Origin of the sequence: Actinoplanes italicus (assembly GCF_003001815.1) — a bacterium.
GTDB lineage: Bacteria > Actinomycetota > Actinomycetes > Mycobacteriales > Micromonosporaceae > Actinoplanes > Actinoplanes italicus.
Map to the genome: position 1 here is coordinate 1 of NZ_PVMZ01000017.1, position 230,686 is coordinate 230,686.

The 230,686-nt window shown below is 71.4% G+C and carries 202 protein-coding genes and 1 riboswitch; of the genes, 111 read left to right on the top strand and 91 right to left on the bottom strand.

Going from position 1 to position 230,686, the window contains the following annotated elements; all coding sequences use genetic code 11:
* Positions 1–319: 319 nt before the first annotated feature.
* Positions 320–760: a hypothetical protein gene (locus tag CLV67_RS33615; protein ID WP_239166940.1), complete on the bottom strand. Its 441-nt coding sequence runs from the start codon at positions 758–760 to the stop codon at positions 320–322.
* 131 nt (positions 761–891) lie between these two features.
* Between CLV67_RS33615 and CLV67_RS33620 the strand changes: the two genes are divergently transcribed.
* Positions 892–2,682, top strand: coding sequence for a LamG domain-containing protein (locus CLV67_RS33620; protein ID WP_239166939.1), 1,791 nt, complete (start codon positions 892–894; stop codon positions 2,680–2,682).
* 32 nt (positions 2,683–2,714) lie between these two features.
* On the opposite strand, the gene CLV67_RS53755 is transcribed toward CLV67_RS33620, so the two are convergent.
* Complete coding sequence (locus tag CLV67_RS53755; protein ID WP_239166938.1) at positions 2,715–3,572, bottom strand: pentapeptide repeat-containing protein; 858 nt, start codon at positions 3,570–3,572, stop codon at positions 2,715–2,717.
* Positions 3,573–3,576: 4 nt separating this feature from the next.
* Positions 3,577–4,029, bottom strand: a complete 453-nt coding sequence (locus CLV67_RS33630) for a hypothetical protein (protein WP_106325719.1) — start codon at positions 4,027–4,029, stop codon at positions 3,577–3,579.
* A gap of 103 nt (positions 4,030–4,132) precedes the next feature.
* Between CLV67_RS33630 and CLV67_RS33635 the strand changes: the two genes are divergently transcribed.
* Positions 4,133–4,921: a hypothetical protein gene (locus CLV67_RS33635; RefSeq protein ID WP_106325721.1), complete on the top strand. Its 789-nt coding sequence runs from the start codon at positions 4,133–4,135 to the stop codon at positions 4,919–4,921.
* Positions 4,914–5,468, top strand: coding sequence for a hypothetical protein (locus tag CLV67_RS33640; protein WP_146169390.1), 555 nt, complete (start codon positions 4,914–4,916; stop codon positions 5,466–5,468). The genes CLV67_RS33635 and CLV67_RS33640 overlap by 8 nt, the downstream gene beginning before the upstream one ends.
* 18 nt (positions 5,469–5,486) lie before the next feature.
* On the opposite strand, the gene CLV67_RS33645 is transcribed toward CLV67_RS33640, so the two are convergent.
* The gene (locus CLV67_RS33645) at positions 5,487–8,894 is read right to left on the bottom strand and encodes a serine protease (RefSeq protein ID WP_146169391.1); all 3,408 of its coding nucleotides are present in this window, start codon (positions 8,892–8,894) and stop codon (positions 5,487–5,489) included.
* Between the two features lie 315 nt (positions 8,895–9,209).
* Positions 9,210–10,592, bottom strand: a complete 1,383-nt coding sequence (locus CLV67_RS33650; RefSeq protein WP_106325727.1) for an MFS transporter — start codon at positions 10,590–10,592, stop codon at positions 9,210–9,212.
* A gap of 68 nt (positions 10,593–10,660) precedes the next feature.
* Here CLV67_RS33650 and CLV67_RS33655 point away from each other — a divergent pair, with 68 nt between their 5' ends.
* On the top strand, positions 10,661–11,212 hold the full coding sequence (locus CLV67_RS33655; RefSeq protein WP_106325729.1) for a TetR/AcrR family transcriptional regulator: 552 nt from the start codon (positions 10,661–10,663) through the stop codon (positions 11,210–11,212).
* 8 nt (positions 11,213–11,220) lie between these two features.
* Here the strand turns inward: CLV67_RS33655 and CLV67_RS33660 are convergent, their stop codons facing one another.
* The gene (locus CLV67_RS33660; protein ID WP_106325731.1) at positions 11,221–12,711 is read right to left on the bottom strand and encodes a methionine--tRNA ligase; all 1,491 of its coding nucleotides are present in this window, start codon (positions 12,709–12,711) and stop codon (positions 11,221–11,223) included.
* Positions 12,712–12,899: 188 nt separating this feature from the next.
* Positions 12,900–13,766, bottom strand: a complete 867-nt coding sequence (folP, locus tag CLV67_RS33665) for a dihydropteroate synthase (RefSeq protein ID WP_203737835.1) — start codon at positions 13,764–13,766, stop codon at positions 12,900–12,902.
* 196 nt (positions 13,767–13,962) lie between these two features.
* Between folP and CLV67_RS33670 the strand changes: the two genes are divergently transcribed.
* The 5 genes from CLV67_RS33670 (at position 13,963) to CLV67_RS33690 (ending at position 17,642) form a co-directional block, all read left to right on the top strand.
* A complete protein-coding gene (locus tag CLV67_RS33670) occupies positions 13,963–14,712 on the top strand; it encodes a hypothetical protein (RefSeq protein WP_203737833.1) in 750 nt (249 codons plus the stop codon).
* Complete coding sequence (locus tag CLV67_RS33675) at positions 14,709–15,125, top strand: phage holin family protein (RefSeq protein ID WP_106325733.1); 417 nt, start codon at positions 14,709–14,711, stop codon at positions 15,123–15,125. The genes CLV67_RS33670 and CLV67_RS33675 overlap by 4 nt, the downstream gene beginning before the upstream one ends.
* On the top strand, positions 15,101–15,730 hold the full coding sequence (locus CLV67_RS33680) for a DUF3618 domain-containing protein (RefSeq protein ID WP_106325735.1): 630 nt from the start codon (positions 15,101–15,103) through the stop codon (positions 15,728–15,730). Before CLV67_RS33675 ends, CLV67_RS33680 begins: the two co-directional genes overlap by 25 nt.
* A gap of 71 nt (positions 15,731–15,801) precedes the next feature.
* Positions 15,802–16,755, top strand: a complete 954-nt coding sequence (locus CLV67_RS33685; protein WP_106325737.1) for a TIGR03557 family F420-dependent LLM class oxidoreductase — start codon at positions 15,802–15,804, stop codon at positions 16,753–16,755.
* A gap of 26 nt (positions 16,756–16,781) precedes the next feature.
* A complete protein-coding gene (locus CLV67_RS33690) occupies positions 16,782–17,642 on the top strand; it encodes a glycosyltransferase family 2 protein (RefSeq protein ID WP_239166937.1) in 861 nt (286 codons plus the stop codon).
* A gap of 72 nt (positions 17,643–17,714) precedes the next feature.
* On the opposite strand, the gene CLV67_RS33695 is transcribed toward CLV67_RS33690, so the two are convergent.
* Together CLV67_RS33695 and CLV67_RS33700 are read right to left on the bottom strand one after the other, a co-directional pair.
* Positions 17,715–18,152 (bottom strand): nitroreductase family deazaflavin-dependent oxidoreductase, encoded by a 438-nt coding sequence (locus CLV67_RS33695; protein ID WP_106325739.1) that lies wholly within the window; start codon positions 18,150–18,152, stop codon positions 17,715–17,717.
* Positions 18,153–18,275: 123 nt separating this feature from the next.
* Complete coding sequence (locus CLV67_RS33700; protein ID WP_106325741.1) at positions 18,276–19,682, bottom strand: aldehyde dehydrogenase family protein; 1,407 nt, start codon at positions 19,680–19,682, stop codon at positions 18,276–18,278.
* A gap of 150 nt (positions 19,683–19,832) precedes the next feature.
* Between CLV67_RS33700 and CLV67_RS33705 the strand changes: the two genes are divergently transcribed.
* The 11 genes from CLV67_RS33705 to CLV67_RS33755 are packed head-to-tail and all read left to right on the top strand — an operon-like array spanning position 19,833 to position 31,375.
* On the top strand, positions 19,833–21,467 hold the full coding sequence (locus CLV67_RS33705) for a carbamoyltransferase family protein (RefSeq protein WP_106325743.1): 1,635 nt from the start codon (positions 19,833–19,835) through the stop codon (positions 21,465–21,467).
* A complete protein-coding gene (locus tag CLV67_RS54390; protein WP_106325745.1) occupies positions 21,464–22,600 on the top strand; it encodes a glycosyltransferase family 2 protein in 1,137 nt (378 codons plus the stop codon). The genes CLV67_RS33705 and CLV67_RS54390 overlap by 4 nt, the downstream gene beginning before the upstream one ends.
* Positions 22,597–24,183: an HAD-IIIA family hydrolase gene (locus CLV67_RS33715; protein WP_106325746.1), complete on the top strand. Its 1,587-nt coding sequence runs from the start codon at positions 22,597–22,599 to the stop codon at positions 24,181–24,183. The genes CLV67_RS54390 and CLV67_RS33715 overlap by 4 nt, the downstream gene beginning before the upstream one ends.
* The gene (locus tag CLV67_RS33720) at positions 24,180–25,100 is read left to right on the top strand and encodes a glycosyltransferase (RefSeq protein ID WP_106325748.1); all 921 of its coding nucleotides are present in this window, start codon (positions 24,180–24,182) and stop codon (positions 25,098–25,100) included. Before CLV67_RS33715 ends, CLV67_RS33720 begins: the two co-directional genes overlap by 4 nt.
* Positions 25,085–26,287, top strand: a complete 1,203-nt coding sequence (locus tag CLV67_RS33725) for a glycosyltransferase (RefSeq protein WP_106325750.1) — start codon at positions 25,085–25,087, stop codon at positions 26,285–26,287. Before CLV67_RS33720 ends, CLV67_RS33725 begins: the two co-directional genes overlap by 16 nt.
* A gap of 56 nt (positions 26,288–26,343) precedes the next feature.
* Positions 26,344–26,985: a D-sedoheptulose-7-phosphate isomerase gene (locus CLV67_RS33730; RefSeq protein WP_106325752.1), complete on the top strand. Its 642-nt coding sequence runs from the start codon at positions 26,344–26,346 to the stop codon at positions 26,983–26,985.
* On the top strand, positions 26,982–28,376 hold the full coding sequence (locus CLV67_RS33735) for a PfkB family carbohydrate kinase (protein ID WP_106325754.1): 1,395 nt from the start codon (positions 26,982–26,984) through the stop codon (positions 28,374–28,376). The genes CLV67_RS33730 and CLV67_RS33735 overlap by 4 nt, the downstream gene beginning before the upstream one ends.
* Positions 28,377–28,381: 5 nt before the next feature.
* Positions 28,382–29,062 carry an SDR family oxidoreductase gene (locus CLV67_RS33740; protein WP_106325756.1) on the top strand — a complete coding sequence of 227 codons (681 nt, stop codon included), beginning with the start codon at positions 28,382–28,384 and terminating at the stop codon, positions 29,060–29,062.
* Positions 29,059–29,988, top strand: coding sequence for a glycosyltransferase family 9 protein (locus CLV67_RS33745; protein WP_106325758.1), 930 nt, complete (start codon positions 29,059–29,061; stop codon positions 29,986–29,988). The genes CLV67_RS33740 and CLV67_RS33745 overlap by 4 nt, the downstream gene beginning before the upstream one ends.
* Complete coding sequence (locus CLV67_RS33750) at positions 29,969–30,964, top strand: DNA topoisomerase IB (RefSeq protein WP_106325760.1); 996 nt, start codon at positions 29,969–29,971, stop codon at positions 30,962–30,964. Before CLV67_RS33745 ends, CLV67_RS33750 begins: the two co-directional genes overlap by 20 nt.
* Before the next feature lie 57 nt (positions 30,965–31,021).
* Positions 31,022–31,375, top strand: a complete 354-nt coding sequence (locus tag CLV67_RS33755) for a hypothetical protein (RefSeq protein WP_106325762.1) — start codon at positions 31,022–31,024, stop codon at positions 31,373–31,375.
* A gap of 4 nt (positions 31,376–31,379) precedes the next feature.
* On the opposite strand, the gene CLV67_RS33760 is transcribed toward CLV67_RS33755, so the two are convergent.
* Entirely contained in the window at positions 31,380–32,123 is a 744-nt protein-coding gene (locus CLV67_RS33760; protein ID WP_106325764.1) for a hypothetical protein, read from the bottom strand.
* A gap of 73 nt (positions 32,124–32,196) precedes the next feature.
* A complete protein-coding gene (locus CLV67_RS33765; protein WP_170154099.1) occupies positions 32,197–33,387 on the bottom strand; it encodes an FAD-dependent monooxygenase in 1,191 nt (396 codons plus the stop codon).
* Positions 33,388–33,482: 95 nt separating this feature from the next.
* Here CLV67_RS33765 and CLV67_RS33770 point away from each other — a divergent pair, with 95 nt between their 5' ends.
* On the top strand, positions 33,483–34,037 hold the full coding sequence (locus CLV67_RS33770) for a TetR/AcrR family transcriptional regulator (RefSeq protein WP_106325768.1): 555 nt from the start codon (positions 33,483–33,485) through the stop codon (positions 34,035–34,037).
* Positions 34,038–34,040: 3 nt separating this feature from the next.
* Here the strand turns inward: CLV67_RS33770 and CLV67_RS33775 are convergent, their stop codons facing one another.
* The 15 genes from CLV67_RS33775 to CLV67_RS33845 all read right to left on the bottom strand — a co-directional run bounded on the left by CLV67_RS33775 (position 34,041) and on the right by CLV67_RS33845 (position 54,346).
* The gene (locus CLV67_RS33775) at positions 34,041–34,661 is read right to left on the bottom strand and encodes a maleylpyruvate isomerase family mycothiol-dependent enzyme (protein WP_106325770.1); all 621 of its coding nucleotides are present in this window, start codon (positions 34,659–34,661) and stop codon (positions 34,041–34,043) included.
* A 35-nt stretch (positions 34,662–34,696) separates the two neighbouring features.
* On the bottom strand, positions 34,697–35,143 hold the full coding sequence (locus tag CLV67_RS33780; RefSeq protein WP_106325772.1) for a MarR family winged helix-turn-helix transcriptional regulator: 447 nt from the start codon (positions 35,141–35,143) through the stop codon (positions 34,697–34,699).
* 19 nt (positions 35,144–35,162) lie between these two features.
* Positions 35,163–35,849, bottom strand: coding sequence for a hypothetical protein (locus tag CLV67_RS33785; RefSeq protein ID WP_203737832.1), 687 nt, complete (start codon positions 35,847–35,849; stop codon positions 35,163–35,165).
* Positions 35,850–35,853: 4 nt separating this feature from the next.
* The gene (locus CLV67_RS33790) at positions 35,854–36,606 is read right to left on the bottom strand and encodes a class I SAM-dependent methyltransferase (RefSeq protein ID WP_106326133.1); all 753 of its coding nucleotides are present in this window, start codon (positions 36,604–36,606) and stop codon (positions 35,854–35,856) included.
* Between the two features lie 65 nt (positions 36,607–36,671).
* Positions 36,672–36,986: a hypothetical protein gene (locus tag CLV67_RS33795; protein WP_170154100.1), complete on the bottom strand. Its 315-nt coding sequence runs from the start codon at positions 36,984–36,986 to the stop codon at positions 36,672–36,674.
* A gap of 160 nt (positions 36,987–37,146) precedes the next feature.
* Positions 37,147–37,572 (bottom strand): hypothetical protein, encoded by a 426-nt coding sequence (locus tag CLV67_RS33800; RefSeq protein ID WP_146169392.1) that lies wholly within the window; start codon positions 37,570–37,572, stop codon positions 37,147–37,149.
* Positions 37,573–37,948: 376 nt separating this feature from the next.
* A complete protein-coding gene (locus CLV67_RS33805) occupies positions 37,949–40,180 on the bottom strand; it encodes a rhamnogalacturonan lyase family protein (protein ID WP_106325776.1) in 2,232 nt (743 codons plus the stop codon).
* A 200-nt stretch (positions 40,181–40,380) separates the two neighbouring features.
* Positions 40,381–43,023 carry an FtsX-like permease family protein gene (locus CLV67_RS33810; protein WP_106325778.1) on the bottom strand — a complete coding sequence of 881 codons (2,643 nt, stop codon included), beginning with the start codon at positions 43,021–43,023 and terminating at the stop codon, positions 40,381–40,383.
* Complete coding sequence (locus CLV67_RS33815; RefSeq protein WP_106325780.1) at positions 43,020–46,010, bottom strand: FtsX-like permease family protein; 2,991 nt, start codon at positions 46,008–46,010, stop codon at positions 43,020–43,022. The genes CLV67_RS33810 and CLV67_RS33815 overlap by 4 nt, the downstream gene beginning before the upstream one ends.
* Before the next feature lie 3 nt (positions 46,011–46,013).
* The gene (locus CLV67_RS33820) at positions 46,014–46,667 is read right to left on the bottom strand and encodes an ABC transporter ATP-binding protein (RefSeq protein WP_106326135.1); all 654 of its coding nucleotides are present in this window, start codon (positions 46,665–46,667) and stop codon (positions 46,014–46,016) included.
* A 5-nt stretch (positions 46,668–46,672) separates the two neighbouring features.
* Complete coding sequence (locus CLV67_RS33825) at positions 46,673–47,560, bottom strand: ABC transporter ATP-binding protein (protein WP_106325782.1); 888 nt, start codon at positions 47,558–47,560, stop codon at positions 46,673–46,675.
* Between the two features lie 107 nt (positions 47,561–47,667).
* On the bottom strand, positions 47,668–48,252 hold the full coding sequence (locus tag CLV67_RS33830) for a TetR/AcrR family transcriptional regulator (protein WP_106325784.1): 585 nt from the start codon (positions 48,250–48,252) through the stop codon (positions 47,668–47,670).
* Entirely contained in the window at positions 48,210–51,947 is a 3,738-nt protein-coding gene (gene cydC / locus CLV67_RS33835) for a thiol reductant ABC exporter subunit CydC (RefSeq protein WP_239166936.1), read from the bottom strand. The genes CLV67_RS33830 and cydC overlap by 43 nt, the downstream gene beginning before the upstream one ends.
* Complete coding sequence (gene cydB, locus CLV67_RS33840; protein WP_106325786.1) at positions 51,944–52,924, bottom strand: cytochrome d ubiquinol oxidase subunit II; 981 nt, start codon at positions 52,922–52,924, stop codon at positions 51,944–51,946. Before cydB ends, cydC begins: the two co-directional genes overlap by 4 nt.
* Before the next feature lie 9 nt (positions 52,925–52,933).
* Positions 52,934–54,346, bottom strand: a complete 1,413-nt coding sequence (locus CLV67_RS33845; protein WP_106325788.1) for a cytochrome ubiquinol oxidase subunit I — start codon at positions 54,344–54,346, stop codon at positions 52,934–52,936.
* Between the two features lie 73 nt (positions 54,347–54,419).
* On the opposite strand from CLV67_RS33845, the gene CLV67_RS33850 reads away from it, so the two are divergent.
* The 3 genes from CLV67_RS33850 to CLV67_RS33860 all read left to right on the top strand — a co-directional run bounded on the left by CLV67_RS33850 (position 54,420) and on the right by CLV67_RS33860 (position 56,945).
* Positions 54,420–54,776: a BlaI/MecI/CopY family transcriptional regulator gene (locus tag CLV67_RS33850; RefSeq protein WP_106325789.1), complete on the top strand. Its 357-nt coding sequence runs from the start codon at positions 54,420–54,422 to the stop codon at positions 54,774–54,776.
* Entirely contained in the window at positions 54,773–55,681 is a 909-nt protein-coding gene (locus tag CLV67_RS33855; RefSeq protein WP_106325791.1) for a M56 family metallopeptidase, read from the top strand. The genes CLV67_RS33850 and CLV67_RS33855 overlap by 4 nt, the downstream gene beginning before the upstream one ends.
* Positions 55,682–55,805: 124 nt before the next feature.
* Positions 55,806–55,939, top strand: a riboswitch (cyclic di-AMP (ydaO/yuaA leader).
* A 16-nt stretch (positions 55,940–55,955) separates the two neighbouring features.
* Positions 55,956–56,945, top strand: a complete 990-nt coding sequence (locus CLV67_RS33860) for a C40 family peptidase (protein WP_239166935.1) — start codon at positions 55,956–55,958, stop codon at positions 56,943–56,945.
* An 11-nt stretch (positions 56,946–56,956) separates the two neighbouring features.
* Here the strand turns inward: CLV67_RS33860 and CLV67_RS33865 are convergent, their stop codons facing one another.
* On the bottom strand, positions 56,957–57,469 hold the full coding sequence (locus tag CLV67_RS33865; protein WP_106325793.1) for a MarR family winged helix-turn-helix transcriptional regulator: 513 nt from the start codon (positions 57,467–57,469) through the stop codon (positions 56,957–56,959).
* Positions 57,470–57,522: 53 nt separating this feature from the next.
* Here CLV67_RS33865 and CLV67_RS33870 point away from each other — a divergent pair, with 53 nt between their 5' ends.
* Entirely contained in the window at positions 57,523–58,587 is a 1,065-nt protein-coding gene (locus CLV67_RS33870; protein WP_106325795.1) for an epoxide hydrolase family protein, read from the top strand.
* A 132-nt stretch (positions 58,588–58,719) separates the two neighbouring features.
* Here CLV67_RS33870 and CLV67_RS33875 read toward each other — a convergent pair whose 3' ends face one another.
* Complete coding sequence (locus CLV67_RS33875; protein WP_106325797.1) at positions 58,720–59,439, bottom strand: DivIVA domain-containing protein; 720 nt, start codon at positions 59,437–59,439, stop codon at positions 58,720–58,722.
* Between the two features lie 323 nt (positions 59,440–59,762).
* On the opposite strand from CLV67_RS33875, the gene CLV67_RS33880 reads away from it, so the two are divergent.
* The 7 genes from CLV67_RS33880 to mptB all read left to right on the top strand — a co-directional run bounded on the left by CLV67_RS33880 (position 59,763) and on the right by mptB (position 66,639).
* Positions 59,763–61,109 (top strand): ATP-binding protein, encoded by a 1,347-nt coding sequence (locus CLV67_RS33880; protein WP_106325799.1) that lies wholly within the window; start codon positions 59,763–59,765, stop codon positions 61,107–61,109.
* Complete coding sequence (locus tag CLV67_RS33885) at positions 61,106–62,137, top strand: tetratricopeptide repeat protein (RefSeq protein ID WP_106325800.1); 1,032 nt, start codon at positions 61,106–61,108, stop codon at positions 62,135–62,137. Before CLV67_RS33880 ends, CLV67_RS33885 begins: the two co-directional genes overlap by 4 nt.
* Positions 62,138–62,215: 78 nt before the next feature.
* Positions 62,216–62,956, top strand: coding sequence for a phosphatase PAP2 family protein (locus CLV67_RS33890; RefSeq protein WP_106325802.1), 741 nt, complete (start codon positions 62,216–62,218; stop codon positions 62,954–62,956).
* 11 nt (positions 62,957–62,967) lie between these two features.
* A complete protein-coding gene (locus tag CLV67_RS33895; protein WP_106325804.1) occupies positions 62,968–63,474 on the top strand; it encodes a cell division FtsX domain-containing protein in 507 nt (168 codons plus the stop codon).
* Positions 63,471–63,908, top strand: coding sequence for a permease-like cell division protein FtsX (locus tag CLV67_RS33900; protein ID WP_146169393.1), 438 nt, complete (start codon positions 63,471–63,473; stop codon positions 63,906–63,908). Before CLV67_RS33895 ends, CLV67_RS33900 begins: the two co-directional genes overlap by 4 nt.
* Positions 63,902–64,579 carry an HAD family hydrolase gene (locus CLV67_RS33905; protein ID WP_106325809.1) on the top strand — a complete coding sequence of 226 codons (678 nt, stop codon included), beginning with the start codon at positions 63,902–63,904 and terminating at the stop codon, positions 64,577–64,579. The genes CLV67_RS33900 and CLV67_RS33905 overlap by 7 nt, the downstream gene beginning before the upstream one ends.
* A 626-nt stretch (positions 64,580–65,205) precedes the next feature.
* Entirely contained in the window at positions 65,206–66,639 is a 1,434-nt protein-coding gene (mptB, locus tag CLV67_RS33910; RefSeq protein ID WP_106325811.1) for a polyprenol phosphomannose-dependent alpha 1,6 mannosyltransferase MptB, read from the top strand.
* A gap of 4 nt (positions 66,640–66,643) precedes the next feature.
* Here mptB and CLV67_RS33915 read toward each other — a convergent pair whose 3' ends face one another.
* Positions 66,644–67,822 carry a LolA family protein gene (locus tag CLV67_RS33915; RefSeq protein WP_106326141.1) on the bottom strand — a complete coding sequence of 393 codons (1,179 nt, stop codon included), beginning with the start codon at positions 67,820–67,822 and terminating at the stop codon, positions 66,644–66,646.
* A gap of 133 nt (positions 67,823–67,955) precedes the next feature.
* On the opposite strand from CLV67_RS33915, the gene CLV67_RS33920 reads away from it, so the two are divergent.
* Genes CLV67_RS33920 through CLV67_RS33940 form a run of 5 tightly spaced genes read left to right on the top strand, consistent with a single transcriptional unit; the run spans position 67,956 to position 72,155 of the window.
* Positions 67,956–68,891: an intradiol ring-cleavage dioxygenase gene (locus CLV67_RS33920; protein ID WP_106325813.1), complete on the top strand. Its 936-nt coding sequence runs from the start codon at positions 67,956–67,958 to the stop codon at positions 68,889–68,891.
* Between the two features lie 53 nt (positions 68,892–68,944).
* A complete protein-coding gene (locus tag CLV67_RS33925; protein ID WP_106325815.1) occupies positions 68,945–69,625 on the top strand; it encodes a response regulator transcription factor in 681 nt (226 codons plus the stop codon).
* A gap of 39 nt (positions 69,626–69,664) precedes the next feature.
* Positions 69,665–70,999: a sensor histidine kinase gene (locus CLV67_RS33930; RefSeq protein WP_106326143.1), complete on the top strand. Its 1,335-nt coding sequence runs from the start codon at positions 69,665–69,667 to the stop codon at positions 70,997–70,999.
* Positions 70,996–71,694, top strand: coding sequence for a Pr6Pr family membrane protein (locus tag CLV67_RS33935; RefSeq protein ID WP_239166934.1), 699 nt, complete (start codon positions 70,996–70,998; stop codon positions 71,692–71,694). The genes CLV67_RS33930 and CLV67_RS33935 overlap by 4 nt, the downstream gene beginning before the upstream one ends.
* 26 nt (positions 71,695–71,720) lie before the next feature.
* Positions 71,721–72,155, top strand: a complete 435-nt coding sequence (locus CLV67_RS33940) for an OsmC family protein (protein ID WP_106325817.1) — start codon at positions 71,721–71,723, stop codon at positions 72,153–72,155.
* 756 nt (positions 72,156–72,911) lie between these two features.
* Here the strand turns inward: CLV67_RS33940 and CLV67_RS33945 are convergent.
* Complete coding sequence (locus CLV67_RS33945) at positions 72,912–73,847, bottom strand: LysR substrate-binding domain-containing protein (RefSeq protein WP_106325819.1); 936 nt, start codon at positions 73,845–73,847, stop codon at positions 72,912–72,914.
* A 66-nt stretch (positions 73,848–73,913) separates the two neighbouring features.
* On the opposite strand from CLV67_RS33945, the gene CLV67_RS33950 reads away from it, so the two are divergent.
* Complete coding sequence (locus CLV67_RS33950; RefSeq protein ID WP_106325821.1) at positions 73,914–74,696, top strand: inositol monophosphatase family protein; 783 nt, start codon at positions 73,914–73,916, stop codon at positions 74,694–74,696.
* Positions 74,697–74,701: 5 nt separating this feature from the next.
* Positions 74,702–75,319 (top strand): NAD(P)-dependent oxidoreductase, encoded by a 618-nt coding sequence (locus CLV67_RS33955; RefSeq protein ID WP_239166896.1) that lies wholly within the window; start codon positions 74,702–74,704, stop codon positions 75,317–75,319.
* A 22-nt stretch (positions 75,320–75,341) separates the two neighbouring features.
* Here CLV67_RS33955 and CLV67_RS33960 read toward each other — a convergent pair whose 3' ends face one another.
* From CLV67_RS33960 to CLV67_RS33970, 3 genes are all read right to left on the bottom strand, one after another.
* Positions 75,342–75,779, bottom strand: a complete 438-nt coding sequence (locus CLV67_RS33960; protein ID WP_106325825.1) for a chemotaxis protein CheW — start codon at positions 75,777–75,779, stop codon at positions 75,342–75,344.
* A 154-nt stretch (positions 75,780–75,933) separates the two neighbouring features.
* On the bottom strand, positions 75,934–76,485 hold the full coding sequence (locus CLV67_RS33965; RefSeq protein WP_106325827.1) for a TlpA disulfide reductase family protein: 552 nt from the start codon (positions 76,483–76,485) through the stop codon (positions 75,934–75,936).
* A gap of 86 nt (positions 76,486–76,571) precedes the next feature.
* Positions 76,572–77,117 carry a MauE/DoxX family redox-associated membrane protein gene (locus tag CLV67_RS33970; RefSeq protein ID WP_170154101.1) on the bottom strand — a complete coding sequence of 182 codons (546 nt, stop codon included), beginning with the start codon at positions 77,115–77,117 and terminating at the stop codon, positions 76,572–76,574.
* 98 nt (positions 77,118–77,215) lie between these two features.
* On the opposite strand from CLV67_RS33970, the gene CLV67_RS33975 reads away from it, so the two are divergent.
* Positions 77,216–78,097: a DUF1963 domain-containing protein gene (locus tag CLV67_RS33975; RefSeq protein WP_106325831.1), complete on the top strand. Its 882-nt coding sequence runs from the start codon at positions 77,216–77,218 to the stop codon at positions 78,095–78,097.
* Positions 78,098–78,102: 5 nt separating this feature from the next.
* Here CLV67_RS33975 and CLV67_RS33980 read toward each other — a convergent pair whose 3' ends face one another.
* Positions 78,103–78,339: a hypothetical protein gene (locus tag CLV67_RS33980; RefSeq protein ID WP_203737795.1), complete on the bottom strand. Its 237-nt coding sequence runs from the start codon at positions 78,337–78,339 to the stop codon at positions 78,103–78,105.
* A 50-nt stretch (positions 78,340–78,389) separates the two neighbouring features.
* Between CLV67_RS33980 and CLV67_RS33985 the strand changes: the two genes are divergently transcribed.
* The 3 genes from CLV67_RS33985 to CLV67_RS33995 all read left to right on the top strand — a co-directional run bounded on the left by CLV67_RS33985 (position 78,390) and on the right by CLV67_RS33995 (position 82,785).
* On the top strand, positions 78,390–79,619 hold the full coding sequence (locus CLV67_RS33985; RefSeq protein ID WP_239166897.1) for an MFS transporter: 1,230 nt from the start codon (positions 78,390–78,392) through the stop codon (positions 79,617–79,619).
* 105 nt (positions 79,620–79,724) lie between these two features.
* On the top strand, positions 79,725–81,692 hold the full coding sequence (locus CLV67_RS33990; protein WP_106325833.1) for a right-handed parallel beta-helix repeat-containing protein: 1,968 nt from the start codon (positions 79,725–79,727) through the stop codon (positions 81,690–81,692).
* Between the two features lie 106 nt (positions 81,693–81,798).
* Positions 81,799–82,785 (top strand): SEC-C domain-containing protein, encoded by a 987-nt coding sequence (locus CLV67_RS33995; RefSeq protein ID WP_106325835.1) that lies wholly within the window; start codon positions 81,799–81,801, stop codon positions 82,783–82,785.
* Positions 82,786–82,955: 170 nt separating this feature from the next.
* Here the strand turns inward: CLV67_RS33995 and CLV67_RS34000 are convergent, their stop codons facing one another.
* The 3 genes from CLV67_RS34000 to CLV67_RS34010 all read right to left on the bottom strand — a co-directional run bounded on the left by CLV67_RS34000 (position 82,956) and on the right by CLV67_RS34010 (position 87,039).
* Positions 82,956–83,933 carry a Clp protease N-terminal domain-containing protein gene (locus tag CLV67_RS34000; protein WP_106325837.1) on the bottom strand — a complete coding sequence of 326 codons (978 nt, stop codon included), beginning with the start codon at positions 83,931–83,933 and terminating at the stop codon, positions 82,956–82,958.
* A gap of 85 nt (positions 83,934–84,018) precedes the next feature.
* Positions 84,019–85,359 carry a family 43 glycosylhydrolase gene (locus CLV67_RS34005; protein WP_106325839.1) on the bottom strand — a complete coding sequence of 447 codons (1,341 nt, stop codon included), beginning with the start codon at positions 85,357–85,359 and terminating at the stop codon, positions 84,019–84,021.
* A gap of 51 nt (positions 85,360–85,410) precedes the next feature.
* Positions 85,411–87,039, bottom strand: a complete 1,629-nt coding sequence (locus CLV67_RS34010; protein WP_106325841.1) for a sensor domain-containing diguanylate cyclase — start codon at positions 87,037–87,039, stop codon at positions 85,411–85,413.
* 188 nt (positions 87,040–87,227) lie between these two features.
* Between CLV67_RS34010 and CLV67_RS34015 the strand changes: the two genes are divergently transcribed.
* Genes CLV67_RS34015 through CLV67_RS34030 form a run of 4 tightly spaced genes read left to right on the top strand, consistent with a single transcriptional unit; the run spans position 87,228 to position 91,207 of the window.
* Positions 87,228–88,220 carry a sugar ABC transporter substrate-binding protein gene (locus CLV67_RS34015; protein WP_106325843.1) on the top strand — a complete coding sequence of 331 codons (993 nt, stop codon included), beginning with the start codon at positions 87,228–87,230 and terminating at the stop codon, positions 88,218–88,220.
* Position 88,221: 1 nt separating this feature from the next.
* A complete protein-coding gene (locus tag CLV67_RS34020; RefSeq protein WP_106325845.1) occupies positions 88,222–89,268 on the top strand; it encodes an ABC transporter permease in 1,047 nt (348 codons plus the stop codon).
* A gap of 2 nt (positions 89,269–89,270) precedes the next feature.
* Positions 89,271–90,056 carry an ATP-binding cassette domain-containing protein gene (locus tag CLV67_RS34025; RefSeq protein WP_106325847.1) on the top strand — a complete coding sequence of 262 codons (786 nt, stop codon included), beginning with the start codon at positions 89,271–89,273 and terminating at the stop codon, positions 90,054–90,056.
* Positions 90,053–91,207 (top strand): Gfo/Idh/MocA family protein, encoded by a 1,155-nt coding sequence (locus tag CLV67_RS34030; RefSeq protein WP_106325849.1) that lies wholly within the window; start codon positions 90,053–90,055, stop codon positions 91,205–91,207. The genes CLV67_RS34025 and CLV67_RS34030 overlap by 4 nt, the downstream gene beginning before the upstream one ends.
* On the opposite strand, the gene CLV67_RS34035 is transcribed toward CLV67_RS34030, so the two are convergent.
* Entirely contained in the window at positions 91,197–91,604 is a 408-nt protein-coding gene (locus CLV67_RS34035; RefSeq protein WP_106325851.1) for an MmcQ/YjbR family DNA-binding protein, read from the bottom strand. The genes CLV67_RS34030 and CLV67_RS34035 overlap by 11 nt on opposite strands.
* A 27-nt stretch (positions 91,605–91,631) precedes the next feature.
* Complete coding sequence (locus CLV67_RS34040; RefSeq protein ID WP_106326147.1) at positions 91,632–92,405, bottom strand: IclR family transcriptional regulator; 774 nt, start codon at positions 92,403–92,405, stop codon at positions 91,632–91,634.
* Positions 92,406–92,494: 89 nt separating this feature from the next.
* On the opposite strand from CLV67_RS34040, the gene CLV67_RS34045 reads away from it, so the two are divergent.
* From CLV67_RS34045 to CLV67_RS34070, 6 genes are all read left to right on the top strand, one after another.
* Positions 92,495–93,199, top strand: coding sequence for a CoA transferase subunit A (locus CLV67_RS34045; protein WP_106325853.1), 705 nt, complete (start codon positions 92,495–92,497; stop codon positions 93,197–93,199).
* A complete protein-coding gene (locus CLV67_RS34050; protein ID WP_239166898.1) occupies positions 93,180–93,947 on the top strand; it encodes a CoA transferase subunit B in 768 nt (255 codons plus the stop codon). Before CLV67_RS34045 ends, CLV67_RS34050 begins: the two co-directional genes overlap by 20 nt.
* A complete protein-coding gene (locus tag CLV67_RS34055; RefSeq protein ID WP_106325855.1) occupies positions 93,944–95,104 on the top strand; it encodes an acetyl-CoA C-acyltransferase in 1,161 nt (386 codons plus the stop codon). The genes CLV67_RS34050 and CLV67_RS34055 overlap by 4 nt, the downstream gene beginning before the upstream one ends.
* A gap of 564 nt (positions 95,105–95,668) precedes the next feature.
* Positions 95,669–96,847, top strand: coding sequence for a lycopene cyclase family protein (locus CLV67_RS34060; protein ID WP_239166899.1), 1,179 nt, complete (start codon positions 95,669–95,671; stop codon positions 96,845–96,847).
* Between the two features lie 43 nt (positions 96,848–96,890).
* Entirely contained in the window at positions 96,891–97,262 is a 372-nt protein-coding gene (locus CLV67_RS34065) for a PadR family transcriptional regulator (RefSeq protein WP_106325859.1), read from the top strand.
* Positions 97,259–98,632, top strand: a complete 1,374-nt coding sequence (locus tag CLV67_RS34070) for a permease prefix domain 1-containing protein (RefSeq protein WP_106325861.1) — start codon at positions 97,259–97,261, stop codon at positions 98,630–98,632. Before CLV67_RS34065 ends, CLV67_RS34070 begins: the two co-directional genes overlap by 4 nt.
* A gap of 25 nt (positions 98,633–98,657) precedes the next feature.
* Here CLV67_RS34070 and CLV67_RS34075 read toward each other — a convergent pair whose 3' ends face one another.
* On the bottom strand, positions 98,658–99,287 hold the full coding sequence (locus CLV67_RS34075; RefSeq protein ID WP_106325863.1) for a TetR/AcrR family transcriptional regulator: 630 nt from the start codon (positions 99,285–99,287) through the stop codon (positions 98,658–98,660).
* 226 nt (positions 99,288–99,513) lie between these two features.
* Between CLV67_RS34075 and CLV67_RS34080 the strand changes: the two genes are divergently transcribed.
* From CLV67_RS34080 to CLV67_RS34090, 3 genes are all read left to right on the top strand, one after another.
* Positions 99,514–99,816: an EthD family reductase gene (locus tag CLV67_RS34080; protein ID WP_106325865.1), complete on the top strand. Its 303-nt coding sequence runs from the start codon at positions 99,514–99,516 to the stop codon at positions 99,814–99,816.
* A gap of 241 nt (positions 99,817–100,057) precedes the next feature.
* Positions 100,058–100,624: a hypothetical protein gene (locus CLV67_RS34085; protein ID WP_106325867.1), complete on the top strand. Its 567-nt coding sequence runs from the start codon at positions 100,058–100,060 to the stop codon at positions 100,622–100,624.
* A gap of 88 nt (positions 100,625–100,712) precedes the next feature.
* A complete protein-coding gene (locus CLV67_RS34090) occupies positions 100,713–102,134 on the top strand; it encodes a dihydrolipoyl dehydrogenase family protein (protein WP_106325869.1) in 1,422 nt (473 codons plus the stop codon).
* 59 nt (positions 102,135–102,193) lie between these two features.
* Here CLV67_RS34090 and CLV67_RS34095 read toward each other — a convergent pair whose 3' ends face one another.
* The gene (locus tag CLV67_RS34095; RefSeq protein ID WP_106325871.1) at positions 102,194–103,075 is read right to left on the bottom strand and encodes a LysR family transcriptional regulator; all 882 of its coding nucleotides are present in this window, start codon (positions 103,073–103,075) and stop codon (positions 102,194–102,196) included.
* A gap of 102 nt (positions 103,076–103,177) precedes the next feature.
* Between CLV67_RS34095 and CLV67_RS34100 the strand changes: the two genes are divergently transcribed.
* Both CLV67_RS34100 and mgrA read left to right on the top strand, forming a co-directional pair.
* Positions 103,178–104,023: an aldo/keto reductase gene (locus tag CLV67_RS34100; RefSeq protein WP_106325873.1), complete on the top strand. Its 846-nt coding sequence runs from the start codon at positions 103,178–103,180 to the stop codon at positions 104,021–104,023.
* A gap of 12 nt (positions 104,024–104,035) precedes the next feature.
* Complete coding sequence (gene mgrA, locus CLV67_RS34105) at positions 104,036–105,025, top strand: L-glyceraldehyde 3-phosphate reductase (protein ID WP_106325875.1); 990 nt, start codon at positions 104,036–104,038, stop codon at positions 105,023–105,025.
* On the opposite strand, the gene CLV67_RS34110 is transcribed toward mgrA, so the two are convergent.
* Both CLV67_RS34110 and arfA read right to left on the bottom strand, forming a co-directional pair.
* Entirely contained in the window at positions 104,987–106,975 is a 1,989-nt protein-coding gene (locus CLV67_RS34110) for a sensor histidine kinase (RefSeq protein ID WP_106325877.1), read from the bottom strand. The two genes, mgrA and CLV67_RS34110, sit on opposite strands and share 39 nt — an antisense overlap.
* Positions 106,976–107,037: 62 nt before the next feature.
* Complete coding sequence (gene arfA / locus CLV67_RS34115; protein ID WP_239166900.1) at positions 107,038–108,585, bottom strand: arabinosylfuranosidase ArfA; 1,548 nt, start codon at positions 108,583–108,585, stop codon at positions 107,038–107,040.
* Between the two features lie 21 nt (positions 108,586–108,606).
* Between arfA and CLV67_RS34120 the strand changes: the two genes are divergently transcribed.
* Positions 108,607–109,077, top strand: coding sequence for a peroxiredoxin (locus CLV67_RS34120; RefSeq protein ID WP_239166901.1), 471 nt, complete (start codon positions 108,607–108,609; stop codon positions 109,075–109,077).
* Here the strand turns inward: CLV67_RS34120 and CLV67_RS34125 are convergent.
* The gene (locus tag CLV67_RS34125) at positions 109,046–109,606 is read right to left on the bottom strand and encodes a TetR/AcrR family transcriptional regulator (RefSeq protein ID WP_106325879.1); all 561 of its coding nucleotides are present in this window, start codon (positions 109,604–109,606) and stop codon (positions 109,046–109,048) included. The genes CLV67_RS34120 and CLV67_RS34125 overlap by 32 nt on opposite strands.
* Before the next feature lie 119 nt (positions 109,607–109,725).
* Here CLV67_RS34125 and CLV67_RS34130 point away from each other — a divergent pair, with 119 nt between their 5' ends.
* Positions 109,726–110,745 carry an aldo/keto reductase gene (locus tag CLV67_RS34130; RefSeq protein WP_106325881.1) on the top strand — a complete coding sequence of 340 codons (1,020 nt, stop codon included), beginning with the start codon at positions 109,726–109,728 and terminating at the stop codon, positions 110,743–110,745.
* Between the two features lie 115 nt (positions 110,746–110,860).
* The gene (locus tag CLV67_RS34135; RefSeq protein WP_106325883.1) at positions 110,861–113,605 is read left to right on the top strand and encodes a PQQ-dependent sugar dehydrogenase; all 2,745 of its coding nucleotides are present in this window, start codon (positions 110,861–110,863) and stop codon (positions 113,603–113,605) included.
* Positions 113,606–113,667: 62 nt separating this feature from the next.
* Here the strand turns inward: CLV67_RS34135 and CLV67_RS34140 are convergent, their stop codons facing one another.
* Positions 113,668–115,008 carry a glycoside hydrolase family 10 protein gene (locus CLV67_RS34140; RefSeq protein ID WP_106325885.1) on the bottom strand — a complete coding sequence of 447 codons (1,341 nt, stop codon included), beginning with the start codon at positions 115,006–115,008 and terminating at the stop codon, positions 113,668–113,670.
* A 286-nt stretch (positions 115,009–115,294) separates the two neighbouring features.
* Here CLV67_RS34140 and CLV67_RS34145 point away from each other — a divergent pair, with 286 nt between their 5' ends.
* On the top strand, positions 115,295–118,444 hold the full coding sequence (locus tag CLV67_RS34145) for a LamG-like jellyroll fold domain-containing protein (protein ID WP_106325887.1): 3,150 nt from the start codon (positions 115,295–115,297) through the stop codon (positions 118,442–118,444).
* Here the strand turns inward: CLV67_RS34145 and CLV67_RS52185 are convergent.
* Positions 118,398–118,910 (bottom strand): hypothetical protein, encoded by a 513-nt coding sequence (locus CLV67_RS52185; RefSeq protein WP_170154098.1) that lies wholly within the window; start codon positions 118,908–118,910, stop codon positions 118,398–118,400. The genes CLV67_RS34145 and CLV67_RS52185 overlap by 47 nt on opposite strands.
* A gap of 30 nt (positions 118,911–118,940) precedes the next feature.
* On the opposite strand from CLV67_RS52185, the gene CLV67_RS34155 reads away from it, so the two are divergent.
* The 7 genes from CLV67_RS34155 (at position 118,941) to CLV67_RS34185 (ending at position 129,437) form a co-directional block, all read left to right on the top strand.
* Positions 118,941–119,819 carry a sensor histidine kinase gene (locus CLV67_RS34155; RefSeq protein WP_203737797.1) on the top strand — a complete coding sequence of 293 codons (879 nt, stop codon included), beginning with the start codon at positions 118,941–118,943 and terminating at the stop codon, positions 119,817–119,819.
* A gap of 2 nt (positions 119,820–119,821) precedes the next feature.
* The gene (locus tag CLV67_RS34160) at positions 119,822–120,484 is read left to right on the top strand and encodes a response regulator (protein WP_106325892.1); all 663 of its coding nucleotides are present in this window, start codon (positions 119,822–119,824) and stop codon (positions 120,482–120,484) included.
* Between the two features lie 181 nt (positions 120,485–120,665).
* Positions 120,666–122,516 (top strand): rhamnogalacturonan lyase, encoded by a 1,851-nt coding sequence (locus CLV67_RS34165; RefSeq protein ID WP_106326157.1) that lies wholly within the window; start codon positions 120,666–120,668, stop codon positions 122,514–122,516.
* A gap of 83 nt (positions 122,517–122,599) precedes the next feature.
* Entirely contained in the window at positions 122,600–123,445 is an 846-nt protein-coding gene (locus CLV67_RS34170; protein WP_146169395.1) for a nucleotidyltransferase domain-containing protein, read from the top strand.
* 21 nt (positions 123,446–123,466) lie between these two features.
* The gene (locus tag CLV67_RS34175; RefSeq protein ID WP_106325896.1) at positions 123,467–124,009 is read left to right on the top strand and encodes a hypothetical protein; all 543 of its coding nucleotides are present in this window, start codon (positions 123,467–123,469) and stop codon (positions 124,007–124,009) included.
* A 182-nt stretch (positions 124,010–124,191) separates the two neighbouring features.
* Positions 124,192–128,094, top strand: a complete 3,903-nt coding sequence (locus CLV67_RS34180; protein WP_106325898.1) for a Pls/PosA family non-ribosomal peptide synthetase — start codon at positions 124,192–124,194, stop codon at positions 128,092–128,094.
* Entirely contained in the window at positions 128,091–129,437 is a 1,347-nt protein-coding gene (locus CLV67_RS34185) for a M1 family metallopeptidase (RefSeq protein ID WP_106325900.1), read from the top strand. Before CLV67_RS34180 ends, CLV67_RS34185 begins: the two co-directional genes overlap by 4 nt.
* 25 nt (positions 129,438–129,462) lie before the next feature.
* On the opposite strand, the gene CLV67_RS34190 is transcribed toward CLV67_RS34185, so the two are convergent.
* Complete coding sequence (locus CLV67_RS34190; protein WP_239166903.1) at positions 129,463–130,881, bottom strand: family 43 glycosylhydrolase; 1,419 nt, start codon at positions 130,879–130,881, stop codon at positions 129,463–129,465.
* A 213-nt stretch (positions 130,882–131,094) separates the two neighbouring features.
* On the opposite strand from CLV67_RS34190, the gene CLV67_RS53765 reads away from it, so the two are divergent.
* The 7 genes from CLV67_RS53765 to CLV67_RS34225 all read left to right on the top strand — a co-directional run bounded on the left by CLV67_RS53765 (position 131,095) and on the right by CLV67_RS34225 (position 141,541).
* Positions 131,095–132,579, top strand: a complete 1,485-nt coding sequence (locus CLV67_RS53765; RefSeq protein WP_106325904.1) for a family 43 glycosylhydrolase — start codon at positions 131,095–131,097, stop codon at positions 132,577–132,579.
* 79 nt (positions 132,580–132,658) lie between these two features.
* A complete protein-coding gene (locus tag CLV67_RS34200; RefSeq protein WP_106325906.1) occupies positions 132,659–133,855 on the top strand; it encodes an MFS transporter in 1,197 nt (398 codons plus the stop codon).
* A gap of 97 nt (positions 133,856–133,952) precedes the next feature.
* On the top strand, positions 133,953–136,568 hold the full coding sequence (locus tag CLV67_RS34205; RefSeq protein WP_146169396.1) for a helix-turn-helix transcriptional regulator: 2,616 nt from the start codon (positions 133,953–133,955) through the stop codon (positions 136,566–136,568).
* A 56-nt stretch (positions 136,569–136,624) separates the two neighbouring features.
* Positions 136,625–136,987: a hypothetical protein gene (locus CLV67_RS34210; protein ID WP_106325910.1), complete on the top strand. Its 363-nt coding sequence runs from the start codon at positions 136,625–136,627 to the stop codon at positions 136,985–136,987.
* 78 nt (positions 136,988–137,065) lie between these two features.
* Complete coding sequence (gene secD, locus CLV67_RS34215; RefSeq protein WP_106325912.1) at positions 137,066–139,438, top strand: protein translocase subunit SecD; 2,373 nt, start codon at positions 137,066–137,068, stop codon at positions 139,436–139,438.
* 144 nt (positions 139,439–139,582) lie between these two features.
* A complete protein-coding gene (locus CLV67_RS34220) occupies positions 139,583–140,509 on the top strand; it encodes a metal-dependent hydrolase (RefSeq protein ID WP_106325914.1) in 927 nt (308 codons plus the stop codon).
* A gap of 6 nt (positions 140,510–140,515) precedes the next feature.
* Positions 140,516–141,541, top strand: a complete 1,026-nt coding sequence (locus tag CLV67_RS34225; RefSeq protein ID WP_106325916.1) for a hypothetical protein — start codon at positions 140,516–140,518, stop codon at positions 141,539–141,541.
* Here the strand turns inward: CLV67_RS34225 and CLV67_RS34230 are convergent.
* Entirely contained in the window at positions 141,483–142,355 is an 873-nt protein-coding gene (locus tag CLV67_RS34230) for a TolB family protein (RefSeq protein ID WP_106325918.1), read from the bottom strand. The genes CLV67_RS34225 and CLV67_RS34230 overlap by 59 nt on opposite strands.
* Positions 142,356–142,673: 318 nt before the next feature.
* Here CLV67_RS34230 and CLV67_RS34235 point away from each other — a divergent pair, with 318 nt between their 5' ends.
* The 3 genes from CLV67_RS34235 (at position 142,674) to CLV67_RS34245 (ending at position 146,331) form a co-directional block, all read left to right on the top strand.
* Positions 142,674–144,530, top strand: a complete 1,857-nt coding sequence (locus CLV67_RS34235; RefSeq protein ID WP_239166904.1) for a glycoside hydrolase family 5 protein — start codon at positions 142,674–142,676, stop codon at positions 144,528–144,530.
* A 78-nt stretch (positions 144,531–144,608) separates the two neighbouring features.
* Entirely contained in the window at positions 144,609–144,908 is a 300-nt protein-coding gene (locus CLV67_RS34240) for a hypothetical protein (RefSeq protein WP_106325922.1), read from the top strand.
* Between the two features lie 181 nt (positions 144,909–145,089).
* On the top strand, positions 145,090–146,331 hold the full coding sequence (locus tag CLV67_RS34245) for a L,D-transpeptidase (protein WP_106325924.1): 1,242 nt from the start codon (positions 145,090–145,092) through the stop codon (positions 146,329–146,331).
* 39 nt (positions 146,332–146,370) lie between these two features.
* Here the strand turns inward: CLV67_RS34245 and CLV67_RS34250 are convergent, their stop codons facing one another.
* The 5 genes from CLV67_RS34250 to CLV67_RS34270 form a co-directional block, all read right to left on the bottom strand.
* Complete coding sequence (locus CLV67_RS34250; RefSeq protein WP_106325926.1) at positions 146,371–147,507, bottom strand: glycoside hydrolase family 12 protein; 1,137 nt, start codon at positions 147,505–147,507, stop codon at positions 146,371–146,373.
* A 93-nt stretch (positions 147,508–147,600) separates the two neighbouring features.
* A complete protein-coding gene (locus CLV67_RS34255; protein ID WP_106326159.1) occupies positions 147,601–148,398 on the bottom strand; it encodes an ABC transporter ATP-binding protein in 798 nt (265 codons plus the stop codon).
* 122 nt (positions 148,399–148,520) lie between these two features.
* Positions 148,521–149,555: a FecCD family ABC transporter permease gene (locus CLV67_RS34260; protein ID WP_106325928.1), complete on the bottom strand. Its 1,035-nt coding sequence runs from the start codon at positions 149,553–149,555 to the stop codon at positions 148,521–148,523.
* The gene (locus CLV67_RS34265) at positions 149,552–150,595 is read right to left on the bottom strand and encodes a FecCD family ABC transporter permease (protein ID WP_106325930.1); all 1,044 of its coding nucleotides are present in this window, start codon (positions 150,593–150,595) and stop codon (positions 149,552–149,554) included. The genes CLV67_RS34260 and CLV67_RS34265 overlap by 4 nt, the downstream gene beginning before the upstream one ends.
* Positions 150,595–151,629, bottom strand: a complete 1,035-nt coding sequence (locus CLV67_RS34270; RefSeq protein ID WP_106325932.1) for an iron-siderophore ABC transporter substrate-binding protein — start codon at positions 151,627–151,629, stop codon at positions 150,595–150,597. The genes CLV67_RS34265 and CLV67_RS34270 overlap by 1 nt, the downstream gene beginning before the upstream one ends.
* A 116-nt stretch (positions 151,630–151,745) precedes the next feature.
* Here CLV67_RS34270 and CLV67_RS54395 point away from each other — a divergent pair, with 116 nt between their 5' ends.
* Positions 151,746–153,047 carry a calcium-binding protein gene (locus CLV67_RS54395; RefSeq protein WP_275414981.1) on the top strand — a complete coding sequence of 434 codons (1,302 nt, stop codon included), beginning with the start codon at positions 151,746–151,748 and terminating at the stop codon, positions 153,045–153,047.
* A 77-nt stretch (positions 153,048–153,124) separates the two neighbouring features.
* On the top strand, positions 153,125–153,844 hold the full coding sequence (locus CLV67_RS34280; RefSeq protein WP_106325936.1) for a glycosyltransferase family 2 protein: 720 nt from the start codon (positions 153,125–153,127) through the stop codon (positions 153,842–153,844).
* On the opposite strand, the gene CLV67_RS34285 is transcribed toward CLV67_RS34280, so the two are convergent.
* Positions 153,831–155,351, bottom strand: a complete 1,521-nt coding sequence (locus CLV67_RS34285; RefSeq protein WP_106325938.1) for a hypothetical protein — start codon at positions 155,349–155,351, stop codon at positions 153,831–153,833. The genes CLV67_RS34280 and CLV67_RS34285 overlap by 14 nt on opposite strands.
* Before the next feature lie 98 nt (positions 155,352–155,449).
* Between CLV67_RS34285 and CLV67_RS34290 the strand changes: the two genes are divergently transcribed.
* Positions 155,450–155,899, top strand: a complete 450-nt coding sequence (locus CLV67_RS34290) for a hypothetical protein (protein WP_106325940.1) — start codon at positions 155,450–155,452, stop codon at positions 155,897–155,899.
* Between the two features lie 61 nt (positions 155,900–155,960).
* Here the strand turns inward: CLV67_RS34290 and CLV67_RS34295 are convergent, their stop codons facing one another.
* Positions 155,961–156,803, bottom strand: coding sequence for a helix-turn-helix transcriptional regulator (locus CLV67_RS34295; RefSeq protein WP_239166905.1), 843 nt, complete (start codon positions 156,801–156,803; stop codon positions 155,961–155,963).
* A 103-nt stretch (positions 156,804–156,906) separates the two neighbouring features.
* On the opposite strand from CLV67_RS34295, the gene CLV67_RS34300 reads away from it, so the two are divergent.
* Positions 156,907–157,611: an SDR family NAD(P)-dependent oxidoreductase gene (locus tag CLV67_RS34300; protein ID WP_106325944.1), complete on the top strand. Its 705-nt coding sequence runs from the start codon at positions 156,907–156,909 to the stop codon at positions 157,609–157,611.
* 626 nt (positions 157,612–158,237) lie between these two features.
* On the opposite strand, the gene CLV67_RS53780 is transcribed toward CLV67_RS34300, so the two are convergent.
* A complete protein-coding gene (locus CLV67_RS53780; RefSeq protein WP_239166340.1) occupies positions 158,238–158,834 on the bottom strand; it encodes a hemerythrin domain-containing protein in 597 nt (198 codons plus the stop codon).
* Positions 158,835–159,054: 220 nt separating this feature from the next.
* On the opposite strand from CLV67_RS53780, the gene CLV67_RS34315 reads away from it, so the two are divergent.
* From CLV67_RS34315 to CLV67_RS34330, 4 genes are all read left to right on the top strand, one after another.
* Positions 159,055–159,795: a ZIP family metal transporter gene (locus CLV67_RS34315; protein WP_146169397.1), complete on the top strand. Its 741-nt coding sequence runs from the start codon at positions 159,055–159,057 to the stop codon at positions 159,793–159,795.
* 173 nt (positions 159,796–159,968) lie between these two features.
* Positions 159,969–160,343: a hypothetical protein gene (locus CLV67_RS34320; RefSeq protein ID WP_106325948.1), complete on the top strand. Its 375-nt coding sequence runs from the start codon at positions 159,969–159,971 to the stop codon at positions 160,341–160,343.
* Complete coding sequence (locus CLV67_RS34325) at positions 160,340–160,792, top strand: roadblock/LC7 domain-containing protein (protein WP_106325950.1); 453 nt, start codon at positions 160,340–160,342, stop codon at positions 160,790–160,792. Before CLV67_RS34320 ends, CLV67_RS34325 begins: the two co-directional genes overlap by 4 nt.
* A 54-nt stretch (positions 160,793–160,846) precedes the next feature.
* Entirely contained in the window at positions 160,847–163,129 is a 2,283-nt protein-coding gene (locus tag CLV67_RS34330; RefSeq protein WP_146169398.1) for a putative bifunctional diguanylate cyclase/phosphodiesterase, read from the top strand.
* Between the two features lie 9 nt (positions 163,130–163,138).
* On the opposite strand, the gene CLV67_RS34335 is transcribed toward CLV67_RS34330, so the two are convergent.
* From CLV67_RS34335 to CLV67_RS34355, 5 genes are read right to left on the bottom strand one after another with little or no spacing between them, the layout of a single operon-like run.
* Positions 163,139–164,044: a quinone oxidoreductase family protein gene (locus tag CLV67_RS34335; protein ID WP_106325954.1), complete on the bottom strand. Its 906-nt coding sequence runs from the start codon at positions 164,042–164,044 to the stop codon at positions 163,139–163,141.
* Positions 164,041–164,403: a hypothetical protein gene (locus CLV67_RS34340; protein ID WP_106325956.1), complete on the bottom strand. Its 363-nt coding sequence runs from the start codon at positions 164,401–164,403 to the stop codon at positions 164,041–164,043. The genes CLV67_RS34335 and CLV67_RS34340 overlap by 4 nt, the downstream gene beginning before the upstream one ends.
* Positions 164,400–165,281: a DODA-type extradiol aromatic ring-opening family dioxygenase gene (locus CLV67_RS34345; protein WP_106325958.1), complete on the bottom strand. Its 882-nt coding sequence runs from the start codon at positions 165,279–165,281 to the stop codon at positions 164,400–164,402. Before CLV67_RS34345 ends, CLV67_RS34340 begins: the two co-directional genes overlap by 4 nt.
* A gap of 19 nt (positions 165,282–165,300) precedes the next feature.
* Positions 165,301–166,074 carry a citryl-CoA lyase gene (locus tag CLV67_RS34350; RefSeq protein WP_106325960.1) on the bottom strand — a complete coding sequence of 258 codons (774 nt, stop codon included), beginning with the start codon at positions 166,072–166,074 and terminating at the stop codon, positions 165,301–165,303.
* Positions 166,059–167,195: a CaiB/BaiF CoA transferase family protein gene (locus CLV67_RS34355; protein ID WP_106325962.1), complete on the bottom strand. Its 1,137-nt coding sequence runs from the start codon at positions 167,193–167,195 to the stop codon at positions 166,059–166,061. The genes CLV67_RS34350 and CLV67_RS34355 overlap by 16 nt, the downstream gene beginning before the upstream one ends.
* A gap of 176 nt (positions 167,196–167,371) precedes the next feature.
* On the opposite strand from CLV67_RS34355, the gene CLV67_RS34360 reads away from it, so the two are divergent.
* Positions 167,372–168,796, top strand: coding sequence for an amidohydrolase family protein (locus CLV67_RS34360; protein WP_106325964.1), 1,425 nt, complete (start codon positions 167,372–167,374; stop codon positions 168,794–168,796).
* A 13-nt stretch (positions 168,797–168,809) separates the two neighbouring features.
* Entirely contained in the window at positions 168,810–169,607 is a 798-nt protein-coding gene (locus CLV67_RS34365) for an IclR family transcriptional regulator domain-containing protein (protein ID WP_106325966.1), read from the top strand.
* Here the strand turns inward: CLV67_RS34365 and CLV67_RS34370 are convergent.
* From CLV67_RS34370 to CLV67_RS34415, 11 genes are all read right to left on the bottom strand, one after another.
* Positions 169,576–171,024: a GGDEF domain-containing protein gene (locus tag CLV67_RS34370; RefSeq protein ID WP_106325968.1), complete on the bottom strand. Its 1,449-nt coding sequence runs from the start codon at positions 171,022–171,024 to the stop codon at positions 169,576–169,578. The genes CLV67_RS34365 and CLV67_RS34370 overlap by 32 nt on opposite strands.
* Before the next feature lie 52 nt (positions 171,025–171,076).
* Positions 171,077–171,517, bottom strand: coding sequence for a VOC family protein (locus CLV67_RS34375; RefSeq protein WP_106325970.1), 441 nt, complete (start codon positions 171,515–171,517; stop codon positions 171,077–171,079).
* The gene (locus CLV67_RS34380; RefSeq protein ID WP_106325972.1) at positions 171,517–171,891 is read right to left on the bottom strand and encodes a nuclear transport factor 2 family protein; all 375 of its coding nucleotides are present in this window, start codon (positions 171,889–171,891) and stop codon (positions 171,517–171,519) included. Before CLV67_RS34380 ends, CLV67_RS34375 begins: the two co-directional genes overlap by 1 nt.
* Positions 171,892–171,904: 13 nt before the next feature.
* Entirely contained in the window at positions 171,905–172,318 is a 414-nt protein-coding gene (locus CLV67_RS52850) for an ester cyclase (protein ID WP_203737122.1), read from the bottom strand.
* Positions 172,315–172,722 (bottom strand): nuclear transport factor 2 family protein, encoded by a 408-nt coding sequence (locus CLV67_RS52855; protein WP_203737123.1) that lies wholly within the window; start codon positions 172,720–172,722, stop codon positions 172,315–172,317. The genes CLV67_RS52850 and CLV67_RS52855 overlap by 4 nt, the downstream gene beginning before the upstream one ends.
* Entirely contained in the window at positions 172,719–174,434 is a 1,716-nt protein-coding gene (locus tag CLV67_RS34390) for a thiamine pyrophosphate-binding protein (protein WP_106325976.1), read from the bottom strand. Before CLV67_RS34390 ends, CLV67_RS52855 begins: the two co-directional genes overlap by 4 nt.
* Positions 174,431–175,030, bottom strand: a complete 600-nt coding sequence (locus CLV67_RS34395; RefSeq protein WP_106325978.1) for a DJ-1/PfpI family protein — start codon at positions 175,028–175,030, stop codon at positions 174,431–174,433. Before CLV67_RS34395 ends, CLV67_RS34390 begins: the two co-directional genes overlap by 4 nt.
* On the bottom strand, positions 175,027–175,887 hold the full coding sequence (locus CLV67_RS34400) for a type 1 glutamine amidotransferase domain-containing protein (protein ID WP_106325980.1): 861 nt from the start codon (positions 175,885–175,887) through the stop codon (positions 175,027–175,029). The genes CLV67_RS34395 and CLV67_RS34400 overlap by 4 nt, the downstream gene beginning before the upstream one ends.
* Positions 175,884–178,034 (bottom strand): AGE family epimerase/isomerase, encoded by a 2,151-nt coding sequence (locus CLV67_RS34405; RefSeq protein ID WP_106325982.1) that lies wholly within the window; start codon positions 178,032–178,034, stop codon positions 175,884–175,886. The genes CLV67_RS34400 and CLV67_RS34405 overlap by 4 nt, the downstream gene beginning before the upstream one ends.
* Positions 178,031–180,130 (bottom strand): glycogen debranching protein GlgX, encoded by a 2,100-nt coding sequence (glgX, locus tag CLV67_RS34410; RefSeq protein ID WP_106325984.1) that lies wholly within the window; start codon positions 180,128–180,130, stop codon positions 178,031–178,033. Before glgX ends, CLV67_RS34405 begins: the two co-directional genes overlap by 4 nt.
* Before the next feature lie 93 nt (positions 180,131–180,223).
* Positions 180,224–181,012, bottom strand: coding sequence for a bestrophin-like domain (locus CLV67_RS34415; RefSeq protein WP_170154103.1), 789 nt, complete (start codon positions 181,010–181,012; stop codon positions 180,224–180,226).
* A gap of 117 nt (positions 181,013–181,129) precedes the next feature.
* On the opposite strand from CLV67_RS34415, the gene CLV67_RS34420 reads away from it, so the two are divergent.
* Positions 181,130–182,290 carry a serine hydrolase domain-containing protein gene (locus CLV67_RS34420; RefSeq protein ID WP_106325988.1) on the top strand — a complete coding sequence of 387 codons (1,161 nt, stop codon included), beginning with the start codon at positions 181,130–181,132 and terminating at the stop codon, positions 182,288–182,290.
* On the opposite strand, the gene CLV67_RS34425 is transcribed toward CLV67_RS34420, so the two are convergent.
* The gene (locus tag CLV67_RS34425) at positions 182,280–183,155 is read right to left on the bottom strand and encodes a TIGR03620 family F420-dependent LLM class oxidoreductase (RefSeq protein WP_106325990.1); all 876 of its coding nucleotides are present in this window, start codon (positions 183,153–183,155) and stop codon (positions 182,280–182,282) included. The genes CLV67_RS34420 and CLV67_RS34425 overlap by 11 nt on opposite strands.
* Positions 183,156–183,175: 20 nt before the next feature.
* Positions 183,176–184,237, bottom strand: a complete 1,062-nt coding sequence (locus CLV67_RS34430) for an NADH:flavin oxidoreductase/NADH oxidase (protein WP_106325992.1) — start codon at positions 184,235–184,237, stop codon at positions 183,176–183,178.
* A gap of 95 nt (positions 184,238–184,332) precedes the next feature.
* On the opposite strand from CLV67_RS34430, the gene CLV67_RS34435 reads away from it, so the two are divergent.
* On the top strand, positions 184,333–184,635 hold the full coding sequence (locus tag CLV67_RS34435) for an ArsR/SmtB family transcription factor (protein ID WP_106325994.1): 303 nt from the start codon (positions 184,333–184,335) through the stop codon (positions 184,633–184,635).
* 95 nt (positions 184,636–184,730) lie between these two features.
* Here the strand turns inward: CLV67_RS34435 and CLV67_RS34440 are convergent, their stop codons facing one another.
* Entirely contained in the window at positions 184,731–185,237 is a 507-nt protein-coding gene (locus CLV67_RS34440; protein ID WP_106325996.1) for a DUF305 domain-containing protein, read from the bottom strand.
* An 83-nt stretch (positions 185,238–185,320) separates the two neighbouring features.
* A complete protein-coding gene (locus CLV67_RS34445) occupies positions 185,321–186,814 on the bottom strand; it encodes a DUF1996 domain-containing protein (protein WP_106325998.1) in 1,494 nt (497 codons plus the stop codon).
* 314 nt (positions 186,815–187,128) lie between these two features.
* On the opposite strand from CLV67_RS34445, the gene CLV67_RS34450 reads away from it, so the two are divergent.
* Positions 187,129–188,094, top strand: coding sequence for a DMT family transporter (locus CLV67_RS34450; RefSeq protein WP_106326000.1), 966 nt, complete (start codon positions 187,129–187,131; stop codon positions 188,092–188,094).
* 20 nt (positions 188,095–188,114) lie between these two features.
* Here the strand turns inward: CLV67_RS34450 and CLV67_RS34455 are convergent, their stop codons facing one another.
* A complete protein-coding gene (locus tag CLV67_RS34455; RefSeq protein WP_146169399.1) occupies positions 188,115–188,600 on the bottom strand; it encodes a hypothetical protein in 486 nt (161 codons plus the stop codon).
* Positions 188,601–189,050: 450 nt separating this feature from the next.
* Complete coding sequence (locus CLV67_RS34465; RefSeq protein WP_106326006.1) at positions 189,051–190,082, bottom strand: LacI family DNA-binding transcriptional regulator; 1,032 nt, start codon at positions 190,080–190,082, stop codon at positions 189,051–189,053.
* 166 nt (positions 190,083–190,248) lie between these two features.
* Here CLV67_RS34465 and CLV67_RS34470 point away from each other — a divergent pair, with 166 nt between their 5' ends.
* Positions 190,249–191,640, top strand: coding sequence for a DUF1996 domain-containing protein (locus tag CLV67_RS34470; RefSeq protein WP_106326163.1), 1,392 nt, complete (start codon positions 190,249–190,251; stop codon positions 191,638–191,640).
* A 22-nt stretch (positions 191,641–191,662) separates the two neighbouring features.
* Here CLV67_RS34470 and CLV67_RS34475 read toward each other — a convergent pair whose 3' ends face one another.
* Positions 191,663–192,196, bottom strand: coding sequence for a DUF305 domain-containing protein (locus tag CLV67_RS34475; protein ID WP_170154104.1), 534 nt, complete (start codon positions 192,194–192,196; stop codon positions 191,663–191,665).
* A 126-nt stretch (positions 192,197–192,322) separates the two neighbouring features.
* Between CLV67_RS34475 and CLV67_RS34480 the strand changes: the two genes are divergently transcribed.
* From CLV67_RS34480 to CLV67_RS34500, 5 genes are all read left to right on the top strand, one after another.
* The gene (locus CLV67_RS34480) at positions 192,323–195,289 is read left to right on the top strand and encodes a discoidin domain-containing protein (protein WP_106326010.1); all 2,967 of its coding nucleotides are present in this window, start codon (positions 192,323–192,325) and stop codon (positions 195,287–195,289) included.
* Between the two features lie 184 nt (positions 195,290–195,473).
* Positions 195,474–196,739 (top strand): DUF1996 domain-containing protein, encoded by a 1,266-nt coding sequence (locus CLV67_RS54400; RefSeq protein ID WP_106326012.1) that lies wholly within the window; start codon positions 195,474–195,476, stop codon positions 196,737–196,739.
* 13 nt (positions 196,740–196,752) lie between these two features.
* Positions 196,753–197,787, top strand: a complete 1,035-nt coding sequence (locus CLV67_RS34490; protein WP_106326014.1) for a LacI family DNA-binding transcriptional regulator — start codon at positions 196,753–196,755, stop codon at positions 197,785–197,787.
* A gap of 28 nt (positions 197,788–197,815) precedes the next feature.
* Positions 197,816–199,015 (top strand): cysteine desulfurase-like protein, encoded by a 1,200-nt coding sequence (locus tag CLV67_RS34495; protein ID WP_106326016.1) that lies wholly within the window; start codon positions 197,816–197,818, stop codon positions 199,013–199,015.
* A 245-nt stretch (positions 199,016–199,260) separates the two neighbouring features.
* Entirely contained in the window at positions 199,261–199,860 is a 600-nt protein-coding gene (locus tag CLV67_RS34500) for a hypothetical protein (RefSeq protein ID WP_106326018.1), read from the top strand.
* 95 nt (positions 199,861–199,955) lie between these two features.
* On the opposite strand, the gene CLV67_RS34505 is transcribed toward CLV67_RS34500, so the two are convergent.
* Positions 199,956–201,911, bottom strand: coding sequence for an elongation factor G (locus tag CLV67_RS34505; RefSeq protein WP_106326020.1), 1,956 nt, complete (start codon positions 201,909–201,911; stop codon positions 199,956–199,958).
* Positions 201,912–202,101: 190 nt separating this feature from the next.
* Between CLV67_RS34505 and murJ the strand changes: the two genes are divergently transcribed.
* Positions 202,102–203,664 (top strand): murein biosynthesis integral membrane protein MurJ, encoded by a 1,563-nt coding sequence (murJ, locus tag CLV67_RS34510; protein WP_106326165.1) that lies wholly within the window; start codon positions 202,102–202,104, stop codon positions 203,662–203,664.
* 6 nt (positions 203,665–203,670) lie between these two features.
* On the opposite strand, the gene CLV67_RS34515 is transcribed toward murJ, so the two are convergent.
* The gene (locus tag CLV67_RS34515; RefSeq protein WP_106326022.1) at positions 203,671–203,940 is read right to left on the bottom strand and encodes a DUF2277 domain-containing protein; all 270 of its coding nucleotides are present in this window, start codon (positions 203,938–203,940) and stop codon (positions 203,671–203,673) included.
* A 122-nt stretch (positions 203,941–204,062) separates the two neighbouring features.
* Here CLV67_RS34515 and CLV67_RS34520 point away from each other — a divergent pair, with 122 nt between their 5' ends.
* Complete coding sequence (locus CLV67_RS34520) at positions 204,063–205,514, top strand: GGDEF domain-containing protein (protein WP_106326024.1); 1,452 nt, start codon at positions 204,063–204,065, stop codon at positions 205,512–205,514.
* An 8-nt stretch (positions 205,515–205,522) separates the two neighbouring features.
* Here the strand turns inward: CLV67_RS34520 and CLV67_RS34525 are convergent, their stop codons facing one another.
* On the bottom strand, positions 205,523–206,338 hold the full coding sequence (locus tag CLV67_RS34525; RefSeq protein ID WP_106326026.1) for a helix-turn-helix transcriptional regulator: 816 nt from the start codon (positions 206,336–206,338) through the stop codon (positions 205,523–205,525).
* A 124-nt stretch (positions 206,339–206,462) separates the two neighbouring features.
* On the opposite strand from CLV67_RS34525, the gene CLV67_RS34530 reads away from it, so the two are divergent.
* Positions 206,463–207,554, top strand: a complete 1,092-nt coding sequence (locus CLV67_RS34530; protein ID WP_239166341.1) for an NAD(P)/FAD-dependent oxidoreductase — start codon at positions 206,463–206,465, stop codon at positions 207,552–207,554.
* A gap of 3 nt (positions 207,555–207,557) precedes the next feature.
* On the opposite strand, the gene CLV67_RS34535 is transcribed toward CLV67_RS34530, so the two are convergent.
* Positions 207,558–208,910: a DUF6114 domain-containing protein gene (locus CLV67_RS34535; RefSeq protein ID WP_106326030.1), complete on the bottom strand. Its 1,353-nt coding sequence runs from the start codon at positions 208,908–208,910 to the stop codon at positions 207,558–207,560.
* 69 nt (positions 208,911–208,979) lie between these two features.
* The gene (locus CLV67_RS34540) at positions 208,980–209,606 is read right to left on the bottom strand and encodes a DUF6230 family protein (RefSeq protein ID WP_106326032.1); all 627 of its coding nucleotides are present in this window, start codon (positions 209,604–209,606) and stop codon (positions 208,980–208,982) included.
* A gap of 351 nt (positions 209,607–209,957) precedes the next feature.
* Between CLV67_RS34540 and CLV67_RS34545 the strand changes: the two genes are divergently transcribed.
* The 3 genes from CLV67_RS34545 to CLV67_RS34555 all read left to right on the top strand — a co-directional run bounded on the left by CLV67_RS34545 (position 209,958) and on the right by CLV67_RS34555 (position 215,765).
* Positions 209,958–211,898: an ATP-binding protein gene (locus CLV67_RS34545; protein ID WP_106326034.1), complete on the top strand. Its 1,941-nt coding sequence runs from the start codon at positions 209,958–209,960 to the stop codon at positions 211,896–211,898.
* Positions 211,899–212,289: 391 nt separating this feature from the next.
* Positions 212,290–213,093, top strand: coding sequence for an FAD binding domain-containing protein (locus tag CLV67_RS34550; RefSeq protein WP_106326036.1), 804 nt, complete (start codon positions 212,290–212,292; stop codon positions 213,091–213,093).
* Positions 213,090–215,765 (top strand): molybdopterin-dependent oxidoreductase, encoded by a 2,676-nt coding sequence (locus CLV67_RS34555; RefSeq protein WP_106326038.1) that lies wholly within the window; start codon positions 213,090–213,092, stop codon positions 215,763–215,765. The genes CLV67_RS34550 and CLV67_RS34555 overlap by 4 nt, the downstream gene beginning before the upstream one ends.
* A 257-nt stretch (positions 215,766–216,022) precedes the next feature.
* Here the strand turns inward: CLV67_RS34555 and CLV67_RS34560 are convergent, their stop codons facing one another.
* Both CLV67_RS34560 and CLV67_RS34565 read right to left on the bottom strand, forming a co-directional pair.
* A complete protein-coding gene (locus tag CLV67_RS34560) occupies positions 216,023–216,646 on the bottom strand; it encodes a dihydrofolate reductase family protein (RefSeq protein WP_106326040.1) in 624 nt (207 codons plus the stop codon).
* Between the two features lie 60 nt (positions 216,647–216,706).
* Positions 216,707–217,084 (bottom strand): HIT family protein, encoded by a 378-nt coding sequence (locus tag CLV67_RS34565; RefSeq protein WP_239166342.1) that lies wholly within the window; start codon positions 217,082–217,084, stop codon positions 216,707–216,709.
* A gap of 258 nt (positions 217,085–217,342) precedes the next feature.
* Here CLV67_RS34565 and CLV67_RS34570 point away from each other — a divergent pair, with 258 nt between their 5' ends.
* Positions 217,343–219,124 carry an L-lactate permease gene (locus CLV67_RS34570; protein WP_106326044.1) on the top strand — a complete coding sequence of 594 codons (1,782 nt, stop codon included), beginning with the start codon at positions 217,343–217,345 and terminating at the stop codon, positions 219,122–219,124.
* Here CLV67_RS34570 and CLV67_RS34575 read toward each other — a convergent pair.
* The gene (locus CLV67_RS34575) at positions 219,102–219,890 is read right to left on the bottom strand and encodes a helix-turn-helix transcriptional regulator (protein WP_239166343.1); all 789 of its coding nucleotides are present in this window, start codon (positions 219,888–219,890) and stop codon (positions 219,102–219,104) included. The two genes, CLV67_RS34570 and CLV67_RS34575, sit on opposite strands and share 23 nt — an antisense overlap.
* 50 nt (positions 219,891–219,940) lie before the next feature.
* Here CLV67_RS34575 and CLV67_RS34580 point away from each other — a divergent pair, with 50 nt between their 5' ends.
* The 6 genes from CLV67_RS34580 to CLV67_RS34605 all read left to right on the top strand — a co-directional run bounded on the left by CLV67_RS34580 (position 219,941) and on the right by CLV67_RS34605 (position 225,810).
* Positions 219,941–220,348, top strand: coding sequence for a DUF2000 domain-containing protein (locus CLV67_RS34580; protein ID WP_203737126.1), 408 nt, complete (start codon positions 219,941–219,943; stop codon positions 220,346–220,348).
* A 227-nt stretch (positions 220,349–220,575) separates the two neighbouring features.
* Positions 220,576–221,694, top strand: a complete 1,119-nt coding sequence (gene chvE / locus CLV67_RS34585; protein WP_203737127.1) for a multiple monosaccharide ABC transporter substrate-binding protein — start codon at positions 220,576–220,578, stop codon at positions 221,692–221,694.
* Between the two features lie 77 nt (positions 221,695–221,771).
* Positions 221,772–223,325, top strand: a complete 1,554-nt coding sequence (gene mmsA, locus CLV67_RS34590; RefSeq protein WP_106326051.1) for a multiple monosaccharide ABC transporter ATP-binding protein — start codon at positions 221,772–221,774, stop codon at positions 223,323–223,325.
* Positions 223,322–224,554: a multiple monosaccharide ABC transporter permease gene (mmsB, locus tag CLV67_RS34595; protein WP_203737128.1), complete on the top strand. Its 1,233-nt coding sequence runs from the start codon at positions 223,322–223,324 to the stop codon at positions 224,552–224,554. The genes mmsA and mmsB overlap by 4 nt, the downstream gene beginning before the upstream one ends.
* Positions 224,555–224,679: 125 nt before the next feature.
* Entirely contained in the window at positions 224,680–225,072 is a 393-nt protein-coding gene (locus CLV67_RS34600; protein ID WP_106326053.1) for a PPOX class F420-dependent oxidoreductase, read from the top strand.
* Positions 225,073–225,165: 93 nt separating this feature from the next.
* The gene (locus tag CLV67_RS34605) at positions 225,166–225,810 is read left to right on the top strand and encodes a class I SAM-dependent methyltransferase (protein ID WP_106326055.1); all 645 of its coding nucleotides are present in this window, start codon (positions 225,166–225,168) and stop codon (positions 225,808–225,810) included.
* On the opposite strand, the gene CLV67_RS34610 is transcribed toward CLV67_RS34605, so the two are convergent.
* The 4 genes from CLV67_RS34610 to CLV67_RS34630 all read right to left on the bottom strand — a co-directional run bounded on the left by CLV67_RS34610 (position 225,761) and on the right by CLV67_RS34630 (position 230,538).
* Complete coding sequence (locus CLV67_RS34610) at positions 225,761–226,783, bottom strand: prenyltransferase/squalene oxidase repeat-containing protein (protein WP_239166344.1); 1,023 nt, start codon at positions 226,781–226,783, stop codon at positions 225,761–225,763. The two genes, CLV67_RS34605 and CLV67_RS34610, sit on opposite strands and share 50 nt — an antisense overlap.
* A complete protein-coding gene (locus tag CLV67_RS34615; RefSeq protein WP_211304167.1) occupies positions 226,776–227,495 on the bottom strand; it encodes a class I SAM-dependent methyltransferase in 720 nt (239 codons plus the stop codon). Before CLV67_RS34615 ends, CLV67_RS34610 begins: the two co-directional genes overlap by 8 nt.
* 441 nt (positions 227,496–227,936) lie before the next feature.
* Positions 227,937–229,502 carry a glycosyltransferase family 4 protein gene (locus CLV67_RS53790; protein ID WP_239166345.1) on the bottom strand — a complete coding sequence of 522 codons (1,566 nt, stop codon included), beginning with the start codon at positions 229,500–229,502 and terminating at the stop codon, positions 227,937–227,939.
* A gap of 94 nt (positions 229,503–229,596) precedes the next feature.
* Entirely contained in the window at positions 229,597–230,538 is a 942-nt protein-coding gene (locus CLV67_RS34630) for an RICIN domain-containing protein (protein ID WP_106326061.1), read from the bottom strand.
* Positions 230,539–230,686: the final 148 nt, after the last annotated feature.

Consider the following 230,686-nt stretch of genomic DNA (forward strand, 5'->3'; position numbering starts at 1 on the left):
CCGCCGTGCCCAATCAGGACCAGTGGACGGGGACCGGAGCCTTCGGCGGGCGTCCAGAGCACTCCAGGGATGTCGCCGACCATGAAGAGCTGTTCACGGATGCCGTCGGCGACGGTTCCCGCGGTGATACGCATGGAGAAATTACATCGACAATCCCGCTGACGCGGCGAGTCAATTTTCAGTCGGGCCGGCGACGGTGGTGGCCGCCGCCATCGACATCGCCACCTAACGCGCTCAGCTTCGCCAACGGAGATACACAGTCACAGCTCTCGGTGACTTACTCAACGCCCACACAAACCCGAGTAGTCGCACACGCGTCCTAGGTGCAGGTGCCGTCGAGTCTCCGGCCGATGATGGCGAAGTCGCCCTCGAGGAACGTCTTCGGATCGGTCAGCCGGGATCCGTCGGCGAGGGCGCCGGAGATCGCCTCGGTGGCGGTGCGCTGGGCGGCGTCGGTGCTCTTGCCGCCGGCCGCCGACACCTGGGCCGACATGTCGGCGAAGGTGCGCTTCAGGCCCTCGGTGTCGTTGTTGACGGTGTGCTCGGCCAGACGGACCGCGCCGTCGGTGAGGATCTTGTAGACCGCGGTGCAGACGTACTCCGGCTGTCCGGCGGACGCGGACGGGACGGGCGCGATGCTGACCGGAGCGGGCAGGGAGCCGGCCGGGACCTCGATCTCGATCCCGTCGCATCCCGCCACGAGCACGGCCGAGGCCGCGAGCAGGGCGGCGGTCTCGATGGTGCGGCGGCTCTGTCGCACGGCGTCACCCTCCGAAGGCAAATGACGAAAGACGTCGATGGCGTACGGCGGAGCATAGTCCCCGCCGCTACTTTTGCGGATCTCAGAAGTTAGCTACCTACGTGGCAAACATCCCCAAAAAGGCTAGAACCGTGCTCCGCCGTGCGATCATCACCGGCCTCGCAACAGTCCTGGTCGCGGCCGGCGGCACGGCGTTCGCGGAGATCGTCTCGTCTCAGCCGTCCACGGCACCCTCGTTCAACGGCCCGGTCTACGCCGTCGCCCATGCCGGTGACACCGTCTACGTCGGCGGCAACTTCACCAGCGCGTCCGCCGGCGGCCGCACCGTCGCCCGGACCCGGCTCGCCGCGTTCGACGCCCGCACCGGTGCGCTGCACGAGTGGAAACCGGTCGCCGACGCCAACGTGCGGGCCCTCGCCGTCGACGCGGGGGTCGTCTACGCGGCCGGTGACTTCGACACGATCAACGGCGAGGCCCGGGACGCGGTCGCCGGCATCAACGCCACCGACGGCACCGTGACACCGTTGAAGCACAGCGTTCTCGGACAGCCGAACGCGATCGCGGCGGGACACGGGCGGGTCTACCTGGGCGGGCGGATCACCGGTGTGGACGGTCAGCCGCGCTCCAACCTGGCGGCGTTCACCGCGGCCACCGGCGCTCTCGACACCTGGGCGCCCACCACCGACGACACGGTCAACGCGCTCGCCGTCACCGGTGACCGCGTCTACCTGGGCGGCAGTTTCCACAAGACGAACGGCGTGCGCTCGACCCTGCGGCTGGCTGCCGTGGACCCGGCGACCGGTGTGCTCGACAAGACCTTCCTGCCCAAACCCGTGTCGCAGGTGTTCGCGCTGGCCGCCCACCCGGACGGGGTCTACGCGGCGCTCGGCGGGCTCGGCGGGCGGGCAGTGTCGTACACCCGGGACGGACAGGCCCGATGGACCCGCGTCTTCGACGGTGACGCCCAGGCGATCACCCAGCTCGACGACGTGATCTATGTGGGCGGGCACTTCGACAAGGCCTGCACCACCACCAACAACGGGACCCGCGGGATCTGCACCGACGGTTCGGTGGTCCGCGGCAAGCTCGCCGCCGTCGACCGCGAGGGCAATCTGCTCGACTGGGCGCCGCAGGCCAACGGCGTCGCCGGAACCCGGCAACTGGCTGCCAGCCCGCGCCTCGGTGCGGTCAGCGCGGTCGGTGACTTCACCATGGTGGGCGGTGTGAGCCGGAAGCGCTACGTGACCTTCAGCGGGGTGGCGCCGCGGCTCGAGAAGGCGGCGATCGGTGACGTCGCCGCCTACAACTTCGACACGACCATCTCCGACGGTACGTTCGACGACGGCTCCGGGCACGGCCATCTGCTGCGGACCGTCTCCCGCTACGGTGGCGCGCCGACGATGATTCCGCACGGGGACGGTCAGGCCCTGCGCTTCCCGGCCAAGTGCGGTGTCGGTGGCGGACAGTGCCCGCGTCTGATCCTGCAGGCGGAGGACACCCCCGACCTCAACCCCGGGACCAAGCCTCTGCGGTACGGGGCGGGCGTACTGCTGTCCCCGGCGGAGACCGGCCGGGGCGAGAACATCCTGCAGAAGGGTTACGCGACGTCGGGCGGGCAGTACAAGCTGCAGGTCGACGGGCTCTCCGGCAAGCCCAGCTGCGGCATCGGCTCCGGGACGGCCGTGCACGTGGCGCGTAGCCGTACCTCGGTGGCCGACGGCAAATGGCACTCCCTGGAGTGCCGCCGCAACGGGCCGAGCCTGGCGATCCTCGTCGACGACCGGCTCGAGGCCGTCACCGCGGTCCCGGCCGACCTGACGATCGACTCGGCGGAGCCGTTCACCGTCGGCGGCAAGGGTGTCGGCCAGAACAACGACCAGTTCCACGGCACTCTCGACGACGTGTGGGTGCAGATCGGCTGATCACCGGTGCCCCGGCGGCCGGCGCGTGCCGGTCAGCCGGGGCTCAGGTGTCCCTGGCAGGTGCCGGCGTTCTCGTCGCTGACCGAACCGTCCGGGCAGGTGGTCCGCGACCAGACGACCTTGGTCAGCGACGCCCCGGTCAGGTCGGCGCCGGTCAGGTCCGCCCCGGTCAGGTCGGCGCCGTCGAGTTTGGCGTTGCGCAGGTCGGCGTCGCGCAGGAACGCACCGGACAGCCTGGCGTTGCGCAGGTCGGCGGTGACCGTCTTGGCCGGCGGGTTGGCGGCCCAGGCGAACGCCACGATGCCGACCGCCGCGACCGCGGCCGCGACCAGCAGCCGCCGCAGACAGCGCTCGAACGCGACCTTGAGCGCTTCGTGGCTCGCGACGTCCTCGACGGCCTCGATCCGGCGGTCCATCGCCTCGATCCGCTCGTGCAGGTCGGCAGGTGCGCCGTCCTTGCCCAGCCTCTCGACCAGGCGGGCACGGCGGTCGGCGAGGTCGGCCGGGGTGGCGGTGCCCTGCAGGAACTTCGGCCGGCGCCGGAAGAACTCGACCACCGGGCGCATGTCGGGCCCCGGCTTCTCCCAGCTCTCGGCCAGGTCGGCGATCAGCACCTGGACCGGGAGCAGCACCCGCAGCGCCGCGGTGATCGCGAACACCACCGCGGTCAGCCCGACCACCGCGCCCGCCGTGGCCACCCACAGCCGCGCGGTCGCCTCGCTCGTCGGCCAGCCCGCCTCGAGACGGCCGATGCTGGACAGCTGACTGCCCGCGATCAGCGCGGCACCGATCGCCGCGGCACTCGCGACCAGCCACTTCGCGGTGTCCCGGATCCGCTGGTTGGCCGCGGCGAGAGGACTGGGCTCCGGCTCGGGAAGGGGTGCGGTCATCGTGTCACCCGGAGTGTGACGGCCGGGTCACCACGATCGGTGGCAGGTCGTCGTCACCGATGTCCGGCAGGCTCGGCACGGCCTGCACCTCGCCGTACCCGACGTCGCCGACACCGTCGAGGCGCTCGGTCAGCGGCCCGGCGGCGCTCACCTGCCGGCCGTAGAAGGCCAGCACCGCGATCACCTCGCCGGTCGACAGGACGACGCCCGCGCCGACCGTGGGGCCGGACCGCACCCGCTCGGCGGGATAGGCCAGCACCAGGCCGTCCTCACGCAGCTCGGCGCCGAACAGCGGCGCCACCGCCGGGGTGTCACTGGCGGACGGGAAGGTGACCAGCAGCGGCTGCACCGCGCGGTCGAGGACGTGCACGTCGCCGACGTCGCCCAGGTCCTCACCGTCGGAGGACCACACCGTCGTCCCCTGTAGACCGCCGGCGTCGGAAATCTGCATGGTCACCCGCCACTCACCACTGGTTACGATGACTTCCAGCTTCAGCGTCGCCGCTTGCCGAGGAGCTTACTTGCCCGAGCCGTCACAGGAAGTCCCGCTCGTCCGAGCGGTGAGCGCCGATGGCTTCAGCAATCCGATCCTCTACATCGAGGAACTGCGGCGGCTGCCGCTCAACCGGTCTCGCGCCCCCGCTCCCGGCACCGCCCTGGTCTTCCGGCACCGGTCCGGGCGCCTGCACTCGCCGCCGGGCGGCTACACGGCCGGGGAGATGTTCTTCCTCGGGCCGCGGCTCGGCTACCGGATCGACACGACCCCGCACGGGTTCTCGATGTCGTTCGAGGTGGCCGCCGCGCACATGGTGTCCGTCCAGGGCAGATGGACGGTCACCGAGCCTGCGGATGCGGTGGTCGAGCGGATCAGCGATCCGGCGTACCACTGCATGATCGTCCTCCGGGATCGCATCGCCGGTGCCCTGCCGCCGGGGCCGCTGCCGCTCACCGACCTGCGCGAGCGGATGGCGGGCGCGTTCGCCGAGGACCTGACCGTGCCCGGCGGCCTGCGGCTGACGGGCCTGCGGGCGCATGTGGCACCGGCCGAGACCTTCACCGGTGACCGGGTCATCCAGGTCCTCGCCGCCGACGACGACGATGACGTGGAGCCGGGCGATCCGGGTGAGGCCGGTTCGGTCCAGCTTCTGCAGGAGCTGGCGGACCTGGCCGGACGCGCGGTCGCCGAGCACGGCGCCGGCGGTACGGCCGGACAGGCACTGGCCCGCTTCCAGGAGCTGGTGACCCGGATGGGCGGCATGCTCACCCCCGGCGCGGCACGGCCGGACGCGGCACGGCCGGACGCGGCACCGCCGGAGACGGCACCGTCCGGTGCGGATCGCCGTGGCTGACACGCTGACCGGCGCCATGGGCGCTATCGACGGCCTGCAGGAGTGGCTGGCCGGTCTCGCCGCGTGGCTGCCGGCCGGGCTGCGGGAGATCGTCGTGCTGCCCGCGGTCGTGCTGCTGGTGCTCGCCGCGCCGCGGGTCGTGGTCCGCCGGGTGTTGCCGTGGGCCCAGCACTACGTGGTGCTCCCGGCCACCGTGGTGGTGACCGGGACGGTGACGGCGGTGGCACTGGTGACCGATTTCGTTCTCGCGCGGACGTTCCGCGCGGTCCGGTTGCCGCTGACCGGGGTGCACCACACGCTCGGGGACTGGGGTGTCGCCGGTCCCCGGTTCGCGCGGGAACACATCCGGGAGTGGGTGTACTCTTCCGCGTCGTCGCTGCGGCGCTCCGGTCCGGAGTGGATGCTGATGGCGAGCGTGGCGGCCCTGGTGATCTGGGACCGGAGCTGGTGCGACCGCAATCCCGTGGACGGCTGCGCCTCGCCGATCGGCGTGTGGTGGCAGGACCTCCTCGCCGTGGTGCCGTCCTTCTCCCCGCCCTGGTCGTGAGCTGCCCGCCCCGCGCGGTCAGCCGGTGTACCGGGTGCGGATCAACAGCGGCAGGGCCGCCCGCCACGCACGGCAGGACCATCGGGTCCACCGGCCCGCACCGGGTGCCTCGGCCATCCCGGTCAGCAGCTCACGCGCCTCGGCCGGCCGGCTGCGCACCCCGTAGGTGGCGGCCGCGACGGCCCGCAGCCGCACCGGCAGGCCGGCGTCCAGTGCCAGAGCCCGGATCTGCTCGTCGTCGAGGTGGCGCAGCAGGGCGGACAGCACCCTCCGCCGGTCGCGGCGCGGCACGGCGTCGTCGTGCATCCAGCCGGACAGGACGGCGATCATGTCCGGCGTCCGGTCCGGTACGGCCCGCGCGAAGCCGGTGAGGACGTCGATGCGGCGGCTCCAGGGCTCCTGCGGGTCGGAGGCGAGCAGCAGCGCGGAGTTCCAGCCGAGCCACTCGTGGCGGTCCCGTACCGGGCCCCGGTCGGTGAGACGTACCTGCCGGGCGATGTCGGCGAGGTATCCCCTTCGCGCGGTCCAGCTGACGGCACGGGACCGGTTGAACCGCCCGATCGTCGCCGCGGCCTGCTCCGGCCCGTAGGCCTGGATGAGGGCGTCGATGCCGGCGAACACCGGTGACTCGATCCTGATCGGCCGCACGGTCAGTGCCGACCAGGTCTGTTCCGCCAGGTCGTCACCGGGTTCCGCGTCGAGATCGGCGCTCCACGGGAACTCCGGCTCCAGCACGTAGGCCTCGAGCAGCGCACCGGCCTCCTGGCGCAGGTCGGCCGGCAACGACGGCTCCAGCGCCCGCCGCAGCAGGGCCTGTGCGGCCGCCGGCATCTCGTCGAGGCGGCGCAGCAGGTTCATGGCGGTGACCCGGCCCCCGGTGTCGGCCGCCGTCTCGACGAATTGGACGAGCCGCTGCAGGGCGTGCCGCCGCTCGTGCGGCGGACCGGAGTCGACGATCACGTACAGCGCCCAGAGCCGTTCCTCGTCGCTCAGCCGTGTCTCGTAGGCGAGCCGCACCAGCTGGGTGAGTCCGGCGTCGCGGTTCGCCGGGTCGTCGCTGGTGATCAGGACCCGGGCGGCCTCGGCCCGCTTGCCGATCGACAGCCGGTCGTCGCCGACCAGCCGGGCCACCCGGTCGGTGTCCCGGGTCCGTTGCAGGACCGCGCGCAGCGCCTCGTGGATCGCCGGCAGGAACCAGTCGGCCGGCCGCTGCGACGGGCGCCGTGGCAGGTCCAGCACATGACGGCCGGACCGGTCGGCGACCTCGCGGACGGCCGTCTCGGCGAGTCCGATGATCTCGTCGGCGTTGCCGGCGGCCAGCACCCCACCGTCCTGGATCACCGCGGCGGCCTGGCTCAGGTGCGGGAACTCGCGGCGCTCGCCGGGTGCCATCAGGGCCTCGACGACCGGGCGGGTGTCGTTGCCGGCGGCGCCCCAGGCGGCCAGCGTGAACAGGCCGAGGCTGTCCGGCCCGGTGCCGCGTACGCGGTTCAGCCACGCGTCCGGGTCGAACTCGTCGACCAGCTCCAGCGAGGCCAGGTACTCGGCGAAGCTCTGATGGATGAAGACCAGGTCGTCGCCGTACGCGCTGAGCAGTCCCGTGTCCAGCAGAAGGCCGCGCAGATGCTCCACGGTGACCCCGAACGGCGCTCTGGGGTATCGAGAGGTGAACCAGTCCGCCAGCGAGTCACCCGGCGGGTGGCCGGACCGCAGGAACCGCACGGCCAGGTTGCTCAGGCAGGGCAGGCGGTCGTCGACCATCCGCTCGCCGAGGTCCTCCGCCTGCCGGCCGAGTGGTGCCAGTTGCTCCCGCAGCGCCTCGCGCGCCCCGAATCGCTGCACCCGGAGTGTGAGCAGCACGAACACGAAGCTCTTGTAGAGGCCGGCCCGGTCCAGCGGTAGCGGCAGGGCGGGTTTCTCCTCGAAGACGATGGCCGTGATGGTGGCGAGCAGCGGCACCTCCACCAGCGGGCCTAGCCCGGCCAGGGTGATGGCGTCGAGGAACTCCTTCGGCTCCACGGTGGAGTGTTCGGCGCCGAGCGGGCGGAACCAGTTGCCGGCGAACCGATGGACGGCCTCCCGGTCGAACGGCCGCAGGTCGTACTCGCCGAGCCGTTTGGTGCGGTCGTTGCCGGTGAGGCTGGATCGCAGGCGCCCGAACTCGTGGACCTCCAGTGGGCGGCTGGCCACCACGAACCGGGTGGTGGTGCCGTACTGCCCGACCCGGAAGCCGAGGAGCCGGATCAGATCCTGACGCAGCCCGCGGTCGAGGACCTCGTCGAGGCCGTCGACGAGGATCAGCCAGTCGGCGCCGGGTGCCGGGGCCTGGCGGAAGAAGTCGGCGGTCAGCGGTACGTCGAGGCTGCCGCCGAGGTCGTGGTTGACGGCACGGGCCAGTGCGGTGAACCAGGCGTCGCCGCCGAGCAGGCCCTGTGCGGCCGCCCGCACGGCCACCACCCGGCCCAGTGGCGGCTCGTCCGGTTCGCCCGCGTCGCCGGGCTCGCGCAGCCACCAGGAGGCGGAGGCGCCCACGAGCTGCTGCAGCAGCGTGCTCTTGCCGCCGCCCGGGCCACCGACGATCAGCGCGTTGCGGTGCCGGTGCAGCAGCTCGACCGGGCTGATCAGAACCGGTTCGCCGGCCCGGCCGGCGCTGGAGCGGGTGCGCTGCTCGACGTAGACGGCCGACAGGGGAGGCGGTTCGCGGCGGGTCAGCTTCGCCACCTGATACGGGTAGCGCTCGGCGGCCTCGCGCTGGGCGGTGACCAGGCTGTGCAGCATCGTGCCGGGACGGGGCCGCAGCAGCGGCGGCCGGTCGCGCATGTGCGCGCGCAGCAGCCGGCGGTTCTCGCGGAACGACTTGCGGATCTCCCAGGCCGGGACCATGTAGGCGCTGTTGCCCTGGGCCAGCCGACCGGACTTGAGCATGCCGCGCACGCTGGCCATGCCGTCCTCGTCGGCGATCGGTGAGCCGCTCATGCCGGGTTTGATCAACGCGTCGTCGAGCAGCACGTAGCGGCCGGACTCGCCGATGACCGGGGTCCGGCGGCGTTCGAGCCCGACCCGCTCATTGAGGTTGATCCTGGTGAAGCCCTCGATGAACAGAGCCGGCACACCGCGGGTCAGAGGACTTGTCTCCAGGTGGACACTCGGGTGGTCGATCGTCTCGACGCCGACGAACGCGATGTCCGGCTCGGGGTAGTAGCGCCTGCCCTCGCGCGTCGGCGGGTCCCGGACCAGGACCGCGCCGTCGAGCAGGGTCCCCGACCAGTCGACGGTGACGGTGTCGTTCTTCTCCACCACGTGGGCACAGGTGGCCACGATCCGGTCGGCGACGAAGAAGCCCGTGCCGAGGAAGTCACCGGCCGCGGAGCAGATCGTCACGAGGCTCGGGCTGGGCGGGGCGAGATAGGACTCCGCGTCGTCCATCGAGCTCCCTCCGCCGCCGGTGGTCACCGCACGCAATCACAGCGGTGGAGGGATTGGCAACGATCACGATGGGCCCGGTGCGGGCCCCGGCGGCCGGTGCGGACGGCAGCAGGCCGCCGGGGGCTGGAGGCGTGTGCCGGTCGGAGGGCCGGCACACGCTGTTTCCTCTCACAGGATTCTGTGCTGCCCGGATCGGGGAGAGCGTGACGCGTGATCCGGGCCGGCTGGACGGGGCCGGGGGATCGCGCGATGACCGGGCGGCGCAGAATCGAAGGTCATCGTTGCAGCCGTGTTGCGTCCACGCAACAGGTTGTTTCAAATCTTGGCGGGAAGGCGGGTGGCGACGACCGCACCGACGGCCAGGATCGCCGCACCGGCCAGTACCGCGGGGACGACACCGTCCACGAAGTCCTGTCCGCTCGTGAAGCCGCCGTGGCTGCTGAAGATCGAGGAGAGCACCGCCACCCCGGCCGCCACGCCGAACTCGCGGATCGTGTTGTTGGCGCCCGAGGCCACCCCGCGCTGCTGTTCGGACACGCTGGCCAGGGTGATCGTGCTGATCGGCGCGAAGGTGAGGCCCATCCCGATGCCGGCCAGGAGGAACGCGCCGACGAAGTCGCCGTAGCCGGCGTCGGTCGAGGTGGCCAGGCCGATCCACAGGATGCCGGCGGCCAGGAGGACCTGCCCGGCCACTACCAGGTTGCGCAGGCCGATCCGGGCGCCGAAGATGCCGGCCAGCGGCGCGACCACCATCGGCGCGGCGGTCCACGGCAGGGTGCGCAGCCCCGACTCGAGCGGCGTGAGGCCCTGCACCACCTGGAAGAACTGGGCCAGCAGGAAGACCGACCCGAACGCGCCCGCCGAGAATGTCAGCGTCACGACGTTGACCAGGCTGAACGACCGCGACCGGAACAGGCCCAGTGGCAGCATCGGCGCCGGGTTGCGCGACTGCCAGACCAGGAACGCGACCAGCAGCGCGGCGCCGGCGGTGAGCATGACCGGCACCCGGCCGGAGGTCCAGCCGCGGTCCGGCCCGTCGACGATGCCCCAGATCAGCAGCAGCATGCCGCTCGACGACAGCAGCAGGCCGAGCGGGTCCAGCCGGCGGGCTCCGCCGCGGGACTCGTCGAGCACCACCGCGGCCAGCACCAGTGCGCCGACGCCGATCGGCACGTTGACCCAGAAGATCCAGTTCCAGGTGAGGCCGTCGACGACCGCGCCGCCGATGACCGGTCCGAGCGCCACACCGAGACCGGTGATGCCGCCCCAGATGCCGACCGCGGCGTTGCGTAACCGGTCGGGGACCGCGGCGGCGAGCAGTGTGAGTGACAGCGGGGCGATGGCGGCACCGCCCAGGCCCTGCACGGCGCGGGCCGCGGTGAGCTGCCACGGCTCGGTGGCCAGGGCGGCGGCAGCCGACGCGGCGGTGAACACGGCGATGCCGATCAGGTACATCCGGCGGCGGCCGATGCGGTCACCGAGGGCGGCCGCGGTGAGCAGGAAGGCGGCGAAGGGCAGCGTGTACGCGTTGACGAACCACTGCAGGTCGGCGATGGAGGCCCCGAGCTCGGTGCGGATGACCGGCAGGGCGGTGCTGACGACCAGGTTGTCCAGCGCGCCCATGAAGGCCGGGATGCCGACGGCGGCGATCACCAGGCCGAACGGGCGGGTCTTTCGTTTCTCAGCGACGGCGGTCACTGCGTCTCCCCGAAGTTGTTATTCACTGATAACTAAGCACGGTATGCATCGACTGATAACCTGTCAACATGGTCCGGACCCGCCTCACCGCCCAGGAACGCCATGTCCAGCTCGTCGAGGCCGCGGTCACCGCCTTCGCGCAGGGCGGCTACGCGGGCACGACGACCGATCAGGTGGCCAGGATCGCGGGCGTCTCCCAGCCGTACGTCATCCGGCTCTTCGGTTCGAAACAGGACCTGTTCCTGGCCACCGTCCGCCACGCCGGTGACCGGGTGCAGCAGATCTGGCGCGAGGCCGCCGCCGCCGACCCGACCCTCGGCGGGCTCGGCAAGGCCTACAAGCAGCTCCTGGCCGAACGCGACCTGCTCGTCGTGCTGCTGCACGGGTTCGCCGCCGCGTCCGACCCGGGCCTCGGTGACGCCGTGCGCCAGTGCTACGGCGACCAGTTCGCCCTGGTCCGGGAGCTGACCGGCGCCTCCGCCGAGGAGGTGCGCGACTTCTTCGCCCACGGCATGCTGATCACCGTGCTCGGCGCGATGCGCGTCCTCGGCCCCGACGCCGTCGCACCCCAGCCGTGGGTCACCGAGCTCCTCAGCACCCTCCCGGCCGCCGACGACTGAGCCGCCGGTCACGTCTCCCAGCGGGGGAACACCGCCCGGGGCGGGCCGGTGTGCGTGCCGTCGCCGAGCTGCCCGCTCAGCCGCTGGGCGCCGCCGGGCAGGAACGGGGCCAGTTCACCGGCCAGTACGCGGCACGCGTGCACGAGCGTCGCGAGCACGTCGTCGAAGCGGGCGGCGCCGGCCGGTTCGCCGGAGCGGGCCAGATGCCAGGGCTGCTCGGCGTCGACCAGGCGGTTGGCGTGGTCGACGACGTCGCACAGCGCGCCGGTCGCCGCACGGAAGTCGAAACCGTCCAGCGCCCGGTCGACGCGGCCGGGCAGAGCGGCGCACGCGCTGAACAGCCGGGGTGCCACGACGGTCGCCGGCAGCGCGGGCACCCGGCCGTCGCGGTGGCGGTGCAGCAGGCTGGTCGTGCGGTGCGCCAGGTTGCCGACGCCGTGCGCCAGGTCGCGGTTGGCACCGTGTATCAGCCGGGCGGTGGTGAAGTCGGTGTCACCGACCGGGGCGACCTCGCGCAGCAGCCACCACCGCAGCGCGTCGGTGCCGTGGCGGGCGGCCAGCCCGGCCGGGTCGACGGTGTTGCCCAGACTCTTCGACAGCTTCACCCCTCCGGCGGTCAGGTAGTCGTGCACCAGGATCGTCGTGGGCAGCGGCAGACCGGCCGACAGCAGCAGCGCCAGCCAGTGGACGGCGTGGAAACGCACGATGCCCTTGCCGATGACGTGCACCCGCTCGGACTCTCCGGCCCACCACTCGTCGTACGCCGGATCGCCGGTGCCGTAACCCAGAGCTGTGACGTAGTTGGTCAGCGCGTCCCACCACACGTAGACGACCTGTTCCGGGTCGCCGGGCACGGGGATGCCCCAGCCGCCCGCACGGACGGCCGGACGGGACACGCTGAAGTCGGTCAGGCCGGCGCGGACGAACGCGAGCACCTCGTTGCGCCGGGCCGCCGGCTCGATGCGGACCCGCCCGGACTCCAGCAGCTCCACGATGCGGTCCTGATGACGCGACAATCGGAAGAACCAGTTGCTCTCCCGTACGACATCCGGCTCTTGAAGATGTTCCGGACAACGTCCCTCAGGCAGCTCGGCCGGTTGGTAGAACTGCTCGCAGCCGCCGCAGTAGAGCCCGGTGTAGTCGCGCCGGTAGAAGTCACCGGCCGCGGCGCACTCCCGCCACAGCCGATTCACCCCGGGCGTGTGCCGGGCATCGGTGCTGGTCGCGATGAAGTCGTCGAAGGACAGTGCCAGCGGCTCGCGCAGCGCGGCGAACCGGGCGGCGCCGGCCGCGACGAACGTGGCGGTGTCCACCCCGGCGGCACGGGCAGCGGTGACGTTCTTCAGGGCGTTGTCGTCGGTGCCGGTCAGGAAACGGACCTCCTGACCACGCAGGCGCCGGTGCCGGGCCAGCACGTCGGCCTGCACCAGTTCCAGCGCGTGGCCCAGGTGTGGGGCCGCGTTGACGTACGGGATCGCCGTCGTGATGTAGAAGGACATGGCTTCTCCTTCGCCCGCGGCGGCGAGGAGCCGCAACGACCGGGCCCTCGCGCTGCGGGACCTGGTCGTTGGAAGATCGTGCTAGCGCACGCCGAACAGCCCCGGGACGGGGCGCATCATCCGGCTGCGGCCTGAGCTCATACGACGGAGCATGGCACCGCCGCCGAGCGGCGGGCAAACGGGTTTCGTCAGATGTTGTGGCGGGTGTACACGGGCTCGCGCCAGCCGAGCATCGCCTCGGTCATCCGGATCGCGTCGGTGGCGGCCTTCACGTCGTGCACTCGCATGATCCGGGCGCCGCGCAGGATGCAGAACACCACTGTGGCCAGCGTGCCGGCGAGCCGTTCCTGCTGCGGGCGATCCAGCGTCTCGCCGATGAAGTCCTTGTTGCTCAGGGCCGCCAGCATGGGGTACCCGATCCCGGCGATCTCCTCCAGCCGGCGGCACAGCTCCAGCGAGTGGAGGGTGTTCTTGTTCAGGTCGTGACCGGGATCGATGATGATCTGGTCCGGCCGGACTCCGCGGGACAGCGCCAGATCCACCTTCTCCCGCAGGAAGGCGCCCACCTCGGCGGTCACGTCGCCGTAGCGCGGGCTCGGATACTCGGTGCGCGGCGCGGCCAGGCTGTGACAGATCACCAGCTGGGCGTCGGTGCCGGCGACCGCCTCGGCCATCGCCGGGTCACGCAGGCCGGAGGTGTCGTTGACGACCCCGGCGCCGGCCCTGATCACCTCGGCCGCCACCTCGGGGCGGAACGTGTCGACCGAGACCACGGCCAGCCCGCGTGCCGCCTCGACGACCGGCAGCACCCGGTCCAGCTCCTCGGCGGCGCTCACCTCGGGGCCGGGCGCGAACGGCACGCCACCGATGTCGATCCAGTCGGCGCCGTCCTCGGCCGCGGCCCGGACCGCCTCGGTCGCCTTCTCCAGCGCGAACGTGCGGCCCTTGTCGTGGAAGGAGTCGGGCGTGCGGTTCACGATCGCCATCACCACGACCCGCCGGGAGAAGTCGTAGGTCCGGCCGCCGATGACACGTTCACCGCTGAGTCCACTCACGGTTGGCGACCCTAACAAAGACCTCGAAGACAACCGGGCGGTACGCCGTACCCAAGATCGTCAGTTTTATGAACTGGGGTTTTGCGCTATTCACCACAACGGGACCCGCATCGATCGCGGTGGACCGGGTAGTCGACGGATGTGCGCGACAGCGAACAGACCAGCCCGAACAACGTGAATCCCCTCGGAGGAGCACATGAGTGACATTTCTCCCGGCACAGCCGGCGGGCAGTCGAAGCCCCGCCAGGTCGCCCAAGAGACCAGGGCCGCAGCCGGTCAGGCCGCCGGCGACGTCGCCGGCACCGCCAAGGAGCAGGCGCAGCGAGTCGCGACGGAAGCACGCACCCAGGCCCAGACCGTCGCGTCGGAGATCCGTGGAAAGCTGACCGAGTCCGCCCACGCCCAGAACGGGCGCCTGGTCGGCTCCATCCGGCAGACCGCCGATCACCTCGACGAGATGCGCGGCGACCGGTCCGACTCGCCGGCCGCGGCCGTGGTGTCCCGGATCGCCGACGGTGGCCGCCAGTTCGCCGACTACCTGGACCGCAACGGCCCGGACGGCGTGCTGCGCGAGGTCGAGGACTTCGCCCGCCGCCGCCCCGGTGCGTTCCTGGCGACCGCGCTGGCCGCCGGTTTCGTGGTCGGGCGGCTCGGCAAGAGCGTCGCCAAGGCCGACCCCGACGCCGGCAAGCCGGCCGCCGACTCCTTCACCTCGGCATACGAGCCGGCCCCCGCGTACGACCGGCCGACCGCCTACGAGACCTCGGAAGCGGACACCGTCGGCTACGTTCCGGCTGCGACCGGCACCGGCTACGTCACCCCGGCCACCACCCAGTACGCGGGCACCGGCACCGGGACCCCGGCCGTCGTCGACCCGCTGGCTCCCGCCGACCCCGTCGACCCGCTGGCCCCCGTCGACCCCACCCGCCCGGGGTACCGGTCATGACAGCCCCGTACCGCAACGAGCACGAGGACCGGGTCGCCGAGACCTCGGTCGGCGAGATCATCGGCAACATCACCGACGACCTGTCGCAGCTGTTCCGCCAGGAGGTCGAACTCGCCAAGGTGGAGATCCGGCAGGAGGCCACGAAGGCCGGCAAGGCCGCCGGGATGCTCGGCGGCGCCGGTTTCGCCGGCTACCTGGCCGTCGTGCTGCTCAGCTTCGCCGTCGTGTTCGGCCTCAGCAACGTGATGGACCCCGGATGGGCGGCGCTGATCGTCGCGATCATCTGGGGCGCCATCGGCGCGGTCCTGTTCGTGAACGGCCGCAAGAAGCTCAAGACCGTCGACCCGGTGCCGCGCCGCACCGCGGAAACGCTGAAGGAGGACGCCCGATGGCTGAAGAACCCGACCGGCTGAGGAACGACATCGAGAGGACCCGGGCGTCGCTGACCCGCGACGTCGACCTGCTGGCCGAGAAGACGAGCCCGCGTCAGGTCGCCCGGCGGCGCTGGACCGCGGTGAAGGAGAGAGTCATGGGAACCACCGAGGACACCGGGTACGCCGCCCGCGAGCAGGCGCACCGGATCTCCGACAAGGCGTCCGACCTGTCCGGCAGCGCGGCTCGCCGTGCGTCCGACCTGACCGGCACCGCGAGCGAGAAGGCGTCGGCCGCCGCGGACAAGGTCCGCGAGGCTCCCCAGGCGGTCGCCCGGCAGACGCAGGGCAACCCGCTCGCGGCCGGCATCATCGCCTTCGGCGTCGGCATGCTCACCGCTTCGCTGATGCCGGTGACCGACGCCGAGCGGCGGGCCGGGCAGCAGCTCAAGGACCACAGCGGCGACCTCACCGACAGGGTGAAGGAGGCCGCGTCCGAACTCAAGGACGAGGTCGGCGGGACCGTGCAGCAGGCCGCCGGGCAGGTCCGTGAGACCGCCCGCGACGCGGCGCAGACCACCAAGGAGACCGCCAGGTCGGACGCGCAGGACATACGCGACCAGGCGAAGCACGCGGCGACCTCCTGACCGGCACGGGGCAGGCGTGGCAGCTTCGGTTGTCACGTTTGCCCCGTTCCCCCAGGGGAATCGGCAGCGGCATGAGACTCGGATACAAGCTCGCCGCAGAAGCCTTCGACCCCAAGGAGCTCGTACGCCAGGCGATCCGCGCCGAGGAGGCCGGGTTCGACTTCGTCGAGATCAGCGACCACTACCACCCCTGGCTCGACGTGCAGGGACACTCGCCGTTCGCCTGGAACGTGCTCAGCGCCATCGCCGTGCAGACCCGGACGCTCGGACTCGCCACCGGCGTGACCTGCCCGTCGGTGCGGTACCACCCCGCGATCATCGCGCAGGCCGCGGCCACGCTGGCGATCCTCTCCGACGGCCGGTTCACCCTCGGCGTCGGCTCGGGGGAGCGGCTCAACGAGCACGTCGTCGGGCAGGGCTTCGGCAGTATCGCCGAACGGCACGAGCGACTCCGCGAGGCTCTCGAGATCATCAGCCTGCTCTGGAAGGGCGGCTACCGCTCGTACCAGGGGAAATATCTTCAGCTTGAGGACGCGCGGGTCTTCGACCTGCCGAAGGTGCTGCCGGCGATCGCCGTGGCAGCGGGTGGCCGCCGCGCCGCCGAGCTGGCCGCCACGCACGGCAGCGGTCTGTTCGCCACCGAGCCGCGCGCCGACCTGGTCGAGGCCTTCACCGGCAAGGGCGGACAGGGCCCGAGGTACGCCGAGGTGCCCGTCGCGTGGGCGCCGGACGAGCAGGCCGCGATCACCGAGGCGCACCGGACCACCCGCTGGGCCGTCACCGGCTGGAAGGTGATGTCCGAGCTGCCCAACCCGGCCAACTTCGAGGCCGCCGCCGCGACCGTCACCGAGGGCGACGTCCGTGCCATGTTCGTCGCCGGTCCCGACCCGGAGCCGTACGTGGCGAAGGTCAAGGAGTACACCGACGCCGGTTACGACCACATCGTGCTGATGAACAGCGGCCCCGACCAGGACGGCTTCCTCGACTTCTTCGCCAAGGAGCTGCGCGGGCGGCTGACCAGGTGAAAGACCCTTCGCAGGCCGCTGAGCCGGTGAACGACCCAGCGTGGGCGGCGGAGCCGGTGAACCCGGAGAGTTCGCGGGTCACCGTCGTCGTGGCGACCCGCGACCGGCGCGACCGGCTGTTCGAGACGCTGCCCGAGCACCGGGCCCCGGTCATCCTGGTGGACAACGCGTCCACCGACGGCAGCCCCGCGGCGGTCACCGAGGCGTTCCCGGCGATCGAGGTGGTGCGGCTCGGCGAGAACCGCGGCGCGGCGGCCCGCAACGAGGGCGTCCGCCGGGCCGGCACCCCGTACGTGGCCTTCGCCGACGACGACTCGTACTGGACCGAGGGGTCGCTCGCCCGTGCGGCCGCGCTGTTCGACGCGTACCCGAGGCTCGGCCTGGTGACCGCCCAGGTCCTTGTCGGCCCCTCGGCGCGGCCGGATCCCGTCTCGGCGGCGCAGGCAGCCGCTCCGCTCGGCGCTCCGGTGGGCGCGCCCGGTCCGGCGGTCCTCGGCTTCCTCTCCTGCGCCGTCGTGGTCCGGAGGGAGGCGTTTCTCCAGGTCGGAGGCTTCGAACCAAAGCTCTTCGTGTACGGGGAAGAGGCGCTCCTGGCGATGGACATGACCACCGCGGGCTGGTGGTTGTGTTACGTCCCGTCCCTGGTGGTACGGCATTTCCCGCGGCCCGCCGGTCGCGACGGCACCACCCGGGACCGCATCGAGGCCCGCAACCGCCTGCTCACCGCCGTACTGCGCCGCCCGACGGGCGTCGTCGTGCGCACCGCTGCCGCCACGCTGCGGGAATCGCCGCCCGCGCTGTGGGACGTGGCCCGCTCGCTGCGGTGGGCGCTGCGTCACCGCCGTCCGCTGCCACCGTCCACCGAGGCCGCCGTCGCCCGTCTGTAGACGGCGCTCCTCCGCCGATCTGGTGGGTCTGCGCCCCGGCCGCGGCCGGAGAGTCACCAGATCCGCGTTGGTTCAGCGGGCGACCAGGCGGAAGACGGGGAAGCCGGGCGCGGCGGCGGCGATCTCGGCGTCGGGGGAGTCGGCCTTCAGACCCTCGAAGAAGGCGCCGGTCTCCCATGCCCACTTGTGCAGATAGAGCCTGATCAGCGGAGTCTTGTCGGCGTCGGCCACCTCGACCGGGACGAACCGCTCGGTCCGGCGGCCCAGCCGCAGCTCGCCCTCACCGGCGGCCCGCAGGTTGCGGACCCACTGGGTGTGCCCGCGCGGGGAGAGCAGATAGCGCTCGCCCTCATGCTCGAAGAGGTTCACCACGATGGTCCGGATCTCGCCGCTCTTACGTCCGCGAACCGCCAGCACCCGGCTGCCCATCAGGCTGATCCCGCGAGCGGTGAGCCACTTGGCGACGTTGTTGAAGGCTTCGGTTCCGCGGCTCGGCACCAGGTAGCGCATGACAGCTCCTCCACTGAAGCGAGAGCAGTGCTCTCTGTTGAAAACAGTGAACACCAGACGCGTGCTCTCAGTCAAGAGCAGTGCTCTCGCTTCAGTGGAGGAGTGCGGTCGGGGGCGACGGGGTCACCAGCCGGACGGCGGGGCCTCCAGGTGAACGACGGTGGTCACGGTCAGCTCGTCGAGGAGCTCGGGGCCGTACCCGAAGCCCTGCCCGCTGCCGCGCCGCGGATGCGCGGCACCACCCGGTGCCCCGCCGAACACCGCGTTGACCTTGACGGTTCCGGCCGGGAGCGTGCGCCAGGCGCGCTGCGCGTGGCTCATCGACGGCGTCAGCACGGTGGCGGCCAGCCCGTACGGCGAATCGCCCGCCCTCGTCAACGCCTCCTCGAAGGACCCCACCGTGGCCACCGGCGCGACCGGCCCGAACGTCTCCTCCCGCATCACCGCCATCACGTCGGTGCAATCGGACAGCACGGTCGGCGGGTAGTACGCGCCCGCCCCGGACGGCACCTCACCCCCGGCGACCAGCCGCGCGCCGGCCCGGACGGCGTCGCGCACCTGACCGTGCACGGCGTCGCGCAACCGGCGGTCGACGAGCGGCCCGATCTGCTTGCCCCACGTCTCCGCCTCGGTGGCCAGCGCCTCGACGAACTCCTCGGCCAGCGACTCGTGCACATAGATCCGTTCGACCGCGACGCAGATCTGCCCCGAGTTGGCGAACGCACCGAGCGCCGCCTGCCCCGCCGCCCACACCGGATCGACGCCGGCGTCGACGATCAGCGGGTCGCTGCCGCCGTTCTCCAGCAGCGCCTTGGCACCGGTGCCCGCGCAGGCGGCGGCGATCGACCGGCCGGTGGCCGTCGAACCGACGTGCGCGACCACGTCCACCTCGGACGCGGCCAGGGCGGCGCCGACCGGGCCGTCGCCGTGCACCACATTGAGGACGCCCTCGGGCAGGTGTGGCGCGATCAGCTCGGCGAGCCGCCAGCCGGTCGCGGGAGTGCGCTCGCTCGGCTTGTGCACGACCGTGTTGCCGGTGACCAGGGCTGCGCCGAGCAGTCCGCACGAGACCGCGACCGGATCGTTCCACGGAGTGATCACCGCGACCACGCCGCGCGGCCGGTACGCCATCAGGTCGATCGCCGCGTCGTCACCGGCCAGGGTGCGGCCGCGGTGGGTGGGGCCGAGCTCGGCGTACTGGCGCAGCGTCCCGACCCCGGCGGCGATCGAGTCCCGGGCGCCGTCGACCGGCTTGCCCATCTCGGCGGCCATGATCTCGGCCAGCTCGCCGGACGCCGCCTCGATCGTGTTCGCGGCCGTGTGCAGGGCGGCGGCACGGGCCGCGGGAGCGGTGCGCGCCCACTCGCCGGCGGCCCGGCGGGCGGCGCGGACCGCCTCGGCGACGTCGGTGCCGGAGGCGACCGGGACCTCGGTCACGGGGCTGTCGTCCCGTGGGTCGGTAACGGTCAGAGTGCGGCCGGCGGTGCCGGGGGACCACGTTCCGTCGATGAGCTGAGCGACCTGATACATGCCGCGGGACTTCCCGCGTTGCATCGCATAAAACCTTGATGCGCGGCAAATGTTTTCACGAAATCCCCAGGTCAGTGCCAAGTTTCGGAGAAACCGGGGAAGTCGATGATCATGTGCGTAAGTGAGAAATCACGGGGTATCCCGCCCGCCATGCGAGTTCTCGGGATCAACGCGATCTTCCATGACCCGTCGGCGGCCCTGATCGTCGACGGTCGTGTCGTGGCCGCCGCGGAGGAGGAGCGGTTCAGCCGCCGCAAGCACGGCAAGCGGCCGGTTCCGTTCTCCGCCTGGGAGCTGCCAGAGCTCTCGGCGGCCTGGTGCCTGCAGGAGGCCGGACTGCGGCCGGGCGACCTCGACGCGGTCGCCTACTCCTTCGATCCGGCGCTCTGCCGCGACCAGGCCGAGCTCGGCATCGGCGACCCGTGGGACCACCTGCGTGTCGACTACGCCCGGCGCGCGCCGCAGTTCCTGGCGACGGCGCTGCCCGGACTCGACCCGGACCAGGTGCGGTTCGTGCCGCACCACGTCGCGCATGCCGCGTCGGCAGGGCTGAGCGTCGAGGAGGACAGCGCGGTCCTGGTGCTCGACGGGCGCGGGGAGTCGGCGAGCCACCTGTCGGGCTCGTACCGCGGCGGTGAACTCACCGTCCACCGCTGCCAGGAGCTGCCGCACTCGCTCGGGCTGCTCTACGAGGAGCTGACCCGTCACCTGGGGTTCATGCACTCCAGCGACGAGTACAAGGTGATGGCGCTCGCGTCGTACGGCCGCCCCAGGTTCCTCGGGCTGCTCCGCGACCTGATCCGGGCCAACGGCGACGGCGGGTTCACCGTCGAGCGCATCGACTGGGACGCCCTCGCCAAGAAGCGGTCCGCCGACGGTGAGATGACCGAGGCGCACGCCGACCTGGCCTCCAGCGTCCAGACGCGACTCGAGGAGGTCCTTCTCGATCTGGCCCGATGGACGTACGAGGCATCGGGCGGCCTCTCCACACTGACCATGGCCGGCGGCACCGCGCTGAACTGCGTGGCCAACGCCAGGATCGCCGCCGAGGGCCCGTTCGACCGGGTGTGGGTGCAGCCGGCCGCCGGCGACGCGGGCACCGCCCTCGGCGCGGCGCTGGCCCTCGGCGCCGAGCACGTTCCGTTCGGCACGGCCGCCCTCGGCCGCGGCTGGAGCGACGAGGAGCTGGAAGCCGAGCTGCGCCGGGCCGCGGTGCCCTACAGCCGGCCCGAGTCGATCGCCGCCGAGGCCGCCGCGGTGCTGGCCCGCAACGGCATCGTGGCCTGGTACCAGGGACGCAGCGAGTACGGCCCCCGCGCTCTCGGGCACCGGTCGCTGCTCGCCCACCCCGGCGACCGCGACACCCAGACCCGGATGAACGACGTCAAGGGCCGTGAGCAGTTCCGGCCGATCGCCCCCATGGTCCGGGCGGAACGCTTCCACGACATCTTCGAAGGCGTCTACCCGAGTCCGTACATGCTCTTCGTCCACCGGGTGAAGCCGGACTGGAAGGACCGCATCCCGGCCGTCACCCACGTCGACGGCACCGCACGCGTGCAGACCGTCCACAGCGGGACCGAACCCGTCGTGGCGGCGATGCTGGCGGAGTTCGAGCGGCTCACCGGCCTGCCGGTGGTCGTCAACACGTCGCTCAACACGGCCGGCCGCCCGATGGTCGACACCCCGCGCGAGGCCCTGGAGCTGTTCGGCTCGGCCCCCGTCGACCTGCTGGCCATCGGCCCGTTCGCGGTCCACCGCAGCCAGGTGTACGGAGGTTCGCGTTGACCGGCGTCAGCATCGTCGTGCCGACCCTCGGCCGGCCCAGCCTGGCCGCGCTGCTGCACGCGCTCGGGCCGCTGCCCGACGACGTCGAACTGCTGGTGGTGGACGACCGGCCGGACCGGCGGGCCCCGCTGGAACTGCCGCCGTCCACATCGGCGCGCGTGATCCCGGGCCGTGCCGCCGGGCCGGCCGCCGCCCGCAACACCGGCTGGCGGGCCGCGAACCGCGAGTGGGTGGCCTTCCTCGACGACGACGTGCTGCCGGAGCCCGGCTGGGCCGGACGGCTCCTCGCCGACCTGTGCGAGGCCGGTCCGGAGATCGGCGGGGTGCAGGGCAACGTCGACGTGCCGCTGCCGGACGGCCACCGGCCGACGGACTGGGAGCGGGTCACGGCGGGCCTCGCCGACGGCGAGTGGATCACCGCCGACATGGCCTATCGGCGCACCGTGCTCACCCGGACCGGCGGCTTCGACGAACGCCTGCCGCGCGCCTTCCGGGAGGACGCCGAGCTCGCCCATCGCGTGACGCGGGCCGGGTGGCGGCTGCGTCGCGGTCACCGGCGCGTCACCCATCCGGTCCGTCCGGAGAACCGCTGGGTGAGCGTACGGACTCAGCGCGGCAACACCGACGACGCGCTGCTTCGGCGCCTCTACGGTCCACGATGGCGCACCCGGCTCGGCGTTCCGCCCGGCCGCCGTCACCGCCACGCCGCGATCACCGCCTGCGTGGCCGCCGCCGCGGGCTGCACCGCCGCCGCGCTGATCACCGGCCGCCGGACCTGGTGGACGGCCGCCGCCGTGGCCGCCACGGGCTGGACCGCCGGAACCGCCGAGTTCGCCGCGGCCCGCATCGCCCCCGGCCCCCGCGACCGGCACGAGGTGACCACGATGCTGCTGACCAGCGCCGTCATCCCGCCCGTGGCGATCACGCACTGGCTGCGCGGCTGGTTCCGCTGGCGCGGCGCTGAACCCAAGCCGGAGGTCACCGCCGGCCCGATCCGGGTGACCGCCCCGGCCGCCGACATCCTCCTGCCCCCGCGACCCGCCCTCGCCGCCCGAGCCGCCGGTGACGCCGCACCCGCCGGGCGCGCCGCCTCCACCGGCACCGCCGCGACGCGAGCGGGGGCACCGCGGTGAGCGGAGCCTTCAGCGAGCTCTACGACGCCGTGCTGTTCGACCGGGACGGCACGCTCGTGGTGGACGTCCCCTACAACGGTGACCCCGAGCGGGTGCTGCCGATGCCCGGCGCGCGGGAGGCCGTCGACCGGCTCCGGGCCGCCGGCCTGCGGCTCGGTGTGGTCACCAACCAGTCCGGGCTGGCCCGCGGCCTTTTCACGGCGTCGCAGATGGCGGCCGTCAACGAGCGGGTCGACGAGCTGCTCGGGCCGTTCGGCACCTGGCAGGTCTGCCCGCACGACGACACCGCCGGCTGCCCGTGCCGCAAGCCCGCACCCGGGATGATCACGGCCGCCGCGGCCGCGCTCGGCACCACTCCACAGCGGTGTGTCGTGGTCGGCGACATCGGCCGCGACATGGAGGCCGCCCTCGCTGCCGGGGCCGCCGGTGTCCTGGTGCCGACACCGGTCACCCTGCCGGCCGAGGTGGCCGCCGCCCCGCACACCGCCGCCGGCCTGACCGCTGCCGCTGATCTCATTCTGCAACGCCGGGAACTGCTGAAACCGGCGTCCCGGCAGGATCGGCCCGCGGGGGTCCTCGCGGTCCGATCCGACTCGGCGGGGGACGTCCTGGTCACCGGCCCGGCGATCCGCGCGCTGGCCGCGGGCACGGACCGGCTGGTGCTGCTCTGCGGGCCGCGGGGTCGCGCCGCCGCGGAGCTGCTGCCCGGTGTGGACGAGATCGTCGAGTGGCGGCTGCCGTGGATCGACCCGGAGCCCGATCCGGTCGACGCGGGGGACATGCGGGCGCTGGCCGGACGGCTGCGGGCGACCGGTGTGGACGAGGCGGTGATCTTCACGTCCTTCCACCAGTCGGCGCTGCCACTGGCCCTGCTGCTGCGCACCGCCGGGTTCCGGCGCGTCACCGCGATCAGCGACGACTACCCCGGCTCACTGCTGGACGTGCGTCATCGCGTACCGGAGGAACTGCCTGAACCAGAACGTGCCCTGAGCGTCGCGGCAGCGGCGGGTTTCGGTCTTCCCGGCGGCGACGACGGACGGCTTCATGTGACCGTGCCGCCGCGACCGCGTGCGGGGTATGTGGTGGTGCATCCCGGAGCGAGCTGCGAGGCCCGGTCGTGCCCGCCGGCAGACATGCGCCGGATCGTGGCCGCGCTCGCCGGGGCCGGGCATCGGGTGGTGGTGACCGGCGGGCCGGGGGAGCGGCATCTGGCCGGATACGTCGCCGGTGGTGTCGCCGAGGACCCGGGGCCGATGCCGATGTCCGGCCTGGCCGGTCTGATCGCCGGTGCCGGTTGCCTGATCGTCGCGAACACCGGTCCGGCACACCTGGCCGCGGCCGTCGGCACGCCGGTGGTGAGCCTGTTCGCGCCGACCGTCCCCTATGGACGCTGGGGTCCCTACCGGGTGCCGGCCGTGCGTCTCGGTGACGCCGCCGCGCCCTGCCGTGACACGCGGGCGACGCGGTGCCCGGTGCCGGGCCACCCGTGCCTGACCGGGATCGATCCGGAAGACGTCCTCACCGCGGTACGCCGGCTCGGCGTCACCGTCCCACATCCGAACCACGACGAGGTGGCCGCGTGAACATCCTGCTCTGGCACGTGCACGGCTCGTGGACGACGTCGTTCGTCCAGGGCAAGCACCGCTATCTCGTGCCGGTCAACCCCGCCCGCGACGAGTGGGGACGCGGCCGGGCCCGTACGTTCACCTGGCCGGACACCGTCGAGGAACTGCCTCTCGACCAGATCCGCGACGTGGACGTGGCGATCGCCCAGCGTCCCGGGGAACTGGACCTGATCCCGCCGCACGTACCGGTGATCTACGTCGAGCACAACACCCCGAAGGGCGACGTCCCGAATACCCGGCATCCGCTCGCCGATCGCGACGACGTGCTGATCGCGCACGTCACCCACTTCAACGAGCTGTTCTGGGACTGCGGCGAGACCCGGACCACGGTGATCGAGCACGGCGTCGTCGAGCCGGAGGCCCGCTGGACCGGCGAGCTCGAACGCCTCGCGATCGTCACGAACGAACCCGTCCGGCGGGGCCGGGTGACCGGAACCGATCTGTTCGGACGGTTCACCGGCGTCGCCCCGGTGGACGTCTTCGGCATGGGTGTCGCCGGGTTGCCGGACGTCACCGTGCACGACGACCCGCCGCAGCGCGAGATGCACGCGGCACTCGCGCAGCGGCGCGCCTACCTGCACCTTTGCCGGTGGACGTCGCTCGGGCTGAGCCTCATCGAGGCCATGCAGATGGGCATGCCGGTGATCGCGCTGGCCACCACCGAGGCGATCGCCGCGGTGCCGCCGGACGCCGGGGTGCTGTCCACCCGGGTCGGCACGCTCGTCGAGGCCGCCCAGTGGCTGATCGACGAACCGGACCAGGCGGCCCGGCTCGGCGCACGGGCCCGGCAGGTGGCGCTCGCCCGGTACGGCCTCGACCGGTTCCTCGCCGACTGGGACCGACTGCTGGAGGAGGAGACATGCGGATCGCGATGATCTCGGAGCACGCCAGCCCGCTCGCGGCGCTCGGCGGCGTCGACGCGGGCGGGCAGAACGCCCACGTCGCCGAACTGGCCGCCGCGCTGGCCGGGCACGGGCACCAGGTGCGCGTCTACACACGGCGGGACAGCCTCGGACCGGCCGAGGTGGTGCCGATGGCCGACGGCGTCGACGTGGTGCACGTGCCGGCCGGGCCGGCGACCGCGTTGCCGAAGGACGAGCTGCTGCCGTACATGGGCGAGTTCGCCGAGTGGATGGCCGTGGACTGGCGCGACCAGTGGAAGCCCGACGTGGCGCACGCCCACTTCTGGATGAGCGGGCTGGCCGCCGTCGACGCGGGCCGCGCCTGCGGGGTCCCGGTCGTGCAGACCTTCCACGCGCTCGGCTCGGTCAAGCGCCGCTACCAGGGCAGGGCCGACACCAGCCCGCCGGGGCGGATCGCCTGTGAGCGGCGGCTCGGCCAGGCCGCCGACCGGATCATCGTGCAGTGCCGCGACGAGATCGGCGAGCTGCTGCGGCTCGGTGTGCCGCGGTCCAGGATGGCGCTCGTGCCGTCCGGGGTGAACACGGAGCGCTTCGGGCCGCAGGGGGCGGCGGTCGCGCGTACGCCCGGCCGCTCCCGCATCCTGACGGTGGCCCGGCTCGTCGAACGCAAGGGCATCGAGGACACCATCCGGGCCCTGCCCTGGGTGCCCGGCGCCGAGCTGGTGGTCGTCGGCGGACCGCCCGTGGACCGGCTGCACGCCGACCCGTACGCCCGCCGGCTTCTCGCCCTGGCCGGACACTGCCGGGTCGCCGACCGGGTCACCCTGGCCGGCGCGGTCCCGGCGCACGAGATGCCGGCCTGGTACCGGTCGGCGGACGTGCTCGCCGCGACGCCCTGGTACGAGCCGTTCGGGCTCACCCCGCTCGAGGCGATGGCCTGCGGGGTGCCCGTGGTGGCGACCGAGGTCGGCGGGCTCATCGACACCGTCGTCGACGGGATCACCGGCGACCTGGTGCCGCCGCGTGACCCGCGGGCGCTGGCCGCGGCGCTGCGGCGGCTGACCGGGGACGAGGTACGGCGTTTCTCCTACGCGGCCGCGGCCGCCGACCGGGCCGCCGCCTCCTACTCCTGGCCCCGCATCGCCGAGCGCCTGGCCAGTGTGTACGCAACGGTTGCCGACCTGGAGGTCGCGGCATGAGCGAGCGTAGCGAGTCTCATGATCGCGCAGTTGCGCGGGATTTCAGGGGGCATGGCATGAACCTGCTCGATGACCATCTGACCGGGCTGATCCAGGCGCTGCTGCCGTACCGGTCGCAGGCCGGGCGCCTCGCCCGCTGGGGCGCCTACCTGGCCCGGCACCTGGCCGGCGGCGGGCGTCTGCTGGTCGCCGGCAACGGTGGCAGCGCCGCCGAGGCCCAGCACCTGGCCGCCGAGCTGGTCGGCAAGCTGCGCGAGGACCGGATGCCGCTGTCCGCGATCGCGCTGACCCCGGACTCGTCGGCGGTCACCGCGATCGGCAACGACTACGGCTTCGAGCAGGTGTTCGCCCGCCAGGTACGGGCGCACGGCCGCCGCGACGACGTCCTCATCCTGATGTCGACGAGCGGCCGCAGCCCGAATCTGATCGCCGCGGCCCGCGCCGCGAACGAGATCGGCATGCGCACCTGGGCGATGGTCGGCGAGCGCCCCAACCCGCTGGCCGACATCTGCCACGAGGCGCTGTGCTGCCCGTCGCCGGACGGCCAGGTCGTCCAGGAGCTGCACCTCATGTCGGTGCACGTGATGTGCGAGTACATCGACAGGTACCTCGGGATCCCCTCCGACGACGCGCGCCTTTCCGAGGCGCCCCCTTTCGAGCCCGACCGCGACGAGCTGGAGGAGATGGTCAAGGTATGAGACTGGTCATCGTCGGTGACACCCTGCTCGACCGGGACGTGCACGGCACCGTGACCCGGATCGCCCCGGACGCTCCCGCCCCGGTCCTCGACGAGGAGACGGTGGACGAACGCCCGGGCGGTGCCGGTCTGGCCGCGGTGCTCGCGGCCAACCACGGTCACGAGGTCGCCCTGGTCACGGCCCTGGCGGGCGATGCGGCGGGGGCACGGCTCAGCGAGCTGCTGTCGGCCGCCGGCATCGAGGTGTACGCCCTGCCGCTGCCCGGTTCGACGCCGGAGAAGATCCGGCTGCACGCCGGTGGCCAGGTGCTGCTGCGGCTGGACCGCGGCGGTCCCGCCCAGCCGCCCGGCGAAGCGCCGCAGGCGGTCCTCGACCTGCTGCGTGACGCCGGCGCGATCCTGGTCAGCGACTACGGCCGCGGAGTGGCCCGGCATCCGGCCCTGCGCGCCGCGATCGGGGAGTCGAAGGCGCCCGTGGTGTGGGACCCGCACCCGAACGGGCCGCCGCCGGTGCCGAACGTCCGCCTGGTCACCCCGAACGAGTCCGAGGCCCGCCGCCTGTCCGGCGACGCCGGCCACGGGCTGAGCGGCGCCCAGCGGGCCGGGCACACGCTGCGGCAGCGCTGGCAGGCCGGTGCGGTCGTGGTGACGCGCGGCGCCGAGGGCGCGGTGCTGTGCCAGGGCGGTCCGACGCCGCTGGTCGTCCCGGTCCCGGAAACGTCCGGCGGGGACGCGTGCGGAGCGGGGGACGCATTCGCGTCGGCCGCCGCGGTGGCGCTGGCCGAGGGCGCGCTGGTCTCCGAGGCGGTGGCCACAGCTGTGCAAGCCGCCAGCGGCTATGTAGCGGGATACGCGTACAAACCGGGCAAGGGCGGCGCCGGAAAGGCGGGCCGGGACGGCGAATCGGGCCAGGCGGGCCGGGCCGGCGAGGCGGGCCGGATCGGAGCGGACGAGGCCGGAAGACTGGTCAACGCCATCCACGCCCGCGGCGGGACGGTGGTCGCCACCGGCGGCTGCTTCGACCTGCTGCACACCGGACACCTCGCCACCCTGAAGGCCGCCCGCGCCCTCGGCGACTGCCTGATCGTCTGCCTGAACAGCGACGACTCGGTCCGCGAGCTGAAGGGCGAGGGCCGCCCGCTCACCAGACAGGACGATCGCGGCCGCCTGCTGGCCGCCCTCGACTGCGTCGACGCCGTCGTCGTCTTCGACGAACCCACCCCCGAGGCCGTCCTGACCTGGCTGCGCCCGGACATCTGGGTCAAGGGCGGCGACTACGACTCGCTGCCGGAGACCGAGGTCCTCGAACGCTGGGGCGGCCAGACCGTCATCGTCCCTTACCTGGACGGTCGCTCCACCACTAAAACCATCGCGCAAGCACGCAGGAGGTAACCGAGTTGGACGCAGTCATCGTCACCGGCGGTTCGAGCGGCCTGGGCGCCGCCGTCGTCGACGCCGTCATCAAGGCGGGCGGGCGCCCGTACGTCATCGACCGCCAGGCGCCGCAGGAGGGCGTCGAGTGGATCGAGTGCGACCTGGCCGACACCCGCGCCGCCGAACGCGCCACCCGTGAACTGATCGCGACCGCCGGCGGCAGCATCGACGGCGTGGTCACGGCGGCCGGCATGGACGTGCCCGGCGCCCTGGCCGACATCCCCGGCGAGGTCTGGGACCGGATCGTCACGATCGACCTGCTCGCCACCGCCGCCGTGATCCGCGCCGCCCTGCCGGAGCTCAAGCGCTCGCACGGCGGGGTCGTCACGATCTCGTCGACGCTCGGGATCAAGGCCGTCGCCGACGCGACCGCCTACTGCGCCGCCAAGTTCGGCGTGGTCGGCTTCACCCGGGCGCTCGCCGCCGAACTCGCCGGGGAGGTCGGCGTGACCCTGCTGATTCCCGGCGGGATGCGCACGAAGTTCTTCGACGAGCGCGACGACAGGTACAAGCCGGGTCCCGACGCGATCCTCAACGATCCGGCGAACGTGGCCGCCGCGGTCCTGTTCGCGCTCAGCCAGCCGGCCGGCTGCGCGGTACGGGAACTCGTCGTGGCGGCGGAGACGGAGAGCTCGTACCCGTGATCCTCGTCCTGCGCGCGCTCGGCGTGGGTGATCTGGCGACCGCGGTGCCCGCCCTGCGCGGGCTCCGCGCCGCCTTCCCCGGCGAGACGCTGAGCCTGGCCGCCCCCGCCTGGCTGACCCCCCTGATCCCGTCGGTCGGCGGCATCGACCGGATCGTCCCGGCCGCCGAGCTCGAACCGCTCGACGCCGCCCCCGCGATGCCGCGGCTCGCGGTCAACCTGCACGGCTCCGGTCCCGAGTCGCACCTGCGGCTGCGGGCGTTGCGGCCCGGCGCGCTGTGGGCGTTCGCCAGCCGGCCGGCCGGTCACCACGACGGTCCGGGCTGGCACGACGACGAGCACGAGGTCCGCCGCTGGTGCCGGCTGGTCCGCTACTACGGCGTCGCGTGCGACGAGAAGGACCTGGACCTGCTGGTTCCGGACGCCGACGTGCCGTCGGGCGTCACGATCATCCACCCGGGCGCGAAATCTCCGGCCCGTCGATGGCCTCCGGACCGCTACGCGGCCGTCGCGCGGCGGTTGCATGCGGCAGGCCATCGGGTCCTGGTCACCGGTTCTCCGTCAGAGCTCGATCTGTGTGTACGGGTGACCGAGCTCGCCGGCCTTCCGGAGGACGCGGCACCCCGTACCGGATTGGGAGATCTTGCCGCCCTGATCGCCGCCGCCCGCCTGGTGATCTGTGGTGACACCGGCGTCGCGCACCTGGCGACCGCCTACCGGACGCCGTCCGTGGTCCTGTTCGGCCCGATGTCGCCGGACCGCTGGGGCCCGCCCGCCGACCGGCCCTACCATCGGGCGATCTGGCACGGCACCGTCAGCGAGCGGGGGGACCTGCCGGGTCCCGTGCACCCCGCCCTGCTGGCCGTGACCCCCGACGAGGTCCTCGCCGCCGCCGAGCAGGTGCAGCATGCGATTACGGCGCAGTGACATCGGCAAACCCGGCCTGGCCCGTCGCCGGGCGGGGAAGGGCTGGACCTATCTGGACGCGGCCGGTGAGCCGGTGCGCGACGAGGAGACCGTCGAGCGGATCAAGGCGCTGGTCATCCCGCCGGCCTGGAAGGACGTGTGGATCAGCCCCGATCCGCGTGGCCACATCCAGGCCGTCGGTGTCGACGCGGCCGGGCGTAAGCAGTACCTCTACCACCCGGTGTGGCGTGAGCAGCGCGACCGCGCCAAGTTCGACAAGACCCTGGAGATCGCCGAACGCCTCCCGGGGGTGCGCGACCGGCTCAGCGCCGACCTGACCGGGCGGGGCCTGACCCGCGAACGTGTGCTGGCCGCCATCGTGAGCCTGCTCGACATGGGCATGTTCCGGGTCGGCGGCGAGGAGTCGGCGGCCCGCGAGGAGGATCCCACGTACGGCCTGTCCACGCTGCGGCCCGACCACCTGCGCGGCAGCGGCGGGTGCGTCCTGCTGGAGTTCACGGGCAAGTCCGGTGTCGAGCACGCCGCCACGGTCGGTGACGGTGAGGTCTGTGCCGTGCTGCGCGACCTGAAACGCCGCCGCCGGGACGAGGAGCGGCTGTTCGCGTACTGGGATCCGGCGCGGCGCCGCTGGCAGGAGATCCGCGCCGACTCGATCAACGAGTATCTGCGCGAGATCAGCGGCGAGCAGATGACCGCCAAGGACTTCCGCACCTGGCACGGCACGGTCAAGGCCGCCGAGGTGCTCGCCGAGGCCGGGCCGCAGCCCACCGAGGCCAAGCGCAAGAGGGTCGTGTCGCACGCCATGAAGGAGGTCGCCGGGCTGCTCGGCAACACCCCGGCGGTGGCCCGCAACTCCTACGTCGACCCCCGGGTCGTGGAGGCCTACACCGAGGGCGAGGTGATCGACGTCGACCCGGACGACCCCAAGGAGAAATCCGAGGAGGAGGTACGCGACCTGCTCAAGGACCCGCCATAGACCGCAGTGGCGCCTCCGTATTATCGTCTAACTGACGAGAAGTAGGGGGTGGCTCCGATGCGGGAGTGGACATCGGCCGACGTCTGGGTCCTGAAGATCCTGATCGGCACCGGCAGCGAGAACCCGAGCGACCTCGGTGACATCGTCATGCGTGGCGACGCCATGGAACACGCCGTCCTGGAGGAGCGCGAGTTCACCACGGCCGCCGGCAATCTGGTCGCGGCCGGGCTGGTCGAGTTCGGCGACGACGGCTACTGGCTGACCGAGGCCGGCCGGGAACTCACGAACCGGCGCCGCGACATCGAGCGCCGCCTGGTCCGCCTCGGCGAACCGCGGGGCACCCCGCTGGAACTCGCGCCCGGCGAGTTCACCCGGGCCGTCGACGGCTACCTCGGCCGTTTCGCCTCCTGACGACTCACCAGTCCATCCAGCCGTCCAGGGTGGGCTTACGCATGTACGGTGGCTCGTCGTAGTCGATCGCGGTGAGCCACCGCTGACCCGGCGCCGCCCGGTAACCGAGCTCACGGGTCAGCACCCGGACCACGAGCGGGATGTGCATGCCTCCGAAGACCACGGCAACCTCCATGTCCTCCGCCACGAACTCGCCGTGGATCTCCCGGATCACGCCGAGCAGCAGCCGGTCCCGTTCGCCGAGGCCGTCCGGTCCGGTCACGTCGAACGGCGCCGGCCCGAACACGGTCGTGTCGTGGATGTCGCCGACCCGGTCGGCGATCCAGTCGTCGCGGCCGGAGACGGCCATCTGGATCGCGACGATCGGCGTCACCACGGCCACGTCCACCCAGCCGACGGCCGGCATCCGCCGCTCCGCCACCGGGGCGGGGGCGGTGTGCGCGTCCGGGAAGATGATCGGCACGTCCAGAGTGCTGTAGTCGATGTCCTGGTGGACCAGGTCCCGGCCGGCCCGCTGCCCGGTGATGCGCATCGCCGTGGCGTAGGCGTACCCGGTCGAGCTGGGTCCGTCGTACTGCTCGGCGACGACCGCCTGGCACGAGCGCAGCCGCTGCCAGATCGCCCAGTAGTAGTCCGGGTGGCCCATGTGGATCGTCGGGATGACCACCCAGCGCAGCCCACCGCCCGGCTGCTCGAACACGGTCACCGACGTCCGGTACCCAGTGACGCTCATCTCCGCCAGCAGCATCGGCTCAGCGTAGGAATCGCGCGCCAGAAAGTGCAGGGGCGCCTGTGGGGAGGTCCGCGCCGCGACCTTACCTTCAGCGCAGCTCCAGGCCGTCGAGCATCGCTGCCGGGCCGCCGCCGAACGACGTCAGGCGGCGGCGGAACGATGCGGGCAGGCGGGGGAGCAGCCGCATCACCTGCGCGGTCGTCCACACCTGGGCTCGGCTGCGCGGCACGATCGCGGCGAGGACCGACGGCCCGATGCGGCGGCTGTGCCCGACCGGGGTGGCGAGCGCGTCCTCGTACCGCCGCAATGCCCTGGGAATCTCTCCGGCCGTGACGTCACGCAGCTCGGCCGCGAGCACGTAGGCCCCGGCGGCGGCCAGGCTGGTGCCACCGCCGACCGCGGGACCGGGACCGTAACCGGCGTCGCCGACCAGTGTGACCGCCCCGCGCGACCAGCTGTCCATCCGGATCTGCGAGATGTCGTCGAGGTAGAAGTCGTCCGCCGCGGCAGCGTGTGCGAGCACCTCGTCGGCCGGCGGGCCGAGGGTGCCGCCGACGAGGTCGCGCAGCACCCGTTTCTGCGCGTCCGGGTCACGGCGGTCATGGGGGATCTCCTCGGGTGTCCGGGCCAGGAACAGCGCCCGTGACCATCCCGGCGTGAGGGTCGGGTAGACGGTGGCGGCCCGCCCCGGTGCGGTGAACGCGGCGACCGTCGGGCCGGTGCCGAGCACGTCGGGCAGCGTGTAGACGGCCAGGTAGGCGCCGAGGAACCGGCGGTAGTCCTGCTCGGGCCCGAAGGCCAGGCCGCGGACCCCGGAGTGCAGCCCGTCGGCGCCCACGACCAGGTCGGCGTCGATCGTGGTGCCGTCGGAGAGCAGCGCGGCCGTGCCGTCGAGCTTCTCGATCACGGTGCCGAATCGGTAGTCGGCGTCGTCGCGGGTCGCCTCGTGCAGGATCCCGGCGAGGGTGCCGCGCATGATCTCGACGTGCCGGCCCGAGATGCCGCCGGCCAGGTCGGCCGTGGCCAGCGTGATCGGCCGGCGGCCCTCGCGGAACAGGGTGATGGTGTCGTTCTCGGTGCGGGCGGCGGTGACCGCGTCGAGCAGTCCCATCCGTTCGATCACGTCGACGGCCGGGCCGAACAGGTCGACCGCGTGGCCGCCGTCGCCGGCGCGCATGTCGGCGGCGCGTTCGACGACGGTGACCCGCCAGCCGTTGCGGCGCAGCCAGTAGGCCAGCACGGGGCCGGCGACGCTGGCGCCCGAGATCAGCGCGTGCACAGTGTCCTCCTGACTCGTTCGTTTACCTATCGGTAAGTAATCAACACCGCAGGAGCGTCCGTCAAGGCTTACCTTCCGGTAAGTAGAATTCCGGTGTGCCACGAGCGAGGACCACCGAGACCGCCGACCGCATCCGCAGCGCCGCCCTCGAACTGATCGCCGCCAAGGGCGTTCATCAGGTCAGCCTGCGCGAGATCGCGGAGCGTGTGGGCGTCACCAAGCCGGCGCTGTACTACCACTTCGCGTCCCGGGAGGAGCTGGTCCGCAGCCTGGTCCAGCCCTTCATCGACGACGTGGAAGCGGTGCTGGCCCCGTTCGGGCCGGGCGCGGACGCGCGGCAGCTGCTGGGCGCCTACTTCGACGTGACGTACCGGCACAGGGACATCACCGCCATGATCATGCGGGAGCCGGGCATCCTGGCGCTGGTCGACCTCGCCGCCGCGGTGGGGCAGTGGCGTACCCGGATGGTGTCCATGCTGGCCGGACCCGATCCGTCGCTGGCCGAGGTGGTCCGCGTGCAGATGGCGATCGGCGGACTCGGCGACTGCACGGTCGTGCTGCCCGGCGCCGCGGGCCCGGAGCTGCGCGAGGCCGTTCTCGATGCCGTCTGCGACCTGCTGCTCATCCCGGGCCCGGCGCGCGAGCCCTAGCCCCTATCCGAGGCGCGGCACGCCCGGGCCGGCCAGATCCGCGTATGCCGCCCGCCGCCCGGTGATCGCCATGCCCAGTGCCTCGGCCGGGCCGCTGACCGATTCACCCTCGCCGGCAGACCAGCCGATGTCGGTGGCGGTCAGGCGCAGGCCGTCGAGTCGTCCCGGCGGGCAGAGGGCCGGCGCGGCCGCCGGTGAGACCAGGTAATCCAGCAGGATCCGCCAGTGCTCGACCGGAACGCCGGCGTCCAGGCCGAGCGGACGGGCGATGTCACGCAGGTGCACGCAGGTCTCGGCGAACGGGCCCATCGGACCGACCCGCGGCGGATCCACGCGATCGTGGGCGTGCTGGCGCAGCAGGGCGATCAGCTCCCCGCGCGGCTTTCCGGCCAGGCGCCGGGTGAAGTGGTCGACCGTTCGTGCCGTGTCACCGCGGTAGCGGAACGAGACGAGGAAGAACCGTCCGAAACCGATCAGCATCGGCTGTACGAGGTGGGCCGCCATGTGCCGCACGGTCCAGCCCTCGCAGAGCGTCGTGGCCGTCCAGGCCTGCTCGTCCAGACCTTCCAGGAAGTCGGCGATCATCAGCCGGTTCGCGCTGGTCAGGGCGAAGACGTCGGCCATCGGCGTCCGAGGTGGCCGACGCCCGGAACGGCCGGTCACTGCCGGGCCTCCGTCCGGACGTCGTGGTTCAGGGCGGCCAGCACCCGCAGCGCGGTGGCGATCTCCTCGTCGGTGCAGCCGGCGGCCATCCGGTCGAGCCGTGAAAGCTCGTCGGCGCGGATCCGGGCGAACAGCGCCGTCCCCGCGCCGGTGGTGGCGATCAGCACCGAGCGGCGGTGGGCCGGATTGACGCGGGACTCGACGCAACCGAGCGCCATCAGGTCGTTGACGTGCCGCTGGATCCCCTGCCGGGCCAGATCGAGGCGCTCGGCGATGTCCGGGACGGTCAGCGGACCCTGCTCGGCGAGCATCTCGAGCACGGCCCGCATGCCGACGGTCAGACCGTCACCCTGCAGGGCGGCCTCGACCACGCGGGCCGAGTTGAGCACGAGCGGGCGGACATGCCGCAGGACGTCGTAGAGCATCGCGCCACGTGGGTACATGACAACAATGATGTCATATTCAGTCGAGCTGATACCACCAGGTGGTGAGCTCGTCGTCCAGCCGCGCCAGTTCGTCGTCGTCCGGGCGGTTGCCGTCGCGGAGTTCGACGTGGTGGGCGCCGGTCCGCCGTACGATCGCCCGAAGCTCCTCCACACCGGGCGTCTCGCTCAGCTCCTCCACCGAGAACGGGTGGCCGCCGACCAGCACGTGGTGGCCGAGCGCCCACCAGTCGGCGATCAGCTCCACGTCACCGTCGCGTTCGGCCGCCCCGGCCACGGCCACCACCACGTCGAGGAACCTCACCGGCCGCGGCCCGGGCGCGTCCGGCCCGGCCATGCGCCGCCACAGGGCCGTCCCCGCCTCGGCGTGCAACCACGGCGGATCGACGTAGCCGTCCTCCAGCGCCCCCGCGAACTCCTCCTCGTCCTCGTCGAACTCCCGCAACTCGGTGAACCCGGTGATCCCGTCGAAGAACTCCCGGCGCTCGGCGTAGTCAGGATGCTCCGCGACCGGCACCCGGAGCGTGTGACCGCGTCTGATCAGGATGTCCATCACCCGGTGCTGCGTGTGGGAGCAGTCGAAGTCGTTCTGGAACTCGTAGAGGGCGGTGATCAGATCCCGGACCCGGTCGTCACCGTCCGGGAACCGCCTGTCCAGAACCTCGATCGAACAGTGCACCAGATCCTCGATGTAGTGCATGGACATCGGCTCAACCCCGTCTCGCCTCGAAGAGCGTCCGCGTCGAATGCGCGACCACCGCGCCGTGCGCGCGAATGTGCCCGTCCATCTCCCGTAACCGTTCCCGATAGCGGTCCACGTCGAAGTCCGGCACCCACCAGACACATTTGCGCAGGATCCAGGCGACCGCGCCGACGTCGAAGAACTCCATCCGGCAACGCGCGGTCCGCAGGTCGACGATCGTCAGCCCGGCCATCCGGGCCTCCTCCGCCTCCCGCTCCGGATCACGACCGAGATTCTCGCGCGGCAGCGGCCCGAGAAACCACTCGATCAGCTCGAACGCCGACGCCGGTCCGACATGCTGCGCGAAGTACGTACCGCCCGGCGCCAGCACGCGGGCGATCTCGGTCCAGTCCGGCCGCACCGGATGCCGGCTGCTGACCAGGTCGAACGAGCCATCCCCGAACGGCAGCGGCTCACCCGGCCGGGCCTGGACCACCTCGACGCCGCGCGGTCCGAGCAGCCGCCGGGCACGTTCGGCGTTCGGCGCCCAGCCCTCGGTCACCGCCATCCGCGCCGGAAGCACCGGCATCTCCGCGAGGATCTCGCCGCCACCGGTGTCGACGTCCAGCGCCGACCGCGCCCGGTTCAGACGCCCGGCGAGCAGCCGCGCATAACCCCACGGTGGCCGCTCCTCGGTCGCCCGGCCCTCCAGCCAGCCGAAACCCCAGCCACCGACGTCCGCCGCAGAGGCTTCCCTCAAAAGCTCATCGATCGTACGCACAAACGACTCCCGCCTTGGTCCGTGCCGAAGTCTGCCGTTCCCGCATCGGCTGTCGCACGCGCTTTTCAGGCGGGATTCAGGTTGGTCCAGGTGCGGGTGGCGGGCCGCTCGTCGCGCCACGCGTCCAGGATCGCCCGCGCCTGATCCTCGGGAGCGTTCGCCGCCCGCCGCCCGCCGCCCGCCGCCCGCCGCCCGCCGCCCGCCGCCCGCCGCCCGCCGCCCGCCGTCCGCCGTCCGCCGCCCGTCCGCCGTCCGCCGCCCGCCCGCCGCCCGCCCGCCGCCCGCCGCCGCCCGCCGCCGCCCGCCCGCCGCCCGCCGCCGCCCGCCGCCGCCCGCCCGCCGTCCGCCCGCCGGTCGCCGTCCGCTGCCGCACGTCGCACGTCGCCGTCCGCCCGCAGATCTTGTGAGGTTCGGGCTGCTGCGACGGCGCAACCGCACAAGATCGGCGGGCGCCCCGCCTTTGCGGTGGATCTTGTGAGGTTTGGGTGGCCAGCTTCGCCGCAAGCTCACAAGATCTGGAGTGGTGGGCTGGCCGGTCGGTCAGGTGGGCCGCTGCACCAGTGCCGACACACCCGCTTCGGTGAACTGTTGGGCGAGCAGCCGCAACTCCATCTCGGTGCCACCGAGCCCGGCCCCGGCGAGGGTGGCGACCAGTGCGGACATCTCGGGCAGAGGCGTCGCCAGGCGTTCCCGCAGCACCTTCATGACGGCGCCCCGGTCCGACTGCCCGTCGACCCGCAGGCGGTACTCGCCGCACTGTTCCAGCAGCGCCCGGCGCAACTCGGCAGGCGGGTCGTCCCGCCCGCAGTCCTCGCTGTGACCCGGCGGCTCAGCCGTGCAGGAGTGCGACACCGACCAGTGCAGGCGTCCATCGACGATCATCTCGGCGTAGGTCGCGTCGCCCGCACACCGATCACAGCCATGGGGGACGACCGCCCGGCACTGCGACCCTACGACCCGCACCATTCCCGCAACCTACCGTCCGTGGACGGTGCGGCATCGTCCATCTTCGCGGCTGTGCCTCGCCGCCGTCTCAACCGTGCTGTGACGGCGGTGAGGCGCAGCTGGAAGTGGCTGGGTTCAGCCGCTGTCTCGACTGTGCTGTGACGGCGGTGAGGCGCAGCTGGAAGTGGCTGGGTTCAGCCGCTGTCTCGACTGTGCTGTGACGGCGGTGAGGCGCAGCTGGAAGTGGCTGGGTTCAGCCGCTGTCTCGACTGTGCTGTGACGGCGGTGAGGCGCAGCTGGAAGTGGCTGGGTTCAGCCGCTGTCTCGACTGTGCTGTGACGGCGGTGAGGCGCAGCCCGTACGAGATCGCTCTGGGTGATTCTCGGCGCGGCGGCTGTCAGCGGGGGGTGTAGGCGATGGCGGGCCGCGGCGGCGTGCTCATGCCGGCGCCGAGGTAGTAGTCGACGTGGTGCGACTGCATGTAGCCCTTGAACGTCATGGCGTTGCGGTACGCGGGGTTGTGCGCGAGCGTGTAGAGCCGCGTGCCGCTCGGGACGTTCGTGGTGAAGATGATCAGCTCGTTGAACGCCGCGTTGGTGTAGACGACCTCCTCACGCCAGTCCCCGAGGATGTCGCCGGAGAATGTGGGGCCGCTCTGCGCCGCCGTGACGGCGCCGAAGTTCCAGGTCGAGACGAGACGGGGCACGCTGCCGCTGGCTGTCGGCGCGGCCGGGTTCCACTTCTCGATCTTGCCGGCGTTGAGCAGTTCCATCATGGTGTCGCCGTCCCACCAGAGGCCCAGCTGCGGCCACGGTGCCAGCCCGGTGTCCGGCTCGGCCAGCCGGTTCGTGGGGCCGTTGTAGAGGCCGGAGAACGACCACACCTCGTACCCCGGGTATCGGGCGTCGATGTCGCCGGCCATGCCGCGGCCCACGTCGCCGACGCCGGGTTCGGTGTGCTTCCAGAGGATCTGCCCGGTGGAGGCGTCGTAGTAGTACTCCCGCAGCCCGCTGGCGTTGTCCTGCTGGACGGCGTAGCCCTGCAGTCCGGCCCGGTTCGGATCCATCTTGGCGATGTGGAACCGGTCGCCGTGCACGACGCCCTGGGAGGCGAGGCTGTAGCGGAGTCGTCCGTCGCCGTTGAGCACGAAGCCGATCTCGGCGATCTCGTCGCGGCCGTCCCCGTCGACGTCGATGACGCGGGTGTTGTGGCCGTCCGGCAGGTTCTGGTTGCCGCGCAGGAACTTCCACTGCATGGTCAGCGCGCTGCCGGTGAAGCGCCAGGCGGTGAACATCAAATTGAAGCCGCCGTTGCCGATGCGATTCTTCATGTACGCGACGAGGCTCGGACCGGTGCCGTCGAGGTGACCGACGCCGAACCGGGCCATCAGCGGCCCGTCGGCCAGGTAGTCCGCCGGTACGGGAGCGGTGGCCCGCGGCGCGCCGGTCATGCCGTCGAGGATGGCGATGAACTGCCGGTTGTCGTCGGCGTTGGTGAACGTGGTGCCGTTGCCGAACCGGACCCCGTTCGCGATGCGCAGCGCGACCTCGGCACGGCCGTCGCTGTCCAGGTCGTACACGGTGACACCGTCGTTGTGGCCGACGTCGATCACCGACGAGCCGCCCTCGATGTTGTCCTGGTTCGTGCTGTTGGGACCCAGGTTCGCCGACCAGAGGAACTGCCCGTTGCCGCGGTAGGCCTCGATGCTCTGCGGTGAGGTCTGCCGGTCGATGACGTAGTCGTACTCGCCGTCGCCGTCCAGGTCGCCGGTCCACACGAACTTGACCGCACCACCGGCGCGCAGCGGCACCCGTACGACAGGCTCGGCCGCGTTGTTCGCCTTGAGGGTGAACGGCCCGCTGGGTGCCTGCTCGGCACCACTCACGACAGGTCGTACCCGATAGGTGTTGGTCTGTGCGAGGTTGGCGGTGGTGTCGGTGAGGTTCGTGCCGCCGGTGAGCACCGAAGCGTTGATCTTGACCTCGGCCGCGCCGCCGGTCGACCGGTAGACGTTGAAGCCGATCCCGGCCGGGTCCAGGCCCAGCAGCCGCCAGCTCACCAGCACGCTGGTGCTGCTCGCGCGGACCGCGACGACGCCACGGCCGAGGTTCTCCATCAGCCGGCCCGAGGCGGCGGGAACAGACGGCGCGGGACTCGACGGCGCCGGACTCGACGGCGTGGGACTGGACGGCGCGGGACTCGACGCGGGCGGGTTCGTCGCTCCGGTGCAGGTGGTTCCGTTGAGCGTGAAGCTCGTGGGCGCGGGGTTGCTGCCGGTCCACGAGCCGTTGAAGCCGAAGGGCGCCGAGGCGTTGGTGGCGATGCCGCGGTTGAAGCCGGCGTCGGCGGCGGTGACCTGGCTGCCGGACTGTGTCACGGTGGCGTTCCACGCCTGGGTGACCGCCTGCCCGGCGCTGTAGGACCAGCGCACGGTCCAGCCGTCGATCGGATCGCCGAGGTTGGTGACGGTCACGTTCGCGCCGAAGCCGTTCTGCCACTGGTTCGTGATCGTGTAGTCGACGCGGCAGCCGGCCGCGGCCGATGCCGTCGTGGCCATCAGAACTCCGGCGGCGAGCATGGTCGCGAGTCCTGTCGCGGTGGCCAGGATCCGTATCCGGGGAGGGGGCATGACGAGCCTCTTTCATGGGGGATGTCCCGGCGCCGGCGAGGGGGGATTCCGGCGACCGCGGCATGAAAACGTTTTACCTATGCGATCGCAACACACGTAATAGATGCATGTCAATGAATGTACAAGCGCTTACCGGACGGTAGTCACATCACCGTGCGGCTGCCCGGCCCGTCGCGGTGGCAGACGCAGGCGACGAGTGGTCAGGCGGTGCCGCCGACACGGAGGACCTCGGCCAGTCGCAGACGCCGGCGGACCGCCGACTCGGCCACCACCAGCACCGGCACGGCGCACAGGAACACCGCCCCGATCACGACGAGACCCGGCCACGGCATGACCAGAGCCGGATCGGCGACCTGACCGGTCAGCAGCCGAAGGCCGAGCGGCCCGGACGTCACCGACGCGACCAGCACACCGAGGGCCGGTCCGCCGGCCGCGGCGACCGCCGCCACCGGCAGCAGCTCACCGGCCGCGACCAGCCGGGCCTGCCTCGGCGTGAGGCCCAGTGTCCGCAGCCGGCTGAGCGTCACCCACCGTCCAGGGGCACCGGCCGCGGCCGCCAGCACGAAGCCGAGCAACCCCGCGACCAGCAGGAACACCGCGGCTGCCCAGTTCAGCAGAAGCAGTCCGGAGACCAGCGGCGCGTCTCGCCGCTCGGCCGCCACCGACGCCCGGAACACGGCGGGCAGGCCCTCGACGGCACGGGCGGCGCCCGGCCCGTTCGCCCAGATGGTGTTCGGCGAGTACGGCACACCGGCGGCCAGGTCGACGAGGACCACCTCGGTGGCCCCGCCGACCGGAGGCGCGACGCCGTCCGCGGTCAGCCGCACCGCGGGCGCGCCCTGCTGCGGGATCTCCAGAGCGACCCCGGACGGCAGGGCACCGGACGACGACCGGACCAGCGCCCGCGGGCCGTCGACCGGCCGTACCGCCGGATCGCCGAGCAGATCGGCGAACGCCCGGCTGTCCACGATCACCAGCCGGGCGGGGGCGATCTTCCCGTCCGCGATGATCCGCGCCGCGTCGGTGACCTGCCCGGTCACCACCGCGGTGACACCGGGAGCCGCGGCGATCCGCTCGGCGGCCTCCACGGTCGATGCGGCAGCGTCGTCGACGAGGTCGACCCGCACGTCGGCGCCCACCGCCTCCTGCGCTCCACCGGCCAGCCCACGGTCCACCGTCGACGCGGTGACCAGGGCGAACGTCGCCAGCGCCGCCGATGTGACGAGCGCGATGACCGGCAGGGCCCGCCCGGACGTGGACGCGGCCCGCGCCGCTCCGAACACCGCGAGCGGCCGCCGGGACCGCAGCGTCCACCGCAGCGCCGGCCCGGTGAGCAGCGGCATGAGCCGGACCAGCAGGATCGCCCCGGCAACGGCCGTGAGGGTGGGCGCGATCACCGGAACCCCCGACCCGAGTCCACGCTGGCGCAACGCGACGACGGCGCCGATCGCGGCGGCGAGGACGGTCGTCTCGGCCGCGGCGCGGCGCAACGCGCCGGTGTGCCGGGCCCATCGGCGGGCGGAGCGGTTGGCGGGCACCTTGCGGTCGCGGGTGGCCGAGGCCGCCATGACGACGCCGTACGCCGGAACGGCCGCGACCGCCGCCACCAGGACCGGCACCACCCACGGCCAGGCCACACCGCCCGCGATCAGGTAGGCGCCGAGGCATCCGGCGCCGGCCGCGGCGAAGGCGGTGAGAGCGGACTCGAGCAACAGTTCCACGCCGAGAGCGGTGAGCGACGCCCCCCGCTGGCGGGCCAGCACGAGGGTCGCCGACCGCCGCCGGACCAGCAGGTCGGCCGCGAGCAGCAGCACGAGTACGGCCCCGGCCAGGATGCCGGTGAGCAGCACGGCGGCCTGCGTCGACGCCGAGTCGACCTGTTCACCGGCCCGCTGCAGCACGCTGTCGAGTGAGGTGTGCCAGGTGGACGTGGTGTCGATGCTGCTCGACGACGCGGAACGGGCCTGCAGGGTGACCGTGGTCGCCGCGACCTCGCGTGCCGACGCCCAGGTCAGCGTGTTCGGGTCGGGGGTGAACGTCACGGTGCGGCGCATGTCGTCCTGGGCGAACGCGAGCCGGGCGTCCGGCAGGGACTCGGCACTCAGCAGCCCGCCGAAGCGGGTCGTGCCCAGGCCGTCGGCACCGGCCGCGGGGTCGAGCAGCCACGGCGCCTGTGCCCATGTCGGATCGGCCGGATCGACGGCCCGGAAAATGCCGCTGACCTGTACGTTCTTGGGGTTCCGCTCCGCGTCGACGACTTTCAGGAGCGCGCCCGCCCGTACGCCCAGAAGGTCTGCGGCTTCTTCGGAGAGACCGACCTGCACCCGCCATGGTGGCCCGAACCAGCGGACCTCGGTCGTGCCGTCGACGGTCGGCGCCGGAGCGGCGCCCGCGACCCACTGGACCTCCGGGCCGCCCTCGCCGGACAGATAGGCGAGCCGGAGCGTCCGCGGCGCGTTGCCGTCGGTGATCTTGAGGGTCGGGCTGATCACCGACGCGACCGGTGGCCGCAGCATCCCGCTCAGCTTCGGGCCGAGTTCGTCGAGGGCCCGGTCGCGCAGCGCGTCGACGTCCTCGGCCAGCCGGGGGAAGCGGGCCCGGCCGTCGGGGGTGTCATCGGGTTCCCAGCGGGCGGTGACCGTGATGTCGGCCTCGGGCCCGGCCCGGCGGACGGCGTCGCGCACGGCAGCGTCCGCGGTCTGCTCCATCAGGCCCGGCACCGCTCCGGCGAGCACGCTGACCAGCAGCACCACGAGTGCGGACAGCAGCAGCGGCCCGGCGTCGGCGCGGGCCCGGCCGCGGATCCCGGCCCAGTGCAGGCCGGTGCGCAGGTCCGGCATCATGACGCCACCCGCAGGTGGGCGGCGTCGGCGCGCCGGGACTGGATCACGACGACGACCGTGACCGCGAGCAGCGTTCCGGCCAGCAGCAGCGCGAGCAGCGCGGACTCGGCGGGCCACGGCCACACCGGCGCGACCGGCGGAACCGGGGCGACCCCGGTCTCGGACCGTACGAGCAGCGGGCTGACCAGCCAGGTCGCGGCGGCGCCGACGGCTGTTCCGGCGAGCAGCAGTGGCAGCAGGACGATCGAGTGCTGGCCGAGCAGGGTGGCGCGGATCTCGCGGCGGGTCATGCCGATGCCGCGCAGCCGGGCCACCTCGACGGCGCGGGCGTGCAGGTCGCAGGTCACGTGCAGGACCAGGCCGGCCAGGAGCAGCAGCACCGCGGCCGGGACCAGCAGGCGCAACGCGCCGGGCAGGGCGGCCGGGACCGGGCCGGTGGTCAGGCGCGCGGCTTCACCCGTACGCGTGCGGATGTCTCCGAGATGGAGCCCCGCCGCCGCGGAAGCGTCGGCAGCCCCGGTGACCCACCAGGCGTCGATGGGGAAGTCGGGCTCGCCACGCGCCAGGAGTGCCCGGGACAGGCCGTCGAGGTCGGCCGAGATCGCGGCGGCACCGGGCGCGGCCGGCACCTCCGGCAGGACCCTGCTGATCGTCACCGGCACCGCGGCGACGCCGACCAGGACGGACAGATCGTCACCCGGACCGACCGACAGCTGCGAGGCGAACCGCTGCGACACGGTGACCGGCACCGTGCCGGGATCGGGGAACGCGGTCGCGATCAGCGTCCGCGCCGCCTCCATCGGCCCGCCGAGCTCGACCTCGGCGGTCAGACGCAGCGACGAGCCGTGCGTGGTGACCGCCGGGTCGGTGAGCTGATCGGCGAACGGCTCGGCCGACGCGGCGGTCCACCCGTCGGCGCCCGGCACCGACAGGTCGACGGTGATCGCGGTCGTGCCGGTGGTTTCGAAGTCGGCCTCCGGAACGATCACCGGCATGAGCACGGCGACCAGCTTCAAACCGTCGACCGGCACACAGCCCGGCAGCGGGTGCGGCCGCCCGTCGAGCGGGATCTCCCGGGTGACGCAGGTGGTCCGCAGACCGGTGCCGTCCTCCAGGACGAGCTGCGGCGTGACCACGATCGACCCGGTGCCGGTCGCTTGACCGGTGACGGTCAGCGCGCGGCCCGCCGTGACCGGGATGCCCGGCGTGACGCCCGGCCCGCGGACCGCGATCAGCCGGGGCGCTTCGCCGCTGCCGCCCAGCCACTGGCCGACCGCCACGCCCCGGTCGGCCGCCGGGCGTACCTCACCACCGACCGCGGCCGCGACCTGGACGCCCTGCCCGGCCACCGCCGGGGTGCCCAGCGTGATCACCAGATCCGCACCCACCGTCAGGTCCGCCTGATCCCGCTGCGACCGGTGCCAGGTCGCGTCGAACGCCACCGCGAACGTTGCCGCCGAGCAGCCGAGCACGACCAGCAGCCCCGCCGCCACCGCCCGCGGCCGGCGCGCCGCCTCCAGCACCGCGAGCGGGAACGCCAGCCCGCGGGCCCGCCGCGCGAACCGGTCCGCGGCCCGCAGCGCGGGCGGCACGAGCCGCAACGCGATCACACAGCCCGCCGCGAGCAGGAGCGCCGGTGCCAGCACCCGGACCGCGTCGACCCGCGCGCTGTCGGCGCGGGCCGCGTACCAGGCGCCGGCCGCCAGCACGACCAGTGCGATGTCCGATCCGGATCGGGCCAGCCCCGAGCGCGCCGGCACCGGCACGAACACCAGAACCGCGCCGGCCACCACGGCGAGCACCTGCAGCGGGCTCACCGTGGGAGCCGCCACCAGCCCCGCGTCGTCCAGCGGCGGCAGCCGGGTGAGCCCGGCGTGTGCCAGCGTCGACAGCGGCAGTGCGACGGCCACGGCCAGCAGCGCGAGCAGCCCCGACTCGGCGCCCGCGATCCCGGCGAGCTGGACCCGGCTGGTCCCGGCCGCCGACAGCAGCGCCGTCTCGTCGGCCCGCACGTCCGCGGTGAGGCGACCGGCCAGCCGCAGCGCGGCCGCGGTCAGGGCCACCCCGAGCACCGCCACCGCCAGCACCGCCGACGCCGTCACCCGCTGCTGCTGCCGGGTCGCGGCCAGCACCGAGGGCAGTTCGGACGCGACCCGCTGGATCTGCACCCGGTCGCCCAGCACGGCCGCCAGCCGCCGGTCCGCGCCCAGCACCCCGGCGGCGAGCCGGTCGAGGTCGCGGTGATCGGACTGGGACAGGTCGGGCCGGGCGGTCAGCTCCATCCGGCTCATCGACGAGCCGCCGGCCAGCAGATCCCGGTAGTCGACGAGGAACGGCCCGAACGCCCGCGACGTGCGCAGCGACGACGTGTCCCGGTAGTCGGGCACGTAACCGGCACCGGCCAGCGGATCCCGGTCCCAGCCGGCGCCCGCCCGGACCCCGGCGATGCCGACGACCGTCAGCGTCAGCCCCGGCGCCGGTTCCCGGTCCAGCTCCGCGCCGATCGGCACCCGCGAGCCCGGCCTCACGCCGAGCATCCGGGCGGTCGACTCCAGCAGCACCGCCTCGCCCGCGCCGGGGCTCGGCCACCGGCCCTCCAGCAGTGTCGCGCGGTCGGTCAGATCATCGATCCCGGAGAGGTACGCCACCGCGGGCGCCCCACCTCCACGGCCCGGCAGCGACCGGATCACCGACGACATGCGTCCCGTCACGGTGACCGGAAACGGCGTGGCCGCCTCGCGCAGCACCGCCCGGGTGTCGGCCTCCACCGACGCGACGTCGCCACGGCCGACCGCCACGGCGTACGCCGTGACCGCGGTGTCCGCCGGAACGGCCCGCGCCGCCGCCACCTCGAGCGCCCGATCCGCGGTCCGGGTCACCAGCAGCGCGCACACCCCGAGCAGCGTCGCCCCGATCGACACGACGGTCAGCACCGCCGCCAGCAGCGGCCACTGCGCCCGGGCCCGCCGGGTAACCAGTCTCCACACGGCTCAGCCGTCGACCTGTCCGTCGCTGATCCGGATCACCCGGTCGGCGAGCGCCATCATCACCGGATCATGCGTCGACACCAGCGCCGTGACCCCCTCCGACTCGACGACCGCACGCAGCAGCGCCATCACCGACCGGCCGGTCTCCGCGTCGAGCTGCCCGGTCGGCTCGTCGGCGATCAGCAGCCGCGGTGACGCCGCCAGGGCACGCGCGATCGCGACGCGCTGCTGCTGCCCGCCGGACAGCTCACCGGGCTTCTGATCCGCGTGCCCGGCCAGGCCCACCAGCTCCAGCAGCATCGACACACGCTTCTCACGGTCGGCCGCCGGGGTCCGGGCAAGTCGCAGCGGGGCGCCCACGTTCTCCGCCGCCGACAGCACCGGGATCAGCCCGAACGTCTGGAAGACGTAGGCCACCCTCTCGCGCCGCAGCCGCGACAGCCCGTCCTCGGTGAGGCCCGTCACGTCGACGCCGTCGACCTCGACCGTGCCCTCGTCCGGCCGGTCCAGGCCACCGACCACGTTGAGCAGCGTCGTCTTGCCCGACCCGGAACGGCCGACCAGCGCGACCATGCTCCCGGCCGCCACGTCGAAACTCACCCCGCGCAGGGCGTGCACGTCACCGAACCGGCGGTGCACCCCGCGGATCCGCAGCATCGGCGTCACAGGTCGGGCCGGATCGTCACGTGGTCGGCCTCCAGCGCCAGCCGTACCCGCCGGGTCAGCTCCAGCGCCTCCCGGTACTCGCGGGGGATCTGCACCCGCCCGGCCCGGTCCATCACGGCGTACTCCTCGGCGATCACCCGGGTGTCGCCGTCCGCATCGGTCTCGGTGCGTCGCAGCACCTCACTGCTGGTCCGGCCGTCCCGGATCGCCACCGTGCGCTCCACATGACCGCTCACCTCCGGATCGTGGGTGACCACCACGACGGTCACCCCGAACGCGGAGTTGACGTGCCGCAACGCCTCGAACACCCCGGCCGACGTGACGGTGTCCAGCTCACCGGTCGGTTCGTCGGCGAGCAGGATGCTCGGCTGGTTGGCCATCGCCACCGCGATCGCGACCCGCTGCTGCTGCCCACCGGACATCTGCGCCGGCCGGCGATCCGCGCAGTCCGCCACCCCGAGCGCTTTCAGCAGCTCATCGGCGCGCGAGCGGCGCTCCCGCTTCGGTTTACGGGCCGCGGCCATCGGCAGGTCGACCACCTCACGGGCGGTCAGGTACGGCACCAGGTTCGACGCCGTCTGCTGCCGCACGAACCCCACCGTCTGCCGCCGGTAGCGCACCCGGTCACCGCGCGACATGTTCAGCAGATCCCACTCACCGACCCGCGCTCGCCCTGCCGTCGGCGCGTCGATCCCGGCGAGAATCGACAGCAGCGTCGACTTGCCCGACCCGGACGCACCCACGACCGCGACCATCTCGGCCGCGCCGATCAGCAGGTCAAGCCCCTGCAGAGCCTGCACCTCGATCGACCCGGTCTGGTAGATGCGCACGAGGTTGTCACAGACGATCAGCGCGTCCCGCCCGAATTCCGGCGCCCGTGTCATCCTTCTCACCCGGCCTGCGGTCGTTTAGATCTTGGGCGGCCTTTCTAACGTTTCCTTACACCCCGAGTCAAACCCGCTTTTCTTGTACGGGCTACGCGCGGCCGTCGTCATGCGGTGCCGATTCCCGCCCGGCCGGGGGCTCGATCCCTGATCAGCTCGGCCACCCAGTCGACCGCCACCTGCGCCTGCGTCGCCGGTCCGGTGTGCAGTCCGTTCACGATCAGCCAGATCCGGTCGGCCAGCAGTTCGTCCCCGCCGATCCCCTCGCTCCCGGTGACCAGCCGGTCCATCCGCGCGCGGGAGTCGGCCAGATAGGACCGGGCGACCCGGGCCGGTTCGTCGTCGTCGCCCGGGAACTCGGTCAGGTAGTTCCGGAACGGGCACCCCCGGTATCCGGGCCGCCGCACGAAGTCGGCGATCTCGGTGACCAGCGCCGTCAGCTGCCCCGCCGGATCGGGGAACCACCGCAGTGCCTCGGCCGCCGACCGCTCCCGCTCGTGGCGGGTAAGCGTGAGATATGCCGCCGCGAGCTCCGCCTTGCTGGGAAAATGCTTGTACAGCAGATTCTTGCCACAGCCGGCCGCCTCGACCACCTGGGCCATCCCGACGGCGCGGACGCCGTACTCGTAGAAGAGCCCGGCGGCCGCGGTCAGAATGGTGTCCCGGGTGCCGGGTGCGGGCGACCGTGCCATGATCCCACTTTAGAGGACCGATCGGTCCAACCAGACATTCTTCCCGTGGGGACCGCTTTCTCCCTCACCCCGTCCCGCGCCCGCCCCGACCCGTTCCGTTTCTCCTTCAACCCGTCCCGTTTCTCCCTCAACCCGTCCCGGCCGAGCTCGAACGTCCGGTCCACCAGGTCGAGGCCCTCCTCGCGGTGCGCGAAGACCAGCACGGTCCGTCCCGAGGCCGCGTCCAGCAGATCCGCCATCAGATCCCGGGCGCCCTCCTCGTCGATGCCCTCGGTGGGCTCGTCCAGGATCAGCAGCGCCGGATCCGCGAGCAGCGCCCGAGCGGTCGCCAGCCGCCGCCGCTGCCCACCGGAGATCGTGCCGCCCCCGGTCCCCAGCCAGGCGTCCAGCCTCATCCCGCCGAGACCCACCCGCGCGAGCACGGCCTCGAGCTGCGAATCGGTGGCGGCAGGCGAGGCGAGACGAAGATTCTCCCGTACGGTCGAGGCGAACACATGTGCCGTCTCGTCCCCCACGAGGACCGCGTTGCCGCCGACCTCCACGATCCCGGCCCGAGGCGCGAGCAGTCCCGCGAGCACAGCGGCAAGCGTCGACTTCCCACACCCGGACCGCCCGGTGATCGCGGTTCGCGACCCGGCCGTCAGCCGCAGCTCGAGCCCGTCCAGAACCGGCGCCCGGCCCGCGTCCCACCCGGCCGTCAGCCCTTCAACCCGGACCGGCCCACCACGTCCCGCTTCTTCCGGGCTTTTCTGTCCCGGTCCGTTCCGGCCGCGCCGTGCCGGCGGGTCGACCGCATGGTCGCTGGTCAACATGCCGACCCTGCTTCTCGCAGCCGCGGCCCGGCGCCGGGCGATCGCCGCTTCCGGCAGGGCCACGATGGTCTCACCGAGCACCACGGCCGCCAGCAGCAGAACCGCGCTCCATTCCGCGGACAGGGTCACGCCGGTGAGGGTCACCGCTACGCCCGCCACCGCAGTGCCCCAGCCGGCGTGGGCGATCGCCGTAGCGAGCCCGGCGGCTCGTGCGGCCCGTGCCTCCAGCAGGGCCAGCGCGCGACTCCGCTCGCCCGGCACGTCCGGGCGGCCACCTCCGGCACCCAGTTCCTCGGCACCGTCGACGGTCTCGACCATGGCGTCACGCAGAGCGGCCCGTGCCGTGCTGGTGGCCGCCTCCTGCCGATCCGCCTGCCAGCCGGCGACCGCCGGAGCCAGAACCCCGGAGATCACCAGACCGGCGGTGACCGCCACCAGGGCCACCGGCGCGATCCACGCCACCGCGCCGAGACAGATCACGGCGGTCACCGCAGCGGAGGCGGCCGGCAGACGGCCGCGCAGCAGTCCGTCGGTGCCGGCGTCCACGTCGTCGACGAGTTTCGTGAGCAGATCCCCACGCCGGTGGAGCCGGGGCCCGGGAACATGCGGGATCAGATCGGCGTAGACCGTGGCCCGCTGCCGTCCCAGCCGCTCGAACGCCACCTCGTGGGAGACGAGCCGCTCCAGGTACCGCAGCAGCGGCCGAGCCACAGCACTGCCCCGCACGAGCACGACCGCCGCCGACAGGCTGAGCACCGGCGGCAGCGACGAAGCCCGTACCAGCAGCCACGCCGCGGCCCCGGTCAGCAGGATCCCGGCCAGCGACGAACCGGCCCCCAGCCCCGCCGCGACCCAGGACCTCCGCAGCCGGCCCCACCACGGCCCCTTCGGCCCGTGACCGCCCTGCCCGTCAGCCGATCCCGTCCGGCTGCTGGTGGGTGCTGGTTGCGGGTCTTCGTCACAGCGCTGGGCGCCGGGATACACGGCGGGCAGGTGGGCTGCGGTCCAGGACGGCTGTTCCAGGGCGTCCAGGACTGTCGCGCTCACCGTGGACCGGAGCCGGACAGGGCCGGCCGGCGGCTGGAGGGTGACGGTACGGTCGGCGGCGGCCAGCAGGGCCGGACGGTGGGCGACGACGAGTACGGCGCAGCCACGGCCCGCGAACTCGTGCAGGCGGTCGATCACGAGGCGTTCGGCGACGGTGTCCAGGTGGGCGGTCGGCTCGTCGAGGAGCAGGGTGACCACTGGTCCCGCGGCGGTGGGCCGGCGGTCGGCGATCGCCCGTGCGGCCCGGTGCAGAAGCACGGCGAGGGCCAGGCGTTGCCGCTGGCCCGCGGAGATTCCGGCTCCGTGTTCGCCGAGCGGCGTTTGATCGGTGACCTCGCCGGTGAGGCCGACGGTCGCCAGCGCGTCCTGACGGTCGTCCGGGGTGGCGTCCGCCGGGAAGGCGTCGGCGACCGTGCGGGCGTGCGGCAGGGCCGGTCGCTGTGGCAGATGGAACGTTCTCCCCACGGCGATCGCTCCGGCCTCGGCGGGATGCAGACCCGCCAGAACGCGCAGCGCGGTCGTCTTCCCCGCTCCGGACGGACCCTTCAGCCCAACGAGTTCACCCGCGCGGACCGTCAGGCCAGGAAGCCACAGGGCGTCCTCGAAGGCGCCGGGATACCGGGCCCGCAGCCCCGTGGCCCGCACCCCCCACCGCCCCGCCGCGATACGGGTGAGGGCGAGAGATGCCGGGTCCGCCGTCATGCGGGTGAGCGGGAGGGGAGCCGGGTCTGCCCTCCTGGCGGTGAGCAGGTGGGAGGCCGGGCCGGTCGTGATACCGGTGAGGCCGGGAGCGGCCGGTTCCGCGGTGGTGCGGGGGAGCGCGGGGGAAGCCGGTTCCGTCGTCGCGTTCTGGTCGGTCAGGATGTCGTCGACGTCGGCGATCACGGCGCCCGCGTCGGTGGAGGCGTGGTAGCGGGCGGCCATCTCGCGCAGCGGGCGGTAGGCCTCCGGCGCCAGCAGGATGACCAGCAGGGCCGGACCGAGGTCCATGCTGCCGGCGGCTACCCGGAGTCCGGCCTGGACCGCGATCAGACCTACCGACAGGGTGCCGACCAGGTCGAGCGCGGTCGATGACAGGAACGCCACCCGCAGCACGCGCATGGTGGCTCGGCGATGCCGGTCGGTCAGGCCGGCCATGACGTGGATCTGGCGTTCGGCACGGCCGTACATGCGAAGGGTGGGAAGGCCTCGCACGACGTCGAGGAAGTGGCCCGCCAAGCGGGCGTCCGCGGCCCAGCGTCGTTGCGCCCGGGCCTTGGTGGCCCAGCCGATCAGCGCGCCCAGCAGGGGGATCAGCGGCAGGGTGAGCAACGTGATCACCGCCGACGCCGGGTCGGCCACCGCCATGATCGCGACGACGAGCGGGGGCAGGAGGACGCCCAGAACGAGTGCGGGGAGGTAGCCGGAGAACCACGGCCGCAGGGCGTCCAGACCGGTGCCGAGCACCGTCGTCAACCGGCCGGGCCCGTAGGCGGCGACCCAGGCCGGTCCGCGTTCGATCACCCTGGTCAGCAGCGATCGCCGTAGTTCGTCGGTGACCCGGGCGGCGGTGCGGTGAGCGATCACCTGCTCGGCCCAGGCGAGGCCGGCACGTGCGAGAAAGGCCGCCGCCAGATACAGCAGGGCCTGCCCCCGGGTCGTCGGCCAAGCGGTGGCGGTGGCCGGAGTGAATGCGGTGACGATTCCGCAGAGCGCGAGCGCGATGAGGATCGTCGCCGCGGCCTGACCGAAGCCGATCAGTGCGAGAAGGGCGACCCCAGTGCGGCTCGTGCGGGCGTGCCGGAGAAGGCGGGGGTCGATCGGCCCCTTCGCCACCCGCCGCGGCGCGGTGGTCACGACGGGACCCGTTCGCTGGCGACGCGGCGGCGGAAGACCCAGTAGGACCAGGCCTGGTAGACGAGGACGCCGGGCAGGATCAGGACGCCGGCGACGGTGATCAGGCGCAGGGCCTCCGGGCCGGCGGCCGCCGCGTCCCGGGTCAGGGACCAGGCCGGGTCGAGGGTGCTGCGCAGGACGACGTCGCCGTGGGTGGTGAAGACGGCGGTCACGGTGGCGGCGACCGCGACGGCCACGGCGGCGAAGGCGGTGCCCTCGCGGGAGCGCCGCGCCTGCAGGCCGGCGATGAAGACGATCGCGGCGGCGGCCAGGGTGAGGCGGCTGCCCGTGCCGATGCCGGTGATGAGAAGGGTGACCGCCCCGGCCGTGCCGGTGTGGCGCGCCACGTCGCGTGCCCGCCGGCGGACCGGGCCGGTGGTGCGCAGGGCGAGGAAGGTGGCGCCGAGCAGGACCGCCGCGAGCAGGGCGGCGAGCGCCCCGATGCCGGCGGCGGGGGTGAGCAGGGGGCCGAGGCTGCGGCCGACGCCGGTGCCGGTGACCTCGCCGTCGGGGCCGAGGGCGAGGCCGTCGATGAGGATGCCCAGGACGGCGCCCCAGAACGCGACGATGCCGGCGGAACTCACGGCGAGCAGCAGGTCGGCACGGCGGCGCCAGGACGGCGAGTCGTGCTTGCCGCGGAACTCCAGGGCGGTGCCGCGGACGGCCAGGAGCAGCAGGATGGCGACCATCGGCAGGTAGAGGGCGGACATCAGAGCGGCGTACCAGTCGGGGAACGCGGCGAACGTGACGCCGACGGCGGCGACCAGCCACACCTCGTTGCCGTCCCAGAACGGGCCGACCGTACGAACGATGGCTCCTCGCTCGTGTTCGTCGCGGCCCAGGAGGGGGGAGAGGATGCCGACGCCGAAGTCGAAACCTTCAAGGACGAAATACAACACCCACGCGAGTACGAGCACCGCGAACCAGAATGTGATCATTGCTCGCTCCTAGTAGGCGGGAGCCGGCTCGGACTCTTCGCGCTCGGCGGGAAGAGGGGCCAGCGGCTTGCGGGACAGGTGCACGACGAGGCGGTACCAGACGAGCGCGAGCAGGCCGTAGACGAGCGTGAACCCGGCCAGCGACACGATCACCTCGGCGCGGGTGAGGCCGGGGGAGATGCCGTCGGCGACCTTGGAGATGCCGAACGCGAGCCACGGCTGCCGGGCGGTCTCGGTGAAGATCCAGCCGAAGGTGTTGGCGGCGGCCGGGATCACCGGCGCGAGCAGCACGAACCGCGTGAGCCAGCGGGGTGTTCCACGGCCGGGCTGCAGGAACGCGGGCAGCAGGGGCACGCGGCGGGTGGTGTCCCAGTTCGACCACAGGTGGTACGCGGCGAGCGCCATCCCGAGAACGCCGGCGCCGATCATGAGGCGGAATGTCCAGAACGCCACCGGGATCATCGGTACGTAGCTGCCCGGTCCGTACTGCGCGGCGTACGCGGCTTGCAGATCGTCGATGCCCTGGACGGTGCCGCCGAAGGATCCGGTGCCGAGGAACGACAGCAGCCCGGGGATCTCGATGCTGAAGAACGGCCGGTCGTGACCGAGCTCGCCGATCGCGAAGATCGAGAACGGCGCTCCGGTCGTGGTCTCGTAGAGGGCCTCGGCGGCGGCCATCTTCATCGGCTGCACGGCCGTCATCACCTTGCCGAGGTGGTCGCCGCTGATCGCGGTGACCGCGCCGCCGATCAGCATCGTCCACGCCCCGACCCGCGAGAGCGTGCCGAATGCCGCGTCGTGCTTGAACCGCCAGATCCCGATCGCCATGAGCAGCCCACCGCCGGCCATCGCGGCCCCGCCCATGGTGTGCGGGAACGCGGCGAGCACGACCTCGTTGGTCAGCAGTTCGGTGAAGCTGGTCAGGTGCGCCCGGCCGGTGTCCGGGTCGAGGGCGTAGGCGACCGGGTTCTGCATGAACGAGTTGGCGGCCAGGATGATGTACGCCGACAGCAGTGTCCCGACGGCGACGACCACGATGGTGGCGGCGTGGATGCGGCGGGGCAGGCGGTCCCAGCCGAAGTACCACAGCGCGAGGAACGTCGCCTCGAGGAAGAAGGCGAGCATGCCCTCGATGGCCAGGGTGGGTCCGAAGACGTCGCCGTAGAAGCGGGCGAACGCGCTCCAGCCGAGTCCGAACTGGAACTCCTGGACGAGCCCGGTGACGACGCCGACGGCGAACGTGACGATCAGCAGTTTGCCGGTGAACTTCGTCAGGTGCAGGTACTTCTCGCGGCCGGTGCGCAGCCAGGCCAGGTGGAACCCGGCGGCGGTGGCGGACAGTGCGATGGACACCGGCACGAACAGGTAGTGGTAGATCGTCACGACCGCGAACTGCAGCCGGGTCAGGTCGAGCACGTCCATGGGAGCCCCTCTACGACGATTCGTAGTAGATACTACGACGTGTAGTACGACACGTTGAAGTAGACTGGCTCACATGGCTAGGAACGACCTCGAGCGCGAGGTCATGACGAAGTTGTGGGACGCGGGCGAACCGCTCACCGTCCGTCAGGTCCACGAGCTGCTCAGCCGTGATCGCGATCTGGCGTACACGACCGTGATGACCGTTCTCGACCGGCTCGCCAAGAAGGGCCTCGTCACCCAGCAGCGCGCGGACCGCGCCTACCGGTACGCGCCCTCGCAGACCCGCGAGGAGATGACCGCCGGTGTGATGCTCGACGCACTGAGCTCCACCCCGGATCAGGACGCCGCGCTCGCGTACTTCATGGGGCAGTTGCCGCCGGAGGCGCTGAGAGCCGCGATGGAGAAGGCCGCCCGTAACATCGAGCGGTGACCGCCCTCCTGCTCGGCGCTCTCGGGCTGACGCTGTCCCTGGCCGCGCCGAGACTGCTGGCGAACGCCCGGTGGACCGATCGCGCCCCGGTCGCCGCGATCCTGCTCTGGCAGTCGCTCACCCTCACCGCTGTGCTCTGCGCGCTCGGCGTGGTGCTGGCCGCCCCCGAGGAGGTCTCCCGCGAGGCCGGCGCCCGGCACCCGGAGGTGGTCGCGGCCCTGCTGTTCTCCCTGGTGGTAGCCGCCGTCATCGTGATCCGGCTGCTGATCTCGCTGGGCCGGGTCAGCTACCGGGCACGGGCCCGCCGCGCCCGGCACCGGATGCTCGTCGACCTGCTCGACCGGGTGGAACGCCATGAAGACCTGGGCGGGGAAGAGGTGCGGGTGCTCGACGGCCCGCTGCCGCTGGCCTACTGCGTGCCCGGCCGGGACCCGCGCGTGGTGCTCAGCGACGGGGTCCTGCGCGTGCTCGACCGCGAGCAGGTCGACGCGGTCCTCGCCCACGAGCGCGCCCACCTGCGGCACCACCACGAACTGGTGATGGAGTCGTTCACCGCGTTCTACCGGGCGGTGCCGGGCCCGCTGCGCTCGAAGGCGCCGCTGGACGCCGTGCACCTGCTGCTCGAGATGGTCGCCGACGACGCCGCCCGGCGCCGGGCGGGGGCGGCTCCGCTGCGCGCCGCGCTGGCCCGGCTGGCCGACGCCGTCCCCCTGGCGGAGGAGGTGACCGCCGACCCGGAGGGTGAATCCCGGCGCCGCAGGCTGGCCAGGCTGGACGGTCCCCAGGGCGGCTCGACGGCCCTCACGGTGGCCGGCGCGACGGGTGCCGTCGGCCTGCTGGTGTTACCGACCGTGATCGTCGTGGTGCCCTGGCTGGCGCGGGCCCTGGACAGCTGGCCGTTGTAGGACACTCTGCGTACTGCTGACGGTGCGTACAGTTCGCCGGGGTGTGCGACCTTCATTTGCCGCCTTGATCCGAGTACGGTGGTCCCCGGTTCGACCAGCCCCCCATCGGTCACCCGGCCGATCTGGCGAGCCACCGCCTAATCGCGATGTTCGCGAGCCGGGGAACCGAGCACCTGGGGTGAAGCCGCGGCGACGCGGCCGGGCAGACTTCCCGCCCGAACCCGTCAGCTAACCCGGTCGGCGGCTGAACGGGAAGAAAGGAAAACGCACCAGCGTGAAACGGATTGGCGCGCGTCGCGCCGGCCTCGTGCGCACCCTGATGTGCGCGGCGGCCGCGGTCGGCATCCTGGTCACGGGACCGTCCGTCGCCCACGCCGAGCCTTCCCCCGCGGAGATCGAGAAGCAGATCGACAAGGAGTGGAACGAGCTCGAGCCCGTCATCGAGGACTACAACGGCACCCACACCAAGCTGGTCAAACTGCGTAAACAGCAGAAGGACCTGGCGAAGACCCTCGCTCCCCTGCAGTCCCAGGTGGACAAGGCGATGGTCGAGGTGAAGGGTCTCGCGGTCGACGCCTACATGCAGGGCTCGCCGGGCGCGATGAACGCGATGCTCCTGACCGGTTCGCCGACCGGGTTCGTGGACAAGCTGACGCTTCTCGACCAGCTCGCGCGCAACCGGGAGGCCTCGATCGCCGAGGTCGCCAAGTTGCGCGACAAGTACGCCGCCGACAAGGCGGCCGTCGACAAGCTGGAGTCCGAGATCGCGGTCCGTGACACCGACCTCGCGACCAAGAAGACGTCGATCGAGAAGGAGATCACCAAGCTCCAGAAGCTCCGTCTCACCGCCTACGGCAACGTCGACGCCAGCGACGGGGAACTGCGTACCGGCCCCTGCCCGGTCACCTACACGAACGACAAGGGCGGCCGTGCCGCCCAGAAGGCGTGTGACCTGATCGGCAAGCCGTACGTCTTCGGCTCGAACGGCCCCAGCAGCTACGACTGTTCGGGTCTGACGCAGGAGGCGTGGGGCTCGGTCGGCGTGCATCTCGAGCACTACACGAAGGATCAGTGGGGATCCACCAGGTCGGTGAGCCGGAGCGAGTTGAGGCCGGGCGACCTGGTCTTCTACTACTCCGATGTGCACCATGTCGCCCTCTACATCGGCGGCGGCAAGGTGGTGCACGCACCTAGCACGGGTGACCATGTCCGTATGGCCACCATCGACCGGGGGCCGATCGCGGGCTATCGACGCCCTGCGTAGAACCTCATGCGTCATGCGGAAAGGTCGCCGTCTGCGGATGGCGGCCTTTCTTCATTTCGTACGGACACGCGTGCGGCCCCGGGTGGTTCGTGCCGGGCCGGGCGTACCGGAAGTGCGTGGTGCTCCAGCAGGCGGCGCAGCAACCCGGCCAGCTGCTCGCGCTCTTCCGCCGACAGCGGCGCCAGCAGCTCGTCCTGGACCGCGGCCGCCCGTGCGGCCAGTTCGGCGCCGCGCTCACGGCCGGCCGCGGTCACCGCGACCACGTTGCGCCGCTTGTCCGCCGGATCCGGTGACCGCTCCACGAACCCGGCCGACTCCAGCTCGTTGAGCGCGCCGACCAGATCGCTCAGATAGATCGCGGTGCGCCGCCCGAGCGCCGCCTGACTGGCCGGACCGTCCGCGATCAGCGACGCCAGCAGCCGGTAGTGATAGCCCTTCGCTCCGGCGGCCGCGAACCCCTCGGTGACGAGCCGGTGCGCGTGCGCGGCGGTCTGGGTGAGCAGCCAGCTCGGCAGATGATCCACGTGACGACGATAACATTGGACCGACTAACGTTAGTGGCACTAACGTTAGTCATATGAACGATTTCCGCGTGCACGTCCCGCAAGCCGACCTCGACGACCTGGCCGCGCGTCTGACCCGTACCCGATGGCCCGAAGAAGCCCCCGGCGACTACGGCATGACCGTCGATCGGGTGCGCGCCCTCGCCGGCCACTGGATCGACTTCGACTGGCGTGCCCACGAGGCCGAGCTCAACGCGATACCGCAGCAGGTCACCGAGATCGGCGGCGACCGCGTCCACTTCCTCCACGCCCGCTCCGCCGACCCGGGCGCCCTGCCGCTGCTGCTCACCCACGGCTGGCCCGGCTCCACCGTCGAGTTCCTCGACGTGCTCGGCCCGCTCACCGAGCACTTCCACGTCGTCGCCCCGGCCATCCCCGGCTTCGGCCTCTCCGGACCGACCACCGGCCGCTGGGGCATCCAGCGCGTCGCCGAGGCCTGGGCCGGACTGATGTCCCGCCTCGGCTACCACCGCTACGGCGCCCAGGGCGGCGACTGGGGCTCCGGCGTCTCCCGGCTGCTCGCCACGGTCGCCCCCGACCGGGTCGTCGGCGTCCACGTCAACTACCTGCCGACACCCGGCTCCCCGGACGGCCTCGACGCTCAGGACCGGGCCCGCCTCGACAAGACCATGAAACTGGCCGCCAACCGGCACCCGCACCAGATCCTGTTCGCCGCGACCCCGCAGACGCCCGCCTACGCCCTCAACGACTCACCGGCGGGGCTGCTCGCCTTCATGGGCGAGAAGTTCGACACCTGGGCGGACCCGGCCACACCCGTCCCCGACGACCGCATCGTCGCGAACATCGCCCACCACTGGCTGTTCCGTACCGCCGGCTCCGCCGCCCGCCTGATCAGGGAGAGCGGTCCCGGCGGCCCGCCCGGGCCCTGCCCCGTCCCGCTGGCCGTCGCGGTCCTGCCCGGCGACATCGTCCAGTCGGTGCGCCCGCTGGCCGAGCAGCGCGAGAGGATCACACGCTGGACCGAGTACCCCCGTGGCGGCCACTTCGCGGCCCTCGAGGTCCCCGACCTCTACACCGCCGACGTGACCACGTTCTTCCGGACACTGGCGAACCGCTGACCCCGAACCGCAGCTGTGCCGTACCGCTGGCTCAGGCCGGTTGAGGCAGCGGTACGGCACAGCCGTGAAGATCCGGCTGTGTCTCACCGTTGTCCCGGCGTGGCTGAGACAGCGGTATGACACAGCTGTGGGTCAGACGGGGCCGGGGAGGCGGGCCGCGGGAGGGAGGCCGGGGCCGCCGTCGAGGTCGTGGAGCTGGCGGACCACGTGCTCGCCGAGCGCCGCCCGGTAGTCGACGGCCAGCTGACCGAGGTTGTCGATCTCCTCGAGCATGGCGGCGCGGTTGCGGGCCAGCTCGTCCATCGACTCGACGTGGCTGCGCTCGGCGTCCGCCTCCATGGCGCCGGCCGCGCGGCGGGCCTCGCCGGTGACCTGCTCGGCCCGCAACTGGGCGTCGGCGAGCAGCTGGTCTGACTCCCGCTGGGCGTCGCGGACGTGCTCGTCGGCGGTCCGCTGCGCCATCATCAGCACCCGGTCGTCGGACTCGCCCGGCACGCCGTTGCCGCGCACCTCCGGCGGCGTGGCGCGGACCTCGTGCCGTGCCTGCTCGAGCCGGGCCTGCGTGTCGCGGGCCTCCTGCTCGGCACGGGCCAGGCCCTCACGCAGCTGCATCAGCCGCGCGGCCAGCTCGGCGACCTCACCGTTCAGCACGGTCGTCGCGGCCGGATCGGCCGGGACGCCGCGGTCCTGGCGCAGCCGCTCGGCGAGGCGGTCGTTCTCCTCGATCAGCCGGATCAGCTCCTGACCGGCCTCGTCGAGGAAGGCGTCGACCTCCTCCTCGTCATACCCCCGCTTACCGATCGGTGGCTTCCGGAAATCCATGTTGTGGATGTCTGCCGGAGTGATCGGCATGGTGACCTCGATTCCCGCCGGTTCCGGTCGACCCGACGTCGTTGGACGACAGCGCCGATTCGAAAGCCCGGCCCTCGGGCGGCAGCCGGACGTCCCGGCGTGAACAGGCGCGCCGGCGAATCGTATCCGCATCTGTCACCCCACTCACGGTGAACCGATCCGGTATCACCGGTAACGCCTACCGCATCACCCGCGTAACGGCAGGTCACCGGTGATCGCCCGGTGCGGGAGAACTTTCTGGCGGCCCGGTACCGCACGAGAGGACCGCACGGGGGCGGGCGGCGGCTCCGGGCGGGAGCGCGACGAGGGCATAATCGCATGTCATGAGCGATGCCTTGATCAACAGCCTGGCGGCCGCCGTCGAGGCCCGGCCGGACGACCTGACGCTGCGGCTGCACCTGGCTGAGATGCTGGTCACGGCCGGTCGCGGTGCGGAGGCGATCGGGCACGCCGCTCAGATCCTGGCGCGCGAGCCCGGCGACAGCGCCGCGCAGCAGCTGATGGCCCGGGCCCTGGGCGGCCCGGCTCCCGGCGGGCCCGCTGTGGGCGATGCGGCAGGAGGCTCGCCTGCGGAGGGCGGGACCGCGCCGGGCGCCGCGCAGGTCGTACAGCCGCAGGGGTCTGAGAAACCGGAGGAACCGCCGGCCGGGAGTGAATCGCCGGCGCCGCCCACCGAAAAGCCCGCGAAGGGTGTCGACTGGGCGGCCCTGGAGGAGCAGTTCGGTGATGTGGTGCCGCCGCGGTTCGCGCGGGCCGACGGCGAGCCCGACCCGGTGAGCGGGCACGCCGACCGGACGTTCGACGTGGAGCGGTCGACCGTGACGCTGGCCGACGTCGGCGGCATGGACGAGGTGAAGAAGCGGCTCGAGGTGTCGTTCCTGGGACCGCTGCGCAACCCGAAGCTGCGCAGCCTGTTCGGCAAGAGCCTGCGCGGCGGCCTGCTGCTGTACGGCCCGCCGGGCTGCGGCAAGACGTTCCTGGCCCGCGCGGTGGCCGGGGAGATGGGCGCGTCGTTCATCAGTCTGAGCATCACCGACGTGCTGAACATGTGGATCGGCAGCTCGGAGCGCAACCTGCACGACCTGTTCGAGTCGGCGCGCGGGCACGCCCCGTGCGTGCTGTTCCTGGACGAGATCGACGCGCTCGGGCACAAGCGCAGTCAGTTGCAGTCGTCCATGCGTACGGTCGTGAATCAGCTGCTGACCGAACTCGACGGTGTCGACGGCGGCAACGATGGGGTGTTCGTCCTGGCGGCGACGAACGCGCCGTGGGATGTGGACCCGGCGTTGCGCCGGCCGGGGCGGCTGGACCGGACCGTGCTGGTGCTGCCACCGGACGCGAAGGCCCGTGCCGCGATCCTGGAGTACCACCTGCGGGGTCGTCCGGTCGCCGGGATCGACCTGACCGCGGTGGCCGCGGCGACCGAGCATCACTCCGGCGCCGACCTGGCTCACCTCTGCGAGACCGCCGCCGAGTACGCCATGCGCGACTCGATCGCGACCGGTGAGGTCCGCATGATCAACCAGGCGGACATGCTGGCGGCGGCACGTGAGGTGCGGCCGTCCACGGACGCGTGGTTCGCCACCGCGCGCAACGTCGCGATGTTCGCGAACGAGAGCGGCGCCTACGACGATCTGGCCGCCTACCTGAAGAAGCGCAGGATCCGATGAGCGCGGCGGCGGAGCGGGCGCGAGCGCTCGCCGACGTCGGCCGGCTGGAACAGGCGGAACGGGCCGTGCGCGACGGCCTGGTCGAGACACCGTCCGATGCCGAGTTGCTCGCATTGCTGGCGGGCCTGCGCCGGTTGCAGGGCGACTCGCCGGCGGCGCTGGAGTTCGCCGACGCGGCGGTGGCGGTGGCGCCCGGTCAGGCGGTGATGTACATCGAGCGAGCCGAGTGCCTGCTCATGCTCGGCCGTACGGCGGAGGCGCTCGACTCGGCCCGGGAGGCGGTGCGGCTCGGCCCGGACCGTCCCGAGCCGCACCGCTCGCTGGCACGCTGCCTGACGCTGCTCAGGCAGCATGACGCGGCCCGGGAAGCGGCCGGGCGCGCGGTGACGATCGCGCCGCAGGCGGTGGAGAATCTGATCACCCTGGCCGAGGTGGAACGTCATGCCGGCCGCCCGAGCGCCGCCCGGCAGGCCACCGCGCGGGCCCTGGCCGAGGACCCGGAGAATCCCGACGGACGCTGGATGATGGCCGTGCTCGATGCGCACCGGCTACGGGTCGGCGAGGCGATGCGGGGGTTACGAGGGCTCGCCGCGGACCATCCGGACCGCTACGGCGCGCCCGTGCTGAGCTGGCCGGTCCGCGGGCTGCTGGTCAGCCTCACGGTAGGTCTGGTGGTCGGGCTGCCGGTGGTGGCGGTGCTCGCGGCGGGCGGTCTCTGGTGGGCGCCGTCGTTGTTGCTGGCGCGCGGTTCGGCCGCGGTGATCGTGCTGGTGTCGGTGACCATGGCGATCCGTGTTCTGGTGCCGGCGGGCCGTCTGCCGTGGATCTGCCTCGGCCTGCTGCCGGCGGTGACGCGCTGGGCGGCCGTCGTGCGGCTGGTCGCCGCAGGCGTTTCTCTTCCGCTTCTCTGCTGGTACGCGATGAGCCCGGCCTGGCCGGTGCTGGTGTCGGTGACGGCCGTTCTGGTGGTGATGCTGGCCGTTCTGCTGGCACTGATGGCCGCCGGGCGGGTTTCGGGTGCGCGTTAGGTCACTTTCGTCCAGGTGAATCTTGCTCACTATGCAAGATCGCCGGATGCTTGGCCCCCTGATCGACGGGGGAGTGGCATGGCGACGACGCGGGACACCGGCAGACTCTCCGCGTTACGCGAGCTCGCCCTGATCGCGGCCCTGTTCCTGGTCTACAAGGTGGCCCGGCTGGCCGCGAACGGGCACGTCGACGAGGCGTTCGCCAACGCCCGCGCGATCTGGGACGCCGAACGTCTCCTGCGCCTGCCCGGTGAGCCGGCCGTCCAGCAGGTCCTGCTCGGCTGGGACGGCCTGATCGAGGTGGCCAACAGCTACTACGCGTACGTGCACTTCCCGGCCACCGCGGCCTGCCTGATCTGGCTCTACCGGTACCGGCCCGCCCACTACCGGTGGACCCGCAACGTGATCGCGCTGCTCACCGCCGCGGCCCTGGCCGTCCACTTCGTGATGCCGCTCGCCCCGCCCCGGATGCTGACCGGCACCGGCATGCTCGACCTGGGCCGCCTTTACGGCCCGGCCGTCTACGGGCCGCCGGAGACCGACCAGATCTCCAATCAGTACGCCGCCATGCCGTCCCTGCACGTCGGCTGGGCCCTGGTGGCCGCGATCGCCCTGATCGCCGCCACCACCGGCCGTTACCGGGGCCTGTGGCTGCTGCATCCGGCGATCACCCTGCTGGTCGTGGTCGCCACCGGCAACCACTACTGGCTGGACGCGCTCGCCGCGGCCGCCCTGCTCGCCGGCGCTCACGTCCTGCTGCGCCGCCAGCGTCCGGCCGGGGCCCCGGTGGTACCCCGGCCGAGGGTGGCCCTCGGGTAGGTTGTCTGATCGTGATCGAAACCGCTGAATCGCCCGAATCGGCGCCCGCCGCGCCGCCGCGGCGATCCTGGCCCGGCCTTCTCGCCCTTTCCGGCGCCTCCCTGCTGGCCGGTGTGGCCGTGACCGTGGCGGTGCTGCTGCTCGCCGGATGGCGGCATGTGCCGGTCCACCGGTTCGAGGTGGTCCTCGTGCTTCAGGCCCAGGTCTCCAGCGGGCAGCGGGAGGAGATCGTCGCCGAGGTGATGCGGGCGATGCCCGGCGAGAACACGGTGACCTTGGTGACGCGCGAGGAGCAGTTCGAGGCGTTCCGCCAGGACTGGGAGTCGAACGGCAACGGCCCGCTGCCCGACTCGGTGACTCCGGCGCTCTCGCGGGAGCAGCTGAAGGTCTCCGTCAGTGGCCGGGGCTTCGACTGCGCGCTCGTCCGGGAGTTCCAGGACCGCGGGGAGGTCGACCAGGTGAGCGTGACCCGGTGGGACGGCGGCACCGGCCGGAAGTCCGTGATGGGATGCCGATGAGAGTACGACCGGTCCACCTCGTCGTCTCCGGTGTGTCCGTGCTGGCCGGCGTTGGCCTCGCGATGGTCGCACTGCTGCTCGCCGGCTGGCAGCACGTGCCGGTCAAGCGTTTCGAGGTCCGGGTGTTCCTGACCGCGGAGGCCACCACGGAGCAGACCGGCGACGCCGAGGCCGTTCTCGCCAGGGTCGCCGCGGTCACCCGGCGCACCGGCGAACAGGGTTACGCCGACCTTGAGAAGTCGTACGCGGAGAGCGGCGACACCCTGCCCGAGTCGGTGACCCCGGATTCCATGCCGGACGCCCTGGTGATCACGATCGAGGGACGCGAGATCGACTGTGCCCCGTACGCCGCGCTGGACGACAACCCCGGCGTCGACGTCGTGCGGGTCGCCGAGTTCGCCGGCGGCGTCGCGCTCTCGGCGACCGAATGCTGAACGCTGTCCTGTTCGACCTCGACGACACCCTGGTCGACCAGGTCACCGCGTCGGGCGCGGCGGTCGTCGCCTGGGCGGCGGAACTCGGCGTCACCGGGCCGGACGTGGCCACGCGCTGGGCGGCGGCGTCCGAACGGCACTACGCCCGCTACCAGACGCGGGAGATCACCTTCGGCGGGCAGCGCCGTGAACGGGTCCGCGACTTCCTGGGCGCCACGCTCACCGACGGTGAGGCCGACGAGCTGTTCGCCGGATACCTGCGGCGGTACGAGGACGGCTGGACCGTCTTCGACGACGCTGTTCCGGCACTGCGCCGTGCCCGCGCGGCCGGTCTGACCGTGGCCGTGCTGACCAACGGCGACGAAACCCAGCAGCGCCGCAAACTCGACCGGCTCGGCCTCGCGCCCGAGATCGACGTGCTGATCGCCTCCTCGGCGCTGCCCGCCGGCAAGCCGGACCCGCGCGCCTTCGCCGCCGCCGTCGGCCTGCTGGGACTCGAGGCGGAGCGGGCGCTGATGGTCGGCGACTCCCCGGACAAGGACGTACGCGGCGCCGTGGCGGCCGGGCTCCCGGCGGTGCTGCTCGACCGGGCAGGCGTCCATCCGGACCCGGGCGTGCCCGTGGTGCGCGACCTGCACGGACTGGACTTCCCCCTCCTAAGGCGGCGCTGACTCCGCCTGGACTTCTCCGTCCTTCCTGGGGCGGCGCTGGCTCCGCTCGGCTTCCGCCCAGCCGCCGTCGTGCACCCCGGAGGGCGCGTCACCAGCGCACCCCTCGAGCGTGGTGACGTATGGCTCGCGGGTGAGCGTTCGGCGTTGCGTGGTGATGTGCGGCTCGCGGGTGGGCGTTCGGCGTTGCGTGGTGATGTGCGGCTCGCGGGTGGGCGTTCGGCGTTGCGTGGTGATGTGCGGCTCGCGGGTGGGCGTTCGGCGTTGCGTGGTGATGTGCGGCTCGCGGGTGGGCGTTCGGCGTTGCGTGGTGATGTGCGGCTCGCGGGTGGGCGCAGGTCACCACGCAGCGGGGGTCGGGGCTTTGCGTGGTGAATTGCGGCGTGCGCGAACCGCAGTTGGCCACGCGGGGGAGGCGGCGGTTTGTGTGGTGACCTGCGCCCACCGGTGGGCCGCAGTTCGCCACGCGGGGTGCGCGGCGACCGCGGATGGGGGCGAGGTCTGGCCGGAGCCGGTGTTTCATGACCCGGTAACCGGAGGTGCGCGGCCTGTTCCACCGCCGGTGACACATCGATCGCTACGGTCAGGAGCCGCCGGCGCCGGACCGGCTCCGCGCCGATGGGGAACCGTTGACGATCGTCGACCGCCGCGCCCGTACCGGGCTCGTCACCGCCCGCTGGCTGGGGCTGTCCGGCAGTGTCCTGATCGTGCTGGGCGGCGTCGTCGTCGGCGTCGGGCCGTCCGGGTCGGTGCCGCCGCTGCCGTCCACCGGCGCCGGGATCATGTGGTGGACCGCTGTCGTCTACCTCGGCATGACGCTGCTCGCGATCGCCTGGCTCAGGCTGGGCCGGTCGCTGCCGCCGGTCCGCGACCAGCTGCGGACCGGTCTGCTGTGGGCGGCCCCGTTCCTGCTCAGCGGCCCGATCTTCAGCCGCGACGTCTACAGCTACCTGGCGCAGGGCGCGATGACGGTCGCGGGGCTCGACCCGTACCGCTTCGGGCCGTCCGCGTTCGGCGGTGACCTGGCCGCCGATGTGCCGCCGATCTGGCAGGACACGCCCGCCCCGTACGGCCCGGTGTTCCTGAGCCTGGCCGGTGCCGTCACCGGAGTGACGGGCCACGAGGTGTGGCCCGGCCTGGTCGGGATGCGGCTGCTCGCGCTGACCGGGATCGCCCTGATCGCCTGGACGGTGCCGCGGATCGCCCGCGAGTACGGCGCCGGCCCGGCCACCGCCGTGTGGCTGGCCGTCCTCAATCCGCTGGTCCTGCTGCACCTGGTCGCCGACGCCCACAACGAGGCCGTGATGATCGGCCTGATGTGTGCCGGGCTGCTTCTCGCGCTGCGTGGCCGTACGCTGCCCGCCGCCGCGCTGATCACCCTGGCCGGACTGGTCAAGGGACCGGCGCTGGCCGGGCTCGCGTTCCTGGTGGTGTACCGGGCGGGCCGGCTGGCCGGACGGGCGCGCTGGGTGCGGGCGGTGGCCGGGACCACGGTCGTCGCGGCCGGGACCGCGGCCGTCGTCACCGTGCTCACCGGCACGGGTTTCGGCTGGATACCGGCACTACGGACACCTACCCGCGCGCTGACCTGGATGTCGGTGACCACGGACATCGGCTCGCTGCTGGGCCACGCGCTGCACGGTCTCGGGCTGGCCGGAGTCAGTCAGACCCGGCAGGTCGTCTGGACGGCCGGGCTGCTGGCGGCCGGTGCGATCTGCCTGGTCCTGCTGGGCGGAAGCGGCACCCTCGGCATCGTGCCGGCACTGGGACTGTCGCTGGTCGTCGTGGTGGTGCTCGGTCCGGCCGTACACATCTGGTATCTGCTCTGGGGTTTGATTCCCCTCGCGGCCGCCGCACCCGATCGGATCCGCCGGAGCGCCGTGCCGGCCACGTTCGTGCTGCTCGTGGTCTCGGCGCCGAACGGGCCGCCGCACGAGGCGCCTCTGGTCCTCGGCGCGGTGCTGGGTATGGTCGCGGGCCTGCTCGCCTGCGGGGCGCTGTGGTTGGTCCGGGAACAGGAAACCGCCGCGCCGGGGCAGCCGGCGCGGCGGTTTCGTGGGTGATGCGTCAGGCGGCGGCCTTGTACAGGGCCTCCGGGGTGACGGCGCCGGCGATGACCCGGCCGTCGTCGGTGAGCAGGACGCTGAAGAGCGAGCCGCTGAGCAGCTTGCCGCTGCCCCACGCGCCGCTCACCGGCGTCAGTGTGCCGAGGAGGCCCTCGGCGAGTTTCGCGGCCTCGGCAGCCTCGGGGTCCTTCGACCCTTCCGCGGCCTTCGGCAGGGCGTCCAGCTCACCGAGCTTGGGGCCCTTGGCGATCGCGATGGTGGTCCAGCCTTCGCCGACGACCTTGAAGTCGCCGTCCTCGGCCACGGCCTCGCGGGCCGCCTTGGCCTCGGCCTCGGCCTTCGCGGCGTCCTTGCCGTGCTCCTTCAACGCGTCCTCCGGCACCGACTGGTCGGTGATCTTGGCGCCCGGCGGCGGGTTGAAGGCGAACTGCTGGTCGTCCGGAACCGCGAAGTTGATCTGCTCGAACGCGACCCGGAACGCCGGCTTGGTGGTGTTCTTGGCGTAGACGTCGACGCGCAGCGGGATGTGCTCCTTCGCGTCGATCGCCAACCGCACCTGGCCGACCAGCGACTCGGTGTCACGCGGGCTGAGCACCAGCTCGTACGCGTCACGCCCGGCCACCTCGGCCGCGCCGGTCGTCTCGACCTTGGTGCTGTCGTCGATCGCGGCCAGTGCCGCCTCCGCCGCCGCCTGCGGGGTGCTCGGCACCGCGCTCGGCGCCGCCTCCCGCTCACCGGCACCGGCCGGCAGCTTGAAGTGCGTGCCGGTGTTCTCCTTGCTCTCCCAGATCCACACGTCGGAGCCGTTGCGGATCACGTCGGTCTCGTTGCTCGTGCCGAGCAGCGAGAACCGCATCTTCTCCTCACCGGCGTACCAGATGCGGGCGGTGTTGCTGCCCGCGATCAGGCTGGTGAGGTTGCCACCCCCGCCGCTCACGTTTCCGAGCAGCCCCGCGATGCCCGGCAACCCGAGGTCGGAACTCTGCACCACGGTGCCGGACAGACCCTTGGGGTCTGCGCTCTGCAGGTCGACGAGCAGCTGAGCGGCACTGCGCTCAGGCAGCGCCGGGTCGGCGTTCGCCACGATCGTTCCAGCCGCTGCGCCGCCCCCGATGACAGCTACCGCCGCAGCCGTCGGGACGAGCCAACGCAGCGCCGGCCTGGACCTCAACACGGACACGATGTCCACCTCCCGAATCTCTGCGACCCATGTTGCCGTGATCCCGCTGTGATCCGGCTGAGAAGGACCCTTAGGGGAGAGTGCTCATATACCGTGATCTGGCTGATAAGGGACAGGCGGGATCGGGAGAACCATGATGGCGTACGAGGGGCGTGAGCTGCCCAGACCCGGCGCTGAGCTGGTCGACCAGGGGTGCGGCTTCGACCTGGGGACGATGCGCCGCCGGGACCTGTTGCGCGCGGTCGGGCTCGGTGCGACGGTCCTCGGCCTCGGTGGTTGCGGCTCGACACCGGAGAGCTCCACGGAGACGCCCGCGACGGTCGCCGAGATCCCGGACGAGACCGCGGGGCCGTACCCGGGGGACGGCTCCAACGGGCCGAACGTGCTGAACCAGAGCGGCGTGGTCCGCAAGGACATCAGGCCCAGCTTCGGCACCGCGACCGGCACCGCCCAGGGTGTGCCGATGACGCTCACGCTCAGCCTCAAGGACCTGGCCAACGGGGGCGCCGCCTACACCGGCGCGGCCGTTTACGTGTGGCACTGCGACCGGGCCGGCGGGTACTCGCTGTACTCCACCGGCATCACCGGCCAGAACTATCTGCGCGGCGTGCAGATCGCCGACGACGCCGGTGAGGTCACGTTCACCAGCATCTTCCCGGCCTGCTACGCGGGGCGGTGGCCGCACGTCCACTTCGAGGTCTACCCCGGCGAGTCGAGCATCACCGACTCCACCAAGGCGATCGCCACCTCCCAGGTGGCGCTGCCGAAGGAGATCTGCGACGAGGTCTACCAGCAGGCCGGGTACGAGGCGTCGGTCACCAACCTGGCCCAGGTCTCGCTTGACGACGACAACGTGTTCGGGGAGGACTCCGGGGCGTTGCAGCTCGCGGTCGTGACCGGCACCGTGGCCGAGGGGTACGTCGCGAGTCTGGAAGTGGGCGTGGACACGACGACCACACCGACCGGCGGACAGCTCACCGGGGACGGCGCGCCTTCCGGAGCGCCGCCCGCGGGTGCTCCGCCGTCCGGTGGGCCGGGTGGGCCGGATGGGCCGCCGCCGAGCCGCTGAGATCACGCTGAGAGCCGGATGAGAATCCGGCGCCGGCGTGTCAGGGTGATCGTGTGCGGTTGCTGGTGGTGGAGGACGAGGCGCGGCTCGCCGCTGCGTTACGGCGGGGCCTGCAGGCCGAGGGATTCGCGGTGGACGTCGCCGCCGACGGGCAGGACGGCCTCGAGATGGCCCGCCACGGCGGGTACGACGCCATGATCCTCGACGTGATGCTGCCCCGGCTGTCCGGTTACCGGGTGGTGCGGCAGCTGCGCGCCGAACGGCACTGGCTGCCGGTGTTGATGCTCAGTGCCAAGGACGGCGAGTACGACCAGGCCGACGGCCTCGACTGTGGCGCCGACGACTATCTGACCAAGCCTTTCTCGTACGTCGTCCTGCTCGCCCGTCTCCGGGCCCTGCTGCGCCGCGGCGCCCAGGCCCGCCCGGTGGTGCTCGCGTTCGGAGATGTCGAACTGGATCCGGCGGAACGCCGGGTCCTCGTGGCCGGCACCGAGGTCACCCTGACCACCCGTGAGTTCGCGCTGCTGGAGTACCTGATCCGCCGTCCCGGCCAGGTCGTCTCCAAGACCGAGCTGCTCGATCACGTGTGGGACGCCGCCCTCGACACCGCCCCCAACGCGGTCGAGGTCTACGTCGGCTACCTGCGCCGCAAGATCGGCCGCGACCGGCTGGAGACGGTCCGTGGCGCCGGATACCGGCTGGCGATCGTCCCGCCCGGCACGGACGTGAGCTAGGTGCACCGCATCCGGGAGCTGAGCCTGCGGGCCCGGCTGCTGATCGCCTCCGTCGCGGGCCTCACCGCCGGTCTGATCGCGGGCGGAATCCTGCTCACCGTCGTGCTCGGCTACGCGCAGCTGCGTTCGGTGCACAGCGAGGCGAAGAACACCGCCGACGGTGTCGCCGCCCTCGTCGACCAGAACTCGATACCCAACCCGATCCCCGTGCCCGCCGGTGTGCAGGTGCAGGTCGTCGACGAGAACGGCGCGATCCGGGCGGTGTCCGCGACCGCCGACCGGCTTGTCACCATCCTCTACCCGCACGAACTCGCCGGACTCGAGGACGGCGAGGGCAGGACCATCCCCGGCGAGCGGATCGGGTACGACGGCGACGTCCACGTCGTGCAGGTGACCGCCGGGCCGCCGACCGCCCCGCTGCGCATCCTGGTCGCCCAGTCGACCGGGCAGATCGCCCAGAGCGTCCACGTCCTCAAGATCACGCTGCTGATCCTGTATCCGATGCTGATCGCCCTGCTCGCGGCCGTGCTGTGGCGGGCGCTGGGTGCGGCCCTCAAACCGGTCGACGCGCTGCGCGCGGGCGCCGAGGAGATCACCGGCGGCACGCGGGCCGGGCGGTTGCCGCTGCCCGACTCCAAGGACGAGATCCACCGCCTCGCGGTCACCCTCAACGACATGCTGCACCGGCTGGACTCCGCCCGTGCCCGGCAGCGGGCGTTCGTCGCCGACGCCGCGCACGAGCTGCGCAGCCCGCTCACCAACATGCGCACCGAACTCGAGGTCGCGCAGCGGCTGCCGGACGACACCGACTGGCCCGAACTCGCCGACGACCTGCTCGCCGACGTGCAACGGCTGTCCCGGCTCGTCGACGACCTGCTGCTGCTCGCCCGCTCCGACGAAGGGCTGCCCGCCACCCGCGTCGAGGAGATCGACCTGGCGCAGTTCGTCGGCGAGGCCGCCGAACGCTACCCGGACGTCGCCTTCGACGACCCCGGCAAGCCGCTGCCGCTGCTCGCCGAACCGGACGCGCTGGCCCGCGTGGTCACCAACCTGCTCGACAACGCGGTCCGCCACAAACGGTCCGCGGTGACGGTGTCGGCCGCGGCCGACGGCCCGAACCTGCTCGTCGTGGTAACCGACGACGGGCCCGGCATTCCCGAACCCGACCGGGAGCGCGTGTTCCAGCGGTTCACCCGCCTCGACGACGCCCGTGCCCGCGACGCCGGTGGGTCCGGGCTCGGCCTCGCCATCGTCCGGGAACTCGTGCGCCGGCATCGCGGTACGGTCACCCTCGGCGATGCTCACCCGGGCCTTCGGGTCGAGGTACGCCTGCCGTGGCGCCAACCTCAAGATCAAGCTTTACTACCGGGGTGAACGGAACACGCATCTACGCCCGCCTCTGGCACGGCGTGCTCGCCGTCATCGTGCTCGCCTCACTGGTGATCCAGATCTCGCTGACGGTGCGGGGCCAGCCGGGCGCCGACGGCGTGGTGCAGCCGGCGGTCACCCGCGTCGTTCGCCTGTTCAGCTACTTCACCATCCAGAGCAACATCCTGCTGCTGATCGTCTCGGCGACACTGGCCCTCAACCCTGGCCGCGACGGCCGCCTGTGGCGGGTGATCCGCCTCGACGCCGTACTCGGAATCATCATCACCGGCCTGGTCTACGCGACCGTCCTGGCCGGAGCCTCGAACCCGTCCGGCGCCGGCTGGTGGTCGAATCTCGGCTTCCACTACATCGCGCCGTGGTGGGCGCTGGCCGGCTGGCTGCTGTTCGGGCCGAGGTCGCGGACAGACAAGCGGACACTGTGGTGGGCGGTCCTCTGGCCGGTGGCCTGGATCGGCTACACCTTCGCCCACGGCGCCGCCACGGACTGGTACCCGTACCCGTTCACTGACGTGACCGACCTCGGCTACGGTGCCGCCGTCCTCAACATGACCTTCGTCGTGGTGATCGCGGTGCTCTTCGCGGCGATGCTGTGGGGTCTGGACCGGCGACTGCCCGGCGGACGTCCGGCCGCGTCGTCCCCGGTGCCGGTCACTGACGTCGAGCGTCAGCCACAGAGCTGATTCCAGGGTGGGATAGGTTCAGCGGCATGGCCGACGACACCCGACGCACCGTGTCCCTGCACCGTACGAGCCTCGGCCGGTACGAGGTCCGCAACGCCCGCGGCGGCACGATGACCATCGGCGTCGGCGACGGCGCCGACTTCACCCCGGTGGAACTCCTGCTCGCCGCGATCGGCGGCTGCACGGGCGCGGATGTCGACCACATAACGAGCAAGCGCGCCGAGCCGGACGACTTCACCGTCCACGTGACCGCGGACAAGGTCCGCGACGAGACCGGCGGCAACCGCTTGATCAACATCGTGCTGGAGCTGCGGGCGGAGTTCCCGGAGGGCGCTGCCGGTGACGCGGCCCGCGAGATGCTCCCGCGCGCGGCCAGGATGTCCCACGATCGCCTCTGCACCGTCTCCCGGACCGTCGAACTCGGAACCCCGGTCGACACCCGCACCGCGCCGGCCGGCTAGAGAGCTTTCGCAGTCGAGGTCCAGCTCGGCAGCCCGTCTCAGCCCTCGAATCCAGCTGCCATGACGTGGCTTGGCTTCGGCTGGGGCACACATCCAGGCTTTGCGTGTGCTCCTGACGTCGTCGGCAACAACGGTGAGGTCCCACGTTGCGGGTCCGTGGACGCCTGCCGTCGCTATGGCGGCGGCAGGGTCGCGCGCAACGGCTGCGTGTGTTCCCACCGCCGCACCACCGGCCCTGCACGGCGGCGCTCTCCGGAGCGCCGGATCAGGCCGCGCTCTTCAAGCCGGTCAAGGGATCCCGCCGCCCTCCGTTGCCGGCCGGCTTCCACGGCCGAGCTACGGCTGGCGGGCCGCACCCTGACCGCGAAGGCTCCCTTTCTAGGAAGCTTTCGCCGTCGGGGTTCCCGGCCCGTCAGTCGCATCCGTCGGAGCCGTGGTGGCGTTCGGTCGGCTGATGGCTTGGCGTTACGGTCGTGGGCTCCGGGGTCGCGTGGGGTTGGTTACCGCCGCGGCCGGGTGCTGGACGATCAACTACGGCCGTTTTCGGAGCCGGGCTCCGGGATATCGCTGCCTCCGGCCTGGGGAAGGGTTCGCCGGCCACGGCTGGGCGATCAACAGCCCGGGGAAGGGTTCGCCGGGCGCGGCTGGGCGATCAGACGGTCGGGGGAAGGGTTCGCCGGCCACGGCTGGGCGATCAAGCGGCCCGGGACAGGACTGTCCCCACCAGCCCAACCAGACCGTGACCGTAAAAGGTGTCTAGCGCGTGGGCTCGGGAGCCGTCGCGCCGTCCCGGTCGCCGGTCAGGACCGCGGTGAAGGCTGAGCGGACTCGCTCGCGTAACCAGGTGTGGGCCGGGTCGGTGTCGTAGCGCTGGTGCCAGCAGCAGATGACCGGGGGCGCCGGCAGAGCGATCGGCAGCGGGACACCGACCAGGTCGAAGGCCTTGAGCAACGGCCGCCAGGTCAGCTCCGGGGCGGTCAGCACGGCGTCGCTCGTGGCGATCACGTGCGCCGCGGCGGCGGTGGTGCCGACCGCGGCCAGCACACGCCGGTGCAGGCCGTGCTCCTCCAGGGCGGTGTCGACCGGGTCGGTCAGCCGTCCGCGGCGTGAGATCAGGACATGGGGCCGGGCCGCGTACGCCGGCAGGTCGAGCCGGTCCGCATCCGGATGACCGCGGCGCAGGACCGCGACGAACCGGTCGTGGCCCACGGTTTCGTGCCTGATCTCGGTAGCGGCCGGGACACCCGCGCCGATCTCCAGATCGACCCGGCCGTGGCGCAGCTCGTCGGTGTCCAGAGCGCTCTCGGCCAGGAACCGCAGACGCACCCCGGGCGCATGCTCGGCGATGCCGGCCAGCAACACCGGCGCGACGGCGGTCGACAGCGCGTCGTGGCACTGCAGCGTGAAGACCCGATCCAGTTCCGCGGGGTCGAGCACACCCCGGGGAGCGAGGACCTCCCGGCTCTGCCGCAGCAGTTCACCGACCTGCTGTCGTACGGCCATCGCGTACGGCGTCGGCGTCATGGTCCGGCCGGTGCGCACCAGGATGTCGTCACCGGTGAGCCGCCGGAGCCGGCCGAGGCTGCGGCTCACCGCGGGTGACGACAGGCGCAGCCGCTGGGCGGCACCGGTCACGCTGCCCTCCTCGAGCAACGCGTCCAGCACGATCAGGAGATTCAGATCCAGTTGCACAGCGGTAAATCGTACCGTAAGTAGATTGCATTGGACTTAATGCCCGGCCGGCCGCACATTTGATCCATGAGTTCTGACCAGCGACTTCTGACCACCGTGACGAGCGCCGTGCGGGCCGCCGCGACCCGGGTCTCCCGTCCCGGACGGACGCCGGTGACCGAGGCGGAACTGTTCGCCGCGCTGCGCGCCAACGACGACGCCGTCACCGGCAGCCTCCGCCCGGCACTGCTCGCCGCACTGCCCGGCGCCCGATGGACCGCCGACGAGCATGGCTCCGGGCCGATGCCCGGCGGCGACTGGTGGGTCGTCGACCCGGTCGGCGGCAACATGAACGCGGTGCAGGGCATGCCCGACTGGAACATCGGCGTCAGCCTGGTCCGCGACGGCCGGCCGGTGCTCGCCGTCCTGCACGCGCCGGTGGCGGGGGAGACGTTCACCGCGATCGCCGGCGGTGGCGCGCACGTCGGCGGCGTACCGCTGCGGGTGTCGATGAAGACCGACCTCGGGCTCGCCCTGACCGGCACCGGTCAGGCCAGGGCCGGCCGGGACGCGGCCGCCGCCGGCCGTGCCGGAGCGGCCGTCGCCGCGATGATGCGTCACGCCCTGTATGTGCGGGCCTCGGTGCCGGTCGGACACCAGCTCGCCCAGGTCGCCGCCGGACGGATGGACCTGCACTGGCAGTTCGACAACCTGCGCTCACACATCGCGCCCGTGCTGATCGTGCGGGAGGCTGGCGGCGTCGTCACCGACCTCGACGGCGAGCCGTGGCAGATCACCAGCGACGGCTACCTCGCCGCGGCGCCCGGCGTGCACGCCGCCGCCCTCGACGTCCTGCGCCCCCTGCGATGACCGGGATGCCCCTCCAGATCACCGTGCTGGGCGCCTCCGGCGCGACCGGTCTCGAACTGACCCGTCAGGCCCTCGACCGGGGACACCATGTGATCGCGATCGCCCGTACCCCGGATCGCGTCGTCGTCCCGGACTCACCACGGCTCCGCCGGATCGCCGCCGACGTCGGCCACCCGGACCGGATCGCCGCGGCGCTGCGCGGTGGCTCCGTCGTGGTCTCGGCCCTGGGCGTCGCCAAGGGTGACGAACCCGGCGCGCTCACCGCCGGCGCGCGAGCCGTGGCCGCCGCCCGCCCGGAGCGCATCGTCTGGCTCGGCGCCTTCGGCACGGGGCGCTCCGCCGCCGTGGCCGGCCCGCTCACCCGCACCCTGCTGCGCCTGCTCGGCGACCTCGACGACAAGGTCGCCGCCGAGCTGATCATCCACCACGCGGGCGGCACCGTCTTCCACGCCGGCCCGCTGTCGAACGGCCCGCTCAGCCCGGCCCGCCGGACGGTCGGCCTCGACGGTGCTCCGCGGAGGCTGTTCCCCGCACGGGTCAGCCGTGCCACCGTGGCCGCCGCCATGCTCGACGAGGCCGAGAACCCGGCGCACCGTCCCGGTGTCGCCGTCCCGCTCGGATGACGCGGCGTGACCGGTACGGGTATCAGGCGGAGACGCGCGAGGTGTTCACGCACTCGGCGACGTCCAGCACCAGCAGCAGCCGGCCCTCGGTCTTGTACGCGCCGGTGACCAGCGCGCGAGACGGGCCGGTCAGCGTCGCGGGCGGCTCCTCGAACATCTGGGCGTCCAGGTAGGCGACCTGCCCGATGCGGTCCACCAGCAGGCTCACGGGCTCACCGGCGTACCGCACGATCACGTTCATCACGAGACCGGACATGTCGCGGCGCGGCAGGCCGAACTGGACGCGCAGGTCCACCGCGGCGATCACCTGCCCTCGCAGGTTGAACAGGCCACCGACCGCGTTCGGCGCCATCGGCACCGGGGTGTACTCGCTGTACGACAGGACCTCCTGCACGGCGTCCACGTCCACGCCGAAGAACTGGCCGGCGACCTCGAAGGTGACGAACTGGCGACTCGACATGTGCTACTCCCGGGATGATGTCCGCCGGGAGGCTTGCCGCGACGGATCACCAGGAATATCGGACGATCCCGTCCCCGAGCCAAGGAATCCGGCGGGTCAATCCGCCGGCTCGTCATCCCGGCCCCGGTGGTCACGTTACGCGCCGGCGGGAGCATCAGCGGACCGGGGCGAGCGCGCCGGCGGTGAGCACCCGCCTCCCTCCGGCGCGGACCGTGCCGTCGGGCTCGATGACGCAGATGCCGGGCACGCCGCGCAGCCCGAACGCCTTGGAGACCGGCTCGGCGTGGTCGGAGCCGACGACCGTGGCCACGGTGCGCAGGGAGGCCAGATAGCCCTCGGGCCCGGAGCCGCCGTCGATGACGACGGCGAGCACGTTGCGGGCTCCGCCGGGCCACCCGGCCGCGGTGGCGACGAAGTGGGGGAGCACCTCGGCGCACGGCTCGCACGTCGCGGAGAAGAAGCCGGCCAGCGTGGGCCCCTCGAACGTGGCGAGCGTGATCGGGTTGCCGTCGAGGTCGGGCACGGCGAAGTCGCCGACCTTGCCGCCGGCCTCCATCAGCAGGTTGTCGGGCTGCCCGCCGGCCCGCTCGGCGAAGCGCTGCTCGTGCTCCCGCAGCCGCCGGATGACGCCGTAGGACACCACCAGGTTGATCACCGTCAGCGCCCCGACGATCGCCAGCCCGGCCGCGATGAGACTTGTTGTCACAGAATTTTCCCTTATCCGGAGCCACACGCTGGAACGGCGCGATACATCGCCGATGCAACCTCTTCAAGGCCCTGTCGTGCCCGGGCTCAGCGCGCCGGAGTCGTCGTGCCGAACAGCCAGGCGAGCTCGTCGAGCCACACCAGAACGCCGACCCCCAGCGTGGCCATGCCGGCCGCCGCAACCAGCTGCGGCCCGCCGGCGCCGCTGAACGGCGGCGCCGCGACGGCCAGCTGCGCGACGAGCCCGGCCAGCGCGGCGGCACCGAGACAACCGCTGCGCGCCACATGCCGCCAGGCGACCGGCGCACTGCTCGCACCGAAACACTGGCAGCCCGCCCGGCTGCCCCGCCTCACCGCGATGACCAGCGCCGTGGTGAAGCCGCCGAACAGCAGCGCCGCCGCGGCCATCCCGGCCGCCGTGGTGCCCGGCCACAGCAGCAGGCCGAGCGTCACCGCCTCGGCGGCGACGGCCACCCCGGCCACCGGCCGCGCCAGGCGACCCGGAATCACCCGCAGGTCGCCGAGCCCGTCCGCGAACGCGCGCAGGCTCGCCCGGCTGCGCAGCTTGCCGGCCAGCGAGACGACCAGGACACCGGCGATCAGCAAGACGACCGTGGCGACGAGCACGCGCATGACCCTCCCCTGGCATTCATCAACGTCCGTCGACATCCTAGTCGGGATCCGTGTTCCGGGCGGCCCGATCTGAATCGGACATGGCATCATGCTCGTCCATGGATCATCAGGGTCGGTTCCGCGGCGCTGCGCTCGCCGCCGGTGTCCCGGACGACGAGATCGGTCGATTCCTCGAACACCTCCGCCTGTCGGTCCGCCTCGGCGGCGGCGCGGGCGGCGTCCCGGCCGGGCGGTCCGGTGGGCTGCCCCGCCTGGCGGTGGGCCGGGAGTGGCCGTCGGCCGGGGACGCCCAGCTGCCGTTCGTGTTCTCCGTGGACTGTGCGGCCCTGCCCCCGGTCGACGGCTCCGCCCTGCCCGCCGGCGGCTCGCTGCTGTTCTTCCTTGACCACGAGGAGGACCACCTGGCCGGTGCCGAGGGCGATCACCGGTACGCGCGCGTCGTGTACGTGCCCGCCGGCGCCGAGACGAGGACCGTCGAGCCCCGCGACCCCGCGATCGTCGCCGAGGGCTACGACCTGCACGCCACGCTCGTCGCCGAGCTTCCCGGCCGGTTCACCCCGGACGGCGACGAGGACGAATACGACGAGGACGATCTCTCTCCCTTCCAGCAGCGGCTGGCCGACGACCTCGAACGCGACCTGCCCCAGCTGGAGGAACTCGTCGCGCTGGCCGGCGAACTCTGGCCGCCCGGCGGCGGCCTGGCCACCGCCTGCCTGGGCGGCTACGTGGACGAGGAGGTGATCACGAGCATCGCGGAGCAGAGCCTCGCGGGCCGGGAGAAGGCCGGCGAGATCGTCATCCCGGTGGCGAGCTGGTACTCCCACGTGGAGAGGGAGGCCCACCGGCTGACCGGCGAATGGCTGTCGCTGGCCCGCTTCCCGGCGGGCGACCACTACGACGCCAGTTTCGTGATCCGCCACGACGACCTCGCCGCCGGCCGCGTCGACCGGGCGCTCTCGGTGACCGGGTTCAGCGAGTAGGAGCCTCACGGCACCAGGACGACGCGCTCCTCACCGCCGGCGGTCCAGGCCAGGGCGACGTCGGCGAGGGACGGAGCCTCGGCGCGTACGTCGATCGCGTCGCCCATCACCGCGGCGGCCAGCCCCGGCAGCTCGGCGATGATGTCACGCGCCGGGACCGATCCGATGCCGCTGCCGACGATCTGGAACCGTGCCGACCGCCTCGGGCCTGAGCAGCGCGGCCACCTCGTCGCGCTGCTCACGCCTCTGCTGACGCCCGGCGATCGACGAGAGGCTGTGCAATGATCCTCGGGTGACGGTTCCGCCGCCCGAGGACCGCACTACCGGCTCCCGGCCGGCCGGTGCGGCCGACCTCGCAGCCCGTCCCCGCATCCGCCTCTCTCTGCTGCTGCTCGCCTACTGCGCCTTCATCAGCCTCGGCCTGCCCGACGGACTGCTCGGCGTCGGCTGGCCGTCGATGGCCGACAGCCTGCGACTGTCCACCGACACCGTCGGCGTCCTGCTGTTCGTCGGCATGATCGGCTACCTGGCCTCGAGCATCATGACCGGGTTCAGTCTCGACCGCCTCGGTGTGGGCCGGCTGCTGGCCGGCAGTACGGCCCTCGCGGGCGCCGCCCTCGTCGGGTACGCCGTCACGCCGTCGCTGGCCGTGTTGATCCCGTGCGCACTGGTGGCCGGCTTCGGGGGCGGCGGCATCGACGCGGGCCTCAACGCCTACGCGGCCGGCGCGTTCGGCGCCCGGCAGATGAACTGGCTGCACGCCTTCTTCGGTCTCGGCGTGGCCATCGGGCCGATGATCATGACCGCGGTGATCAGCGGCGGCCTGTCGTGGCGGTGGGGCTACGCGATCGTCGCCACCGCCCAGCTGCTGCTGGCGATCGCGTTCACGCTGACCATCCGCTCCTGGAGGTCCGGCCCGGGCACGCCCGAACCGGCGCCGACGATCCAGCCACGCGTCGCGGAGACCCTGCGCATGCCGGCCGTCTGGCTCGGCGTCGCGGCGTTCGGCGTCTATGTGGGCGCCGAGGTCACGACCGGCCTCTGGGCGTTCCTGCTGCTCACCGAGGATCGCGGGATGAGCGCCGCGATCGCGGGGCTCTGCGTCTCGGCGTACTGGGGAAGCCTGTTCGCCGGCCGGGTAGTGCAGGGATTCACCGTCGAACACCTGGGCACCGGCCGTACCCTGGTCGCAGGTCTGGCAGGGATGCTGACCGGATCCGTGCTGGTGGCCGTCCCGGGGCCGGGCTGGCTGGCGGTCACCGGCCTGATACTGATCGGCTTCTCCGCCGCCCCGGTGTTCCCGCTGCTGACACTGACGACCGCCGACCGGGTGGGGGAGAGGCACGCGAACCGGGCCATCGGTCTGCAGATGGCGGCGGCGGCCGGGATCGGCGGGGCGGTCATCCCCTCCGGCGCCGGTGTGATCATCGAGCGGGTCGGGGCGGAGACCCTCGGCCCGATGCTGGTCGTGCTGTGTCTGGTCCTGCCCGCGCTGTATGCGGTCATGACGCGCCGCCGCTGACTCCTTGACAAGCCCCGGAGCACTTCCTAGCTTTGGCGCATATTCCGATACGACACCGAAACTTTCGCTCTCGAGAGGTCGAGTGACGACAGAAGGGCACCAGAGATGACTTCGCTGCTCCACGTGGCGACCACCGGATCCGACGACGCCGACGGCTCGGCGGAGCGCCCGTTCCGGACCATCAACCGGGCCGCCGAGCTCGCCCGCCCCGGTGACACCGTGGTCGTGCACGCCGGCGAGTACCGGGAGTGGGTGAAGCCCCGGCGCGGCGGCCTGAGCGACAGCCGCCGGATCACCTACCAGGCCGCCGAGGGCGAACACGTCGTCATCAAGGGCTCCGAGCGCATCACCGGCTGGACACCCGACGAGGGCACGGTGTGGACCGCGACCGTCCCGAACACGCTGTTCGGCGAGTTCAACCCGTTCGCCGAGGAGCTCGCCGGCGACTGGGTGGTCCACGCCGAGAAGGGCCCCCGCAAGCACCTCGGCGACGTCTACCTCAACGGCCTCAGCTTCTACGAGGCCGGCTCCCGCGCCGAGGTCTCCGCTCCCGAGAAGCGGACCGAGGTGATCGACAACTGGACCCGTACCGTCGACCGGGTCCGCAACCCGGAACAGACCCTGCTGGTCTGGTACGCGGAGGTCGGCGCCGAGGCGACCACGATCTGGGCCAACTTCCAGGGCGCTGACCCCAACGCCGAACTGGTCGAGATCAACGTACGCCGGTCGGTGTTCTACCCGCTCGTCCCGCACCTGGACTACATCACCGTCCGCGGCTTCGAGCTCGCCCAGGCCGCCACCCCGTGGACCCCGCCCACCGCCGACCAGCCCGGCCTCATCGGCCCCCACTGGTCCAAGGGCTGGATCATCGAGGACAACGTCATCCACGACGCGAAGTGCTCGGCGATCTCGCTCGGCAAGGAGGCCTCGACCGGCCACAACTACGCCACCGAGCGCGGCGACAAGCCCGGCTACCAGTACCAGCTCGAGTCGGTCTTCTCCGCCCGGCAGATCGGCTGGGACAAGGAGCACATCGGCTCGCACGTCATCCGCCGCAACCACATCTACGACTGCGGGCAGAACGGCATCGTCGGTCACCTCGGCTGCGTGTTCTCCACCATCGAGGACAACCACATCCACCACATCGCGGTCAAACGCGAGTTCTACGGGTACGAGATCGGCGGCATCAAGCTGCACGCGGCGATCGACGTCGAGATCCGGCACAACCGCATCCACGACTGCTCGCTCGGTACCTGGCTGGACTGGCAGACGCAGGGCACCCGGGTGTCGCGCAACGTCTACCACGACAACAGCCGTGACCTGTTCATCGAGGTCAGCCACGGGCCGTTCCTGGTCGAGCACAACGTCCTCGCCTCACCGGCGGCGCTGGAGCTGTGGAGCCAGGGCGGCGCGTTCGTCAACAACCTGCTCCTGGGCACACTGTGGGTCGAGCCGGTGATGGACCGTGCCACCCCGTACCACCGGCCGCACAGCACTCAGGTCGCCGGCTACGCGTTCATCGTCGGCGGCGACGACCGCTGGATCGGCAACGTTTTCATCGGCGGGGACCGCGCGGCCGCGTACGGCGCCATGCCCGAGGGCATGTCGGAGGCGGCCGCCGGCACCCAGGGCTACGACGGCTTCCCGGCGTCGTTCGAGGAGTACCTGCGGCGCATCGAGGAGCAGCCGCCCGGCGACCACCAGCGGTATCTGAACGTCAAGCAGGCCGTCTACGCCCGGCAGAACGTGTACGCGGCGGGCGCCCGCCCGTTCGCCGGCGAGAGCGGCGCGGTGACCCTCGACGGCGTGTCCGCGTCGGTCGTCGCCGAGGGCGACGAGGTCTACCTGGTGGCCGACCTGCCGGCGGGCTTCGACGCCGCCGGTCTCGCGCCGGTCGGCGGCCGTGACCTGGAGCGGGTCCGGTTCGCCGACGCCGAGTTCGAGGAGCGCGACGGCAGCCCCGCGGTCATCAGCACCGACCTGACCGGTGTTGCCAAGGACGCGGGCCGGAGTTACGCGGCGGGCCCGCTCGCCGGCCTCACCGCGGGCAGCCACCGGGTACGCATCTGGTGAACACCGGCGAGGGCTGCCACCGCGACGCCGGAGGCAGCCCTCGCCGGTCGGGCTGAAGTGATCCAGATCAACAGCGGCCCCGCGCGGCCCGCAGTAGCGTGGCGGCGTGTCTTTGAAAGCAGATCTGACGACCGCCGACCTCAACGAGATCCGGCAGACCGCCCTGGGCACGGCCGACCCGCTCGGCGTCGCCGCCGACCTGGGGCGCGCCGCCGAGAACGGCGGTCTCGCCGACCCCCAGGACGCGGGCCTCGCGCTCAGCCTCGCCGCCGAGATCGCGGAGAGCCGTTCGAAACTCGACGCCGCGCAGCGGTATGCCGACGCGGCGGTCTCCGCGTACGGTGACCGCGACGACAGTCAGTCCGCCGCCGCGCGGGCCCTGCGTGCGCGGATCCTGTTCCGGAACGGACGCGCCGACGAGGCGAACGAGATCGTCGAGCCACTGCGTCCGCTGCTCACGCAACAGCCGGACGCGGCCGCCTACGTCACCGCGGCCCTGGTCGTCGGCGGCCGGGCCCGCGACGCGGAGAAGTGGCTGACCGAGGCGGTCCAGGAGGTGGTCGCCGAACGCGGTGTCACCGAGCCGGCCGACGCCGACGACGCCGGTGTGCTGTTCTTCCTGCTGCAGCAGCGGCACCGGCTGCGGCACGCCTTGGGCCTGCAGCACGACACCCACGACAACCTCGCCGAGCGGCTCGAGACGCGGCTCGCCAACGCCGGCGCGCAGTCGGCCGCCGCACCCGCCGCCGACCTGGTGTTCTGGCCGCGGGCGGAGTTCGACCGGCTCGTGAAGCAGACCGACGCCTACGGCGCGACGTGGGACGAGCACCGGGCCCGGCTGGAACAGGAACTGGTTCGCCAGACCGGGGCCGGCCGCACCGGGCTGGCCGTGTTGCCGGGTTCGGTCGACGCGCTGACCGCCCAGGCCGGGATCGGCGGTGACCCGGTGTCGTCCGACAACCGGGCCGCTTACGCCCGCACCCTGGCCACTGGCGCCGCGCGGCTCCCGTGGCCGCCGGAGCGCAACGGCGCCTGCTGGTGCGGTTCCGGCCTGAAGTACAAGAAGTGCTGCCTGCCGCGTTCCCGCGGCTGACGGCCGAAGCCGCCCAGGCCGACCTCCGGCGGAGGCGGGTCCCCACCGGCCCGCCTCCCGCGCAGGTCTGGTGGGAATGCCGCCGCCGGGGCGCCGCCCGAATGCCGCCGGGCGTGGCGCCGCCGGGAGTGGCGTCGCGGGGCAGTCCGCTTGCCGGGCGAACGTCGCGGTCACGCCGCCCGGGCGGTGCCGGCCAGCGCGGATGCCGGCTTCCGCGGATCCCACCCCAGTGCCCGGAGCACACGGCCCGCCCGCGTGCCCGGGTAGCCGGTGATCGCCCGCAGCAGCGCGTCCGTGTCCCGTGGCCAGCCCGGGCCGGCCTTGAGCAGGCTCTTCAGCGGCACCTCGTCATCGCCGGTCTCGGCCGCGACCGCGGCCGCCAGCTCGTCCGGGTCCAGGGCGGCGAGCATGGCCCGGGTGCCGTCGTACAGGCCGGCGGCCCCACTCGCGAGGTGCGGATAGGCCTCGGCGACCTGGAACGTCGACACCATCGCCAGCAGCACGTCGTCGGTGCGGGCCGGGCGCCCCAGACGCTTGGCCATGTCGTCGGCCTCCAGCGACGCCCACAGCACCGGCGCCGCCGCGTAGTCGACGGTCGCCCGCGTCACCACCGACATCAGGAAGTCACGCAGGCCGCGCCCGCGGTACCGCTGCCGGCCGATCAGCCGGTCGCGTACCGGCCGCAGCGCCAGGGGCAGCCGTTCCACGCGAGTCGGCGGCTGCCCGGTCCGCAGCGCCCGCCGTACCGCCTCGACGTCGGCGCCGCAGAACCGCAGCAGGGTGACCGCTCCGGTACCCGGATCGTCGAGGATCGTGGCCAGCAGCTGCCGCGACGTGCGGGTGCCCGAGTGATAGGCCGCGCAGCGCACCAGCGCGGCCCGCACCCCGGCGGTCAGCGGCAGCGTCGCGTGCCCCCGGACGATCGCCGCCACCGGCGGGGCCGGGCCGTCGCCGATCACCCGCTCCCGCAGCACCGTGCGGATCACCACGGGCGTGACGTCGAACGCGTCGAGCAGCGCCGCGACGTCGGGCGCGGCACCGGCCATCCCGGCCAGCAGATGGACGGTGCCGAGCTCGTCGCGGGCCGCGGCCCGGGCGGTGGCGAGAACTGCGGGGAACCGGTCGTCGCCGGTGAACGTGACAGCCATGGAAGAGAATCTAGGGATCGCGGCGGCCCGGCGCGTCTGACCGTGAGCCACACTCGCCTCTAACCAAAGTCATAGGCGCGGCCGGTCAGGCTATGTCGATGGCGTCCAGTTCGGCGTAGTTCGCACCCTTGCCGTACGAGATCGTGTTGGTCCCGGCCCTCAAAGTCACCTCCCGCTCGCTGACCTGCCAGTTGTCCCAGCCGGTGAACGGATAGTCCGCGGTGCCGGCCGCGGTGCCGTTGACGAACACGCTGTGACTCGCCGCGCCCGCGTCGGAGCCGTTGGCGAACCGGGTGTACAGCCGATAGGTGCCGGCCCGCGGCACGTACACGCTGAAGGTGACCCGGCTGTCGTCGAAGTCGATCCCGCCGACGACCACACCGTTGCTCGCCCCGCCCGCGGCGTACCGGGCGTTGGCACGGGTGAAGGCGGCGTCCTCGGCCTCGTAGCGGATCTTCGCGCCGTCGACGATCGGCCGGCTGCCCTGCCAGTCGAGCCGCTGCGAGTACATGGCCCGGTAGCCGAACCCGGCGTTCCAGCCGTGGAACACGATCCGGTCCCGGCCGTCCGGCCCGGTCACCACGTCCTGCCCGCCGGGCCCGCGCACCGTGCCGGCGAACGCGTCGGTGGTCATCAGCGGAGATTCAGCCTTGGTGTACGGGCCACGCAGGCTCGGCGATGTGGCGTAACCGCTCATGTAGCTGCCGTTGCCGAAGAAGTTCGCCGAGTAGAACAGCACGTACGTGCCGCCCCGCTTCCACAGTGTCGGCGCCTCGACGAGCGTGCCCTCGAACGGCTTGTTCTGCTTGATCAGCTGTGTCTCGGCGCCGGTCCGCCGCAGACCGTCCGCGCTGACCTGCTGCAGCCGCAGCCAGGTGTCCTGCGCGCAGCAGTTGCCGTCGTTCTTCCACAGCATGTAGCGGCGGCCGTTCTCGGTGTACGACGACGCGTCGATCGCGCCGCCGATCTCCGGTGTGCACACCAGCGACGTGTCCCGGGGCACGAACGGGCCGCCCGGCGACGTGGCCGTGGCCGCGCCGATGCACTGCTTGCCGGACGCCCGGTCGTGCGCGGTGTACCACATGACGAAGCTGCGCGGCCCGGTCGCGAAGACCTCCGGCGCCCACACGCCCCGGTCACCGGAGCCGCCCGGCGGGAACGTCCAGTCGTCGTCGACCCAGGCGCCCAGCGTCGGCAGCGCGTCGCTCTCCTGCACCGTCCAGCTCACGAGGTCGGTCGAGGTGGCCCACCTGATGTTCCGGCCGTCGCTGTTGGTGGCGTAGGCGTAGTAGGTGCGGCCGACCTTCATGACGTCCGGATCGGCGAAGTTCTGGTCGATGACGGGGCCGGACACCACAGCTGCGGACGGCGCGGTGAGCAGGCCGGCGGCCAGCGCGACGGCGGCTGCCAGGCTGGACAGGAACATGGGATCTCCACTCGGGTCGGCGGAGATCCATCATTTCCCTCCTTCGTGGATCTATGTCAAGAGAAGGCTGTCGATCGTGGATTGGCGGCCGCCGCGGGTCCTCTTCACCGCGTACATGGCGGCGTCGGCGCGGGCCATCAGCTCCTCGGGGTCGTTCTCCCCGTACGCCGACCAGGCGACACCCAGGCTGGCCTGCGGCACCAGCGTGTCACCGGCCACCCGGACCCGCGCTGCGCTCAACGCCGCGAGCAGGTCGGCGCCGATCCGGTCGGCGTGCTCGGGGCCGGCCACATCACGGCAGACCGCCACGAACTCGTCGCCGCCGATCCGGCCGACGATCGCGCCGGGCGGCACCGCTCCGCGCAGGCTGACCGACACCTGGCTCAGCAGAAGGTCGCCGGCCGCGTGCCCGTACCGATCGTTGATGGGCTTGAAGGAATTGAGGTCCAGGAAGATCACCGCCGTGCCGGCGTGCCGGTCCGCGGCACCGAGCGCCTCGTCCAGCGCCGCCATCGTCGCGGCCCGGTTGTGGCATCCGGTCAGCGCGTCGAAGGTGGCCTGCCGCCACAGCCGCTCACGCAGCAGCGCCTCCTCGGTGACATCGGCCAGGCACGCGATGGCCCCGGTGACCGCGCCGGAATCGTCGGTCAGCGCCCGCAGATTCGCCCGGATCCGGCGGGTGCCCGCGCCCGGCTCGCGACGGCCGTACTCCAGGTCGGTGTCCTGCCCGGTGAGCACCCCGGCCAGTGCACCCGCGACCACGGCCCGGTCGGCCGGCTCGACGAGGTCCAGGACCGTCTCGGCGAGCGCGTCACCGATCTGGGCCCTCAGATGCCGCGCGGCCTGTTCGTTGAGGAAGGTGATGCCACCGTCGTGGCCGGCCTGCAGGATGGCCAGGGGGATCGTCTCGGTGAGCCGCCGCATCAGCTGCTCGGCGGCCCGGACCGCCTCCTGTGCGGCCATCTCGTCGGAGATGTCCAGCATCTCGGCGACCACCCGGGGGTTCTCCGGGTCGGCGAGGTAGTTGTGGTTGGTCACCTCGAACCACACGGTGTGCCCGTTGCGGTGAAGGTGACGCAGCCGCACCCGGCGCGCCGACCCGGACGGGGTGCCGATCATGTCCAACCAGCTCGTGATGGCCCGCTCCTGGTCGTCGGGGTGGACGAGCTCGAGGGTGCGCTGGCCGATCAGCTGGGCGGGGGACCAGCCGAGCAGCGGGTCGATCTCGGGGCCGACGTCGGTCACCACCGACGTCGGGTTCTTGACCATCGTGACCATGCGGGGCCGGACGAGTTCGGGGTCCAGGGCCAGTTCCGCCGAGAGACCGGACCCGCTGACGATGCCCAGGTAGACCCCGAACCGGTGGGTGGCGTCGACGAAGTTGATCCGGGCCGGGCGGTCCGGCGCGGCGGTCAGATGAACCGGGCAGCCGGCCGCACCTTCCGCGACGACCTTGATCCAGGTGTCGATGATCAGCCGATGGTCCTCCGTGACGGCCAGGCCGAGCATCGACGACGCACCGTCGATCGGGCGCAGGCCGAGAGCGGCGACCTCCGGGGGCATCGGCACGAACAGGCCGTTCGGCCCGATCGCCGCGATGAAGGCGTCAGGCTCCTTCGCCACCACGGCGGCGAGGACGGCATCCCGGTCCTCTGGTTTCATCATCTGCTGGTCGGCCATGAGCCTTCACATCGGCGCCGCGGCGGCGAGTTGAGCCTTTTCGAGATGACAATCACGGCTGCTTGTCAGGGCCTTCCGAATATTGTCAGGACAAAGTATTGACCTTGGGCACAGTGCGTCACAGGCTGCACTCAACACCACGAAACGAACCCGAAACACATGCCACGGCCTGTTGAGAGAGGACTCTCATGAACCATAGATCTCGTGGGCTGGCGTCGGTGGCCGCCCTTTCCGCCATGATGCTCGCCCTCACCGCCTGCACCAGCGACAACGCGGTCAACGCCGAGAAGACCACCGAGGCCTCCGGCGGCAAGGGTGGGTACGGCTACAAGATCGCCGTGGTCACGCACGGCTCGGCCGGTGACGCGTTCTGGAGCATCGTCAAGAACGGCGTCGAGAAGGCCGGCTCCGACATGGGCGACACCATCTCGTACTCCAGCGACGGTGACCCGCAGAAGCAGGCGCAGCTCATCGACGCCGCCGTGAACCAGAAGGTCGACGGCCTGGTCGTCTCCATGGCGAACCCGGACGCCCTCAAAGCGAGCGTCGAGAAGGCGGTCGCCGCCGGCATCCCGGTGATCACCATCAACTCCGGCGCGGCGCGGTCCTCCGAGTTCGGCGCGCTGACCCACATCGGCCAGGACGAGAAGGTCGCCGGTGAGGCGGTCGGCGCCGAGTTGAAGAAGCAGGGCGTCAAGAAGGGCGTCTGCGTCATCCACGAGGCCGGCAACGTGGGCCTCGAGGAGCGCTGCGCCGCGGTGGCGAGCACGCTGGGCGCACCGATCGAGAACCTCCAGGTCGACATCAACAACCTGCAGTCCTCGCAGTCCACGATCAAGTCCAAGCTGCAGTCCGACTCCGCCGTCGACGGTGTCGTGACGCTCGGCGGACCGGTCGCGGCCGTCGCCTCCGCGGCGATCGGCGAGGCCGGCTCGGCCGCGAAGCTGGCGACCTTCGACCTCAACGCCGACGTCGCCAAGGGCGTCCAGGACGGCAAGATCCTCTTCGCCGTCGACCAGCAGCCCTACCTGCAGGGCTACATGGCCGTCACCATGCTCACCCAGTACAAGTCGAACCTCAACGTCCTCGGCGGCGGCCAGCAGGTGCTGACCGGTCCCGCCCTGGTCACCAAGGACAACGCCGCCCAGGTCGCCGAGCTCGCCGCGGCCGGTACCCGCTGACATGACGACCGGAGTCACCACCGCCGGCCCGGACGAGCGTGTCGCCCGGGCCGGTCTGGCGAAACGCCTGCTGCTCAAGCCCGAACTGGGCGCCCTGCTCGGCGCGATCCTGGTCTTCGTGTTCTTCGCGACCCTCTCCGACGTCTTCCGGTCGGCGAGCGGCGTGGCCAACTGGCTCGACCCGGCGTCCACGCTCGGCATCATGGCCGTAGCGGTCGCGCTGCTGATGATCGGCGGCCACTTCGACCTGTCGGCCGGCGTCCAGACCGGCACCGCGGCGATCACCAGCGGTCTGCTGACCACCTATTACGGCGTCAACACGTGGGCCGCGCTCGCGATCTCGCTGGCACTGTGCCTGGCGATCGGCTTCGTCAACGGCTATCTCGTGGTCCGCACCGGACTGCCGAGCTTCATCATCACGCTGGGCACGTTCCTCATGCTGCAGGGCCTCAACCTGGGCATCACCAAACTCGTCACCAACACCGTCCAGATCAACAACTTCGACAAGATCATCGGGTACGACGTACTGCGCGCGATCTTCGCCAGTGAGATCACGATCGCCGGGGCGGACTTCCAGATCGCGATCCTGTGGTGGGTGGTCGCGACGATCCTGGGCTCGTGGCTGCTGCTGCGCACCCGGTTCGGCAACTGGATCTTCGCGACCGGTGGTGACCCGAACGCGGGCCGCAACGTCGGGGTGCCCGTGGCGCGTACCACGATCTCTCTTTTCATGATCACGTCGTTCGCGGCCTGGTTCGTGGGCACCACCCAGATCGTGCGGCTCACCTCGATCCAGGCCCAGGCCGGCTTCGGTCAGGAGCTCATCTACATCGTCGCCGCGGTGATCGGCGGCTGCCTGCTCACCGGCGGTTTCGGCTCCGCGGTCGGCGCGTCGGTCGGCGCCCTGATCTTCGGCATGACCTCGCAGGGCATCGTCTACGCGGGCTGGGACGCCGACTGGTTCAAGTTCTTCCTCGGCGCGATGCTGCTGCTCGCGGTCCTCGCCAACCAGTACATCCGTCGCTTCGCCGAACAGTCGAGGAGGTAGCGATGACCGATGCTCCACTGCTGGAGATCCGCGACGTCAGTAAGACGTTCGGCAGCGTCATCTCACTGAGCGGCGTCTCCACGACCGTCCACGCCGGCCAGGTGACCTGCGTGCTCGGCGACAACGGCGCCGGCAAGTCGACCCTCATCAAGATCCTGTCCGGAGTGCACCAGCCGGACGGCGGCGAGCTTCTGCTCGACGGCAAGCCGGTCCGGCTCGGCAGCCCTCGCGAGGCGCTCGACGCCGGCATCGCGACCGTCTACCAGGATCTCGCGATGGTGCCGCTGATGGCGATCTGGCGGAACTTCTTCCTCGGCTCCGAGCCGACCAAGGGGTGGGGGCCGTTCCGCCGCTTCGACCGGGCCACCGCCATCGACACCACCCGGCGCGAGCTGCTCGAGATGGGCATCGACATCCGCGACCCGGACCAGCCGGTGGGCACCCTCTCCGGCGGGGAGCGCCAGTCCGTGGCGATCGCCCGGGCCGTGCACTTCGGCGCCCGCCTGCTGATCCTCGACGAGCCGACGTCCGCGCTCGGCGTCAAACAGGCCGGTGTGGTCCTGCGCTACATCGCGCGGGCCCGCGACCGGGGCCTCGGGGTCGTCTTCATCACCCACAACCCGCATCACGCGTACCCGGTGGGGGACCGGTTCCTGCTGCTCAACCGCGGCAAGAGCCTCGGCGACTTCGCCAAGGACGAGCTGTCGCTGCCCGACCTGACCCGCATGATGGCCGGCGGCGCCGAACTCGAGCAGCTGGCTCACGAGCTGGAACGCGACCCGTCATGACCCGGTCCCTCGGAGTCGCGGTCGTCGGGTTCGGGTGGATGGGCCACGCGCACACCCGCGCCTACCTGCGGGCCCGCCATCACTACCCGGACCTGGCGGTCGTCCCGCACCTGGTCACGGTCGCCGACCCGGAACCCGGCCGGGCTTCGTCGGCCGCGGCGCAGTACGGCTTCGCCACGGCCACCACCGACTGGCGCGACCTGCTCACCGATCCGCGGGTCGAGGCGGTCAGCGTCACCGCCCCGAACTTCCTGCACCGCGAGATCGGCGCCGCCGTCGCCGAGTCGGGCCGCCACCTGTGGATCGAGAAGCCGGTCGGCCTGACCGGCGACGACGCCCGCGCGGTGGCCGGCGCCGCCACGCGGGCCGGGGTGCGAAGCACGGTGGGCTTCAACTACCGGGCGGCACCGGCCGTCGCCGAGGCCCGCACCCTGATCGCGGGCGGCGCGATCGGCCGGGTCACCAGCGCCCGGTTCCGGTTCTTCAGCGACTACGCGGCCCACCCCGACGGAGCCCTGTCGTGGCGTTTCACCCGCTCCCACGGCGGCAGTGGCGTCCTCGGCGACCTCGCCTCGCACGCCGTGGACCTGGCCCGGCACCTGCTCGGCGACATCGACAGCCTGGTCGCCGACACGACCACGGTGATCGCCGAGCGGCCCACCGTCACCGGTGCGGCCAGCCACTTCTCCCGCGCCGACGGGCCGCCCGGACCGGTCGAGAACGAGGACCACCTCAACGCGCTGCTGCGGTTCACGAGCGGTGCCCGCGGTGTCCTGGAGGCCAGCCGGGTCGCGGTCGGCGAACAGAACACGTACGGCTTCGAGGTGCACGGCACCACCGGGGCGCTGGCGTGGGACTTCCGCCGGATGGGGGAGCTGTCGGTCAGCACCGGCGCCGACTACCAGTCGCAGAGCTACCGGACGGTGTTCGCCGGGCCGGAGCACGGCGACTTCGGCGCCTTCCAGCCGGGGGCCGGCATCGCGATGAGCTATGACGACACCAAGGTGATCGAGGCGGCCGGTTTCCTGCGTTCCATCGCGGAGGGCAAGCCACACGGGCCGACCCTCGACGACGCGGTCGCCGCCGCGACCATACTGGACGCGATGCTCGACTCGGTACGGACCGGCGCCTGGGTGACGCTCAGCCGCTGACGACGCGGGCGGCGAGGAACCTCGGCGCCATCTCGCAGTAGCTGTCCGTGATTAGCTCGGTGATCTCGGACCAGTCCGTGTGGTCACCGAGGACGGCGGCGGCGACGTTGCCGCCCCAGCCCGCGCGGAAGAACGGGAAACCGCCGGCGAGCAGTCCGTCCAGCTCGCCGGCGGGCACCCGGAACGTCATCACGGTGGCCGGCACGCCCGCGACCCGGTAGCGCGCGTAATGCGGATGGCGGTCCGGGTCCGGCTCGTACACGTGGGCGATCGTCCGCTTGCGGATCCGCCAGCGGACACCGATCCAGGCCGGTTCCTCGTAGGTCTCGGGCAGTTCCCGGACGATCGGCCGCAGCCGGTCGAGGATCTCCGGGGGCACGTCTCCAGGGCCGGACATGCGCCGACCCTAGCGCCTTGCGCGCGCTCAGGCGCGCCCGCGGCGGACGATCCGCTGGGTCAGTGCGTGCGCGGCCTCCAGCAGCAGAGCGCCCAGCTGCGCCGTGCGCTCACCGTTGAACCGCGACTCCACACCGGTCAGGCTCAGCGCCCACGCAGGTGTTCCGGCCCGGTCGAACACCACGGCACCGACACCCCAGCTGCCCGGCACGACGAGCCCCGGGTTGACCGCGTACCCGCGTTTGCGGGTGGCCGCCACCCGCCGGGACAGCGCCGTGACCTCGTGCTGCCCACCGTAGGCCGCGGCCAGCTCGGCGCTCCGCGAGCGGACGTATCCCTCGGCGTCCTCCAGCGGCAGGTACGCCAGGATCGCCAGCCCCGCCGACGCCACCCCGAGCGGGAACCGGATGCCCTCGTGCAGCACATGCGACCGCAGCGGGAAACTGCCCTCCTCACCGGCCAGGCACACCGTCTCGTCACCGCGCCGGGCCGAGAAGAAGGCGCTCTCCCCGGTCCGGACAGCCAGCGACCGCAGAATGTCCCGGGCCGTCGACGTCACGTCGTACCGCTCCGCCGCGACCGAACCGAGCAGGAACAGCTCCGGCCCGAGGAACCAGCGGCCCCGCCGGGCGTCCCGGTCGACGAACCCCTCCCCGGCCAGTGCGGCCAGCACCCGCTGCGCCGTCGACCGGGGCAGACCGGTGGCCGCCGCCACCTCCGCCGTCGTGACCCCCTCGGCCGCGCCCGAACCGACCCTGCGCAGCACGGCCGCCATCCGGGTGACCAACTGCGTACCCTGCATGCTCACATTATGAGCACAGAGTGCCCATACCGGCCGCAGAGTGATCAATCGACGGGCGTACGGCCATGATGTGCCTAACCTGCCCGGCCATGAGCAAACTCGTCGACAGCGCGGCGGAAGCCGTCGCGGCCGTCGCCCGGGACGGCATGACCGTGGCCGTCGGCGGCTTCGGCCTCTCCGGCATACCCGCCTCACTGATCACCGCCCTGCGCGACACCGGCGTCCGCGACCTCACCATCGTCAGCAACAACATGGGCGTCGACGGCAAAGGCCTCGGCCTGCTCCTGGAGAACCACCAGGTCAGCAAGGTCCTGGCCTCCTACGTCGGCGAGAACAGACTGTTCGCCAGGCAATACCTCGACGGTGAACTCGACGTCGAGTTCGTCCCCCAGGGCACCCTCGCCGAGCGCCTGCGCGCCGGCGGCGCCGGCATCCCCGCCTTCTACACCCCGACCGGCGCCGGCACACCCGTCGCCGACGGCAAACCCGAAGAGCTCTTCGACGGAGTGCGTACGATCCTCGAGCGCGGCATCGTCGCGGACCTGGCCCTCGTGCGCGCCCATCGCGCCGACCTCGCCGGCAACCTCCGCTACCGGCTCACCGCTCGCAACTTCAACCCCCTCGTCGCGACCGCCGGCCGGATCACCGTCGCCGAGGCCGAGATCGTCGAGGACGGCCACCTCCACCCCGACGACATCCACACGCCGGGCATCCACGTGCACCACCTGGTGCGTACCGAGATCCACGACAAGGACATCGAGCAGAGGACGGTGCGTGCCCGTGTGGACGCGTGACGAGATGGCCGCCATCGCGGCCGCCGAGCTGACCGACGGCCAGTACGTCAACCTCGGCATCGGCATCCCCACCCTGGTCGCCAACCACCTGCCCGCGGGCGTACAGGTGACCCTGCAGAGCGAGAACGGCATCCTCGGCATGGGCCCGTTCCCGTACGAGGGCGACGAGGACGCCGACCTCATCAACGCCGGCAAGCAGACCGTCACCCTGCTGCCCGGAGCCTCGGTCTTCGACTCGGCCACCTCGTTCGGCATGATCCGCGGCGGCCACGTACAGACCGCCGTCCTCGGCGCCCTGCAGGTAGCGGCCAACGGCGACCTGGCGAACTGGACCATCCCCGGCAAGCTGGTCAAGGGCATGGGCGGCGCCATGGACCTGGTGGCCGGCACCCCACGGGTCATCGTCGTCACCGAGCACGTGGCCAAGGACGGCACCCCCAAGGTCGTAGCCGAGTGCACCCTGCCCCTGACCGGCGCCGGAGTGGCCGACCGCATCATCACCGACCGCGCCGTCTTCGACGTGACCCCCGACGGCCTGATCCTGCGCCGCCTGGCCGAAGACCAGACCGTCGAAACCCTCCGGGCCGTGACCGGCGCCCCCTTCACCGTCGACCCCGCCCTCACGCCTCACCCCACTCAAGCCGGGTCCTCTTCTTCGGCCGTGTCCTCGTCTTCGGCCGCTGTGTCGGGTTCGTCGGTCGGCACCGCTTCCTCGGTCGGGTCCGCTCTTTCGGAGGTGCCGGCATGAGCGTCGTCATCGCGGGCTACGCCCGGACCCCGTTCCTGCGCTTCACCGGCGGCTTCGCGAAGACCACCGCGGTCGAGCTCGGCGCGCATGCCGCCCGCGCGGCGCTCGTCCGGGCCGGAGTCCCGGCCGCCGCGGTGCAGCGCGTCCATGCCGGACAGGTGCTACAGGCACTGGCCGGTCAGAACCCCGCCAGGCAGGCCGCCGCCGCGGCGGGCATCCCGCTCGAGGTTCCGGCCACCACGATCAACGCGGTCTGCCTGTCCGGCCTCGAAGCCGTCACCACCGGCGCCGCCCTGATCGAGTCCGGCCGGGCCACCATCGTCGTGGCGCTCGGCATGGAGTCCATGTCCCTCGCCCCGCATGCGCTGCGGGGAAGCCGAACCGGCACGAAGTACGGCGCGATCGGCATGCTCGACACCCTCGAACACGACGGACTCACCGACGCCTTCGAGAACCGTTCGATGGGCGCGTCCACCGAGGCCGGCAACACCGACCTGAAGATCGACCGCACCCGGCAGGACGCCTGGGCGGCCCGCTCCCATCAGGCCGCGACCGACTCCCGGGCATTCCTGACCGCCGAGATCGAACCGTTCAAGGTCCGGGACAGGCTCCACGACGCCGACGACGGCATCCGCGCCGACACCAGTGTGGACACCCTCGCCGCACTGCGCCCGGCATTCGCCACCGACGGCACGATCACCGCCGGCAACTCCTCACCGATCACCGACGGCGCCGCCGCCCTGGTCCTGATGAGCGAAACCGAAGCCGCGGCACACGGTGCGACCCCGCTGGCCCGGATCCTGTCCTCGGCGATGGTCGCGGGCCCCGACGTGCGCCTGCACGTTCAGCCCGCCAACGCCGTACACGCCGCCCTGCAACCTCTCGGCCTGCAACCCTCCGCCCTGGCCCGCATCGAGATCAACGAGGCCTTCGCCTCCGTGGCGGTCGCCTCGGTCGACGCCCTCGCCGTCGACCCCACCGTCGTCAACGTCCACGGCGGCGCCATCGCCCTCGGCCACCCGATCGGCGCCTCCGGCGCCCGCATCGCCGGAACTCTGGCCCGCCAGCTGCACCAACTCGGCGCCGGCGCCTTGGGCGCGGCAGCAATCTGCGGCGGAGGAGGCCAGGGCTCCGCCCTGATCCTCCAGGCACTCTGACACCCGCCGCCCGCCGTCCGCCGCCCGCCGCCCGCCGCCCGCCACCTGCCGCCCGCCGCCCGCCATCCGTCGATCTTGTGAGGTTAGGCCGTCAGCGCAGCCGGAACCTCGCAAGATCGTCCGCCGTCCGCCGTCCGCCGTCCGCCATCCGTCGATCTTGTGAGGTTTGGCCGTCAGCGCAGCCGGAACTTCACAAGATCGTCCGCTGTCCGCCTCCAATCGCCCCGTTGTTCTGTCGCCGCGTCGTTCGCCGCCCCTTGCATGCGTGGGCATGCAAGTCGCGGGTGAACGACCGCCATGCGTGGTGTGTTCGTGGTCGTGGTTGCGGCTGGAGCGGGCGGGCGCGGTATTACAAGACAGAACGTTCTGTCTAACCGGAGGGGGACCGTGCCGGGCGGCGCTCCGTGCGTGGTGAGGTGTGGCTTGCGGGTGGGCGTAGGTCACCACGCAGGCCCGGACGGCGCAGGGCGAGGCGAGGATCTGACCGCTGATCGTCGACGCGCCGAAGCAAAGCGCCCGGCAGATCAGAGCGGCGAAACGCCGGCGGGGTGGCAGGCTTGGCCGGTGATCGATGTTGACCTTGTGCTGGTGGGCGGCGGTGGGGCGGCCTCGCTGGTGCTGGCCGCGATGGACCGTGAAGGGGTTTCCGGCCTGCGGGTGGCGGTGGTCGACCCGGTGCACAAGCGGGGACAGGACCGGACCTGGGCGTTCTGGGGTGAGCCGGGCGGCTTCCTCGACCCGCTGCTCAGCGCGGCCTGGGACGCCGTCGACGTGGTCACGGCCGATGGGCGGCGGACGCTGGCGTTGCATCCTCTGCGGTACGCGATGTTGCGCTCCGCACCTCTCTATGAGCTTGCCGGCGCGGCCGAGCAGCGGCTGGGCGCCGTCCGGATCACCGCGCCGGCGGGAGCCGTGGAGGACGACGGTGAGCGGGTGGTGGTGTCCGGGCCGGACGGTGAACCCCTGGTCCGCGCGGGGTGGGTGCTCGACTCCCGGCCGAGGAGACCGGTACGCGCCGGCCGTACCGCATGGTTGCAGCATTTCCGGGGTTGGTGGCTGGAGGCCGATCGGCCGACGTTCGACGCGGGGAGTGCGGTCCTGATGGACTTCCGGACCCCGCAGCCGCGTCGTGGTGTCGCGTTCGGCTATGTGCTGCCGGTCAGTGAGCGGTTCGCGCTGGTCGAGTACACCGAGTTCTCGCCGGCCGTGCTCACCGGCGACGCCTACGACACGGCCCTGCGTGACTATTGTGCGCTGCTCGGCCTGGACCTGGGCGCGCTGGTGGTGCGGGAGGTGGAGGACGGTGTCATCCCGATGACCGACGGCGTGTTCGAGGCCCGGCCGTCGCCGCGGGTGGTGCGGCTGGGCACGGCCGGGGGAGCGACGCGGCCGTCGACCGGGTTCACGTTCACCGCGATGGCCCGGCAGGCGGGCCGCATCGGGCGGGAGCTCGCCGCCGGCCGGGCGCCGCTGCCGGGACCGGCCTATCCGGCGCGGCACCGCTGGATGGACGCGGTGCAGCTGCGTGCGCTCGACAAGGGACTGGTCGACGGGGTGGCGTTCTTCGGGCGGCTCTTCGACCGGAACCCGCCGGAGCGGGTGCTGCGGTTCCTCGACGGGACGACGTCCTGGCGCGAGGATCTGGCGCTCATGTCGACCAGTCCACTGACGCCGATGATGCGGGCCGCGGTGGGCGACGCGTTCGAACGTACGACCAAGGCTGTTGAATCTCCCTTTACCTAGAACTACTATGCATCGATCTTCTAGGTATTCAAGGAGGTTGCCCGTGCGGGTGACCAAGGATCTCGTGGCCGCCTCGGCCACGCCCATCGTGCTCGGCATCCTCGCCGAGGGCGAGAGTTACGGCTACGCCATCCTGCGCCGCATCAGCGACCTGTCCGGCGGCGAGCTGGACTGGACCGAAGGGTTCCTGTATCCACTGCTCCACCGGCTGGAACGCCACGGCCACGTCGAGTCGAGCTGGCAGGCGGTCGCGGGGGAGCGCCGGCGCAAGTACTACCGGATCACCCGTCAGGGCCTCGCGGAACTGGCCGAACAGCAGCGTCAGTGGCAGACCGTCGTCGACGCCCTCAAGCAGGTCTGGCCCAGCATCGGCGACATCCGGCCGCTGTTCAACCCGCTGGAGGGCACGGCGTGACGATCACCAACGGCGAGGACGAACTTCAAGACCAATTCAACCAATGGCGAGCGTACGTCCGGCGCCGCCCCGAACTCGTCGCGTCCGATGCCGAGGAACTCGAGGATCACCTGCGCGGCTCGGTCGACGAACTCGTCGCTCTCGGACTGAACGCCGACGAGGCCTTCCTCATCGCGGTCAAGCGCATGGGCGGCCTCGACGACCTGTCCCGCGAGTTCGCCCGCGAGCACTCCGAGCGGCTGTGGAAGCAGCTCATGCTGACCGGCGAGCCCGGTGACGAGGCGAAGACCAGCCGTTCCCGCCGCGATCTGGTCGCCATGCTCGTGTGCGCGGCCGGCGCCGCGATCTCGATCAAGGTGCCCGAACTGTTCGGCAAGCGCTACGACGACAGCGGCATGTTCTACGCCCTCAACATGACCCTGTTCGCGCTGCCGTGGCTCGCCGGGTTCCTGGCCTGGCGGCGACAGGCGGGACCGCGGTGGTACGGGGTGCTGGCGGCGCTGTTCGTGGTCGGCGCCGTCGTGGCGAACGCCTATCCGATGAGCGAGGACTCGAAGTCGGTCGGTGTCGTCGCGACCCACCTGCCGCTCGCGTTGTGGCTCGTGGTCGGCCTGGCCTACGTCTCCGACGACCTGCGCTCGTCCCGTCGGCGGATGGACTTCATCCGCTTCAGCGGAGAGTGGTTCGTCTACCTCGTACTCATAGGTCTCGGTGGGTCGGTGTTGATCGCCTTCCTCTACGGGATCTTCAACGCCATCGACGTGTATCCCGACGAGTTCATCTGGAACTGGCTCACACCGTGCGGGCTGGTCGCCTCGATGGTCGTCGGCGGCTGGCTGGTCGAGGCGAAACAGGGCGTCATCGAGAACATCGCGCCGGTGCTGACCCGGCTGTTCACGCCGCTGTTCACCCTGGCGCTGCTCGCCTTCCTGGTCACCATCGGCTGGAACGGCAGCGGCATCGAGGTGAACCGCCAGACGCTGGTGCTGTTCGACATGCTGCTCGTGGTGGTCCTCGGCCTGATGCTGTACTCGCTGTCGGCCCGCGACCCGCAGGCGCCGCGCGGACCTTTCGACGTGCTCCAGCTCGCGCTCGTGGTCAGCGCCCTGGTCATCGACGCGCTGGTGCTGTACACGATGACCGGCCGCATCGCCGAGTACGGCACCACGCCGAACAACGTGGCGGCCCTCGGCGAGAACATCGTCCTGCTGGCCAACCTCACCTGGTCGGCGTGGTTGCTGTTGCTGTTCGTCCGGCGGCGCGGCGGATTCGCGGCCATCGAACGCTGGCAGACCGCCTACCTGCCGGTGTACGCCGCCTGGCTGTGGGCCGTCGTCCTGATCCTGCCGCCGGTCTTCGGCTATCGCTAGATCCGCTGTTTTCCGGTCACCGCTTCTACCGCCCTTCCTGTGCCGGGCCCGCCGCGACCGTGGCGGGCCCGCGCTCGCCGTGGATCCGGACGAGTCCCTCGATCCCGCGCAGGAACGTCTCGGCCACCACCTTGGCGTTCGACAGGCAGCCGGCCGCCATGGCGCCGTCGCGCAGCATCACGAAGTGACGTGCCGCGGCGTCCGCTGAATCCGGCGCGACCTGGGTGAACAGGTTCGTGAGCGTGTCCAGGAACCACTGCCGGTGCGCGATCAGCTGCCGATGCGCCGGGTGACCGGCGTTCGGATACTCGGCGGCCGCGTTCAGGAAGGCGCAACCCCGGAAGCCCGGAGACTGGATGTTGCGGCCGATCGCCCCGGCGACGGCCAGGAGGGCGTCGGCGGGCTTCGGGTTGGCGGCGATGACGGCGTGCAGGGCGCCGCGTTCCATCTCATGGATCTCACCGAGGTACGCGACGATGAGGTCTTCCTTGCTGGGGAAGTGCCGGTAGAACGTGGCCCGGGTCACCTTTGCGTCAGCGATGATGCGGTCCACGCCGATCGCGTGGAGGCCCTCGTTGTAGAAGATGCCGGTCGCCGTGCTCAGCAGCCGGGACCGTGCCTCGGAGGAGCGGGTATCGGTTTCGCCGCGCGTCATGCGGCCACCTTAGCGGGTGTCATGCGGCCACCCTAGCGGACAGAACGTTCGTTCTACCAGTGCGCCCATCGTCTTGCGAATACGCTGTTGAGCGATGATTTGTGCTCACTCTAAGAGGTAGAACGTTCTGTCTACTGAGAGAAAGAACGTTCTGTCTTGACGAGGCGGGTGCGGTGGCTCTAGCTTTTGCCGAGACAGAACGTTCGTTCTACCTAGGGAGCCGGCCATGCCGACCAAGATCACGCTGATCATCGACAACCCCGCCGACCCGGACGGCTTCGAGAAGGTCTACGCCGGCATCCGTACGGCCGCCGAGAAGTTCCCGAAGCTGCAGCGCCTGGAATCGGCGAAGGTGTGGCCCAAGGAGGACGGCACCGCCACGCCCGCTCACCGCACTCTGGACCTCTACTTCGACACCTACGACGACGCGTCGGCGGCGGTGACGACGCAGGCCGCCGCTGAACTCTTCAGTGCCCTGGTGGGAAGCGGTGTCCCATTCAAGGGCCTCTTCTCCGACATCGAGCCCTGAGCCGCTTCTCCGGCATCGAGCCCCGAGTCGCGCGCATCGCCCTCATCGCTCCGCCCGCGTCGCCGTTCATCGCTCCGCTCTCATCGCTCCGCCCGCGTCGCCGCCTCATCGCTCCGCCCGCGTCGCCGCCTCGTCGCTTCGCCCTGAACGTTCCTCCCTCATCGCTCCGCCCCGCATCGCCGCTTTCCGTTCGCATCGGTAGACAGAACGTTCTGTCTACCCGGAGAAAGGGTCACCTGCCATGAGCACCACCACTGTCTCTCCCGTCATCTCGCAGACGGCGTCCGCGCTGCGGCGGCTCTACTTCGTCCGGGCCGCGTTCGCCGTCGTGTGGGCCGCCCTGACGATGGCCGTCGCCGGGGAGCTCAACCTGATCACCGCGGTGCTGTTCGTGATCTACCCGCTGTTCGACGTCGGTGCCGCCGTCTACGACCTGCGTTCCTCGCGAAGCGGCACCTCCCCGGCCCTTCTGTACGTCAACATCGCCGTAAGCACGATCACCGCCATCGGCCTGGCCGTGGCCGCAGCGTCCGGCATTCCGGCGATGCTGGTGGTCTGGGGTGCGTGGGCGGTGGTGGCCGGTGTGGTTCAGCTGATCGTGGGCGTCAACCGCAGGCGGATGGGCGGCCAGTGGCCGATGATCTTCAGCGGTGGCCTGTCGGTGCTCGCCGGCGGTTCGTTCATCGCGTCGGCCGGTGCCGTGGACCCCTCGCTCGCCAACGCGGCCGGCTACGCCATCCCGGGGGCGATCTTCTTCCTGATCTCCGCCATCCGCCTCGGCCGCGCCGCGAAGGGCGGCCGGGCATGAGCGCGACCACCGTCCGGGTTGTGAACGAAGAAGTGCGCACGAACGAGACCGGCCACCCGTCCCAGTCGTACCGCGAAGGGAATCGAGCATGAGCGACAACACGTACGACGTCATCGTCATCGGAGCCGGGCCCGTCGGGGAGAACGTCGCCGACCGCGTGGTTCAGGGCGGGCTGACCGCGGCCATCGTCGAGCGGGAACTGGTCGGGGGTGAGTGCTCCTACTGGGCGTGCATGCCGACCAAGGCGTTGCTGCGCAGTGCCTCGGCGTTACGGGCGGCCCGGCAGCTGCCCGGAGCCCGCGAAGCGGTCACCGGTGACCTGGACGCCGCCGCCGTGCTGGGACGCCGGGACTCGTTCGCCTCGAACTGGCGGGACGACGGGCAGGTGTCGTGGCTCGAGTCGGCCGGTATCGCGCTGCACCGTGGACAGGGGCGGATCAGCTCGGCGCGGGTGGTCGACGTCACCGGCGCCGACGGTGTCACCACACGGCTGACCGCCCGGCACGCGGTGGTCGTCGCGACCGGGACCGGTGCGCTGATCCCGGACATCGACGGGCTGCGGGAGTCGGCGCCGTGGACCAGCCGGGAGGCGGCGTCGGCGAAGTCGGTGCCGGGGCGGCTCGTGGTCATCGGCGCGGGTGTGGTCGGTGCCGAGATGGCGACGGCGTTCGCGGCCCTCGGGTCCACGGTGACGGTCCTGGCCCGCGACGGCGTGCTGCCGCAGGCGGAACCGTTCGCGGGGGAGCTGGTCACCGAGTCGTTGCGGGATGCGGGTGTGACGGTCCGGACCGGAGCCGAAGCGGTGTCGGTGAAACGTGACGACGCCGGGGCGGTGCACGTCACGCTGGCCGGCGGCGAGGTGATCGAGGCCGACGAGGTGCTGGTGGCGATCGGTCGTACGCCCCACACGCGCGACCTCGGCCTCGAGAACATCGGACTGACGCCGGGGGACTGGCTCACCGTCGACGACGCCCTGCGTGTCACCGCGGCCGGGGACTGGCTGTATGCCGCGGGCGACGTCAACCGCCGCGTCCTCCTCACCCATCAGGGCAAATACCAGGCCCGGGCACTCGGGGACGCGATCGTGGCCCGCGCGAAGGGCGAGCCCGTGGACACCGGTGCATGGGGGCGGCACGCGGTGACGGCGGACGAGCGCGCCGTACCGCAGGTGGTCTTCACCGACCCGGAGATCGCCTCGGTCGGCCTGACCGCCGCCGCGGCCGGGGCCGCCGGGCTGAACATCCGGGTCGTCGACTACGACCTCGGCTCGGTGGCGGGGTCGTCCCTGCACGCCGACGGCTACCGGGGACGCGCCCGGATGGTCGTCGACGAGGACCGGCGGGTGATCGTCGGCGTCACCCTGGCCGGACCGGACGTCGCCGAGCTTCTGCACGCCGCGACGATCGCCGTCGCCGGGGAGGTGCCGCTGGACCGGCTCTGGCACGCCGTTCCGGCGTTCCCCACGATGAGCGAGATCTGGCTGCGGCTGCTCGAGACGTACGGGCGCTGAGGTCTTCCGGGCGGGAGGCCCGGCGGCGCGAGAGGATGCGGCGTCGGGCCCGGACCAGGTCAGATCTTGGGAAGCGCGAGGCGCAGCAGCGCCTCGGTGGCCGGGCCGGGCGGCGTCGCGGCGGGCAGGGCGACCGCCACACGCCAGTCCGGGACCGGGCCGGTGACCGGGGCGGCGTGCAGGCCCTTCGCCTGCGGCTTGCGGGTCACCGGGGCCGGCACCAGGGCAACCCCGAGATCCTGGTGTACGAAGTCGAGCAGCGTGTGCACGTCGTTGACCTCGACCGCCACCCGGCGTTCGGCACCGGCCCGGGCGAACGCCAGGTCGTTGACACGCCGGGCGCCCCAGTCGGCGCTGAAGTCGACGAACTCCTCGGTGGCCAGGTCCTCGACGGCGACAGTGTCGCTGTCGGCGAGGGTGTGCGCCGGGTGGCAGAGCAGCATCATCTTCTCGGCGGCGACCGGCAGCAGGCGCACGCCGTCGGGTGCCGGGCCGGGCAGGGCGACGAACGCGGCCTGCAGCACGCCGAGCCGGATCTGTTCGACCAGATGGCCGGAGCCGGCGTAGCCGAGCCGCACCTCGACGCCGGGGTGCGCCCGCCGGAACGACGCCACCAGCGGCGCCATGTCGATCGCGCCGAGGCATTGCTCGGCGCCGATGGCGAGGCTGCCGCGCAGCAGGCCGCGGACGGCGGCGACGGCGTCGCGGGCGGCCGCCGCACTGGCCAGGGTGCGGTGCGCCTCGGTGAGCAGGGCCCGGCCGGCGTCGGTCAGCTCGACCCGGCGGGTGTGCCGGATGAACAGGTCGGCGTCGAGCTCCCGCTCCAGGGCCCGGATCGACGCGGACAGCCCGGACTGGGCCACCCGCATCCGGTGGGCCGCGCGGGTGAAGTGCCGCTCCTCGGCGACCGCCACGAAGTACTCGAGATGCCGCAGTTCCACGATTGAGCACCCTAGCCGCTTAATCCGAGCGGTTTCTTCTGTTGGACGCCGCCGGATCGGGGATACCAGGGTGGTACACGTATCCATCCTCAGGAGGAACCAATGCAGAGCCGACGCATCGGTGACGTACGGGTCAGCGCGATCGGACTCGGCGGCATGCCCATGTCGATCGAGGGACGCCCGGACGAGGACCGCTCGATCCGTACCATCCACGCCGCCCTGGACGCCGGGATCACCCTGATCGACACCGCGGACGCCTACCACATCGGCGCGGACGAGGCCGGGCACAACGAGTCGCTGATCGCCCGCGCGCTGGCCGCCTACGGCGGTGACACCTCCGGCGTGCTGGTCGCCACCAAGGGCGGCCACCTGCGGCCCGGCGACGGCAGCTGGACCGTCGACGGCTCGCCCGACTACCTCAAGCAGGCCTGCGAGGCCTCACTGAAGCGGCTCGGCGTCGACGCCATCGGCCTCTACCAGCACCACCGGCCCGATCCGCGGGTGCCGTACGCGGACTCGATCGGCGCGATCCGCGACCTGCTGGACGCCGGGAAGATCCGGCTGGCCGGCATCTCCAACGCGAACCCGCAGCAGATCCGCGAGGCGCAGGAGATCCTTGGTGGGCGACTGGTGTCGGTGCAGAACCAGTTCTCGCCCGAGTTCCGGTCCTCGGAACCCGAGCTGGAGCTCTGCACCGAGCTGGGCATCGCCTTCCTGCCCTGGTCGCCGCTGGGTGGCATTCAGGCGGCCGGCTCGCTGGGCGGCTCCTTCGCCCGCGTCGCCGGGAGGTACGGCGTGAGCCCGCAGCGCGTCTGTCTGGCCTGGCACCTGGCCAAGTCGCCGGTGTCGATCCCGATCCCCGGTGCGAGCCGCCCGGAGACGATCACCGACTCGGCCGCCGCCGACACGCTCGAACTGACCGCCGAGGACCTGGCCGAACTCCCGTAAGAAGGTAACGACATGGAATACCGCCGGAGCGGGCGCAGTGGTCTGCTGCTGCCCGCGATCTCCCTCGGCCTCTGGCACAACTTCGGCGACGACAAGCCGCTCGAAACCCAGCGGGCCATCCTGCGCCGGGCCTTCGACCTGGGCATCACCCACTTCGATCTGGCCAACAACTACGGTCCGCCGTACGGCTCCGCGGAGGAGAACTTCGGCCGGGTCCTCGCCACGGACTTCCGGCGGCACCGTGACGAGATGGTCATCTCGACCAAGGCCGGATACGACATGTGGCCCGGCCCGTACGGCGACTGGGGCTCCCGCAAGTACCTGACGGCGTCGCTGGACCAGTCGCTGAAGCGGATGGGCGTGGACTACGTCGACATCTTCTACTCGCACCGCGCGGACCCGGAGACGCCGCTCGAGGAGACGATGGGCGCCCTCGACGCCGCCGTGCGGGCGGGCAAGGCGCTCTACGTGGGCATCTCGTCCTACTCGCCGGAGCGGACCGCCGCGGCCGCGGCGATCCTGCGTGACCTGGGCACGCCGCTGCTCATCCACCAGCCGTCCTACTCGATGCTGAACCGCTGGATCGAGGACGGCCTGCTCGGCACTCTCGAGCAGGTGGGCTCCGGCTGCATCGCGTTCTCGCCGCTCGCGCAGGGCATGCTCACCGACCGCTACCTCAAGGGCGTGCCGGAGGACTCGCGGGCCGGCGCGGACAAGTCGCTGAGCACCGACCTGCTCAGCGACGAGAACCTGGAGAAGATCCGGGCGCTGGACGCGATCGCCGGGCGCCGTGGTCAGAGCCTGGCGCAGATGGCGGTCGCCTGGGTGCTGCGCGACCCGCGGATGACCTCCACGGTGCTGGGCGCCAGCAGCGTCGCGCAGCTGGAGACCAACGTCGCGGCACTGGACAACCTGTCGTTCTCCGCCGACGAACTGGCCGAGATCGACAAGTACGCCACCGAGTCAGGCATCAACCTGTGGGCGAACTCCAGCAGCCAGTGACAGGCACGGCAGCGTGAAGGTGAAGCAGGAACCACCACCGGGGTCGTCGGCCGCGGTGATGGTTCCGCCGTGCCGCTCGACGATGCGTTTGCAGATCGTCAGGCCCAGCCCGGTGCCGATGTAGCCACCGCCGAGATGGGCGCGGTGAAGGTTGTCGAAGATCGCCTCGTGCTGACCCTCGGGGATGCCGATGCCGTTGTCGACGATCCGCACGGTGACCATCGCCCCGTCCGTCTCGGCGGTGATCCGCAGGTACGGCTGCACGCCCGGCGCCGTGTACTTGATCGCGTTGCCGATCAGGTTGTCCAGCAGCTGCCGGACCAGCACCGGGTCCGCCCGGACCGGGGCCAGCGGGCCGATGTCGAACCGGGGTGCCGGGGCACCGCACGCCACGGCCGCGTCGGCGCGGGTCAGGGCGATGTCGGCGACCATCTCGGCCAGGTCCAGCGGGGCCGGGGCGACCATCGCCTCCCGCGCGGTGGCGTACGACAGCAGGCCGTCGATCAGGCCCCGCATCCGCGCCGAGGACCGGGTCACCCGGGCGAGGTCGGCGTGCGCCTCACCGACGTTCGGATGATCCGGTACGCCTTCCAGCGACTCCATGGCCGCGTGCGTCCACCCCTCCACGCTGGTCAGCGGATTGAGCAGGTCGTGGGCGACCACCCCGGCGAAGCTGGTCAGCTCGTCGCGGTGCCGCCGTTCCGCGGTCACGTCGTGCAACAGCACCACCGTGCTGTGCGTGCCGTCGGGGTGTGCCAGCGCGGTGGCGGTCAGCCGGAGGACTCGGCTCTCCGTGTCGCCGGGGCGGCGCACCATGAGATCGGACGTACCGGCCGGCGCCCCCAGCTGAGAAAGTTCCTTCTCGGTGAGCAGGCCGGCGACGGCCGGGTTCCGCAGGGTCACCCGGTTGTCCGGGCCGATCACGGCGAGCCCGTCAGCCATCGAGTCGATGATCGCGGTCAGCAGGTCGGCGTGGTGTTTGACCTGCTCCTTCTCCTGGGCGAGCGCGATCAGCAACGCCTGCCGCTCCTCCCGGCCCAGCGCCAGGGCGAGGCCGACCAGCGCGACCAGGGTGACGAAGAGCTGCACCACGACCGCCTGCTGGGCGACGTCACCGACCTTGGCGAACGGCCCGTTCCCGGCGAGGGTGTATCGCAGCGTCACGACGCTGACCACCAGGTTGTTGAGGATCACCCACGGCGTGCTGAGCCGTACCCCGACCAGGACGGTGATGGCGAGCAGGGCGAACGACATCGGGAAACGCTGCTCGTATGCGAACACGACCACGTGGCCGGTGACGCTCAGAGCGCAGATCCCGGCGATCTCGGCCATCCTCCGGCGCGGCACCGGGGCACGACGACGCCACCAGCCGCCGATCGACCGGTGGCCGTCGGGGAGCCGGTCCAGAGCGGCACCCACGCAGATCCCGGCCGACCCGACGATCAGGATGCTGGCGGTGTGCCGGGCCAGCGACATGGCCGTGACGGCCGCCGGCAGCGAGCCGGTGGCCAGCCATCGGCCCACCAGCCCGAAGGCACACGCGGCGATCGTCGCCACGAGGCCGGCTCTCAGCAGGGCCCACAGATCCCGCGGGGAGCGTAGTGACTCGTCGCCGCCGGCGCCCCACAGGTGCGGGGCCCATCGGCGCAGCAACCGCAGGAACGTCAGGACCTGGATCAGGCCGACCAGCCCGGCGACGACGCCGACCGCCGCACTGGTCCCGGTACGCCAGTTGACGGTGCCCAGGATCAGTGTCAGCAGCAGCATGTCGAGGCGGCGGGTCGGCGCGCGGAGGTGGGCGCAGAACCAGACCACGGCCACCCCGGCGGCCGGCCAGGCCAGGTTGTGGTTGCCCACCACGACGAGGCGCCGCCCCGCGTAGCACGCGGCGGCGTAGACGAGGGCGAAGCATACGGTCCGGGTCAGGGATCTCCGGTAGCCGGCATTCACCGCTTCCTCCCGCGAAGACGGTCCACCTCTGCCTATCGGCGGATCCCTGCCGATGCTGAGGGTCAGGCCACGGCGACCGTCGTCCAGGAGACCGGAGGCAGCGTGACCGTCAGGACGCCGTCGTCGAGCCGGGCGGTGTCGTTGGTCCGCGGGGCGACCCGGTCCGGTTCGGTCAGGCTGTTGACCGCGTACGGGTCGTCGTCCCAGATGCCGGTCGCGGAGGCCGAGGTGAGGCCGGCGAAGGCGCGCAGGTCGACGGTCACGGTGGTCGGTGCCGTGGTGTCGCGGTTCTGCAGGAACAGCTGGACCGTGCCGCCGTCGGTGGTGGCGGCCGCGGCCACGACCGGCACCTCGCCGTACCGGGCGGTCGTGACGGTGCCGGCGTCGAGGGTGACCGCGAGGGCCGTACCGCGGGCGGCCTTGGAAGTGAGGGAGAACGGGAAGAAGGTGGTCTGCCGCCACGCCGGGCCGCCGGGCTCGGTCATGATCGGCGCGATGACGTTGACCAGCTGCGCGAGCGACGCCGAGGTGACCCGGTCGGCGTGGTTGAGCAGCGAGATGAGCAGGCCGCCCACGGTGACCGCGTCGGCGACCGAGTAGACGTCCTCGAGCAGGCGCGGCGCGACCGGCCAGTCGTCGATCGTGTGGGTGCCCTCCTGAGCGTTCCAGCGGCTCATGTACCAGACGTTCCACTCGTCGAAGGAGATCTGGATGCGCTTGCCGGAGCGCTTCACCGCGCGTACGTGATCGGCGGTGGCCACGACTTCGTCGATGAAGGCGTCCATGTCGACGCCGGAGGCGAGGAAACTCGCCAGGTCGCCGTCGGTCTCCTGGTAGTAGGCGTGGCAGGAGATGTAGTCGACGTCGTCGTACGTGTGTTCGAGGACTGTGCGCTCCCACGAGCCGAACGTGGGCATGCCGCGGCCGGACGAGCCGCACACCACGAGCTGCAGCCGGTTGTCGACCAGTCGCATCGCCTTGGCGACCTGCGAGGCGAGCTTGCCGTAGTCGCCGGCGTCGCGGTGCCCGACCTGCCAGGGCCCGTCCATCTCGTTGCCCAGGCACCACATCCGCACCCCGAACGGCTCCTCGCGGCCGTTGGCCCGCCGCCGGTCTGCGCGGGCCGTCCCGGACGGCACGTTGGCGTACTCGACGAGCTCGAGGGCCTCCTGCAGGCCGCGGGTGCCGAGGTTGACGGCCAGCATCAGCTCGCTGCCGACCAGGTCGAGCCACTCCTGGAACTCGTGCAGGCCCACCAGGTTGGTCTCGGTGGAGTGCCAGGCCAGGTCGAGCCGCCGGGGCCGTTCGGCGACCGGCCCGACGCCGTCCTCCCACCGGTAGGCGGACACGAAGTTGCCGCCCGGATAGCGGATCGCGGTGACGCCCAGCTCCTTGACCAGCTCGATGACGTCCCGCCGGAACCCGTCCGGCCCGGCCGTGGGATGCCCCGGCTCGTGGATGCCGTCGTAGATGTGCCGCCCCAGATGCTCGACGAAGCCGCCGAACAGCCGCCGGTCGACGTCCCCGACACGAAACGCCGGATGCAGGGTCAGGTGGGCGCGGGTCACGGAGCCTCCCGGGGCGTAAGCCTTGATCTTGATGTGATCCATCGTGAACGTACACTCGGTCGGGTGAGCATCGGTAAGGGTGACATCGCGCCCGACTTCGCACTGCCCGACCAGCACGGCGTCACCCGGCGGCTGACCGGGTTGCTGGCGGACGGGCCGGTCGTCCTGTTCTTCTATCCCGGCGCCATGACCAAGGGGTGTACGGCGGAGGCCTGCCACTTCCGTGACCTTGCCGCGGAGTACCGCGCGGCCGGTGTGCAGCGTGTCGGCATCAGCCGGGACCCGGTGGAGAAGCAGAAGCTGTTCGCCGAGACGTACACGTTCGACTATCCGCTGCTGTCCGATCCGGACTCGGTCACGATCGCGGCGTACGGTGTGAAGCGCAAGCTGAACCTCGGTCCGCTGAGCACCAAGCGGATGACCTTCGTGATCGGCACCGACCAGCGGATCCTCGACGTGATCCACAGCGAGCTGGACATGAACCAGCACGCTGCCCAGGCCCTCAGCGTCGCGGCGGCCGCAGGCCCTCGATAAGGAAGCCCACCATCCGGCGGGCGTCGTAGCGGGGGTCGCCGCGATCGCCGATGCACAGGTTGCCGACGCCCCGCATCAGTTCCAGCGCGCCCACGCCGGGCCGGATCTCGCCGGCCCCGGCGGCCGCTTCGAGCAGGCGGGCGCAGACCGGTAGCAGCCGTTCCAGGAACAGGCCGTGCAGCCGCTCGAACGCGGCGTCGTCGGAGTGCAGCGCCTCCGCCAGGCCGTGCTTGGTGACCAGGAAGTCCACGAACAGGTCGATCCACGCGGCCAGGGCCAGATGTGGTGTGGCGCTGGTCGCGAGCAGTTCCGGTCCGGCGTCGGCGCACGCCTCGATCTGGTGGTGGTACACCGCCACGATCAGGTCGGAGCGGGTCGGGAAGTGCCGGTAGATGGTGCCCACGCCCACACCGGCCCGGGTCGCGATGTCACGTACCGGCACGTTGACGCCGGACTCGATGAAGGCCGCGGCCGCGGCGTCCAGCAGCGTCTCCTGGTTGCGGCGCGCGTCGGCTCGTTTCTCCACCACTGAACTGTTACCCCCGTCACGCCGCTTGGTAAACGGAACAGTGTTCCGTATGTTTGGTCCCGGAGGCGGAACGTTGTTCCGCTTGACTCCAGCATGCCAGACACCCCGGAGGAACCACCATGCAGTACCGCACTCTCGGCCGCACCGGCGTTCAGGTCAGCACCCTGGCGCTCGGCGCGATGAACTTCGGCGCCATCGGCCGCACCACCCAGGACGAGGCCACCGCCATCGTCGACGCCGCCCTCGAGGCCGGCGTCAACCTGATCGACACCGCCGACATGTACGGCAACGGCGAGTCCGAGCAGATGGTCGGCAAGGCCATCGCGGGCCGCCGCGACGACATCGTGCTCGCCACCAAGGCCACCATGCCGATGGGCACCGAGCGCAACCACAGGGGCGGCTCCCGCCGCTGGGTCACCACCGCCCTCGACGACAGCCTGCGCCGCCTCGGCGTCGACCACGTCGACCTCTACCAGATGCACCGCTGGGACCCCGCGACCGCCGACGACGAGACCCTGTCCGCGCTCACCGATCTGCAGCGCGCCGGCAAGATCCGCTACTTCGGCTCGTCGACGTTCCCCGCCCACCGCATCGTGCAGGCGCAGTGGGCCGCGAGGGAACACCACCTCAGCCGGTACGTCACCGAGCAGCCCAGCTACTCGATGCTCCAGCGCGGCATCGAGGCCCACGTCCTGCCGGTCATCCAGGAGTACGGCATGGGCGTCCTCGCCTGGAGCCCGCTCGCCTCCGGCTGGCTCTCCGGCGCGATCCGGGCCGGACAGGAGTTCACCAGCCACCGTGCCGGCATCCTGCCGCAGCGCTTCGACCTGACCGACCCCGCCAACCGGGCCCGCCTCGACGCCGTCGAACAGCTCGTCAAGGTCGCCGGCGAGGCGGGCCTCACCCTCATCCAGCTGGCCCTCGGGTTCGTCACCGCGCACCCCGGCGTGACCGCCGCGCTCATCGGCCCGCGTACCCTCGGCCACCTGCGCTCGCAGCTCGACGCCGCCGACACGGTCCTGTCCGCCGATGTCCTGGACGCCGTCGACGCGATCGTGCCGCCCGGCACCGACCTGGCGCCCGGCGAAAAGTTCGACACGCCGCCTTCGCTGCTCGACGCCGCATTGCGCCGCCGTTGAGACCATTGCCGGATGGGCTGGGAAAAGGCCTTTCGGCAGGGCTGTGACCTGCGGTTACGGGACAGTCGAATTTCAGCGCCGGGCAGCGGATCGTCCACATGCGAGATTCGAAATCATGCGCCGACGACTTCTGGCCGCCCTCATCACCCCTCTGATACTCACCGTCTCCGTGGCCGCGCCCGCCCGGGCCGCCGTGACCACGGTCGACCGCATCGACTTCCAGCCGGCCGCCTCGCCGGTGCCCGCCGGCTACCAGGCGGACACCGGCGCGGCCTTCACCACCACCCGCGGGTACGGCTGGGTGCGCCAGGACAGCCTGGCCGGCACCCGCGTCCCGCTCGACCTGACCGCCAACACTCGCGACCGGGCCCGCGCGGGAGTCGAGGCCCGGCTCAACACCCTCATCCACCTGCAGTACGGCGACACCGGCGGCACCGCGGGCGTCGCCACCCCGGGCGCCTGGGAGTACGTCCTGCCGAACGGCACCTACCAGGTCACCGTGGCGGTGGGGGACCGCCCGTCCTACGACAGCAGCCACACGATCCGGGTCGAGGGTGTCGCCGCGATCAGCGCGTTCGTCTCCACGGCCGCCGCCGAGTTCCGCACCGCCACGGTGACCGTGCCGGTGAGCGACGGCCGGCTGACCGTCGACGCCGCCGGCGGCACGAACACCAAGCTCAACTACGTCGACATCGCCCGGGTCGTCGACACGCCCCCGGCGTTCTCGCTGAAGGTGAACTTCTCCGACGCGGCCACCGCGCCACCGGCCGGTTACGTCCGGGACTCCGGCGCCGCGTTCACCGACGCACGCGGTTACGGCTGGATCGACCTGGGCGAACTCACCCCGGCGAGCCTGGAGGGCAACGGCCGCAACCGCAACCCGGCCGCCGGACAGGCCGACCCGCGCCTGGCCACCTTGATCCACGCGCAACTGCCGTCCGGCTCGGCCGGCTCGCACACCCCGGGTGCGTGGGAGGCCACCGTCCCGCCCGGCGTCTACCAGGTCACCGTCGCCGTCGGCGACTCCGGGACGGCCCTCGACAGCGTGCACTGGGCCAACGTCGAGAACCAGAACGCGATCGCCGCCTTCGCCCCGACGGCCGCGAACCGGCACGCCACGGCCACGCGTACGGTGACGGTCACCGACGGCAGGCTGACGCTGAGCCCGGCCGGCGGCACCAACACCAAGTTCAACTACATCGACGTGGTCAGCGTGCCGGACGCCGGGGCACAGCCGTCGGTGCGCACCAGCACGCCCGCCAACCTCGCCACCGCGGTCAGCCGCACCGTCAGCATCGTCGAGGATCTGGTGCTGCCGAACGGTGCCGTCGACGGCACCTCCCTCACCTCGTCCGCGGTCACCCTGACCCGCGCCGACACCGGCGCCGTCGTGGCGGGCCAGGCGTTCACCAGCGGTGGCGGCGACGTCGTCAACTTCTCCCCGGCTGCGGCCCTGGCCGCCTCGACCACCTACCGCTTCACCATCACCCCGGCCGCGAAGGACGTCACCGGGAAGGCGTTCCTGCCGTTCTCGGTCGTCTTCACCACGGCCGGCGACGGCGGACCACCGGCCGGCGGCATCGCCTTCGACTCCACGGTCGGCGTGGCGACCGGTGCGGCGTTCACCTCGGTCATCAAGGGGCCCGACAACCGGCTTTACGCCGGAACCCTCACCGGGCAGATCCACCGCTTCCCGATCAACTCCGACGGGACGCTGGGCACGGCCACGATCATCGATTCGGTACGGGTGAACGCGGCGGCCGCGAATCTGCCGGGCCAGCCGAACCGCACCGTGATCGGCATGGCGTTCGACCCGGCGTCCACGGCGGCCGCCCCGATCCTGTGGGTGACCGACAACTACCAGTACACCGGCACCTCGAACGTGCCGGACTGGTCCGGGCGGATCGGCCGGCTCAGCGGCCCCGACCTGGGCACCTACACCGCCGTCGTGACGAACCTGCCGCGCTCGGTGAAGGACCACGAGACCAACTCGCTGGCCTTCGGCCCGGACGGGGCGCTGTACGTGAGCCAGGGCTCCAACAACGCGATGGGCGCCCCCGACTCGACCTGGGGGAACCGTCCTGACCAGCTGCTGAGCGCCGCCATTCTCCGGCTCGATCCGGCGCGCCTGCCGGTCACGTTGCCGGTGAACGCCAAGACAGCTGACGGCGGCACGTATGACCCGTACGCCTCGGGAGCGCCCTTGACCCTTCATGCCACCGGCGTGCGGAACGCGTTCGACCTGGTGTGGCACAGCAACGGGCACCTGTATGTGCCGACCAACGGCTCGGCCGCGGGCGGCAACACGCCCGCCACCCCGGCCACCCTGCCCGCCTCGTGCGCCCGGCGTGGTTACACCGGGCCGCCGGTGCCCGCGCTGACCAGCGTGCCGACCGCGGAGACCGACTACGTGTTCGACGCCAAGCCCGGCCGCTACTACGGACACCCGAACCCGTTGCGCTGTGAGTGGGTGCTGGCCGGCGGCGACCCGAGCGCGGGCGTCGATCCGTTCGAGGTCCCGGCGTACCCGGACGGCACCCTGCCCGACCCGAACTTCGACCTGGCCGGAACCTTCGACGCGGGCCTGCACGCCAGCGCCAACGGCGTGATCGAGTACCGGGGCGGCGCGTTCGGCGGACAGCTGCGCGGCAAGCTGATCAACGTCCGCTACTCGGCCAGCCAGGATCTGCAGACCTTCGACGTGGCGGCCGGCGGCGCGCTGTCCGGACGGCGGACCGGCATCCCCGGGTTCACCGGCTTCAGCCAGCCGCTCGACGTCACGGAGGACACGGCCACCGGCTACCTGTACGTGACCGAGCTCGGCCAGAACCGGATCACGCTGCTCAAGCCCCGCCCGTGACGGTCTGACGCACAGCGGCTCCCCGGGGGACGGACCCGGGGAGCCGCCTGGTGCGGAACCTGTCAGGCGGTCCGGCAGGTCAGCGCCGGCCACGTCCAGTTACCACCGTGCTGGACGGTGAACCCGAACGAGTTGCCGCTGCCGTTGGGCCGCGCGGTCATGACGTTGCTGGAGTCCCAGCTCGCGGTGGTGTTCCAGGTGGCGATGACGCGCTGCGGCGAGGACACCGTCACCGTCACGATCCAGTTGCTCGAACCGGTCACGGTCACCTGGCCGTTGAAGCGGTCGTTCCACTTCTGACCCTCGCTGTACGTGGCCGTGCAGCCGCCGCCCGACGGGTTCGACGGGCTGGTGGACGGGCCGCCGGTCGACTGGCTCGGGTTGGGCTGGCCGCTGTTGAGCGCGGCGAGGACCGCGTCGTACGCCGCCTTCTTCTGACCGCTGCCGTTGAACAGCAGCGGCGTGCCGGACGCCCGCCACGAGTCGGTGTCGCGCACACCCCACACCGTGATGCCGTTGCACCGGGTCACCGCGAGGCAGGCCTGCACGATGCCGCGGTACTGCTCGGCCTGGCTCGACCCGGAGCCCTCGATGTCCAGCTCGGTGATCTGCACGTCCACGCCGAGGCTGGCGAAGTTCTGCAGGGTGGTGTGGTAGTTGCTCGGCACCGGGTTGCCGGAGTTGAAGTGCGCCTGGAAGCCGACGCAGTCGATCGGGACGCCGCGCGACTTGAAGTCCTGGACCATCCGGTAGACGGCCTGCGTCTTAGCGTGCGACCAGTTGTCGGTGTTGTAGTCGTTGTAGCAGAGCTTCGCGGCCGGGTCGGCGGCCCGTGCCGCCCGGAACGCCGCCTCGATCCAGTCGTTGCCGGTGCGCTGCAGGTTCGAGTCACGCCGCGCGCCGGACGAACCGTCGGCGAACGCCTCGTTCACCACGTCCCACGAGTGGATCTTGCCCTTGTAGTAGGTGGCCACCCGCGTCACGTGGTTGAGCATCGCACTGCGCAGGCTCGAGCCCTCCATGCGCTGCATCCAGCCCGGCTGCTGGGAGTGCCAGGCCAGGGTGTGCCCGCGGACCTGCTTGCCGTTGTTGCGGGCCCAGTTCACGATCTGGTCGCCGGCGCCGAAGCTGAACTGGTTCTGGTTCGGCTCGGTGGCGTCGAGCTTCATCTCGTTCTCGGCCGAGACCATGTTGAACTCGCGGTTCGCGATGGTCGCGTACGTCGAGTCGCTCAGCCTGCTGCCGGCGATCGCGACACCGAAGTAGCGGCCGCGCTCGGCGGCGGACGCACCCAGTGTGGACGCGGCACTGGAGGTGCCCTGGCCCAGGATCACGGTCGTGGCCGTCATGGCGACGACGATGCCGGCGACGGCGGCGGCACGCCACCTTCTCTGCTTGTTCATCGGGGGATGAGCCTCTCCTCGGCGTGGGGAACAGAGTTCCGAAACTTACGGGGATCTATCGGAACTTGAAGGGGATCGTACGTCGACTTTCGATGCGGTGAAAGGCGTCAGCGGCTCCATAAAGGCCGAAAGTAACGGGGGAAAATTCGTTACGCGGAAGCATGTTCGACAGTCATCGTGAGGATATGCGCGCGAATCTGTCCGAGGGTGTTGTGTTCTGTTGACTTCACACATGCAAATAGTTCAGTGTGTTTGCAATGTGCTGGAGATCGAAGGGAAACACTCGATGACGCGATTGCGTGTGCGTCCGCTCCTCTTAGCCGTCCTCCTCGTCCTGTCCGCCCTGGCCGTCCCCACCGGCCCGGCCGCCGCCGCGGCGCCGGTGCACGGGCTCAAGGGCGAGTACTTCCGGATGTCCGCACCGGGCGCCCGTGACTTCGCCGAACTCGGCGGGATCGTTCTCGACCCGAACATCGACCTGCCCGGTCTGGCCGGGACGTTCGAGTCGCTCACCGGCCGCACCGAGCACACCACCGCCCGCTGGACCGGCAGGATCACCGCTCCGGCCACCGGCGACTACACGTTCTCGATGATCGGCGACAACGGGTTCCGTTTCTTCCTCGACGAGCGGCCGGTGATCGACCACTGGGTCGGTGACTGGGACCGCGAGCAGGTCAGCGCGCCCGTGCCGCTGGTGGCGGGGGAAGCGCACACCGTACGCATCGAGATGTTCCAGGACGTCGGCGGCGCGAACCTGTTCCTGCGCTGGCAGGGCGCCGGCCTCGAGAAGCAGATCGTGCCCGAGAGCGCTCTCACCCCACCCGACGGCTTCCAGATCTTCCCGGTGGCGTTTGCCGTGGGCGCCGACGGCAGGACGCTGACCGCGGACTTCGACGCGAACGTCGACACGCTCGGTGACCTGGCCGCCCACACGAAGGTGGAGGTCGACACCACCGTCTTCCCGATCAAGAGCGTCCGCAAGGCACGCGACAAGGCCGTCATCACCCTCACCGAGAAGGTGCAGAAGAACCAGAAGGTCCGTGTCAACTACGACGGCGCCGGTGGACTGGTCGTCGGCGGCGAGACGGTCCCGCAGGTCATCCGCTCGGCGGCCAACGCCTCGACGCACCGGCTGACCACGCCGTGGGGCGACCGGGTCGACAAGAACCGGCCGCTGCCCGAGTACCCGCGTCCGCAGCTGATCCGCAGGGACTGGCTCAACCTCAACGGACAGTGGGAGTTCGCGTCCGCCGAGGCGGGGGAGCAGCCGGTGTTCGGCAAGCGCCTGGCCGAGAAGATCACCGTGCCGTACCCGGTCGAGTCGCTGCTGTCCGGCATCGAGCGGCGCGAGGACCACATGTTCTACCGCAAGCTCATCACCGTGCCGGCCGGCTGGAACGGCAAGCGCGTCAAACTGAACTTCGGCGCCGTCGACTACGAGGCCAGGGTCTGGGTCAACGGCACGCTCGTCACCACGCACACCGGCGGCTACAACGCGTTCACCGCCGACGTCACCGACGCCCTCAAGCCGCGCGGCGCGCAGGAGATCATCGTCGGCGTCACCGATGTGACCGGGCCCAACCAGCCCAAGGGCAAGCAGTCACTCAACCCGGGCGGCATCGTCTACGAGCCGAGCTCCGGCATCTGGCAGACGGTCTGGCTCGAGCCGGTCGCCCCGGTCGCCGTCGACGACCTCGTCCTCACTCCCGACGCGGCGGCCGGGTCGGTCACCGTGCGCGTGAACTCCGCGGCGGCGGCGAAGGTCACCGTGACGGTCAAGGGCAACAGGAAGGTCTCGGGTACGACCAACACCGATCTCAAGATCAAGCTCGACCGGCCTCGGCTGTGGAGCCCGGACGACCCCTACCTGTACGACGTCGACGTCAAGCTCGGCAGCGACTCCGTGCGCGGCTACTTCGGGCTGCGCGACGTAGGCGTACAGAATGTCGGTGGTTTCCCGAAGTTGATCCTGAACGGAAAGCCGATCTTCTCGCTCGCCACGCTGGACCAGGGTTTCTGGCCCGAGGGCCTGCACACCCAGCCCAGCGACGCGGCGCTGAGGTTCGACCTGGTCGAGACCAAGAAGCTCGGTTTCAACGCGGTCCGCAAGCACATCAAGGTCGAGTCCGCCCGCTGGTACCGGCACGCCGACGAGCTGGGCCTGCTGGTCTGGCAGGACTTCGTCTCCGCCGACATCAACAACACGGCCGGCCAGGAGGCGTTCCTCAGCCAGGGCAGCGAGATGATGCGCCAGCTGCACAACTTCCCGTCGATCATCGGCTGGATCGTGTTCAACGAGGGCTGGGGCGAATGGGACCGGACCGCCACCGGCGAGATCGCCACTCGTGTGAAGGCGGCCGACCCGTCCCGGATCCTCAACGCGCACAGCGGCGTGAACTGCTGCAACTCCAAGGGCGACTCCGGCAAGGGCGACGTGATCGACCACCACGACTACGTCAACAACGACCCGCCGTGGCCGGACGCCACCCGCATCGCGATGGACGGTGAGCACGGCGGCTTCACCCTGCGCACCCCCGGGCACATGTGGCCCGGCCCGCCGGCCGTCATCTACAGCGGCGTCGCCGACAAGGCGGCCCTGACCGCCAAGTACGTAGACAACACCGAGCGGTTCTACCTGGAGGCCGCCGCCAACGAGCTGTCCGGCTCCGTCTACACCCAGATCACCGACCTGGAGACCGAGCTCAACGGTCTCTGGACCTACGACCGCCGGGAGATCAAGGTCGACCCCGCGGCGGTACGGGCGGTGAACGCCCGCGTCATCGCGGCCGGAGCGGCGTCCGGGCAGGGACGGACCTACCCGGGCCACGGCGACTGGAACCTGGACGAGGGCAGCGGCGCCACCGCCCGCGACAGCGGCGGCGACAGCCACCTCACCCTGACCGGTGACACCTCCTGGGTACCCGGCAGGTCCGGGTCGGCGCTGACGTTCGACGGTGACGGCGACTACGCCGACACGGCCGCGCCCGTGCTGGACACCACGAAGGACTACTCGATCGCGGCCTGGGTGACGCTCGACAGGCTGCCCGGCAACTACGCCACCGCGATCAGCCAGGACGGCCGCCGCACCGAGAACCCCTTCTACCTGCAGTACGGCCAGGGCGCCTTCGCCTTCAGCACGCCCGGCGGCAACCGGGCGCGGCTGGTGACGACGCCTTCGCTCAACCGCTGGTACCACCTCGCCGGGGTCCGCGATCACGTCACCGGCGAGATCCGGCTCTACGTCGACGGGCAGCGGGCCGCCACCGTCCCGGCCGGGCCGGACGTCGTCAGCACCGGGCCGCTGTCGGTGGGCCGTGCCAAGTACGCGGGCAACCGGGTCGACTTCTGGTCCGGCGCGGTCGACCAGGTCCACGCCGTCGACCGGGCACTCACCGACGAGGAGGTCGCCGCCATCTACACGGCCTCTGCCCACTGACCCGCCTGAGCGCCGGGGCCACCAGGCCCCGGCGCTCCGCGCGGTTCGGGGCCGTGCGTTCCCAGCGGTGGAAGATCGTGCAGAGTCCGGCCAGGGCGAGCGCGAAGACCGGCAGCCAGAGCAGCCGGTACAGCGGCCACGCCCCGACCGGCTCGGTCAGCAGGCCGGGAAGCCGGCCCGCCGGCAGCCCGGCGAAGGAGACCAGCAGCAGGGCACCCTGATGCCAGCAGAACACCGTCATCGCCGCCAGATTGAGCACGGCGACGGGAGCCCACACCGACGGCCGCCGCAGCCAGGCAGCCAACCTGTCCCGGACCAGGAGGAACACCCCGATCTGCGCGGTGGCCAGCGCCAGCGCGAACAGCGACGGCGGATCGAGATTGGACCAGCCGTCACCGGGCACCCCGACCGCGCTCGCCGGATACCCGGCGAGCGACACGAGCACGGCGCCCGCGGCGACTCCCACGGCCGGGTCCTGCTGATCGTCCTCGTCGCGGTGACCGACGTGCTGGTCGGCAACGTGGCGGCCAACCGGTCACGCCGGGTGTCGATCACGGCGGCGGTCCTGACCGCCCTCGCGCAGACGAGCCTGTTCTTCGCCGCCGGGGACGTCGGGGACGGGGTGACCCTGGCCGCGATCGTGGTGCTCGGGGTCGTCACCGCGTGGGTCATCGGCGACTCCGTCCGGCAGCGCCGGCGGCACGCCGCCGAGCAGCGGGAACAGGCCGGGGCACGGGCCGTGGAGGCCGAGCGGCTGCGGATCGCCCGGGAGCTGCACGACATGGTCGCGCACAGCATCGCCGTCATCGCGGTACAGGCCGGGGTGGGCCGCCGGGTCATCGGCACCCAGCCGGACGAGGCGCGGACCGCGCTGGCCAACATCGAGGACACCAGCCGGGACACCGCGGCCGCGCTGCGCCGGATGCTGGGCACGCTCCGGCGTACCGACGCGTCGGCCGGGCCGGCGCCCCGCGATCCCGCGCCGGGCCTGGGCGACCTCGACACCCTGGTCGCCCGCAGCGCGCAGGCCGGCGTCGAGGTGCGCGTGCTGCGGCAGGGCGAACTGTCGCCGCTGCCACCCGACATCGACCTGTCCGCGTTCCGGATCGTCCAGGAGGCGGTCACCAACGTGATCCGGCACGCCGGCGCCGGGCACTGCGACGTCGGCATCCGCTCCGACGGTGACAGCCTCGCCATCGAGGTGGCCGACGACGGCACGGGTGCGGGCGACGGCCCCGGCACCGGCGGCGGGAACGGGCTGACCGGCATGCGTGAGCGCGTCAGCCTGCTCGGCGGCGAGTTCGCGGCCGGTCCGCGGCCGGACGGCGGCTTCCTGGTCACCGCACGCATCCCGTTGCCCGTGGCGGCACGGTAAGCATCCGGGTGGTGCTGGCCGACGACCAGCCGCTGATCCGCAGCGGACTGCGGGTGCTCATCAACGACGCCGAGGACATCGAGGTCGTCGGCGAGGCCGGCAACGGCGCCGAGGCCGTCCGGCTGTCCCGCGAACATCGGCCGGACGTGGTGGTCATGGACATCCGGATGCCGGTCATGGACGGCATCGAGGCCACCGGGCACGTCGTGGCCGGGCCCGATCCGGCCAAGGTCCTCGTCCTCACCACGTTCGACGACGACGAGTACGTGTACGCCGCCCTGCGGGCCGGGGCCAGCGGCTTCCTCGTCAAGGACATGGCCCTCGAGGAGATCCTCGGCGCCATCCGGGTCGTCGCCGCCGGGGACGCGCTCATCGCACCGAGCGTCACCCGCCGCCTGATCCAGCACTTCGCCGGAGCCGGCCCGGCACCGGTTCCCGCGGCCCCGCGCCGCCGCCCCGACGAGGGGATCACCGAACGGGAACGCGAGGTGCTCACCCTCGTCGGCCGGGGCCGGTCGAACGCCGAGATCGCCGCGGACCTGCACATCAGCCCGGCCACCGCCAAGGCGCACGTGGCCCGGCTGTTCACGAAGCTCGACGCCCGCGACCGGGTGCACCTGGTGATCATCGCCTACGAGATGGGCCTGGTCGCCCCACCGCGGTGACCATTTATCGATGAGCATCGACGCTTGACACCCTCTTTGAATCGTTTACATACTCAGGGAACTGGTCGCAGAGTCGCGGCCGGGAGCCGCCCCGAGGCTCGTTTCAACCGTGCTTTCCCCAGAGCGCGGTCCGTGTGTCCCCGTTCCTGCACACGTTGGGATCCCCATGCACAACTCAGCCATGCCCTCCCGCGGGCGAAGAGTCCTCCCGGCCGCCGCGGTGGCGGCCACCGTCGCCCTCCTGCTCGGCAGCGGCATCACCGCCGCCGTCGCCGACGAGACCCCGCCCGCCACGACCGCGGCGCCGTCGTCCGCCCGTACGACCGAGAAGCTCGATCGTGGTCTGATCAGCCTGCGCTCCGCCAAGGGCAACTTCCTGTCCTGGCGGCTGCTCGAATCCGATCCGGCCGGAGTGGCGTTCAACGTCTACCGCGGATCCAACAAGATCAACACTGCCCCGATCACCGCCGGTACGAACTACACCGATCTCGGCGGACCCGCCGGGGCCGCCTACACCGTGCGGCCGGTCGTCGGCGGCGCCGAGGTGGCGACGCTCGCGGCCGAGGAACCCACCGTCGGGTTGCTCGCCGCCTACCAGGACGTGCCGATCCAGATCCCGTCCGGCGGCACCACCCCGGACGGCGTCTCCTACACCTACTCGGCCAATGACGCGTCGGTCGGCGACCTCGACGGTGACGGCCAGTACGAGATCGTCCTCAAGTGGGACCCGTCGAACGCCAAGGACAACTCGCAGTCCGGCTACACCGGCAACGTGTTCATCGACGCCTACAAGCTCAACGGCACCCGGCTGTGGCGCATCGACCTGGGCCGCAACATCCGGGCCGGCGCCCACTACACGCAGTTCCAGGTGTTCGACTACGACGGCGACGGCCGGGCCGAGGTGGCCATGAAGACCGCCGACGGCACCAAGGACGGCGGCGGCGTGGTGATCGGCAGCTCCAGCGCCGACTACCGCAACTCCTCCGGCTACATCCTGTCCGGCCCCGAGTTCCTGACCGTGTTCAACGGCCAGACCGGCCGGGCCATGGCCACCGCCAACTACGTGCCGGCCCGCGGGACCGTCTCGTCGTGGGGTGACTCCTACGGCAACCGGGTCGACCGGTTCCTGGCCGGCACCGCGTACCTCAACGGGTCGTACCCGAGCATCATCATGGCCCGCGGCTACTACACCCGCAGCGTGATCGCGGCCTGGGACTTCCGCAACGGCACGCTGACCCGGAAGTGGACCTTCGACAGCAGCTCCTCCACCAACGGCTCGGCCTGGGCCGGGCAGGGCAACCACCAGCTGTCGATCGCCGACGTGGACGCCGACGGCCGGGACGAGATCATGTACGGCGCGATGGCCGTCGACGACAACGGCTCCGGGCTCTGGACGTCGGGCCGCGGGCACGGCGACGCCTACCACGTCAGCGACCTGATCCCCAGCCGTGCCGGCCAGGAGGTCTTCAAGGTCTCCGAGGACGGGTCGAAGCCCGCCATGTGGATGGCCGACGCGCGTACCGGATCGCTGATCTGGTCGTCCCCGTCGTGCGGCTGCGACAACGGCCGTGGCGTCTCGGCCGACGTCTACGCCGGCAGCCCCGGCGCGGAGTCGTGGTCCTCGTCCGTCGACGGGCTGCGCAACACCAGCGGCGCGAACATCGGCCGTAAGCCCTCGTCGTCGAACTTCGTCATCTGGTGGGACGGCGACGCCCAGCGCGAACTGCTCGACCAGACCCGGATCGACAAGTACGGCACCGGCGGCGACACCCGGCTGCTGACCGCCAGCGGCGTGCACTCGAACAACGGCACCAAGGCCACGCCGTCGTTGCAGGCCGACATCCTCGGCGACTGGCGTGAGGAGGTCATCTGGCCGACCACGAACAACAGCGCGCTGCGGATCTACTCGACCACGGACGCGACGAGCATCTCACGGCCGTCGCTGATGCAGGACCGTCAGTACCGGGAGGCGGTCGCCTGGCAGAACACCGCCTACAACCAGCCGCCGCACCCGAGCTTCGCGATCGGCTGACCCTTTGAGTTCCGCGGGCGGCAGGCGCCGCCCGCGGAACCGTGAACTGGTCGGCGCACCGGCCCGCGCGCATACTTGACCCCATGACCACAGGGTTGCCGCATGCGGGTACGCCCCCGATGCGGCGGCCGTCCGGCTCTCCGGCGCTGAACGCGTTCCTGCTGACGTGGGCCGAGGACGAGTTACGCCGGGCGCTGAGCCGCTCCACATTGCTCGACGGCCGGCCGTTCGAGATCTTCGGGCAGGGCTCGCGCGTCAACGACACCCATCTCGACCAGGGCAGTGACATCGACCTGGTGCTGATGCTCACGTCGCCTGCTCCCGGCTACGGCTGGGAGGAATTCCGCGATGACGTCCTGACCGTGCTGGGGGAGTCGCACACCGTCCGGATGGGCCGCCGCTGCCTCAACGTCGACGATCCCGGGTCGCTGTTCGGTGAGATGGTGGACGTGCTCGTCGCCGTCGAGCATCGCTGGTGTCCGGTGCCCGGCGCCGGCCTCCACGAGCAGGGCGTCTTCTTCCGTGACCAGGACGGCCGGGCGATCGTCAACTTTCCCCGGCAGCACCGGTGCAACGGCGACGCCAAGGACCGGCGGACCGGCGGCCGGTTCAAGGAGGCGGTCCGGGCCGCCAAGCGTGCCCGGCGGCTCGGCGGGGCGGACCTGATGATCGACGGCTGGCTCGCCCCGTCGTACCTGATCGAATGTCTGCTCTTCAACGTTCCCGACCGGGTCTACCGCTCGGCCGCGTCACCCTCGGTGGCCCATCGGGACGCGCTGGCGTGGCTGCGTCGCACCCACCGCGACGATCCGGTGGCGTTCGCCGCCCTGCCCTGCCAGAACGGGATCAACCGGCTGTTCGGGCCGGGGCCGGACCAATGGGAGCCGGGCGCTGCTGCGAGAATCATCGACGTCCTTCACCAACTCTGACGCCGGGACGGATCTCGCAGCATGACGTGGACGGCCGCGCAGACGGCGGCGGTGATCGTGCCGGTCATCGCGATCTTCGGGGCGGCGTTCACCGCACTGCTGACCTATGGGCTCAACCAGCGAGGGGCGCGCCGCGAGCGCCGGGCCCGGGCGTTCGGTGAGGCGCTCAGCGTCATCGAGGACTACGCGGAGATGCCGTACCGGATCCGCCGGCGCACCGGCACCGTGGAGGTGCGCCGGGAACTCACCGAGGAGGTGAGCCGGATCTATTCGCGGCTCGCCTTCCACCAGGCGCTGCTGGACATCGAGGCGCCCGCGGTCGGAGCCGCCTACCGGCTGCTGGCCAACGAGGCCAAGGCCGAGGTCGGCGTGCAGATGAAGGCGGCCTGGCAGAAACCTCTGCGTACCACCGACGCGGAGATGAACCTGGAGCACCACTACGACCGCCGGCGCGTGGACGCCGCCCGTGATCGCTGTGTGACGACCATGCGGGCGGCGCTCGGCCAGGGCAGGGTCCCGCTGCCGGTGAAGCGACTGCCCTCGCAGGACGAGACGACGCGGTGAGGCATCGGCCGGACGGGGGATGTCCGATCGGCCGACCACCGTGGTCCACGTCGGGTGCGCGGCTGATAGCCGGTGTGTCGGTCGACACGAATACGACATTCACCCGCCGTTGTTAACCCTCCACCCGTAGTTTCGAATGTCGGCCCGGAGGCCGACGTAGAGGTGGAGATGGAGCGCGCTCAGTGACCGTCACGTTCGACCTGGGACTGATCGACCTACCCGAGACAGACCCGGCGGCCGAGGCGCCGGCGGTTTTCCGTTCCCGCTCCGCGCCGCTGCGGCGCACCCTCGTCGACATCCTCGACGCCACCGCCCGGGCCCACCCGGGGTCGCGCGCGATCGACACCGGTGCCACCACGCTGACCTACCGGGAGCTGTCCGCCGAGGTCGACGCGCTGCGGGCGACGCTTCAGGGGCACGGGATCGGTGTCGGTGACCGGGTCGGCATCCGGATCTCCTCCGGTACGGCCGACCTGTACCTCGCGATCCTCGGTGTGCTGGCCGCCGGCGCCGCGTACGTGCCGGTGGACGCCGACGACCCGGACGAGCGGGCCGAGCTCGTCTTCGCCGAGGCGGGCGTCTGCGCCGTCCTCGGCGACGGGCTCACGGTGTCGCCGCGCCGCACCCCGGAGGGACGGCCCGGCCGCCCCGGCCCCGCCGACGACGCCTGGATCATCTTCACCTCCGGATCGACCGGCACCCCGAAGGGTGTCGCTGTCCCGCACGGCGCCGCCGCCGCGTTCGTCGACGCCGAGGCGCAGCTGTTCCTGGTCGACGACGACACCGAGCCGCTCGGCCCGTCCGACCGGGTCCTGGCCGGTCTGTCGGTCGCGTTCGACGCCTCCTGCGAGGAGATGTGGCTGGCCTGGCGGCACGGCGCCTGCCTGGTCCCGGCCGCCCGGTCGCTGGTCCGCAGCGGTGTCGACCTCGGTCCGTGGCTGGCCGAGCAGCGCATCACCGTGGTGTCCACCGTGCCGACGCTCGCCGCGCTGTGGCCGGCCGAGGCGCTCGAGGACGTCCGGCTGCTGATCTTCGGCGGCGAGGCGTGCCCGCCCGAGCTGGCCGAGCGGCTGGCCGTCGAGGGCCGCGAGCTGTGGAACACGTACGGCCCGACCGAGGCCACCGTCGTCGCCTGCGCGGCCCGGATGACCGGCGACGGACCGGTCCGGATCGGGCTGCCGCTCGCCGGCTGGGAACTCGCCGTCGTCGACGCGTCCGGCGAGCCGGTCGCGATGGGCGATACCGGCGAGCTGGTCATCGGCGGTGTCGGCCTGGCCCGCTACCTGGACGCCGCCAAGGACGCCGAGAAGTTCGCGCCGCTGCCGTCCCTCGACTGGGAACGGGCGTACCGCAGCGGTGACATCGTGCGCGCCGAACCCGAGGGGCTGCTGTTCCTGGGCCGCGGCGACGAGCAGGTGAAACTCGGCGGCCGCCGGATCGAGCTGGGCGAGGTCGACGCCGCGCTCCAGGCGCTGCCCGGCGTGGCCGGCGCGGCCGCCGCGGTCAAGCGCACCGCCGCCGGCAACCAGCTGCTGGTGGGCTACCTGGTGCCGCACGAGGACGCCGAATTCGACGTCGACGCCGCCTCCGCGCGGATCCGCGAGCAGCTGCCGGCCGCGCTCGTGCCGCTGCTGGCGGTGGTCGACGGCCTGCCCACCCGGACCTCGGGGAAGGTCGACCGGGCGGCCCTGCCGTGGCCGCTGGCCGTCGCCGGCACGCCGGACGACGAGGAGCTGACCGCGACCCAGGAGTGGCTCGCCGGCGGCTGGGAGCAGATCCTCGGGATCCGCCCGGCCGCCGCGGGCGCCGACTTCTTCAGCAGCGGCGGCAGCAGCCTGAACGCGGCGCAGCTGGTCGCCTGGATCCGGCGGACGCAGCCGCGGGTGTCGGTCGCCGACGTCTACCAGAATCCCCTGCTGTCGCAGATGGCCGCGGTGATCGACGGGCTGGACACCGTGGCCGTGGTCCGCCGGGAGGTACGGCCCACACCCCGGCGCACGGGGTTCCTCCAGTTCCTCCTGGCGGTGCCGATGCTGGCGCTGTCCGGGCTCCGCTGGCTCACCGTCCTCACCGCGGCGGGCAACGTCACCGGGCTGCTGCCGGCGGTCCCGTGGTGGTGGATCGCGGCGGCCTGGCTCGTGCTGTTCAGCCCGCCCGGCCGGATCGTCCTGGCCGCGGGCGTCGCCCGGCTGCTGCTGCGCGGTGTCGGACCCGGGGCGTACCCGCGCGGCGGCTCGGTCCACCTGCGGCTGTGGGCCGCCGAGCGGTTCGCCGAGCTGACCGGAGCCACCGGGGTCGCCGGAGCCGGCTGGATGATCACGTACGCGAAGCTGCTCGGCGCACGGCTGGGCCGCGACGTCGACCTGCACTCCGCGCCACCGGTCACCGGGTTGCTCAGGCTGGGCCGGGGCGCGGCCATCGAGCCGGAGGTCGACCTGTCCGGTCACTGGGTCGACGGTGACGTCGTCCGGGTGGGCACGGTCCGCGTCGGCGCCGGCGGACGGGTCGGCGCACGGAGCACGCTGATGCCCGGCGCCCGGGTCGGCAAGAACGCGAAGATCGGCGCCGGTTCGACCGTGACCGGGTCGGTGCCGGCGAACCAGAGCTGGGCCGGCTCCCCGGCCGTCCCGGTCGTGGGCAAGGGCGCCACGGCCTGGCCGGACCGGCGCCCCGCGCGCTCGCGGCTCAGTGACGGGTCGTGGGTGGCCGCCTACCGCCTGACCGCGCAGATGCTCGGGCTCGTGCAGGTGGTCGCGGCGCTGCCCGCGCTGGCCGTGCTCGCGTGGGCGTTCGCGGACGGGATCACGCTCCGCGCCGCGCTGGTCGCCGTCCCGGCCGCGTCCGTCACGTACCCCGTCGCCTATGCCCTCGTCGTCCTGGTGGCCGTCCGGCTGCTCGGCATCGGGCTCAAGGAGGGCTTCCACCCGGTCCAGGGGCGGGTGGCCTGGCAGGTGTGGACCACCGAGCACCTGATGTCGATGGCCCGGATCGCGCTGTTCCCGATCTACTCGAGCCTGTTCACCCCGGTGTGGCTGCGGCTGCTCGGTGCGAAGGTGGGCCGTGGCACGGAGATCTCGACGGTGCTCGCGGTGCCGTCGATGACGACTGTCGACGACGGCGCGTTCCTGGCCGACGACACGATGGTGGCCACCTACGAGCTCAGTCACGGCTGGCTGCGGGTCGCCCCGGCCCGCATCGGCAAGCAGGCGTTCCTCGGCAACTCCGGCATGGCCGCGCCCGGCCGGTCGGTGCCCAAGCGGGGTCTCGTCGGGGTGCTGTCGTCGGCGCCGCGTAAGGCGAAGAAGGGCTCGTCGTGGCTCGGCGCCCCGCCGATGCCGCTGCGCCGCGTCGTCGAGACGGCCGACACCGGCCGCACCTTCGACCCGCCGGCGCGGCTCAAGGTGGCCCGGGCCGTCATCGAGCTGTGCCGGGTGCTCCCGGTGATCTGCGCCGGGGCGCTGGCCGCCCTGGTCCTCACCGTGCTGACGCTGATCTGGCGCACCGCCGGTGGCTGGGCGGCCGTGCTCGCCGCCGGGCCGGTGCTGCTCGCCGCCGCGATCATCGCCGCGCTCACCGCGACCGCCGCGAAATGGCTGCTCGTGGGCCGGTTCCGGGCCACCGAGCGGGCGCTGTGGACGTCGTTCGTCTGGCGTAACGAGCTCGCCGACACGTTCGTCGAGGTGCTCGCGGCGCACTGGTTCTTCCGTTTCGCGACCGGCACGCCGCTGCTGACCATGTGGTTGCGGACGCTGGGTGCGAGGATCGGGCGAGGCGTGTGGCTGGAGACCCTCTGGCTGCCCGAGTTCGATCTGGTCCGGCTCGGCGCCGGAGCGACGGTTAACCGGGGGTGCGTGGTGCAGACCCACCTGTTCCATGATCGGATCATGAGCATGGATCAGGTCACCCTCGGTGCGGGCGCCACGCTCGGCCCGCACGGCATCGTGCTGCCCGGCGCGAGCATCGGCGCCCGTACCACGGTGGGACCGGGTTCACTGGTCACCCGCGGCGACGCCGTGCCCGCCGACACCCGCTGGCTCGGCAACCCGATCGCGACCTGGCCGGTGACGGCCTCCCGCCGGGCATGAGCCCGGTGGGCGGACCGGTCGGCCCCGCTCCGGGCGCCGACCGGTCGACCGATCCGTACCTGCCCCAGCACGGCAACGGTGGCTACCGGGTGCTGCACTACGACCTCGACCTGGACTACCGGATCGTGCCGAACAGGCTGGCCGGCAAGGCGGTCGTCACCGCGCGGGCCGTCCACTCGCTGTCGCGGTTCAGCCTCGACCTGGCGGCCCGGCTCGGGGTCCGCGACGTCCGGGTGGACGGGCGTGCGGCGCGTTTCGAGCACCGGCTCGGCAAGCTGCGGATCAAGCCGGAACGGCCGATCGGTTACGGTTCCACCTTCAAGATCGAGATTCGGTACGGCGGCAAGCCCGCGCCGGTGTCCGGCCGGTGGGGCGACATCGGCTGGGACGAGCTGACCGACGGCGTGCTCGTCGCGAGCCAGCCGAACGGGGCGCCGTCCTGGTTCCCGTGCAACGACCGGCCCGACGACAAGGCCAGCTTCCTGGTGACGCTCACCGTCGCCACGCCGTACACCGTCCTGGTCACCGGGGACCTCGTGGTGCGCCGCCGCGGACCGGGCACCACGACCTGGGTGTACGAACGCAACGAACCCACCTCGCCGTACCTGATGGGCGTGCAGATCGGCCGTTACGAACTGGTGGAGCTGGCCGCCGGCGGGGTCCGTCAGCGCGCGGCGATCCCGCCCCGGCTGCGTACCGCGCTGCGGCACGACCTCGGCCGGCACGGCGAGATCATGAAGGTCCTGGAGTGGATGTTCGGGCCGTACCCGTTCCGGGAGTACGTCGTGGTGGTCGCCGACGACGACCTGGACGACCCGGTCGAGGCGCAGGGCATGTCCGTGTTCGGGCGCAACCACCTCGACGGGCGGCGCACCCACGAGCGGCTGGTGGTGCACGAGCTGGCCCACCAGTGGTTCGGCAACAGCCTCACGGTCGCCGACTGGCGGCAGATCTGGCTCAACGAGGGCTTCGCCACGTACGCCGAATGGGTGTGGTCGGGCGCCTCCGGCGGCCCCTCGACGGACGCCCACGCGGCTCAGTGGCATGCCTGGATCGCGGCGCAGCCGGCGAATCTCACGGTGGCCGATCCTGGTGTGGCCCGGATGTTCGACCCGGTGGTCTACAAGCGGGGAGCCCTGGCGCTGCACGCTCTGCGGGTGCGCCTCGGCGAGCAGTCGTTCTTCGCGCTGCTGCGGTCCTGGGCGGCGGAGAACCGGCACAGCACGGTGACGACCGCCCAGTTCCGGCAGCACGCCGCCCGTTTCGCGGCGGAGCCGCTGGACGACCTGTTCACGGTCTGGCTGGATCGCCGGCCGTTGCCGCCGCTGCCCCGGATCGCGTGACAGCGGCGGTTCGGTTGCGTCTGGATCAGCCCATCCGCCAGTTCTGGGCGGCCAGGCTGTTGCACGGGTAGAGGGACAGGCGGGCCCCGTTGGCGGCGTCCCAGTTGTAGTTGTCGAGGCACGTGTTGCCGGCGACGTTGCGCAGCGAGAACCAGCCGCTGCCCCGGTCCAGGACGACCCAGCGCTGGGCGGTGGAGCCGTTGCAGGTGAAGAGGCCGACGTCGGCGTTCGACGCGGTGCTGTTCGCGGTGTTCGACAGGCAGGTGCCGGTGTTGCGGTTGCGGATCTCGAAGTAGCTGCCGCTGCTGCGGTAGTTCAGCTCGAACTGCTGGGCGGTGCCGCCGTTGCAGTCGTAGAGCCGGACCAGTGCGTTCAGTGTGGTGTCACGGTTCCAGTTGTCCACGCAGCGGTTGCTGTGCTGGCCGCGGATGCCGGGGTTGGTGACGGTGCTGGGGATCGGCTGGCCGAAGAACGGGTCGCCGTTGTCCCGCCACAGCAGCTGCTGCATGCGGGTGTGCCGGTTCGGGTCGGTCAGCGCGTCCGGGTTCGGCGTGGCGTAGTCCCGGGCGTGGTAGACCAGCATGTCGGTGACGCCGTCCTCGGCGACCGTGAAGCTGCCGTGGCCGGGGCCGTACACGCCGTTCGCGGTCTGGAACACCGGGTTCGGGTGCTTGTACCAGGACGCCGGGTTCAGCAGGTCCGCGGTGTCCCAGGAGGACAGCAGGCCCAGCTTGTAGCGGGAGTCGGTCGCCGAGGCCGAGTACGCGATGTAGACGCGACCGTTCTTGACCAGCGGCGACGGGCCCTCGACGACGCCGGCGACGCCCTCCTTCTCCCAGGCCACGGTCGGCGCGGCGATCTCCACGGCGCTGCCGGTGATGCTCGTCGGGCTGCTCATCCGGGCGATGTACATGTGGCTGTTGAAGTTCGTCGACGGGCTGTCCTGCGCCCACGCGAAGTAGCGCACACCCTTGTTGACGAAGACCGCGGCGTCGAGCTGGAACGACTCCCAGCCGGTGTTGAACCGCTGCGGGGCGCTCCAGGTGCCGGTCATCGGGTTGGCGCTGGTGTTGCGGATCCAGTAGAGCCGCTGGTTGAAGGTGGCGGTGTTCGGTGAGGCGGAGAAGTACATGTACCAGGCGCCGTCGATGTACTGGATGTCCGGCGCCCAGATCCAGCCGCTGAGCGCCCCGCTGGACGGCGCCACGAACGCGTTGGACGTCGCCGCGGTGCCGAGGCCCTGCAGCGTGGTGGCGCGGCGCAGCTCGACGCGCTTGTAGTCGGGCACCGAGGCGGTCATGTAGTAGTAGCCGTCGGTGTGCTTGAAGATCGCGGTGTCGGCGCGCTGGTTGATGACCGGGTTGCGCACCGTGATGAAGGTGGCGGACGCCGGGGCCGCGAGTCCGGCCAGCATCACGATCAGCAGGCCCAGAACGGCCGTCACTCTGCGAAGGACGCGAGCGGGAAGGTCCATCGATGACTTCCTTGCAGGCGGGGGAAGGGGATTCTGTGATCGCTAACATGCACGTCGATTCGAAGTACGTCAAGAAACCTCTCCGAAATCTTCTGTTCTTGGCGATTCGACTGCCTTGTTAAGTCCGTCGATGTCTCGTAACATCCCGGCCACGAATGTGAGCGTTAACGAAAGGCGTTTGGTATGCGTCTGCGAGGCATCCTCACCGCGCTGCTGACGGCGGTCGCGCTCGTGATGGCCGTCCCGGCACCGAGCAGCGCCGCCCCCGGCGCGACGTTCCAGAACCCGGTCGTCGGCGCCCCCAACAGCGCCGACCCGTGGATCGGTCACCACAACGGCAGCTACTACTACGCGGCCACCACCTGGACCGGCCGCATTCTGATCCGCAGGTCGTCCACACTGGCCGGGCTGAAGACGGCCGCCGAGACGACCGTGTTCACCATGTCCCAGCCCGGCGCCGTGTCGAACATGTGGGCGCCGAGCCTGCACCTGCTCAACGGGCCGAACGGGCAGCGCTGGTACCTGTACTACTCGGCCGGCCCGCCGGCCTGCTGCGGCGGACAGCGCCAGCACGTGCTGGAGAGCGCCGGCACCGACCCGATGGGGCCCTACACGTACAAGGGCGCCCTGGTCCTGATGCCGAACAACGGCTGGTCCATCGACGGCAGCGTGATGACCGTCGGCGGGGTCAACTACTTCGTGTTCTCGGCGTTCAACAACAACATCGGGTTCGAGAACGGCGGCCTGCAGAGCCTGTTCATCACCCGGCTCACCAACCCGTGGACGCCCGCGGCCCTCGGCACGATCATCTCCGAGCCGACCCTGGCCTGGGAGCGCGTCGGCAACCCGGTCAACGAGGGCCCGTACGTGCTGCAACGCAACGGGCGCACGTTCCTGACCTACTCGGCCAGCTACTGCGGCACACCCGACTACAAGATCGGCTCGCTCGAGCTGACCGGCTCCAACCCGCTGGTCCGCAGCTCCTGGACCAAGTTCGCCGGCCCGCTGTTCCAGCGCAGCGACGCCAACGGCGTGTACGGCCCGGCGCACCACAGCTTCTTCAAGTCGCCGGACGGCACCGAGGACTGGATCGTCTACCACGCCAACGACTCGGCGTCGCAGGGGTGCGGCACGACGCGTACCAGCCGCGCGCAGCGCATCTCCTGGAACGCCGACGGCACGCCCAGCCTGGGTGTCCCCGTCTCCAGCGCGACCGTCCTGGCCGGCCCTTCCGGCGAGCTCGGCAATCCGGGAGCGGTCACGGTCCAGCGCATTCAGAGCTACAACTTCCAGGATCGGTTCGTACGCCACTCGAACTACGCCACCCGCATCGACGCGAACGTGACCCCGGCACTGGACTCCCAGTTCCGCGTCGTGGCCGGTCTGGCCGACGGCGCCGCCGTGTCGTTCGAGTCGGTCAACTTCCCCGGCCACTATCTGCGGCACAACAACTACGTGCTGCGGCTGGAGGCGAACAACGGAACGGCGACGTTCCGTCAGGACGCCACCTTCCGGCAGGTCGCCGGACTGGCCGACGCGGCGTGGTCGTCCTTCCAGTCCTACAACTTCCCCGACCGCTACATCCGGCACAGCAACTACCAGCTCCGGATCGACCCGATCACCACCGCCACAGAACGGGCCGACGCCACGTTCCGCCGCACGTCCTGACAATCCGGACGGGATTGCTGCCACTGGCTGACTCGACGATGATACGGACCGTCGAGCATCCGGCTAAGGACGTGTCAGCATGGCGCCACTCCCGCGGGCGAACGCTCCTGCCCTGGTCGGCAACCGTGCCATGCTCGCGCTCGCGGTCACCGGATACCTGCTCACGTCGTGGGCATGGACCCTGCTCGGGCCGCTCGCGCCGGCCCTGCGGGGGACCCTCGGGCTGACCGCGATGCAACAGGCGTTCGTCGTCGCCGTGCCGGTCGTCGTCGGCGCGCTCGGCCGGATCCCGGCCGGGGCGCTGACCGACCGGCTCGGCGGTCGTCGCGTCCAGCTGCTGATCCTGGCCGTGACCGTGCTGGCCCTGCTGGAACTGGCCGCCGCCGGGCACCGGTCGTTCCCTGGACTCCTGCTCGGCGCGGTCCTGCTCGGGGCGGCGGGCGCCATGTTCGCGGCGAGCGTCGGATTCGTCGGCGGCTGGTTCCCGCAGCCCCGCCGCGGCCTGGCCTTCGGAGTGCTCGGCCTGGGATTGTGCGGCGGCGCGCTGGGCGGGGCGACCGGGGTCCGGCTGGCGGCGGCGTACGGCCTCCCCGCCCCGTTCCTCGTCACCGCTCTGGCCGTCGGCGCCTTCGGACTGGTCGCATTGGCGACTCTGCACGACGCACCGCGTGCCGCCACCGATCATATTCGGCCGGAAGTATCGGTGGCCGACGTGCTCCGGCTGCCGATCACCGGGCAGGCGGCGGCGTGGTACGCGATCAACTTCGCGGTGTTCGTGACGTTCACGTCGTTCCTGCCGGTGTACCTCACCGGCACCTACGCCATGGCCCCGGCCCGCACCGGTGACGTGATGGCCGCGTTCATGCTGTTCGCGGTGCTCATGCGCCCGGTCGGTGGCTGGCTCGCCGACCGGTTCTCGCCCGCCCGGCCGCTGGTCGCGGCGCTGGCCCTGGTCGCGCTGGCCACCGCCGTGCAGGCGACCTCGCCGCCGGTGCCGGTGCTGCTGGCCGGCACCCTGCCCGTGCTGGCGGTCGGCGTCGGCGTGGCCAGCACCGCGGTGCTGGCCCGGATCGGTCAGGTCGCGCCGCCCGGCACGGTGGGCCTGATCACCGGTGTCGCCGGCGCGACCGGAGGCATGGCGGGATTTCTCAGTCCGCTCATCATGGCGTACACCCGGGAGAGCCTCGGCAGCTACGGGCCGGCGCTCGGCGCCCTGGCCGTCGGTGCCGCCGCCGCAGCCGTACACGCTGTGATCAAGATCGGTCAATGGCGTTGAGCGTCCGGTATAGACATCGACGGTGTGAGATGTTTCGCTGACGCATACGCCATTTCCGGGGGATCCGATGGATGCGAATGCGACGGGGGGAGGGCTGATGCCATTGATATCGGTCAAAGTGGCGCAGCCCCGGATAGCGCGTGCCGGGGTAGACCGGCAGCGCCTGTTCGAACTGCTCGACTCCGCCATGGACACTCCCGTCACGCTCATCAGCGCGGGCGCCGGCTGGGGTAAGACCATGCTGGTCTCGGCCTGGGCCCGGGCTGCGAAGTTCCCCGTCGCCTGGCTCAGCCTGGACCGGCACGACAACGACCCGCAGCTCTTCTGGGCGTATGTGGTGGCCGCTCTGCGGTCCGCCGGCCTGATCGACGCCGGCAACCCGCTCGCCGCGATGGCCGCCGTCCCGGCCTGCGACCGTGAGCGAGCACGCTTCCTGGCGGCCGGTCTCAACGAGCTGCCGGACCCCTCGGTGCTGGTCATCGACGACTTCCACGAGATCGACGACCCCGCAGTGCTGGCCGCGATGGCCGAACTGCTGCGCAACCCGCCCGCACCGATCCGGCTGTTCCTGATCAGCCGCATCCGCCCGGCCCTCAACCTGCAGCGGCTGCGCTCCGCGGACCTGGTCACCGACATCCGCGCGACCGACCTGGCGTTCACCGAGGCCGAGGCGGCGGAGCTCGCCCGGGGGCACGGCCTCACCCTGGACCCCGCCGCCCTCACCGCCCTCGTGGAACGCACCGAGGGCTGGGCGATCGGCCTGCACCTCGGCGCCGGATTCCTGGCCGGCCACCCCGCCCGGACGATCCACGACTTCGCCGGCGACGGCCGGGGCGTCCACGACTACTTCACCGACGAGGTGCTGGCCGGTCGTAACCGGCGGCAGCGCCGCTTCCTGCTGCACACCAGCATCTGCGAGCGGGTCTGCGCGGGCCTCGCCAACGCCATCACCACCGGGCACGACGGTCAGCGCCTGCTGGAGCAGATCGAGCACGACAACGACTTCGTCATCCGGCTCGGCGACCGGCCTCTGTGGTTCCGCTACCACCACCTGCTCCGCGACGCCCTCGGTCACCGGCTCCACGTCGAGTCGCCGACCGTCGTCGCCGAACTGCACCGGCGCGCCGCCCGCTGGCACGCCGACAACAACTCGGTGATGGAGGCGATCGCCCACGCCGTGTCGGCGGGCGACTGGACGTACATCGGGAAGCTGGTGACCGGCCGGGCCGCGCCGCTGATCCTCTCCGCGCACCGGCCCGCCATGGTGCGCCTGCTGCGGCAGGTGCCCGACGAGAAGTTCGGCACCACCGCCGAGCTGATGATCTGCGCCGCGGTCCTGCTGTTCCACGACGGCGACTTCGAGGCCATCCCGGCCCGCCTCGAGCACGCGCGCCGCCTGCTGCGCCGCCGCCCCGGCGACGAGCACCGGGCGGTGGAGCTCATGCGGCTCACCCTGCAACTGGCCGCCGACCGGGCGGTCGGCGACATGCCGGCGGTCCGCGCGGGCTGCACCGAACTGCTCGCCCTGCTCGCCGCCGACAGTGCCGTCGCGGGTGCCGCCGCCATCCAGCAGCGCGCCATCGCCCTCAACAACCGGGGTCTCGCCGAACTGTGGTCCGGCGACCTCGACGCCGCGGTCCGTGACCTGACGGCCTCGGCCGCCGCTTCCCGGGCGGCCGGGCTGGAGCTCGCCGAGATCAACGCCGACGGTCACCTCGCCCTGCTCGAGGTGATGTCCGGCTCGGTCGCCGAGGCCGACCGGCTGGCCGGCGCGGCCCGCGCCCTCGCCGCCCGGCGCGGCTGGCAGAAGACCGTCCAGTCGGTGGCCGCGCACCTCGCCATGGTCCTGGTCCACCTGGAACGCGGGGAGTTCACCGAGGCCGACGACGCCCTGCAGACCGGCCGGTACGCCCACGACAGCGAACCCGAGGCCGCCCAGCGTGTCGTCCTGCTCGGCGCCCAGGCCCGGCTCGCCGTCACCCGTGGTGAACCGGCCAAGGCGCACATGTTCCTGGAGGCTGCCCGCACCGGCCGCAGCCCCCGGGCCCGGCTGCCGTGGCTCGACCGGTGGCTGCGAATCATCGAGAGCGAGGCGGACCTGGCCGCGGGTCGCCCGGGCCCCGTGCCGGCCGGTGACCCGGACGTCGGGACGGACCTGGCACAACAGGTCGCCCACGCCCGGATCGCCCTCGCCCACAGGGACCTCCGGCGCGCCGGCCGGCTGCTCGCCGACCGGCCCGCGACCCGTGTCCATGCCGCCGCCACGGTGGAGGCCGACCTGCTCATCGCCCTGATCGCGGACAGCCGCGGCCACGCGGGCCACGCCACCGACCTGCTCAGCGACGCCCTGCAGCTGGCCGGGCGAGAGCGGATCCGCCGCCCGTTCCTGGTGCACGCCGACGGCCGCCTCGACGACCTGCTGCACCGCCTGCGGCCGGTCCACCCGGAGGAGGGGCAGCTGGCCTTCCTCGAGGAGCTGCGCGCCGGGATCCGGGCCACCCGCAAGTCCTCGGCCGCAGCCGAGGGGCTCAGCGAACGGGAGGCCGATGTCCTGGTGTTCCTGCCCACCATGCTCACTGCCGCCGAGATCGCCGGAAACCTCGGCATCTCCGTCAACACCGTCAAGGCGCATATGCGGGCGATCTACCGCAAACTAGACGTCACCCGTCGCGGCGACGCGGTCGCGCACGCCCGTGACATCGGTCTTCTCTGACCCGGCGGCGTGGACCGGCGAGGTAGGGTCGTCTGATCGAAGGGGGCGGATCGGGCGTGTGGATCGAGCAGCGGATCCGGCGGGCATGGCATGCCGCCGTCCTCGTGCTCGTGCTCGGCGCCGCCTGGATGGCCCTGCTCGGGGTGGGTCACGGACACCGGTTCACGGCGGGTGAGCCCAAGCGGGTCACCGCCTCGGCCGCGATGCCGCAACCCGCCGCGCCCCTGGTGCGCGAGACCCGGCTGACCGGCAAACCGATTCCGAGCACGCTGCTGCTGTTCGCCGCCCTGATCGCCGCGCTCCTGCTCGGCGTCCGGCGGCACCGATGGCCGGTCGCCGCCCCGGCGAGCGCCACCGCGACACCCGCGGCACTCCTCTCCACGTTCCGGGGACGGGCACCGCCACGCCTACCGGCGTAGTCGAGTCCCTTTCCCTTTCACCCGCTGCGGCGCCCCGGCGGTGGCCGCGCGGGCAGACGCGTCGAGGAGCAACCTGTAATGTCGCGCGCCATTGTCGTGCGCGCGGTTCTGGCCCTGGTCGTGCTGGTGGTGTCGGGGTGGCTTCTGGCCACCCGGCCGCCGCGGCTCGGGCTGGATCTGCGTGGTGGAACACAGATCGTTCTGGAAACCCGTGACGGCGAGTTCGCCAAGGCGGACGCCGTCACCACCGATGAGGCCCTGGAGGTGCTGCGCCGCCGGGTCGACGAACTCGGCGTGGCCGAGCCGACCCTGGCCCGCTCCGGCGAGCGCCGCATCATCGTCGAGCTGCCCGGCGTGACCGAGCCGGCCGAGGCGGTCCGCGTCATCGGCCGTACCGCCCAGCTGACGTTCCGTCCGGTGCTGGGGGTCGCAACCCCTGAGCCGTCGGCGTCATCATCAGCCTCGCGGTCAGCGTCGCCGTCAGCCGCGCCGTCAGCGGCGCCGGGCGGCGAGGCGGAGACCGTGCTCGCGTCCGAGGACGGTGAACGGCTGCGGCTCGGCCCGGCGGCGCTCTCCGGCCAGCAGGTCGACGGCGCCACCGCCACCCCGGGAGAGTTCGGCGGCTGGCAGGTCAACCTCGACTTCCGTGGCACCGGAGGAGACGCGTGGCGCAAGCTGACCGCCGACGCGGCCTGTGCCCCGCCTGGCGACCCGGCCCGGCGGGTCGCGATCGTGCTGGACCAGGAGATCATCTCGTCGCCGCAGGTGAACGAGGACGTCGGCTGCAACGTCGGCATCACCGGCGGCCGGACGCAGATCACCGGCACGTTCACCGACACCGAGGCAAAGGATCTGGCACTGCTCGTGCGTGCCGGTGGGCTGCCGGTCCCGGTCGAGGTCATCGAGCAGCGTACGGTCGGCCCGAGCCTGGGTCAGGCCGCCATCGAGGCGTCGGCCCTGGCCGCCGTGCTCGGCACGATCGCCACGATCCTGTTCATCATCGGCGTGTACCGGATCGTCGGCGGGGTCGCCGCCGTGGCGCTGGTCTGTTACGGCCTCATCTCGTACGCGGCCCTGCTCGCCATCGGCGCCACCCTCACCCTGCCCGGCCTTGCCGGGTTCGTCCTGGCGATCGGTATGGCCCTGGACGCCAACGTGCTGATCTTCGAAAGAGCCAGGGAGGAGTACGCCGCAGGCGGTCCACGGCGAAGTCTGCGCACCGCGCTGCGGGCCGGATTCACCAATGCCTGGTCGGCGATCGCGGACTCCAACATCACCACCCTGCTCGCCGCGGGCCTGCTGTTCTTCCTCGCCTCCGGCCCGGTCCGCGGGTTCGGCGTCACCCTGTCCATCGGCGTGCTGGCCTCGATGTTCACCGCGCTGGTGCTCACCCGGGTGCTGGCGTCACCGCTGGTCGCCACCCGCTGGCTGACCCGCCGACCGAACTGGAGCGGGCTGTCCGGCATCGGCTGGGTGCGCCGCAGACTGGAGGCCCGCAACCCGGACATCATGGGCCGGCGACGCCTGCTGCTGAGCATCTCGGTCGTGGCCAGCCTGCTCGCGATCACCGGCATCGGAATGCGCGGGCTCAACCTGGGCGTGGAGTTCACCGGCGGCCGGCTCGTCGAGTACTCGGCCTCCGCGCCACTGTCGGCCGACGAGGCCCGGACCGCGGTGACCGCCGCCGGACTGGACCGGGCGGTGGTCAACACCTCCGGGACCGGCAACATCAGTGTCCGGGCCGGTGCCTTCGACGAGAACACCGAGACGGCGGTCCGGTCCGCGCTGTCCGAGGCCGGCGGTGGTGACATCCAGCGGCTCCGAGACGAGAAGATCGGCCCGACCCTCGGTGAGGAGTTGCGCCGCAACGCGCTCATCGCACTCGCGGTGGCGCTCGCCGTGCAGCTGGCCTATCTGGCCTTCCGGTTCCGCTGGCAGTGGGGCGCCGCCGCGGTGCTGGCGATGTTCCACGACGTGCTGATCCTGGTCGGCGTGTTCGCCTGGCTGGGCAGACCGGTCGACGGCGTCTTCCTGGCCGCCGTGCTGACCGTGATCGGGTACTCGGTCAACGACTCGGTGGTGACGTTCGACCGGATCCGCGAACTGGTCCGCGGCAAGGACAGCCGCCGCACGTCGTTCGCCGCCCTGGCCAACCTCGGCAGCCTGCAGACCGTGCCGCGGACCGTGAACACCGGCCTCGGCGCGATCTTCATCCTCACCGCGCTGGCCGTGCTCGGCGGCGACTCACTCGTCGACTTCGCGGTCGCCCTGCTGGTCGGCATCATCGTCGGCACGTACTCGTCGGTGTTCCTGGCCACCCCGCTGGCCGTGGTGTTCGAGTCGGGCCGCGGTGGCCTGGTGGCCCGGCACGGCCGGGTGCCGAGGGCGCGGGAGCCGGGCCGGGAGGTGAGTGCGGGCCAGGCGGAGGACCGGGCGGGTCATCTCACCTGAGTGCGCCGCGCCGGCAAGACGGGCAACCGGCCGGGCGGGCCACTCTCCCGCATCAGGGAGGGCGGTCCGCCCGGCCGGGTGACGGCCCGGCGCTTTACACGTACTAGAACGTGTTCTAGTTTCTAAGGGTCGAGAGGTGGTGTCATGACGGATCTGCCCATTCGCCGCATCAACTTCCGCCTGGACGAGACCATCCCCTTCCAGTGGCTGCCCAGCCACCCGAAGTTCGGTCTCATGTGCAACGCGATCAGCATCATGGCCGTCGCGTTCGAGAAGTTCATCGTGGCGTCGACCCGGCAGGCCATCCCACTGATCACCGATCCCGCCGCCGCCGTCGAGGCCGAGTCGTTCCTGCGACAGGAGGCGCAGCACGCCAACAACCACCGCCGGCACATCGCGGCGCTCGTCGCGCAGTACCCGGGCGTCCAGGAGGTCGTCGACGAGGCGGTGGCCAGCTACGACGAGCTGCTGCGCACCCGGCCGCTGGAGTGGCAGCTGGCCTACACCGCCGACCTGGAGGCCACCTTCACCCCGCTCTTCAAGGTCATGCTCGACCACGAGGACGTCCTGTTCCGGCCCGGTGACGAGCGGGTCGCCTCGCTGTTCCTGTGGCACTTCTGCGAGGAGGTCGAGCACCGCAGCTCGGCGCTGGTCGTCTTCGACGCCGTCGTGAACGACAGGTGGTACCGCACGCGGGTCACCAGGGCCACGTTCGCGCACGTCATGACGGTGTACCGGAACATCCTGCGCGGCTTCGACAGACACGTGCCGGAGTCCGACCGCCGCGCCGAGTACCGCAACGTCTCACCCGGCGGCGTGCGCCGCGAGGAGGCCGTCAACCGGCTGCCGATGCCGTCGAGCTGGCGCCGGCGGCTGGGCATCGCGCCGCCGTCACCGTTCGCCCCGGCCGGCAACGCCGAGATGCTGGTTCTGGTCTACCGGCTGCTCAAGTCGCAGGTGCCGCACCACCGGCCGCAGCACGAGCCGCTGCCGGCCTTCGCCGCCGGCTGGTTCGCCGCCTACGACCGCGGTCTCGACCTGAGCCGCTACTACTCGGCGACGGCGGGGTGAGGAGTCATGGGCCCGTGTCATCCCGACTTCACGGCCCTGGCCGCCGGGATCGACTGCGCAACCGCCAACCCCATCGTGACGGTACGGGACCCGAGCACCCTGGCCGGCTGGACCCAGCCCGTCCTCGAACTGCTCGTCGTGGCCGGAGCGATCGCCGCCCTGATCCACGCGATGCATCGCAAGCGCCGGGGTGACGCGTCGAACCTCGGCCTGTGGTTCGCCACCGTCGTCTACGTGCTGATCCTGGAACCGCCGCTGTACTTCCCCGACCTGTTCGGGCTCGACGAGCAGGTCGGGCTGATCTTCGTGCACAACGTTTTCACGGTGCAGTTCCTCTACGACCGGCTGCCGCTCTACATCGTGGCGATCTACCCAGCCATCACCTGCCTCGCCTACGCGATCGTGCAGCGCACCGGCATCCTCGAGCGCCGCAACCCGCTGGTCGGCGCCGCGTGCGTCGCTGTCGTCTTCCACGCCGGCTACGAGGTCTTCGACCAGCTCGGGCCCGGCCTGCACTGGTGGGTGTGGAACCCGGAGGCCCCCTCGAACATGCCGATGATCGGTGACGCGCCGCTGACCAGTGCGGTCATCTTCGCGGCGGCGGCACCGTTCGGCACCGTGCTGCTGACCCGGCTGCTGCTGTCCCGGGGGCCCTACCCGATCGGGGCGTTCGTCCGGCGTACCGCCGCCGTGGGAATTTTGACCCCGCTCGCCATGATGATCTTCTCCGCTCCGGCGGCGCCGTTCGGACCGGCCGGCCGGTCCGTGGTGCTGTGGACGGAGCTCGCCGTCCTGGCGGTCGTCGCCGTCTCCGCGTTCCGGCGGCCATCGGGAGGCGGGGACCGGTACCCCCTGATCGCCGGGGCCGTCTACCTCGCCGTCATGGCGCTGCTGTGGACGGCCGGGAACGCGCCGCCTGCCGCGATGATCTACGCGGCGGCCGGCGCGCTGGGGTGGACGATCGCCCTGGTGGTCAGCTCAGCGGATAGTCGACGTATGCGAACCGGCTCCCATCCGGTGACCAGCTGTTGACGTTGATCGTGCCCTGCCCTCCGGGCAGCACGGCCAGCGTCACCGGCGCCGACCAGTCGCCGCCGGTCACGAGCCGCAGCTCGACGGTCAGGTCGGCCGGATGCCCCTCGGTGCCCGGTGGGAAGCTCAGGTAGACGAACCGGTCGCCGGCCGGTGCCGGATGCGGGAACCAGTTGACCCGCTCGTCGTGGGTGAGCTGCTCCATCCCCGAGCCGTCGGGCCGGATCCGGGCGATCTGGGCGTGCCCGGGCACCGTGGAGAACCGCTCGGTGTTGAAGTAGATCCACTGGCCGTCCGGGGTGTACTCGGGTCCGTCGTCGGGCCCGTGCCCGCTGGTCAGCGGCGTGCTCGGGCCACCGTCCGACGGGATCGTCCAGAGCGTGCCGGAGTCCCAGCGCCCGTTCTCGATGCCGACGTACGCCAGCGTCGAGGCGTCCGGGCTCACGCCGTGCAGGAAGTGCATCCGGTCGTCGGAGGTGACCCGCTCGGCGTCGCCGCCGGCCAGCGGGGCCCGGTAGATGTGCCCGCCGTCGGCGGACAGGAAGATCGACTCGTGGCCGGGCGCGAGCACGTGGTCGTTGTTGAGACCGGGGACGCCGCGTAGCGGCACCCGGCGGGGCGGCTGGGATCCGTCGGCGGGCATCGTCCAGAGCAGGCCGTCACCGTTGAGCACGAGCCGGCCGTCGACGGTCCAGTTCGGCGCCTCGAACAGCACCGCGTCGTCGACGTGGACCACCGTGGCCGTGCCGGTGGCGATCTCGTGGGTGAGGACCCGGCAGCGCTGGCCGCCGGAGAGTTTGCGTGCGTAGCTCATCCGCCGAGTCTGGCCCAGCGGTCAGGGTTTCCGCGGCCTGCCTGACCGGCACCCTGCGCACCGGGCGTTACTGCTCGATCAACGCGTTCACCGTGGTCCGCGGCGACGTGTGGATCGGCTCGCCCGAGGACGGGGCACGGAGACGTGGCTGGCCACGATCTGGCTGCTGGCGGACCTGGTGGGGGTGCGGACGAGCTCGGCCATCGGCCCCGTGGGGTGCACCGGCCGGAGCCCGCTCGGTAAGGCTTGTTCCCTAAAAGGCAGCCGTGCATTTCAATGTGATCCACCTAACTCGCTCGTCGAAGGTCGGTGGTCTCGGTGCGTCTGGCCGTACGTCTGCTTCTGGCTCCTCTGCTCCTGACCGGTCTTCTGCCCGGTGTCGCCACGCCCGCATCGGCGGCCGCTCCGGACTGGTCCGGACCTCTGTCGACTCGCGGGCGCTACATCGTCGACGCGGACGGGCAGCGCTTCAAGCTGCGCTCCGGCAACTGGCACGGCGCGAGCGGCACCTGGAACGGCTCCGGGGACACCGCTGACAACGCCAGCCACCACGCGGGGGAGAACTCGGGGCGGATCCCGCTCGGCCTCGACCGCGCGCCGATCGCCACCATCGTCGCCGGCTTCCGCGACCTGGGTCTCAATAGCGTGCGCCTGCCCTTCTCCAACGAGATGGTCCGCGACACCCGCCCGGTCACCGACGCCGCCGTCGCGGCCAACCCCCCACTGCGAGGATCAACCCCACTGCAGGTGTACGACAGAGTCGTCGCCGAACTCACCGGCGCCGGCCTGGCCGTGATCCTGAACAACCACACCAACACCACGCGCTGGTGCTGTGCCGTCGACGGCAACGAGCGGTGGAACACCTCGCAGAGCGTGGGTCAGTGGGAGGACGACTGGCTGTTCATGGCCCGCCGTTACCGCGACAACCCGCGCGTGGTCGGCGCCGACCTCTACAACGAGGTGCGCCGCACGATCCTGGACGACCCGAACTGGGGCTGGGGCAACGCCCACGACTGGTTCGCCGCCTCCCAGCGCGCCGGCGACCGGATCCTGGCCGAGGCCAACCCGAACCTGCTGATCATCGTCGAGGGCATCAACTGGACGGGCATCCCCGTCGACGGTTTCGCGCACGAGCGGCCCACCCTGCGCCCGGCCCGCACGCTGTCGCACACCCTGATCAGATCGGGCAAACTCGTCTACGCGGCACACTTCTACGACTACACCGGACCCAACCACAGCGGTGCGACCGGCACGGGGGAGACCACCGACCCCCGCTACCGTGACCTGAGCCCCGCCGACCTGGCCGCCGTCGTCGACCGGGACGCGCTCTATGTCGCGGGGGAGGCCGGTAACCACTTCACGGCGCCGGTGTGGATCAGCGAGTTCGGGGTCGCCGCCGATGCCGCGCCCGGGAGCGGGCAGCGTGCCTGGTTCGAGAACTTCGTCGACATCCTGGTCCGGGCCGACGCCGACTTCGCCTACTGGCCCGCGGTCGGCTGGGCGGAGAGCGGCAACGAGTGGGGGCTGCTCTTCTTCGACACCGCCGGCCGGCGGTCCGGGCTGCTCGACGACGCGGACTGGCGTGCGGCCGCCTGGCAGCGGCTGGTCGGAACGACGGCCCGCCAGGGGTACGTGGCCCCGGTGCCGTCGCGGTCGATGCTGAGTCCCGACCACGGTGACTTCGTCGCGTCGGCGCGGATGCGCGCGCAGGGCGACTGGGACTCCGGCGCGCGCAAGGCGGCCTGCCCGGACGGCCAGCGGCTGATCGGGCTCAGCCACACCGGCAACCGGGGGCTGTGCTCGGACTTCGGGCGGGCGGTGTCGTGGAGCGCGTACCAGGTCGTCAAGGACGAACGGCACGTCTCGCGGGACTGGGCGTCCGGGTACACGAAGTTCCAGTGCCCGGCGGGGTCGGTGCTGGTCGGCTACGCGGCACGGGGTGCCGCCGTGTCGAGCGCGCTGTGCGCCTCGGCCGGGGCCGCCGCGTCCGACAGCGGGCGGACGGTGTGGTTCGACCGTGGTGACGGTCGTCCGGCCGGTGGTCCGGGCGGCGACTTCGCCGGCGGTCACTACAAGGGCCAGTGCGCCGACGACGAGTACGTGGCCGGCATCGCCTGGACCGGGCGCCTCTTCTCGTCGCGTACCCCCGACGCCCTGTTCTGCCGCCGTCTCTGAACCCCATCGGGGAGCCGCGGCCGAGTTCGTGATAGTCACCTCTTGTGATAGTCAGAAGAGGTGACTATCCTCGGCGGTATGACAACGGTTGAACTGACGCGCTTCCGGGTCGAGCCCTCTCGGGTGCCCGAGCTTCTGCGGGCCCGCCCGGCGATGCTTGCCGACTTCCGCGCCGACCGGGCCGGTTTCCTCGACGCCCGCCTGGTCCGCCTGCCCGGAGACCAGTGGCTCGACATCGTGACCTGGCGCGGTCCTGAGGACTTCGCCGCCTCCCGTGCCAAGGGCGCCAACCTGCCCGGCATCGGCGCCTTCTTCGCCGCGATCGCCGAGTTGATCAGCGCCGAGGAGGGAGACGAGCCCGGGCCCGCGGGCGATTGAGGGCGGGCCGGATGATCGTCGATCGGCCGAGGGGGTGTACCGGACGGGATCCAGATCTGTCAGGATGACGTCCCTCGAAGTTTTTGATCGACTCGGCAGGCAACGATCCGAGCCGCATGGCCGTCTTCATGTATGTACGGCCACGGATGGCGCCGACCGGGACCCCTCGATTGTGAGAGCGATGATTCAGCGACGTAAGGTCATCATCGGCGCGATGGGCGTCGCCGCTGCCGCCACGGCCGCCACGGCCGCCGGATGTTCGTCATCGTCCGGCAAGAAGGGCTCGGGCGACACGGCCTGGATCGACCCGGCATCGGCCGACGCCAAGCCCACCGCCGCGCCGGTCGAGGTGACCGTGACACCCGGGACCGGTGCCGCCAACATCTCGCCGGCCGACCCGATCGTCGTGGCCGCCACGGGCGGCACCGTGCAGTCGGTCAAGGTCACCGCGGGCAAGGCCGAGGTGGCCGGCGAGGTGCAGTCCGACGGGACCTGGCGCTCGACCGAGGACCTGGCGTACGGCAAGACCTACAAGGTCGTCACCACGACCACCGACAGTCTGGGCGCGACGGCCGAGCACACCTCGACGTTCGCCACGGTCAAGCCGGCCAACGTCGCGAAGATCACCTTCCAGGCGAACGGGCTGAACGCCCTCAAGACCGGCGGCACGTACGGCGCCGGTCAGCCGGTCATCGTCGCGTTCAGCAAGGCCGTCAACAAGAAGGCCGCCGAGCAGGCCATCGAGATCACCACGTCGCCTTCCGTCGCCGGCAAGTTCTTCTGGAAGGACGACAGGACCGTGCACTGGCGGCCCGCGAAGTACTGGGCGGCCGGCACGCAGGTCAAGGTGAGCGTCAAGGCCTTCGGTGTGAAGCTCGGCAAGACGGTGTACGGCGCGAGGAACGCCTCGGCGAGCTTCAAGGTCGACCGTCAGCTGATCGCGATCAGCGACAACCGGACGCACATGACCAAGGTCTACATCAACGGCAAGCTCGTACGCACGATGAAGAGCAGCCTCGGCAAGGGCGGCGGCACCACCGGCGCGAACGGCGAGTACATCAACTACTGGACGGCCGGCGGCCCGCACCTGGTGCTGGAGAAGAAGCGGCGTCACACGATGAGCTCGGCCAGTTACGGCGTCAGCGACCCGAACGACCCGAACTACTACGTCTCGGAGAACATCGAGTACTGCACGCGCATCTCGTACTCGGGCGAGTTCCTGCACGCCGCCCCGTGGAACGGTTCGCTCGGCCGGGCCAACCTGTCGCACGGCTGCATCAACCTGAGCACCAGCGACGCCAAGTGGGTGTACGACAACTTCATCCTCGGCGACATCGTCGACGTGACGAACAGCCCGCGGAAGCTGCCGATCTGGAACGGCCTCGGCGACTGGACCGTCCCGTTCGACCGCTACGGCAAGTGATCGTCACCGGGCCGCTCAGGAGCGGCCCGGTGAAGACCGTCAGCCCCGGGTGCAGGCGGTGCCGTTGAGGGTGAACGCCGACGGCGCGGCGAACGACCCGCTGTAGGAGCCCTGGAACCCGAACGACGTGCTGCCGCCGGCCGGGATGCCCCCGTTGTGCGCGGCGTTGCGGGCCGTGATCGCCCCGGACGTGCCGGTCAGCGCGGCGTTCCACGAGCCGGTGATCGACTGCCCGGAAGGCAGCGTGAAGCCCAGCGTCCAGCCGTTGATCGCGCTGCCGCCGGTGTTGGCGACCTTCACGTCGGCGGTGAAGCCGGTGTTCCAGACGTTGGTGGCGTAGGTGACCCGGCACGCCGAGCCACCCGGAGCCGGGCTGGACGGCGGCGGGTTGGACGGCGGCGGGCTCGACGGACTGCCACCGCCGTTGACGGTCGCGCTGAAGCTGTTGACGCCCAGTCCCGCGCCGCCGATCCACGGCTCGAACCCGGCCTGGATGCTGGTCAGGTACCACGAGTTCGTGATCGCGCCACGGTTCTTCACGTCGTTGATGAAGTCCAGCACGCTGAAGCTCCAGCTGCTGATCGCCGAGGGCGCCACGTAGGACACCACCGCGTTGGAGCCATTGCTGCCCTGCCACACCTCCCAGGTGCGGCCGCCGATCGTGGCCGAACCGACCCGTGAGCCGATCGGCTGGATCGAACCCTGCCGGTTGAACCAGATCATGATCTCCTGGGCGTTGACCCCGTCACGCTTGGGCGACGGATCGAGCCAGATGTCGTACGACGCGTTGTAGGTCGCCCCGGAGACGAAGTTGTAGTTGATGCTGCTCGTCGCGCTGCTGATCGCGCTGACCTGGATCGGCAGGTTCGTGCCGGGGGAGCAGTTGGTGTAGTGGCAGCCGAAGTAGACGGCCGGGTACGACACCGGCGCGCCACTGGTGCTGCCGACACCCTGCTGGCTGGTGATGCTGAACCCGGTGCTGGTGACGTTGATGCACTGCTCGGCGGTGGTGCCCCAGCGGTTGTTCATCACGACGTACCGGCCGCCGATGGTGGTGGAGCCGTACTGCTCACAGATCCGGGTGTCGGCCTGCGCTGGTCCGGCGAGGGTGAGTGCGGTGAGCCCGGCCGCGGCCGCGAGGCCGGCCGCGAGCAGGGCGCGTAGGGGACGGCGCATGGAAAGCTCCTTCGGGGGAACGGTGGGAGCGCTCCCGGCGGACGTTACAACACATCGAAGGAGGTCGAAAGTCGGCGCCGTTCCGGAACTTCCTCAAGCCCCGGCGGGCGTACGCACGTGATGGCGGCCGATCGGCAGCATCAGCGGTCTGCCCGACACCGGATCGGTGATGACCTGACTGTCCAGGCCGAAAACGGCGCGCACGCAGTCCTCGGTCAGCACCGCGGCGGGATCCCCGGCCGCGTGCAGACCGCCGTCGGCCAGCGCGATCAGATGATCGGCGTACCGGGCCGCCATGTTGAGATCGTGCAGCACCATCACGATCGTCGTGCCATGGTTCGCGTTCAGGTCGGTGAGCAGATCGAGCACCTCGACCTGGTGGCTCACGTCGAGGAACGTGGTCGGCTCGTCGAGCAGCAGCACGTCGGTCTGCTGAGCGAGCGCCATCGCGATCCACACGCGCTGCCGCTGCCCGCCGGACAGCTCGTCCACCGAACGTTCGGCCAGGTCGGCGGTGTGGGTGGCGTCCAGCGCCGCCGCCACGGCGCGGTCGTCGGCGGCGCTCCACCGTGACAGCAGCCGCTGATGCGGGTTGCGGCCCCGGCCGACCAGGTCGGCGACGGTGATGCCCTCCGGCGCGATCGGCGACTGCGGCAGCAGTCCGAGCGTGCGGGCCAGCTCCTTGGCCGGCATCCGGTGCACCTCGCGCCCGTCCAGCAGCACGTGCCCGGCCCGGGGCGTCAGCAGCCGCGACATCGACCGCAGCAGTGTCGACTTGCCGCACGCGTTGGCGCCGACGATCGCGGTGATCCGGCCGGGCGGCACGAGCAGGTCGAGCGACTCGATGACCGTCCGGTCGGCATAGCCGACGGTCAGCTTCTCCACGCTCAGGGTGTGGGTGCCGGCGGTCCCTCCCGAAGCCGCCGGCGTGTGGGTGCCGGCCGTCGCTCCCGAAGCCGCCGGCGTGTGGGCGCCGGCCGTCGCTCCCGAAGCCGCCGGCGTGTGGTTGCTGGTCACAGGGAGCCTCCGGCGCGGTTGGTGCGGACGAGAAGGAAGATGAGGTACGGGGCGCCGAGCGCGCCGGTCACGACACCGACCGGGAAGCGGGTGCCGAAGGCGAACTGGCCCAGGAAGTCCGCCACCAGCACCAGCAGCGACCCGGCCAGCGCCGACGGCACCAGCAGCGACCCGCCCGGCCCGACCAGGCGCGCGGCGATCGGCCCGGCCAGGAATGCCACGAACGCGATCGGCCCGGTGGCCGAGGTGGCGAACGCGATCAGCCCGACCGCCGCGACGATCGACACGAGGCGGGTACGCTCCAGCCGCGTACCGAGGGCGGCCGCGGTGTCGTCGCCGAGCTGAAGCATCGTCAGGTCACGGGCCCGCGCCAGCAGCACCGGCCCGAACACCACCAGCGCCAGCAGCACCGGAACGGTCTCGTCCCAGGTCGAACCGTTCAGGCTGCCGTTGAGCCAGCGGGTCGCGGCCTGCAGATCCCACTGCCCGGCCTGGTTCAGGACGTACGACGTGGCGCTGTTCAGCATCGCCGCGATGCCGATGCCGATCAGCACGAGTCGCGTACCGGCCACGCCGTCCTTGAACGACAGCAGGTAGATGACCATTGCGATCCCGAGCGCCGCCACGATGGCGAACACCGACACGCCGGTCTCGTCCAGGCTCAGCACGATGATCGCGAACGCGGCGGCGGCGCTCGCCGCCGAGCTGATCCCGATGATGTCCGGACTGGCCAGCGGATTGCGCAGCATGGTCTGGAAGGTGACGCCGCCCAGGCCGAAGCAGACGCCGGTCACCAGGGCCAGCACCGCGCGGGGCAGTCGCAGGTCACCGACGGTGAACGAGGCACCGGGCACGGTCTCACCCAGGATCACCCGCAGCACGTCGTCGGGCGGGTAGTAGGTCTGCCCGAACATCAGCGAGACGGCGAAGACCGCGGCGACGGCCACCGTGAGGACGGTCAGCACGGCCCTTCGCCGCCGGCCCCGCCGGACCCGTCCGCGGGTGACGGCCTCGAGGGTCGTGGTGCTCACAGCTCCCGTACTTTCTGGCGGCGGACGATGTAGATGAAGAACGGTGCGCCGATCAGGGCCGTGATGATGCCGGCCTCGATCTCGTCGGGCCGGTTCACCACCCGGCCGACGACGTCGGCGAAGGTCAGCAGCGCCGCACCGGTGAGGGTGACGAACGGCAGCAGCCATCGGTGGTCGAGGCCCACGAGCAGCCGGCACATGTGCGGGACGATCAGGCCGACGAACGCGATCGGCCCGGCGACCGCGGTGGCCGCCCCGCACAGCACCACGGCGCCGAGGGCCGCGGCGGCGCGGACCAGGACGACGCGTTCGCCCAGGCCGGCGGCCAGCTCGTCACCGAGCGCCAGGGAGTTCAGCGACCGGGCGCAGAGCAGGCAGACGACCAGGCCGCCGATCAGGAACGGCAGGACGTGACCGATGCTCTCCCACCCGGCCCCGCCGACTCCGCCGACCTGCCAGGACTGGAAGTTCTCGGCGATGTCGCCGCGAGGCAGCACCACGGCCACGACCAGCGACGCCAGCGCCGCGGAGGTGGCCGCACCGGCCAGGGCGATCTTGAGCGGGGTGGCGCCGCCACGGCCCAGCGAGCCGACCCCGTAGACGAACACGGCCGACAGGGCGGCGCCCGCGATGGCGACCCAGATGTACTCGGTGGCGGTGGACAGCCCGACGGTCACCATGGCGACCGCGATCGCGAGCATGGCGCCCATGTTCACGCCGAGGATGCCCGGGTCGGCCAGCGGATTGCGGGTGACGCCCTGCATGACCGCCCCGGACAGGGCGAGGGCCGCGCCCACGAGCGCGGCGAGGACCGTACGCGGGATGCGTTTGACGACCGCCGCCTGGTCGAGGGTCTCGTCGGTGCCACCGAACGCGGCGACGATGTCGGACCAGCCGACCACCCGGGACCCGAAGGCCACGGAGGCCAGCATCACGGCGACCAGGACCGCCACCACGAGCAGCAGCCAGGCCAGGCGCACCCGGGCCGGGCGTCGCAGAGCGGCGACGTCCGGCCCGGACGGAGTTTCCAGTCGCGTCATCAGAGCTTGTCGGCGGCCTTGCCGAGCAGGTCGACGTAGTCCTTGAGCACGAACGAGACGGCCAGCGGCGTCGGGTTGGCGGCGGTGGCCACCGGGGTGCTGCCGGGCAGTGAGACGAACGAGCCGCGGGCGATCGCCGGGATCTTCGACAGCAGCGGGTCCTTCTGCAGCGTGGCCAGGGTGGTGCCCTCGGCGTCACCGTAGGTCACGATGATGTCCACGTCGCTGAGGTTCTGCACCTGCTCGGCGCTCTGCGTCAGGCTGAATTCCTGCGTGGCGGCAGATGCCTTCTCGATGCTGGCGGGGTGCTTCATGCCGAGGTCGGTGAAGAACTGCGCCCGGGTGTCGTGGGTGGTGTAGAAGCTCACCTTGCTCAGGTCGGCCGGGTCGATGTGGGTCAGGAACATCACCGACTTGCCGGCCAGCTTCGGGTAACGCGCGGCCTCGTCCTTCATCTGCTTCTCGATGGTGGCGATCAGCTTGTCACCCTCGGCCGCCAGGCCGAGCGCCTTGCTCTCGATCGTGATGCTGTCGCGCCACGAGGTCGCCCACGCCGACTTCGGGTACGCGACGACCGGCGCGATCTTGCTGAGGGTGTCGTAGTCCTGCTGGGTCAGGCCGGAGTAGGCGGCCAGGATGACGTCCGGCTTGGTGTTCGCGACGCCCTCGAAGTCGATGCCGTCGGTCTCGTCGAACAGCACCGGCGTCTGCCCGCCGAGCTCCTTGAGCTTCGCGGCGTCCCAGGGCAGCAGGCCGTCGCCGTCCTCGTCGCCGAAGTTGGCCTTGGCGTAGCCGACCGGCACGATCCCGAGCGCGAGCGGCACCTCGTGGTTGGCCCAGTTCACGGTGGCGACCCGCTCGGGCTTCTTCTCGATGGTGGTGCTGCCGAACGCGTGGGTGATGGTGACCGGGAACGCCGCGGCGGCAGAGCCCGACGTGGCGGGGGCGGTCTCGTCAGCGGAGTCACCGCAGGCGCTCAGCGCCAGGGCGGTGGTGAGGGCGACGATTCCGGCGAGGAATCGGGTTGCGCGCATGGCGGGGGAACTCCACTTCGTAGCAGGTAAGGCATGGCTAACCTAACAGTAAGGATTTCTGTCGCATGATCGACTCCCTGGTCACGGACTTGGTATCGACGTGTTTCCCTGTCCGGATGCGACCGTCCACCGGAATCGGAACAGTCCTCTGCGCCGTGCTCGGCGCTCTGTTCGTGGCCGCGCCCGCGGAGGCAACCGGTTCCGGAACCGCCCGGGTGTCCGGCGCGGACGTCGTCTACACCGCAGCCAAGGACGCCAGGAACCGGGTCGTGGTGACCCGCTCCGGCGGCACCGTCACGGTCGACGACCGGGTCCCGGTGCGAGCCGGCGCCGGCTGCACGGCCGTCCGCGGCGACCGCACCAGGGTGATCTGCCGGACGGCGGCCACACCCGGCGGACTCAGGGTCGTCACCGGCGACCGGGCCGACTCGATCGTCAACCGCAGCGGTCTGCCCCTGACCGCCGACGGCGGCACCGGCAGCGACACGATCATCGGCGGGCCGGAGGCCGACACGCTGCGCGGTGGCGGCGGCCGGGACCGGCTCCACGGGGCCGGTGGCGACGACCAGCTCGACGGCGGGCCCGGCGACGACCGCCTTCTCGGCGGCGCCGGCGACGACTGGCTGCGCGCCCCCGGTGGCCGCGTCGCGAGCACCGACCGCGACGTCCTGTGGGGTGGTCCCGGCATCGACGTGGCCGACTACACCAGCGCCGCCACGCCGGTGACCGCCGACGCCGACGGCGTCACCGGCGACGACGGCCGCCGCGGCGAGCGCGACACCCTCAAGAACGACATCGAGGCGCTGATCGGCGGCTCGGCCGGCGACCGTCTCTCCGGCACGTCCCGGCAGGACTTCCTGCGCGGTGGCCCCGGCAACGACACCCTTCTCGGATACGGCGGCGGCGACCACCTGGTCGGGGAGCTCGGCGCCGACCTGCTCGACGGCGGGTCCGGCGACGACTCGCTGCGCGGCGACGATCCGGGTCTGGGCGCGCTGTCGGCCGACGTGATGCGCGGTGGGCCGGGGACCGACTTCGTGGTGTACGCCACCTACGTCACCCCGGTCGTCGTCGACCTCGACGGACAGCCCGGTGACGACGGTCAGGCCGGCGAACGTGACACCGTCGGCGCCGACGTCGAGAACATCAGCGGCGGGCAGGCCGGCGACCGGCTCACCGGCAACGCGTCGGCCAACCGGATCGACGCGGGCCCGGGCGACGACGTGATCCACGGCGGCGCCGGGAACGACGTCCTGATCGGGCTCGACGGCCGGGACAGCATCCACGGTGAGGCCGGCGACGACGAGATCGGCGACTACGACGTCGACGCCGACCTGCTCGACGGCGGCGACCACGTCACGCTCGGCGACCGGTGCGTGATCTCGGGCGACGACACCATCATCAGCTGCGAAAGGTGATTTCCGGGCGGAAAGGTGAGCTGGAGCAGCCGATGGGGTAGCAGCTCCCCAACCATGGCGGCTGTACAGGAGAAGACGTGCGACAGGTGCACCCGTACTCGAGAACCATCGTCCTGCTACCGGTGTACAACCCCGGACCCCGGCTCACCGAACTCGTCGTCGATCTGCTGTCCGAGGTGCCGGCGGCCTCGCAGATCGTCATCGTTGACGACGGCAACGACCCCGCCTGCCAGCAGCTGCGAGCGGCCGAGACCCTCGGCTGCACCGTCCTGCGCCACCCCGCGAACCTGGGCAAGGGCGCCGCGCTCAAGACCGGGTTCGAACACGTCCGGGACACGTTTACCGGCTTCGACGTCGTCTGCGCCGACACCGACGGCCAGCACCGGGCCGCCGACATCCGGCTCGTGGCCGAACGCCTCGACTCAGGTCACGTCGTGCTCGGCATCCGCGACACCGAACAGATGCCGCCGCGCAGCCGGTTCGGGAACACCCTGACCCGCTGGATCTTCCGGGCCGCGACCGGCCGCGACGTCGACGACACCCAGACCGGGCTGCGCGGATTGCCCGCCGGCCTGCTCGATCGGCTGTGCGCGATCCCCGGCGACGGTTTCGAGTACGAGATGAACATGCTGCTCGACGCGGCGTCCTCGGAGCTGCCCATCGAGCAGGTGCCGATCCCGGTGCGCTACCTCGACGGCAACGCGGCGTCGAACTTCAGCGGCATCGCCGATTCGGTACGGGTCTACCTGCCCCTGCTGAGGTACATGACGAGGACGCGCCGCGTCACCGGTTCGTGAGGCGGCGGTTGACCTCCTCGGTCACCCGGCTGTGCAGCTCGGCCAGCTGCTCGTCGGTGTACTTGGCGAGGTCACCGGCCGCCTGACCGGCGTCGCTCTGCTCCTGCCGCTGTTTCTCCTGCTCCAGGCGCTTGAGCTCCTGCTCCTCGGGGGAGCCGGGCGCCGCGTACGCGCAGCGGATCAGCACACCGTCGGCGGTCTTGAGACACGTCGCCTCCCGGCCGCCGACCTGCCCGCGGCCCTCCACGCGGTAGCGGATGCTCTGCTCGCTGCCGACCGTGGCGGTCCACGTGGTGCCGCCGGTCGGCACGACCTCGAACACCCGGTCCTCGTTGTAGCAGCAGACGTCCCGGTACTCGGCCTTGATGAGCTGCACGATCGCCTCCGGCGACGACCATGTCGGGTCCAGCCGGTGCACGGTCATCGGCGCCAGGCCGGAGCCGGTGTGCCGGGTCGGTACGGTCGACACCGCCACCACCGAGCTCGCCTCGCCCTGCGGGGTGAGCGGAGTGACGTACGCGCTGTTCGTCCCGTCGGTGTACCGCAGCGTGAACTCGGAGTCGTTGCCGTCGTTGGCGCCGTCGTCGGAGGCGTCCCAGCCACCCCGCTCGAACCACCAGTCGGCGAACCCGCCGACCGCGGCCGTGCCCTCACGCTGCCGGGCGGCCAGGCTGATCGGATAGGTCGGCCCCGGGATCGACGCCGTGTCGGTGGTGATCGTCAGCTTTCCGGTGCGGCCGTCGTACAGTGCCACGCCGGCCGGCCGCTCGGTCACCGTCAGCACCCCGACCTGCCGTTTGAGTGGCACCACCACGATCGGGGTCTCGCCCGAGCAGTACACGTAGACGTCCCGGTCATCGAACCGGACCCCCCGCTGCACGTTCGAGATCTTCCGGCCGAGGTTGTGACCGAACCACCCGCCGATCCGCGCGTCCGCCTTCTCCAGGTCGAACGCGCATCGCTGCGAGCCTCGGCTGTTGCTGCCCAGCGGCACCTCCTGGACCAGCCCCACCTCGTACCCGGCAAGCCAGCCGCGCCGCTCCACCAGCGTGCCGAACCGGTCGGCGTCCGGCAGATACGTGATGTCGAAGATCTCCCCGGTGACGTCACCGAGGTTCGGCGCCGCCTGCGCCTGTCCGACCAGGTAGGGCGCGCGGGCCGAGAAGCCGGGCACCGGATCGTCGACCACGGTCATGGCGGAGGCGTAGTCGCGGTCACGCAGGTACGAGTCGTAGAACTGCCAGCCGATCCCCAGCACCACCCCGGCCACCACGCCGACCCAGGAGAGGAGCACCGCACCGCCGGACGAATGTGCACCGCGTTCCCGCCACGGGGCGGTGACCAGGTGCGGTGCGGCGGCCAGCACCACGATCAGCAGGGCCGCCACCACCCACGGGATCAGCTTCCGCGACTCCCAGACGACGATCGTGGCCGAGTACGACGCCCACCAGCCGATCAGAGCCACCACGACGACAAGAGGAACGACCCACCGCAGCGTACGACCCATCGAGTCTCCTCAGTCCGTGGAGACTCCGATTCTGCGCCATCGCGTCCACCGCGCCCGGCCGGCTGTCACGTTCGGAGGTGCCCGCTCGTCCCTGCGTCATGAATCTCGAAACCGCGCGGAAGCAGCTGCGGGGCGGCCTGCTGTTGCTGGCCGCACTGCAGACCGTCGTGTCCGTCTGGCAGTACGTGTTCCCCCGCTCGTTCTACGACGACTTCCCGACCGTGCGACTCGATCCGCCGTACAACGAGCACCTGGTCTCCGATGTCGGCGGCCTCGGCCTCGCACTCACCGCCATGCTCTTCTACGCGGCGAAGGTGATGGACGACCGGGTGGTGCGGTCAGCGCTGATCGGCTACCTGATCTACGCGGCCACCCACTTCACCTTCCACGTCCGGCATTTCGATCATTTCTCGGTACGCGACGCGCTGAGCGTGGGCACCGGGCTGGGTCTCGAGGTGGCCCTGGCGATCCTGCTGCTCTACATCTGCGGCCGGATCAGCCGGGCCGGCGTGACCTCACCGGGTCAGCCGGCGACGACCAGCGCCTGAGGGGCGGCGGCCTTCGTCCACGTCGGCCGGGTACCCGCTCGCCTCCTCCCGAAGTGATGCCTCACGCCCCCGCGCTGAGGCTCTGCGTGCCGATCACGGTGAGCAGCTTCAGCCGATCCGCCGCGTCACTGCCGGCCGGCGCCGTGTACGCGACGATCCGCACGTCGCTGCCCGGCGCCATGAGCACGTCACAGTCGACACCGAACGTGCCGACCTCCGGATGGCGGACGGTCTTGCCGCCGGACTCGTGAACACCGACTACGCCGCTCTCCCAGAGCCGCCGGAAGTCCGGGTCGCTCCCGCGCAGGTCCGTGATCAGGGAACGCAGCCCGGTATCGGCCGCATACCGCGCCGCGGCCGCCCGCAGATCGGTGACCAGGGCGGCCCGGAACACCCGGTTCTGCTCGTCCGTGCACTGCATCCGGCTCGGCATGCCGGTGAACTCGCGCCACGCGATGTTGCGCTCCCGGCCCCGCGTCGCGGACAGGTCCCCGACCAGGGCCGCGGCCAGCGGGTTCATCAGGATGATGTTCCACGCGGCGTCACAGACGGTGAGCGCCGCACCGTCCAGCTGGTCGAGCAGCCGCCGCACACCGGCCGGGATCTGCTGGGAGATCCGTTCCGGCCCGGGCACCGCCTGACCGGCCAGGACGTAGAGGTGCTCGCACTCGGCCGGCGACAGCCGCAACGCCCGGGCCAGCGCCGACAGCACCTGCGGCGACGGCGACACGGCCCGGCCCTGCTCCAGCCGCACCACATAGTCCACCGACAGTCCGGCGAGCTGCGCCAGCTCCTCACGCCGCAGCCCGGCGGCCCGGCGCACCCCACCGGACGGCACCCCGGCCGACTCGGGTGTCGTCCGGTCACGCCAGCCGCGCAGGGCCCTGCCCAGTTCTCCGCTCACCCGGCAAGTATCACCGCGTCGCGGCCGGACAGCCTGGTACTGCCAGTCCACTGGCTGAGGGGGGCACTGTCTGCGCACGCCCGGCAGCCGTTCGATGAACGGCATGACGATCACCCTGATCACCGGAGCCAACAAGGGTCTCGGGTTCGAGACCGCCCGCCAGCTCGTCGCCGCCGGGCACACCGTCTACGCCGCGGCGCGTGACGCCGACCGCGGCCGGGTCGCCGCCGACAAGCTCGGCGCCCGGTTCGTGCAGCTCGACGTCGCCGACGACGCCTCCGTGGCGGCCGCGGCCGAGTTCGTCCGCGCCGACAGCGGCGGCCTCGACGTCCTGGTCAACAACGCCGGCATCCTCGGCGCCGGCAAGCTCGGCGAACGCATCGGCGAGCTGACCGGCGACGATCTGATCAACACCTTCAACACCAACCTCTTCGGTCCGGTACGGGTGACGAACGCGTTCCTGCCGCTGCTGCGTGCCAGCGCGTCCCCGGTCGTGGTCAACGTGAGCAGCGGGCTCGGCTCGATCGCGCTCTGTGCCGACCCCTCACGGGCGGAGTCGCGGGTGGTCGCCCTGGACTACAACTCGTCGAAGACCGCCCTGGTCATGGTCACGGCGCAGTACGCCACGGCGTTCCCGGCGATCCGCTTCAACGCGGTCGACCCCGGTTACACCGCCACCGACATGAACGGTCACGCCGGCCCGCAGACCGTCGAGGAGGGCGCCGAGATCCTCGTGCGCATGGCCACGATCGGCCCCGACGGCCCGACCGGCACCTTCGTCGACCGCCACGGGCCCGTCGCCTGGTAGCCGCCGCCCGCCCCACCTCCGCGTGGTGATCTGTGCCCGCCCGGGAGCCGCAGTTCACCACGGAGGCCGTGCCGCGTTGTCGCGTGGTGATCTACGCCCACCCACAGGCCGCAGGTCACCACGCAGACCGCGCCACGTTGTCGCGTGGTGATCTGTGCCCGCCCACAAGCCGCAGGTCGCCACGGAGGCTGTGCCGCGTTGTCGCGTGGTGATCTGTGCCCGCCCACAAGCCGCAGGTCGCCACGGAGGCTGTGCCGCGTTGTCGCGTGGTGATCTGTGCCCGCCCACAAGCCGCAGGTCACCACGCAGGCCGTGCGCCGTTGTCGCGTGGTGATCTGTGCCCGCCCACAAGCCGCAGGTCACCACGCAGGCCGTGCGCCGTTGTCGCGTGGTGATCTGTGCCCGCCCACAAGCCGCAGGTCACCACGCAGGCCGTGCGCCGTTGTCGCGTGGTGATCTGTGCCCGCCCACAAGCCGCAGGTCACCACGCAGGCCGTGCGCCGTTGTCGCGTGGTGATCTGTGCCCGCCCACAAGCCGCAGGTCACCACGCAGGCCGTGCGCCGTTGTCGCGTGGTGATCTGTGCCCACCCGCGAGCCGTAGGTCACCACGCAAGGGAGACGTCGGTTACAGCGGGCCGAGGGCGTCGGACGGGTCGGCGGTCAGGGTGAGGGACTCCAGCACCGTCAGGAGCTGTCGTTCCTCGTACCGGAAATGGTTCTCCATGATCGCGGAGATGCCCTCCAGGTGGCGCCTCAGCTCGCCGGGGCCGGCGGCCCGCGAGACGGCGGCGTCCAGGCCGCCGAGCAGGTAGCCGATCATGGAGTGGTCCTGTTCCAGTTTGCGCAGCACCGGGCGTAACTCCGGGTGAGCGGCTGCGATGGCCGGGAACAGCGTCTGGTCCTCGCCGCGATGATGGCCGTCCAGCGCCGCGCAGAATCCACGGCAGTAGAGCAGCAGGTCGGCCATCGCCTCGTCGAGGGAGGGGAGGCGAGCCGGAAAGGCGCCGGGCTCGATGCGACCCGGGGAGTCGACGGGATCTGAGGAGCCCGGGGAGTCCAGGGAGTCGGGGGAACCCGGGGAGTCCAGGGAGTCGGGAGAGCCAGGGGAGTCCAGGGAGTCGAGGGAATCGCGGACGAGGCTCAGGGCCTCGCGCAGGCGCCGGTGCACCGTGCGCATCTCATTGCTCCAGGCCACCAGCCTGGTCGTCTCGCGCTCAGACACGCGATGACGAAGGGTACGACGACAACGCCGGTCTCCTTCGGTTCGGCGCCTCCATGCCTGACACGGTCTGCCACCGGCACGCGACGCTGACGACGACCCTACACGCCCATCCGCCACGGGTGAGGCGTGGACCGGGGCCTCGAACCAGGCTGCACCGAGGGCTCGAACCAGGCTGCACCGAGGGCTCGAACCGGGTTGGAGCCCGCAACCGAGGTCCGCGATGGAGGGGGCGACCTGCGTGGGGGAGGCGTTCCTGTGGGGCGCGGTCAGCGCGTCGGCGCTGCTCGTCGGCGCTCTCGTCGCGTTCCGGTTGCGGCCGGGCCGGCGCCTGATCGCCACGGTGATGGCGCTCGGCGCCGGCCTGCTGCTGGGGTCGGTGTCGTTCGAGCTCATCGACGAGGCGCTCAAGACGCGGTCGGTTGCCGGGGTCGCGCTGTTCGTGCTCATCGGTGCCGGAGCCTTCACGCTCGGTGACTGGCTGCTGAGCCGGCGCGGCGGTGGCGAGCGTAAGGACTCCGAGGGCGCGCAGGCGTCGGGTTCGCCGCTGGCCATCGTGCTCGGGTCGGTGCTCGACGGGATCCCCGAATCGTTCGTGCTCGGCCTGACGGTCCTGCAGGGGCAGGTCAGTATCGCCCTGCTGGCCGGGATCGTGCTCTCGAACCTGCCCGAGGGGATGGCCTCCTCCAGCGGGCTGCGTGAGGCGAGGTGGCCGCAGGGCCGGGTGCTGCTCATGTGGTCGGCCGTGGTGCTGGTGTCCGGGCTGTCGGCGATGGCCGGTTACGCTCTGCTCGATCCGGCGCATGATCTCACCGGTGCTCTGGTGCAGGCGTTCGCCGCCGGCGCGCTGCTGGCGATGCTGTCGAACACGCTGCTGCCGGAGGCGTACGAGGTGGAAGGGGTTTTGACCGGGCCTTTCGTGGTTGCCGGGTTTGCGGTGTCGCTGGGGCTTTCCGCCATCTGAGACGGTCCGGACGGCCGAGCCGGATTCGAGCCGAACGGTGCTGGTTGAAACGATCTTAAGGTCGGCCTCGAGCTCAGTTGTTCCCCGGAGCAAGTTCCCTGTGCCAGGGTTGGCCCTCCCGGCGTCCGGCACGCGACCGGCGCGCCTACCCGCGCACTCGACCTGGAGGATTCGTGGCGAACATCGAAACCGCTCTCAAGGAGTGCATGGGCCTTGAAGGCGCCATCGGCGTCGCGCTCGTCGACTACACCAGCGGGCTCACCCTCGGTTATCTCGGCGGTGACGGCGTCATGGACATGACCGTCGCCGCGGCCGCCAACACCGACGTGGTGCGCGCCAAGATCCGGGCCCTCGAGCTGCTGGGCCTGCGCGACGGCATCGAGGACATCCTGATCACCCTCGACTCGCAGTACCACCTGATCCGGCTGCTCCGCTCCCGCACCACCGGCGACGCCCTCTTCCTCTACCTGGCGCTGAACAAGAGCCGCGCCAATCTCGGCCTGGCCCGCCATCAGCTGCGCAAGATCGAGGCGGACCTGGACGTATGACCAGCCCCAACGGCGGCCTGCCGAGCCGGCTGGCCCCGCGGCACGCCGTTCCGGAGCCCGTGGCGGTCCGGTTCGACGCGGCCGCGGACCCGCGGCGGGCGTTACGCATGGAACTCGCCGGCCTGCGGCATCAGGTGGTCGGCGTCACCGGCTGCATCATCGCCGGGGTCGACGGGCTGCTGATCCTGCACGATTCGCGGTCGTCCGGAGAGCCGCACGACGTGGCCGCGATGGCGGCGGCCGCCCACGGCATCAGCCGCACCTGCGGCGGGGCGCTGGGCCAGGGAGCGTTCCAGGAGGTGACGATCCGCAACCGGGACGGCTGCCTCGTGGTCTACGCCGTCGGCGAGCTGGCGCTGCTGGCCGTGGTCGGGGACGGTGGCGTCAACGTCGCGCGCCTGCACCTGGAGGCCCGTCCGGTCCTCGGCCGTCTCGCGACGCTGCTCTGACGTCTTTCGGCCGGTGATTCTCATTGACACGCCTGCGCGGCCGATGAGGTGATCGTGGAGAAGGAGGCTGTCGTCCCCCCGTGGCGGCTCACGCGCCTGCTGACCGCGGCCATCGCCGTGGACGCGGTCGCGTGGGTGTGGTTCCTGATCGGCCTGTTCCGGCCCACCCCGCCGGCGGCCGGCTGGGCGCTGCTGCTGTTCGCCGTCCCGCTCGCGATCGTGATCTCCTGGCGCGCCGGGGCCGACGGCCACACCTTCTGGCGGTACGTCTCGGCCGGCATGGTCGGGATGGGCCTGGCCTCGGCGTCCGCCGCCCGTGACTTCTACAGCGGCGAACTGCCCGGCCAGCAGATCGGTCCGCTCAGCGCGGCCCTGTACGTCGGCGGCCTGCTGCTGATGCTGCTCGGCCTGCTGCGGATCCCCGGCGCGAGGCGCACCCGGATGGAGTGGACCCGCTTCGGCCTGGACGTCGCCACCATGGTGGTGATGGTGCTGACCTTCAGCTGGCATCTGGTGCTGCCCCGCTGGGAGAGCTGGACCCACGGCAGCGCGGCCGGTGCCGCCTCGGTGGTGGTCCTGGGAGCCGCGGCGGGGATCGGCATGCTGGCCTTCGTCAAGTTGTCGTTCACCGGCACCGGTCCGATCGACCGCCGTGCGCTGCACATCCTCGGGCTGACCGGTGCGGTCGGCGCGATCGGCGGGGCGATGGCGCCGCTGCTGGCCGAGCGGCCCTATCTGAACACCGGGCATGTGCTGCTGCCGACCACGAGCCTGCTGGTCTGCCTGGCGGCGGACCGTCAGCTGCGGGCGGCTCTGGCCGGGCGCCCGGCGGAGCGGCCGCTGTCCCGGCGGCCGAGCATCATGCCGTACACGGCGGTCCTGGCCACCGCCGCGCTGCTGATGTACGGCGCGTCGGGCGGTGCCGCCGACCTGACGGCGGTGGCGACCGGTTCGGTCGTGGTCACACTGCTGGTCGCGACACGGCAGGTGGTGGCGCTGCGGGACAACGCGCGGCTGCTCGACGACCTCGACGCGCGCCAGAGCGAGCTGGCGTACCGGGCCGGTCACGACGGTCTGACCGGCCTCGCGAACCGTACCGTGATCGTCGCCGAGATCACCGCGGCGCTGGCCACGGACCCGTCGGACGTCACGGTCGCTCTGATCGACCTGGACGACTTCAAGGCGATCAACGACGACCTCGGGCACCCGGTCGGCGACGCGCTGCTCGCGGCCGTCGGCGAGCGGGTCTCGGAGCGGCTGCCGGCCGGCTGTGTCGTGGCCCGCCTCGGCGGCGACGAGTACGCCCTGCTGCTGCGCGGCGACCACACGGCGGCGCTCGCCACGATCGCCGCCGACCTGCGCCGCCCTCTGCACGCGGGCGGCCACGAGCTGGTCGTCGAGGCGAGCATCGGTCTGGCCCCGGCACAGGCCGGTGACACCGCCGACGAGCTGCTGCGCCGCGCCGACGTGGCGATGTACGAGGCGAAGAGCCAGGGCAAGGGCCGGCACGTGGTCTATGACGACCGGATGGACCAGCGGACCGCCGAGCAGTCCCGGGTGGCCGCCGATCTGCGCAGCGCGCTCGACACCGACCAGCTTCACCTGCTGTACCAGCCGATCGTCTGCCTGCCCGGCGGCGAGCTGTTCGGGGTGGAGGCGCTGGTCCGGTGGACGCATCCGGACCGCGGCCCGGTCGGGCCCGGCGCGTTCATCCCGGCGGCCGAGCGGACCGGGCTGATCGTGCCGCTCGGCGCCTGGATCCTGGAGGAGGCGTGCCGTCAGGCGGCGCGCTGGCAGGAGGAACTAGGTGACGCCGCGCCCCGGACGGTGACCGTCAACGTGTCGGCCCGCCAGCTGCGCGAGGCCGGGTTCGCCGGGGAGGTCGACGCGGTGCTGCGGCGCACCGGGCTGGCGCCGGGCCTGCTGACCGTGGAGGTGACCGAGACGGCGGTGTTCGACGGTGGTACGGCGCTCGACGAGCTGAAAGCGATCGCCGCGCTGGGCGTGAAGATCGCGCTCGACGATTTCGGCACCGGCCACTCGTCGCTCGGCCTGTTGCGTACCTGCCCGGCCGACATTCTGAAGGTCGACAAGTCGTTCGTCGACGACGTCACCGAGGGCGGTGAGCAGGCGGTCATCGTGGCCGCGCTGCTCACCATCGCCGACGGGATGCGGCTGCGGGCGGTAGCCGAGGGCGTGGAGACCGCTGAGCAGGCCGCCGAGCTGCACCGGCTCGGGTACCGCTACGCGCAGGGCTACCTGTTCGGCCGTCCGATGGCACCCGACGCGATCAACCTGTACCGCCCGGCGCACGACGCCGAGAGCATCGCCGCCTAGACGGTCGGGTCAGAACGTCAGGACGGTGCGGCCGGGCGTGTTCCAGGCCTCGGCGACCCGGGCGAACGGGACCGGGCGGTGGGTCACCAAAAGGCGGCCGGCCGCGGCGTTCTCCGCGATCTTCGTGAGTACGGCCTCCCGGCGCGCGGGTGTCAGCGAGTTGTTGGTGTAGCCCACGACGCGCAGGGAGCCGCCGCGCAGCACCGCCGAGTCGATCGGCGCCGTCGCGCCGGCCGCCGAGCCCAGGTTGACCAGCGTCCCGCCCGGCCGCAGAGCACGCAGAGCGGCCGCCGCCGCGGTACCGAAGATCGGGTCTATCACCAGGTCGGCCGCGGGCAGCCGGTCCACCTCGGTCAGCGGCAGCGTGACGGTTGCGCCGAGGTCGGCGGCCCAGGCCAGAGCCTCCGCGGAGCGGGCCACGGCGATCACCGTCCGGGCGCCGGCGAGCCGGGCCAGCTGGATCGCCGCCTGCCCGACCACCCCGCCCGCGCCGAGCACCACCACGTCGCGGCCCGCCGGGTCGCCGGCCGCGTGCAGCGCCTCGTGGGCGGCCACGGCGGACAGCCCGAGGGCCGCGACCAGCTCCAGCGGCGCACCGGGCGGCAACTGGACGACGTCGCCGGCCGGGACGGCGACGGCCCCGGCCATGCTGCCGTCGCCGGGCCGCATCCCGGCGCTCGTCGCGAACCACACCGCCGTGCCGTCGGAGAGGTGGCCGACCCCCTGCACCCCCGGCACGTACGGCGTGGCGGGCGTCCCGAAGTAGCTGGTCCCCGACGCGCACAGCAGGTCGAGCGGGGTGATCGGCACGGCGGCCACGGTGATCGCGACCTGCCCGTCGGCGGCGACCGGCGCGGGCCGCCGCTCGATCACCGGCGGCCGGCCGCACTCGCGCAGCACCGCGGCCTCGATCACGTCGCGATGTCCGGGTAGGGGAGCGTGTACCCGGACAGGGCCGCCCCGTACGCCTTCTGGTACTCCAGCGGCTCGGTGTTGTCGCGCTCGAACACGGCGATGAACAGCGTCAGCGCCAGGAACGGGTGCGCACCCATCGCGAACAGCCGCACGTGGTCGCGGGCGATCAGCGCGTCGCGTTCGTCGTCGGTGAACGCGAGCCACGTACTGTCCTCGCCGTCGTGGCAGTTGAGCAGGCTGTTGGCCATCGTCGCCTCCCACCAGGTGACCAGCTCGCGCGGCGCCTCCCGGTAGCGTTCGACGAGTTCCGGGTCGCGGTCGACGGTGAACAGGAACTTGTTCAGCAGGTACTTGCTCATGAGAGCCTCCCCGAAATGCCGGGCACACCCGACGGGTACCAGGTGAAGTACGCCTCCATCGTGTGGAACAGGTCGAGCGTGTCGACGTGGTCGGCCTTCACGCCGGCCCCGGCGACGCCCATCATCAGCATGAAGTCCATGAACCCGTGGGTGGCGTTGCCGGGCGAGTGCAGACTGTCCAGCGTCACCTCGCGCAGGCAGCCGTCGAGGTCGCCGTTGGCGATCCAGCCGACCGCCTTCTCGTCGAACGCCGGGTCCGGCCCGTGCGGCCCGAACTGCCGTGGCCCGCCCAGCTCCAGCGACAAGTGACCGGTTCCGATCACCGCGACCCGCAGGTGTGACGGCCACTGCTCGATGATCTTCCTCAATGCTGAGCCCAGCTGCACGAAGCGGGACGGCTGGGGGAGCGGCGGCGCGAAGATGTTGGTGTAGATCGGCACGATCGGCAGGTCCGCCTCCGGCCGCAGCGTGATGATCGGGCAGGTGATGCTGTGGTCGATCCGCAGCTCGTTGCTGAACGCCAGGTCGAAGCCCTCGTCGAGGCCGTTGCGCAGGATGTGCGACGACAGGTCCTCGTGGCCCTTGAGCGTCATCCGCGGCAGCCCGAACTCGCGTTCCTCGTTGTACCAGTTCGCGTCGTAGAACGGCGCCTTGCCGACCAGGAACTGCGGCATGTTGTCGAGCCACAGCTGATGGAAGTGATCAGATCCGACCATGACGAGCACGTCCGGATTGGCGCGCGTCAGCGTCTCCCGGAAGGCGAGGATCTTGCGCGTCCACTCGTCGGCGAACGGCGGCCGGTCCGCGCCCGTCGACGTGCTGGCACGGTAGTAGAACGGATGATGCGTCGAGGCGACGACCGCGACGATGGTGGCCATGGAAGTCCTTTCCGGGGGATCAGGGTTCGTAGACGGCGTTACGGTCGACGGTCAGATAGATCTGATTCGCGATCGGGCGGCGGCGCTCCTCGGCGATCTGCCCGAGCAGGCCGGCGGCCCTCGCCAGCAGCGCGAAACCACGCAGCATCTCGACCGGGAGTCCCAGATCGGCGAGGGCGGCACCGCACACCCCGGCGCCGTTCAACGGCAACTTCCGGTTCAGGACCTGCGGGTGTACGCGGCCGACGGCCTCGAAGAGCTCGAGGTGCGGCCCGTAGACGCCCTCTTCACGAGCGATCCGGATCAGGACCGGAGTGCGCGGGTCCTCCTCCTTGTGCACCGGGTGCCCGAGCCCGGGCACGAAGCGTCCCGAAGCCTTGGCGTTGCGGACGGCGTCCAGCGCGATCGCGTCGAAGTCCCGGGAGGAGCCGGCGGTTGCGGCGAGCGTCTCGGCGAGGAACCGGCCGCAGTCCTCGGTGACGCCCAGGAAGCGTGACCCGCCGCCGAGCAGCCCGGCGGCGAGCGCCCCCTGCAGCGAGTCGGGCGCCGACAGATACGTCAGCCGGGCCGCGATCGCCGTCGGCGTGAACCCGTGGTCGGCCAGCGCCACCAGCACCGCCTCGAACAGCCGCACCTCACCGGCGTTCGGCCGCCGGCCCGCGACGAGCCAGAACGCCAGCTCCCCGAACCCCACCTTCCCCATCAGGTCGGCCGCCAGATCCTGACCGAGCAGCGAGATGGTGTCGGGTGTCGACGTGCCGAGGCCGGTCGGGAAACTCAGTTCGTCAGCCATGCGCGGATCTCCTCACCGTGCTCGTCGAGTGCGGGCGGCGGTAGCTCGTACCTCGGTGGGGTCTCGGAGAACCGGATGGGATTGCGGACGCCGGGCACACCGCCCACGGTGACCACCGGATCGAGCCCGAGTTCCCCGGCCATCGCGACGCCGCCGTCGATCGTGTTGATCGGCGCGCACGGCACCCCGGCCGCCATCAGCTCCCGGAACCACTCGTCACGCGTCTTCGTGGCGAGGCGTTCCACCAGGATCGGCCGTAATTGCTCGCGATTGGCCGTACGGTCCTGATTGCGGCCGAATCGCGGATCCTCCGGCAGCCCGTCGAGCCCGAGGACCGCGCAGAGCTTGCGGAACTGGCCGTCGTTGCCGGCGATGACGATCAGCTCGCCGTCGGAGACCGGCAGCGGCTCGTACGGAAAGAGGCTCGGGTGCGCGTTGCCCATCCGGTACGGCACGGTGCCCCCGGCCACGTACCCGCTGGAGTGGTTGACCAGCCCGGACAGTGCCGAGCTGAGCAGGTTGACCTCGACGTGCTGTCCCCGGCCGGTCTCGGCGCGCCGGTGCAGGGCGGCCAGCACACCGATGCTCGCGTGCAGGCCGGCCATGACGTCGAAGACCGAGATCCCGGCCCGGTACGGCGAGCCGTCCGGATCCCCGGTGAGACTCATCAGCCCGGAGATCGCCTGGACCATCAGATCGTAGCCGGGCATCGCGGCGCCCGCCCCCGACCCGAAGCCGCTGATGCTCGCGTAGACGACTCCGGGATTGCCGGCCGCCACCGACTCGTAGTCGAGACCGAACCGGGCCAGACCGCCGGGCCGCATGTTCTCGATCAGCACGTCCGCGCGCCGGGCCAGCTCGCGGGCGGCGGCCTGGTCGTCCGCGTCCTTGAGGTTGAGCGCGATCGAACGCTTGTTGCGGTTGATCCCCAGGTAGTAGGTGGAGACGCCGTCGCGTTCCGGTGGCATCCAGGTGCGGGTGTCGTCCCCGCCCGGACCCTCCACCTTGATCACCTGCGCACCGAGGTCGGCCAGCAGCATCGTCGCGTACGGCCCGGCGAGGATCCGCGAGAAGTCGGCGACGAGCAGACCGTCCAGTGGCCCCTTGGCTTGCCCTGCCATCAGTTACCGCCCGTTCTACGGACACCTGTCCGCTGAATCAGACTGCTTGCTCGCACGGCCGCTGTCAACCACCCGGACACGGCGCCGAAACAAATGCTTGACATCGGAAGTGACCAGGAAGACGCTGTCGAAACAGCGCTGACCGCTCAGCGGACAGCAGTCCGAAAGAGGTGCAGATGAGCGTCGAAAGACCCGTGATAATCCGCAACGGACTGGTCCTGACCATGGACGACGCGCACACCGTGCTCCCCGGCGCCGATGTGCTAGTGATCGACGGACGCATCGCCGGGGTCGGTCACGGACTCAGCGCCCCGGACGACGCCGAAGTGATCGACGCGTCCGGCGGCATCGTGATGCCCGGCATGATCGACACCCACCGGCACATGTGGCAGACCGCGATGCGCGGCTACGGCGCCGACTGGACCCTCACGCAGTACTTCGTCTGGTACTACCTGGAACACGGCAAGCACTTCCGGCCCGAGGACATCCACGCCGGCAACCTGCTCGGCGCCATCGAGGCCCTCGACGCCGGCGTCACCACCACGGTCGACTGGTCGCACGGCCTGCAGACGCCGCAGCACGCCGACGCCGCTGTCGACGCCCTCGAGGCGGTGCCCGGCCGGTTCGTCCTCGCCTACGGCAACATCCAGCAGGGACCGTGGGAGTGGAGCACCTCCGACGGCTTCCGTGACTTCCACCGGCGCCGGATCGACGGCGGGAAGCTGGCCGGTTTCCAGCTCGCCTTCGACGTCACCGGCGACCCCGCGTTCCCCGAGAAGGCCGCCTTCGAGGTGGCCCGCGAACTGGGCGTCAACGTCACCACCCACGCCGGGGTGTGGGGCGCCACCAACGACGACGGCATCCGCCTGATGTACGAGAACGGCTTCATGACCCCCGGCACCGTGTACGTCCACGCGACCACGCTCGGCGCCGACTCGTACCACCGGATCGCCGCCACGGGCGGTTCGGTGAGCGTCTCCACCGAGAGCGAGCAGAGCGCCGGCCAGGGCTACCCGCCCACCTGGGCCCTGCGCCGCTACGGCGTGCCGGTGTCGCTGTCGATGGACACCAGCGTCTGGTGGAGCGGCGACCTGTTCACCGCCATGCGCACCACGCTCAGCGCCGACCGCTCCCGCGAGCACCTCGAGGCCCACGCCAAACAGGAGACCGTGACCCACCACCACCTGCGCGCCGAACACGTCGTCGACTTCGCCACCCGGGGCGGCGCCCGCGCCCTCGGCATGGACTCCCAGGTCGGTGCCCTCACCGAGGGCCGCAAGGCCGACGTCGTGCTGATCAAGAACGACGCGTCCCCCGCGATGTTCCCGATCCTGCACCCCTACGGCCACGTCGCGTTCCAGGCCCAGCGCGGCGACGTGCACACCGTCCTGGTCGGCGGGAAGGTCGTCAAACGCGACGGCAAGCTGGTTGGCCTGGACCTGGCGGCCGCCCGCGCACGCGTCGACGCCACCGTCTCGTACCTGCGCGAGACTCTCGGCGAGGAGGCCTGGCGGAACGGCCAGAACCCGGACCTGCCGCAGGCCGAGCTGTTCGACAACCCGTACCAGTACACCGACTACGCCGGGGAAACGACGGAATGAAAGCATTGACGGGATGACTGACACCGGAAGGGGCACGGGTCCCGACTTCATCGAGGCGCTCGCCCGCGGCCTCGACGTCCTGCGCACCTTCCGGCCCGGCGTCCCGACGATGACCCTCAGCGAGATCGCCGGCGTCACCGGACTCGCCCGGCCCACGGTCCGGCGAATCCTCATCACCCTCGAGACCCTGGGGTACGTGCGTGGCGCCGGCCGTGGCTACGCGCTCACCCCACGGGTCCTCGACCTGGGCATGGCGTACGTCAACTCGCTGAACATGTGGGAGGTCGCCCGCCCGCACATGGAGAAACTGGTCGCGCAGACCGGCGAGTCGACGTCCATGGCGCAGCTCGACGGCAGCGACATCGTGTATGTGGCGCGCGTGGCCGTACCCAAGATCGTGACGTTGGCCGTGACGATCGGCACCCGCTTCCCCGCGGCCGCCACCTCGATGGGAAAGGTCCTGCTCGCGGCCCTGCCACCGGCGACCGTCGCGGACGTCCTCGCCGAGGCGTCCCGCTCCGGCATCACCGCACGCTGGCGGCCGGACGCCGCCGAGTTGGAGGCGTCGCTGCGGGAGGTCCGCGCCAAGGGCTGGGCGCTGGCCGATCAGGACCTGGCGCCCGGCATCCGCTCGGTCGCCACCGGCGTCCGTGACGGCCATGGCAACGTGATCGCCGCCGTCAACGTCACCGTCCACGCCGCCGAGACGTCCGTCGACACGCTCCTCGACGACCACCTGCCCAAACTGCTCCGCACCGCCGCCGACATCAGCCACGACTTCAGCCTGACGGCCGCCGTCCCCTCAGCGTGAGGGGACCGATGCCGCGTTTGACCTCGTACATGCGGGCGTCGGCGGCGGCCATCAGATCGTCGGCGGCCGTGCCCGGCCCGCCGAGCGCCACCCCGATGCTCGCGCCGATCGACACCCGCTGATCCGGAAGGTCGAACGGCCGGGACATGTCCTCCATCAGCCGTGCGGCCCGGACGTGCACGTCGTCCGCGTCGGTGACACCGGTCAGCACGGCGGCGAACTCGTCGCCGCCCAGCCGGCCGAGCAGATCACCGTCGCGCAGCCCGGCGCGCAGCCGTCCGGCGGCGGCCACCAGCAGCGTGTCTCCGGCCGCGTGACCGTGCCCGTCGTTGACCGCCTTGAACCCGTCCAGGTCGATGAAGAACAACGCCACCGACCCGTCGTCCACGGCGTCGCGCAGCCGCGTCTCGAGCACCCGCAGCACCTCGGCCCGGTTCGGCAGCCCGGTCAGCGGATCGTGCGCCGCCGCGTGGGCGAGCCGGTCCTGCTGGGCGCGCCGGTCGCTGATGTCGCGCTGGTTGGAGACGACACCGCGCACGGCCGGATGATCGAGCGCATTGCGCAGCGTCACCTCGTGCCAGTGCCAGGTGCCGTCCCGGTGCGCGACCCGCGACTCCAGCCGGGCCTGGCTGTCGGCGCCCGCCTCGGTGATCGCGGCCAGCGCCGCCGTGATCCGCGGCCGGTCGCCGGGGTGGAACAGGTCCAGGTAGGCGGTGTCCAGCAGGTCCTCGGCGTCCCAGCCGCCCACATGCCGGACCGCGGCGCTCACGTGGGTGAGCCGGCCACTCGCGTCGATCACCGCCACCACGTCCGACGAGTCCTGCACCAGCGCCCGGTACCGTTCCTCGGCGCGCTCCAGTTTCCGTCCGGCACGCTCGACCCGGGCGGCCGTGAGTCCCAGGTTGCTCAGCCCGAAACCGGCGAGGAGCAGGTTGACGGCGGCGGCGAGGTGCGCGTGGGACGGTTCCACCACCGACGGGGCGATCCCGAGTTGTACGGCCACCTGCACCACCACGGTCACCGCCACCGTGACCACGGCCGCCGTACGCCACGTGCGTGAGCCGGACCAGCCGATGTGCAGCGTGCCGATCAGGATCACGGCGCTGGGCATGAGGAACGCCCAGCCCGCGACGGCCAGCACCACACCGATCTGGCCGGTGGCGAGCACGAGCCGCAGCGCGGCCCGGTTGTGCAGGTGCCCGCCACCGAGCAACCGCTGGATCCGCACGCTGCCGGTCGCGGCGAAGACCGTGGTCAGCGTCGCGAGCAGCAGCGGCGAGCCCAGGACCGCGCCGTGCCGCTGCCCCCACACCCCGAGTCCGTAGATCGCCAGGAACATGACCGGGGCGCCCACCCAGATCGGCACGACGTCGGTCGTCGGGTGGGCGCCCAGGGCGCGCGGCCGCGTTCTCGTCACGTCGCTCCCTCCACCCCGGCACCGTCTCGGGTGTAATCGGGTAGCAGGGGCGTCACCTGAGAAGTTCGGCTCCCGGCTGGTCGGTGTAGCCCTGGCTGATCTCGACGATCACGCCGTCGGGATCCTTCACCCAGACGGTGCGCCAGCCCGGGATGAACTCGTCGAAGGCCAGCGGCCCGAGCGACACGTCCAGGTCGCCGGGGGCACCGGCCAGGAACGCCTCCAGATCGTCGACCTGGAACGCGAGGTGCCGGACCATCCCCGGGTGCTGCGGCCCGTCGGCGTCGAACGTCTCCGGCTGCTGCCCGGCCGCGTCGAACAGCTCGAGGTGCACGTCACCCTGCCGCAGGAACACGACGTCGGTGCCGCCGGCGCGGACCACCCGGGCCCGCCGGAACCCGAACACGTCCCGGTAGAACCGTTCGGTCGCCTGCTGGTCGCGGCAGTTGAGGCCGACGTGCGCCCACTGCACCGCCACCACCGGGGCAGCCATCACTTCCCGCTCAGGGCCGGCCCGAACGGGACCGTGTCGTGGAAGTTGGCCATGTACGTGATCTGCCCGTCGGTGACCTCGAAGTAGTTGCACACGTCCGCCTCCACCGAGGAACCGTGCCGCGTACGGCCGGAGATGTGCGACACGACAGCGGCCGTGGCATCGGACACGACGACGTGCCGCGGCCGGTTCACGAAGCTCGCGTACGTCTCCGGAAAGCCTTTCATCATGGCCCGCAGCGTCTCCCGCCCCTCCACGTGACCGGCGAGTTGCTCGTCCATCCGGGTGTCGGCGGAGAACAGGTCGCACCAGTCGTCCCATTCCCCGGCGTTCGCGAGCTCGTAGTAGCGGTCGATGACCTGCCTGGTGTCCATGTCGTCGGCTCCCTCAACTCGGCAGCGGGACGCCGACCTGGCGCATGAGCCCGGCCGTGTCGGCCTGTACCCAGCGCTCGGCGACCCGTTCGTTCTCGATGCGGTAGACCTCGATGCTGGTCCAGCTGACGTCCCTGCCGGTCGGCGCGACCCCGAAGATCGGGCCGACGTGGCGGCCGGTGAAGGTGATCTGCATGACCACCCGGCCGTCGTCGGCGGGGTACAGGGCGTCCAGTCCGGCCCGGAAGTCGAGCGCCTCCTGCGCCCCCTTGATCAGGCCCTTGAGCGCCTGCAGGTTGTCGACGTCCCAGGCCGGGTTGTGGTCGACGAAGTCCGGTGCGAACAGCGCGTCCATGTCGTCGTAGCGGCGGTCGTTGACGGCGTCGCTGACCTTCCGTACCAGCGTGAGATCGTCCTGGGTGCTCACATCGCGGCCAGTTCGTCGACGCGGTAGAGGCTGATCACCAGGCCGGTCGCAGTGTGGCGCAGCTCCCAGGTCTGCCGGGCCCGCATCTGCAGCCGGGACCCGTCGGAGGTCTGGGTGGCCCGCCAGATGACGACCACGCTCGCCTCGATGTGGTCGCCCTCGTTGGTGGCGGTGATCTCCTCGATGACGTGCGTCTCGTCGGTGTAGGCGAGGCAGACGGTCGCGTACCAGTCGCGGAACTCGGCGACCGAGCGCAGGGTGCGCTCGGGGAAGACCATCACGAGGCCGTCGTCGGCCAGACAGTCCACCAGTTGCTGCTCGGGTGCGTGCACGTCGAGGTAGCCGAACCACAGTGCGGCGAACGCCGACACCGAGTCGGACAGCGTCTCGGACTTCGTTGTCATGAGTCGTCTCCAGGGTCGTCGAGGACGGCCTCCAGCAGGTACGGGCCGTCGTGGTCGAGCATCTTCGCCAGGCTGGCGGGCAGGTCGTTGCCGTGCGCGACGCGGGCCGCCGGCACACCCATGGCAGCGGCGAGGGCCACGTAGTCGACGCGCGGCCCGCGGACGTCGAAGAACGGCGGGAAGGCGCCGCCCGGGTGATCGCCGCGGTCGCGCCGGTAGCGCACCAGGTTGTCCTTCAGCAGCTGGTAGCCGCCGTTGTGGCAGACCACGAACTTCGCGGCGATGCCGTGGTGGGCGGCGGTCCACAGGGCCTGGCAGGTGTACATGCCGCCGCCGTCGCCGGTGAAGCCGACGACCGTACGCTCGGGATGGGCCAGTTTCGCGCCGATCGCGCCGGGGATGCCGACGCCGAGCGTGCCGCCGGGAGTCTGGAAGAAGTGCCCCGGCCTGGTCGGCGGCAGCCACCGGGTCAGTGCCGGCGAGTTGGTCAGCGCCTCGTCGAAGATGACCGCGTCCTCCGGCAGCAGAGCGGCCAGCCCGGCCGCGACGGCTGTCATCTGCAGCGGTTCCCCGCCCGCTCCCACGTCGTCGGCGAGCGCCTTGTCCAGGGCGGACGCGCGGGACGCGGCACGACGGCGGACCCGTTCGGCCGCGGCGTGCCGTTGCGGCTCGGTCATCGCCTCCTCGATCGCGGCGGTCAGGGCCCGCAACGTCAGCCGCGGGTCACCGACCATCCCGGCGGTCACGGGATGGTTCTTGGCTATCGCGTACGGGTCGAGGTCGACGTGCACGACGGCGGTGCCGGGCCGGAACGGGTTTCCCAGGTCCGGGAACACCTCCGGGAACACATAGGTGCCGCAGATCAGCACCGCGTCGGCGTGCGACACGAGTTCGGCGCTGTCGGTGCCGAACATGTGACCGGTGAGGCCGCCCCACAGCGGATGGGTCCACGGCATGACGAGTTCGGAGGCCATCGCGCCGTGGACCACGGCGCCCCAGATCTCGGCGAAGCGGGCCAGCTCCTCGCTGCCGCCGCTCGCCGCGACACCGTCACCGGCCAGGATCACCGGCGTGTGGGCCGAGGCGAGCAGCCGGGCCGCGGCCTGGATCGCCCCCGGCTCCGGGAGGACCCGGGTGTCGGGAACCGCGGTCGGCACGACCTGCTCGTCGGCGAGCTGGTCCAGGACGTCCTGCGGCACGGCCAGGAACACCGGCCCGCGCGGCGGGGTGGCGGCCACCTTCAGCGCCCGCCGGACAAGCCGGAGCAGGCTGTCCGGATGGGTGACGCGGGTGGCGTACTTGGTGACCGGTTTCGCGACGTCGACCAGGTTCACCGACATGTGCGCCTCGAGGGCGTCGTACGCGACCCCGGCCTCCCCGGCCATCACCAGCATCGGCGTCTGCCGGTGCAGGGCGTGGTAGAGGCTGCCGACCGCGTTGCCCAGGCCCACCCCGCTGTGCAGCAGCACCACGGCGGGCCGGCCGGTGGCCTGCGCGTAACCGTCGGCGGTGGACACGACCGCGGCCTCCTGCAGGCCCATCACGTAGTCGATGTCGTCGAACCGGGCCACCTCGTCGAGCAGACCCTCCTCACTGGAGCCGGGGTTGCCGAACAGGTGGCGGACCCCGTCGGCGCGCAGCTGTTCCAGCAGGCGGCGGTGGCCGGTGCGCAACGTGGTCGCGGCGGGTGTGCGGGCGGCGGTCGCGGTCATGAGACACCTGCCGGCACGGCGGCCCGCGCGTGGATCCGCTCGATCACGGTACGGGCGAACAGCCCCGCCTGCGCGCCGGTACGCCCCGTCACCAGGTCGTCGTCGACCACCACATCGGAGTCCACGTACTCGGCGCCCATGTTGAGCGCGTCGCCGTACAGATTGGGATGGCAGGTCAGACGCCGCCCGCGGACCAGTTCCGGCACCCGCGACAGCAGCCACAGCCCGTGGCAGATGATCCCCTTGACGATCCGGGGCTCGGCGAACGCCCGCCGCACGAAGTCGGTGGCCGGCGGCAGTTTGCTCAGGTCCTCGCTGTAGCGCAGCCGGTCACTGACCATGGCGGACGGCACGATGATCGCGGAGTAGGAGCGCAGCGCGTCGTCGTCCATGCCCTCGAACGACTCGGCGCAGACGAACGGCGCCTTGTACTCGTGGCCGGTGAACGTGATCGACTCCTGGCCCCACAACCGGGTGAGGAAGTGCAGCTCGGCGCCCTCCTCCGGGAACCGGTACGAGTAGTACCAGATCTCGTGCTCGTAGAAGTCGCTCTCCACGAGCACCGCGATCCTGTGCCCGGCAAGTGTCCCGCTCACCAGCCGTACCGCCGTAGTCCCTGGCCGAGCACATCGACGAGCGCCCGGCCGCAGCCGACCGACGACTCGGTGGACCGGGCCGTGATGAACGGATGGTCGACGATCACCGACTCGACGTGCCCGACGTTGCCGATGAACTCGCCCTCGGGCCCGACCGCGTCGCGCAGGATGTACTCCAGCGGATAGAACGGCGGCCCGAAGTTGACGTACCCGTCGCCGAAGCCCGAGTTGGAGCCGTCGACGGCGTGCGGCCCCTCGAAGCCGGTGCCGTCGTGGTAGTCGTAGTCGATCGGATGGCCGGTGACCCGTTTGCCGCGGATGATGCTGAGCTTGCGCAGCGGGTCACGGGCGAACGCGAGCGCCGCGACCCCGTAGCAGACCGCCGCGACGGGCCGGTCGAGGCGGACGAACCCGAGGATGAGCTCGTGCAGGCGCTGGTTGTTGGCCAGGTCGACCATGGCGCCGCTGCCGCCGACGATCACGAGCGCGTCGTACGCCGGAAGGTCGTGGGTGACCACCCGCTCGACCTTGCGGTAGTACTCCTCGCTGTCGCGCAGATAGGCCGGCGAACTGGGGTACGGCCGTTCCGGCAGCCACCCGGCGAGGTCGTGCGGCTTGTCGAGCCGGTCGGTGGCGTCCAGGTCCCGGGTCTTGCGGGCCATCTCGGCGCTGGTCACCGCCTTTCCCTGCGGCGGGTCGGCGTAGTCGGTGTTCATGCTGACCGCGAGCGGCGTCGGTCGGGCCCCGGTCGGGGTGACGAACTCGACCTCGTATCCGGCCTGGTCACAGGCTTCCAGCGGGCCGACCAGCTCCTCGCCCCAGTAGCCCCATTCGGAGACGGCGAACAGTACCTTCATCGGGGGCCTCCCGTGGTTGCGAGTTCGTGGACCAGGTCGGTGTCGCGCAGCTGCCCGGCGACCTGGCCGCCGGCGTTGACGAAGTCGACGGTGTAGCCGGAATGCTGGAGGGTCAGCGCGAGGTCCCGTACCGCCGCGCTGTCGAGGTGCTTCAGGTCGGCGGCGTCCAGGGTGATCGTCGTGCAGCCGGCCTGGCGTGCCTCGTCGAGGCGCTCGTGCAGCACCGGCAGGGTGGCCAGGCTCAGCATCCCGGCCAGCGAGATCTCGGCCCGGCCGCCGTCGGTGCCCGTGAGGTCGGCGCTGAACGCCAGGCCGGACGGGGTCAGCCGCACGCGTACGGTCTGCGGCTGGTCGCTCTGCGGCAGGGTGATCGTCATGGCGTCCGGGTCGAAGTCGTGGTGCGGGTGGCCGTTGAGCCACACCTGCAGGATCTGCGTGCGCCCGGCCGGCAGCAGGTCGGGCGCCACCCGGAGGGTCGCGCCGAACGCTCCGGGACGCGGCTGGAACCACAGGTCCATCGGCTGTTCCCGGCGCAGCAGGTTGCCGTAGACGGCGGCCAGGTAACCCAGTTCGGCACTGTGGTACATCGCCATCGCGTGCGAGCCCTTGCTGCGTTCCCCGCCCAGCTCGAACGGCACGCCGCTGGCCAGCACGTTGAAGTAGACGCCGCCGGCGCCGGTGTCGAGCATGCAGGCGTTGTAGAACGAGGCGCCCTCGCGCGCCTGCTTGGCGTACTCGGGCCGGTCCAGGATGCCGTCCAGGATCAGGTACGCCAGGATCCCCTGCTCCTGCTGCCACCAGGCCTTCCGGTCGTGCCACACGACACGGTGGAACTTCTCGCCGGGCGCTTTGACCCGCTCGACCATGTCGTACCAGCCGCCCCGCTGCGGGTCGGCGCCGACGGCCGGCATCAGGTCGGCGATCCTGGTGGCCAGCGCGACGTAGCCGTCCTTGGGCCGCAGGTTGTTCATGCGCATCAGGTTCCAGGCGATCTTCAGGTTGTGCCCGACGATGGCCCGGTTCTGCTGCTGGCCGTACTCCAGGTCCCTGCTCCAGTCGCCGAAGAACTTCTCCTGCACGAACGGGCTGGCGTCGTAGTCGGGGAAGTGCTCGACGACCGTGTCGCAGCAGTCCTCCAGCATGTCGGCGTACTTCTGCTCGCCGGTGGCGAGGAACAGATTGATCAGGTACGCCGGGATGTGGTCGCCGACCGAGTTCCAGTTCTTGCGGTCCGCGTTGGAGTGCCCGCCGGTCTCCAGGGCGGGGCTGCGCGGGTCGAACGTCACCGGATCGATGTGCGAGAAGTAGCCGCCCCGCTCCGGGTCCCGGAAGTACTTCTGGAACAGGTTGATCGTCAGGTCGATGATCTCGCGCAGGCGCGGTGCCCCGGTCACCCGGTACACCTGGGTGAGCCCGGCGATCGCGTAGACCTGCTCGTAGCAGGGGATGGCGTTGTAGTCGTCGCCGAACTCCGACGCCAAGATCTTGCGCTCGCTGCCGTCGGGCAGCACATCGATGGCGTGGTACCAGTAGGCGATCTGCTGGCTGCGGTCCACCGCGCAGAAGTGTTCCATCAGGTAGTCGGCGCCGGCGATCGCGGCGTCCAGATAGGGCTGTCCGCCGCTGAGCATGTATGAGGTGGCCAGGCCGTACACCAGGCGGGAGATGGTGTCGGTCTCCTGCCGCGCCGACTGGGTCTTGGTGCCGAGCATCGACAGGTCGGTGCGGTACCCGCGGTAGTCGTAGGCGGTTGCCGGGCCGCCGAACTCGGCCTGCAGGTAGAAGTCGCCGATCGCGCGGACCTGTCGCTGCCACCAGTCCGGCGACTCGAACCGGTACTCGTCGGCCTCCTTGCCGAACAGCAGCACGTGCTTGGCCTCGAACGCGGTGCCGTTCGCCTCGCCGGGGTAGAAGACGCCGTACACGTGCACGAACCGGCCGGGCTGCAGCAGGCCGCGCATCTGGGCGCTCGCGTCGACGTACGCCTCACCGAGGTTGCGCAGCATCTCCGCGACCGTGGTGGGGGTGAGCTTCGCGGCGAACGGCCGCCCGTCGGAGGTGCGCAGTTCCACGGTGTCGGTGCCCGGATCGAAGCCGGTGACGTACCCGGCGACCAGGTCGGAAAAGGTGAAGTCGATCTCGTTCACGAGGTTTCTCCAGAGAGGGTCCGCAGCAGCACGACGCTGTGCGCGGTGACCAGATAGCCGTCGGTGGTGACGGCCTGTTCGCCGCCGAGTCCGGCGATGTCGTACGGGGAATCGAGGGCCGTGTCGACGACGCGCCCCCAGCGACGCCCCGGGGCGAGCCGGAACTCCAGCGGCTGGTCGTGCATGTTCATCATCAGATGCAGGTCGGGTTCGCCGTCGAGGCCGGCGATGGTGCACCCGAACGCCCGGCCCTGCGGGTCGTTCCAGTCCGGCGCGCCGAGTTCGGTCCCGTGCCAGGCCACGTCGGGCACCCCGCGCTCGTCGGGCAGCCCGGTCCAGAACTCGTCGAGGCGCAGCGCCCGGTGCCGGCGGCGCAGCGCGATCAGCCCGGTCCAGAACCGCAGCAGCCCGGCGTTCTGCGCCGGCAGACTCCAGTCGAACCAGCCGATCGGGTTGTCCTGGCAGTACGCGTTGTTGTTGCCCTGCTGGCTGCGGGCCACCTCGTCGCCCGCGGTGATCATCGGTACGCCGCGGGAGAGCAGCAGCAGGGTGGCGAAGTTCTTCATCTGCCGGGTCCGCAGCGCCTGGATGCCGGGGTCGGTGGTGTCGCCCTCGTGGCCGCAGTTCCAGCTCAGGTTGTCGTCGTTGCCGTCCCGGTTGCCCTCGCCGTTGGCCTCGTTGTGCTTGTGGTCGTAGGCGACCAGGTCGGCCAGGGTGAACCCGTCGTGGCAGGTGACGAAGTTGACGCCGTTGGACGGCCGGTGCGAGCGGGCCTGGTAGAGGCCGGCACTGCCGCCGAGGCACCCGGCGACCTCGCCGAGCAGCCCCGGATCGCCGCGGACGAACCGGCGCACGGTGTCACGGAAGCGCCCGTTCCACTCGGCCCAGCGGTATCCGGGGTAGTTGCCGACCTCGTACGCCCCGGCCGCGTCCCACGCCTCCGCGATGATCTTCGTGGTGGCGAGGGTGTCGGAGAGCTCGATCTGCCAGACCACCGGCGGCTCGTCGAGGATCGCCCCGCCCGGCCCGCGGGTCAGCACCGCCGCCTCGTCGAACCGGAAACCGTCGACGTGCATCTCCCGGACCCAGTACTCCAGGCACTCGACGATCATCTTGGTCACGATCGGGTGGTTGGTCATCAGCGTGTTGCCGCAGCCCGAGTAGTCGTCGTAGTACCGCTTGTCGGCCTGGTGCAGGTAGTAGTAGTTGGGGTTGTCCAGGCCGGCCCAGCTGAACAGCGGCCCGAGCTGGTTGCCCTCGTCGGTGTGGTTGAAGACCACGTCGAGGATCACCTCGATCCCGGCCGCGTGCAGCGCCTTGACCATGTCCCGGAACTCGGTCACGTGCGCGCCCGACGCCGGCTCCACGCAGTAGCCGGAGTGCGGCGCGAAGAACCCGGCGGTGCTGTAGCCCCAGAAGTTGTTCGTGGTGTGGTCGAAGTCGAAGACCGGCATCAGTTCCACGGCGGTGACACCGAGCGAGGTCAGGTACGGGACCTTCTCCGCCACGGCGGCGAACGTGCCGGGCCGGGCGACGCCCGCACCGGGGGAGCGGGTGAATCCACCGACGTGCATCTCATAGATGACCAGTTCGGACATCGGCCGGTTCAGCGGCTGGTCGCCCGCCCAGTCGTACCCGCGCTCGTCGCCGACCGCGCAGCGCAGCGAGGTGGCGAGGTTGTCACCGGGCCGGCATGCGGCGCCCCGGTCCCAGCGGCCACGATCAAGCCCGCGGGCGTACGGGTCGGTGAGCACTTTCGTGGAGTCGAAGCGCCGGCCCTGGCCGCGCGCCTCGTCTCCCTCGGGGCCGAAGACCCGCAGGGCGTAGAAGGCCGGCGCCCGCAGGCCGCGCAGGTAGACGTGCCAGACAGCGAAGCTGCGGTTGCGGTCCGGGTCGAGGGTGACGGTCTGCACCGGCTCGGCGTCACCGGCGTTCTCGAAGATCAGTAGTTCCACTCCGGTGGCGTGTTCGGAGAAGAAGGCGAAGTTCACGCCGTCGTCGTCCGGGGTGGCCCCGAGTGGATGGTTGCGGCCCGGTTCGGACCGATGACGGGTCTCGCCGACGGCATCCGGACGACGGAGCTGACTTACACTCATGGCCGTGTCCTTGCAGGTCAGAGGGGTGGTCGTGGCAAGCCTAGGCAGTGTCGTGAATAGTTTTCATGTTTCGAGGTAACCGCTCCGGGCTCGTCAGCCCCGCTGCTCCAGGTGGGCCACCACGTCCTGGTAGCTCTCGGGCTCGATCCGGACACCACCCAGGAACGGATAGTTCAGCTCGGCGGCCAGGAACACGTTGACCCCGATGGTCGCGGCCACCCCGGCGACCAGGACCCGGCGCAGCATGCCGTCCCCGATGCCGCACGTCAGGCAGAGCGACAGCACGACCAGGGACCCGGTCAGCACGGAGATCCACACGACGTTCGGCAGCTGCTGTTCGTGTGCCAGGCGGACCGCCTCGGCCCGCAACTCGGTCGCGTGGGTCAGCCGCCGCACGGCGTCGTAGACGAACGCCTCCTGCGCCTCGGTCGCCGGGACGATCCGGCCGATCGTGTCGCCCAGCGCCTCCAGGTCCGCGCCGACCGCCGGAATCTTCTCGCCACCGATCCGGACGTCCCAGTTCGCCAGAACGTCCCGGTTGTACTCCAGCACCCCGGCGCCGATCGCGGCCCGCACGTCCGGAGCGCAGACCCGGGCACCCTCGGCCAGCGCCGCCAGGTTCATCGCCTCCGCCTCGGTGGAGGCCCGGGCGTCGATGCGTTTCTCCCAGAGAGTCACCACGCACATGCCGATCGCCACCGAGTACACGACAGCCGCGGAGGAGAGCATGATCCCGATGGCGTCGTTGTGCGACCCGCTGCGCCAGTGCGGCAGCCGCCGGTGCACCAGCGACTCGAGCAACAGCATCAGCGCCGGCAGCCCGGCCACCAGAACGATCAGCGAGACCCACTCGGGTACGTCCGCCGCAAGCCACTTCCCCATCGCGCTGCATCCCATCCCCGCCGGATTCTCCCCAGGCATTGTTGCCGTGGGACCGCAGGCCGGACGCCTTTTCGCGATTGTCGCCGCAGCCGCCGCGGGGCCGCTGACAATGGACAGATGCGACGTGCTCTGCTGTCCATGTTGATCGTCGCCGCGCTGGCGGCGCCCGCGGTTCCGGCGGCGGGGACACCCGCTACGGGATGCGCCGCCACCGCACGACCGGACGGGACCGCCGCGAGGATCGTGGACCTCACCGCTGCGGCCAGACGCGAACTCGGCCTCAGCGCGGCGATCGTGCGGGTCTCCGCGGACGGGCGGGAGATCGTCACCACCGCCGTCGGGGAGTCGATGGCCGGCGTTCCGGCGACCACCGACATGCGGTTCCGCACCGGTGCCGTCGGCATCACCTACCTGGCCACCATACTGCTGCAGCTCGCCGAGGAGGGTGCCGTCACACTCGACGACCCCATCGCCCGCTGGTTCCCCGAACTGCCGCGCGCCGGCAAGGTCACGCTGCGCATGCTCGGCAACAGCAGCTCGGGATACCCCGACTACGTGACCCATCAGCCGTTCATCGACCGGCTCTACGCCGATCCGTTCCGGTCATGGAGCGAGCAGGAACTCATCGACCTGGCCCTCACCCGGCCGCTGTGGTACGAGCCCGGCACCAACTGGAGCTACTCGCACGCCAACTTCGTCATCCTCGGCCGGATCCTCGCGCGCGTCACCGGCACACCGCTCGCCGAGATGATCCGCACCCGGATCGTGCACCCGCTGGGCCTCACCACCACGGTCAGTGAGGACGGTGCCGTCATCCCGGGGCCGGTCCTGCACTCCTACACCACCGAGCGCGACCGGTTCGAGGACTCCACCTACTGGAACCCGTCCTGGACGACCGCCTCCGGCGCCATCCTCACCTCGGACATCTGTGACCTGGAGATCTCGGCGCGGGCCGTCGGCACCGGCCGGCTGCTCTCCGAGCGGGGCCTGCGCGAGATGCTCGACCCGGGCACGGTCGGCCTCGGCGGGCCGACCAAGACGTGCCCGGCGTCGATCTGCGTGCACCACACCGCCGAACGGCATTACGGGCTCGGCGTCAACGTCCGGGACGGCTGGATCGAGCAGAGTCCGTCGTTCGCCGGCTACTCCGCGGTCCAGACCTACCTGCCCGGGCGGGACATCGCGATCGCGGTCGCCACCACCCGGGGCCGTACCACTACCGAGGTGAACTCCGCCCGGACCATCACCGACCGGATCGCCGCCCTGCTCACGGCTTGACCAGCCCGAGCACTTCAGCAAGCCGCCGCCATTCCGCGCGTGGCAGCCCGGCCGGGCCGCCGTCCTTCGTCAGCACCTGGATCGCCACGTGGTCGGCCCCGGCGCCGAGGTGCGCGTCGATCCCGGCACGGATCGCCTCGTCGTCGCCCCAGACCACTGCCGAGTCGATGAACCGGTCACTGCCGCCGCCGGTCAGATCCGCCTCGTCCAGTCCGTACCGCGCCAGCTGCCTGGTGTAGTTGGGCAGCGACAGGTAGAGATCGAGCGCGAGCCGCCCGGCACGGCGAGCCGCCACGGCGTCGTCACCGAGGAAGATCTTCTGCTCCGGTACGAGCAATGGCCCGGCCCCGAGAATGCCGCGTGCCTCCGCGGTGTGCGCCGGCGGCATCAGGTACGGCAGCGCGCCCGCGGTCAGCTCACCGGCCGCCGCCAGCGTCTTCGGCCCGAGCGCCGCGATCATCCGCTCATCCTTCGGCACCGTGGCCAGCGGGCCGGTGAGCAGCTCGCGCAGCCGGCTCAGCGGCCGGGTGTAGGCCTGCCCGCGCGACTCGGCGGTCGGCGCGTGCCCTGATCCGACGCCCAGGTAGAACCGGTCCGGGAAGCGCTCGCGGATCCGCTCGTGCGAGGCGGCGAGCCGGTCGCCGTCACTGGTCCAGATGTCGACGATGCTGGTGCCGAGCACGAGCCGGTCGGTGGCTTCGAGGATCGCCTCTGCCGCGGCCAGGTCGTCGCGCGGGCTGCCACCCTGCCAGAACGCCGTGAAGCCTAGGTCCTCGATCTCCCGGGCCGCCTCGGCGATCGCGCCCGCGTCACGGGGCCAGATCCGCCAGGGTGCCCACAGCCCGTACCGTCCGATGTCCCGCATGCAGTCGTTCCTTCCGTGGGTCAGAGCGCGTAGTCGTACTGTTCCAGGAATCGCGGATCCGCGCCGAGCAAGACGGCGGCGTGGTTGGCCCACGACGGGTCGCGCAGCAGGGCCCGGCCGATGAAGGTGGCGTCGGCCTGGCCGGTGGCCAGCAGCTCCTCGGCCCACTCCGGCTCGGTGATGCGGCCGACCGCGCCGACGGCGACCTTGGCCTCGGCGCGCAGCCGGGCGGCCAGGGCGGTCTGGTAGTCGCGGTCGGCGGGCACCGACGCGGGCTCGACACCGCCGGACGACGCGTCGATGAGGTCGACGCCGTGGTCGTGGGCGAGACCGGCCAGCCGGATCGAGTCGTCGACGCTCCAGCCGTGCTCGAGCCAGTCGGTGGTGGAGATCCGCAGGAAGACCGGCAGGTTCTCGGGCCAGACCGACCGGACCGCGTCGATCACCTCGAGGACGAGACGAGCGCGGTTCTCCAGGCTGCCGCCGTACTCGTCGCCGCGGAGATTCGACACCGGCGACAGGAAGGAGTTGATCAGGTAACCGTGCGCGCCGTGGATCTCGGCGACCTGGAATCCGGCGGCCAGCGCGCGCCGTGCGCCGGCCGCGAACGACGCGACCAGCTCGGCGATCTCCCCGCGGCTCAGAGCGGACGGCTCCCGGTAGCCGGGGAACGCGTTGGCGCCCGGTCCGACGGCCGGCCAGGCCAGTGACTCGGTGACCGGCCCGCCACCCTTCCACGGGCGCTCGGTCGCGGCCTTGCGGCCGGCGTGCGCGAGCTGGATCGCAGGGACCGCGCCACCGGCGGTGATCGCCTCGGCGATACGGCGGAACGCCGGGATCTGCTCGTCGGACCACAGGCCCAGGCACCACGGCGTGATCCGGCCGTCGGCCCGGACCGCGGTGGCCTCGGTCATCACGAGCCCGGCGCCGCCGGCGGCGCGGGCAGCGTAGTGGCCGAGGTGGAAATCGGTGGGTACCCCGGCCCGCCCGGGGTCGGCCGAATAGGTGCACATGGGCGACATCCAGACCCGGTTCGGGATCCGCAGGCCCCGCAACTCGATCGGCTCGAACAGGACTGCCACACGTGCTCCTTAGTTCGTCGGTCATCGTAGTACGAGGTTCTTCGTACAAGCGCCGACGTTAGTACGATGTTCGTCGTACTACAAGGAGAGTGAGCATGCGGACACTGGAGCACCCACGCACGGAGGATCTGCAACTCGACGCGGTGCTGTCCGCCCTCGCCGACCCGATCCGCCGCACGATCGTCCGGCAGCTCGCCGACGGGCACGCCGACCAGGCCTGCATCGCGTTCGCGCTGCCGGTCGGCAAGTCCACCTCGACGCACCACTTCCGCGTCCTGCGGGAGGCCGGTGTCATCGAGCAGCGCTACCAGGGCACCGCGATTCTCAACACCCTGCGCGCCGCCGACCTGGAGGCCCGCTTCCCCGGCCTGCTGACCGCAGTCCTCGCCGCCACGTGACGAGGCCGGCCGGCCCCGTGCGTTCGCCGGCCGGTGCATGAATGAGGCCGGCCGGCCCCCACGTCTTCGCAGCGACGATGAGGACCGGCCGGGAATCAGGCGGAGCGGGCTGCCAGCATTTCCGCGGCCAGCGCGCGGGTCCGCGGATCGGTGCCGTTCTCCTGCTCACCACGGGCGAGGGTGATCGCCTGCGCGACCACCTCGTCGAGCTTCGCGATGGCGGCGGCGTCGAAGCCGGGGCCGGACAGCTTCGTCATGGCCGCCAGTTCGGTGTCGATGACCATGCCCGGCATCGGCATGCCCATGTGCGGGTTCTCGGCGGGCAGGCCGGCCAGCTCGTGCAGGGCACGCAGCTCCGGCAGCTCCGCCTCGGTGAACACGCGGACGCGTGCGGCGAGGTCCCGTGCCGCCGCGCCGTCCGCGTGTCCGGGCACCGCGTCGAGCAGGGGAAGGACCTGCTCGTTCATGGCGAGGGTGATCTCGATCCAGGCCCGGTCGGTGCCACCGAACGTGGTCGCGGGTGCCGGTGCGGGCCGGGGCGCCGCCGGCCCGCCGCAGCCGGTGAGCAGGAGCACCGTGGTGAGAACGGTGATCAGTCGCACGGTGGTTCCTCCTTCAGGGCGCGGGCGGGCCGGCGGCGGGGTTCTCGCTGCTCCGTACGAGCAGCGAGACCGGGGTGGAGCGTTCAGCCGAAGGACGGCGTGGTGCCGCACTTGGCGTCGGCGTTGATGCAGACCTTGACGAGCGCCGCCAGCTTGGCCGGGTCCCAGGCGTTCATGAAGTCGCCGTGGATCGACGACGCCATGCCTGACGACAGGGCCAGGCCGTCACCGCCGAGCGAGTCGTAGCCGAGCATCATCGAGATGTTCGGGATCGCCACCGGGTACTTGCCGGAGCAGACGCCGTTGACCGACGGGCCCATGTGCGACTTGTGGTCCGGTGAGTCGATGTGCTTGCCGTCCCAGCAGTCCTGGTAGGTCAGCTGGTAGATCAGGTTGCCGCCGGCCGCGCACTTCGGCCAGTTGCCGTCGGCGCTGCGGCCGATCTCGGCACTGCCCGCGCACCAGAACTGCCCGCTCGCGCCCTTCGGCGTCGCCACCTGGCGCTTGGCGTCACCCTGCACCATCACGAGGCCCGGCGGGAACGGCTTGACGGTCGCCGGATCCTTGATCTTCGCGCCGTAGTAGGCCCGGAAGTTCTTCATCTTCACGGGCTTGCCGTTCAGCAGCAGCGTCGGCGCCCAGTACGCGCTGTTGTCACCGGCCGCGTCGCACGTCGTCGACTGGGTGCGCAGCTGCTCGGGCGTGGTGTTCGCGTTCACCTTCGGACCGAAGAACGTGTGCAGGTGCGAGGCGCCGGCCAGCTTCGGCAGCACGATCGGGTCGTCCGGGGCCTCGTTGGCCACGGTGCAGTTGGTGTGGAACTCGGGAACCCGCACGATCCCGGCCGGCACCGTCTTGGGCTGGACCGCCTTGTGCAGGGCGAGCGTCTCCTGCCAGGCCGCCTCGTCGACCGGGACCCAGCCACCCGGCGTCGCCGACGGGTTCGAGGGCGTGGCGCTGGTGGGCGTGGGCGTGGCCGGCTTGGTGGCGGCCGGGGTGGTGGCGGTCGGGGCCGCGGACGTCGGCTTGGTCGCGGGCGTGGCGGCCCCCACGTTCAGCCAGTTGATGTTGACGAAGTCCGAGCGGGACGAGCTCTTCATGACCAGGACCAGCGTCTGCGGCCCGGACGGCACCTTCGAGGCGGTCGCGGTGACCGTCGTCCACTTCTGCCAGCCGCCGGTCGCCTTCACCGGGAAGGTGGTCAGCAGCGTACCGGTCCGGCTGCCGAGACGCGCCTCGATCGAGCCGCCGGCGCCGTTCTGCCCGGCGATCCGGGCGGTCAGCGTCGAACCGGCGATGGTGACGTTGCGGTACTCGAGCCAGTCACCGTTCGCCAGCCAGCCGACGTTCTTGCCGCCGCCGGTGTCCGAGGTGTTCTCCGTCTGGGCGCCGGACTGCGCGGCGTACGCCTCGGCCTGCAGCGTGCCCGGGGCCGCCACCTCCTGGGCGCCGGCGGTGGCGATGTAGATGCCGCTGGCGCCGAGCGTCGCGACGACGGCGGTGCCCAGGACCACCCGTGTGGTGCGGCGGCGCCGACGCGGATCCGCCGGGGCGACGTGCTGGGATTCCTTACCCATATCGATCCTCAACAAAATGGCGGGGAAAGGGTGCGGGAGGAATTATGCAGAGCTCTCACCGACGTTTCAATATGTCAAGGAAGAATTCATAAGCCCAGCTCAGGGCACTCCTGGTAGCCGTGTCGCGGGCATTCGATAACAGTTTTTCGCGCGGGCTTCCTTAAGTTCTTATTAAGTCTGTACGGCAGTGCGGCACATCACTTCGAGAAGTTGTGATCGCGTCCGGATTAAAGTGATCTGACGGAGAGGGGCCGCCTGCCGCCCGTCCGGCGCTCGGCGAGCCGGATCGGACCGGGTGTCATATCGTGGTATCGATGGATACCCGCCCTTCGGAGGACCGGGTCGCTCGCCGGACGTGGGCGGGCGGTCTGACCGCGGGCATCGGCGCCGGTCTGCTGTGGGGCCTGGCCTTCCTGCTGCCCGAGCTGCTGCACGGCTGGTCGGCGGTCACCGTGACGGCCGGCCGCTATCTCGTCTACGGGCTGCTGGCCCTCACGATGCTGGCGCTGAGCGGGCCCGCGCTGCGTGGTCACGCCCGTCGGCACTGGCGGCCCGCGCTCCAGTTCGCGATCACCGGCAACGTGGGCTACTACCTGTTGCTCGTCCTCGCGGTGCAGGCGGTGGGCGCGCCGGTCACCGGCATCATCATCGGCTGCATCCCGGTGACCCTCGCGGTCGCCGGGAACGTGCTCGACCGCGTCTACCCCTGGCGCCGTCTGGTCGTACCGATCGCGCTGGTCCTGTCCGGGCTGCTGCTCGTCAACGTCCTGGAGATGAGCGGCGCCTCACCGGCCGCGAACACCCCGGTCGCGGTCAAGGCGTTCGGCGTGCTGAGCGCGCTCGGCGCGGTGCTGCTGTGGACCTGGTACGGCATCGCCAACGCCCGCTTCCTGGACCGCAACCCGGATGTGCCGCACGGCGGTTGGTCCACGATCGTCGGCCTCGGAACCGGCCTGGTGGCCCTCGCGGCCCTGCCGGTGGCGGCGGTGGCCGGCCAGCTGGGCGACGGCGCCGGGAACCGGGGCGACCTCGGTGAACTCCTGCTCACCTCGGTGATCCTGGGTGTCGCGGTCTCCTGGGCCGGCACCGCACTGTGGAACCTCGCGTCCGCGCGTCTGCCCTCCACGGCCGCCGGCATGCTGATCAACGTCGAGACGATGTCCGGCTTCGCCTACGTCTACGCGGCCCGGGCCGAGTGGCCCCCGGCCGGCCAGCTCGCCGGGTTCGCCGCCGTCCTGGCCGGGGTGGCCCTGGTCCTCAGGCTCAGGGCCACCCGGTGACCGCCGCGTACGTCCACGGCTCAACGGTCGACGGGAACCCGGGCACCAGTCTTGACGATCTGGACGCGGCCCCGCCGGGCGAAGCCGCGTGCGGCGGGCCGGGCGCCGGCGGCACGGGGAACCATCCCGTCCTCGGCGCCGCCGCCGGGCTTGGTGCGGTTGACGGTGCGGCGCAGACTCGGATGCCGGGTCTCCCAGGCCTCACGCACCCGTGACGGCAGGTGCAGGTCCCGCCACACCCGGCGCAGCATCATCGGGTTGATCAGGTCCTCGACCTCGCCGCATCCGGCGGCCTCGCAGAGCACCTGCTCGTAGGCGTGCCGCAGCTGGATCGGGTCCTCCAGGTCGTACCGGCGGCGGCTGGCGTGACCGCACGCCATGTGATGGGGCACCTCAAGGGTTCCGAGGCTGCTTCCGTGCAGGTCGTCGATCCGGTCAGGGACAGCGGGGGCCCGGCTTGCGGCACTGCGGTTCTTGCGGCCGTCACGGGCGGCGACGTACGACATGCCCTTCAGGCTAGGCGCGCCGGAGGCCGTGTCCCCCGATCTCCCGGCGACCGGTGACGCGGGTCCGCCGGAGTGCCGGATGGGACGAAAGTGCGCCCACCCCGCCCCTGCCGCCCTACCGCCCCACCCCGCCCCCGCCGCCCTACCGCCCCGCGCCGGCCCCCTGCCGCCCTACCGCCCCGCCCCGCCCCGCGGCGTCGCCGATCTTGTGTGTTTGTGGCGGTCATGGCGGCGGAAGTTCACAAGTTCTGCTGAAGGGTTGCGCCTGGCGGCCGCTCTGCGCCGAACTCCGCCCGATCTGCGGCGATCTTGAGTGTTTGTGGCTGCTATGGCGGTGGAAGTTCACAAGATCTGGTGAGGGGCGTTGCCGGGCCCCGCGCGGCGGGCGCCGCGGGTCGATCCCGGGTGTTCGTGGCTGCTGCCGGGGCGGAACGTTGCCGGATCTGCCTGTCAGGCGGTGCGGCGCTCGACGAGCTTGGGCTCGTAGATCACCGAGGTCACCCGGGACTCCGGGTCGTCGATGCGGTTCAGCAGCAGCCGCGCCGCCTCGGCCGCCATGTCCTCGAGCGGATGCCGCACCGTGGTGAGCGCCGGATGGGCGGCCAGCGCCGCGCTGCTGTCGTCGAACCCGACGACCGCCACGTCGTCGGGAACCCGGCGTCCGGCGTCGCGCAGCACCAGCAGGGCGCCCAGCGCCATCAGGTCGTTGGCGGCGAACACGGCATCCAGGCCGGGATGGGCGGTCAGCAGGGCCCGCATCGCCCGCTCGCCGCTCTCCTGGGTGAAGTTGCCGGTCTCCACCGGCACCCAGGCGTGCCCGTGCCGGGCCATCGCGCGGCGGAAGCCGGACAGGCGGTCGACGCTGGCGGGTACGTCGGCCGGGCCGGAGATGACGCCGGGCTGCCGGCAGTCGCGGGCGGCGAGCCGCTCGGCGGCCAGAGCGGCGCCGGCCTCGTTGTCGAGGTCGACGTAGCTGATCGGCACCGGCTCGGCGGGGCGGCCGATCAGCACCGCCGGGATCCGGGCCTCGGCCAGTTCGGCGGGCAGCGGGTCGCGGGCCGGCAGGGAGAGGATCACGGCGCCGTCGGCCTGTCCGTTGCGCAGGTCGCCGATGAGGCGGCGGTGCCCGTCGGCGCCGACCATCTGCAGGGCCAGCTGAACGCCGACGGGCCGCAGTACGCTCATCAGCCCGCCGACGACCCTGCCGAAATACGGGTCGGAGAAGAACCGGCTCATGAACGGGTCGTCGTCGTGGGTCTCGGAGTCGGAGACGACCAGGGCCACGGTGCCGCTGCGGCGGGTGACCAGCGAGCGCGCGACCCGGTTGGGCACGTAACCGGTCTGGTCGACGGCGGTCCAGACCTGCTCGTGCAGCTGCGGGTCGACGTTGCGGATGCCGTTGATGACGCGGGACACGGTGGCGCGGGAGACGCCCGCGACCCGGGCCACGTCCTCGAGTGTGGGCAGCCGCTGGCTCTGCATGCCCGCAGTTATAGCACGGGGAGAGCGATTTCCGAGGGCCCCCTCCGACAGGGCGGGAGACCGGTTCCGGAACCGGAGAATCATTGACGTACGTGGTATCGGGGCACACGATGGGAAAACGCTCTCCAAGCGTGTTCCCCCGTCCTCGCACATCTTGGAGATCACCGTGCGAAAACGCATCCTGGCGCCAGTGAGCGCCGCCCTGCTGACCGCGGCACTGTTCGTGGCAGCGGGAAACCAGTCCGCCCATGCCGCCGACACCCTGCTCTCGCAGGGCAAACCCGCTCTCGCCTCGTCCCTGGAGAACGGCGAGTCCCCGGCCATCGCGGCCTTCGACGGCCGTGCCGACACACGCTGGGGCAGCCAGTGGGCCGATCCACAGTGGCTGCGCGTCGACCTCGGCGCCACCGCCACGATCAGTCAGGTAGTGCTGCAGTGGGAGGCCGCGTACGCGAAGGCCTTCCAGATCCAGACGTCGCCCGACGGCAACAACTGGAGCTCGATCTACAGCACCACGACGGCCACCGGCGGAACCCAGACGCTGAACGTCAGCGGCAGTGGGCGCTACGTGCGGATGTACGGCACGCAGCGGGGCACCACCTACGGTTACTCGCTGTTCGAGTTCAAGGTGTACGGCACGTCGACGGCCACCCCGCCGCCCACCGACGGTCCCGGGTACGTCTACGCCAATCCGCCGGTCACCGGCGTGGTGCCGTCCACCGCGATCCCGCCGACCACGAACCCGCCGGTCACGCACCGGGAGTTCCAGGCCAACTGCTCGGTGAGCAGGTCCAACCTGAACGACGACCCGATCGTGTTCCCGAACCTGCCGGGTGCCTCGCACTCGCACACGTTCATGGGCAACCGGACCACGAACGCGAACTCGACGCTCGCGTCGCTGCAGGCCGGCGGCACCTCGTGCGTCACGCCCGGTGACAAGACCGGCTACTGGATGCCGACGCTGCTCAACGGCGACCAGGCGGTCCAGCCGGACGGCCCGCAGGTCATCTACTACAAGAGCGGCGTGATCGACTACCGCAGCGTGCGGCCGTTCCCGCCGGGCCTGCGGTACGTGGTCGGCAGCCCGACCGCCACGCAGGACGAGTTCCGCAACGCCCCCGGCACGGTCGAGGGCTACGAGTGCGGCAACAGCGCGTTCAACTGGGACATCCCGGCGAACTGCCCGGCCGGCACCCAGCTGAACGTCCGCTACCAGGCGCCGAGCTGCTGGAACGGCATCCACCTGGACTCGCCCGACCACAAGAGCCACATGGCGTACCCGGTCAACGGGGTCTGCCCGACCTCGCACCCGGTGGCCGTCCCGATGATCGAGTTCAAGATGGCGTGGCCGGTCAGCGGCAACATGGCCAACGTCAGGTTCTCCAGTGGACGAGGGTTCTCGTTCCACTATGACGTCTACAACGTCTGGGAGCCGCCGATCCTCGCCGCCCTGGTGCGGCACTGCATCAACGGCGGCCTGCAGTGCAACCCGCGTGGCTTCGACCTGTACAAGCCGGAGCGCGGCGCCGCACTCAACGAGAATTACCAGCTGCCCTGATAACAGTTTTTAACTGAGATTTTCACAGCTCGGAAAGAGCGGCCTGCCGGGCCTGGGAAATGCGTGTGGCGAGTGCGACCGTACGCGGTTCCAGCCCGGCGGTCCGCTCGCTCTCGGCGAGCATCCGGCCCTGTTCGAGGTGGGCGCGCAGGTGCTCCCGCAGCTTCGCGTCGAACTCCTTCCCGTGCAGCGCGGCGGCCGCGGAGACGTGTGAGGGCATCACCATTCCGGGCATGGGCATGCCCTTGTGCGGGTTCTCAGCGGGCAGCCCGGCTTCGGTGTGCAGCTGCCTCAGCTCGGCCAGTTCCGTCTCGGTAAATGCTCTGACCTGCATAGACACCTCATGCAGCGCGGAGTTGGACTGGACCAGGTCGAGCAGCGGCAATAGCTCCTCGTTCATCGCGAGGTTGATCTCGATCCACGAGCGGTCGGTGCCGCCGAACGCGGACGCCGCTGTGGAGATCACCGGAGCGGGGCTCGGCGGCACGGTCGGTGGAGCGCCGGCACATCCGGCCAGCGCCACCGTCAGGGAACTCGCGACAAAGAACCTGTACACCCGGGCAGTCTCCGATTCCGGAACCGGTGATGTCAACGTTTTGTATTGACGCCCGGCAACCTGGACGAAACAATCGGCTCGCTTGGAGAGCGCTATCCCATCCTCATTCAGAGCATTGGTGTGATCATGCATAGACGGCTGCTCCTACTCGTTGCGCTCGTCGCCGCGACGCTCGGCCTGCCACCGGCCGCGGCCGGCGCCGCCGACCCGCCGGTGTCGCAGGGCAAGCCGGCCACCGCCTCGTCGCAGGAGGTGTCCGGGCCCGGCTACAGCCCGGCCAACGCCTTCGACGGCAACCCGGGCACCCGCTGGTCGAGCGCGTTCACCGACCCGCAGTGGATCCAGGTCGACCTCGGATCGTCGATCGCGATCAGCCAGATCGTCCTCACGTGGGAGGGCGCCTACGGCAGGGCGTACGACCTCCAGATCTCGTCCGACGGCAATGCCTGGACCAACCTGAAGTCGGTGACCGGCGGCACCGGCGGCACCGAGACCCACAACGTCTCCGGCACCGGCCGCTACGTGCGGCTCAACGGAACCCAGCGCGGCACCGGCTACGGCTACTCGCTGTGGGAGTTCCAGGTGTTCGGCGGAGGCGGCACGGGGCCGGTCGACCCGGGCAACTTCACCCCCGTCTGGACCGACACCTTCGACGGCCCGGCCGGCACCAGCCCGAGCGCGTCGAACTGGTTGCTCAGGACCGGCACGCAGTACCCGGGCGGCGCCGCGAACTGGGGCACCGGCTCGGTCGAGACCGCCAGCAACAGCACCGCCAACGTGTCGCTCGACGGCGCCGGCAAGCTCAACATCCGGGCGATCCGCGACGGCGCCGGCAACTGGACCTCGGGCCGGATCGAGACCCAGCGCACCGACTTCAACCCGCAGCGCGGGGAGCAGCTCAAGTTCACCGCCGTGCTCAAGCAGCCGGACGTGGCGAACGGCCTCGGCTACTGGCCGGGCTTCCGGGCGACCGGCGCCGCGTACCGCGGGAACTTCAACAACTGGCCCGGCGTCGGCGAGACCGACATCATGACCAGCGTCAACGGCCGTGAGGAGATGTCGCAGACGCTGCACTGCGGCACCGCTCCCGGCGGGGTCTGCAACGAGTACGACGGCCGGTCCTCGGGCCTGGCCACCTGCACCGGCTGCAAGAGCGGCTACCACGAGTACACCCAGATCATCGACCGCACGAAGACCGACGAGGAGATCCGCTTCTACCTCGACGGACGGCAGACCTGGGTGGTACGCCAGTCGCAGGTCGGCGTGGCCGCGTGGGAGGCGGCCGTGCACCACGGCTTCTACCTGCGCCTCGACCTGTCCGTCGGCGGCTCGCTGCCGAACGCCATCGCCGGAGTCACCACGCCGACCGCCGCCACCACGTCGGGCGGCACCCTGAGCGTCGACTCGGTGACCGTGTCCAAGGCGACCGGCGCGACCGCCCCGGCGATGACCGACCCGCCGATCCCGGCCGGGCCGAGCGTCGTCAAGGTCACCGGTTCGCAGGGCAACTGGCAGCTGACCGTCAACGGTGCTCCGTGGCAGGTCAAGGGCATGACGTACGGCCCGCCGCAGGGCGCTGCCGACGGCTACATGCGCGACCTGAAGAACATGGGCGTCAACACGATCCGCATCTGGGGACCGGACGCCGCCACGCCGTCGCTGCTGGACACCGCGTCCCGGCACGGCATCAAGGTGATCGTCGGGCTGTGGCTCAACCACGGCGCCGACTACGTCGGCGACACGGCGTACAAGACCGCGGTGAAGGCCGAGATCGTCGCCAAGGTCAACGAGCTCAAGGGCCGCTCCGGCGTGCTGCTCTGGGACGTCGGCAACGAGGTCATCCTGGAGATGCAGAACTACGGGCTGGCCGCCGACGTGGTCGAGGCCCGGCGGGTGGCGTACGCCAAGTTCGTCAACGAGGTCGCCGAGGCCATCCACGCGGCCGACCCGAACCACCCGGTCACCTCGACCGACGCGTACACCCACGCCTGGACCTACTACCGCCCGCACTCGCCCGCTCTCGACCTGCTGGCGGTCAACTCCTACGGCGCCATCGACACGGTCAAGCGGGACTGGATCGCCGGCGGTTACACGAAGCCGTACATCCTCACCGAGGGTGGCCCGGCGGGGGAGTGGGAGGTGCCGGGCGACGTCAACGGGGTGCCGACCGAGCCCACCGACCTGCAGAAGAAGGCCGGGTACACGTACAGCTGGAACGCGATCAAGGGGCACCCGGGCGTGGCGCTCGGCGCGACCGAGTTCCACTACGGACTCGAGAACGACTTCGGTGGCGTGTGGCTGAACACCACGACCGGCGGGTGGCGGCGGCTCGGCTACCACGCGATGCGGGAGGCCTACACCGGGCAGGTCGCGGCGAACACCCCGCCGGAGATCACCGCCATGACGGTCGGCAACCAGACGTCGGTCCCGGCGGGTGGCACGTTCACGGTCAGCACCACGGCGACCGACCCGCAGGGTGACCTGATCCGCTACCACATCATGGCCAGCGACAAGCACATCACGGCCAACCGGGGGCTGCGTCACCTCGACTTCACCCATAACGGCAACGGCAATTTCACCGTACGGGCACCCGACGCGCTCGGCGTCTGGAAGGTCTACGTCTACGCGTACGACGGTCACGGCAACGTGGGAATCGAGCAACGCTCGTTCAAGGTCGTCCCGCCGCCCGCACCGGGCACCGACCTGTCACGGGGCAGGCCGGCCACCGCGTCGAGCTACCAGCCGACCGGCACGAACGGGCCGCAGCTGCCGTCGTACGCGTTCGACGGCGACTACGGCACCCGCTGGGCCAGCGAATGGGTCGACACCGCCTGGCTGCAGGTGGACCTCGGCTCGGTGCAGTCGTTCAACCGGGTCCGCCTCGCATGGGAGGCCGCCTACGCGAAGGGCTACACCGTGCAGGCGTCCGACGACGGCAACAACTGGCGGACCGTCAACACCACGACGGCGGGTGACGGCGGGTTCGACGACCTGACCGTCTCCGGGTCGGGCCGGTACGTCCGGGTGAACGCCACGAGCCGCGCGACGGCGTGGGGTTACTCGCTCTGGGAGTTCGGCGTCTACCGGGCCTGAGGTTCCGGAACTTCACGGCGCTCCGCCGGAGCGTCGGCCCACTGAGCTGGGTCGATGCCTCTGGCGGGCGCCGTGAAAGCGCTTCATCGAGGTTTCCGGAGCATTGACAGCTCTTTACGGCCCGTTCACAGTGGCGGTCAATAGAGCGCTTTCACAGCCTCGTTCCCCCCTAGGAGTCCCCGCCATGAGACGACGCCTGTTACCCGTCGCCGCCGTCGGCGTCCTGCTCGCCGCCTACGTGGTCGCCACCGCCGGCTCGGCCAGCGCCGCCGACACCCTGCTGTCGCAGGGCCGGACCGCCACCGCCTCCTCCTCCGAGTCGGCCGCCTTCCCCGCCGCGAACGCCGTCGACGGCAACGCCGGAACCCGCTGGTCCAGCGCGTTCAGTGACCCGCAATGGCTGCAGGTCGACCTCGGCGCCAGTGCCACGATCACCTCGGTCGTGCTGGACTGGGAGGCCGCGTACGCCCGCTCCTTCTCGGTCCGGACCTCGGCCAACGGATCGAGCTGGACCACCGTCCACAGCACCACGACCGGCACCGGAGGGCGGCAGGCGATCAACGTCACCGGCACCGGCCGGTACGTGCGCCTCGAGACCACGGCCCGGGCCACCCAGTGGGGCGTGTCGCTGAAGGAGTTCCAGGTCTTCGGCAGCGGCGGCGGCGCCACCACGCCGACCATCCCGCCCGGCGCGGTGCGGGTCGCCGAGTTCCTGGCCGACTGCCCGTTCAGCCACCGGCTGCCGGACGACCCGATCATCTTCCCGGGCCTGCCGGGCGCCTCGCACATGCACAGCTTCTTCGGGGCCACCAACACCAACGCCCACAGCACGGTCGACACGCTGCTCAACGCGAACAGCAACTGCAACCCGTCGATCGACAAGTCGTCGTACTGGATCCCGACCCTCTACCAGGACAACAACCCGGTCGAGCCGGTCACGGGCATCTTCTACTACCTCGGTGAGGGCGTCCGCGACGACCTGATCGCCCAGACCCAGCCGCTCCCGCTGGGCCTGCGCATCGTGGCCGGCAACGCCAAGGCCACCGGCCCGGCCGACAACACCATCAGCCGCTGGTCCTGCCTGCACGCCGGTCACGTCGGTTCGTCGTCCGACTTCGTCAACTGCCCGTCCGGCACCATGCTGGAGTCGTACCTCGACTTCCCGCATTGCTGGAACGGCCGCGACCTGGACTCCACCGATCACAAGAGCCACATGGCGTACCCGGTCGGCAACGCCTGCCCGGCCAGCCACCCGGTCGTGGTGCCCAAGCTGCGGCAGGTCATGCGCTACCCGGTCAGCGGCGACCCGGCCCGGCTGAGGCTCGCGTCCGGCGGCGGATACACGATGCACGGCGACTTCTTCAACGCCTGGCCGGTCGAGGAGATGGCCCGCCGGGTGAACGACTGCATCCGACCGATCATCAAGTGCGGGACCGACGGGCGTCCCTGATAGAACAGGGGCCATGAGTACGAAACCCGGCCGTGGCGGCCACCATCCCACGATGGATCAGGTGGCGGCCGCGGCCGGCGTCTCCCGGGCCACGGTGTCGCGGGTGATCAACAACGCGGCGTCGGTGGCGCCCGGCATCCGCGACGCCGTCCAGAGGGCGATCACGCAGACGGGGTACGTCCCGAACGTCGCCGCCCGCAGCCTGGTGACCCGCCGGTCCGACTCGGTAGCACTGGTGATCAGTGAACCCGACCGGCCCGACGACCACTCCTTCCTGAACCGGATCTTCACCGACCCGTACTTCGGCCGGGTGACCGCGGGCGCCACCGCGGCCCTGCGCCCGCACGACGTGCACCTCGTGGTCGTGCCGACCGACGCGTCCGACCATCACCAGGTGATCCGCTACCTGCGTCAGGGGCACGTCGACGGGGTGCTGCTGATCAGCAGCGACGAGTGCGACCCGATGCCCGGCCAGGTCCACGCGCTGGGCATCCCGGCGGTGCTGTCGTCCCGCCCGGCCAGCCCGCTGCCGGTCAGCTACGTCGATGTCGAGCAGCGGGCCGGCGCGCGGCTGGCCGCCGGACACCTGCTCGCCCGCGGCTGCCGGCACCTCGCCACGATCAACGGCCCGCTCGACATCCCGGCCGCCGCCGAGCGCCTGGACGGTTTCCGGGCCGCCGCCGGGCAGGCCGTGCCCGCCGAGGCCGGCGACTTCACCCGGGCCGGCGGCGAGGCCGCGGCCCACCGGCTGCTCGACGCCCACCCCGACGTCGACGGGCTCTTCGTGGCCAGTGACCTGATGGCCGAGGGCGCGTTGCGGGCGATCCAGGACCGCGGCCGCCGGGTTCCCGATGACGTGGCGGTCGTCGGTTTCGACGACAGCAGCGCCGCGCTGGAGTGCCGGCCGCTGCTCACGACGGTCCGGCAGCCGGTCGAGGAGATGGCAGGCGAGATGGCCGAGCTGCTGATCGCCCACATCGACACACCCGGCCGGTCACCGCGGTCGGTGATCTTCCAGCCGACCCTGGTCATCCGCGACTCGGCCTGAGACGGCGGGCCGTGCGAGGGTGGGAGACGTGAGTCTCGACGTCAAAGCCCTGCGTGCCCACTTTCCCTCCCTCGACTCCGGCCTCGCCTTCTTCGACGGGCCCGGCGGAACCCAGACACCCCGGCCGGTCGCCGAGGCGATCGTCGCGACCATGACCGGGCCGCTGTCCAACCGGGGCGCGGTCAGCATGTCCGAGCTCAACGCCGAACGCACCGTGGCCGAGTTCCGGGCCGCCTACGCCGACCTGCTCGGGGTGCCGGCCGGTGGGATCGTGCACGGGCGCAGTGCCACCCAGCTCACCTACGACTTCTCCCGCGCCCTTGCCAAGACCTGGCAGCCGGGCGACGAGGTCGTGGTGAGCCGGCTCGACCACGACAGCAACGTGCGGCCCTGGATCCAGGCCGCCGAGCGGGCCGGCGTCACGGTCCGGTGGATCGACTTCGACACCACGACCGGAGAGATCGACCTGGAGTCGTACGAACGCGCGCTGTCGCCGCGGACCCGTCTGGTCGCGGTCACGGCCGCCTCCAACGTGCTCGGCACCGTGCCGCCGCTGCGACGGATCGCCGACCTCGCCCATGCGGTGGGTGCGCTGCTCTACGTGGACGGGGTGCACTACGCCGCGCACCGGCTGGTGGACGTGCCGGCGCTCGGCGCGGACCTGTTCGTGTGCTCGCCGTACAAGTTCCTCGGCCCGCACTGCGGTGTGCTCGCCGCCTCGCCGGAGCTGCTCGAGACGATCCGGCCGGACAAGCTGGTGCCGTCGACCGACGCGGTGCCGGAGCGGTTCGAGTTCGGCACGCTGCCCTACGAGATGCTGGCCGGGGCGACCGCGGCCGTCGACTTCCTGGCAGCGCTCGACCGGGACGCGACCGGCCCCCGGCGGGAGCGGCTCGCGCGGTCGTTCGAAGCGCTGCACGGGCACGAGGCGGTGTTGCGGGAGCGTGCCGAGGCCGGTCTGCGGGAGCTGGGTGACGTCGTCACGCTGTATTCGCGCGCGTCCGACCGTACGCCCACGTTGTTGATGGATTTCGCCGGCCGGGACGTCCGGGCCGCGCAGAAGCATCTCGCCGGCCGGGACGTCCTGGCCCCCGCCGGTTCCTTCTACGCCTACGAGCCGTTCGTGGCGCTGAAGCGGGACGCGGCGTTGCGGGTCGGCCTGGCTCCTTACAACACCGTCGAGGAGATCGACCGGCTGCTGGCCGGTCTCACCGGCTTCCTGCGATGAGGGTACGGCCTGCTTCCCGACCGCCCTGCCCGCCGGCGGCTTCCACCCGCACCTGCCGTGACCGGCAGCACCTCACCTGGTGATCTGTGCCCGCTGGTGTGCCGCTGTTGTCCACGCGGGCTTGTGGGAGCTCCCCCGGGAGAGGGAGGCGGTTCCCCCACGGCGGGGATCAATCGGCGCCGAAGTCCGGCGAGTCTGTTCCCGTAGCCGCCACCCGGCCGGGTGGCGCTGACGGGAGGACGACGATGAGGAACACCGCTCGATGGGCCGCAGCGGCTGCCACGATGCTGACGATCGGAGCCGCGGCGGCACCGGCGAACGCGGGTGACCGGCTGGCCCGGGTGACCGGCTCGGCCGAGTTCACCCTGACGTTCTCGCCCGACAACGACGTCCGCAAGTTCACCTTCGACGTGCGGGCCGCGCCCTTCACCCGGCCGTTCCCGGCCCGTCCGCAGGGCAACCCGATGGACGCCACCGGAACCGTGTGGGTCTCCCACCACGTCCCCGACGCGAACATCACCGTGACGTTCGAGGCCGCCGTCGACTGCATGATCACCACGCCCGGGTTCGCCGGCATCACCGCGATCGTCACGCGGGCCGACGACCTGGCCGCGCACATGGTCGGCACCCGGGTCGGCTTCAGCGTGCAGGACGGCGGCCGGGGCGGTCGCGGCGACCGGGTCGGTTACACCTGGTCGACGAGTGCCACCCAGGACGAGAACGGCGACTGGGTCGAGTCGAAGGTCGGCACCTGCATGGTCCTGGCCCCGTTCGGTCCCGTCACCAAGGGCGATGTCACCGTCCGTCACGCCGAGCTCAGGCCGGACCCGCAGCCGCCGGCCTGACCCGGACCGGGAGGGGGCCGCTGCACGGGGAGCGGCCCCCTCCCTCGTCAGTCGAGGATCGAGATCTCGAAACGGCATCGACACCCGTGAGATCCTCAGCGGGGAACGGCACGGAACCACTCCTCCCGGTCGGCCGGATCCGGCCCGCGTCGCGGCAGGACCGGCGCCTCCGGGCCGTTGATCGGCGCGTAGTGGTCGAAGTGGGCGGTCAGCACCGCCTCGCCACCGGTCAGGTCGGGCAGCGCGGCCACCACCTGTGGCACCCGCGACGACGGCAGCGTGCCGCTCACCTCCAGATAGCCACCGGAGCCGGACGAGTCGTCGATGACCGCCCCGGCCCGCCCGAGCAGGGCGGTCACCGATTCGGCCACCTCGTGCGGCAGGTTCACGTCGAACCGTTCGACAGGCTGGCACACCCGGGTTCCGGCCCGGCGCAGCGCCGCCGTCACCACGACCTGGGCCAGGTGGCGGAAGTCCGCGGCCACACTGGAGATCGACTTGTCGAACTTCTGATGTGGCCTGCTCTGCCGCGGGCAGTACTGCGAGGACGTCATGCTGACCACGCAGTCGGTCACCGGCCAGCCGTGCCGGCCGTGGCGCAGCGCCGCGCGTACCCCCTCCTCGGTCGCCGCGATGAACGCCGGTGGCAGGCGGCCCGGTTCGATGCCGGCCCGGAACTCGATGCCGTGCCCGGCCGGGGCGGCGTCGACGCGCAGACCGATCCCGGCCAGGTACGGGTTGCCGTTCTCCCGGATCCGGTCCTCGGCCGTCCCGCTGCCGGCGACCCGCTCGATGCAGGCGGTGAGCGTGCCGGAGAATCGCACCCGCACCCCGTACCGCTCCTCGAGCAGTGCCGCGATCACCTCCTTCTGCACCTCGCCGTGCAGCCGGATCACGGCCTCCGCCTGCTGTTCGTCGAGCCGCAGATCGACCAGCGGGTCCTCGTCGGCGAGTTCGGCCAGGCCGGCGAAGAGCGCGAGCCGCTGTGCCGGGTCGACCGGTTCGACCAGCGCCTGCCGGGTGGGCGGCGGGAAACGGTAGAGGTGCCGCCGGGGCGGGTCACCGACGTGCTGCCCGATCCGGGCCGGCAGGCCACGCACCGCGGCGATCTGCCCGGCCGTCGCGGCGGAACGCACGACCACGCCGGCGGGTTCGCTCACCGCGATCTGGGTCACCGTCCGCGGCCTGGTCCCGCCGAGTTCGATCCGATCCCGTACGCGCAGACGACCCGACCACAACCGCAGCCAGGCCCGCCGCCCGTGGTCGTCCCGGTCGACGGCGAACACGGTGCCGGCGAGCGGCCCGTCGTCCTCGCGGCACCGCGGCAGCAGATCGGCCAGCACGTGCCGCAGCTGCGCCACGCCCGCGCCGGTGATCGCCGACCCGTGCACCACGGGTGCCAGGTCACCGCGGCGCACCCCACGCCGGATGGCGCGCCGCACGTCCCGGGCCCGCAGCCGAACACCCGTCAGCCAGCGTTCGGCGACCAGGTCGTCGGACTCGGCCACCGCTGCCACGACCTGCTCGGACACGAGGTCGGCGGCCCGCACCGAGGCGTCACGGCCGCCCTGCCCGGTCACTGTGCTGAGCACGACCGGGAACCGGGTGAGCCGTCGCCGCACCTGGGTGAGCACGCGTTCCACATCGGCGCCACGGCGGTCCACCTTGTTCAGGAAGAACACCGTGGGCACGCCGATGCGGCGCAGCGCACGCCAGATGGCGACGGTCTGCGGCTGGACGCCCTCCACGCTGGAGACGACCAGCACGGCGGCGTCGAGGACCGCGAGCGACCGCTCGACCTCCGCGATGAAGTCGGGGTGGCCGGGCGTGTCGAGAAGGTTGACGGTGAGATCGCCGAGACGGATCGAGGTGACGGCCGCGCGGATGGTGATGCCACGACGGCGTTCCAGGTCCATCGAGTCGGTGCGGGTGGTCCCGGCGTCGACGCTGCCGGGATTGTCGACCGCACCGGCCTCGAAGAGCAGGCGCTCGGTCAGGCTGGTCTTGCCGGCGTCAACATGGGCGACGATCCCGAGGTTCAACAATGACAAAGCAGAACTCCACGGTAGGACGGAAAAGGGTCCGGAGCGTGGAAGCTGCTCGCATTGCTGTCTCCTCGTCATCGGGGATATGGCCGTCATCAAGCCAAACACGGGTGAGGCGGCGTCGCCACCGATTTACCGGGCGGGTAGGAAGGGCGGTGTGACAGAGGGATCTTCGATCAGGCAGGCCGGGCGGATGCTGGCCGTCGCCACGCTGGCGTCGCGGGTGGCGGGGTTCGTGCGCATCCTGGTGCTGGCCGCCGCGCTCGGGCTCGGCACGAGGCTGCTGGACACCTACAACATCGCCAACACCCTGCCGAACGCCGTGTACGAGCTGGTCGTCGGCGGGACCATGGCCAGCATCGTGATCCCGCTGCTGACCCGGGCCGCGCTCAACGAATCGGACGGCGGGGTGCTCTACGCCCAGAAGCTGCTGTCGCTGATCGTCTACGTCCTGAGTCTCGTCACGATCGTGGCGATCGTGGCCGCGCCGCTGCTCATCGACCTGTACGCCCCCGCGTTCACCCCCGAGCAGCGTCACCTGGCCATCGTGTTCAGCCGGTACTTCCTGCCGCAGATCCTGTTCTACGGCGTCGCCGCCACCGCGTCCGCGATCCTCAACAGCCGCGGCCACTTCGGCGCACAGGCCTGGGCGCCGCTGTGCAACAGCGTCATCGTGATCGCGGTGGGCCTGACGTACGCGGCCGTCGGCGGCAGCACCACGACGACCCTCGGAACAGGCCACCTCCTGCTGCTGTCCCTGGGCACCACGGCAGGCGTACTCGCGCAGATGTCTCTGGTCGTGGTGTCGCTACGCCGTAACGGATTCCCGGTCCGGTTGCGCCTCGACCCCCGTGGCATCGCGATCCGCCGGATCGGCAAGCTCGGCCTGTGGGTGCTGCTGTCGGTCGTCACCACGCAGATCCTCGTCGCGGCGGCGACCCGCGCGGCGTCGTGGAGCGGGCAGGGCGGCATCACCGCGTTCCAGTACGCGAACGCCATCTATCACGTGCCGTTCGCGGTGATCGCCATCTCCGTGATGACCGCGATGCTGCCCCGCCTCAGCCAGTACGCGGCCCGCGGCGAACACCAGCGCGTCGTCACCGGTCTGTCCCGCGCCGTCCGTACCGCCCTGGTCGTGATGGCCCCGATCGCGGCCGCGTTCGTCCTGCTCGGCCCACAGATCGCCACCGTGCTGTTCAGCCACGGCAACAGCAGCGCCGAGACGGTGCGGGTGCTGGGCCTGGTGCTGGCCGCCTACGGGCTGACTCTGGTCCCGTTCACCAGCTACTCGATCCTGCAGCGTGGCCTGTACGCCCTGCAGGACACCCGAGCGGCGGCGCTGGTCTCGGCGGCCGTCGCCGGTGTCGGGGTGGCCGGCTGCGCGCTCGCCGGATGGCTGCTGGCGCCCGGTGACATCGTGATCGGCATCCCGCTGGCCTACGCCGCCGCGTACACCGTCGGGCTGAACCTGACCGTCCTGGTGCTGCGCCGCCGCCTGCGCTACATCGACGGCAAGAGGCTCGCGCGCACCCACGTGCGGGTCGCCGCCGCCACTCTCACCGCGGCCGTCTTCGCCGGTCTCGCCGTCGGCGGGCTGGGACCGGCGATGGACACCTCACCGTGGGTGGAGGCCCTGGTCACCGGTGCCGTGGCGGTGCTCGCCGGCGCGGCCGGTTACCTGGTGGCCGGCCGGATCCTGCGCCTCGCGGAGCTGCGCCACCTGCTGAACATGGCCCTGCCCCGCGTCCGCACCTGGTGACCGGGCTCAGGAGGCGTAACGCTTCTCGGCGCGGGCCCGGGCCTTGGCGGCCTCCACCTCACGGTCGCGCGGCGGGGCAGTGGTGACCAGGCTCGCGAGCAGCTCGGCGGTGGCGGCCCGCACCGCCTCGACGGCCTGATCGAAAGCGGCCTGGTTGGCCTGCGACGGCCGGGTCGTCCCGGCGATCTTCCGCACGTACTGCAGGGCGGCCGCGTGGACCTCGTCCGGCGTGGCCGGCGGCTCGAAGTTGTGCAGCTGGTGGATGCTCCGGCACACGGTCGGATCCTCTCGGTGACGGCTGGCGACCTCCCCGAGGGTAGTCCGCCGGCCCCCGGACCGCAGACCGCCTCAATCGGCCGAATCCCGGCGCGCGGGATCGTACCGTGACACAGGTGGGCATGCGGTTGCGGACGGCCTTGGGGGCGGGCGCCGCCGTCGCACTGGTGGTGCAGTGCCTCCACTTCCTTCTGCCGCTGTACGCCACCTTCGCCCTCTCCGACGCGGTCGTCGCGGCGGCCAGCGGCTATGCGGCCTTCTTCTACCGGCGCCGGATGACCGACGGCGGCATCCCGCGGCCGATCCGGGTGGCGCTCGGCTGCGGGGCGCTCGCCTGCGCGATGTGGTCGTTCAGCAACGTGCTGCTGCTGGCCTCGGTGACCGTGCTGCCGGCGGTCGCCCTGGCGGGCAGCCTCCTGTCGACGGCCGCGGCGGGGTTCGTGCCGGTGGCGCTGATCCTCGCCTGGCCGCGCCTGCGCGGTATCGCGGCGGCCCGGCGGGCACTCGACGTGGCCGCGGTCTTCGGCGCGGCCTTCGCGCTGGCCTGGACGTTCGTCTTCGCCGGCAGCAGCAGCCGGGCGGGCGACTGGACCAACAAGCTCGTCCTGGTCGGTCTGCTGATGCTCGCGGCGGCGCTGGCGCTGGTGACCCTGGCCGGCGCCGAGACCGGGAGCGGCCCCAGCGCCCAGCAGATGCTGGCGGCGGCCACGCTGACGCAGGCGCTGACGCTGCTCGGCGGCCTGCGCAACGAGGTCGACGGCGTGGTCTGGTACGCCAACGGCGTCGGCGCCGGATTCGTGATGGGCGCCTGGGTGATGGCGATCTCCAGCCGCCTGGCGGCGTCCCGGGGCGGCGACGGCGGGCTGGAGTCGCTGGTCTTCCGGCCGTGGGCGCTGCTGCCGTACGCGCCCGTGGTCTGCGCGGTCGCGGTCGGTGCCGCACGGCAGGCGCACGCCGGGCGGCTCGATCCGGTGCTCGTGTGGACGCTGCTGGCCACGTTCTCGCTGGTGTTGTTACGTCAGTTCATGACCCTGCTCACGGTCGGCCGGCTGGCGGCGGTGCTGCGCGAGCAGCGGGACACGCTCGTGCATCAGGCGCACCACGACGGGCTGACCGGACTGCTCAACCGGGCCGAGTTCGAGGCGCGGGCGGCGCGGGTGCTGGCCGGCGAGCACGACGAGGTCACCGCGATGATCCTCGACCTGGACGGGTTCAAGCCGGTCAACGACACGTTCGGGCACGCCGCCGGTGACGACGTGCTGATCGTGGTGGCCCAGCGGATGAACGCCGAGCTGCGCTCCGGCGACCTGGTGAGCCGGATCGGCGGCGACGAGTTCGCGATCCTGCTGACCGGCGCGGGGGAGAACGCCGAGGAGGTGGCCGCCCGCCTGCTGGAACGGATCGCCGAGCCGATCCGGGTGCAGGGCCACACGGTCACGGTCGGCGGCAGCATCGGCCTGGCCACCATCCGGACCGGCGACGAACCGCTGGCCACCCTGCTGCGCCGCGCCGACACCGCGATGTACGCGGCCAAGAGCGCCGGCAAGGGCACATTCCTCCGGCACGCGGCTTAGCCCAGTGCCTAGCCCACCAGGCGCAGGGGCGAGATCCGCCGCAGCGCCTCGGCGGTCGCCTCATCCGCGGGCAGATGGGTCACCAGCCGCAGACCCTGATCACCGGGCAGGACCATCATCTCGTACGCCATCCGCAGCGCCCCCGCCTCCGGATGCGCCAGCCGCAGCACCCCGTGCGCCCGCGGCAGCCCCGGCACCCGCTCGGCCCGGCCGGTGAACTCGGCCCCGGCCAGCACGGTCAGCTCGCCCGCGAAGTCGGGCCGTGGCGGCCCGTCCTTCAGCATCGCCACCTGCTCGTCGGCCACGTGCGCCCAGTCCGGGAGCGCCGTCCGGGCCCGCGCGTCGGTGAACACGTACCGCATCATGTTCGGCGGATCGCCGTCGAGCAGCCCGATCGGCCCGGCCAGGCGCCGCATGCCGGCCGTGTGCGCGAGCACGTCACCGACCTGGTTGACGAGCATCGCGGCGGCCGGCTCGAGCTGGTCGAGCACCGCCCGCAGACCGGGCCGTACCGTCCGCTCCGGAGCCTGGACCAGCCCGCCGCAGATCGCGCCGCTCTTGGTCAGCCGGTAGAGATGCGCGCGCTCGGCGGCGGTCAGCCGCAGCGGCCCGGCCAGGGCGGCCAGGACCTGCGGTGACGGGCGCCGGTCGCGGCCCTGCTCGAGCCGGATGAGGTACTCCACGCTCACCCCGGCGAGCATCGCCACTTCGGCGCGCCGCAGGCCCGGGGTCCGCCGCCGGGTGCCCGGTGGCAGCCCGACCTCGGCCGGCGTCACCTCGGCCCGCCGGGCGCGCAGGAAGTTGCCCAGCTCGTTGTCGCTCACCGGCCGACTGTAACGCCGCCCGGGTCCGCGAAGGTGACCCCGCGACTACCACTCTGAGCGCGGTCTCCCTGCCGTCCGCGGACCGCGGAAGTGTCGAGCCGAACCCGACGAGAGGTGATTCGACATGGCTTCAACGGACATGGCTTCGAAGGTAGTGGTGGTGGGCGGCGGCTACGGCGGCATCGTGGTGTCCCGGACGCTCGACGACATCGCCGACGTGACGCTGGTGGAACCGCGCGAGACGTTCGTGCATCAGGTGGCCCAGCTGCGGGCGGCGGCCGACCCGGCCTGGCGGGAGAGGATCTTCATCCCGTACGACGGGCTGCTGTCCCGTGGCCGGCTGGTCCGTGACACCGCCGCCGAGGTGCGGCCCGGCTCGGTGCGGCTCGCCTCCGGGCAGCGGCTGGACGCCGACTACGTGGTGCTGGCCACCGGCTCGGCCGCCGCGTTCCCGGCCGGGGTCGAGGGCACCGGGCGGGACGAGGCGCTGCGGCGGCTGAGCGAGAAGCACGCCGCATTGGACCGGGCGTCGGCGGTGCTGCTGCTCGGTGCCGGGCCGACCGGGCTGGAGTTCGCCGCCGAGATCGCGGCGGCCTGGCCGGGCCGGCCCGTGACCGTCGTCGACCCGGCGCCCGAGCTGCTGAGCGGCCGGTTCACCGGGCAGCTGCGTGCCGAGGTGGCCCGGCAGCTCGGCGACCTGGGCGTCCGGGTGCTGCTCGGCGCCGGGCTGGACACCCCGCCGGACACCCCGGCCGGTACGGTCGGCGCGTTCACCGTGGTCACCGCCGACGGCGAGAAGGTCGACGCCGACCTGTGGTTCGCCTGCTACGGCGCCACGGTGCCGGGTGCTCACCTGGGGCCCGAGCTCGCCGCCGCGCGGACGCCGGCCGGGCGGCTGCCGGTCGACGAGCACCTGCGGGTCCTCGGGCACGAGCGGGTCTTCGCGGTCGGGGACGTGAACGACTCGCCCGAGCTGAAGACCGGCCGTGCCGCCGGGCGTCAGGGCGAGGTGGCGGCCGCGAACATCCGTGCCCTGATCGAGGGCGGGCCGCTCACCGCGTACGAGCCGTTCCCCGACGCCGTCATCCTCAGTCTCGGCCCGGACGGCGGTGCCGGCTGGGCGCCCGAGTTCGGCTTCCTCGACGCCGCGGCCTCCGTGCAGTTCAAGGGCACGTTCCGGCTCGGCGACTACCGGGGCCTGCTCGGCGCGGCGTAGCGGTCAGGCCGTCTCCTCTGCGATGTCGAGGGGCTTGGCGGTCAGCACGTCGGAGCGCACGTACGCCAGGTCGAGCGTCACATCGGTGAACCACAGCACCGGCAGGGTCAGCGGCGGCGGCGACTCCGGGGTGAACGTGACCGGGATCAGGCCGAACAGCTTGCCCTTGAAGGTGGGGCTGTAGAACTCGACGTTGCCGTCGAGGATCAGCTCGCCGCTCTCGATGACCGTGGTGGCGTCGCCCGGCTCGTCGATGGTGAGGGTGAACGGCTTGTTCACCACCTTGTCCATGGTGAACTTCAGCGACTTGATCGGGCCGTTGCCGGTCGGCACCTCGGCCACCCCGTCGTACGACGAGTTGTACATGGTCACCGAGGCGGCCTTGACCACGCCGGGTTTCGCACCGGCACGCGGGATGCCGTCGTCGTCGGCGAGCACGCCCATCTGCCGGGCGCCCAGGCAGGGGATCTCCTCCGCCTTCGGTGTCCTGGAGGCCGACGCGGACGGCGACGCCGAAGGGCTCGCGCCGGGTTTCGTGGCCGTGGGCGCCGGGGCAGTGGGGGCAGACGCACTCGGCGCCGGTGATGCGGACTCCTCCTTGCCGCCGCCGGTGAAGAAGTCGCCGACGCCCTCCCAGAAGTCGTTGATGCCGTCCAGGATCGGGTTGCCGGTGCCCTCCTCGGTCGGTGCCGGCGACGCCGACGGTGAGGTGCTGGGGGAGGCCGTGCCCGTGGTGGTGGGCGTGGCCCCGGGCTTGGCCGTGGTCGGCTTCGGCTTCGGCTTGGCCGCGGTCGCGCTCGGGGACGCCTTCCGTGACGGCAGGCCCTCCGGGCACTCCGCCGCCTGGGCGGGCCGGTTGCCGGCGACCGTCACGGTGGCCGCCAGCAGCAGCGGCGCGATGATCAGCAGCGCCTTGCCGGGGCCCGGCCGACGCCGCGGCCCCGGCTCGATCTCCTCGGTCGGGCGGTCGCCGGAGGGAGTCGTCTGTGGCGCGTTCGGCGAGGGCGGGCCCCACGCGACGACCAGCGCGCCGCCGACGATCCCGAGCAGCATGCCGGCGATCCAGCCGCCCAGGTTGAGACCGATGAACGAGTACAGCGCGGTGATGATGCCGATCACGCCGTAGAACAGGCGCTGCGCGGGGGAGAACCAGGTCAGCGTTCCGGCGGCGATCATCATGACCGGGAGCAGGTACGAGTAGAAGCCCTGCGGCCCGATATGGATCTTGATGTTGTCGAGCTCCATGTTCGCGCTGGCGAACATCTCCAGCCCCGACAGGATCATGAAGAGCCCGCCCCAGAACGGCCGGCCCCGCCGCCACCGCCGGAACCTGTCCCCGATGTTCTCCGTCGCCACGCCGGCCCTCCACCATGTTGAAAGGAACGGGCCCGCGGAGAGGCTGCTCCGCGAGCCCGGCAAACGAGGTCAGTAGCACTCGTGCGAGCCGCCGATGTGCAGCTTGAGGTTCATACCGTTGAGGACGAAGGTCGAGGCCGAGGTGTAGTAGGCCTCCTGCCGCAGCTTCAGGATCTCGACCGACTTGGCCTGCTGGCCGAAGGAGAGCGGGGCGCCGTGGCTGGACGCGCCGTCGGCGTCGAGCGTGGAGCCGTCCAGGCCGATCTGGATGTCCTTGAACGTGGCGTTGCCGCCGAGCGTGGACATGCCGATCAGCAGGTCCTCGGCGTGCACCGGGTTGTCCTGATCAGCACCCGCCTCGATACGCAGGGTCACCGGCCCGACCGCCACCGACTGGCAGAGGTTCCACAGGTCGGCGGTGTTGATGCCGGACATCGCCGCCGGGATCTTGCCGCCGGGGTAGTTCTCCTTGTCGTTGGTGGGCAGTTCGCCGCTGTACTGGGTGAAGCCGTTGCCGACCAGCCGTTCCGCGGAGAGTTTGAACTGTTTGCCGGACACGGTGAAGTTCGCGGCCAGGGCGCCCTCGGCGAGCGCCAGTACCAGGCCACCGGCGACGACTGTCGGTACACCCACCGCCACGGCGAAGCGGCGCCAGTTGGTGCGCCCGTACGCCGGAGCGCTTTGCGCATCCTCCACGGAACCTCCTTGGAATGGTGGGACCGGCGACTGACGAAGCGAGGCACATCGATGGTCGCGGTCGTAATGTGCCGGAAATGTTGCCGCTCGGGGGCGACGACTACAAGGGCTTGCTTTACCGGTCAGTAACCCGCGTCACTAGATCAAGAATGACGTTGAGTGACGCCCGCCACGCACCTGTCCGAAATTTCCGACATTAGGATCGAGGCTGGCGAGTTACCCGTTACCCGCGGTACGCAAGTCTTGGTTTATTGCGGATGGATAACGAAGTGAATTTGCTGTCGTGTGTCTTAGGTCTCGCCACCAACCTGCCGAACTGAGAGGCATGACCGCCCGCGAGGACCGCCGCCGATGAGCGTGCAGCGTCGCCTCAACGTGGGGTTTGCCGCCCTCTTCGTCCTCTTCGTGATCCTTCTGGTGGTCCAGTTCGGCGCCGGTTCCCGGCTGCGCGCCGACCAGGAGGATCGCATCGACCGGGTCACCCGCGCCGAGATCGCCAACGACCGCGTCCTGCAGCGGATGACCGACGCGGAGACCGGCATACGCGGCTTCCAGATCACCGGCCAGGAAGCCTTCCTCGAGCCGTACGAGAGAGGCTGGACCGCCGCCCTCACGGCGCTCGACGACGTCGCCACCGGTGTCGACGGAACCGGCACCCACCGCCTGCTCGACCGCGAGCGCGAGGCCGCCCGGCTCTGGCTCGACAGGTACGCCCTGCCCATCGTCGACTCCGGGATGGTGGCCGGCAACCAGACCCACTCCGTCTACGGCAAACAGCTGTTCGACGAGTTCCGGCTGGTCAACGCGGCCGTCGCGTCCTCGATCACCGAGGAGCGCCAGAAGGTGGTCACCGACGGCGACGCGGCCCACCGGCGGATGGACATCATCGCGGCGATCCTGACCGGCGCCATCCTGATAGTCGGCGTCGCGGTCGCCCAGACCGTCCGCCGGCAGCTGCTCGTCCCGCTCAAGCGGATCAGCGGGACCATGCGCCGGCTCACCGCGGGGGACCGTTCGGCCCGCGCCGAACCGGTACGCGCGCCCGAGTTGCGTACCGTCGTCAAAGCCCTTAATGATCTTGCCGCACAGACCGAGAGTCTCCTTGCCGCCGAGCAGTCCCGGGCCGCGCGGGCCGGTCTCCGCCAGGCCGTCGCGGCCGAGATGCAGGAGACGCGCGACCCCGACGCGGCCGGCCGCCGCATCGCCGAACTGATCGGCGCCGCCGTCAGTGCCGACGCCGTGCACTGCGAGATCGCCGTGCCCGGCACCGGGAAGCTGCGCGTCAACTGGCCGTCCGGCGCGCCCGACCTGCCCGCCGGCGACATCACCGAGATTCTCGGCGACGGCTCCGGCCACCTCCGCGTGCGCCCGGACGGCGGCGTCTGGATAGCCGTCGGCGGCGACGCCGACCGCCGGGCCGGGTACCTGCACGTCAGCCGGCCCGCCGCACCCTCCTGGACCGACGCCGAACAACGGCTGCTCGCTGGGGTGGTCCGGGAGATCGAACGCGTCCTGCACCAGCTCGGCGTCCAGGACACCCAGGCCCGCCTGATCACCGAGTTGCGGATGCTCGACCAGCGCAAGGACGTGTTCATCCAGACCGTCACCCACGAGCTGCGCACCCCGCTGACCAGCATCCTCGGCTACACCGAGATGATGTCCGACGACGACGGCCCGGAACTGACCGCGCTGCAGCAACGCGCGCTGAGCGCCATCCTGCGCAACGCCCACCGCCTGCACGACACCATCGGCGACCTGGTCCTGCTCGACCGTCCCGACCACGGCGCCACCGTCCAGGCGGAGGTCCTGGACCTGGCCGCCGTGGCCGGCATGGTGCGACACGAACTGCACAACGCGGCGCGGGCCAAGGACCTCACGGTCAACTTCGACACACCCGAGTCCTGGGTACGGGGAGACCGCACCCAGCTGCAACGGGCCCTGCGTAAGCTGATCGAGAACGCGATAAAGTTCACCCCCGCCGGCGGCAGCGTCGACTGCCGGATGACCGCGGACCCCCGCACCGTCTCGGTCTCGGTGACCGACACCGGCATCGGCATTCCGGCCGAGGACGTGCCCGGCCTGTTCACCCCGTTCCACCGCGCCGGCAACGCCATGGACCAGGCGGTCCAGGGCCCGGGCCTGGGCCTCGCCATAGTCCGCGACATCGTCCGGGACCACGGCGGCACCGTGGCGGTCCAGTCCGTCGTGGGCCGGGGCAGCACGTTCACCCTGACCCTGCCCGCGACGCCGGCCCCCACCCCCACCGAGCCCAAGTCCCCAGCCCACGTCTAGAGCTAGAACCCCCGCGCGATCTTGTGAGGTTGTGGTCGGTGGCGAGGCGCAACGTCCCAAGATCTGCGGAGGGCGCGAGGCGACGCGAGCGGGGGTGAGGTTCGCGGCGTCTCCCGCATCTCGGCCGCGACGGCCTGGCGGAGACCGGCCCCGACCGCTCGATCGTTATCGGAACGACGATGAAGTGGTACACAGCGGTGATTCCGAATGGCCACCACGAAGATCGAGCACCTCCACGGGCGTCGTTTCCCCGACGTCGATGCCCGGCCCTGAGCAGGCACTTCACGCGCGATCAGAGACGAAAGCGCCGATCCGGCGAGAACGTGAGACCGGCTCGAGAAGCGCACGAAGATCGCTGAGAACGGAAACATGGTGCGCGTAGCGTGATTTCGTGGATCTGCACACCGTCACCGAAGTGATCAGCCCTGCCGAGCCCGGCCAGTGGCGTCCCGGCGACGCCTGGCTGGGCGGGGGGACCGCCCTGCTCGGCGAGCCGCGCCCGCACATCACCCGGCTGCTCGACCTGGCGGCCGCCGGGTGGCCGCCACTCACCGTGCGTGACGACGGCGTCGAGATCGCGGCCACCTGCACGATCGCCGAGCTGGCCTCCGGGCTCGGGCGGTACGGCATCGTGCTCCAGTGCTGCCACGCGTTCCTGGCCTCGTTCAAGATCTGGAACGTGGCCACGGTCGGCGGCAACCTCTGCGCGGCGCTCCCGGCCGGGCCGATGATCTCGCTGAGCGTCGCGCTGGACGGCACGTGTGTGCTGGTCGGGCCGGACGGCGGCGAGCGCCGGGTGCCGGCCGCCGAGTTCGTGACGGGCGAGGGGACGACCGTGCTGCGCGACGGCGAGTTCCTGCGGGCGGTGCACCTGCCGTCGGCCGCACTCGGCTCGCGTACGGCGTACCGCAGAGGGTCCTTGCATCGTCATGGCCGCTCGGCCGTCCTGCTGATCGGCCGGGCCGAGCCCGCCGGGGGTTTCTCACTCACGGTGACCGCTGCGACCCGGCGCCCGCACGTCCTGCGTTTCCCCGAGGCACCGTCGGCGGCCGGCCTCGACGCCGCCCTGGACACCATCCCCGCCTCGCAGTACGTCGACGACGTCCACGGCCGCCCGGTCTGGCGGCGGCATCTGACCCGTCACTACGCGACGCAGATCCGGACCGATCTGCTGGCCGGAAGGCGACCAACATGACGATCGAAATCAATGGAACACCGCACGACCGCACACCCCGCCCCGGCCAGTGCCTGCGCACCTACCTGCGCGAGGAGGGCTGCTTCGGCGTCAAGAAGGGCTGCGACGCCGGCGACTGCGGAGCGTGCACGGTCCACGTCGACGGCACACCGGTGCACTCCTGCGTCTACCCGGCATTCCGGGCGGCCGGCCGCCGCGTCACCACGATCGAGGGCCTGGCCTCCGGCGGCGGGCTGCACCCCGTCCAGCAGGGCTTCCTCGACGCCCAGGGCTTCCAGTGCGGCTTCTGCACCGCCGGCATGATCATGACGGCGGCCGCCCTCACCGATGCACAGCGTGACGACCTGCCGAGATCATTCAAAGGCAACCTCTGCCGCTGTACGGGCTATCGCGCGATCACCGATGCCATCGAGGGCCGCCCCGCGGCCGTGTGCCCCCGCGCGGGCTCCGCCGTCGGCGCGAATCTCGGCGCGCCCGCCGGCCCCGCGGTGGTCACCGGAACCGCCCGGTACACGTTCGACCTCGACGTCCCCGGCCTGCTGCACCTCAAGGTGCTGCGCTCCCCGCACGCGCATGCCCGCATCCTGTCGATCGACGCGTCGGAGGCCCTGGCGGTGCCCGGCGTCGAGGCGATCCTCACGCACAAGGACGCGCCCGAACGGCTCTTCTCCACCGCCCAGCACGAGAACGAGGCCGAGGATCCGTACGACACCCGTGTCCTCGACGACGTCGTGCGCTTCGCCGGCCAGCGGGTCGCCGCCGTGGTCGCCACCTCGGAGGCCGCCGCCGAGGAGGGCGTGCGCCGGCTGCGCGTGGAGTACGACGTGCTGCCCGCCGTCATCGACCCCGAACGCGCCATGGAACCGGGCGCGCCGCTGGTGCACGGCGACAAGGGCGTGGCCCAGGGCATCGTGCGGGCCGACGCCAACGTGGTGGGGGAGCTGCACGCCGCGATCGGTGACGTCGATCTCGGGTTCGCGCAGGCCGACGCCGTCTACGAGGCCACGTTCCGCACCCCGCGGGTGCAGCACGCCAGCCTCGAGACGCACGGCGCCGTCGGCTGGCTCGACGATGACGATCGCCTGGTCATCCGGTCCAGCACACAGACTCCGTTCCTCACCCGGCGGGCCGTGTCCCGGCTGTTCGGACTGTCCGCCGACCGGGTACGCGTCGTCGCCGGTCGTGTCGGCGGCGGGTTCGGGGGCAAGCAGGAGATGCTGGTCGAGGACCTCGTCGCGCTGGCCGTGCTGCGCACCGGACGGCCCGTGAAGTGGGAGTACACCCGCGCCGAGCAGTTCACCGCGGCGACCACCCGGCACCCGTTCGTGATGACCGTGAAGGCCGGCACCCGTACCGACGGCACCCTGACCGCCCTGCAGCTCACGGTGCTGGTCGACACCGGTGCCTACGGCAACCACGGCGCGTCCGTCATGCACCACGGCTGCCACGAGACGGTCGCCGTCTACCGATGTGCCAACATCCGTACCGACGCGCACACCGTCTACACCAACACGGTCCCGTCCGGGGCGTTCCGCGGGTACGGGCTCGGCCAGGTCACCTTCGCCGTCGAGCAGGTCCTCGACGAACTGGCCCGCATGATCGGCATGGACGCCGTCACGTTCCGCGAGCTCAACGTGGTCCGGCCCGGCGACGACCTGACCGCGCCCGGCTCGCACGTCCCCGACCTGGGCATCGGCAGTTACGGCCTGGACCAGTGCCTCGACCGCATGCGGGCGGCCGCTTCCTCTCCGGCTTCCTCTGCCGCCTCCTCGCCGCCGGAGGGCTGGCTCGTCGGTGACGGCATGGCCATCGCGATGATCGCGGCCGGACCGCCCGGCGGACACTTCGCCGACGCCTCCGTCACCCTGCTGCCGGACGGCCGCTACGAACTGGCCGTCGGCACCGCCGAATTCGGCAACGGCAGTACCACCGTGCACGCCCAGATCGTCGCCGACGAGCTGCACACCACACCCGATCGGATCGTCATCCGCCAGTCCGACACCGATGTGGTCCGCCACGACACCGGCGCGTTCGCGTCCACCGGCGTCGTCGTGGCGGGGGAGGCCGTGCTCCGGGCGGCCCGTGCGCTGCGCGCCCGCATCCTGGCGGCCGCCGAGCGGTCACCGTCCGAGGTGCACTACCTCACCGCCGAGACCGTCGACGGGATCAGCCTCACCGGGCTCGGGCCCATGACCGAGAGAGGACATTTCGACGGTACGCCCCGGTCGGTGTCCTTCAACGCGCAGTGGTTCCGGGTAGCCGTCGATCCCGGCACCGGTGAGCTGCGGATCCTGCGCTCGGTGCACAGCGCCGACGCGGGCACCGTGATGAACCCGCTCCAGCTGCGTGGCCAGATCGAGGGCGGCGTGGCCCAGGCGATCGGCGCGACGCTCGCCGAACACGTCGACGTCGACGCCGGCGGTCACGTGACCACGGCGGCCTTCCGGCAGTACCACCTGCCCACCTTCGCGGACGTGCCGTTCACGGAGGTGCACTTCGCCGACACGACGGACGCGATCGGGCCGCTCGGCGCCAAGTCGATGAGCGAGTCCCCGTACAACCCGGTGTCCCCGGCCCTGGGCAACGCCATCCGCGACGCCATCGGCGTCCGTCTGACCGACCTCCCCTACACCGCCGACCGAATCTGGCAGGCCCTCCACCATTCCGGCTAGCTCCCACCCGACACGTATGCCGACCCCGGACGCTCCCGCACTCACCCGAAACGCGGCACCACGCGCCCGTTACCCGCCCGCCCCCACCCACCACACCCAGCCACGCCTCTCGGCCAAGCTTGATCGTCCAGCGGCGGATGGCGCCCCGTCGACTCAGCCGAACGACGCCACCCTCCCCGCAAGAGCAAGCGACCCGGCTGTCGCACACGGCAGTCTCGGAGCGACAACCGTGCACGACAGCCGGGCAGCGAGAGCGGTCAGTGGGCCGTCATGTCACCGGTGGCGGGTGACCCGGGGGCGAGGGCGTATCGCAGCAGCACGGCACCGTTCGCGGAGGCGACCGGCGGCTCCAGCAGAGTCAGGCTCGACGGCAGGGCCCCGTCCCGGAACACCTTCTTGCCGGTGCCCAGCACGATCGGGTAGACCCACAGGTTGAGCCGGTCGAACAGCCGTTCCCGCAGCAGCGTCTGTACGAGATCGACGCTGCCGATCACGTGGACGTTCTCGTGCTTGTCGCGTACCTGCCTCACGGAGTCGCCCAGGTCCGCGCCGAGCAGGGTGGAGTCCGCCCAGCTCAGGTCCGGCTTGCCGCGCGAGGCGACGTACTTCGGGATGCTGTTGAGGGTCCGCGCGATCCCGCCGTCGGAACCCTGCTCCTGGTGAGGCCAGTAGCCGGCGAAGATGTCGTAGGTGCGCCGTCCGAGCAGCAGCGCGTCCATGCCCTCCATGCCCTGGGCGACCTGCGAGCCGACAGTCTCGTCGATCAATGGCGCCTGCCATCCGCCGTACGGGAAGCCTCCTTCGGTGTCCTCGTCGGGGCCACCCGGCGCCTGGGCCACCAGGTCGAGCGTCGTGAACAGGTCGATGTGAATCGTGCCCATCGTGTCCTCCGGTCGTCGGTGTCAGAAGGGGAGACCAGCGTCGCGCCGCGATCTCATCGGTCATTGAGATCCGAGGTGACGCAGGATCCGGGCGCGCAGTGGATCATGCCGCGGTCCGAGGGCGTGGGCAGGATCCGACCAGTTCTCCCGCGGGTACAGCCACACCGGGCCGCCGACGATCTCCGGCGGCTCCCAGTCGTACCGGGGCCACACGTGAGCGTGCAGGAACGGATCGGTGTTGCCGAGAATCTCCAGGTTGACCCGCCGGAAGGCCGGATCCGAGCCGGAGCAGGCGCGCTCGACCGCCTCGCCGAGCCGTTCCATGCTCTCCAGGAAGGCGAGCCGTCGCGGCCGGGGCAGGTCGCTGAGCCGATCAGCTGCGGGATCGTCGGTCAGCAGCACGCAATAGCCGGGCAGCCACTGCACATCCCCGATCACCGCGAACCCACCCGCCAACCGCCGCAGAACCGTCGGGTTCTCCCCACGCAGCGATGACCCCACCCGATCCGTCCGCCAATCACCCACAAGACCATTCTCTGGTACGCCCAACGAAGCTAGCCTCCTAGGATGGGTAAGAGCGTGTGGACGGGACCACCAGCCGTGATCCCACCCGCGCAGTCGCGTGGGCACTCACCGGCTGGGTTGCGGTTTGCTCGAAGGGGACTAGATTGCGGGACAGCTGATCGATAAACCTGGATGGCTGTCATGTTCGAGCAGTTCACGATCGTGACCGACCCGGTGGCCGGATCCGTCGCGCTCTCCGCGATCTTCGCTTCGCTGTCGCTGCTGACACTCTTCGTTCTGCTCGGCGCGGTCCGTATGCGGGCCTGGCTGGCCGGGCTCATCTCGCTCGGTGTCGCCCTGGTCGTGGCGATCGCCGTCTACGGAATGCCGGTCGGCCAGGCGCTGCTGTCGGCGAGTGAGGGCGCCGCGTTCGGCTTCTTCCCGATCCTGTGGATCGTCATCAACGCGATCTGGGTCTACAACCTGACGGTCGTGAGTGGCCACTTCGACGTGCTGCGCCGGTCGATGGAACGGGTCAGCCCGGACATGCGTATCCAGGCGATCATCGTGGCGTTCTGTTTCGGGGCGCTGCTGGAGGCGCTGGCCGGATTCGGTACGCCGGTGGCCGTGACCGTGGTCATGCTGATGGCGCTCGGCTTCCGGCCGTTGCGGGCGGCGGCGGTGGCGCTGATCGCGAACACTGCTCCGGTCGCCTTCGGAGCCCTGGCCACACCGATCGTCACGCTCGGCACGGTCACGTCGGGTGCGGTCGCCGATCCGCGGCTCAACACCGAGACGCTCGGCGCCATGGTCGGCCGGCAGACGCCGATTCTCGCCGTCATCGTACCGCTGGTGCTGGTGGCCGTGGTCGACGGCCGCCGCGGTGTCCGGCAGACGTGGCCGGTCGCGCTGATCGCGGGTCTGACGTTCGGGGTCGGCCAGTTCGTGGCGTCGAACTACATCTCGGTCCCGCTGACCGACATCATCGCCGCCCTGATCTCGGCGGCTGCCGTGGTGGCGCTGCTGCGCTTCTGGCGCCCGTCGGAATCGCCCGACCTGCACGCGACGCCCGATCCCGGCCGTGTCCCGCAGGAGTCGTCCGGCTCGGACCCCTCGCGGGAGCCGACGCCGCTCGCGGCGAAGGGACAACAGCCGGCAGCGAGCGAAGGCGCGGGCGAAAGAGCGAGCGAAGGCCGGCGAGCGACGGCGGCGGTGCTGCGGGATCCGCCGGCGGAGGTGCTGCGGGCGTACGCGCCGTACCTGATCATCATCGCGATCTTCTCGATCGCGAACCTGGGCCCGGTCAAGCAGGCGCTGGCCGGCGAGCCGTGGACCGTGGTCTTCCCGTGGCCGGGACTGGATGTCATCGGCGCGAACGGCAAGCCTCTGGCCTCGACGAACTTCACGTTCGGCTGGCTGCCGGCGGCGGGCACCCTGATGATCCTGGCGGGGTTGCTGACGGCGGTGGTCCTGCGGATCCGTCCGGTGGAGGCGCTGAAGGCGTACGGCCGCACCTATGTCGAGTTGCGGCATGCGATCGTGACGGTGATGGCGGTGCTGGCTCTCGCGTACGTCCTCAATCAGTCCGGGCAGACGGCGACGCTGGGGGAGTTGTTCGCGGCGGCGGGTGGGGTGTTCCTGTTCCTGTCGTCGATCCTCGGGTGGATCGGGGTTGCTGTGACCGGTTCGGATACGTCGGCGAACGCGCTGTTCGGGGCGTTGCAGGTGCAGACCGCGACCGAGGCGGGTTTGGATCCGGTGCTGCTCGCGGCGGCGAACTCGTCCGGTGGCGTGCTCGGCAAGATGATCAGTCCGCAGAACCTCGCGATCGCGGCGTCGGCGGTCGGCATGGCCGGCAAGGAGGGCGACATCTTCCGCCGGGTGGTGGGCTGGAGCCTGGTGCTGCTGCTGTTCATGTGTGTGCTGGTCACCCTGCAGGGGACGCCGGTGCTCAGCTGGATGGTGCCGCGCTGAGGAAGCGGCCGGGACTGACGCCGAGGATGCGTTTGAAGTGCCGGTTCAGGTGCGGCTGGTCGTGGAAGCCGCTGTCGGCGGCGACGGATCGCAGCGGCTGTCCGGTAAGGATCAGGCGGCGGGCGGTGTCGACGCGGCGGGAGATCAGGTACTGGTGCGGTGACATGCCGAACTCGCGGCGGAACGAGCGGACCAGGTGCGCCACGTCGAAGTGCAGCGTGGCGGCCGCGGCGGACAGGGGCAACCCGTCGACGATGTGCTCTTCGAGCAGGTCACGCAGCGCGTGGGCGGCGGCGCGAGAGGCGGGCCGGTCGTCAGCGGGATCCCCGAGGTGGCTGCGGAGCCGGGCGAGGGCGAGGGCGAGCAGGCCTTCGGCGGCGAGTTCCTCCCCGGTGGTACGGACCAGCGCATGCACCCGGGAGATCGCGTGATGCAGGTCGCGGTCGACGATGGCGGGGGTGTCGACGCTGGCGCCGATGAGCCGGGCCGGCAGTAGGTGTTCGTCGAGGTAGAGCACGCGTTTGCGGAAGCCGCCGGGCCGGGCCGAGGTGCCGTTGTGCGGGACGCGTGGTGGCAGGACGGTGACCAGGTCGCCGAAGGCGCCGCGCTCGTGGCGGTCGAGGTCGTAGCGGACGGCGCCGTCGTCGACGAGCAGCACGGTCCAGGTGTCGTGGGCGTGCATGGGGTAGGCGTGTTCGTCGAAGTGGGCGTGCAGCACTTCCGCCACGCCGTCGAGCGGTGGCCGCCAGGCCTCCAGCCGGTGCACGTCAAAATCGTACAAGACCAGGTGGGAGCCCTCGGCCGACGATGGGGCGCATGAGGTTCAACTCCAAGATCGCTGTACTGCTGCGGGACGATCTGCTCACCTGGCAGCGCCTGAATGTGACCGCCTTCCTCGTCTCCGGCCTCGGCACGGCCGTCCCGGAGTTGGTGGGGCTGCCGTACCGCGACGGCGGCGACGTCGAGTACCTGCCGATGTTCCGTCAGCCGGTGATGGTGTTCGAGGCGGGCAAGGAACTGCTGACCGCGGCACACGCGCGTGGCCTGGGCCGGGTGGACATGGCGGTGTTCACCTCGGATCTGTTCGCGACCGCCCACGACGCGGCCAACCGGGATGCGGTCCGGGCGGTCGCCACCGCCGATCTGGACCTCGTGGGGATCGCCGTGCACGGGCCGCGGAACGCCGTCGACAAGATCGTCAAGGGCGCGCGGATGCACCCCTGAGTCGATTAGTAGCTGTCGCCAACAAATACCAGGGCACGCGCGTGGTTACGCAACGTGCGGACATTCGCCTCTTGTTACCCGCTAGAAGCCCTCTCGGTAACAGGGAGTGTTACGCAGCCGTTACTAACCCCCTCGTGAAACTCCCTCGTAAGAGCCGTATGTTGTCGGCAGCAACAAATCGAAGCTACAGCGGCCCGCTCCGGGCCCGATAGAAAGGAGACGCCGAGGTGTCCAAGAACTTCCGGGTCCTCGCCTCCGTCGCCATGGCCGCCACGCTGGCCGCGACCACCGCGTGCAGCAACACCCGCGACACCGAGGAGGCGTCGTCCGGCGGTTCCTCCTCGAACCTGATCGGCATCGCCATGCCGACCCGGAGCCTCGAGCGCTGGAACAACGACGGCGCGCACCTCGACGACCTGCTGAAGAAGGCCGGTTACACGACCTCGCTGCAGTACGCCGACAACAAGGTCGAGCAGCAGATCACCCAGATCGAGAACATGATCAACCAGAACCCGAAGGTTCTCGTTGTCGCCTCGATCGACGGCACCGCGCTCGGCCCGGTCCTCGAGAAGGCCGCCAACGCGAAGATCAAGGTCATCGCGTACGACCGCCTGATCAACGCCACGCCGAACGTCGACTACTACGCGACCTTCGACAACTACCTGGTCGGCAAGCTGCAGGGCGAGTTCATCGTCGACAAGCTGGGCCTCAAGGACGGCAAGGGCCCGTTCAACCTCGAGCCCTTCGCCGGTTCGTCGGACGACAACAACGCCAAGTTCTTCTTCAACGGCGCGTGGGACGTCCTCAAGCCGTACGTCGAGAGCGGCAAGCTGGTCATCCCGTCCGGCAAGAAGATCGCCGGCGAGGAGGACTGGAAGACCGTCTCCATCACCGGCTGGAAGTCCGAGACCGCGCAGGCGGAGATGGACAACCGGATCAACTCGTTCTACACCGGCGGCAAGAAGGTCAACGTCGTCCTGTCCCCGAACGACTCGCTCGCGCTGGGCATCGCGCAGTCGCTGGAGTCCAAGGGCTACAAGCCGGGCGCTGACTACCCGCTGATCACCGGTCAGGACGCCGACCTGGCGAACACCAAGAACGTCCTCGCCGACAAGCAGGCCATGACGGTCTGGAAGGACACCCGCACCCTGGGCGACCAGGTCGCGAAGATGGTCGACGCCATCGTCAAGGGCGGCACCGTCGAGACCAACGACACCAAGACCTACAACAACGGTGTCAAGGTCGTCCCGGCGTACCTGCTCCCGCCGGTCGTCGTCACCAAGGAGGACGTCAAGTCCAAGCTGGTCGACTCGGGCTTCTACACCGCCGACAAGCTCGGCCTGTAAGTAGATCTTCCGGCCGGGCCCACCTTCTGCGGGCCCGGCCGGTCCCCCCGGACGACCTAGAGCAAGCGAGTTGTGCGATGGCCAACGACACGACCCCGATCCTGGAGATGCGGGGGATCACCAAGACCTTCCCGGGCGTCAAGGCGCTCTCGGACGTCACGCTGAGCGTGGCCCGCGGGGAGGTCCACGCCATTTGCGGCGAGAACGGCGCGGGCAAGTCCACCCTCATGAAGGTGCTCAGCGGTGTCTACGGGCACGGCACCTACGAGGGCGACATCGTCTTCGAGGGCGAGACCTGCAAGTTCAAGACCACCCGCGACTCCGAGGAGCGCGGCATCGTCATCATCCACCAGGAGCTCGCGCTCAGCCCGTACCTGTCGATCGCCGAGAACATCTTCCTCGGCAACGAGCGGGCCAAGGGCGGCGTCATCAACTGGGCGCAGACCAACCGGCAGGCCGCCGACCTGCTCAAGCGGATCGGCCTGGACGAGCAGCCGGACACCAAGATCATGGACCTCGGTGTCGGCAAGCAGCAGCTCGTCGAGATCGCCAAGGCGCTGTCCAAGAAGGTCAAGCTGCTCATCCTCGACGAGCCGACCGCGGCCCTGAACGACGAGGACAGCGCTCACCTGCTGGAGCTGCTGCGCAGCCTCAAGGCCGAGGGCATCACCTCGATCATCATCTCGCACAAGCTCAACGAGATCGCCGCGATCGCCGACAGCACGACGATCATCCGCGACGGCCAGAGCATCGAGACCCTCGACATGCACGGCGCCGAGCCGGTGTCCGAGGACCGCATCATCCGCTCGATGGTCGGCCGAGACCTGGAGAACCGCTATCCCGACCACGTGTCGACGGTCGGCGAGGAGATCCTGCGGATCGAGAACTGGACCGTGCGCCACCCCAACGACCCGAGCCGGATCGTGGTCGACGACGCGTCGCTGAACGTGCGGGCCGGCGAGATCGTCGGCATCGCCGGGCTGATGGGCGCCGGGCGCACCGAGCTGGCTATGAGCGTGTTCGGGCACAGCTACGGCAGCGGCATCACCGGCAAGCTGTTCCTGCACGGTGAAGAGGTGTCGATCAGGAACGTGTCGGCGGCCATCGAGCACGGCATCGCCTACGCGACCGAGGATCGCAAGCACTACGGCCTCAACCTGATCGAGGACATCAAGCGCAACACCACCGCCGCGCGACTGGGCAAGATCGCCCGCGCCGGTGTCGTGAACTCCGCCAAGGAGATCACCATCTCCGAGCAGTTCCGCAAGGACATGCGCACCAAGACCCCGAGCGTCGACGTGCAGGTCGGCAAGCTCTCCGGCGGCAACCAGCAGAAGGTCGTGCTGAGCCGGTGGCTGTTCGCCGAGCCGGAGGTGCTGATCCTCGACGAGCCGACGCGGGGCATCGACGTCGGCGCCAAGTACGAGATCTACGAGATCATCAACAAGCTTGCCGACTCCGGCAAGGCCGTCATCGTGATCTCTTCCGAGCTGCCGGAGCTGCTCGGCATCTGCGACCGGATCTACGCGATGAGCCAGGGGCGCATCACCGGTCAGCTGCCCCGTGCGGAGGCCTCGCAGGAGAGCCTCATGCGTTACATGACCATGGAGAAGAGCGGAGCAACACGGTGAGCGCGTCCACCACTCTTCCGGCGCCGGCGTCCTCGCCCGGTTCCGGTGAGAAGAAGACCGAGGGCGGCTCGCTCGCCGCCTACCTCGGCGGGAACCTCAAGCAGTACGCCATGATCGCGGCGCTCGTCGTGATCACGCTGTGGTTCCAGTTCGACACGAACGGCCTGATGCTGCTGCCGAACAATGTCGTGTCGCTGATCCAGCAGAACGCGTACGTGTTCGTGCTGACCATCGGCATGGTCATGATCATCGTGGCCGGTCACATCGACCTGTCGGTCGGCTCGGTGGTCGCGTTCGTCGGCGGCATCTGCGCGCTGATGATCATGCAGTGGGACGTGTCCTGGCCGGTCGCGGTCGTGCTGTCGATCATCCTCGGCGGCATCGTCGGCGCCTGGCAGGGCTTCTGGGTCGCCTACGTCGGAATCCCGGCGTTCATCGTCACGCTCGGTGGCATGCTGCTGTTCCGCGGTCTGGCGATCAACTACGTCGGCACCACGGTCGGCGGCCTGCCCAGCGACTTCAACGCCCTGGCCAACGGCTCGCTGCCCAACTCGCTCGGGTTCATCGGCAACCTCGACGCGGTCACCGTCCTGATCGGTGCGATCGCGGCGATCGGCCTGGCGGTCAGTCAGATCCGCACCCGCCGCGAGCTGGTCCGCAACGAGCTGCGCACCGAGCCGTTCGCGGCTTTCGTCGGCAAGCTGGTCGTCGGCGTCGGCGCCATCGGTTACCTGACCTGGCTGCTGGCCAACAGCGCGGGTGGCATGCCGATCGTGCTGATCATCGTGGCGCTGCTGGTGCTGCTCTACTCGTTCCTGATGAACAACACGATCTTCGGCCGGCACATCTACGCGATGGGTGGCAACCTGCCCGCCGCCATGCTGTCCGGCGTGAAGACCAAGCGGGTCAACTTCCTGCTGTTCGTCAACATGGGCCTGCTCGCCGGTGTCGCCGCGGTCATCACCACGGCCCGTGCCGGTTCGGCGGTCGCCGCCGCCGGGCAGAACTACGAGCTCGACGCCATCGCCGCGGCCTTCATCGGCGGCACCGCGGTCAACGGCGGTGTCGGCAAGGTCACCGGCGCCATCATCGGCGCGCTCATCATGGGTGTGCTCAACATGGGCCTGTCGATCACCAACGTCCGCCCCGAGTGGCAGATGGTCATCAAGGGCCTGGTGCTCATCGCGGCCGTCGCGTTCGACATCGTGAACAAGCGTCGCGGCAAGTAAGCGTCGCGCGTGGGTAAGCCTTCCGGGGGGAAGGTACAGCGCCGTCCGGCCTCGTGCCGGGCGGCGCTGTTTACATTGCTGCGGCACGATTGGCACCGATCGGCCGAACGACGAGGAGACATGAGATGACCAGCATTCCCGACGAGCTGCTCGACCTGCTGGAGCGGCCGCTGTTCGCGGACCTCGCGACCATCCGGGAGGACGGCACCCCGCAGGTCAACCCGATGTGGTATGCGTGGGACGGCGAGTTCATCAAGTTCACGCACACGAACTTCCGCAAGAAGTTCAGGAACATCACCGCGAACCCGGCCGTCGCACTGTCGATCATCGACCAGGACAACCCGTACCGGTACGTCGAGATCCGCGGTGTCGTCGACCACATCGACCCCGACCCGACCGGCTCGTTCTACGTCGAGCTGGCCAAGCGCTACAGCGCGCCGTTCGGCACCGACGCGCCCAAGGACGCGGCCGACCGGGTGATCATCTACGTTCGCCCGACCTTTGCCGGCGGTCACTGACAACCTCGTGGGCCGGTTGCGGTTCGGCGGTGGTTGCGGTTGGACACTGCTCCTTCCGTACGATCAAAGTGGTGTTGATCTTATGATGACGCGATGCTGTCGTCGCCGATCGTGCTGGACCAGGAACTACTGACCGCCGCCGCCGAGGCGGACGGCTTCATGCCGGCCGACGAGGGGCGGGCGCTCGCCGAGGCCGCCCTCGCCGCACCCGCCGGCCCGATCCTGGAGGTCGGCAGCTACCTGGGCAAATCGACGCTCTACCTTGCCGCCGCGGCCCGCGCCCGCGGCGGCAAGGTGGTGACCGTCGACCACCACCGCGGCTCCGAGGAGCACCAGGTGGGATGGGAGTACCACGACCCGGGACTCGTCGACCCGGCCGTCGGAAAGATCGACACCCTGCCCGGTTTCCGCCGCACCATCGCGCTGGCCGGCGCCGAGGACGTCGTCGTCGCCGTCGTGACGCGCGCCGAGGACTTCGCGGGCCTGTGGTCCACGCCGCTGGCGCTGCTGTTCCTCGACGGCAGCCACACCGACGAATCCGCCCAGCGCGACCTCGACAGCTGGACACCGCACCTGGCGCCGGGCGGGGTCCTCGCCATCCACGACGTGTTCCCCGACCCGGCCGACGGCGGGCAGGCGCCCTACCGCATCTACCGCAAAGCCCTCGACAGCGGCGGCTACACCGAGCTCACCGGCCGCGGTTCGCTGCGGCTGCTGCGCCGACACCCGGCGTCCTGAAGATCTCCGACCTCGGATGGGCCGCGTGCAGGGCGTCGACGGCCAGCACCACCGCCGCTGCGGTCCACGTGGTCCGTTCCACCGGCCAGCGCACCCCGTCGGTCAGCACCAGCCCCGTCCAGTACGAACCGTCCGGCTCCCGCAGATGCTGCATCGCCGCGACCAGCCCGGTCGCGGCGTCGCGGTCACCGATCGCATCGAGTGCCAGCGCCAGCTCGCACGTCTCGGCACCCGTCACCCATGGCTGATCCGATACGCAGCGCGCACCGCGGCCCGGCACCACGAACTCGTCCCACCGTTCCCGCAGCCGGGTCGTCGCGCCCTCCCCGCGCAGCGCGCCCCCCAGCACCGGGTAGTACCAGTCCATCGAGTACCGGCTCTTGTCGGCGAACACCTCCGGATGCCGGCGGATCGCGTGCCCCAGCAGGTCGGCGGCCAGCTCCCAGTCCGGCTGCGGCTCACCGACCCGGTCGGCGATCGCGATTCCGCAGCGCAGCGCCTGGTGAATGCTCGACGATCCGGTCAGCAGCGCCACCTCGTCACCGGCCGCCCACCAGATCTCCCCGCCGGCGGCCTGGCACCCGGTCACGAAATCCAGCGCGGCCCTGACGGCCGGCCACAGCCGGGCCAGGAAGTCCTCGTCACCGGTGCACAGGAAGTGATGCCAGCAGCCGACCGCGAGATAGGCCGCGTGGTTCGTCTCGGCCGTGGCGTCGGCGACCACCCCGTTCTCGTAGCGCGACGCCCAACTCCCGTCAGCGCGTTGAGTACGACGCAGCCAGTCGTAGGCTGCCTCGGCCCGCTCGGTCTCCCCGCCCACGTCGAGGGCCATCGCGGCCTCGACGTGATCCCAAGGGTCGAGCTGGGCTTTCTCATGCCACGGAATCGCGCCGGTGGCCTCCTGCTCCGCGGCGATGCTGGCGACCGTGGCCCGGATGTCGTCGGCGCTCAGCACGCCCGGTAGATCAGGCACCGACACCCACGGTCACCTCCTCCTTTTTCAGATAGATCGCCACACTCTTGCCGATCAGCGGATTCAGCGCCTGCTCCAGCACCCGCGTCAGAGCCGGTTTGTCGGTGATATCCCAGACCAACATCCTGTGGTACGCCTTCGTGAGCCCCGCGTCGCCGATGGCGCACTTCAGCCACCAGTACGGGCTGTGCAGCGCGTGCGCGAACCCGTTGCCGGTCACCGTCAGCCCTGCCGAGCGCAGCCGGTCGGAGAGCTCGTCCTCCTTGTAGATGCGGACGTGACCGCCCTCGTTCGCGTGATACTCGTCCGACAGCGCCCAGCACACCCGCTCCGGCAGCCAGCGCGGCACCGTCACCGCCGCCAGCCCGCCCGGCCGCAGCACCCGGGTCATCTCCCGGATCGCCGTCACATCGTCCGGGATGTGCTCCAGCACCTCCGACGCGATGATCCGGTCGAAGCTGGCATCCGGGAACGGCAGGCACAGCAGATCACCCTGGACGGTCGTGGCGCTGGCCGTGACCGGGACCTCCCCGGCGAGCTCCATCGCCGTACACCACGACGCGGTAGTGGCCAGATCCTTCTCGTTCAGATCCAGGGCGACGACATCCGCGCCCCGCCGGTACGCCTCGAAGGTGTGCCGGCCCTCGCCGCAACCCAGATCGAGGACCCGCATCCCAGGCCGCACATCAAGCCGGTCGTAGTCGACGGTCAACAATGTGTTCCTACCCGCCCTTTCGTTGCCCGTGCCGGGCCTACTGGTCAGTAACCCTCGTGCATTGTCGCTGGCGGTCCGCTCCCCCTGATGCGGCAGGGTCCCCCATTCGATCTAGACCGTCCCCGGCCCATCCCCAGCCCGCCCCGCCTCGTGCCGCCCCGCCTCGGTCCTCGCCTGCGCCGCTCCGCCTCGGTCCCTGCCCTGCGCCGCTCCGCCTCGGTCCCTGCCCTGCGCCGCTTTACCTCGTGTCGGCTTGCCTTTTGCGCAGTTCCGCCTCTCGCGGGCCGGCCTTGCGCCGGTCCTGCTGCGCGGTGCCTGCTGCGCGGTGCCTGCTTCGCGGTGCCTGCCTCGCGGTGCCTGCCTGGTGCCGGCCCGCGCCGCACCGGCGGGCCTTGCATCGGGCCTGCCTCGCGCCGCCGGTGCGGCCGGTCCGCGTGGCTAACCGGCCGGAACCGCCCGGCTGGGATCCGGACTCGCGCCCTTGCCGGTCTTCGCCCGGTGCGCGGCGATGGCGTCGGCGTACCACTCGGCGGTACGGATCGCCGTCCGCCGCCAGGTGAACTGCTCGACCACCCGACGGCGACCCGCGGCGCCCAGCCGTCGGCGCAGCGGCTCGTCGTCGAGGAGCCGCCCGATCGCGGCCGACAACGCCTCGGCATCACCCGGCGGTACGTGCAGCGACACCAGCCCGTCCGGCCCCGTCACCTCAGGCAGCGCCCCCGCGGTGGTGACGACCAGGGGAACCCCACAGGCCATCGCCTCGACCGCGGGCAGCGAGAAACCCTCGTACCGGGACGGAACAGCCGCCACCGTCGCCGACCGGAACAGGCCCGCGAGCTCCGCGTCGGAGATCCCCGACACGAACCGCACCGCCTCGTCGAGCCCCAGCCGGGTGATGGCCCGGGCGGCCGCCCCGTCCGGCCGCGCCGACCCGACGACGACCAGCTCGACGTCATGATCGGCACGAAGCTTCGCCACCGCCTCGATCAGCTCCGGCAACCCCTTGAGTGGAACGTCCGCGCTGGCCACCGCAACGATCCGCCCATCAGCGGCCCCTACACCGCCGTCCATCCATGCCGCAGCCCGCTTAGCCTCGCCATCGCCGCCATCGCCGCCATCGCCGCCATCGCCGGCCGGGCCCGCGGTCCCCGGCTCCGCCCCGCTCTCCGCGTCGGCTTCGGTTTCCGCTGCCCGAGCCGCGCCGAATGCCTCGAATTTCGCCTCCGCGGCTGCGCTGAACGTGTCGACTTCTGCTTCCCGGGCTGCGCTGAACGTGTCAACGTCTGCTTCCCGGGCTGCGCTGGACAGTTCACCGGCTGCCTTCGGGGCCGGGCTGAACGTGTCGACGTCGACGCCGACCCCGATGACTCGCAGCCGCTCGGACGGCACCCCGAACGCCTCGACGATCTCGTCCCGCGCGGCGTGCGACACGGTAGTCAGCCACGGCAGCCGCCGGGCCACCCGAGCCTGCATCCGTGTGAACGCGTACCACCGCCGCAGCGACAGCCGCCGTTTCCAGTCCGGCGCCGCCGCCAGTTCAAGATCCCGATCAACCGTGATCGGATGGTGAATGGTGGCCACCAGGGGCGTATCGGTCCAGCTCAACGGCAACAGCCCATACCCGAGGCACTGGTTGTCGTGGATGATGTCGAACTCGGCCAGCCGCTCCCGCAGATGCCGCCAGGCCCGCAACGAGAACGTCAACGGTTCCGGAAACGCCCCCGTGCACATGGCCGTCCACTCGAGGACGTCGATCGGCGACTGGAACTCCGACCTCTTGGGTGTCCGGAACGGATCCGGTTCACGATAGAGATCGAGACTCGGCAGAACCGTCAGCTCGACCCCGTCGTCCAGCTCCGGAAGCGGCGGCCCCGAGAACACCTCCACCCGATGCCCGAGCCGCACGAGCTCCCGCGACAAATGCCGGACATAGATCCCCTGCCCACCACTGTGCGGTTTGCTCCGATAGGACAGAAGGGCGATACGAAGAGGCGCGGAGATCACCAGATGACCCTAGCCGCGCCTGAGCCGGAAGGATCACACCGGTCTTCCCCTACCCGTACGCGTGATGCGCCGCGCTTGCGGGGCTGCCGGCAACTCAGCGGAAGAACCACCGCTGGTTGTTGCCGCCGGTGCAGACCGTCACGGTGACACCGTTGCCGGGCCGGGCACCGGAGTTCGGATCGGTGAGGCACATCCCGTTGGCGGCGTTCGTCAGGGTGCCGTTGTTGAACAGGTGCCACTGAGCGGTGGTGCGTCCGTCGCAGGAGGTCAGTTCGACGGTGCCGTCACCGACCACGTAGGCGCACATGTCCAGCACCTCGAGCGTCCGATCGGAGTTCAACTGCCACCGCTGCGGACTGGTGCCGTTGCAGTCGTCGACGTCCACGTCACGCCCGTCAGCGGCCTCCCCGCCACGCAGGTCAAGGCAGAGGCCGTTGCCGGTGACCAGAAGCCCGCGCCCCGTACCGATCGGGTCGGGCAGCAGCTGAGCCGGCGGCGGCGGAACCACGGTCGCCGGACTGCCGGTGGCCCCGGCGGACGAGCCCGCGGACGTGCCGGCCGAGGGAGGGCCGACCGCCGAGGACGGTGGCGTGGCGCGAGGCGACTGCGTGGTCCCGGCCGGATCGCCGGAGTCGTCGCCGCTGCCGCTGCCTCCGCCGTCCCCCGGGAGCCCGCTGGGACCGACTTCGGACGATGTGGCCGGTCCGATCGCCGCGGGCAGCGACTGAGCCGGTGACGATGCCCAGTCGTCGTCCCGGTCATCCGGCCGCAGCAAGGCATAGCCGGCGACGGTCAGGACCGCCGCGACCCCGGCCCCGGCCAGCACCAACGAGCGCCGCCGCCACACGTCCGGCTTGCCCGGCCCGGAATCACCGGCCGTCGCAACGACCGGCAGCAGCTGAGTGGGAAGTTCCCCGGCGGTCTGTTCCACGGGCCAGGTCGAGGCAGAGGGTGGCGGCTCCTGCCGATCGCCGTCCGGCAGAACGAACGGACGCACCAGCAACGGATCGCGATTGTCGCCCAGATCCTCGCCCACTTGGCGTTGACACCCCCCGGTCCCGGCACCGGTGCCCCAACTTACCGTCATTCAGTAGCCCTCGTGGGGTCCGTTCGGTCGATGTTTGCCATTACCCAAATCCGTTGGCCGACACCGGCCCACCCCGCGAACCACCCTCACCCGCCGC

Coding starts and splice junctions, on each gene's coding strand:
- CLV67_RS53755 (WP_239166938.1), bottom strand. CDS start 3,572: ATGACCGCACCCCTTCCCGAGCCGGAGCCCAGTCCTCTCGCCGCGGCC.
- CLV67_RS33645 (WP_146169391.1), bottom strand. CDS start 8,894: ATGGACGACGCGGAGTCCTATCTCGCCCCGCCCAGCCCGAGCCTCGTG.
- CLV67_RS33655 (WP_106325729.1), top strand. CDS start 10,661: ATGGTCCGGACCCGCCTCACCGCCCAGGAACGCCATGTCCAGCTCGTC.
- CLV67_RS33660 (WP_106325731.1), bottom strand. CDS start 12,711: ATGTCCTTCTACATCACGACGGCGATCCCGTACGTCAACGCGGCCCCA.
- CLV67_RS33670 (WP_203737833.1), top strand. CDS start 13,963: ATGAGTGACATTTCTCCCGGCACAGCCGGCGGGCAGTCGAAGCCCCGC.
- CLV67_RS33675 (WP_106325733.1), top strand. CDS start 14,709: ATGACAGCCCCGTACCGCAACGAGCACGAGGACCGGGTCGCCGAGACC.
- CLV67_RS33680 (WP_106325735.1), top strand. CDS start 15,101: ATGGCTGAAGAACCCGACCGGCTGAGGAACGACATCGAGAGGACCCGG.
- CLV67_RS33685 (WP_106325737.1), top strand. CDS start 15,802: ATGAGACTCGGATACAAGCTCGCCGCAGAAGCCTTCGACCCCAAGGAG.
- CLV67_RS33695 (WP_106325739.1), bottom strand. CDS start 18,152: ATGCGCTACCTGGTGCCGAGCCGCGGAACCGAAGCCTTCAACAACGTC.
- CLV67_RS33700 (WP_106325741.1), bottom strand. CDS start 19,682: ATGTATCAGGTCGCTCAGCTCATCGACGGAACGTGGTCCCCCGGCACC.
- CLV67_RS33705 (WP_106325743.1), top strand. CDS start 19,833: ATGCGAGTTCTCGGGATCAACGCGATCTTCCATGACCCGTCGGCGGCC.
- CLV67_RS33725 (WP_106325750.1), top strand. CDS start 25,085: ATGCGGATCGCGATGATCTCGGAGCACGCCAGCCCGCTCGCGGCGCTC.
- CLV67_RS33730 (WP_106325752.1), top strand. CDS start 26,344: ATGAACCTGCTCGATGACCATCTGACCGGGCTGATCCAGGCGCTGCTG.
- CLV67_RS33735 (WP_106325754.1), top strand. CDS start 26,982: ATGAGACTGGTCATCGTCGGTGACACCCTGCTCGACCGGGACGTGCAC.
- CLV67_RS33750 (WP_106325760.1), top strand. CDS start 29,969: ATGCGATTACGGCGCAGTGACATCGGCAAACCCGGCCTGGCCCGTCGC.
- CLV67_RS33755 (WP_106325762.1), top strand. CDS start 31,022: ATGCGGGAGTGGACATCGGCCGACGTCTGGGTCCTGAAGATCCTGATC.
- CLV67_RS33760 (WP_106325764.1), bottom strand. CDS start 32,123: ATGCTGCTGGCGGAGATGAGCGTCACTGGGTACCGGACGTCGGTGACC.
- CLV67_RS33775 (WP_106325770.1), bottom strand. CDS start 34,661: ATGGCCGACGTCTTCGCCCTGACCAGCGCGAACCGGCTGATGATCGCC.
- CLV67_RS33780 (WP_106325772.1), bottom strand. CDS start 35,143: ATGTACCCACGTGGCGCGATGCTCTACGACGTCCTGCGGCATGTCCGC.
- CLV67_RS33785 (WP_203737832.1), bottom strand. CDS start 35,849: ATGTCCATGCACTACATCGAGGATCTGGTGCACTGTTCGATCGAGGTT.
- CLV67_RS33800 (WP_146169392.1), bottom strand. CDS start 37,572: ATGGTGCGGGTCGTAGGGTCGCAGTGCCGGGCGGTCGTCCCCCATGGC.
- CLV67_RS33805 (WP_106325776.1), bottom strand. CDS start 40,180: ATGCCCCCTCCCCGGATACGGATCCTGGCCACCGCGACAGGACTCGCG.
- CLV67_RS33810 (WP_106325778.1), bottom strand. CDS start 43,023: ATGATGCCGGACCTGCGCACCGGCCTGCACTGGGCCGGGATCCGCGGC.
- CLV67_RS33820 (WP_106326135.1), bottom strand. CDS start 46,667: ATGCTGCGGATCCGCGGGGTGCACCGCCGGTTCGGTGACGTGCACGCC.
- CLV67_RS33825 (WP_106325782.1), bottom strand. CDS start 47,560: ATGACACGGGCGCCGGAATTCGGGCGGGACGCGCTGATCGTCTGTGAC.
- CLV67_RS33830 (WP_106325784.1), bottom strand. CDS start 48,252: ATGGCACGGTCGCCCGCACCCGGCACCCGGGACACCATTCTGACCGCG.
- cydB (WP_106325786.1), bottom strand. CDS start 52,924: ATGATCACATTCTGGTTCGCGGTGCTCGTACTCGCGTGGGTGTTGTAT.
- CLV67_RS33845 (WP_106325788.1), bottom strand. CDS start 54,346: ATGGACGTGCTCGACCTGACCCGGCTGCAGTTCGCGGTCGTGACGATC.
- CLV67_RS33850 (WP_106325789.1), top strand. CDS start 54,420: ATGGCTAGGAACGACCTCGAGCGCGAGGTCATGACGAAGTTGTGGGAC.
- CLV67_RS33870 (WP_106325795.1), top strand. CDS start 57,523: ATGAACGATTTCCGCGTGCACGTCCCGCAAGCCGACCTCGACGACCTG.
- CLV67_RS33875 (WP_106325797.1), bottom strand. CDS start 59,439: ATGCCGATCACTCCGGCAGACATCCACAACATGGATTTCCGGAAGCCA.
- CLV67_RS33880 (WP_106325799.1), top strand. CDS start 59,763: ATGAGCGATGCCTTGATCAACAGCCTGGCGGCCGCCGTCGAGGCCCGG.
- CLV67_RS33885 (WP_106325800.1), top strand. CDS start 61,106: ATGAGCGCGGCGGCGGAGCGGGCGCGAGCGCTCGCCGACGTCGGCCGG.
- CLV67_RS33890 (WP_106325802.1), top strand. CDS start 62,216: ATGGCGACGACGCGGGACACCGGCAGACTCTCCGCGTTACGCGAGCTC.
- CLV67_RS33900 (WP_146169393.1), top strand. CDS start 63,471: ATGAGAGTACGACCGGTCCACCTCGTCGTCTCCGGTGTGTCCGTGCTG.
- CLV67_RS33905 (WP_106325809.1), top strand. CDS start 63,902: ATGCTGAACGCTGTCCTGTTCGACCTCGACGACACCCTGGTCGACCAG.
- CLV67_RS33920 (WP_106325813.1), top strand. CDS start 67,956: ATGATGGCGTACGAGGGGCGTGAGCTGCCCAGACCCGGCGCTGAGCTG.
- CLV67_RS33940 (WP_106325817.1), top strand. CDS start 71,721: ATGGCCGACGACACCCGACGCACCGTGTCCCTGCACCGTACGAGCCTC.
- CLV67_RS33950 (WP_106325821.1), top strand. CDS start 73,914: ATGAGTTCTGACCAGCGACTTCTGACCACCGTGACGAGCGCCGTGCGG.
- CLV67_RS33955 (WP_239166896.1), top strand. CDS start 74,702: ATGCCCCTCCAGATCACCGTGCTGGGCGCCTCCGGCGCGACCGGTCTC.
- CLV67_RS33960 (WP_106325825.1), bottom strand. CDS start 75,779: ATGTCGAGTCGCCAGTTCGTCACCTTCGAGGTCGCCGGCCAGTTCTTC.
- CLV67_RS33970 (WP_170154101.1), bottom strand. CDS start 77,117: ATGCGCGTGCTCGTCGCCACGGTCGTCTTGCTGATCGCCGGTGTCCTG.
- CLV67_RS33975 (WP_106325831.1), top strand. CDS start 77,216: ATGGATCATCAGGGTCGGTTCCGCGGCGCTGCGCTCGCCGCCGGTGTC.
- CLV67_RS33990 (WP_106325833.1), top strand. CDS start 79,725: ATGACTTCGCTGCTCCACGTGGCGACCACCGGATCCGACGACGCCGAC.
- CLV67_RS34000 (WP_106325837.1), bottom strand. CDS start 83,933: ATGGCTGTCACGTTCACCGGCGACGACCGGTTCCCCGCAGTTCTCGCC.
- CLV67_RS34005 (WP_106325839.1), bottom strand. CDS start 85,359: ATGTTCCTGTCCAGCCTGGCAGCCGCCGTCGCGCTGGCCGCCGGCCTG.
- CLV67_RS34010 (WP_106325841.1), bottom strand. CDS start 87,039: ATGGCCGACCAGCAGATGATGAAACCAGAGGACCGGGATGCCGTCCTC.
- CLV67_RS34015 (WP_106325843.1), top strand. CDS start 87,228: ATGAACCATAGATCTCGTGGGCTGGCGTCGGTGGCCGCCCTTTCCGCC.
- CLV67_RS34020 (WP_106325845.1), top strand. CDS start 88,222: ATGACGACCGGAGTCACCACCGCCGGCCCGGACGAGCGTGTCGCCCGG.
- CLV67_RS34025 (WP_106325847.1), top strand. CDS start 89,271: ATGACCGATGCTCCACTGCTGGAGATCCGCGACGTCAGTAAGACGTTC.
- CLV67_RS34030 (WP_106325849.1), top strand. CDS start 90,053: ATGACCCGGTCCCTCGGAGTCGCGGTCGTCGGGTTCGGGTGGATGGGC.
- CLV67_RS34035 (WP_106325851.1), bottom strand. CDS start 91,604: ATGTCCGGCCCTGGAGACGTGCCCCCGGAGATCCTCGACCGGCTGCGG.
- CLV67_RS34040 (WP_106326147.1), bottom strand. CDS start 92,405: ATGCAGGGTACGCAGTTGGTCACCCGGATGGCGGCCGTGCTGCGCAGG.
- CLV67_RS34045 (WP_106325853.1), top strand. CDS start 92,495: ATGAGCAAACTCGTCGACAGCGCGGCGGAAGCCGTCGCGGCCGTCGCC.
- CLV67_RS34055 (WP_106325855.1), top strand. CDS start 93,944: ATGAGCGTCGTCATCGCGGGCTACGCCCGGACCCCGTTCCTGCGCTTC.
- CLV67_RS34075 (WP_106325863.1), bottom strand. CDS start 99,287: ATGACGCGCGGCGAAACCGATACCCGCTCCTCCGAGGCACGGTCCCGG.
- CLV67_RS34080 (WP_106325865.1), top strand. CDS start 99,514: ATGCCGACCAAGATCACGCTGATCATCGACAACCCCGCCGACCCGGAC.
- CLV67_RS34085 (WP_106325867.1), top strand. CDS start 100,058: ATGAGCACCACCACTGTCTCTCCCGTCATCTCGCAGACGGCGTCCGCG.
- CLV67_RS34090 (WP_106325869.1), top strand. CDS start 100,713: ATGAGCGACAACACGTACGACGTCATCGTCATCGGAGCCGGGCCCGTC.
- CLV67_RS34100 (WP_106325873.1), top strand. CDS start 103,178: ATGCAGAGCCGACGCATCGGTGACGTACGGGTCAGCGCGATCGGACTC.
- mgrA (WP_106325875.1), top strand. CDS start 104,036: ATGGAATACCGCCGGAGCGGGCGCAGTGGTCTGCTGCTGCCCGCGATC.
- arfA (WP_239166900.1), bottom strand. CDS start 108,585: ATGGATCACATCAAGATCAAGGCTTACGCCCCGGGAGGCTCCGTGACC.
- CLV67_RS34130 (WP_106325881.1), top strand. CDS start 109,726: ATGCAGTACCGCACTCTCGGCCGCACCGGCGTTCAGGTCAGCACCCTG.
- CLV67_RS34135 (WP_106325883.1), top strand. CDS start 110,861: ATGCGCCGACGACTTCTGGCCGCCCTCATCACCCCTCTGATACTCACC.
- CLV67_RS34140 (WP_106325885.1), bottom strand. CDS start 115,008: ATGAACAAGCAGAGAAGGTGGCGTGCCGCCGCCGTCGCCGGCATCGTC.
- CLV67_RS34145 (WP_106325887.1), top strand. CDS start 115,295: ATGACGCGATTGCGTGTGCGTCCGCTCCTCTTAGCCGTCCTCCTCGTC.
- CLV67_RS34165 (WP_106326157.1), top strand. CDS start 120,666: ATGCCCTCCCGCGGGCGAAGAGTCCTCCCGGCCGCCGCGGTGGCGGCC.
- CLV67_RS34170 (WP_146169395.1), top strand. CDS start 122,600: ATGACCACAGGGTTGCCGCATGCGGGTACGCCCCCGATGCGGCGGCCG.
- CLV67_RS34175 (WP_106325896.1), top strand. CDS start 123,467: ATGACGTGGACGGCCGCGCAGACGGCGGCGGTGATCGTGCCGGTCATC.
- CLV67_RS34185 (WP_106325900.1), top strand. CDS start 128,091: ATGAGCCCGGTGGGCGGACCGGTCGGCCCCGCTCCGGGCGCCGACCGG.
- CLV67_RS53765 (WP_106325904.1), top strand. CDS start 131,095: ATGCGTCTGCGAGGCATCCTCACCGCGCTGCTGACGGCGGTCGCGCTC.
- CLV67_RS34200 (WP_106325906.1), top strand. CDS start 132,659: ATGGCGCCACTCCCGCGGGCGAACGCTCCTGCCCTGGTCGGCAACCGT.
- CLV67_RS34205 (WP_146169396.1), top strand. CDS start 133,953: ATGCCATTGATATCGGTCAAAGTGGCGCAGCCCCGGATAGCGCGTGCC.
- secD (WP_106325912.1), top strand. CDS start 137,066: ATGTCGCGCGCCATTGTCGTGCGCGCGGTTCTGGCCCTGGTCGTGCTG.
- CLV67_RS34220 (WP_106325914.1), top strand. CDS start 139,583: ATGACGGATCTGCCCATTCGCCGCATCAACTTCCGCCTGGACGAGACC.
- CLV67_RS34225 (WP_106325916.1), top strand. CDS start 140,516: ATGGGCCCGTGTCATCCCGACTTCACGGCCCTGGCCGCCGGGATCGAC.
- CLV67_RS34230 (WP_106325918.1), bottom strand. CDS start 142,355: ATGAGCTACGCACGCAAACTCTCCGGCGGCCAGCGCTGCCGGGTCCTC.
- CLV67_RS34240 (WP_106325922.1), top strand. CDS start 144,609: ATGACAACGGTTGAACTGACGCGCTTCCGGGTCGAGCCCTCTCGGGTG.
- CLV67_RS34245 (WP_106325924.1), top strand. CDS start 145,090: ATGATTCAGCGACGTAAGGTCATCATCGGCGCGATGGGCGTCGCCGCT.
- CLV67_RS34250 (WP_106325926.1), bottom strand. CDS start 147,507: ATGCGCCGTCCCCTACGCGCCCTGCTCGCGGCCGGCCTCGCGGCCGCG.
- CLV67_RS34265 (WP_106325930.1), bottom strand. CDS start 150,595: ATGACGCGACTGGAAACTCCGTCCGGGCCGGACGTCGCCGCTCTGCGA.
- CLV67_RS34270 (WP_106325932.1), bottom strand. CDS start 151,629: ATGCGCGCAACCCGATTCCTCGCCGGAATCGTCGCCCTCACCACCGCC.
- CLV67_RS54395 (WP_275414981.1), top strand. CDS start 151,746: ATGCGACCGTCCACCGGAATCGGAACAGTCCTCTGCGCCGTGCTCGGC.
- CLV67_RS34285 (WP_106325938.1), bottom strand. CDS start 155,351: ATGGGTCGTACGCTGCGGTGGGTCGTTCCTCTTGTCGTCGTGGTGGCT.
- CLV67_RS34290 (WP_106325940.1), top strand. CDS start 155,450: ATGAATCTCGAAACCGCGCGGAAGCAGCTGCGGGGCGGCCTGCTGTTG.
- CLV67_RS34300 (WP_106325944.1), top strand. CDS start 156,907: ATGACGATCACCCTGATCACCGGAGCCAACAAGGGTCTCGGGTTCGAG.
- CLV67_RS34315 (WP_146169397.1), top strand. CDS start 159,055: ATGGAGGGGGCGACCTGCGTGGGGGAGGCGTTCCTGTGGGGCGCGGTC.
- CLV67_RS34325 (WP_106325950.1), top strand. CDS start 160,340: ATGACCAGCCCCAACGGCGGCCTGCCGAGCCGGCTGGCCCCGCGGCAC.
- CLV67_RS34340 (WP_106325956.1), bottom strand. CDS start 164,403: ATGAGCAAGTACCTGCTGAACAAGTTCCTGTTCACCGTCGACCGCGAC.
- CLV67_RS34345 (WP_106325958.1), bottom strand. CDS start 165,281: ATGGCCACCATCGTCGCGGTCGTCGCCTCGACGCATCATCCGTTCTAC.
- CLV67_RS34350 (WP_106325960.1), bottom strand. CDS start 166,074: ATGGCTGACGAACTGAGTTTCCCGACCGGCCTCGGCACGTCGACACCC.
- CLV67_RS34355 (WP_106325962.1), bottom strand. CDS start 167,195: ATGGCAGGGCAAGCCAAGGGGCCACTGGACGGTCTGCTCGTCGCCGAC.
- CLV67_RS34360 (WP_106325964.1), top strand. CDS start 167,372: ATGAGCGTCGAAAGACCCGTGATAATCCGCAACGGACTGGTCCTGACC.
- CLV67_RS34365 (WP_106325966.1), top strand. CDS start 168,810: ATGACTGACACCGGAAGGGGCACGGGTCCCGACTTCATCGAGGCGCTC.
- CLV67_RS34375 (WP_106325970.1), bottom strand. CDS start 171,517: ATGGCTGCCCCGGTGGTGGCGGTGCAGTGGGCGCACGTCGGCCTCAAC.
- CLV67_RS34380 (WP_106325972.1), bottom strand. CDS start 171,891: ATGGACACCAGGCAGGTCATCGACCGCTACTACGAGCTCGCGAACGCC.
- CLV67_RS52855 (WP_203737123.1), bottom strand. CDS start 172,722: ATGACAACGAAGTCCGAGACGCTGTCCGACTCGGTGTCGGCGTTCGCC.
- CLV67_RS34390 (WP_106325976.1), bottom strand. CDS start 174,434: ATGACCGCGACCGCCGCCCGCACACCCGCCGCGACCACGTTGCGCACC.
- CLV67_RS34400 (WP_106325980.1), bottom strand. CDS start 175,887: ATGAAGGTACTGTTCGCCGTCTCCGAATGGGGCTACTGGGGCGAGGAG.
- glgX (WP_106325984.1), bottom strand. CDS start 180,130: ATGAGTGTAAGTCAGCTCCGTCGTCCGGATGCCGTCGGCGAGACCCGT.
- CLV67_RS34415 (WP_170154103.1), bottom strand. CDS start 181,012: ATGGGGAAGTGGCTTGCGGCGGACGTACCCGAGTGGGTCTCGCTGATC.
- CLV67_RS34420 (WP_106325988.1), top strand. CDS start 181,130: ATGCGACGTGCTCTGCTGTCCATGTTGATCGTCGCCGCGCTGGCGGCG.
- CLV67_RS34425 (WP_106325990.1), bottom strand. CDS start 183,155: ATGCGGGACATCGGACGGTACGGGCTGTGGGCACCCTGGCGGATCTGG.
- CLV67_RS34435 (WP_106325994.1), top strand. CDS start 184,333: ATGCGGACACTGGAGCACCCACGCACGGAGGATCTGCAACTCGACGCG.
- CLV67_RS34445 (WP_106325998.1), bottom strand. CDS start 186,814: ATGGGTAAGGAATCCCAGCACGTCGCCCCGGCGGATCCGCGTCGGCGC.
- CLV67_RS34450 (WP_106326000.1), top strand. CDS start 187,129: ATGGATACCCGCCCTTCGGAGGACCGGGTCGCTCGCCGGACGTGGGCG.
- CLV67_RS34455 (WP_146169399.1), bottom strand. CDS start 188,600: ATGTCGTACGTCGCCGCCCGTGACGGCCGCAAGAACCGCAGTGCCGCA.
- CLV67_RS34465 (WP_106326006.1), bottom strand. CDS start 190,082: ATGCAGAGCCAGCGGCTGCCCACACTCGAGGACGTGGCCCGGGTCGCG.
- CLV67_RS34480 (WP_106326010.1), top strand. CDS start 192,323: ATGCATAGACGGCTGCTCCTACTCGTTGCGCTCGTCGCCGCGACGCTC.
- CLV67_RS54400 (WP_106326012.1), top strand. CDS start 195,474: ATGAGACGACGCCTGTTACCCGTCGCCGCCGTCGGCGTCCTGCTCGCC.
- CLV67_RS34490 (WP_106326014.1), top strand. CDS start 196,753: ATGAGTACGAAACCCGGCCGTGGCGGCCACCATCCCACGATGGATCAG.
- CLV67_RS34500 (WP_106326018.1), top strand. CDS start 199,261: ATGAGGAACACCGCTCGATGGGCCGCAGCGGCTGCCACGATGCTGACG.
- CLV67_RS34520 (WP_106326024.1), top strand. CDS start 204,063: ATGCGGTTGCGGACGGCCTTGGGGGCGGGCGCCGCCGTCGCACTGGTG.
- CLV67_RS34530 (WP_239166341.1), top strand. CDS start 206,463: ATGGCTTCAACGGACATGGCTTCGAAGGTAGTGGTGGTGGGCGGCGGC.
- CLV67_RS34545 (WP_106326034.1), top strand. CDS start 209,958: ATGAGCGTGCAGCGTCGCCTCAACGTGGGGTTTGCCGCCCTCTTCGTC.
- CLV67_RS34555 (WP_106326038.1), top strand. CDS start 213,090: ATGACGATCGAAATCAATGGAACACCGCACGACCGCACACCCCGCCCC.
- CLV67_RS34560 (WP_106326040.1), bottom strand. CDS start 216,646: ATGGGCACGATTCACATCGACCTGTTCACGACGCTCGACCTGGTGGCC.
- CLV67_RS34570 (WP_106326044.1), top strand. CDS start 217,343: ATGGCTGTCATGTTCGAGCAGTTCACGATCGTGACCGACCCGGTGGCC.
- CLV67_RS34580 (WP_203737126.1), top strand. CDS start 219,941: ATGAGGTTCAACTCCAAGATCGCTGTACTGCTGCGGGACGATCTGCTC.
- mmsA (WP_106326051.1), top strand. CDS start 221,772: ATGGCCAACGACACGACCCCGATCCTGGAGATGCGGGGGATCACCAAG.
- CLV67_RS34600 (WP_106326053.1), top strand. CDS start 224,680: ATGACCAGCATTCCCGACGAGCTGCTCGACCTGCTGGAGCGGCCGCTG.
- CLV67_RS34605 (WP_106326055.1), top strand. CDS start 225,166: ATGCTGTCGTCGCCGATCGTGCTGGACCAGGAACTACTGACCGCCGCC.